Origin of the sequence: Lactococcus sp. LG1074, assembly GCF_017309525.1 — a bacterium.
Taxonomy (GTDB): Bacteria; Bacillota; Bacilli; order Lactobacillales; family Streptococcaceae; genus Lactococcus; species Lactococcus petauri.
On the sequence record NZ_CP071293.1, the window covers coordinates 461372 to 690475 of the forward strand.

Here is a 229104-nt window from a genome sequence, read left to right on the forward strand (position 1 = left end):
ATGCAAAGCCAAAAGAAGATTATCTGGCTGATCTAAAAAATCCTGAAGGAAATAAGAAGAACTCAGAAAATACAACTGAAATTACCGCAACCCAATAATAAAACTGAAAGGATATCCCCTTTCAGTTTTATTATATTATCTTGCAGAAAAAGAAAAACGTTTGTTTCTTTTAAAGAGACAAACGTTTTTGGCTTTACGCATTCAATACTTTAGATAAGAAGTCTTGTAAACGTGGATGCTGAGGGTTTTCAAAGAGATCTTCTGGTTTACCATCTTCAAGGATAACACCAGCATCTGTAAACATGACACGGTTAGCAACTTTACGTGCAAAGCCCATCTCGTGTGTTACGATAAGCATTGTCATGCCATCGTCTGCGATACGACGCATCAGGTCAAGGACATCGCCAACCATCTCAGGGTCAAGTGCTGAAGTTGGCTCATCAAAGAGCATAACATCAGGGTCCATAGCCAAGGCACGGGCAATGGCTACACGTTGTTTTTGTCCACCTGAAAGCATCTCAGGCATTGTATCTTTTTTCTCTTCTAGTCCAACAGCTTCAAGCAAGCGCAGAGCTTTTTCTTTTGCTTCAGTTTTTGTAAGCTTTTTAAGCTCAACGGGCGCATACATAATATTTTCTAAAACAGTCATGTTAGGAAAGAGGTTGAAGTGTTGGAAAACCATTCCGACATGTTGGCGAACCAAGTTAATATCAGTGTTTTTATCTGTAAGGTTGTACCCATTGATAATAACATCGCCACTTGTTGCGTCTTCTAAACCATTTAGTGTACGAAGGAATGTTGATTTACCAGAACCTGAAGGACCAATAATACAAACAACATCTCCTTTGTTAAATTTTGCAGAGATTCCTTTGAGAACCTCGTTTTTACCATATGTTTTGTGAAGATCAGTAACTTCGATTTGTACAGACATATCTTTAATCTCCTTATTTCATTTTTTGTTCGATGCGACGTCCTGCCCACATTAAGAGAAGCAGCACAACCATGTAAATCAAACCAATCAAACCGTAGACACGGAAAGCTTGGAAGTTACGTGCAACGATAATTTGACCTGCTTGCAAGAGTTCAACCAATCCGATAACAGATACCAAGGTTGTATCTTTCAGTGTAATAATAAATTGGTTAATCAAGCTAGGAATGGTAATCTTAACAGCTTGTGGCAAGATTACTTTTCGCATTGTTTTCACATAAGGAATACCAAGGGAGCGGCTGGCCTCCATTTGGCCAGTTGGAACAGCAGCAATACCGCCTCGAACGATTTCAGCAATGTAGGCTGATTCGTTAAGAGTTAAGGCAATAACACCGGCTGTAAACTCATTCAAAGGACTTTGGTGACCTGTGAGGAGTTGCAACATATTTGGGATACCATAGAAAATGAAAATTGTTAATACCAAAAGAGGAATTGAACGGTTAAGATCGACATAAATACGTGAAATTGTACGGAGAGCTGGTGATGGACTTGCGGAGAAAAGGCCGAAGATTACACCGACAATCATTGCTAAAACAAAGGAAACTAAAGCCAATTGGATAGTGATCCAGAGACCTTTACCTAACTGTTTCCAGTTGTTTTTCAAGATACCAAGCATTGTGCTTTCTGTCTCTGATTCCGTTGAGGATTCAGTTTTTGAAGCTAAATATTTATCAATAATTTCTTGATATTGACCGCTGGCACGTAGTGAAGAAAGGCCATTGTTGAACATTTCGATAAGCTCAGGATTAGTTCCTTTTTTCACTGCGAACCCGTATTGACCAGTTGGGATACCTTCAAAAGGTGTTTTAAATTCTTGTCCTTGTTTAATGGCATATTTTACTACAGGCTCATCGTCCATAAAGGCTTGAATTGAACCATTGTTCAATGAAGAATACATTGAAGTAGCATCAGTAAATGTTTTTAAAGTATAGCCGTATTTGCTTTCGTTTTTCGTTAAATAGTCATAAGAAGCTGTCCCGTTTTTGGCACCAACTTGTTTTCCTTTTAGATCTTCCCATTTCTTGATGTCTTCATTTGACTTAGAAACAGCAAGTGTCAAATTCGAATCATAATAGGCATCACCAAAGTCAAAGACTTTTTTACGTGCATCAGTGATTGACATACCCGCCATCATAGCATCAGCATGTCCTGCTTGAACTGCATCTACTGCAGGTTGGAAACCAACGTGGTTCCATTTGATTTTGAAGCCTTGTTGCTTAGCAATAGCATTAAGCAAGTCTACATCAATACCTGTGAATTTTTTATCTGTGTTTTGGAATTCAAATGGGGCGAAGCTATTATCTGAGGCAATAGTGTAAACATCTTTTTTAGGAGTTGCTTTCTTACCACCAGTATATTTTTGAACGATTTTGTCATACTCGCCATTGGCTTTCATTTGAGTCAAAGCTTTGTTGAAACCATCGATGAGTTTAGAGTTCTCACCTTTCATTACAGCAAAACCGTAACCCCCAGGAAGTGAGAAGGAAGGAAGATTGATTGCCAAGTCTTGCCCTTGATTAATGGCATAAGAGATGACAGGAGCTTCATCCATCGCACCTACGATGTTTCCTGCAGCCAGTGAGGCAAACATGTGAACACCGTCAGAGTAAGTTTTGATTGTATAGCCGTATTTATCTTGGTTTTTTTGCAACCAGTCATATGAAGCTGTTCCTTTTTTAGCACCAACAGCTTTGCCTTTAAGTTCATCATAGCTCTTAAGTGTAGAAGACTTTGTTGTAGCTAAAGTAATGGCTGAAGTATAATATGGATCTGAAACATCAAAAACTTGTTTACGTTCGTCTGTAATCGTCATCCCAGCGATGACCGCATCAGCTTTTCCAGCCTTTAAGTTTTGAAGAGCGGCATCAAATCCAGGGAAAGACATCTCAAGCTTCCAATCATTGATTTTAGCGACTTCCTTCATGATATCGACATCGATACCTACCCAATTTTTATCTGAATCTTGGAATTCAAAAGGGGCATAAGCATTATCACTCGCGATACGTACGGTTTCCTGAGCGCTAACATTATGAGCAGTTGCAAAGGACATTCCAGTAATCGTGGCGAATATTAAAGATAATGTAAGGAATAATTTCTTCATTTCATTATTTCTCCTAAGTTTCATTAATTATATAAACAATTATATACTTGTCAGTATACCATAAAACAAGGCTGAAAAAAATAAATTGTGTCATAAAATGTGACATGGAAATCAGTCCGAATAAATAAAAATAATAATTTTGTCTAAAAAAATAGATGAATGAGAATTTGATAAAGGCAAGCTTTTAGTGTAAAATAAAAAATGCAGTAACAGCATAACAAAAGGAAAATATAAAAATATGTTTACAACACTTTCGATGTTTGGCTTCTTCAATGACTGGATTTCTGGTTTTTTGAATGCACCAGGCGCACACGTTTGGGTCTATGTTCTTTTAGGAGCTATCATCTTTATTGAAACAGGGCTGGTTATTTTTCCGTTCTTACCGGGGGATTCAATTCTCTTTTTTGTAGGATCGATGGCCGCCATGTATCCAGATAAATTATCAATGCCTCTTCTGATTTTGATTATGGGGAGTTTAGCTTTTCTGGCCAATCTTCTGAATTATGAAATTGGGCGTAAATTTGGAGATGTAATTCCAAAACATAAAACGCTATCTAAATTTTTAAAGCCAGAGTACATTGAAGAAGCAGAGCAGTTCTTTGCTAAATGGGGTTCGTGGGCTATCTTCCTCGGGCGCTTTATGCCAATCATTCGTACGGTTGTTCCTTTTACAGCAGGAACAAGCCGCATGCCGCATAAAAAATTCGTGCTTTATAATTTTTTAGGTGGTTTTGCTTGGGTTATCGTCGCTTTAGGTGCAGGTTTCCTCTTTGGACAAGTACCTTTCATCAAGAAAAACTTTGAACTCGTCATGCTAGCAATCGTTGCTGTATCCTTACTTCCAGCAGTGATTGGCGTTGCCAAACGGTATTTCGCAGGGCGCAAAGCCGTTTAAAATAAGTTATAATAGTATTAGGAAACTAATACTATTTTTTTATGTCAAAAAAAAGGAATACAGGTAAACGATGGAAATAAATGGATACACTCGGATGGCTGCTGTGTTAGCACATCCCATTAAGCACAGTCTTTCTCCTTTTATTCATAATCGCGCTTTTGAGCTGACCAATGAAAATGCTGTCTATTTGGCTTGGGATTTGGAAAATGAAAAAATTCTCGAACAGACAATTAACAATGTCAGAACATTGGACATGTATGGTTTGAATATTTCGATGCCTTACAAGCAAAAAGCGGTGGAATTTATTGATGAATTATCCGAAGAAGCACAGTTGATTGGAGCAGTCAACACGATTGTCAATCAGAAGGGGAAATTAATAGGTTACAATACGGATGGTCAAGGTTTCTTCAGGGCGTTAAATTTTAAACCGCGTCATAAAAAAATCACGCTAATTGGTGGTGGTGGTGCTGCGATTTCCATAATTGTTCAGGCTGCTTTGCTTGAAATGCACGAAGTCACGGTTTTTTCTAGACATTCAGCCTCCTATGCACGTTTAGAACAGCGTTTGGAAAAATTGTCACATCAGACAAAAATTACCATAAAACTTTACGACCTAGCTGATCATTCACGATTGCAAAAAGAAATTATGACATCAGACTTACTCGTTAATGCAACACCAGTAGGGATGTCTGGCGAAGCAATGCCGTTCCCTACTTCAATTCTTTTGCCCCCAGGAATTCTGGTGGTAGACACGATTTACAAGGTCCGTGAAACACCAATGATGAAATGGGCGAAAAACCAAGGTAGAACAACGATGAATGGAGTTGGTATGCTTATTCATCAAGCTGCCGCTTCTTTTGAATTATGGACAGGAAAAAAAATGCCTGTTGAGCAGATTAGACAGGAATTGGAGGAAAAAGATGAGGTTAAATGTTAATCTTCCAGAGTACCCTTATGATATCATTATTAAGAAGGGAAGCTTGTCACAAGTGGGACTATGGGTTGCACAACTTTGGCAACAACAAAAAGTTGTACTTGTCACCGATGACAATGTTGAACCTCTCTATGGAAGAGAGGCAGTTTCCCAGTTAAGAACTGAAGGATTTGAAGTTTTTACTTTTACTTTTCCAGCAGGTGAAGCAAGTAAAAACTTGTCTACTGTAGAGAAACTATGGGAATTTTGTGCCTTACATGGTTTGACACGCTCCGATGGAGTGATTGCTTTAGGTGGAGGCGTTGCTGGGGATTTAGCAGCTTTTGCCGCCAGTACATATATGAGGGGCATTCACTTTCTCCAAATACCAACAAGTTTAACGGCTCAGGTCGACAGTTCCATCGGTGGAAAAACAGGAATCAATAGTGATTATGCTAAAAATATGATTGGAACTTTTGCTCAACCAGATGGTGTTCTGATTGATCCTGAGGTATTGAAAACCTTAGAGAAACGTGATTTTCGTGAGGGAATTGGTGAAATCGTCAAGTGTGCCTTGATTGCCGATAAACAACTCTGGGTCCGCTTAAATGAGATACAGGATGATGATGAACTTTTGCAAGAAGCAGAGTATTTTATTCGGGCAGCCTGTGATGTGAAACGGAAACTTGTTGTGGAAGATGAGTTTGATCAGGGAACGCGACTTTATTTGAACTTTGGACACACAATTGGTCATGCTGTGGAAGCTTATGCTGGCTATGGGCAGGTCATGCATGGGGAGGCTGTAGCTATTGGAATGATCCAAATAAGTAAAGTAGCGGAAAGTAAGGGGCTGATGCCTAAAGGACTAACTGCTCAAATTAAAGTGGTACTCCAAAAGTTTCAACTTCCTCAAACTTATGAACCATGGGATGAGTCAGCTTTGTTTGAAATCCTAACCCATGATAAAAAAGCGCGAGGTAAGATGATTAAGACCGTACTTGTTCCCGAAATTGGACAGGCCAAAATTCATGAGATAAGCCTTCAAGAAATGAAGGAATATTTGAAATGAGATACTGGGCATTTCTTCGTGGAATAAATGTGGGTGGTAGCAAACTCAAAATGACAGACTTAAAAAAAGAGTTTGAAGCAGCTGGTTTTACAGATGTTTCACTGTTTTAGCTACAGGGAATGTCATTTTTAGCAGCGAAACCTTGCCTGATCTATCTTTTTTACCTGTGCATAGTTTTATAAAAACCGAACAAGAAATAAGAAAGCTTGTTAAAAATAAACCTTTTCTCAAATTGCTCAAAGCGAGTTTAATACTCTGAAAACAAGTAGGGAAGAAGGACTTGTCCAAGTGAATACTTTTTATTGGAAGGGGCTAAAGGACGCGACTCTATCAACAGCTTTTGGTAAAGTCTTAGGTAAAACAGTCTATAAAGACCTTTTTACAAGTCGCAATATCAATACAATGGAGAGAATAATTAAAAAATTATAATGTTTGTCTATCTTGGAATAGCACTTTTTGCGGGTTTTTTACTAGCAAACCAAAACCCGATTAATGCCGATCTTCGCAAAAATGTTAATTCGCCTTTTTGGGCATCAACAATTTCTCAAATTATTGGGGTTGTTTTCTTAGGTACAATCTCATTACTTTTGACCGGTGATTTGTTCCCCTCTACTGAATTTGTCCAGTCTCATCCTGCTTGGATATGGATTGGTGGATTACTCGGTCCAGTATATGTTACATCGAATGTCTTTCTTTTTCCACGACTAGGTGCTGTGCAGACTGTTATCTTGCCTATTTTGGGACAAATTTTAACTGGAGTTGTTATTGACAGCTTTGGTTGGTTTTACGCGGTCCAAATTCCGATGAGTCCTATTCGTATATTGGGGATTATTGTTACTATACTTGGACTTTTCATTGCCGTTGTTTTACCTAGCTTACGTGAAAAAGCAGGACAAGTTGAAGCCGAGCCCAATTTGATGCTTTGGCGCCTTTGGGCGATAATATCAGGTTCATTCACTGCGGTTCAACAGGCTATTAATGGACATTTGGGCACCTTATTGCATCGGCCGTTTCAAGCTTCATTTATGTCTTTCTTCATTGGACTGATTGCCATTGTCTGTGTGACTTTAGTGATTGAACGTCGCTTAATTACAAAAGTTGAATTAGGTAAGATAAAAAAATGGAATATATTGGGAGGTATCTGGGGAGCCTTCTTTGTTCTTGGCGCCGTTTTAGCAGTGCCAAAAATAGGGGCTGGCTTAAATATAATGATGGCATTACTTGGACAAATCATTGGTTCAATGTTGGTGCAACAGTTTGGTTGGTGGCGTTCAGATCGCTATCCGATACGTCTTATCCAAGTTGCAGGTGTTGCAGTAATGTTGGTAGGGATTATTTGTATAAAATTTTTGTGAGGAAATATGTTTAGAAAAGAATCATTTGAAGTCTTTGATATAGAAGAATTGGAAATGCGTATGCAGGGAGTGCGTGCTGAAATTCAACCGATTTTTATGGAAATAGGAGAGCAGCTAAAAGAAAGAATAAAGCAGTCGTTCCCTGAACAGGAGTTTTACCTGCATATTGCACAGCATCGTCGGCGGACAAGCAATGCACCTGAAAACACGTGGTCTGCTATTGGCACACAAAAACGTGGTTATAAAATGGAGCCGCATTTCCAATTAGGGATTTGGCAAGATTACGTGTTCATCTACCTTTCAATTATTGATCAGCCTAAAGGACAAGCAGATTACGCTCAGAAGTTGAGTTCGGATCTCTCATTACCCAAGGATTTTGTTCTATCTAAAGATCATACCAAGTCTGATTTTTATGGAAGTAGCCATCTTGAAGAATTTGTTACCCGATTAAAAAATGTAAAAAAATCAGAGTTAGAGATGGGTAGAGTTTGGAAAGCTGAGCGTTTTGATGGTCAACAAGATGATATGATATTACAGGAAATGCTCGAAACTATCGATGATTTACTACCAATTTACCAAAAAATAATGGAGGATTAAGATGCGCTTTTTTACAGCAGGTGAATCACATGGGCCACGTTTGACAGCAATCATTGAAGGTTTGCCAGCAGGACTCCCCCTTCAAGCTTCTGACATCAATGTTGAATTGAAACGCCGTCAAGGAGGATACGGACGAGGTGGTCGCATGAAGATAGAATCTGATCAGGTCGAAATCACCAGTGGTTTGCGTCATGGTAAAACTTTGGGAAGTCCACTTACTCTTAATGTAACCAATCGTGACTTCTCACATTGGACGGAAATTATGGCTGCGGAAGAAGTTGATGATGCCGTCAAGAGACAACGTAAATTGACAAAACCTCGACCAGGACATGCTGACTTGGTAGGGGGGATGAAGTATGAATTTGAGGATTTGCGAAATACACTTGAGCGCTCCTCTGCTCGTGAAACAACGATGAGAGTAGCTGTAGGAGCAGTTGCCAAGGCTTTGCTCAAACAGCTTGATATGGAGCTGGCTTATCATGTGGTTAATTTTGGAGGCAAAGATGTTGTTGCTCAACTTCCAGAACTCACTGTCAGGGAAATCAAAGCCAAAGCTGGTACAAATGATTTGTCTATTGTGGATATTTCAAGAGCTGAGGAAATTCGTTCATATATTGATAAAATAAAGAAAGCTGGAGATACGATAGGCGGAATTGTAGAGGTACGTGCTACAAATGTTCCGGCTGGTTTAGGATCTTACGTACATTTTGATCGTAAATTAGATGCAAAAATCGCAGCAGCTGTCGTTTCTATCAATGCCTTTAAGGGTGTGGAATTTGGTCTTGGTTTTGAGGCCGGGCGACGTCAAGGAAGTCAAGTTATGGATGAAATCCTTTGGGAAAAGCAAACAGGCTACAGCCGAAAAAGTAATAATCTTGGCGGTTTTGAAGGTGGCATGACTAATGGTGAGGACCTTATTATTCGCGGTGTCATGAAACCGATACCGACCCTATATAAGCCTCTCATGTCTGTCAATACTGAAACGCATGAACCTTATAAAGCGAGCGTTGAACGTTCTGATCCAACCGCTCTTCCAGCGGCTGGAGTAGTAATGGAAAATGTTGTTGCTACAGTCCTAGCCCAAGAAATCTGTGATAAGTTTTCAAGCGATAGTTTTAGAGAGCTACAAGAGGCTTTTCAAAACTATAAGGAACGCTTAAAAAACTTCTGATGAAATAAAAACTAGTCTCAAAAATAAGGCTAGTTTTTTTATTACAAAAGTGTAAGTTTGCAGAAAATATAATTTGTTAGAATAAAAGTGTAGGGTTAAGAAAAACAAAACCTAGTAGGAAAGAGGCAACAATATGAAAAAAGTATTATTTGGCTTACTTGCTCTAGCAGTAGTGATTGGTGGTCTAGGATATGGCTGGTACAAATCAAGCTACGGGGGTACAGAACGTTACGTAAAAATTACACAAGATGGTTCGGAAAAAGTTGGAAAAAGCGATTCAGGCGAACGCATGGTGTCTTATGAGTACAAGCTACCTTCTTATGATAAAAATGGCGAAGGAAAAGATATTTCCTTTACAGCTACACACAATTTACGTAAAGATGCTTATCTTAAAGTGACAGATAATAAAGCAAAAGGTGTAACAAACTGGGAAGAAGTTCAAAAAAATGACTTGCCAAGTAAAGCAAAAGATAAATTAAATTAATCAGTTAAAGGTGACAAGGGAGAAAAAATGCTATTAGAAGTTAAACATATCAAAAAAGTTTTCAAAACACGCTTTTCAAAAGAAGAAACAACAGCTCTTGCTGACATTGATTTTTCTGTCGAAGAAGGTGAATACATTGCTATTATGGGTGAGTCAGGTTCAGGTAAAACAACACTCTTGAATATCTTATCAACTTTGGAAAAACCCACAGCTGGTCAAGTTTTACTTTCAGGACGTGATATTACAGCCATTAAAGACAAGGATATCTCAGCATTCCGCCGTGAACATCTCGGTTTTGTCTTCCAAGATTTCAACCTCTTGGATACTTTATCAGTAAGGGATAATATTTATCTTCCCATGGTACTTTCTAAAGCACCAGTAAAGAAAATGAAAGCACGTCTGGAAAACTTAGCACCTAAGTTGAATATCGACACACTTTTAGAAAAGCAACCTTTTGAATTATCAGGGGGGCAAAAGCAACGTGTGGCTGTTGCGCGTGCTCTGATTTCTCAACCGGATCTTGTTTTGGCAGATGAGCCAACAGCAGCTCTGGACTATAAAAACTCAGAGAGTCTGCTTGAACTTTTCGAAAATATCAATGATGCTGGTCAAACAATCATCATGGTTACTCACTCAAGCTTAGCTGCAAGTCACGCAAAACGTGTCCTCTTCATTAAAGACGGAATGCTCTATCATCAACTTTATCGTGGCGATAAGTCATCAACAGAGTTTGCAAAAGAAATTACCTTGTCAATGACTTCATTCTTGGGAGCTTCAGCTGACTCAAGCGAAACGGAGGTAGCCGATAATGCTTAGTTTTAAACTGGCAGCACAAAATCTGAAAAAAGGGTTGAAATCATTTGCGCCTTTCATCGTAGCGAGTGTAACAATGTTTGTCTTGCTTTTTGTTACTGCTGCAATTGCACAATCTCCATCCCTTGAAAAAATGAAGGGTGGCGCAGCAGTTGGGCAAATGATGTCCTTTGCGATGTGGATTTTGGCTATCTTTGGTGGGATTATTCTCATTTATAGTTATCGTTTCCTACAGTTGCAACGCTCACGTGAATTTGGGCTTTATGACATTCTCGGACTAGGGAAAAAGAAAATCGCCCTTGTTTCTTTCTTTGAACTCGTAATGAGTTATATTGCGACTGTCATCATCGGTACAATTGTTGGGATTGCTTTTTCTAAGTTTCTTTTCCTGATTTTTATCAATATGATTGGTGAAAGTAACTTTAACTTAGCGATTACACCAGCTTCTATTCTAACAGTCGCAGCAATATTCTTGCTCTTCTTTGCTTTGCTTCTTATTATTGGAACATTTATCATTTGGAAATCTTCAAGTCTCGATTTGTTAAGAGAAGAATCTAAAGGTGAAAAAGAGCCTAAGTCAAACATTTTCATGGCCTTGATTGGTATTGTTTTACTGATAGTTGGCTATGGTTTAGCACTAAATGTTGATAATCCCGTTAAAGCACTCTCAACTTTCTTCCTTGCAGTTCTAGCAGTTATTTTGGGAACTTACTTTTTCTATATCAGTTTTACCGTTTGGTATTTGAAATGGCGTAAAAAACGTAATTCTTACTATAAACCGCAAAACTTTATTACGATCAGCTCAATGCTTTACCGAATGAAAGCAAATGCGGTTGGCTTGGCCAATATTACCATTCTCTTGTCGATGACTTTAGTAACTTTAGTAGTTACAATCGGTATCTTCTTAGGCTCAACCCAAACTGTTGAACGTGCTTTTCCAAAAGAAGGACAATACACTGTTTATTCACAAGAAAAAACAGGTAATCAGCTGGCCCAAGATTTACAAGAAAAAGCAGACCAAGCGGGTGTAAAAATATCAAATGTCACAACAGCTTTAAGTGCAGACTACTTAATGGGTAACGGTCAAAAAGAAGGAGAAAAAACACTAAACATTACTCCGACAGGGGACCAAAAAACAGCCATTCAATTTTCAATGACAACTTTACAAACGTTGAAAAATTTAGATGAAAATGTTGCTGATATTTCTGGTAACCAAATTAATATCCTGGATTACTTTGGTGCTTATCCAAAAATTAAGGAGTTTAATTGGTTTGGCACAAAATATGAAGTGAAAGACATCATGGCCACTCAGGATTTGACCAAGTATCCTATCATGATGAATATAACTACGCCAATGCTTCTTATCTTCCCAAATGATGCAGCATTACATCAAGCTCTTGAGGTTTATAATAAAGCAAACAATGATGGTGAACAAGCTTATCAAGTGAGTCCATCTGTGACAGTTAACTTTGATATTGCAGAAAAAGATCAAGAAAGATTAACAAATGCGTTAGGTAATAATGATGGAGATCATATGCTCAGCTTCCGTTCAGCTGAGATGAAAGAAGTTAGAACTGGAATCGGTGCCTTTGTCTTTATCGGTTTGGTTCTTGGCATTAGCTTCATTTTAGGTGCTGCCTTGATTATCTATTACAAACAGTTGTCAGAAGGTGTGCAAGACAAACGTTCATTCAAGATTCTACAAGAAGTAGGTTTATCAAAAGAGCAAGTGTCTAAGACCATCAAGTCACAAGTGAGCATGATTTTCTTATTGCCAATCGCAATGACGATTGTACATTTCAGCTTTGCTTACATTATGATTAGTAAACTTATTGGTATCTTTGGAATCATGGATAGCCAGTTAATTCTTTGGATTAGCTTAGGAACCATTGCTGCTTTAGCCTTTATTTATTGGTTAATCTATAAAGGAACAAGCCTTGTGTATTACAATATTGTGGAGAAAAAATAAATGGAAAAAATACCCTATTACTTACTGGTCCTTGGTGGCTCACTTACTGTTCTTACTTTCTGTGCCTGGTATGTTTGGGGCATCATTCAATTTGTTCAAAGAAAGATTAAGAACTGCAAGGATATCAAACTTTTACAGTCTTTAACGCTTAGTTTGCATATCCTTTCACTTCTCATTATTGTTGGTTTAGGCTATTATGGCTTTACAACATTTTTCTAAAAATCAGATGGAATCATCTGATTTTTTTTATATGTTATAATAGGAGAAAGAAAAAATTGATAGTGAAAAAAGAACAAGTGATAACAGATCCGCAAGTTCGGGAGGAAAAAATGCCCAAAATTTTTATTGTTGAAGACGATAAAACGATTGTTAAAATGTTGACTAATGCCTTGAAAAGTGACTTTCAGGTCTATTCTGTTTTAAATTTTCGGGCAGTCAAGCAGGAAATATTGGAAGCAGATCCGGACTTAGTCTTAATGGATATTGGTTTACCCTTTTATAACGGTTTTTACTGGACAACAGAATTACGCAAAGTCTCACAAATTCCGATTATTTTTATCTCGTCGATGAGTGATGATATGAACCAAGTCACAGCCATGAATCAAGGAGCTGATGATTTTGTTACAAAACCTTTCTCCTTGGATATCTTGCAGGCCAAAATAAAGGCATTACTTCGTCGTTCTTACAACTTTTCTGGCCCTGAGAAATTAGAATTTGCCGGCTTTATTTTATCTGACAACATGGTAAAATCAGGAGAAAGTCAGATTGACCTTACACCTTCCGAAAACAAAATCTTGAGTGTTCTTTTTAGAGCTAACGGAGCTGTTGTAAGCAAAGAAGCTATTCTTCAAGAACTTTGGCAAACAGATGAATTTATCGACAGTAATACTTTAAATGTAAAAATGACACGTTTACGTAAAAAACTAGCAGAAATTGGATTTGCACATTTGGTAACGAAACGAGGTGTAGGCTATGCCTTGGAGTAAAATAAAGCGGTTTTTGCAGACAAAAATTGCACAAATCGGCGTGTTTCTGGTGATGCTCTTTATCTTTGTGAGCAACTTTTTACTCTGGCATCTTCCGATTGAATCCCTTATCAATGCAACTATTCTTGCTTTGATTGTATTTGTGATTTACTTGGTTTCCTCATATTTTCGATGGGCGAATAGAGAAGCACTCTTATGTGACTTGAAACATGAGCTTTTGGATTTGGAAGAAAACCTGCGTGCAAAAGAAAAACACATTAAAGAAACAGAAGATATTATCAAAGTTTGGTCCCATCAAATGAAAATCCCTTTGGCCGCAATCGATTTAATGGCACAAACAGAAATTAATCCAATCGAATTAAAAAACCAAACTTTCGCTTTGGATAATTACTTAAAAATGTTATTGGAATACCAACGTATAGCCAATATTTCAACAGATTTTCATTTTGAGAAATTTTCTGTCGCTGCCCTTTTGCGAGAACTGCTCAAAAAATACAGCAGTTTTTTCATCCAGAAAAATTTATCCGTCACTATTTCAGGTGACTGGGAAATTACTACAGATCGCAAATGGTTTAGCTTGGCAATAGAGCAGTTACTCAATAATGCTATAAAATATACAAATGAAGGCAGTTTAACAATTAGTATCGAAGAAAATAAAATTATTTTAAGTGATACAGGAATAGGGATTTTACCCGAAGATTTGCCACGCATATTTGAGCATGGTTTCACAGGCTATAACGGTCGCAGCTATTATAAAGCATCGGGTTTAGGCTTGTACTTAACAAAACTCATTTTGGATCGACTTGACTTTTGTATTAAGATAAGCTCAGAGCTAGGCGAAGGAACAACCGTTGAGGTGAAAAAAAATGAACAATAAACAAGTAATACTTGCACAACATCAAAATTTTGAAACAGAACGTTTAATTTTTAGAAAAGTAGAACTTGCGGACAAAGAAGACCTTTTTGAATATGCAAGTGATCCAGAAGTTGTACGTTATGTTTCATTTCCCGCACATAAAGATTTAGCTATGACCGAAGAAAGTATTGTGGAGTATTTTATACCACATCGCTTATTTTGCTGGGCAATTGTGGATAAGCAGAGCGAAAAAATGATTGGAACCATTGATTTAAGGCTCGACGGAGATCAAGCTGTATTTGGTTGGGTGCTTAATCGTAACTTTTGGGGGAGAGGGCTAATGCCAGAGGCTGCCGCTTCCCTTAGAGATTTGGCTTTTAACCAGCTTGATGTAAAAATTATTGTAGCAGAACATGATGCAGAAAATCCAAAGTCAGGACGTGTAATGGAAAAGATTGGCATGCGAAAAACGGGTCAAGTCTATACATATATGGCAAAAGAGGGACGTTCTGTCCTGTGTGACTATTGGATCTTGACGAAAGAAGAATATTTAAAAACAAAAAACTAAAAAACCACTTGCGCGTAGTGGTTTTTTTGATAAGGTCAAGAAAAACAATACAATATTACAGCTCTTGACTTGTGCTATAATAGAAGATAAATCGTAGAGAAGAAAGTTTGAAACGCAATGAAACTCGAAATAAAGGCAAAATCACTCACAGGCAAACTTACTGTTCCTGGGGATAAATCAATTTCTCACCGCTCCATAATGTTTGGGGCGATTTCACATGGTCAAACAAGGGTAAAGCATATTTTGCGAGCTGAGGATGTCACAGCTACAATGCAAGCTTTCCAAGACTTGGGTGTTAAAATTGAAGATAAAGAGGGGATAATCTATATTCAAGGTAAGGGCTTTGAAGGCTTACAGCCAGCGAATAAGCCCTTGGATATGGGAAATTCAGGAACATCGATGCGATTAATGTCAGGGATTCTCGCTGGTTTAGACTTTGAAACAAAATTAATTGGTGATGCTTCGCTCTCGCGTCGCCCAATGGATCGTATTGCTCACCCATTAAAATTAATGGGAGCAAAAATCTCTGGTCAAGGAGAAGCTTGTCTGCCACCTTTAGAAATTCAAGGGAGACAACTGCAGTCTATCAACTATCAACTGCCTGTAGCCTCTGCACAAGTAAAATCAGCTTTGATTTTTGCCGCACTACAAACAAAGAGTAATCAAATATCAGAAATTGTGGAAAAAGCGGTGACACGAAATCATACCGAAGAAATGCTTAAACAGTTTGGTGGAGAACTTACAGTATCGGGAAAGCATATCCGAATAAGAGGTGGACAAAAGTTAGAAGGCCAAGAAATTACAGTGCCTGGAGATATTTCCTCAGCAGCTTTTTGGATTGTTGCTGCTTTAATTATTCCAGGAAGCAATATTGAACTGCAAAATGTTGGTATCAATGCCACACGAACAGGAATAATTGATATTGTTACTGCTATGGGAGGAAAAGTTGAAATCACCAACCAAACTGCGATAGCTGCTACACTCAAAATTCGTTATAGCACATTGACTGCAACCCAGATATCGGGCGATTTGATACCAAGGTTGATTGATGAGCTGCCGATTATTGCTCTTTTAGCTACACAAGCTGAGGGTGAAACGGTTATTGCAGATGCGGAAGAGCTGCGTGTCAAAGAAACGGATCGTATCTCGGTTGTATCGGACATCTTAAAAGCGATGGGAGCTGATGTTACACCTACAGCGGATGGGATGAAGATTAGAGGGAAGACAAACCTTCATGCGCCTCATAAAGACATCAATACGCACGGTGATCATCGTATTGGTATGATGACAGCAATTGCGGCGCTTCTTGTCCAAGAAGGAGAAGTTGTTTTAGAAGGAAGTCAAGCCATTAAAACAAGTTATCCAACTTTCTTTGACGATCTGAAAGGTTTACTTGGGCCAAGCAAGGAGGAACGAGAATGGCAGTAGTGTTGATTGGGTTTATGGGCGCGGGGAAATCAACGATTGCAAGGGCTCTAAATAAGGAAAACTTTATTGACCTTGATCAAGCCATTGAACAAGAGATTGGAATGCCCATTATACAATTTTTTCAGGAATATGGCGAAGCTAAATTTCGACAAATTGAAAGAGAAACACTTGAGGCAGCGGTGCTCTCAGGATTTAATGTTGCCACAGGTGGCGGCATTGTTCAACTTGTAGAAAATCGGGACTGTCTGAAAAAGCTGAAAAATGTCGTTTATCTCAAGGCAGATTTTGAAACGCTCTATGAACGTATTCTTACTGATCAAAAGAATAAAAGACCGTTGGCTACACAACCCGTACAAGACGTAGAACAATTGTTTATGCAGCGTGAAAAATTCTACGAAGAAGTAGCGGATATTATTATTGAAACCAAGGACAAAAAACCAGAAGAAATAATTAAAGAAATTCAGGAATTAAAATGAAAATCTATTTTGTAAGACACGGTAAAACGCAATGGAACCTCGAAAAAAGGCTCCAAGGTCAAAAAGGGGACTCGCCTCTTTTGCCGGAATCCTATAAGGCGATAGCCCGAGTAAATGAAAGACTGGGACAAATTGTCCAATTTGATAAAGTGATTTCTAGCCCGCAGCCACGTGCTGTGACAACCGCAAAATTGTTAACTGCTTTGCCAGTAAATACAGATATTCGCCTTTCCGAATGGAATTTTGGTCAGCTGGAAGGCCAGTTGGTCGCAAATGCACTCTTGAAGTATCCAGATGAAATGTTTGCTTCTCGGAATGAATTGCAAAATTTTGATGGGCGCCATTTTGGAGCGGAAACAGTAGCTAATGTTTTAGCACGTTTTGATAGTTTAGCAAATGACCTCAAAAAGCAAGAGGCTGAAAATATATTATTGGTCGGTCATGGTGCTTCAGGGACAGCGGGAATGCGACATTTAGCGGGCTTTCCGCTACAAGAGTTACGTACAGCTGGTGGCTTAGCCAATAATAGTGTAACTGTTTTAGAAACGAAAGGTCAACGTTTTGAGCTGTTGCACTGGAATAAAGTGTTATGACAGAAAAAATATATTTTACCGGAACAATTGAAGCGATTTTCTTTAGTAATCCTAGTAATTTTTATAAAGTACTTTTAGTAGAAGTGGATGATACCAATAGTGATTATGAAGATTACGAAATTGTTGTAACCGGAACAATTGGGGAGTTGATCGAAGGGGACAGTTATACCTTCTATGGTAAACTTACGACACATCCAAAATATGGGGAGCAGCTTCAAGTTGAAACTTATGAAAAAGCTGTACCGACCAGTGCTGCAGGACTAATTAAATACTTTTCTTCTGATAAATTTCCTGGGATTGGTAAAAAGACGGCAGAAAGAATCGTGGCTCTTTTTCCTGATGATACAGTTGACAGTATCTTAAGTAAGCCGGAAGAATTAGACGATATCCTTCCTTTAGCAAAGAAAAATTCCTTTATTAAAAGACTTCGTGACAATCATGGTGTGGAAAAGATTTTATCAAAGCTTGCAGAATATGGTATCCCCAGTAAGCTCCAATTTCAAATTCATGAGCTTTACAAAGATCAAACCTTGGATATTATCGCCAAGAATCCTTACCAGTTGGTTGAAGATATCAAAGGAATTGGCTTTAAAACAGCGGACCAAATTGCTCAAGAATTGGGAATTGCAGCAGATAGTAGTGACCGCTTTAGAGCGGGATTGATGCATGTGGTTAAAACACACCCTTTAATTACGGGCGATACTTATATTGAAGCGCGTGATCTTTTGCAACAAACGATCCAAGTTTTGGAAGAAGCACGCCAGATAGAAGTTAGCCCAGAGACTGTGGCTGAAGAAATCAACCATCTGCTTGAAGACGGTAAAATGCAACAAGAAGAAACTAAAATATTTGAAAATTCCCTTTATTTTGCTGAGCAAGGCATTAGTGAATACCTCAAAAAACTTATTGGACGTAGTACTCAGACCTTCTCAGATGAAAAAATCTTGAAAAATATTGAGCAAGTGGAAACTAAGCTCGGTATTCGCTACGATAAACTGCAGAAAGAAGCTATTTTTCAAGCTTTAAATAGTCAGTTCTTCATTTTAACCGGTGGACCAGGAACAGGTAAAACAACGATTATCAATGGTTTTATCGAAACTTATGCACAGCTTCATGACATTGATTTAGATCCTGGGCATTATCATGATGATGTTTTCCCTATTCTCCTGGCAGCACCAACAGGAAGAGCAAGTCGCCGAATGAATGAACTTACTGGCTTACCAGCAGCAACGCTTCATCGCCATTTAGGTTTAAACACTGATGAAGCAATGGATATGGAAAGTAATGATCTTGCGGGTTCACTTTTAATTGTAGATGAATTTTCAATGGTAGATACCTGGTTAGCAAATAAACTTTTACAAGCCATTCCTCCTTCCATGAAAGTACTCTTTGTAGGCGATGCAGATCAGCTGCCGTCAGTTGGTCCTGGGCAAGTCTTTGCAGACTTGCTGAAGCTTCCAGAGATTCCTTCAGTTCGCTTGGATAAAATCTTCCGTCAAGGAGCTGAATCGACGATTATTGACCTTGCTCATGAGATTAAGGAAGGCCGTTTGCCACAAGATTTTACTAGCCGTCATCCCGATCGTTCTTATTTTGAAGCTGGAACAGGACAAGTTGCTCATCTTGTGAAACAAGTGGCGACTGCGTGGAAAAAAAGAGGAAATAATCCTTTTGAATTGCAGATTTTAGCACCGATGTATAAAGGTGTAGCTGGTATAAACACCTTAAATGGTTTGTTGCAAGAATTGTTTAACCCTCTTGATGAGCGACAAGAGTTTAATTATCAGGATATTCATTTTCGAGAGGATGATAAAGTTCTCCATTTAGTCAATGATGCAGAAAACAATGTTTTTAATGGCGATTTAGGGAGGATTGTTGAGCTTATTCCAGCAAAACATACAGAAAGCAAGCAAGACGAAATCGTGATGGATTTTGATGGTCAAGAAGTGAGCTATCCTCGCGCAGAGTGGTATAAAATTACCTTAGCTTACGCAATGTCTATTCATAAGTCGCAAGGGAGTGAGTTTTCAACAGTTGTTGTTCCAATGGTTTCGTCCTATTCAAGGATGCTGGAACGTAATCTCTTGTATACAGCAATTACGCGAGCCAAACAAAGTCTAATTCTTATTGGAGAACAAAAAGCCTTTGCCCAAGCTGTTCAAAAAGAAAGTGCCAATCGAAAAACTTTCTTAAAGGAGCGATTTACTGGCAAAGCAGAGCCTGTAGAAGAAATAAAGCAAACTTTGGATGATGACAAGAGTGAAACAACTGTGAAAGTTAGTCAATCTCAAACAGAGGAAATTTCGCTTTTTCCTGAAGAAAATTTTACTTCTGCATCATATTCGACTGAACCTTTTTTAACAGCGGATTTGGTTAATTCTGGTGATTTTGATCCATTGATTGGGCTTACGGAAGCTGATTTTGCAATTTTTAAATAAAAAAAGACGGTTTAAAACCAGTCTTTTTTTATTTGTATTTTTGGCCTCAAAAAGTTAAATCATCAAAATCAGTGAGTTCATCTTGGAGCTTTTGTGTTAGTACTGTATAAGCTACAGCATATTTTTTAGGGTAAGCATCGCTGACGGATAGTTCATTTGCTTTCTCTAAAGCAGAGAACAAACCTTCAGTCATATTGACATTATTTAGTATGCACAAGGCCAAATCATGCACGCGTTGTTCTTTTGAAAGACTCATAATATTAAGCCCCTTTCCATAAAGTTGAGTAAAAAATTACGAACGATAAGCTTATCAATATTATAACATGGTAGCGGTTAAGAAAAGTTAAAATTGCTCTGATTTTTAAGGATTTAATAGCTTTCCCTTGTGATATTGAAGTCATTAATTTTTGAACAAGGAAAAAAATAGTACAAAGTGGTACATTCATCATTTTTTTTACTTCTGAAAATTTTAGAAAGTATAAATATGAAGTAGAATTTATACCTTCTTTTAGTCTACAATGATAAAATAACATTATAAATTTTATATAGTACGCTTTATAATTTCACATTTCTGCCAACTTGGGGTTAAAAAAGGTGTTAAACCTCTTGAATGTCTTAAAAAATAAAAAAAGAAGCATCTAACCAATGGTTAGATGCTTATCATGAACTATTGTTATGTTAATAGTTCAAATTGGAAGGTGACGTTTAAAGTATTTGCGCGTTTTCCATTTGAAACGTGCAGTTTCTACGCCTTCAGTCATTGCGACATAATCGTCTGCTAAGGTAACAACCCAGCTTTCTTTATAACGTGGCGGTGCTATTGTAGCCCCCCACATATGTTTGACGATGCAGTCGTACTCAAGATCAGAAAGGGTAGTAATTTTTGCTGCATTACGGGCAGCGATACGAGGATGAACATAGGCATGACTTTTGTTAAATTTAGTGTCGCGCCAATCGTAGTAGAAAAGGTCATGTAAGAGACCTGCACGGGCAGCAGATTTTGCATTCCAGCCCATCTTTTTACAAACTAAATAGCTCACATAACTTACCTTGATTGAATGAATCAAACGTGTTGAAGTATAGTGATGTGTGATTTCATCAAGCTGTTTCAGTTCCGGCATTTCAAGAAAGTGACCAACATAACTCATAAACTCGGCATCTGTCAACCATGGATTTTCATCTAATTTCATATTCATATTATAGCACCATTCTCTAAAATGTAAATAGCAATATGCAATTTGACACAAGAAAAAAGAAAAATATTTCAATTTTCTTTTGACAAACAGTTGCTAAAAAGCTAAAAATCCTGTATAATTTATAGGTATTACAAAAATTTGGAGGAAATAATGGCTAATATCAAATCTGCAATCAAACGCGCTGAATTGAACGTTGTTGCTAACGAACGCAACTCACAACAAAAATCTGCAATGCGTACTGCAATCAAAAAATTTGAAACTGCACCAAGCGAAGACACATTCAAAGCTGCAAGCTCTGCAATCGACAAAGCTGCATCAAAAGGTCTTATCCACGCTAACAAAGCTTCACGTGACAAATCACGTTTGGCAGCTAAATTGGGCTAATTCTTAATTGCAAAAAAATATTCCTGTCTGCTGATAGGATTTTTTTTTACTCTAAAAATGGGAGAACTTTGGATGAAGCTGATGATAGAAATAAAACATGTAAGATAAATGTTATAATAATGTTATTAACAACGTTGAATTTATAGGTGACCTAGGCAGGGAGTTGCCAGCGACAAAGAAAGGAGAGGAAAGTGGAAAAAAAGAAATAATTTTCTGCTTATTTCCGATACCAAACAATGACAGATTCTATAAAAGTAGATTTTAAAAAAACTGAAAAAGAGTTTTATTTTCCTAAAAAAATTGAAGTAATTACTGTACCTGAGATGTTTTATTTGACTGTTTCTGGTCACGGTGCACCAGCTGGTACAGCTTTCCAAGAAGCGATTGCTTCACTTTATCCTATAGCATATGCTATTTCAATGTCCTACAAAAGAGAAGATGTGGTGATTCCACAGTTTTACCGTTTTGTTGTGCCGCCCTTGGAGGGTTTGTGGACAAGCCGGACGGCTCCAAAGGCTAATGAGCCTCTACGTAAAGAAGAACTGATTTGGAAAGTTATGATTCGGATGCCAGAATTTGTAACTGAAGAAATTGTTGAGTGGGCGAAAAAAGACACAGCTTCAAAGAAAAAACAAGATTTTTCTCAAGTAAAATATGAAAAGATTACAGACGGACTTTGTATTCAAGCCATGCATAAGGGGAGTTTTGACGATGAAGCTGAAACTTTTACTTTGATGGAGGAATTTGCCGCTGCAGAGGGCTATGAACTTATCCACAAAGAATTCCATCATCGTGAGATTTATCTTAGCGATTTCCGGAAAACTGCCCCAGAAAAGTTAAAAACCGTATTGCGCCAATATGCACAAATTAAAATGAAGGAGAAGGAAGGACAATGAAAAAAACGGATTGGAGTGAACCTTTAAGAGAACGATTGCCTCAGGAATACTTTTCAACCCTTGTTGATTTTATCAATGACGTTTATTCACAAGGCAATGTTTACCCGCCTGAGGATAAGATATTTCGAGCGATTGAATTGACTGCTTTAGCTGATGTCAAAGTTGTACTAGTTGGACAGGATCCTTATCCACAGCCGGGTAAAGCTCAGGGACTAAGTTTTTCCTATCCAGCTTCCTTCGTGGTGAATCGACCAGACTCTATTGTCAATATTCGGAAAGAACTTAAAAGCGAGGGCTTTGATAAAGAGGATTCAGATTTAACACATTGGGCTGAGCAAGGGGTTTTATTGCTCAATGCTGTACTTACCGTCCCTGAGATGAAGTCTAATGCTCATAAAGGAAAAATTTGGGAACCTTTGACAGATGAGATAATAAAAATTGCTTCGGATGATGATCGTCCAAAAGTCTTTCTCTTATGGGGTGGTGATGCACGTAAGAAAGCGAAGCTGATTGATTCTTCTAAGCATTTAATACTTGAATCTGCACATCCTTCACCTCTTTCTGCTTCTCGTGGCTTCTTTGGCTCACAGCCATTTTCGAAAGCTAATACCTTTTTAGAAAAAACAGGACAAAAAGGGATAGATTGGTCAAAATAAGAAAATTATGAAGAAAGAACGCCAAACTAGGACTCAAGTCTGATGACAGCCTTGTAAATTTTTGGTAAAATAGTCTTAAAGGTATATTAGAAAAGGAGATACTATGGAAAATCCATTTATAAATAATAATAGAAGTCAAGTATCGCTGAATCAATTTTTTGCTCGCATTTATGGGATTGTCGGAATTGGAGTTGCTGTTTCAGCACTCACATCTTTTTTAACAATAAATATTTTCTGGGATGCAGCTCAGAACTTGGTGAATCGTGCCGGTTTTGCAATGCTTATCATTTGGTTCTTACCACTGATTCTCATCTTCCCAATGCAAAATGCAGCCATGAAAAATAAACCCACGGCTTTGCCTATGTTTATTGGTTTCTCAGTCTTGATGGGCTTCATGATGAGCTTCACAATTGCAGCTTATACAGCTTCTGATGTCACTTTAGCCTTTGTATCAACTGCTGGAATGTTCTTTGGTCTTTCAGTCTATGGACGTACAACTAAACGTGATTTGTCTGGTATGGGGCGTGCCATGATGGGTATGCTGATTGGTTTAATCATCGCAGGGGTTATTAACATCTTCTTAAGAAGTCCAATGGTTGTCTTTGTATCTTCAATCATCAGTGTCCTCGTTTTCAGTGGGCTGATTGCTTGGGACAATCAAAAGATTGAGCATGTTTACCGCCAAAATAACGGTAATGTAAGTAACGGCTGGGCGATTAGCATGGCGTTATCACTCTATCTTGACTTTATCAACCTTTTCCTCTCACTCTTGAGAATCTTTGGATTTATGGGAAACAGTCGTGATTAATAAAAAACTTCATCAATTGATGAAGTTTTTTTATTTTTTGGGGGTTAGATAAGCAACTACTTCAAAAAGAGTTCTTCTAATTTATGGGCAACCCCGTCCTCATCATTTGTCCACGGAAGAATTTCAGTGGCATGTGGTGTGAGGCGAGTGGAGGCATTTTTCATAGCATAGGCTTCCTCAGCAAATTTAAACATTTCGATGTCGTTATGCTCGTCACCAAATGCTATAAGGTTTTCTTTTGGAATTTCGAGAACACGGAGAAGATGCTTGAGACCAGAAGCTTTGCTGACACCTTTGAGGACAATTTCTAAAACGCCATTAGGACCGCCCCAGCCACTTACACTGATTTTTCCGTTATAATGATCTTGGATTTGCTTGGCCAGACGAAATTTATCTTTTACTCGTGTAGAAAGGAGTACTGCATGCGGATTGTCATCGAGACGATCTGCGCGCAAACGATTGTAGGGATGGAACTGTTCGACACCAAAAAGTTTAGGGGTTACGTTCCTGAAGTTATTAAGGAAAAATTTACGGCGATATTCAACCGCAAAAAATTCTAAATCAAAGTTTTGTTGATGGCGTAAAAAGTCAAAGACGAATGAACGATCAATATAATGACCTTTGGTGTACTCCCAATTACGATTGTCTGGCTTGGAAATCAAAGCACCATTGAAGTTGATCATCGGACTTTTAAGTTCGAGTTCGCGATAAATATCAACAGCCATACGGAAAGGACGACCCGTGGAGATGCAGATGATGTGGCCTTGCTCCTCAATACGTTTAAAAATATATTTTGTATAGCGACTGATTGTACGCCCGTCGCTATGAAGCGTTGTGCCGTCAAGATCAATGGCAATCAATTTTCTATCTTTGTTTTCCATACTTAATCCTTTAAAATATTTCTTATTTTTTATTATACCAGAAAAGCACTAAAGCTGCTTTTGGTCTAGGTTGCTTTTTAAGAAATAAGACGTGGAGTGTTCATTAATTAAGTAATCTACAAGACACTATGAAAAATAAAATTTATGTTTTTGACAACAATTATTAAAATGGACGAACTTTTATAAATATTTATAAGTCTCTAGTTCGGTATTTACGAACATATACGGACTTGTTTTTTTAAATGACTCGAAATTCCTTGTTTCAAACTTAAAATTTATTTATACTGAACATGTATCATTTTATGACGTGTGTCACGAAAAACGAATGTGGCATGCAACTTTTTATTAAAAGGAGAATTTATTCGTGAACAAGTTCTTTAAACTTGAAGAAAACGGCACTACTGTGGGCCGTGAAATTATGGCAGGTATTACTACCTTCTTTGCTATGAGCTACATCTTGTTTGTCAATCCTGATGTTTTAGGATCAACAGGGATGCCCGTTCAGGCAGTTTTCTTAGCTACTATCTTAGCTTCAATTGTGGGTTCGGTAGCTATTGGTTTAATCGCCAATGTTCCTTATGCCCTTGCACCAGGTATGGGAATTAACGCCTTCTTTGCTTATACTGTTGTTCTTTCATTAGGCTACACTTGGCAAGAAGCTTTAGCAATGGTCTTCATTTGTGGTATTGTCAATATTATTATTACATTTACTTCAATTCGTAAAGCAATTGTTTTAGGAATTCCTGAGAGCTTACAACACGCTATTGGTGGTGGTATCGGTATTTTCATCGCTTATATTGGTATTAAAAACGCTGGTATTCTTGAATTTATTGCATCACCAGGTACTTATACGGATAACCACGGCACTATCACTGCAGATTCAACAATTGTTCCTGGCTTAGTTAAATTTGATGATCCTGGTGTTCTTGTTGCTTTAGTTGGTATTTTAGTAACAATGTTCTTTGTTCTCCGTAAATGGAAAGCAGGGATTCTCTTGTCAATCGCAGTAACGACTGTACTTGCACTTTTAACAGGTGTTACAAAAGTTGATATGTCTACACTTTTTGCAGACAACAATCTCGGGACAGCAATCAACGAGATGGGAACAACTTTTGGTGCTGCTTTTGGTCCTAAAGGTTTTGGTAGTTTATTTTCTGATTCATCTCGAATTATTGAAGTTTTGATGACAATTTTGGCCTTCTCGTTAACCTCAATCTTTGATCCGATTGGTACGTTCATTGGTACAGGTCGTAGCACAGGAATCTTTACAGATCAAGATTTTGTGGATATGGCAAATAGCAAAGGTTTCTCATCTAAAATGGACAAAGCACTCTTTGCTGACATGATTGCTACACCAATCGGTGCGATTTTCGGAACTTCAAATACAACTGTTTATGTAGAATCAGCAGCTGGTATTGGAGCAGGCGGACGTACAGGCTTGACTTCGATTGTCGTTGCTGTGATGTTTGCGATCTCAAGTCTTTTCTTACCATTACTTGCCATTGTTCCAACGCAAGCAACGGCTCCAATTTTGATTATTGTAGGTATGATGATGTTGTCATCATTCAAGGAAATCAACTGGTCTGAATTGAGTGAAGCTATTCCAGCCTTCTTTGCTTCAGTATTTATGGGTCTTGGCTACTCCATCTCATATGGTATTGCTGCTGGCTTTATCACTTATATCTTCTCAAAACTCTTTACAGGTAAGATTAAAGAAGTAAAACCAATTATTTGGGTTGTCGCAATTGCATTTGCCTTAAATTTTGCAGTACTTGCTATTCTCTAAAAATAACTCTATAATTTGTACACTATCATGAGAGAAATCCGCTTTTATCAGCGGATTTTTATGTTAAAATAAAGACATGGAGACACCACTTATTATTGCATTTTCGGTGATTAGTTTTTTAGCTTTAATCCCGACCGTCATTTTTTATACAAAGTCGCATCGTTTGAAGGATATGAGAACTTTACGTTTAGGACGACTTACTATTGGTTTTTTAGCCAGTCTTTTTGTACTGTTTAACGGTATTATGGGGATTCTTTTTTCGGCTAATTATAATTCACATTCCAATATCATTTTAGCCATAATTATTATTGAGCTTGCCCTCTTTTTGATTCCTACTTTTATGATTAGTTTTGTCGTACCTGTGGGGATTGTGGTTTTAACGATTAAAATGTGGCGGCGTGAATCACATAGTTTAGCGAATTTGATTTTGCCGGCCATTATGTTTGTCTTTTTTCTAGTCGATTGGCTCTATATTCGAGTTTCTACTTTATCTGAAGGTTGGCTTTGGCTACAGCTCTTGAGCTACGTTTATCCTGTGTTGGCCTTTTATCTTGTCTGGCAATTCACGGTTTTCTTTTTTGCTAGCTGGACATATGGACGTCGTTTCCGTAAAAAGTCTTCAAAATATCACGTGGTTCTAGGCTCTGGACTGATTAATGGCCAGTTTGTTAGCCCCCTTTTAGCTAACCGTATCCGTGCAGGAATAAAGGCTGCAAATGATAAAACTATAATGGTTTTCTCTGGGGGACAAGGTAGTGATGAACAACTTGCGGAAGCACTAGCGATGCAAAAATACGCTGTCGAAGAACTGGGCTTTCCCAAAGAACGAACCTTGGTTGAAGATCAATCAAAAACAACTTTTGAAAATTTAAAATTTTCATCTCAGTTGATTGAAAAAATTGAACAGAAAGCCGATGAAGAATTTCTCTTTTTCTCTTCGGACTATCACGTTTTCCGAGCGGCTCTCTTTGCTGCTCAACAAGGATTAAATGCGCAAGGAGGGATTGGAGGAAAAACACCTTTGTACTTCCGTCTTCCAGCATTTATTCGTGAGTTTATCGCAGTGATGAACAGTCAAAGACGTAAACATATTTTTTGGGTTGGCTTAATCACAGGTGTATTCATAGCATTTGCTCTTTTTATTCTTTTTATGGATCACTTTGTACTTAACCGTTAAGATATAAAGACTCGGATTTTCCGAGTTTTTTTGTTTGCCTTGTGACTTTTAGAGCTATTCTTCGTACTATTTGATATGTTAATAGCTTTGGATAAAGACGGAAAAACAATTAATCTCCTTGACAATTCTTCAATTAGTGGCCCTTTTTATTGCCCAGCCTGTAAGTCGCCCCTTCGTTTAAAAAAAGGGAAGATAAAAATTCCTCACTTTGCTCACATATCCGTAAAAAATTGTGACTCTTGGAGCGAAAATGAATCTGCACAACACTTGGGCTTAAAACTCAGTTTGTATCAATGGTTTAAGAAAAAAGAGAAAGTTGAGTTGGAAAAGTATGTGCCAGAAATTAAGCAAACGGCTGATTTGTTAGTAAATGATAAACTTGCTATTGAAATACAGTGTTCGCCGCTTTCTTTGCAACGTTTAGAAGAGAGAACGGTAAGTTACAAAGAAAAAGGATATTATGTCCTTTGGCTTCAAGGAAGGGACTTATGGCTTAAGAATAACCTATCATCTTTGCAGAAAAATTTGCTCTATTATTCAGCAGTGAGAGGTTTTTATTTTTGGGAATTAGACTGGAACAGAAAAAAACTACGGTTGAAATCATTGGTTTATCAAGATTTGAAAGGACGACCGATTTATCTTACTGAAGAGTTTGACTTCTTTCAAGAGAATCTCTTAGAGCTCTTACGCCAACCCTTTCGAGAAGGAGAAGATCTTAGTTTAGATGCTCCAAAACAGGAAGAGTTACAGTTGTTTGTTCAGAAACAACTGTATTATCAAGTGCCAAAATGGCTTAAAATGCAAGAAAAATATTATGAACAAGGAAAAAATTTGCTAGACCTCAATTGGAATAAGAGCTACTGGAGTCCTCCAGGCTTAAACTTATTGACCTTTGACTTTTCCGATGATACGCCAGAAAGCTTTTTTCAAGTAGATACTCCCTTGGAAAAATATTATCACAGCTTCTATGAAAGTTTTCAGTTACAAGAACACGAAAAACTGCATACACCAAGCTTCTATGCTATAATTAAAGATAAAAATAAAGTGAAAAACGGAGAATGGAATGGCAAAAAAACGTGATGAAATAGCTGAAAACTTAACTTGGGATTTGTCAACTGTGTTTGAAAACGATGCCGCCTGGGAACTAGAACTTAAAAGAGTTTCGGAAAGATTAGGGACGGTAAAGCACTACGAAGGACATCTTCTAGATAGCGCTCAAAGCTTATTAGAAATCACGGAAATTGAGCTGGAAATCTCGCGTGCTGTGGAGAAGGTTTATGTCTATGCCTCAATGAAACATGACCAAGATACGCAAGTGAGTCGTTACCAAGAATACGAAGCCAAAGCCACAAATTTATATGCCAAGCTTGGAGAAACCTTTGCTTTTTACGAGCCGGAATTCTTAGCTTTAACGCCAGAACGTTATGCAAGCTTTAGAAGAGAAGAACCCAAACTGGAGCAATATTCTCATATGTTTGACCGCCTTTTTGCTAAAAAGGAGCATATCTTAAGTCCAAAAGAGGAAAAACTCTTAGCCAGTGCTAGTGAGATTTTTGGTGCAGCCGCCGAAACTTTCGAAATTTTTGACAATGCTGATATTGAGCTTCCGATGATTAAAGATGAAAAAGGGCAGGAAGTACAGCTGACACACGGTAATTATATCTCGCTCATGGAAAGTAAGGAACGTCAGGTGCGAAAGGCAGCTTATCAAGCCCTTTATAGCAACTATGAACAGTATCAGCACACTTATGCTAAAACGCTACAAACAAATGTAAAAGTCCATAATTTTAAGGCGAAGATGCGTGGCTACCATTCAGCCCGTCAAGCAGCTTTATCAAGTAATTTTATTCCGGAAGAAGTTTACGATAAGCTTTTGGAGTCGGTTAATAAATATTTGCATCTTTTACATCGTTATATTAAATTGCGTGAGCAAATTTTAGGGTTAGAGAACGATTTAAAGATGTATGATGTCTATACACCCTTATCGGACTTGGATTATAAGTTTAACTACTCCGAGGCAGTGGAGAAAGCGGAAGAAGTTCTTCAAATTTTTGGACCTGAATATGCGAACCATGTTAAAAAAGCCTTTGAAGAGCGGTGGATTGATGTAGCTGAAAATAGCGGTAAACGTTCGGGTGCTTATTCAGGGGGATGCTATGATACAAATGCTTTTATGCTGTTAAACTGGCAAGAAACTTTGGATGATTTGTTCACCTTAGTACATGAAATGGGCCACAGTATGCATTCCACATTTACACGAGAAAATCAACCTTATGTTTATGGGGACTATCCAATCTTTCTTGCAGAAATTGCTTCAACAACCAATGAGAATATCTTGACTGAAAGTTTACTTGCGGAGTCGACAGATGAAAAAGTGCGATTTGCTATTTTATACCACTGGCTTGATGGTTTCCGTGGCACTGTTTTCCGTCAAAGCCAATTTGCTGAATTTGAACATGAGATTCATAAAGCTGATCAAGAAGGAAAAGTTCTGACTAGCGAATTCATGAACCAGCTTTATGCGGGGCTGAATGAAAAATACTACGGTTTAGCTGCTCAGGAAAATCCTGAAATTCAATATGAGTGGGCTCGCATTCCGCACTTCTATTATAATTTTTATGTCTTCCAATACGCAACAGGCTTTGCCGCAGCAACTTATCTTGCTGAGGCTATCGTTAATGGTGGCCCAGATGCGCGTGAAAAATACCTCGCTTATCTCAAAGCAGGATCAAGTGATTATCCACTGGCTGTGATTGCTCAAGCAGGTGTGGATATGGAAGAAACAACATATTTAGAATCAGCATTTGCTGTTTTTGAAAAACGTTTAATTGAGCTAGAAAAATTAGTCGAAAAAGGAGCCCATTTATAATGGTTTTAACATACAAGAGAACAAGTAATCCGATGATGAATCGTCCCGTAGTCAAGGAGGAAATTGTTGACTTCATGCGCGAGCGTCAAACGCAAATTACTGGTCCACTAAAGAATGTTGAGACCTTTGCTCATGAGAACAATATCCCGATTATACCTCATGAAACAGTAGTGTATTTCCAAATGCTTTTGGATTTAATGAAGCCCCAAAGAGTTTTGGAGATAGGAACTGCTATTGGTTTTTCTGCACTTATGATGGCAGAAGCAGCACCAGATGCTGAAATAATTACTATCGATCGTAACCCAGAAATGATTGCCTTGGCTAAGGAAAATCTAGCTACCTATGATTCAAGAAAACAGATCACTCTCTTAGAAGGTGATGCTGCCGATCTTTTGGCAGATTTGCAAGGGGAATTTGATTTTATCTTCATGGATTCAGCGAAATCAAAATATGTAGAATTTCTGCCTCGTGCCATGGAGTTGCTTTCGGAAAATGGTGTGATTATCATGGATGATATTTTCCAAGGCGGAGAAATACTTATTCCAATTATGGAAATTAAACGGACGCAGCGTGCACTTGAACGTGGGCTTCGTCGTCTCTTTGATGAAGTTTTAGACAACCCTAAATACCGCGCAAGTATGGTTCCTTTAGGAGATGGAATATTAATGATTAAGAAAGTTTGACATTGTAAATCAGTTTAGGTTTATTTAATGTTTTGTGTTATAATATTGTTACAAGAAACAAATGTATCAAGGGAATATACCCAACAAGGAGAAAACTTTGAAATTTAAAAAATTGAACATCTTACTCGCAACAGCTGTTGCGGCTTTAGGACTTGTCACACTTTCAGCTTGTGGAAATAATAACTCTACTGGAGCTAATATTATCACAATGAAGGGTGACACAATCAATGTAGAAGATTTCTACAGTGAAGCTAAAACTTTTCCAAATATGCCTGCCACATCTCTTTTACAAAATTTGACAATGTCGAAAATGTTTGAAAAAGATTTTGGCGATAAGGTTTCAGATAAAGATGTTCAAGCGAAGTTTGACGATACTAAAAAACAAATGGGCGAACAGTTTGCTGCAGCTTTGCAACAACAAGGATTTACTGAAAAAAGTTATAAATCTTACGTTCGTCTTCAACTCTTGCAAGAATATGCCATTGAGAAAAAAATCTCAGACACACAATTTACAGATGCTAACTTGAAGGCAGCTTGGGCAGATTTCCATCCAGAAGTTGAAGCGATTGTTGTTCCAGAAACAACTAAAGATGCAGCAACTAAGGCAGTAAAATCTGCGAAATCAGATGCAGCTAAGTTTGAGAAAGACAATGCAAGCAACAAGCAAAAATTTGATTCAACAAGTACTACAATTCCAAAAGAAGTTCAAACTGCAGCCTTCAAATTGAAAAATGGTGAAGTTTCTGATGTTATCGAATCAGCAAATGCCTCAACTGGTGCAACAAGCTACTATGTTGTGAAAATGATTAAAACTTCAGATAAAGGTTCAGATATGAACAAGTATAAAGATAAACTTAAAGATGTAATCAAGGCAGAAAAAATGGCAGATACAACTTATGTTGCTGGTGTGATTGGTGAATACCTTAAAGCACATAATGTCACTGTGAAAGAAGAAGCCTTCTCAACAATCTTCTCACAATTTACATCAAGTTCATCATCAAAATAAATGAATGAAATGACTTTACAGAGAGTCGACATGTGGTGAAAGTCGATAAGTCAACGTGCTGAAAACCTCAAGGTTTTCAAATAGCAGGGAAACTGCTTTACCAAGCAAAAAGAGACGATGGATTCATCGTGAATGAGGGTGGTACCGCGTGAGTGACGCCCCTCGTTTACGATGAATTTTTTGTTTTTATATTGTGTTTTTATTCACAAATCGAAAGTAAATGAAAATTATTTTATTAGGAGAATAGCTATGAAAAAAATGACTTCAACAGAAGTACGTCAAATGTTCCTTGATTTCTTCAAATCAAAAGGGCATTCTATTGAACCTTCACAATCTTTAGTACCAGTGAACGACCCAACTTTACTCTGGATCAACTCTGGTGTTGCGACATTGAAACAATATTTTGACGGTTCAGTTGTGCCAGAAAATCCACGTATTACAAATGCGCAAAAATCGATTCGTACAAATGATATTGAGAACGTAGGTAAAACAGCGCGTCACCATACAATGTTTGAAATGCTGGGGAATTTCTCAATTGGTGATTATTTCCGTGAAGAAGCTCTAGCTTATGCTTGGGAGATGCTTACAAGTAGTGAATATTTTGATTTTCCAGCAGAAAAACTTTACATTACTTACTACCCTGATGATAAAGATACATTTAACCGTTGGGTGGAGCTCGGTGTTGATGCAAGTCATTTAGTTCCAATCGAAGACAACTTCTGGGAAATTGGTGCAGGACCTTCAGGACCAGATACAGAAATTTTCTTTGATCGTGGTGAAGCTTACGATCCTGAAAACATTGGTTTGAAACTCTTGGCTGAAGATATCGAGAACGACCGTTACATCGAGATCTACAATATCGTTTTGTCACAATTTAATGCTGATCCAGCTATTCCACGTAGCGAATATAAAGAGTTGCCACAGAAAAATATTGATACGGGAATGGGACTTGAACGTATGGTTTGTATCATCCAAGGTGGTAAAACAAACTTTGATACGGATCTTTTCCTCCCTATCATTCGTGAAATTGAACGTATTTCTGGTAAAACTTACGATCCAGATAGCGACAACATGAGTTTTAAAGTTATTGCGGATCATATCCGTGCACTTAGCTTTGCTATCGGTGACGGTGCTTTGCCAGGAAATGAAGGACGTGGCTATGTTCTTCGCCGTCTTCTTCGTCGTGCTGTTATGCACGGTAAAAAATTAGGCATTGAAGGTAAATTCTTGGCTCAATTTGTTCCCGTTGTTGGTAAAATCATGGAGTCATACTACCCAGAAGTTCTTGAAAAACAAGATTTTATCATGCAAATTATTGACCGTGAAGAAGAAGCTTTTGGCCGTACAATTGATGGTGGAAGCAAACTCTTAGATGAATTGCTTGCCAAACTTAAAGAAGAAGGCAAGACAATGCTTGAAGGGCAAGATATCTTCCGCCTTTACGATACTTATGGTTTCCCAGTAGAGTTAACTGAAGAATTAGCTGAAGATGCTGGTTTCAAGATTGACCATGAAGGTTTTAAAGCAGCGATGAAAGAGCAACAAGATCGTGCACGTGCTGCTGTCGTTAAAGGTGGTTCAATGGGCGCACAAAACGAAACACTTCAATCTATTAAAGAAGAATCTGAATTCCTTTATGATGTTGAAAAATATGATGGCAAACTTCTTGTGGCAGTTAAAGATGATGAAAAAGTGGATACTGTAAGCGGTGAAGCGCAACTTATTTTCGATAAAACACCATTCTACGCAGAAATGGGTGGACAAGTTTCTGACCACGGTGTGATTAAAAATGCTGCAGGCAAAGTTGTTGCAGAAGTTAAAGATGTTCAACATGCACCAAATGGTCAAAATCTCCATATGGTTGACATTCTCTCTACTCTTGTAGTCGGTGAAACTTACACACTTGAAATTGATGCAGAACGCCGTCATGGTATCATTAAAAATCACACAGCAACTCACTTGCTCCATGCAGCATTGCACAATATTGTAGGTGAACATGCACTTCAAGCAGGATCACTTAACGAAGTAGAGTTCCTTCGCTTTGACTTTACACACTTTGCTCCTGTAAGCAAGGAAGAATTGGCTGATATCGAACGTCAAGTTAACGAAGTGATTTGGCAATCATTAGCTGTGGAAACGGTAGAAACTGATATTGAAACTGCTAAAGAAATGGGCGCAATGGCTCTCTTTGGCGAAAAATATGGTAAAAATGTTCGTGTCGTTAAAATTGGTGATTACTCTGTCGAACTTTGTGGTGGTACACATACAGCAACAACAAGTGAAATTGGTCTCTTCAAGATTATCAAAGAAGAAGGTATCGGATCAGGCGTTCGCCGTATTGTTGCCGTAACAGGCCAAAAAGCTTATGAAGCATTTAAAGATGCTGAAAATACGCTCAATGAAGTCGCAGCAGTTGTGAAAGCACCACAAGCTGCTCAAGTCGTGTCAAAAGTAACAGCTATGCAAGAAGAACTTAAAGCGGCTCAAAAAGAAAATGACGCATTAGCAGGTAAATTAGCTGCAAGTCAATCTGATGAAGTCTTTAAAAATGTTCTCAAAGCAGCAGGTACAAGTTATATTGCTAGTGAAGTTGCAGTACCAGATGTAAATGGTCTACGTAATCTTGCAGACATCTGGAAACAAAAAGAGTTGTCCGATGTTCTTGTCCTTGTTGCGAAGATTGGTGAAAAAGTGAGCCTGTTAGTGGCAAGTAAAACAGCTGATGTTAAAGCTGGAAACTTGATTAAAGAGCTTGCACCTTACATTGACGGCCGTGGAGGGGGTAAACCTGATATGGCTATGGCTGGTGGATCGAAAGCCGCTGGAATTCCAGAACTTATCGAAAATGTAGGTTCCAAACTTTCTTAATAATAAAATAAAAAAACTTTTAGTAGCTGATTAAGTCTAACTGGAAGTTTTTTTATATAGAGGTACATCTCAATATTACTATTTCGAAGAAATAAAAAAATGTAATGTGAAAAAGTGATCTGTATAGGAACTTTTTGATAAATTTAGTTTCCATTTTTCATTATCATCATGTTCTATTACATGAATGAGATGTTTTAAACATCCCGTCTAAATGCCTGATTATAAGGAGAAACGAGCTGTATTTATAGTTGATAGTTTTTATTTGCTCCTGTATTTTGTAATAAAAAATGTGCTATACTGGATGCAAGAGTAAGGAATACGGTAGAGGGAGAGAAAAAGATGCTTGAAGATAATAAGCTTAATGCGCTCAATGATTTGGAAAGTAAAATTTTTGAGGAAGTTGTTAAAGCACCAGAAATTATCATGAACATGACCATTCGTGAATTTGCTTCGACTGTCCATGCTTCGCCTACGACAATTGTACGTATGACACATAAGTTAGGTTTTTCAGGCTGGAATGAACTCAAGACTTATTTGCAAAAACAAAAACACCAAATTTCGCTGAAAACAGAAGATCCAAAGTATGATAATCTTCTTGCCTTCGAGCTCTTTACTAAACGTTTATTGAGTCCTGAATATACTGCCCTTATTGATGAGGCTGCAAAGCTCCTAGAAGAAACCGAGTATACGGTTTTTATGGGTGTTGGAACTTCAGGTGCCTTAGCGGATTATGGCACAAAATATTTTAATAATGCCGGATTACCTGCTTTTGAAGTCATTGATCCTTATCAACCACTAATGACAAATAATGCCAAAACAATGACAGTTGTAGCACTCTCTATTTCTGGGAAGACCAACTTTATTATTGCTCAGATTGTTGCCTATAAAAGAGATGGCGTTAAGGTTATTGCAATCACTAATGAAGTAAATAACACAATGGCTAATATGGCCGATATTTCTATCCCCTATAATGTGGCACATGAGGGTTCAAAGGTACACGCATTGGGGAATTTAACGACACAACTTCCTGTGATGGCTATTTTAGAACAATTAGCGCATAAGACACAGGAAATACGCCAAAATAAGAAAAATAAACTGATTGATGACACATTTAAAAGCAACTTTGTTTAAAGTTGCTTTTTATTTGTTTAATAAATCAGTTGCTTGAATAATAAAGCGGCCAGAACAGCGCCAACAAGAGGTGCAATTGCCGGAATCCAAGCATATGCCCAATCAGAAGTCCCCTTATGTTTAAGTGGTAAGAGTATATGCACAAGACGAGGACCTAAATCTCGTGCAGGATTAACGGCAAAGCCTGTTGTTGAACCTAAAGATAAGCCTAAAGACATGATAATAACGGCGATAAAACCAGTACTTACTCCTGAAGGAAGTTCGTTTTGTCCCACAGCTAATACAGCCAGAACAAGAAGTGCTGTCCCCTATCATTTTTATATCCTTAAAATTTTCTAGAAAGTTCAAAAGGCATCGGCTATGCTCGATGAGAAAGATGCCTTTTTATAACAGTGAGATTGATTCGATAAAGGTAAAGATTCCTTCATCATAAGTAAAATGAAGGCAAGCCAAGTTACCGAGTGGCACAGGAGGTTGACTCTCAAAGTTAAAAATCTTCTCCTGAGTAAAAAAATGCATTGCTGCACCGTGAGAAAGGGCGAAAACCTTATCGTGCTTGTTTAAACATTCTGATAAACTTTGGTACATCCGCTCAGAGACCTGATGACTGCTTTCACCACCAAAATTTTTGAAGTATGTCGTTTTATCTATAGGTTCCAAGTAATCACTATGCCCCTCATAGGCTCCAAAATTCATTTCTTTAAGACCTTTCAGGCGGCTATATTCTTGATTGGGAAATAACAATTCTAGAGTGTCAGAAGCCCGCTCTTGTGTGGAAGAGTAGAAGGCATCAAAGCAAAGTCGTTTTGCTCGAAGTCGTTCTCCTGCCTTAAGCGTATCATCGATTCCTTTTGGTGTCAGTGGCGAATCACTCCAACCTTGCGTGCGCCCTTGCATATTAAATAGAGTTTGAGCGTGGCGCATTAAATACAATTCTTTCATTAAGAGCTCTCCAGTTTTTTATTTGTGCATTTATTATACCTTTTTCAAAAAATGGAAGCAAACGCTCTCAGGTACTCTTTCGTATTATTAAGGAATTGGTTGGAACAGCGTGATATGTATATTTAAGAGAAGTTAACAAAATAATATGGGTTGTTTTTTAGCCTTTTGTTTCGAGAAATAGGAACAGACTTTCCATATTTCCGACAGATTGCTCTGATAATTTTTGCTATAATGAAAATATTGATAACGCATACATTCCGATGATGTATCTACAATAATCTAAATTATACAAAGGAGCATATAATGCCATTATCTAAAGATTTTCTCTGGGGCGGTGCAACAGCTGCCAACCAATATGAAGGCGGCTGGGATCAAGGTGGTCGCGGACTTGCCAATGTGGATTTGGCCCCACATGGCTCACGCCGTGAAGCTATTATTTTAGGACTTGAAAAGCATTTGCAGCCAGAAGAAGGACTTTTCTATCCTGGACATGAAGCTATTGATTTTTACAATCACTGGCAAGAAGATATTGCCTTGTTTGCTCAAATGGGATTTAAAACTTTCCGTATGTCTATTGCTTGGTCGCGGATTTTCCCAAAAGGTGATGAAACTCAACCTAACGAAGAAGGCTTAATGTTTTATGAAAAGGTCTTTAAAGAGCTACGTAAGTATGATATCGAGCCTTTAGTGACCATTACGCATTTTGACATTCCAATGCACTTGGTAACAGAATATGGGGGCTGGCGTAATCGTAAGTTGGTTGGTTTTTATGAAAACTTAGTCACTGTCCTCTTTACACGCTACAAAGGTCTGGTCAAATATTGGCTTACCTTTAATGAAATCAATGTGCTCTTGCACGCTCCGTTTATGGGTGCAGGTGTTTATATTGAAGAAGGAGAGAATCGTGACCAAGTCCTCTTTACTGCAGCACACCATGAACTTGTTGCCTCAGCCTTGGCGACAAAAATTGGCCACCAAATAGATCCGGAAAATAAGATTGGCTGTATGGTAGCTGCTGGAGATTACTATCCTTGGGATTCAAAACCAGAAAATGTTCGTGAAGCGCTCGATAAAAACCGTGAGAATCTTTTCTTGATTGATGTACAAGCACGTGGCAAATATCCAAATTATTTCTTGAAACAGCTGGAACGTGAGGGCCTTACTTTGCCTATTCTTGAAGGTGATGAGGAACTTCTTGCTCAGAATACTGTTGATTTTGTATCCTTCTCTTACTATTCAAGCCGCGTTGCGAAAGTTCAGGAAGAAGGGGATGAAGAAACATCAGGTAATATCTTCGCCTCAGTTAAAAACCCTTATCTCAAAGCATCTGAATGGGGCTGGCAGATTGATCCTGTGGGGCTACGCACAACCATGAATACACTTTACGATCGCTACCAAAAACCACTTTTCATTGTTGAAAATGGTTTAGGAGCTATAGATAAACCAGATGAAACAGGTTATGTAGCAGATGATTATCGTATCGCTTATATGGCTGAACATATTTCAGAAATGATTAAAGCAGTCGAGTTGGACGGAATCGAGCTTCTGGGCTATACTTCATGGGGCTGTATTGACTTGGTATCTGCTGGAACAGGCGAGATGTCTAAACGTTATGGTTTTATCTATGTTGATCGTGATGACCAGGGAAATGGAACCCTAAAACGTACACCGAAGAAATCATTTGACTGGTATAAAAAAGTGATTGCTTCAAATGGGCAAGATTTAAGCAATAACTAATCGAAAAATTTGAAGCTAAACTTTTGAAAGAAAAGCAACATCCCTACTTTTTTGCTATAATAAAATTATGGTAAAAAATACAGTAGATAAGCCCCTGGCCCAAAATAAAAAGGCCCGGCATGATTATGAAATTTTTGAAACGTTTGAGGCAGGGATTGTTCTAACAGGAACAGAAATCAAATCGGTTCGTCAGGCAAAAATTCAACTTAAAGATGGTTTTGCTCGGGTACGAGATGGTGAAGTTTGGCTTTCAAATGTTCATATTGCACCTTTCGAGCAAGGAAACATCTTTAATGTGGATGAACTGCGCACGCGTAAACTTTTACTTAAGAAAAAAGAAATCGTGAAGATTGAGAAGGAGTTGACAGGAACCGGAATTACTTTTATTCCTTTAAAAGTTTATCTGAAGAATGGTTTTGCCAAGGTTTTAATGGGACTCGCACGAGGAAAAAAACAGTACGACAAGCGTGAAACACTCAAACGTAAAGAGCAAAATCGTGATATTGCTCGTCAAATCAAGGCCTACAATCGCTAAAAAGTAAGAGACAATTGTTTCTTGCTTTTTTTTGTAGCAATAATAAAAAGTAAAACCGTTTACTTAGCGTTTACCTAGTATTTACGAAGCATTTACAATTAGAGGTTGCCAACAGTGTTAAGATAGTATTGTAAGCGAAAGAGCTTACGGAGAACATAGAAAATTATTGGAGAAAATCTCATGAATAAAAAGTTACTTTCTGGAATTATCGCTGGTGCAGCTCTGTTGACGCTTGCAGCTTGTGGAAATGGCAATTCATCGTCTAATAGCAGCTCAGGAAGCTCAACGCCAGCTTCAGGTAAAATCATCGCTGGAGGTTCAACAGCCTTGCAACCTATGGCACAACAAGCTTCAACTGAGTACACAGCTAAAAAACCAGAAGTTCAAATCACTGTACAAGGTGGTGGATCCGGTGTAGGTTTGACTCAGGTCTCAACAGGAACCTTCCAAATCGGCAACTCTGACATCTTTGCAGAAGAAAAATCAGGAATTGATGCTTCTAAATTGAACGACCATAAAGTAGCTGTCGTTGGTTTTGCTCCAATTGTAAATAAAGATATTAACATTGATAATCTCTCAACACAACAACTTAAAGATGTCTTCACAGGAAAAGTGAAGAACTGGAAGGAAGTTGGAGGTCCGGATGAAAAAATCACAGTAATTGGGCGTGCAGCAGGTTCAGGTACACGTGTGAACTTTGATAATTTAGCTCTTGGGGGCGAAAAAGAAGTAGAAGGTCCGACGCAAGATGCCTCAGGTACGGCAGTAACTATGGTCTCTCAAACACCTGGTGCAATCTCCTATGTTGCCTTTTCTTACCTTGATAAGAGTAAAGATATCAAAGCAGTCAGTATTGATAATGTAAAACCAACAGATGAAAATGTTGCAGACAATAGCTACAAAGTTTGGTCATACGAACACATGTATACTAATAAAGAAAAAGAAACAGCAGCCGAAACAGATTTTATCAAATACGTGACTGAAGATACAAAAACAATCAAGGAACTTGGCTATATCCCGGTTTCTGATATGAAAGTTGAACGTGACGCTCAAGGAAAAATCACAAATAAATAAGAAATAAGAGTGAGCAGAGTAAAGCATTAAAATTTTCTTTTCATACCTTTGGTTTTACTTTACAAAACCTTATTCTTTTAGAAAATCCTTGTTCTTAATGATGATGCAAAGAGCAAGAGTACTTGGGCCGTGTCTCAGGTGCTCTCTTTGCCGTTCCATTTACAAACTGTTTACATTGTAAGCGGTAAGCTTTTGCTTATTTATGGTTGATTTATGCTAAAATAAGGATATGAAAAAGAAAATTTTAATGGCTTTATTTGCAGCAATGAGTCTTGTGACTTTAGCGGCATGTGCGCCCAACTCAAATCAAGTCACAGTAGGTGGCTCAACGGCAATGAAACCACTGGTTGAACAAGTTTCCTTGGACTATATGAAGAAATATCCAGAAGATATTATTATGGTTCAAGGTGGAGGCTCAGGTGTTGGACTTGCACAAGTGGTCGCAGGTTCTTTCCAAATTGGTAACTCAGATATCTTTGCGGAAGAAAAATCAGGAATTGATGCTTCTAAAATTACAGGAAATAAGGTTGCAGTCGTTGGCTTTGCACCAATCGTAAACCGAAATCTGGACCTATCCAATGTCACTCAAGACCAACTTATTGATATTTTCACTGGAAAAGTAAAAAATTGGAAAGAAGTTGGCGGTCCAGATCAAGAAATTACGGTTATCGGACGGACAGCAGGTTCTGGAACACGTGTTAATTTTGATAACCTTGCCTTGAATGGTGCGCGTGAAATTGATGGCCCTACACAAGATGCTTCAGGTTCGGTTGTACAATTGGTTGGTCAAACACCAGGTGCAATCTCTTACGTTTCGTTCCCTTATATCCATAAACCAGGGATTAAACCATTGAACTTAGACGGGGTTGAACCTACAGATAAAAATGTAACAACCAACAAGTGGAAAATTTGGTCTTACGAACATATGTATACCAACAATAAAAATGAGAACTTTGTAGAAAATCGCTTTATCAGCTATGTCAAAAATGACAAAGTAACGCTGAGAAAACTCGGCTATATCCCAGTAACGGAGATGAAAATTGATCGTGATTATAAAGGTAAAGTTACACCAATTAAATAATTAGTAAGGTAGTTATGGAAAACTCAAAAATTAAAGAAAAATTACTTTCAAGTTCAAAAGATTCACGCTTGGAAAAATTTGGTAGGACATTGACATTCTTGTGTATCGCAATTATCGTTTTTGTCGTTGGACTTATTCTGGTCTTTGTCGCTCAAAAAGGTCTTTCAACTTTCTTTGTGGATGGTGTGAATCCGTTCCGTTTCCTCTTTGGAACACATTGGGAGCCTGGAGCAATCGGCCCTGACGGGAAACCTGCAGTTGGTGCTTTACCAATGTTTGCGGGCTCTTTAATCGTTACTGTGCTTTCAGCTTTGGTGGCAACTCCTTTTGCCATCGGAGCAGGAATCTATATGACAGAAATTTCGCCAAAATATGGTGCGAAAATTTTGCAACCGGTTATTGAACTTTTGGTAGGTATCCCTTCAGTTGTTTATGGATTTATCGGTTTGACTGTTGTTGTACCTATTATCCGTAATACATTTGGTGGAACAGGCCTTGGCTTGCTTGCGGGTGTGTTCGTACTCTTTGTTATGATTTTACCAACAGTTACTTCAATGACTGTCGATGCGCTTAAAGCCATCCCACCTCATTATCGTGAAGCTTCCCTTGGTTTAGGGGCAACACGTTGGCAAACCATTTGGCGTGTCTTACTGCGTGCCGCAGCACCTGGGATTTTAACTGCAGTAATCTTTGGTATGGCGCGTGCCTTTGGTGAAGCCTTGGCCATCCAAATGGTTGTTGGTAATGCCGTAACAATGCCACAAGATTTGGTTTCTCCGGCTTCAACTCTAACTTCAATTTTGACATCAGGTATTCCAAATGCGACACCAGGTATTCAATTGAATGCCCTTTGGTCACTTGGCCTCCTCCTTCTCCTTATGTCATTGGTATTTAATATTGCGATGCGTGCTATCGCTAAGAAAGGGAGCCTTAAATAATGAATGCAAAACGCACAGATAAAATTGCCACTGGCGTGCTCTATGCACTTTCAGGTATCATTGTTGCAATACTCGCTTTTCTCTTGATTTATATTTTAGTTAAAGGTTTACCTTTTGTATCTTGGGAATTCTTAACAACACCGTCAAATCCATTGACTGGCGGCGGTATTGCTATTCAACTTTTTAACTCAGTTTACTTATTAGTTGTGACTTTAATTATCTCAATTCCACTTTCATTGGGTGCGGGAATTTACCTTTCAGAATACGCCAATCAAAAACATTGGTTGACTGGTGCAGTTCGCTCAGCGATTGAGGTATTATCATCACTTCCTTCAATCGTTGTGGGTCTCTTCGGTATGTTGCTCTTCGTTATTCAGTTTGGCCTTGGTTTCTCTGTCTTGTCTGGTGCCCTCGCTCTCACAGTATTCAACCTACCTTTGATGACACGTAATGTGGAGGAATCACTCCGTGCCATTCCGACAATGCAACGTGAAGGTGGCTTGGCTCTCGGTTTATCAAAATGGGAAACAGCCACTAAAGTCATTTTACCAGCAGCAGTACCGGGGATTTTAACAGGGGTTATCTTATCTTCAGGACGTGTATTCGGTGAAGCGGCAGCTTTGATTTATACTGCGGGTCAAACCAACTTGCCAATCAACTGGGCCAACTGGAATCCTATGTCATTGACAAGCCCATTGTCACTCTTCCGTCCTGCTGAAACATTGGCCGTACATATTTGGGCTTTGAACACTGAAGGAACAATCGCAACAGCAACTCAGATTTCTGCAGGAGCTTCTGCAGTACTGATTATCTTTGTATTGCTGTTCAACCTTGGGGCACGCTTCCTCGGAAATCGCCTCCACAAGAAACTCACATCTGGAAATTAGTAAGGAATATAGAAAAATATGGCAACTTATGATTGGAACGAACATCACATTTTGACTTTCGACAAAAATATCGCTCTTTCAACAAACGATTTGCGGGTTTTCTATAATGGCACAAAAGAAGCAATTCATGGTGTCTCTATGCAATTTCCTAAAAATCAAGTGACGGCTTTAATTGGCCCTTCAGGTTCTGGTAAATCAACTTATCTCCGCGCGCTTAACCGTATGAATGATACGATTGATGGTGCACGAGTTACAGGTGAAATCATGTATGAAGGTGTCAATATCAGTGACCCTAAAGTCAATGTTTACGAAGTCCGTAAGCAAATCGGTATGGTTTTCCAAAGACCAAATCCTTTCCCAAAATCAATCTATGAAAATATCGCTTTTATCCATCGTCGTGAAGGCATAAAAGATAAGAAAAAATTAGATGAAATCGTGGAAACATCGCTTAAGCAAGCAGCTTTATGGGAGCAAGTCAAGGACAACTTGAACAAGTCAGCCTTAGCCCTTTCTGGTGGTCAAGCACAGCGTTTATGTATTGCACGTGCCCTTTCGGTTAAACCGGAAATTATCTTAATGGATGAGCCAGCTTCAGCTTTGGATCCTATCTCTACAATGCAAATTGAAGAAACAATGACCGAACTTAAGAAAGACTATACGATCATTATCGTTACGCACAACATGCAACAAGCCAGTCGTGTTTCTGACTATACAGCATTCTTCTATTCAGGCGACTTAATTGAATACGATGAGACAAGCAAAATCTTCACACAGCCAAATCTTAAAGCGACAGAAGATTATGTTTCAGGACACTTTGGATAATCGAGAGGACAATATGACAAAAGAAGCAATTTTAACAGTCAGCGACCTTTCGCTGTATTATAGTAAGAAAAAAGCGCTCAATCAAATCAATATGGAATTCTATCCTAATGAGATTACAGCACTTATTGGCCCTTCTGGATGTGGAAAATCAACGCTTTTGCGTTCAATTAACCGCATGAACGATTTAATTCCAACAGTAACAATTACGGGCGCAATTATGTATAAAGGACATAACATCTACAGTCCAAAAGTGGATACCGTAGATCTTCGTAAAGAAATCGGCATGGTTTTTCAACAACCAAATCCTTTTCCATTTTCGATTTATGAAAATGTTGTTTATGGTTTGCGTCTCAAAGGTGTAAAAGACAAAGCTTTGCTGGATGAAGTCGTTGAAAATTCACTTAAGGCTGCAAATATTTGGGATGAAGTAAAAGATATCCTTCATACTTCAGCGCTTGGGTTATCTGGCGGACAACAACAACGTGTGTGTATCGCACGTGTGCTTGCTGTCAATCCTAAAATCATCTTGCTTGATGAACCAACGTCAGCTCTAGATCCGATTTCAGCAGGGCATGTAGAAGAGACACTTTTAGAACTTAAAGAAGATTATACTTTGGCTATTGTTACGCACAGCATGCAACAGGCTTCACGTATCTCTGATCGTACTGCCTTCATGCTTAATGGTGACTTGGTTGAAATGGACAATACGAAAAAAATCTTCCTTAACCCTGAAAAACAGGAAACAGAAGATTATATTGCTGGTAAGTTTGGATAATATGGTATGATGTAAGGAGCACCTATTGCTCTGAGCTTAGTTAAGAGGAGAAAAAATGTTACGTACACAATTCGAAGAAGAACTCAATAAACTTCACAACCAATTTTATTCAATGGGAACACAAGTATCTGCACAATTGAATAAAGCAGTTCGTGCCTTTGTGAGTCATGATCGTGAGTTGGCAGAAGATGTCATTACAAGTGATGAAATGATTAACCAATTGGAAACAAAATTAGAAACAAAATCACTGGAAATGATTGCTTTACAACAACCAGTGTCAGGAGACTTACGTACGATTATCACAGTGCTTAAAGCCTCAAGTGACTTGGAACGTATGGGCGATCATGTAACTTCAATCGCTAAGGCGGCAATCAACCTTAAAGGTGAAGAGCGCATCCATGAAGTCGAAGAAGACATTTCCCTGTTAGGTGAAAAAGTGAAATCAGTGGTTGATGCTTCCTTGAATGCTTATATTCAAGGCAATGATAAACGTGCGCGTGAAATCGCAGACCAATACCAAACGGTTAAAAATATGAGCGGTGAAATCCAAGAAAAAATCTTGGAAGCAATGAAAGAAAATACAGAAACAATCACGACAGGTAAAGATTACTTGATGACTCTTGTATTCTTGGAACGCATTACCGGCTATGCGGTTAACCTTTGTGAATGGATCGTTTACTTGAAATCTGGGAATATCGTTGAGTTGTAAAATAAAAAACTTGCATTTGCAAGTTTTTTTGTTTTATTTAATAACTTCTAAACCACCCATGTATGGACGAAGAACTTCAGGGACAGTTACTGAGCCGTCTTCGTTTTGATAGTTTTCAAGGATTGCAGCAACTGTACGGCCAACAGCAAGTCCAGAACCATTTAAAGTGTGAAGCAGGTTAACTTTGTCATCTTCATCACGATAGCGGATTTGGGCGCGACGTGCTTGGAAATCTTCACAGTTTGAACAACTTGAAATTTCACGGTAAGTATTTTGGGCAGGGATCCAAACTTCCAAGTCATAAGTTTTAGCGGCAGAGAAGCCCATATCGCCTGTAGAAAGTGCGATTACACGATAAGCTAAACCGAGTTTTTGGAGAATGTTTTCGGCATTGAGAACCATTTTTTCTAGTTCATTGTAAGATTCCTCAGGGCGTGCAAATTTGACCATCTCAACTTTATGGAATTGATGCAAACGAATCAAGCCACGTGTATCACGGCCAGCTGAACCAGCTTCAGAACGGAATGAAGGAGACATTGCTGTGAAGTAGATTGGGAGTTCAGCATTATCCAAGATTTCACCACGGTAGTAGTTAGTCAAAGGTACTTCAGCAGTAGGAATGAGCACAAAACCACGATCATCATTTACTTCAAAAGTATCTTCTTTGAATTTTGGATATTGACCTGTACCGAACATAGAATCTTGATTGACCATATAAGGCGTAATCATTTCAGTATAACCTTCTTTAGCATGTTCGTCCAACATAAAGTTATACAAGGCGCGCTCTAAACGCGCACCAGCGCCTTTATAAAAGAGGAAACGAGAACCGGTAACTTTACCGCCACGTTCCCAATCAAGGATACCAAGAGACTCTCCTAAGTCCCAATGAGGTTTAGGTTCAAAGCTGAATTCAGGCGTTTGACCATGACGACGAATTTCAACATTATCATCTTCATCAGCACCTACAGGCACATCATCATGTGGCAAGTTGGGAAGCGTTGTTGTGTAAGTGGTCAACTTTTCTTCGATATCAGCAAGTTCAGCATCAATAACTTTAATATCAGCAGAAACTTGTTTCATGGCAGTGATTTTTTCAGATGCATCGCCTTTTTCACGTTTAACTAACGCGATTTCATCAGATACGGCATTACGTTCTTTTTTTAAGTTCTCAGATTGTACGATCAGTTCACGACGGCGTACATCAAGTTCATGGAGTTCTTGCAGTGTTTCTTTTTTAACACCACGTGTTTCCAATTTTGCGGCTACTCCGTCAAAGTCTGCACGGATTTTTTTGATATCAAGCATAAAATCTCCTTTTAATATAAAATAAAAAGCCCTAATTCTCCTGAAAGAAGAATTAGGGCGCTATAAGCACGGTTCCACCTAAATTTCCTATCATAAGGATAGGACTTTAGTTCCCTTATCGCGAGAAACACGTTCCTATTTTCATAGGATAAAATCAAACAAGAAGCAGAATGTTTAAAGAATCTTTACTTGTTTTCACCACCCACAAGCTCTCTTGAAAAAGATAGTCTCAAAACTGACTTCTAATGTCATTCTATCAGAAAATTTAAAACTTTGCAAGCGCCTCATAAATCATTAGTTCTTTAAATTCCTAAATGGTATTATAGAATAAAGGGGGGCCTATGTCGATCATTGGAGTAAAGATAGATAAGCAGTTTATAAAAGATTTAATTGTTCTTATTGTAGGAGTGGGTTTTTATATTTTATCGGTAAGACTTTTTGTTATTCCTAATTACTTAGCAAGTAATGGGATTGCAGGTTTTTCAGTATTTGTTGATTTTGTTTTTGGAATCAACCCAGCACTGACTTTCTTTGTAGTAAATATTCCCTTGTTTCTCTTTGGGTGGAAATTGTTGAGCCGAAAAGAGCTTTTGCTGAGTGTTCCTGGTGCAGCTGCGATGAGTTTATGGATGCTGGCTTATGAGGCGATGGGAATTAACGGTTTTCAATTTAATCAAATTATTTTCGCTGGTATTTCTGACGGTATTTTATCAGGAATAGGTGCAGGACTTGTTGTAGTATCCAACGGGACTTTTGGCGGTTCAATCCTCTTGAGTCGAATTATGGAAGATCGCTGGCAATTTACGATTGACCGTGTCTTGTTTGGGATTGATATCGTCGTTATGGGACTATCTTTAGCGACTTATCTAGCCTTTCCAAACTTTGCTGTCACTCTCTTGTCATGTTATATTTTCAGCAAAGTCACACGCTTTATTGGACGAAAGGACTACCGTGACAAGATTTTAGATCGCCTATATTTTAATTTATTTAGACGTGAACGAAACGGAACAGATACTTAATCTAGAAAATCATGGTGCATGTGCAGTGTGTTTTTTTTTTATAAAAAAATAGCCCCCGATGGAGGCTATTTCTTATTTCTTTTTACGGCGGAAGAGGCTAAAGAATTTATCAAAGAATCCTTTTTGACGGACGACTTTTTCATTTCCAATATATTGTCGGATGTATTTTAAGACAGTTCCAGACTCTTTGGCAGCAAAACGAACTTTTTGCTCATTACGAAAGACGATGATAAACTGACGTCCAATTTTTACTTTTCCGTTTTTGGAAACAGAAACATCACCTTCCACACGTTTAATAGAGGCCCAAGGGAATTGCATGTTCTTTTCAACATTAGTATCATTGAAAAACTCGAAAGCTCGGTCTCCAATCATAATTTTACCATATTCAGCAAAGCCAAGATAAGCAATACCAGCAGTGGTAAAGTCGACTTTAGTATTCAGTGATTGTGCCAATTTAGTGCTCCTAACGATATTATAATATATTTATTATAGCAAAAATAATCTTAATAAAAAATCGCCGCGAGTACACGACGATTTTGTTCTTGTTTTAAAATCTTATTAAGCAAGACCTGCAACGTGAAGTACGATACCAAGAACGAACATACCAATGATGATGAACAATGGTGCGTTTTTGTTTTTCCATTTGCGCAAGATCCAAAGCACAAGGAAAGTCAAGAGCAATGCGATAAATCCAGGAATTAATGAATTGAACACGTCTTGAAGTGATTGTGTTTGTTCTGGGCTCAAGCCAAGACCAGATGATACTTGACCTAAGATGTTGTGCAATGTAGAACCGTCAACTGTGTTAAGTTGATCAACAGTTACGTAATGTGCGAAACCGTCTTGACCAGCAACACCGTTACCAACAACGTTACCTGCTTGGTCTAACCAATCAAACTTAGCAACACCGTCGCCTGTAGTACCTGTTTGGGCACCTTGAACAACGACTTTACCTGCTTTGTCGATCCATTCACCAACGTAAGCACCATCTGCCAAAGGTTTAGATGGGAGCATAGCGTTAGGACCAGTGAAGCTGATGTTAACCCAACGTTGGATCAATACACCAAGGATGAACATACCAAGGATAGATGCACCTTTAGTAATTTGTTGAAGCATTCCTCCACCGAGGTCGCTTGTAATTGCAGTACCTTGTTTGTAACCAAACTCTTGTGTATACCACAAGAAAGCGATACGGATTGCATTCCAAACAACGAAGAAGAAGATTGGAGCGATAATAGAACCACCAGTTGCAAGTGAGGCAGCGATGGCACCAACGATAGGACGTACTGTGAACCAGAAGACTGGGTCACCGATACCAGCGAGAGGTCCCATCATACCGACTTTCACACCTTGGATAGCTGCTTCATCGATTTCAACACCGTTAGCGATTTCTTCTTCAAGGGCCAATGTAACACCGACGATAGGTGCGGCTACGTATGGGTGAGTATTGAAGAACTCCATGTGGCGTTTCAAAGCTTCTTTAGCTTCTTCAGAACCTGGTTTGTAGAACTGTTTCAATGCAGGGATGATTGAATAGAGGAAACCAAGGTTTTGCATACGTTCGTAGTTCCAAGAACCTTGAAGGAACATTGAACGGAACATAACGCTCAAGCGTGTGTTTTTAGAAAGGCTAAACTTTTTATTTGTATTTTCCATTTTTATAAAATCTCCTTCCTAATTAATAATCGTTGAGAATATCGCCGATTGGGTCACCACTTGAAGAAGCAGTTCCACCGTTACCAGCAGTATTAGAAAGATTGAGGTAGATAAGAGCGATAACAACACCAAGGATACCCATACCAATCAAAGTGATTGAAGAAAGTGGTGCGAGTACAAATCCGAGGAAGAAGAATGGCCATAGCTCTTTAGTTGCCATGAGGTTGATAACCATTGCGTAACCAACAACAACAACCATACCACCACCAACAGCAAGACCTTTAGAAACCCAATCAGGAATTGAGTTCAAGGCAGCAGTTACTGTTTCAGCAGGGATAGCAAGGATGATTGCAGCAGGGATAGCAATACGCAAACCTTGAAGAAGGAGTGCGAACATGTGCCAACCAGCAACACCTGAGTAAGAACCTTTTTCAGCAGCAGCATCAGCTAAGTGAACGATACCAACTGAAAGGAAACGAACCAATGTAGTAAGTACGAGACCAGCAGTTGCCAACAAGATAGCGGCAGGTACGATAACACCAGTGATGTGTGTCAAGTCAAAGTTACCACCTTGAACCATCAAGATAGCAGAAGCGACAGAAGCAAGTGCAGCGTCAGGTGCGACAGCGGCACCAACGTTAGCCCAACCAAGGGCGATCATTTGCAATGAACCACCCAAGATGATCCCTGCAGCCATGTGACCAGTAGCGATACCGATCAATGAGCAGGCGATAATTGGTTGGTGAAATTGCCATTGGTCCAAGATACCTTCAAGTCCAGCTAAGAACGCGAAGATAAGAACTAAAATGATTGAAATAATACTCATTTTATAAATTTCTCCTAATAATATTTAATTTTACTTAACGTCTGCTTTGTTAATCAAAGCAAACAAGTCAGATTTAGAATCGTTAGGGACTTTACGAACGTCAAATTTAACGCCGAGATCACGTAACTTTTCAAAAGCGGCAACATCATCTTTGTTTACAGACAATACTGAGTTAAGCATTGTTTTACCTGTACTGTGTGCCATAGAACCCACGTTAAGTGTTTCTACAGGTACGCCACCTTCAATAGCAGCAAGTGCGTCTTGAGGAGTTTCAAACAAGAGAAGAGCTTTAGTTTCACCAAAACGTGGATCTTTAGCAACTTCAATCATTTTCTTGATAGGGACAACGTTGGCTTTAACACCTGGAGGTGCAGCTTGTGTGATAAGTGTTTTACGCATCTCATCTTTGGCAACAGCGTCAGAAACAACGATGATACGGTTTGCTTTTGAATCTGGAGTCCAAGCAGTAGCAACTTGACCGTGGAGAAGACGTGAGTCGATACGTGCAAGATTAATTTTAATCTTACCATCACCAACAACAGTACCTTCTGGGATAGCGGCAGCGTTTACGCCAGCTTCAGCTGGTGTAGCGCTTTCTTCAGCAGGATTAAGCTCTTCTGGCAATGCTTTGATACCAGCTTTAGCTTCCTTAATAATGTTTGCAGCAACTTGTTCAACACCAGCAGAAGCATCCATCATACGTTCTGTGTAGGCTTGAATAAGCATTGGCAAGTTGAGGCCTGTGATGATAGCTACCTTGCGTTCTGGATTGGCACCCATAACAGCACTTGCTTGGTTAAATGGAGAACCGCTCCACAAGTCAGCAAGGACAAGGACTTCATCTTCAGCATCAAATGTTGCGATAGCGGCTTCGATTTTGGCGCGTAAGTCGTCTGGTCCTTCGTTAGGCATGAAAGTAACAGCTTGTACTTTCTCTTGCTCACCGAAGATCATTGAACCAGATTGCTTGATGCCCGCAGCGAATTCACCGTGGCTCGCAATAACAATTCCGATACTCAATTGAGTAACCTCCTTATAAATTTTTATATAATATAATTATTACTGTCCTAGTATACTACAAATTGAAAACATTTGCAAAAATTTGTGAAACTGGTTTCATAAATCTGATTTTTTAATTTAACTGACGAAAATAAAAACAACTTGTCAATCAAAAACAAGCTGTATATATAATGAAAATACCTAATTAAAAATCACGAAATAGTTAGATAAAGAAGTAATTTTATGGTAAAATAAATATCAGAGTTTAAGGTTTTAAGATTTGGTAATCTTTATCGCAGCTGTTGGGCAAGCCTTGGCTGCACTTATTATTTTATCATCAGAAAAATATTCTTTTTCCAGTTTATCGGAATTATTAAATTTAACGATACCGTTATCATGGTAATCGAAGACATCTGGAGCATGTAAATAACAAAGGCCACATGCAATACAATTTTCTGGTATTATGTTTACTTTCATACAATGATGATAATATAAAAAAATAAAAAAGGAAAGGAAAAAGATGTGGCAGAAAAAGAACCGTGGGATAAAGAAATCTATAAGGCCATGAAAGCAGATTCCGAAAAAAGTCGTTCGGGCAGCAAGCCAAGAAAAAAACACAATAACAAGTCATTAACTTCACGTGCTTTAACCTTTACTGTCGTGACGATGTTTTTACTGGTTGGTTTCATGATTGCCTTTATTCTTTGGAATAATCAAACGCAACATAGCGGTGGATTTGCTCAGGAAAATCCAGAAAAAACTGTAGAGCAAACCACGGAGCAACAAACAGAACAGACTACTGAAGAAGTGAAACCAGAAGAAAGTACTGTAGCTCCACCGCCAACCACTGAAGAATCTTCCACTGAAGAGGGTGGAACTTATGTTATTGTAGCTGGAGACGATCCAAGTAAGATATCAGCGAAGACAGGTGTTGCATGGTCTGTAATTGCCAGCCTTAATAATATCTCAGCAACAGGATACAATGCCGATGGTTCACCAATATCACCTGGGCAAGTATTAAAATTAAAATAATAAAAAGTATTCATATATAGGAAAGAAACATGATAAAGTTACAAATTGCTGTTGATGGACCCGCCTCAAGCGGAAAATCAACTGTCGCTAAAATCGTTGCACAAAATCTTGGGATTATCTATTTAGATACAGGTGCGATGTACCGTGCTGCAACTTTGGTTGCCCTCCAAAACAAAACGGAGGATCCTCAAAAAATTATTGATGTGATCAAGAAAAAACCAATTTTCTTTAAAAATACAGCTGATGGACAACTTGTATTTTTAGGAACAGAGGATATTACTAAGATTATTCGTACAAACGAAGTAACACAGAATGTTTCAAAAATCTCTGCTTTAGCTCCAGTACGGGAATTTTTAGTTGCTGAGCAACAGCGCATTGCTGACGAAGGTGGCATTATCATGGATGGACGTGATATTGGTACGGTTGTCCTACCTCATGCAGATTTGAAGATTTTCCTCGTGGCTTCTGTGGATGAACGAGCAGAGCGTCGTTATAAAGAAAATTTACAAAAAAATATTCCTACTGATTTGGAAAAACTCAAAGTGGAAATCGCCGAACGTGATCGTAAGGATAGTACACGAGCAGTTTCCCCTCTAAAACAAGCAGAGGATGCAATTTTACTAGACAGTACAGGAAAAACGATTGATCAAGTGGCAGGTTTCATCGAAGAAAAAGCACGAGAACTCTTGTAATCAATCAATTTTTAAAGGAACAAACGGAGTAAAGGTATTCCGTTTGTTTTTCTATAAATAAAGGAGGTCAACTTTGGAAATAAGAAGTATTGGGCGAAAAGACTATAGAGAAGTTGAGCAGTTAATTCGTCAATCATTTAGCAGGTCCGAACATGGTTATGGTAATGAAGCAGAGCTCGTGGAAAAGATTCGGACAGATTGTAGCTATGTCGATGGTTTAGAAGTTGTCGCCGCTGAAGGAGAAAAAATTATTGGTTATGGTTTACTAAGTGAAGTCGAGATTATCAACGATAAAGAAAGTTTTACAGGGCTGGTTCTTGCGCCATTAGCTGTTTTACCTTCTTGGCAAGGTAAAAAAGTGGGAGAAAATTTGCTGAAAGAGTTGGAAAAGCGTGCCGTTCAACAAGATTTCCCTTTTATAAGTATTCTGGGGCATCCCCAATATTATTCTCGTTTTGGCTATGTATCTGCTGAAAAATATAAGGTTACGGCACCATTTGACGTTCCAGCAGAAGCTTTTATGATTCGTCCTTTACAACCCAATGCACTAAAAAATATTTCGGGGTGTATCAAATATGCGCAAGCCTTTGATGTATAAACAGGGTGTGAGCAGCAGTAATAATATCAACTTCCACTTGATTTAAGCTATTTCTTTAAACTGGCTCACAATCTCCATTTATAAATTTTGTTATAATAAAGATAAAATTTTAAAAAAGGATTTCTATGCTTACTTATCTCCATGCTATTCAAATAGGTGTATTGCTCTTCTTTGTTTTTTTCTTGCTGAGCCTTATTCCTTATATGATTGTTCAATATCGTAAATATGGACGTGTTAACCCTTGGCGGTTTATTGTCAATTTTTCTTTTGTCCTTTATATAGTTTGTGCTTATGCGATGACTATTTTTCCTTTGCCTGATGTGGCACAGGTTGCACAGATGACAGGTCCTAAGCAAAATCTTGTTCCCTTTGAATTTGTACGTCAGTTCATCGCTTACAACCCGCTGGTACTTAACGAGCCTTCTACATGGCTAATGGCCTTGAAAGCACCAAGTTTCATCCAACCTTTTTTTAATCTTCTTTTGACGTTGCCATTTGGGATATATTTGCGTTACCTCTTTAAGCGTAATTTTTCGCAAACCTTAATGTGGAGTTTCATGCTCACCTTATCGTTTGAACTTTTACAGCGTTCGGCTCTTTTTGGTCTTTATCCTCGTCCTTATCGTCTTTTTGATGTTGATGATTTAATGATTAATACGCTAGGAAGTTTGCTTGGTTTTGGGATTGCTTGCCTACTTGTTAAGGTTTTACCAGATTTGGATGCCAAACAAGCCATTCCTGCTCAGATTGGGATGATACGTCGTAGTATTGCCTTTGGCGTAGATTTTGTTTTAGCAAATATTATTGCAAACATTGTACCTCATTTCTATATAGCAATGCTTATTACATTTGTGGGGATTCCAGTCATTTTTGGTGTCACTTTTGGCCAAAAACTTCTTAAGATAAGGATAGAAGGAAGTCGTTGGAAGATTTTAAGTCGACAACTCTTATCTTTCGTTAATTTTGGGATGATTGGTCTCTTGTCTTATTTCTTACAACGTTCAGCCTATATTCCACAAAAAGAACTGGGACAAAATTTCTTAATGGTAGTCCTTTCTTTCATTCTTCTTCTGTTACCTCTATTAGATATTCTCTTTGCCACACTTTCCCGTACACGAAAGTTGTGGTATGAACGCTTGAGTCAAACAGAGTTAAGTGCAAAAGAAATTTGAAATAAAAAAACGTTAGTAGGTCTAACGTTTTTTTTACTAAAAAGATGATTATTTATAAACGATGCCCGACACCGCGGCCAAATAAACCCGAAGTGGATATTTTGTTATAAAATTCGGTTGTCATAGGCGTTAAATTATAGCGAAGAGCTAGTGGACGTAATTGAGCCTCTAATTGGGTTAAGGCTTCTTCAAGATTGCCCTGACTTTCAATGTGATTTTTAGTTTCCAATATTAAAGTACGTTCCCACTCACGAATATGTTTACTCAAGATTAAATTATACATTTCGTTCAATATTTCAGTCTGATTTAACGGTTTTTTCATAGTTAAATTATAGCATGCAAGCCTTTTCGTTGTGCTATAATGTGCTTGGAGGAAGAGCTATGAGTAAAGAAATTGCAGTTTTTGCTGGTGGATGTTTTTGGTGCATGGTTGAACCTTTTGAAACTCGTCCAGGTATACTGTCTGTTACTAGCGGTTATACTGGGGGGCATGTCGATGACCCGACATATGATGAAGTATCGGGTAAATATACGGGACACACTGAAGCTGTGGAGATAATTTTTGAAAATACCGTTATTTCTTACGAGACCTTACTGGGAATTTACTGGAATCTTATTGATCCGACGGATGGAGAAGGTCAATTTTACGATCGAGGCAGTAATTATAGACCAGTTATCTACGTTGAGAATGATGAGCAACGTCAAACTGCTGAGAAAAGCAAGCAGGAATTGTCGGAGTCGGGGCTTTGGGATAAACCAATCATAGTCCCTATAGAAAATGCGCAAACATTTTGGCCAGCTGAAGATTATCACCAAGATTTTTATAAAAAGAACCCTAAAAGATATAAACAGATGCACAAGGCACGTGAACAGTTTCTGAAAGTTAAACGCTTCAGAAATAAATTTTTTGGCAAAAAAGCTTAAGAAAAGGATCTGTATTTTGCTGAGAATTATGAAAGGCTTTTATCAAAAATAAAAAATCATGATATAATAGACAGATAATGAAAGATAATAAACAAAAACGTTTTGAATACTTAAGAGCAAATAAAGCTTACTTAAGTGAACGCGAAAAGCAAGAATATTATGAACTAGTAGAAGAAATAGAAGGGTGGCAGGCCCTTGAAGAAGAATATGCGGCTGACATAGAAGAAGAGCGCGCACAGTCTGAAAGTTCTTCTTCTGAGAGACGGAGTAGATCCAGCCGTTCTTTAGATTCAGCACCAGCGCCCTTTTTATCCAAACGTGGGAAAAAGAAAGATAACCGTCGTGCGGAAGAGAGCATTGATGATGAAAGGCCTGAGGAAGCAGCAAGTAAAAAGCCAAAGAAAAAGAAAAGTTGGATAAAACGGATTTTCTTTATCTTAATCGCCTTGATTTTGATTATGATTGGTTTCTTCATTTATGGTTATCAGCGTGGGATTAGTCGAGAAGGTGGCGCGATCAAAGCCGAACAATTCAATGGTGCTGCCAATGCGGATGGCTCAGTCAATATCCTTCTCTTAGGTGCTGATCAACGACCAGGACAAAGCTCAGGAGTGGCCCATTCAGACAGTATTATGGTTTTGAATATTGGCAAAAGCGGCAAAATGCAATTGGTGAGCTTTATGCGTGATACTTTGGTCAACATTCCAGGAGTTGGTGATGCAAGCCAAGGACCTAACATGAAGCTTAATGCAGCCTTCACGATTGGTGAGCAAAATGAGAATCAAGGTGTTGAACTTGTGCGTCAAACCTTGCAACAAAATTTTGGTATAAATGCTAAATATTACGCTGTGGTTGATTTCTCAAGTTTTGCAACAGTGATTGACTCAATGTTCCCTGGTGGAGTAAAGATTGATGCCAAATTCGCCACAATTAATGGTCAAAAGTTTGATGAAGTCCCTGTACCGGATGATTTAGCAGAAACTGAAGGGATGGCTAAAAACGATAAGGAACTGAGTGCAGAAGAAGCCGCGGCCTTGGGCTATCCTGATGGTGGTGGAATCTTTATGATGATCAAGCAAGGCCCACAACGAATGGATGGACGTACACTTTTGAACTATGCACGTTTCCGCCACGATGATCAAGGAGACTTTGGACGTGTGCAACGTCAACAACAAGTGATGCAAACTCTCACATCGAAAGTTAAAAATCCGTTGACACTCTTTACTGGTGCAAGTGCCTTGGGTACAGCTCGAGCTGTTACAATGACTAATCTTTCTAACACATTCCTGATCACAAAAGCTTTACCGGCAATGTTTGGCGGTATAGAAAACACAACCATCCCATCCGACAATGATTGGCAATCTGCCTATGATATGTACGGAGGTTCAGGTATCCTCATTGATATGGACAAGTATAGTGCAAAAGCACAAGAACTTTTAGGACAATAAAAAAAGCATTCAACTATAAGTTGAGTGCTTTTTTAGTTTGTTATCCTTTATCTGCACCAGCAGTGATTCCTTTAACATAGAATTTTTGCATAACAATGAAGAGAATAGTGATAGGAATGGCGATAATCACACATCCTGCAACAAATTGGGTAAAGTTTGTTGCAGAGGAACCTCTGGAGTTGGTCATCATGTTTTGCAAGCCATAGGCAATGGTCCTTGATTTAGGATCGCCACCACCTAAGATGACACTCGCAAAGAGGAAATCAAGCCAAGGTGCAATAAAAGCAGTGAGTGATGTGTAAACAATCATTGGTTTTGACAAAGGCAAGGTAATTTTGGTGAAAATTTGCCATTTGGTTGCACCGTCAATCACAGCGGCTTCATCAATTGATGCAGGGATTGTATCAAGGAAACCTTTAAAGATATAGAAGCCTAAACCAGAGCCACCTATATAAATCAAAGTCAGTCCCACTAAGTTGGTCATATTGAATGATTTGAGGATGTAATAAAGAGCAATCATCGCCATGATACCTGGGAACATTCCAATGATAAGTGCTAACTGTAAGAATGGTTTGCGCAATTTGAAGCGTAAACGTGACAATACATAAGACATAACAGTAGTAATCAGCGTGTTAACAACTGCACAGATAACAGCGATGACAAAAGTATTAAGGAGCCAATGTCCGTAAGGATAAACCGGGTTATTGAAAATACCAGTAAAATTATCCAGGGTCCACTGCTGGGGAATGAATGTCGAAACAAAACCAGTGTTATTTTTAGAAAAGCTGGTAAGGATAATCCATACAATTGGGAAAATCCAGATGATTGCAAGTAAGGTCAAGAGCAAGTATCTGAGTACTAATGAAGCTTGACGTTGGCGTTTATATGATTTCATTTTAGCCCTCCTTAAAAGCATTTGTACGGCGGTAAGCAAACAATGAAGCTGTAGCTGAGATGATAAAGATAACGATACCAATAGCTGAAGCGATGTTATAACTTGGAATCGACTTCATGGTTAAGCTGTAAAGCCAGGTAATTAATAAGTCAGTGGAACCCGCTTGGAAGTATTCGGCGTTCAGTGGTCCACCACCAGTCAAGAGGAAAATAACATTGAAGTTATTGATGTTTCCGATAAATTGTTGGATTAAAGCAGGTGTCATAACAAACAAAATTTGAGGGAAAGTAATAGAGCGGAAAATATCAAAACTGTTGGCACCATCAATTTTTGCTGCTTCAATCTGATCTGATGGCAAGTTTTGGATAATCGCTGTTGAAATTAACATAGAGACAGGAATACCAATCCACATATTAACGCCGATAACAGAAAACTTCGCTAACAAAGGATCCATTAAAAATGGAATAGGATGATCAATAAGACCGATACTTTGGAGCCAACTGTTGAGCGGCCCATTGTTGTCTAGGAACATATTCATCATTAAGAGTGAAACAAAAGAAGGAACAGCCATAACGATAACAAAGAGTGTCCGCCAGAAAGCTTTAAATTTAATTCCAGATGATTCAATCAAAAGAGCAAGTAAAACACCAAAGAAGAAAGTTGTCGCTGTTGCAGCCACAGCCCAAACGAGAGTCCAGCCTAAGACAGGGAAGAAAGTTCCAGCGATGTTACCGGTCAGAATCTCACCAAATGAAGCGAACCCCGTCCAAGAAAATCCAATAGGATGATCTTGATTAAAATTGGTAAAAGCAATGGTAATCATGAAAAGCAAAGGAGCAATCGTGAAAACTAAAATGCCGAGTAAGGGAATCGCCATTAGTGTGTAATGGAGGCGACTGTCTAAGAGTGTAGCCAAATCCTCCATAGTCGTAGGGATATGTTCTCCGTCACGATTCAAGACATAGAGATGACGTGTGGAACGAAGGCTTGTGATATAGATGACCGCAACCATTGCAATGAGCACTAAGGACATGACACCAAAAAGGAGGATGAGCATGGAGTTGTCAGGTTGTTGAGTGACATAAATTTGTCGTGCTTCATCAAAAACGACTTGCTTAGTCTTGACATGTCCAAGGCTACTCAGAAGACTGATTGAGCTAATGCCATTGAAGATGAGCCAGAAAAGGAAGACAATTTCGATGATGAGGAAGCTAAAGCCCTTGAGCCATTGTTTATTTTTTAGTTGCGCTAAACCCATGATAAAGAAGCTGAGTTTTGTGAAAATATCACCTTCATGCCACACCTCTTTGTATGTTGCTTCAGGAGATGGTTTAATTTTCTTTTTAAACATATATTTTACCCTTTTGTATATAAAAAATAAGAGGATTAGGATGAGCCCAATCCCCTTAAGTTAATCAAAAATTATTCAGTAGCTGATGAGATTGATTTTACGAAATTATCAAGTTGTGCTTGGTATTGTGTAGCCGGAGTCTTACCTGTGTAGGCATTCTCGATAAGTGGGGCAGCCAAGTTCCAGAATGTTGCCATTTGTGGCATCTTAGGCATCAATGTATCGTTTTCTACTTGTTTGATAACTGCAAGAGCTACGGGATCTTTTGCAACTTCAGAATCTTTTTGGGCTTCTTTTGAAACTGGAATTGCATTATTAGCTTTATAGAGTGCTAATTGTGATTCAGTATTTGATAGATACTGAGCTAAAGCAGAAGCAGCAACAGGATCTTCTGATTGTGAATTCACAGCCAGTGTACCGACACCGGAGAAGGCTTGCATTTGTTTAGATCCTGATCCAAAATCAGCAGTTGGTAAGGTTGTTGCACCAAAGTTGTCGCCAAGGATTTCCTTCACTGTGCTACCGTCCCATGGGCCATCGAGGATTGCTTGTGTTTTACCAGATTTGAGGTCGGCCAGAAGGGCTGTACCCGACTGTTTAACACCAGGATTTGCTTTTTGTTGCGCAAACCAAGTCATAGCTTGAACGCCAGCTTTAGTATTTGCATCTGTACCATCAACCGTTTCGCCATCTTTACCGAAGAGCTGTGTTCCATTAGCTAGGAATACAGGATACCAGTTGTAGGAGTTTGTAAAATCTGTTCCAATTGGTGTTTCTGCTGTAAAATCTGCCCAATCTTTTGGAGCTTCACTAAATTTTGCCTTGTTGTAGTAAACAATATTTGACTGTTCATCTTGTGGATAAGCGTAGAGTTTACCTTTCCAAGAGACAGCATCAACAGCGATAGAAATATCATTTGATTTCACCCAATCTGTTGCTGATGGTGAAAGAGGATTGATGTAGCCCGCTTCAGCCATGGCCCCCAACTGGTCGTTGGGTACTTTAAAGACATCTGCGGCTTGTCCGGGGTCTTTACTCACATCTTGTTTTGCATTCGCAGAACCATTTGGAGACTGTGTGACTGTAACTTTAATGTTTGGATATTCTTTGTTGAAGTTTTTAATTAAATCTTTATAAGAAGCAACATTTGCTGGATCGACCCAGAGAGTAACGGCTCCTTTATGGTCTTTAGCATCTGAAGATGAAGAAGTTGTGCTTTCACTACCCTTACTATTCCCACAAGCAGCGAGGCTAGCAAGAGCAATCAGAGAAACGCTACTCAGAGCGATTTTTTTCCATGTGTTCATAAAATATTTCCTCCTAATGAAAATAATTATTCTAATTTGTAATTCTATTTTATGCAAACGCTTCCGTTTTGTCAAGTGCAAACTTATTACAATTTGATTACTGTATATGTTGGTATATACATGTTATGGCTGCATATAATAGAAAGTTTTACAATAGTTTTTATTTTCGATAAAAAAATATACTGCAAACGGTTGCGCAAAAGATGAGCTTATGCTAAAATGAAAAAAACAAGAAAAAAAGAGGTATTTATTCATGAATAAAGCAGCCATTTATCACCGTCCAGAATCAGAATTTGCTTATCTCTATACAGAGGAAACAATTCATATCCGTTTACGTGTTGCACGTGACGACATTCAAAGTGTTGCATTGATCTATGGTGACCCTTATATGTTTGTAAAACGCGATGATGAATCAGAAATGGTTTGGGATTATCAAGAAGTAGAAATGAAACATGGTTTATCCACAGCAGAAAGTGATTTCTATGTGACAGAGGTCGGCGTTCCGCATAAGCGTATGGACTACTTGTTCGTGATTACGGATTACGATGGGGAAAAGGTTGTCTATAGCGACTCTGGTATTCTTCCTTACCAAGTAAAATTACTCACAAAAAAATATGCAGCATTTCGTATGCCATTCTTCCATGAGGTTGATCGTTTTAAGGCTCCTGAATGGGTTAAAAATACAGTTTGGTATCAAATATTCCCAGAACGCTTTGCTAATGGAAATCCAGCCATTAATCCAGTTGGAGTGAAAGAATGGGATCCAACTGAATCTCCCAATCGTCAAGACTTGTATGGCGGCGATCTCCAAGGAGTAATTGATCATTTAGATCATCTGACAGACTTAGGCGTAAATGGCATTTACTTTACTCCTGTTTTCCAAGCCTATTCTAACCATAAGTATGATACGGAAGATTATTTGAAAATTGATCAGTATTTTGGTGATTTAGAAGTTTTCAAAACATTAGTGAAAGAGGCACACCAACGAGGGATTAAAGTAATGCTTGATGCGGTCTTTAATCATATTGGGGATACAAGCCCGCAGTGGCAAGACGTTCTCAAGCATCAAGAAAATTCAAAATATGCGGATTGGTTCCATGTTAATCAATGGCCCGCAACTTACACGCCAACCGAAGATTTTGAGGTTTCTGAAGCAGCAACTTACGATACATTTGCCTTTACACCGCATATGCCAAAATTAAATACTGCCAATCCAGAAGTTCAAGAGTATTTGCTTAATATTGCAGAATACTGGATCAAGGAGTGCGATATTGATGCATGGCGTTTAGATGTGGCAGACGAAGTCGATCATGCTTTCTGGAAAAAATTCCGTACTACATGTGATGCAGCGAAGGATGATTTCTACATATTAGGAGAAGTTTGGCATTCAGCACAACCTTGGCTTGTTGGTGATGAATTTTCGGCAGTGATGAACTATGCTTATACAAATGCGATTATTGATACTTTTGTGAAAGAAGAGTTAAGCTTAGAACAAATGGTTTCAGCGATTAATGCTCAACTTATGCTTTATCGTAAACAGACGAATCAAGTTATGTTTAACATCTTAGATTCCCACGACACACCTCGTCTTTTAACACAAGCTAAAGGAAGTAAGGACTTGGTCAAACAAGTCCAAGCTTTCATGTATCTCCAACCAGGTGTCCCTTGTATCTATTATGGTGACGAATATGGGCTAGATGGTGGCGCTGATCCAGATTGCCGTAAATGTATGCCTTGGACCGAAGAACATCAAGATTTAGAAATGTTTGCTTTCTTCAAAGACTTAGTAGCTTTCCGTAGAGAATACGCGGAGACACTAAGCCAAACAGATTTAGACTGGCAGTGTGTTGATGATACTCAAGGAGTGGTGAAACTGGAACGTGGCGCACTTAAGGCAGTCTTTAACAAAGGTGAACAGCCAGTTAGTGTTGAAGAGGGAGAAATAGTCTTGGCCCATTTGGCTGAAGACAATTATGTTCAGAAAAACGGATTTATAATCTATAAATAGTAGAAATTAAACAAGAGATAGAGATGAAACGTTAGCTCATTCTTCTAAAAGATAACTCTGCCCAGATATTGCTTCTTATATGGAAAAATTTTGACATAATAGAGAAAAAGCCCCTCGGTTTCGAGTGAGTGGGTGCAGGGAAACACCTAGAGTAAAATATTTAAGCAGAATTATAGACAAATGTCTTTCTGACTCTATTTATTGTTTGCGAAGGACTAGCTTTAATTTCAAGAGATATAATCAAAAGGAAAAAATGAAAAAAGACGATTTTGCGAATTGGACAGGTTACCAGATTTATCCTAAGTCTTTTAAAGACAGTAATGGTGATGGTATGGGGGATTTACAGGGAATTATCGAAAAGCTGCCTTACTTGAAAGATTTGGGGATAGATTTTATTTGGCTTAACCCCATTTACACAAGTCCACAAGTCGATGGCGGCTACGATATAGCTGATTTTTATAGTATTGATGCTCGCTTTGGTAGCTTGGAAGATTTAAAAGAACTTCTGCAAAAAGCGCATGATAACGGCTTGAAAGTGATTATGGATTTGGTTGTGAATCATACTTCCGATCAGCATCCTTGGTTTATTGAAAGTCAAAAATCAAAGGATAATCCCTATCGAGATTACTATCACTGGGCAGATGCAACACCCGAAAAAATGCCGAATGATTGGCAATCTTTCTTTGGCGGCTCTACTTGGACTTATGATGAGCAGACGCAACAAGCTTATTTTCATGTCTTTGCGAAAGAACAACCTGACTTGAACTGGAAGAATCCCCAAGTGCGTCAGGAAATCTATACGATGATTAAATGGTGGTTGGAATTAGGTATAGATGGTTTTCGTTTGGATGCGATTTCTCATATTCAAAAGGAAGACTGGTCTTTTAATATCAAGTCTCTAAGAGGAAATGACCCTTGGCAGCCTTTTATGAATGTGTCAGGTATTGAAAATTATATGGCTGATTTAAAAGAAATATTTGACCAATCTGATGCTTTAACAGTTGGGGAAGCTTCAGGTGTGACTTCAACTGAGGCGCCTGATTGGACGGATGCAAGGTCTGGCTACCTTAAGATGATTTTTGAATTGGAACACAATGTACGTCAGAAGAATTACGCAGGACGTGGCTGGATGTATGGTTACAAAAAGACAATTATTCGTTGGCAAAAGGATATGCTTGCACGAGGTTGGAATGCACTTTATTTAGAAAATCATGACCAACCACGAGCAATCAGTTGTTTTGGTGATGGCAGCATCGCGTCGGCTAAAGCTTTAGCCGTATCTTATATGCTTCTTCGAGGGACTCCATTTATCTATCAGGGACAAGAAATTGGAATGAGTAATTTTCCTTTTACAGATATCACCCAGACAGATGCAACTGAAATCAAGCAGGTTTATGAAGCGTTAATTTTTCAGGGGATGACTAAAAGTGAAGCTTTGGATACAGTGATGGCAAACAGCAGAGATCACTCTCGTACACCGATGCAATGGGACACGAGCCCAAACGCAGGATTTACCAGTGGCAAACCTTGGATGCCTATTCATCCAGATTATAAGGAAGTAAACACAGAAAAATCACAGGAGCTTATCGATCTTTATAAAGTCTTAATTCATCTTCGCCATGAGGAAGAAGACATTGCGCGTGGGTCAATAAAGTTTTGGTTTGAGCAACATCTGACAGCCTTTGTTTACGAACGTGACTCATTTTTGATTATTACGAATTTAGGTACTAAAAAAGCACATCTGGACTTTAACCAAGTAGAAATAGAAGATTACCAGCATATTTTAGGAAGCCGCCCAAGAAAGTTGGAAAAGAAGATGACTTTCTTTCCTTGGGAATATCAAGTGTTTAAGAAAAAGTAAGAAAAGAAAAAGATAGGAAAAAAGATGAAAAAAATCAGCAGAATTATGGAAATTGATCCTTGGCATATCCAATCCAGTAAATTAGAAAAGGAAGAACGCCGTCTTCAGGAATCTTTAACCTCAATCGGGAATGGTTACATGGGAATGCGCGGTAATTTTTCAGAAAAATACTCAGGCGATCACCATCAAGGTACATATATTGCAGGTGTCTGGTTTCCAGATAAAACGCGTGTGGGGTGGTGGAAAAATGGTTACCCAGAATATTTTGGTAAGGCAATCAATGCTTTGAACTTCTCAGGAGTTTCACTTTTTATCGATGATGAAGAAGTTGACCTTTATACTGATAGTATCACTAATTTCCACCTTTCCTTAGATATGCAAAAAGCAGTTCTCTCTTATTCTTATGAAAAAGCTGGCGTTGCTGTTTCCGTTGAGCGTTTTATGTCGATCGTTCATCCAGAATTAGCTGTCTTCTCCTTCAAATTCTCTAGTGTGGATGGTCAATCGCACAAAGTACGTACTGCTTCATTTATTGATGCTGATGTGCACAATGAAGATTCCAATTATGAAGAAAAATTCTGGACTGTTTTAGATAAAGGAGGCGACAAAGAAGGAACTTACATTGCCAATCAAACGATTGCTAACCCCTTTGGCGTAGAGCAATTTACCGTACTGGCAGGGCAAAGTTTTAAGGGAGATTTTCAAGCTCAAGGGCAAGAAACTCAAGAAGAAAAAGTTATTAATTACCATGAAGCAACTGTGGAACAGGAAACACTACATTTTGAAAAACGTGTGATTGTTCTGACGAGTCGTGATTATAGTAATTTAGCTGCAATGCATGAAGCCTTAGCAAGCCTAGAAGAAGTAATTCAAGTGAAATCTTATACACAACTTTTACAAGAGCATGCAGAAGCTTGGGGCGAACGTTGGGAACTTGCGGATGTGGAAATTAAAGGTTCTGATCAAGCACAACAAGGTATTCGTTTCAATCTCTTCCAACTTTTTGCAACTTATTATGGTGAAGACGAGCGCCTCAATATTGGTCCTAAAGGCTTTACAGGGGAGAAATATGGCGGAGCAACTTATTGGGATACTGAAGCCTATGCAGTTCCGCTTTATCTTTCTTTAGCAGATCAGCAAGTGACGCAAAACTTATTACGCTACCGTCATAAACAATTGCCCCAAGCACAACACAATGCAAGACAGCAAGGTTTGGCTGGAGCACTTTATCCAATGGTGACTTTTACAGGTATTGAGTGCCATAATGAATGGGAAATCACTTTTGAGGAAATTCATCGTAACGGTGCTATAGCTTATGCTATTTATAATTACAGCAATTATACTGGCGATGAAACCCATTTGGCTCAGGAAGGTCTTGAAGTACTTGTAGAAATTTCACGCTTCTGGGCAGACCGTGTTCACTATTCGGAGAGACAAAAAGCTTACATGATTCATGGGGTTACAGGACCAAATGAATATGAAAATAATATCAATAATAACTGGTATACCAACACATTGGCAACTTGGGTTTTGAATTATACAATGGAAGGTTTGAAAAAATACCCTCGGCCAGATTTACAGGTTTCGACAGAAGAATTATCGCAGTGGACTGATATCACTACCCATATGTATTATCCGACAGATGAAGAGTTAGGGATTTTTGTCCAGCATGATGGCTTTTTAGACAAGGATTTGACGCCAGTTGCGGATTTAGATCCCAAGCACTTGCCTTTGAATCAAAACTGGTCATGGGATCGTATTTTGCGCTCACCATATATTAAGCAGGCAGATGTTTTGCAAGGGATTTATTTCTTTGGCAACCAATATAGCTTGGAAGAAAAACGTCGTAACTTTAACTTTTATGAGCCATTAACTGTTCATGAAAGTTCACTTTCTCCATCCATTCACGCAATTTTAGCTGCCGAACTTGGAATGGAAGATAAAGCAGTTGAAATGTATGAACGGACTGCACGTTTGGACCTTGACAACTACAATAATGATACAGAAGACGGTTTACATATTACCTCAATGACAGGTTCTTGGTTGGCGATTGTGCAAGGTTTTGCACAAATGAAAACGTGGAACGGTCAGTTAAGTTTTGCGCCTTTCATTCCAAATGCTTGGGATGCTTATAGCTTCCGTATTAATTATCGTGGGCGTCTGCTCAAAGTCAGTGTAGGAGAAAAGCTTCAGATAAAATTGCTCAAAGGTGAACCGATTGCCTTAGAAGTTTATGGTGAATCAGTCCAATTGGAAGGTACTTATGAAGCAGAGGTGAAGCATGTTTAAAGCAGTATTATTTGATCTTGACGGAGTAATTACCGATACCGCAGAGTATCATTTTCAAGCCTGGAAAGCTTTGGCTGAAGAATTAGGAATAGCTGGAGTAGATAGAACTTTTAATGAACAGCTCAAAGGTGTATCCCGCGAAGATTCTTTGAAAAAAATATTGGAGCTTGGTGGAAAGAGTGAAACATATGATGCCGAAAGTTTTGCTCAGCTTGCTAAGCAAAAAAATGATAACTATGTCCAAATGATTCAAAAGGTAGGAACAGAGGATATTTATCCTGGCATATTAGATTTGCTGAAAGATTTACGCGCCCAAAATATCAAGATTGCTTTGGCTTCTGCCTCAAAAAACGGTCCATTCCTTCTTGAAGCGATGAAGTTGAGTACGTATTTTGATGCCATTGCTGATCCGGCAAAAGTTGCAGCTTCAAAACCTGCACCAGATATCTTTTTGGCTGCTGCAGCCGGTGTTGATGTTCCTATTACTTCATGTATAGGAATTGAAGACGCCCAGGCTGGTATTGCAGCGATAAAAGCAGCAGGCGCATTACCTATAGGTGTGGGTTCTGCTGAAGACTTAGGAACGGATATTGCTTTAGTTTCAAATACAAACAGTTTGTCTCTTGAATTATTAACAAAAGTTTGGGAAAATAAGTAGAAGAGAGTAGAATCAGGAGATAGTATATGGCCGTTACGATAAAAGATGTAGCAAAAAAAGCGGGTGTGAATGCTTCAACAGTTAGCCGTGTTCTCAAAGACAGTTCGGAAATCAGTGAGAAGACAAAAGTTAAAGTAAGAAAAGCAATGCAAGAACTCGGCTACACGCGCAATGTGGCGGCTCAGATTCTAGCATCAGGGAAATCTAATACGATTGGAGTCGTCTTTCCTCCTGTCGAAGACAAATCAAACCAACCTTTTTATATGAAAGTTTTGACTTCGATTAATGAAACAGCACGCAAATACGATGTTTCAATTGCTGTTGTGACTGGTTATCAAGAGAGTGAGCTGAAACAACAAGTTGAGTTGATGTATTCCGAGAAGCGCGTGGACGGTTTTATTATCCTTTATGCTGGGAAAGCAGACAGTGTACGCAATTACCTTTTTGATAACAAGATTCCTTTCGTCCTTTTAGGCACGCCAACAGAAAAGCAAAATGAAATTACACATGTGGATAATGACAATGTCTTGATGGGGCATGAGGCGACCAGATATTTGATGGATTTGGGGCATTCGGAGATTTCTTTTGTGACCGATACGAAAGATGGTGAAGTCTTTGAGGAACGCTATCAAGGCTATCAAGATGAAATGCTGAAAAAACAAGGTAAGCCGAATTTACTCGTTTTTGAAGAAAATATGACCTTGAAAGATGAAACAGGCCTTGTTGTTATGGATGAAGTCTTAGCTTTGAAAGTAATCTCTCGCTTGTCAGAGCAAGGTGTGAAAGTACCAGAAGATGTTAGCGTGATTACTTACAACAACTCTGCCTTTTCAACACTTGTTCACCCTTATCTGACAACCTTTGACATCAATATCGTACGTCTTGGAGCAGCAACAGTCGAGAAGTTTCTTGGGCTGACGCAAAATAAGGAAGCCTTCCATGATAAAACAATTATTCCTTTTGAGCTTATCCTAAGAGAAACGACAGCGCCTAAAGAAAAAGAGTAAAGAAAAAGAGTAAAGAAAAACAGTGAAGAAATCCCTTCACTGTTTTGTAATGAGTAAATTTCAAAAAAGATTAGCTTTCACCTTCTTTTAGCTTTAAATAAGAAAAAAAGGTCATAATAGTGTAAAATAAAGGGAAGGATGGGTAAATTTCTCGTGTAAATTTTCCCGTTAGTGTAAGAAAGATGGATGCGATGATTAAAATATTATTAGTTGAAGATGACCTCTCTTTGTCAAAATCAGTTTACGATTTCTTGAAATCTTTTGCTGAGGTAAAGCAAGTTTTTGATGGTGAAGAAGGACTTTATGAAGCAGAAATGGGGATTTATGATTTAATCCTCTTAGACTTAATGTTGCCTGAGAAAAACGGATTCGAAGTACTCAAAGAATTACGTGATCAGAATATTGATACACCAGTTTTAATTATGACTGCAAAAGAGTCTTTAGATGATAAGATGCACGGTTTTGATGTTGGAGCAGATGATTATTTGACGAAACCTTTCTATCTTGATGAGTTGAAAGCGCGTATTCAGGCGCTCTTAAAACGTACAGGAAAACTGGAAGATGCTAACGGTCTTTCTTATGGCAATGTGCGCTTGAATTTGACCAATAAGTCAGCATTTGTGAATGACACACCAGTGGAATTAATCGGTAAAGAGTTTGATCTTGTAGTTTATTTGATGCAAAACCAAAATGTCATCTTGCCTAAAGAACAAATCTTTGACCGCATTTGGGGCTTTGACAGTGACACGACAGTAACTGTAGTTGAAGTTTATATGAGTAAAATCCGTAAAAAACTTAAAGATACAGACTTTGCCCAAAATCTAGCTACATTGCGTAATGTCGGCTATATTTTACGGTAAGTTTTATGAAAAAGATAATTGAAAAAATAAAATCGATGCCAATTGTGAAAAATGATGGGAAAAATTTCCTTCATTTTTTTCTAGATTTCACGATCATCTTCTTTGCACTCACAGTAATTATTTTGCAAGTGCTCACAAGCGGGGTCTATAAGTCTACTGACCAAAATTTACGAGATTTAGCAGCTAATCCAGATATTTTAAGAGCGCTGGCACTTGATCAGGCGGGAGTCAATCAAGGGACATTTGAAATTAATCAAGGCAATTACAGTCCAACAAACAGTATCGTCATGTACGATGAAAAGGGCAATGTCTTAGGACCAACAGGCAGTGTTGATGCAACAACGAAACCAGGAAGCAGCAGTCAGCAACAAATCATACGTGTCGACCTCGTACGTTATCAACTTGAGAAGACAGCCAAGTTAGACAAGGACGCCCTTGGACAAATCAAGTCGATTTCTATTCGGAATCCTTATGGTCCTGATTGGCATTATCGATATGTTACCTTGGCGATGCCACAATCAAACCTGGACACAACCTATGGTGCAAGCAACATTGCTTATATTCAAGTTTTTAGTAACGTGGATCAACTTCAAGATAGCTTGAGTCGGAGTAATTTTATTATCATTACAACAATGGTTATGTTCTGGTTTATTTCCGTGATTATTAGCTTGTATCTTGCCAACTGGACGCTGCGTCCTGTTATGGTTGCCTATGAAAAGCAGAAAGCTTTTGTTGAAAATGCAAGCCATGAGCTAAGAACGCCTCTCGCTATTTTACAAAATCGCTTAGAATTACTTTTCCAAAATCCGAATGCAACAATAATTGAAGAATCTGAAAATATCTCAGAGAGTCTTTCGGAAGTACGTAATATGCGACTTTTGACGACTAATCTGTTGAACATGGCGCGACAGGACAATAACATTAAAACAAATCCTGAGCCAACAGATAAGGAATTCTTTGAAGCCATCTTTAGCAATTACCAGCTCTTGGCAGAAAGTTCTGATAAGTCTTTAAAAACTACCTTAAAATTTGAAGGAGCTTTAAGTTTAGATCAAAGCTTAGTGAAGCAACTTTTAACGATTTTGTTTGATAATGCCATGAAATATACAGGCGAAGATGGTGAAATTCAAGTTGATGTTCAAAAAAATGGAGCAACCCTTCTACTGAGTGTGTCTGATAATGGAGAAGGAATTACAGCAGCTGATAAGAAAAAAATATTTGACCGATTTTACCGTGTGGATAAAGCAAGAACACGACAAAAAGGTGGCTTAGGTCTTGGCTTATCCCTTGCACAGCAAATAGCTGAGGCACATAATGGCCGAATCACGGTTGAAGATAATCAACCGCGTGGTACAAAATTTACTGTCCGTTTACGGACAAGTCCATCTCCCAAATCAGCAAAAGTGAACAAAAAGTAATAGAATAGATTGTAAACTTATGCACTATGAATAAAAGTGAAAAATGAGTGGAAAGAGGCAAAGATGACTATTTTAGATAAAGTAAATGCGCCAGCAGATTTAAAAAAGCTAAGCGCTGCTGAATTAACCGAACTTGCTCAAGATGTTCGAGGAGCAGTGCTCAATAAAGTCAGTCAGATTGGGGGACATACAGGACCAAATCTGGGTGTCGTAGAATTAACCATTGCCTTGCACAAAGTCTTTCAATCGCCTGTGGATAAATTCGTTTGGGATGTTAGCCACCAAACTTATCCACATAAAATTCTAACAGGACGTAAACACGGTTTTCAAGATGGGCATTTTCATGACATCACGGGTTATACAAGTCAACATGAATCAGAACATGATTTTTTCACTGTTGGACACACCTCAACGTCTGTTGCAAATGCGATGGGACTGGCTAAAGCACGTGATTTAACAGCGCAAAAAGGTAATATTATTGCTATTTTAGGTGATGGTTCACTTTCTGGTGGCTTAGCGTTGGAGGCAATCAGCAATGCTGGTGCTTATGATAAAAATTTCATCCTGATTCTCAATGATAACCAAATGTCAATCGCTGAAAATCATGGTGGGATTTATAAAGGATTAGCTGAATTACGCGCAACAGATGGTCAATCACCAAATAATCTGTTTAAAGCATTTGGATTAGATTATAAGTATTTAGCAGATGGTAATAATCTCGAGGCGCTCATTTCTTTTTTTGAAGAAGTAAAGGATATTGACCATCCGATTGTTTTACATGTCAATACCGAAAAAGGACATGGTTATCAACCTGCTGTTGACATGAAGGAAGCCTTCCACTGGCGCTCTCCCTTCAATTTAGCAGACGGTTCTTTGAAAAATATAAGTTCAGCGAAAAATTATACCCGTATTATTCTTGATTATATGGAAGAAAAAGTTGCTGAGGGTATGCCTTTAGTCGCAGTCAATGGTGGAATTCCAATGGTGAATAACCTAAAGGAATTTGCTGAAAAGCACCCAGAAAACTATGTTGATGCTGGGATTGCTGAACAATATGTGACGACCTTTGGCGGAGCGGTTGCAGCAGGTGGGGCACGTGCAATGATTTTTCACAATTCGACCTTCATGCAACGTGCTTATGATCAATTTTTACATGACTTGGCAATCAACAAGGAACCAGCGGTCGCTATTGTAAAATCAGCCTCCATCTCTGGTTCGGATAAAACTCACCAAGGGAGCTTTGCAATAGGTATGCTCTCTAACATTCCTGATTTGGTCTACTTGGCGCCAACGAGTGAAGAAGAGCTTGTAGCAATGTTGGATTGGGCACTGACACAAAAAGACCATCCAGTGGTACTACAAATTCCTGAGCATGGTGTGGAAAATCGTTCAACCGTGTTGACTGATTTCAGTAAAGCACAGTATGGAATTGTGCGTAAAGGTGAAGAAGTTGCCATTCTGGCCTTGGGCGGTCTTTTTAGTCACGGTCAAAAAGTAGCAGAAGAACTGGAGAAATTACAGATCAATGCTACACTAGTTAATCCAATGTTCGTTGCAGAACTTGATAAGAAAACCTTGAAAGAATTGACTGGGGACCATAAAGTCTTTGTGACCATCGAGGATGGTATTCTAGATGGCGGTTTTGGTCAAAAAGTTGCTGGTTATCTTGGACAATTTGGTGTGAAAATATTGAATTATGGTGCAGATAAGGAGTTTAATGACTCTGTTGCTGTGGATGAACTTTATGATCGTTATCATTTGACGCCAGAACTGATGATTGCAGATATTCTAGAAGCCCTAAAATAAAAGGAAAAAATGAAAAAAGTTTTAGTCAAAACTGTACATGGTTATCAGAGATTTATTTCCCCTCTGTTACCGCCGGCTTGTCGTTATTATCCAACTTGTTCGAATTATATGATTCAAGCTATTGAGAAGCATGGAGCGACCAAGGGAATTGCAATGGGAACCTCAAGGCTTTTACGATGTCATCCATTTTGTAAACCAGGTTATGACTTGGTACCTGATAAGTTTTCCCTGCGAAGAAATTACGAGACACCTGAGGACAAAAAGAAGAAATCTTGAAAAATTTGTTATAATCATAGGTGAGGATGAATTTCCAAGACAGATTTAAATAAATCCATAATTAAAATAAGTAAACAGGACAACCTTCAAGTCATTGGGCTTGGGGGTTTTACTCTTGTAATTCTTACATTATAAGTAAAATGATAAAAGGTTAAGATAGGGAAAATATCTGACTTAAAATAATTTAGAAAGTACTTGTTAACTTTTATAAAGTATGCTTTAATTAAATATGTAAAAAGTATTTGACATTATTGGCATCTTCGAGTGACTAGAGCTAAAAAGGAAGAACTCATGTATTTTGGGGCAAAAAATTTAAATGTATATTACGGTAAAAAGCAGGTTCTAAGAGATGTATCTTTGGAAATTGAGCAGGGCAAAACGACAGCGATTATCGGAATAAATGGCTCAGGGAAGTCGACATTACTCAAAGCCCTGGGACGTTTAATCAAGTATGAAGGGGAAGTTATCTATAAAGATGAACGTCTTTCTAATCGTAAAAATCTAGAAATCGCTAAAATATTGACCTTGCTCCCACAAGCCATGCAAGCCCCGAGTGATATAACTGTGTATGAGCTGGTCAGTCTTGGCCGCTTTCCACATCAAAAGCTTACTCAACAGAACTTATCTGAAGCAGACAAGCACTTTGTGGAGCAAGTCATGAAGGAAACTGAGATTTGGGAGCTACGTAACCAAAGAGTTGCCCAACTTTCTGGTGGACAGCGTCAGCGTGCTTTTATCACGATGATTTTAGCGCAAGACAGTGAAATTATTCTTTTGGATGAGCCGACAACGTATCTCGATCTTTTGCACCAACTTGATATTTTAAAACTGTTAAAAACTTTTGCGAAAAAGATGAACAAAACAGTAGTTTATGTCATCCACGATTTAAACCATGCTGCGCGTTTTGCGGATAATTTAGTTATTGTAAAAGAGGGTGAAATCTTTGCTTCAGGCCCGGTGGAAGAATTATTTACAGAGGAAATTATTCATGAGAGCTTTGGATTACATGTTCGATTAGGTCGTGATCTTTTCTGCCAAACTCTTATGATTACAGGGGTTAAAAATGAAGATTAGGAAGTTTTCTTATCAAGTTGCACTGGCTTTGGTGACGATTATGGTCTTGTCTTTCCTATATCTCATGCTCGGTGATCAAAACTATAGTTTCAGCCAGATTTGGCACGAGAGTGTCGTCTTGCACTTGCGTTTACCGCGCTTATTGGCCTTAATGTTTATAGGAATTCTCCTCTCCAGTAGCGGACTTCTGGTTCAAAGTATGACAGGTAATCCTATTGCCGAGATATCCACATTGGGGATATCAGGTGGTGCAAGTTTTGCACTTGCTTTGCTTTTAGTGTTCAATCTTTCCACAGGTGGATGGTTGGGCACTGCTGTAGCAAGCTTAGGAGCATTTATTGCTCTCGTTACTGTAGCTGTCCTTACCGTGAAAAGTAAATTTCAACCGATGAAAGTTGTTCTTGTGGGAACTTCTGTTGGCCTTTTTGCAACAAGTCTTGCAAGTATTTTGACCTTTTATAGTAAAAATATGCAGTCTTATTTTTTATGGATTGTGGGTTCCTTTTCCGGAATCACTCCACTAAAATTGGAAATTTTAATGGTTGTGACTGTACTGTTTGTATCAATGGTTCTCTTATTTGCAAATCAGATAAAGGTTTTGTCCTTTGGTGAAGAGATGGCAACCAGTCTAGGTATTTCTGTAAATCGTCTCAGATTGTTGATTATGGCTATGGTGGCTCTGGCAAGTGGGGTGACAGTTTCGAGTGTCGGTGTGATTAGTTTTGTCGGACTCATGGCGCCACATTTGGCAAGGCGACTGGTAGGAGGACATTTTTTAAAAAGGTTCTTTATGAGCAATTTATTAGGCGTGATGCTATTACTTGTAGCAGATGTGTTGGCCCGTAATTTGTTCAAGCCTTATGAATTCCCAGCAGGCAGCTTAACTCTTTTATTTGGCGCAATTTTCTTCATTTATATGATGAGTAAGGAGGAAAAATGAAAAAGAAATTTTTATTTTTAATATTCCTCTTGGTTGCCTTTATTATTATCGACTTGACACACTTTTCGACAGATTGGGATTTACTATCCATATTGATTCCTCAGTTTAGAATGCCAAGGACACTTGTGGTACTTATTGCAGGAACTGCTTTGGCTATGGCCGGCTATATTATTCAGACTGTAGTGGATAATCCTTTAGCAGATGCGGGTACACTTGGAATTACAAGTGGGGCCAGTGCAGGTGCGGTACTGTTCCTTTTTCTTAGTCAGTGGTTGAAACTTTCGGGCTCTTGGATCTTTATGTATCCTTTATTTGCCTTGTTGGGAGGACTTTTTTCCTTTACCTTGCTCTATCATCTTGCGCTAAAGAAAAATGTAAGTAATATCCAAGTCCTTCTGATTGGGTTAGGAATTACCGCTCTATTTCAAGCCTTGATTACCTTAGCTCAACTTTCCATTAATCGGTTTGATTTTCAGCAAGTAGCGGTTTGGTTATCCGGAGACATCTGGCAAACAGATAAAACCTTTATTAGTGTGAATATGGTCCTGTTGATAATTGGTCTGGTTATTTTCATTTTTTTCCGAAAAGAGTTAGACTTACTAAGTTTGGGTCAAGAAATGGCAACAAGCCTTGGATTAAATGTGAAACAGAGTAAAATGCAATTTTATATATTGGCACTACTTTTTGCATCAATTGGCGTTTTATTAGTTGGCGGTCTTGCCTTTATTGGCTTGATTGCACCACACATAGCCCGCGAACTGGTGGGATTTGAAAGTAAAAAACGAGCTTTGATGACTGCTTTGGTCTCAATGATTATTTTACTTTTAGCAGATAGTTTATCGCAAATTATTATTGCACCGTCAAGCTTACCGCTTGGTTTTATGGTTGCTCTTATAGGTGCGCCTTACTATATATACTTAATACAAAAAATTTGAAAGAGGATTTCATGAAACACCTTAAATTATATTCTATAGCTTTAGCAGCAGTTGGCCTTTTGGGTCTTTCTGCATGTTCAAACTCAGATGTATCACAATCCCAAAAAGAGGAAAAAGTAACCTTCACTGCCTTAAATGGTGAAGTAGAAGTTCCTGCGCATCCGGAACGTATTGCAGTACAGAATTATCCGGATGATGTTGCAACCTTAGGTGGAAATGTAATTGGGACGGATTCTTGGGCTTTTCCTAATCCTTATTTGTCAGATAAACAAAAGGAAAATATGGTTGATCTTGGTTCGCCAAGCTTTAATATTGAAAAACTTATTGGTCAAAAGCCTGATTTGATTGTGACAGTGGATAAAACTCAAGTTTCTGATTATGAAAAAGTAGCACCTACTGTACTTGTTAACTATCAAGATTTGAATGATATGGATAAATCTTTGGATTTCTTTGCCAAATTGTTGAATCGTGAAGATGAAAAGAAAGAGTTTCTCAAAACTTTTGACAAAAAAGCTGAAGAGCAAAAAACAAAGCTAAAAGCTCAAGGCATAGATACTGCACAATCAAGCATTTCCTTGCTAGAGCTCCAAGGCGATAAAATTTACGCTTATGGCGATAACTTTGCGCGCGGTGGTCAAGCACTTACGCGTGGTCTCGGATTCCAAGAATCGCCAAAAATGTCGGAATTATCCAAAGGAACAGGATATGCAGAAGTCAACGCTGAAAGCCTCAAAGATTTTGATGCAGACTATATTTTTATCGATTTTAAAAATGCAGATAAAGCACAATATGAAGCACTTCAAAAAAATCCTGTGTGGAAAAATTTCAAGGCAGTTAAAGAAGGGCATGTCATCACAATGGATTATGAGAAGGTCTATTTCTTTGGCGGTCCCACAGCTTCAATGGCGCAGTTGACTGATTATACAGATGCACTATTAAAACAAACGAAATAAAAATTTGGATACATAAACTCTTGGAAGCTTTTTCGAGAGTTTTTTTAGACAAAAAGGGGGATAGTGTTATTTAAAACTCCTTTTTTGAGCCAAATTCACAAGAAAACAAGAAAAACAGAAAATTTTAGACTTTTATTTTGCTATAATGAAAATAAGCATATAGTAGATGTGTTAAAGTCTCAAATGTTAAAAATAAAAAGGATTTTGCGATCCTTTTTAAAAAGGAATTTTTTCATAAAAAAAAAGATGAAATACCATGATTTCATCTTTTTGCTGTCGACTACATTTGGAAATTTTCTTTATGAAGCAGGATAAAGAGGTTATCCAAGCCATCAGAGGCATTTTTCAAATCTACTTAGCACTTGCAAATTATTTTTATTATGGTACAATTTTGTATTGTAAATGGTTTGTATCATCAAAATATCAGGAAGTACAAATGAAAACAGATTTTGACAAAATTAATGAATGGTTGATTCAACTTTTCCACGACTGCATGAACTTAGAAGAACAGTTCTTGAAGGATTCTGATTACCCAGATGTAACTGTGAAAGAACTTCAACAAATGACACTTATCCATACTTTGGGAACTTGCCGCGCTACAGACATTGCAAGGAATCAAAAATTAGCCCTTTCAACAATCACCATTACACTCAATCGCTTGGAAACTAAGGGATATATCAAGCGCGAACGATCAGATCGTGACCGTCGTGTGGCTTATATCGTATTGACTGAAAAAGGTATGGCTCTCTGTGCATCGCACAGCGAATTTTTCCGTAGCATTTCAGAAAAACTTATGTTAAGTGTTTACGGGACTACCGAAAACAAACTTGCAGGCGAACTTGAAGAATTACATAAGTCATTGGAGAATATGAAATAATGCCTTTCGCTAAAATTACCCAGGTGGCACACTATGTGCCCGAAAATATTGTGTCAAACGATGATTTGGCAAAAATCATGGACACGAGTGACGAGTGGATTTATTCACGGACGGGTATTAAGCAGCGACACATTACAGTTGACGAAAATACCAGTGATCTGGCTGCTAAGGTTGGTGAACAACTCTTAGCTCAAGCTGATTTGTCAGCAGACCAGATTGATTTTATTATCGTGGCGACTATCTCACCTGATAGCAGTATGCCAAGTACGGCAGCCTTGGTCCAAGCAAAAATTGGCGCACATCGTGCCTTTGCTTATGATTTAACAGCTGCTTGTTCTGGTTTTGTTTTCGCTTTATCAACGGCTGAGAAGCTGATTGCCGGTGGCTACAAACGTGGTATGGTTATTGGTGCAGAAGTTTTGTCTAAATCTTTGGATTGGTCGGATCGTTCTACCGCTGTTCTTTTTGGAGATGGTGCAGGTGGTGTTCTTTTGGAAGACACAGGTACACAACCTTTGATTATCGCAGAAAATCTAAGAACAGATGGCTCTCGAGGCGATTCCCTTACCTCAAATTATTTGGCACTTAATCCTGAACTTAGTGGTCAAGTTAACCATGTTACAGAGTTCATAAAAATGGACGGACGGGCGGTCTTTGACTTTGCGACACGTGACGTTCCAAAAAATATCCAAGAAACCTTGGAAAAAGCAAATCTGAAACCTGAAGATATTGACTATTTTTTATTGCATCAAGCAAATTCTCGAATACTTGATAAAATGGCCAAGAAATTAGGTGCTGTACGCAGTAAATTCCTGCAAAATATGCAAGAATATGGCAATACAAGTGCAGCTTCGATACCTATTCTCTTGTCAGAATCGATAAAAAATGGTAAACTTTCTTTGGACGAAAATTATAAAATTGTCCAGACAGGTTTCGGTGGCGGCCTCACATGGGGTACGCTCATTATTAATCTTTGATAAGATTGATAACATTTAAATTTGGTTATATGAGTGATTTATCACGCTATAATATATATACTTTCTACACATTAAAGGAGAAATAACATGGCAGTATTTGAAAAAGTACAAGACATCATCGCTGACGAACTCGGCAAAGAAAAAGAAGAAGTAACACTCGAAACTTCATTTGAAGAACTCGATGCTGACTCACTTGACCTTTTCCAAATCATTAACGATATCGAAGACGAATTCGATGTTGAAGTAGATACAGAAGCGGACATGAAAACTGTTTCTGATCTCGTTAAATATGTTGAAGCTCAACAATAAGAGAATTAATGGGGTGAAAGCCCCGTTTTTCACTTGTAATAAATTTTGAAAATTAGGAAAGTGTCACAAAAATCTAAATTTTGTGAAATCTTAAAAATATGAAAACAGCATTTCTTTTTTCTGGTCAAGGCGCTCAAAAATTGGGTATGGCTAAAGACCTTTATGATGAATTTGACATTGTCAGAGAAACTTTTGATCAAGCAAGTCAAGTCTTGGGTTATAATCTTCGGGAGTTAATCGATAATGATGAAACAAAACTCAACGAGACACAATATACACAACCAGCTATTTTAACAACATCTGTAGCAATCCTTCGTTTGCTTTCAGAACAAGGTATTAAGCCAGATCTTGTGGCTGGACTTTCTTTAGGCGAGTACTCTGCATTGGTAGCCAGTGGTGCACTTGATTTTGCGGAAGCTGTTGCTTTAGTAGCAAAACGTGGTCAATACATGACTGAAGCTGCACCAACAGGATCAGGTAAAATGGTTGCTGTGATGAATACAGAAGCTGCTTTGATCGAAGAAATTTGTGAACAAGCAGCGGAACGTGGAATTGTAAGCCCAGCAAACTATAATACTCCGGCTCAAATTGTTATTGGTGGTCAAGCTGAAGCCGTTGATTACGCCGTTGAACTTCTAAAAGAAGCTGGCGTAAAACGTCTGATTGAGCTGAAAGTATCTGGTCCTTTCCATACAGCCATCTTAAAACCCGCGAGCGAAAAGTTAGCCAAAGAACTTGAACAGGTTAATTTTAATAGCTTTAAGTTGGAGCTGATTTCAAATACGACAGCGAAAGTTATGAAAGACTCAGAAGTAAAAGAACTCCTCACGCGTCAAGTTATCGAGCCAGTACGTTTCTACGAATCCATTGAAACAATGAAAGCACTTGGTGTACAGCGCTTTATTGAAGTTGGACCTGGTAAAGTTCTTTCTGGTTTTATAAAAAAAATCGACAAAGAAGCAAGCTTTACGAATGTTGAAGATCTTACTTCATTCAAGGCTTTGGTGACAGAAGAAGCTTAAACTTATTCAATGAGTAAAAGTTGTCACTGTAGAACTTGGTTTGAGAGCAATTAAAAATCATAAGAACAGGAAAAAATAATGGAAATTAAAAATAAAAATGTCTTTGTGACGGGCTCAACACGTGGTATTGGTAAGGCGATTGCTTTACAGTTTGCTCAAGCTGGGGCAAACGTAGTTATCAATGGACGTTCTGCCATTTCTGAAGAACTTTTGTCAGAGTTCACTTCTTTTGGTGTTAAGGCTGTTGGCGTATCTGGTGATATTTCCCAGTCGGAAGATGCTAAACGTATGGTTGCTGAGGCAGTAGATGCTTTGGGGTCGGTTGATGTTTTGGTTAATAATGCGGGAATAACTCGTGATGGTTTATCATTGAAAATGAGCGAAGAAGATTTCGAAGCTGTTTTAAAAATAAATCTCACAGGTGCCTTCAATATGACACAGGCAGTTCTAAAACCAATGACGCGTGCGAGAGAAGGGGCAATTATTAATATTACTTCTGTTGTCGGTTTAATTGGGAATGCCGGCCAAGCTAATTATGCAGCTTCCAAAGCGGGATTGATTGGTTTGACAAAATCAATTGCACGTGAAGTTACTGGGCGCAATGTCCGCGTCAACGCTGTTGCTCCCGGCTTTATTGATTCTGACATGACTGAAGTTCTTTCGGATAAAGTCAAGGATACAATGAAGGGTCAAATCCCAATGAAACGATTTGGTCAACCAGAAGAAGTTGCCACAGTTGTGAAATTCCTTGCAGAGCAAGAATACATGACAGGGCAAGTGTTGTCTATTGACGGTGGTATGGCAATGTAGCCTTATATCAGATTAGACTAAAAAGAAGTTTGTAACAAACTCCAAAGGAGAAAAAATATGAATCGTGTAGTCATTACAGGTTACGGTGTAACCAGTGCTATCGGTAATACACCAGAAGAATTTTGGAATGGCCTAAAATCTGGTCAAACAGGTATCGGTCCAATTACGCGCTTTGATGCTGAAGCGACAGGAATCAGTGTAGCAGCTGAAGTTAAAGATTTTCCATTTGAGAAGCATTTCGAGAAAAAAGATGCCCGTCGTATGGATACTTTCTCACTTTATGCTGTTTATGCGGCTCTTGAAGCTATGGAAATGTCAGGCATAACTCCAGAGAACACAAATTACGATCGCTTAGGTTGTATCATGGCTTCAGGTATCGGTGGCTTGGAGCAAACACAAAAGAACTCACAAGCACTTCTTAAAGGTCCACGTAAAGTAACACCACTTTATGTACCACTGGCAATTGCCAACATGGCGACAGGTAATGTTGCCTTGCGCACAGGTGCTCGTGGTGTATCGCGTGCTGAAGTAACAGCATGTGCAGCAGGTGCAAATTCTATTGGTTCAGCTTTCCGTGAAATCAAACACGGTTATGCAGATGCTATTATCGCTGGTGGTGCTGAAGCTGCAATTTGTGAACTTGGTATTGCTGGGTTTGCCAACTTGACTGCTTTGACAAAAGAGGCAGATCCTTCAATTGCTTGTCGTCCATTCGATAAAGACCGTTCGGGCTTTGTGATGGGTGAAGGTGCAGGTGTCTTGATTTTGGAAAGTCTTGAACATGCTCAAGCACGTGGTGCAAATATCTTAGCTGAAATTGTTGGTTATGGTAACACAAACGATGCTTACCATATGACAACTCCATCAGGTGTTGGTGCTGAAAATGCGATGAAGCTTGCTTTAGAAGAAGCAGGGATTTCTGGAGCAGATGTTGATTATATCAATGCACATGGTACATCAACACATGCTAATGAAGAGACGGAAGCAAAAGCTATCCACAATGTTATTGGGGATAAAGCTCTGGTTTCATCAACAAAAGCTTTGCACGGGCATGCTCTCGGAGCGACAGGAGCTATCGAAGCAGTAGCAACTGTACAAGCCATTTTAAATCAGTTTGCACCAGTTAACGCTGGAACAAAAGAATTGGACGAAGGCATGACAATTAATGTCGTTCTTGGCCAAGGTCAAGATGCTGAAATCAATTATGCATTGTCACAAGACTTTGGGTTTGGTGGACACAATGCCGTATTGGCCTTTAAAAAATTCACAGATTAGTTTAAAAGAAAGATAAGCACTCTGCTTTCTTTTCCACAATCTAAGTGCACTTTAACTTAGATTGTGGAAAAGAAAGCGAGCGGGATATAAAAATGAATATTAATGAAGTAAAAGATTTGATGACACAGTTTGACGGTTCGAGCTTGCGTGAATTTTCTTGGCGCACAGCAGAAGGAGAACTGTCTTTCTCAAAAAACGAAAATAAAATTCTTGCAGCGCCCACAGGAACAGCACTTCCAGAAACAAAAGTAAGTGCACCAATGCCTGTAAGCGAAAGCTCTACAGAACTTGCAGTAGAAACAGAACTTGTAGAAGAAGTTGCTACAGTAGAAGGTGAAGCAGTAACAAGTCCTTTAGTTGGTGTAGCTTACTTGCAACCAGCTCCAGGTAAACCTGAGTTCGTTAGTGTAGGAGATTCAGTTAAAAAAGGTCAAACCTTACTCATCATTGAAGCAATGAAAGTTATGAACGAAATTCCAGCACCTAAAGACGGTGTTATCACTGAAATCATGGTTAATGCTGAAGATGTAGTTGAATTCGGTCAAGAATTAGTACGCATTAAGTAAAGGAGCGGTAAAAATGGCAGAAGTAAATATTGACGTCACAAAAATTATGGAGGCATTGCCTCACCGTTATCCTTTCCTTTTAGTGGATCGTGTTATTGATATCGCGGATGATGAAATTACCGCCATTAAGAATGTGACGATTAACGAGGAATTTTTCCAAGGGCATTTTCCCCAATATCCAGTAATGCCGGGTGTTTTGATTATGGAAGCCTTGGCGCAAGCTGCAGGTGTTTTGGAACTTTCAAAACCTGAAAACAAAGGAAAACTCGTATTTTATGCAGGAATGGACAATGTAAAGTATAAAAAACAAGTTGTACCTGGCGATCAATTGATCTTGCATGCAAAGTTTATCAAGCGTCGTGGTCCAATTGCTGTTGTTGAAGCGGAAGCTAAGGTTGATGGTAAATTAGCTGCAAAAGGCACACTAACTTTTGCTTTAGGAAAATAAAAAAATAATCAATGCCACAGTTAGTCTGTGGCAACTTTTAAAAGTAAGTATACTTTGAAGTTTAAAAGCTTTGAGTTTACTGATCGTGGCTTTTGCCACTATAATCCCAAATAATGCACCGAGCTCAAGGCCTGGTGACACTCTTTTATACCAGAAACAGAGGATAAAAGAGAAATTGGTAGGAGTTATCAATCTATGTTTAATAAAATTTTAATCGCCAATCGTGGTGAAATTGCTGTACGTATTATTCGTGCGGCACGCGAACTCGGTGTCGCTACTGTTGCCGTATATTCAGAAGCTGACCGTGATGCATTACATGTAGCACTGGCAGATGAAGCTATTTGTATTGGCCCAGCCCGTGCAACAGAGTCTTATCTGAATATGAATAATATTCTAGAAGCCGCTGTTGCTACTGGAGCCCAAGCCATTCATCCAGGTTTTGGTTTTTTGAGTGAAAATTCAAAGTTTGCACGTCTTTGTGAAGAAATGAATATCAAATTTATCGGTCCCTCAGCTCAGGTCATGGATATGATGGGAGATAAAATTAACGCGCGTGCAGAAATGGTCAAAGCAGGCGTTCCTGTTACGCCAGGTTCTGAAGGTGAAGTGTATACGAGTGAAGAAGCACTGGATTTAGCCAATAAGATTGGTTATCCTGTCATGCTGAAAGCATCAGCCGGTGGTGGCGGAAAAGGTATCCGTAAAGTCAGCAATGCTGAAGAACTCGTCCCCGCTTTCGAAGCAGCTACCGCTGAAGCCAAAGCAGCTTTTGGCAATGGTGCAATGTTTATCGAACGAATGATTTTCCCTGCACGTCATATTGAGGTCCAAATCTTAGCAGACCAACATGGTAATGTTATTCACTTAGGAGAACGTGATTGTTCCCTCCAACGTAATAACCAGAAAGTTCTTGAAGAAAGCCCATCTGTCGCGATTGGACATACTTTACGCGAACGTATCTGCCAAGCAGCTGTCAAAGCAGCAGCGCATGTGAACTATGAAAACGCAGGAACAATTGAGTTTCTCTTGGACGAAGCTTCAGGCGATTTCTTCTTCATGGAAATGAATACACGTGTACAAGTTGAACATCCCGTAACCGAGTTTGTTTCAGGTGTGGATATTGTTAAGGAACAAATTCGAATTGCAGATGGTCAAGAACTGTCTGTGAAACAAGAAGATATTGAGTTCAAAGGACATGCTATTGAGTGCCGTATCAATGCAGAAAATCCAAAATTTAACTTTGCCCCAAGCCCAGGTAAAATCACCAATCTGTTTCTACCAAGTGGTGGTGTAGGCCTACGTGTGGATTCCGCTATGTATACGGGATATACTATTCCACCTTATTATGATTCAATGATTGCAAAAGTCATCGTTCATGGCGAAAATCGTTTTGAAGCCTTGATGAAAATGCAGCGTGCTTTGATGGAATTCGATGTGGAAGGTTTAACAACCAATATTGACTTCCAGCTGGAATTAATTTCAGATGATAATGTTATTGCCGGGGATTATGATACTAGCTTTTTAGCCAATACATTTTTGCCGGAGTATTTGGAAAAATAAAAGCATGAAGTAACTTGATGAGTAAATCATCAAGTTTTTCTATCCTTGTAAGGTTATGTTGACTGCTAGGGAATACATGTCTCGCAGTTTTAAGGCTCTTGCTATTACCTTGGTGCGATGTTATAATAAGAGTAAATAAAAAGGACTTGCGCTAACAAGTCCCAAGTAGCCGTATTAAGAACGGTAGCCGATTTTTTGTTATAAATAACGTCAACGGGCTAAAGTTGGACGTTATTTTTTATTGTCTTTATCATAAACTTTGAGCACTAATAATGCAAATGCAATCATGAGTGTCAAGGTTTCATAAGTTGACAAGAAAAATTGTCGCCTTTCTGCATTGTGAGGTTATCACCTACAATTTTTCATAAGTATCACCTCCCAGTTGGGCTACCGTCCATAAACTTCTGCTTTCATTATTATATCACACGAAAACCAACTAAAATAGGCCATAAATGGCTTACAATACTCACAAAGACTTAGTAAAATTTGAGAGCAAACTCCTATCCTTCATCAGCAACCCTAAATCCATTTTTCATCGAGAAAGTACAAAAAACAGAAAGTGGGAACTTTCTGTTTTTTTTATTTATCAATATTATCCTCTTTCACAAAGTAATTTGGACGTTGTTTGGTTTCGAGGAAGACCTTAGAAAGATATTTTCCAATGATACCGAGAGATAAAAGTTGTAATCCACCAAGCATAAGAATAAGAATAATCAGAGTAGGAAAACCTTGTACAATTTCGCCCCAGATGATGGTTTTCAACGCATAAAAAAGGCTCATACAAAGCGAGATAAGGAAGCTAATAAAACCGATAAAGGTAGCTAGGCTAAGTGGGGCATCTGAAAAGTTAATGATACCGTCAATCGAGTAGTGTAATAAGCCCCAAAAGCTCCAAGAGGTTTTGCCAGCTACCCGCTCGACATTATTGTATTCCAAATAGAAAACATCGTAACCCACCCAAGAAAAGAGACCCTTAGAAAAACGATTGTGTTCAGGGAGCTCGAGGATACTATCAACGACTTGCCGTGTCATCAAGCGATAGTCTCGCGCTCCATCCACCATTTGAGTGCTTGAGATTGTGTTCATAATCTTATAAAAAGCTCGAGCAAAAATTGAACGAATAAAGGGCTCATCTTTCCGTGAAACTCTTCGTGTTCCCACAATATCGTAACCTTCTTGAAGCTTATCATACATCTCGTTGAGCATACTTGGTGGATCTTGAAGGTCAGCGTCCATAACAGTTACAAAATCACCTGAAGCGGCACGAAGACCAGCCAAAAGTGCTGCCTCTTTACCGAAATTTCTCGAAAAGCTAATATATTTAACATTGGAATGCTTTTGACTCAGCGTTTTTATCACATCAAGTGTACGATCAGAAGAACCATCATTAATAAAATAAAAGGTTTTATCAAGTGGTAAGTCTAAAGTTTGGGCATTAACTTCATCAAAAAAGAGTTCAATCGTTTCTTCCTCGTTATAAGCAGGAACAATAATCGATAAAGTTTTATTTTTCATGAAAAACTCCCTTCTTCTTGATGAGAAATATATACATAAACCTTGTATTTTAATAGAATTAAACTCTTCATATTATAACATAGTTTGAAAGAGGTAAAGGAAGTTATGACGAAGTTTTGGCGAAATGAATACGTGTGTGTTCTTATATAATTCCGCCATTTTTGGACACTTATCTAGTTCTTGACGAATTTAATTTTTGCGTGTATAATTATATAATTAGACAATTAAAATAAAAAGAATGTAAGCAGATAGAAATCTGCTTAAAGACGTTCGTTATCAAGATGTAAAAATTTTTGATACAAAGGAGAAATAATTGGCTCTCTTTCAAAAGAAAAAATATATTAAAATTAACCCTAATCGTTCAACTGTTCAGGGAGAAATGACGAAGCCTGAAGTGCCTGACGAGCTTTTTGCTAAATGCCCGGCCTGCAAACACAGTATTTACAGCCAAGACCTTGGCGCAAGTAAAATCTGTCCACATTGTAGCTATAACTTCAGAATTACTGCGCCAGAACGTTTGAAACTTTTAGTTGATTCAGACTCATTTACAGAAATGTTCACTGGAATTGAAAGCAAAAATCCGTTAAACTTTCCGAACTATGCTGAAAAGCTTACGGCGACTAAGGAGAAGACCGGACTGGATGAAGCTGTAATGACTGGTACAGCGATGATTAAAGGCCAAAAAGTGGCTTTAGCAATCATGGATTCAACTTTTATTATGGCTTCTATGGGGACTGTTGTCGGTGAAAAAATCACACGACTTTTTGAAATGGCAACTGCTGAAAAACTTCCAGTGGTTATTTTTACGGCTTCTGGTGGTGCACGGATGCAAGAAGGAATTATGTCTTTGATGCAGATGGCGAAAATCTCAGCAGCTGTCAAGAAACATTCTAATGCAGGTTTGCTCTACATTACAGTCTTAACAGATCCGACAACAGGCGGGGTAACAGCTTCTTTTGCCATGCTTGGCGATATTATCTTGGCTGAGCCACAATCTTTGATTGGTTTTGCGGGACGTCGTGTGATTGAACAGACAGTGCGTCAAACGCTACCTGATGACTTCCAAAAAGCAGAATTTCTGTTGAAACATGGCTTTGTCGATGCGATTGTTAAACGTCAAGAAATGCGTGAGAAATTAGCCTTACTCTTGAAATTTCACGGAGGTGTAAAAAATGTCTGATATAGCAGAAATTATTAACAAAGCACGTGCTAACGATCGCGTTTCAGTACGGGAAATTATTTCAGAAATTTTTACGGACTTTTTTGAACTTCATGGCGATCGTCAGTTTACAGATGACGAAGCCATTGTTGGAGGGATTGCAACTTTTCAAGACAGAGCTGTCACCGTCATTGGTATTCAAAAAGGAAAAAATCTCGAAGAAAATTTAGCAACAAATTTTGGTCAACCTAGTCCTAATGGTTACCGAAAAGCCTTGCGATTAATGAAGCAAGCAGAGAAGTTTAAGCGTCCAATCATTACTTTTGTCAACACTGCCGGGGCTTATCCAGGGATTGAAGCAGAAGAACGTGGGCAGGGTGAAGCGATTGCGCGCAACCTTTTTGAGATGTCCGATTTGAAAGTTCCTGTTTTAACTTTTATCACTGGTGAGGGTGGTTCTGGTGGAGCCTTAGCTTTAGCAGTCGCAAACAAGGTTTATATGTTGGAAAATGCCATGTATTCGGTTCTTTCTCCAGAAGGTTTTGCAACAATCTTGTGGAAAGATGGCTCACGTCGTGATGAAGCAGCCGATTTGATGAAAATAAAAGCTGAAGATCAGCTTGAAATGGGGATCGTTGAGGGTGTTGTTCAAGAAGAAAACCTTATGGAAAACTTGAAAACGATTATTGAAAAAGATCTCAACAGCTTGGTACAACTTTCAGAAGAAGAACTTCAAGAAAGCCGCTACCAACGTTTTAGAAAATATTAATTTTATACAAGCAAGAGATAATTGCTTGTTTTTTTGTTAAAAAAAAAACGCTCTATGAACGTTTTAATTATCCTTTTTACCAAATAAAGCGGAAGCTACAAGTACGACAATAATTGCACCAACGATTGAAGGGATGAGTGACATTCCAGCCAATTGTGGTCCCCAGTTTCCTAAAAGCTTTTGTCCAACAAATGAGCCTAAAAGTCCCGCCACAATATTTGCAATACAGCCCATACTTGAGCCTTTTGATGTGATTGCTCCAGCAGCCATACCAATGAGAGCACCAACTATAAGTGACCAAATCATAAAATAATCTCCTTAATTTATATTCTTATCTTATTTTAACATAATCTTTATTTTCTTTAAAATTGCATCCCCCTGTAAAAGTAATAAAAACGAGCAGCTTTGCCCTAGTTTTTGTTAAAATAGAGAACAAGGGAGGATGACAAATGTACGACTTTTATGAATATCCTAAATGTTCAACTTGCCGTAAGGCAAAGGCGACTTTGGATAATCTAGATATTGATTATAATGCTATCGATATTAAGCTAACCCCACCAACAGCTGAGCAATTTGAAAAATGGTTTGCAGAGGTTCCTGTTAAAAAGTTTTTCAACACCAGTGGCTTGGTTTATCGTGAGATGGGCTTAAAAGACAAGTTAGCAGACTTGAGCGAGCACGAAGCAGCGGAACTCTTAGCTTCCAATGGGATGTTGGTTAAGCGCCCACTGATTGTTAAAGATGATAAAATTATTTTGATAGGTTTTAAAGAAGAAGCGTATCAAGAGCTTGCACATTAAGAAAGAAAAGCACGACAAAAGTCGTGCTTTTTAGATATTGATTTCTAAAACGATGGGAACATGATCTTGACGAGCACCTGAATCTAAAGGTTCTGCGCGTGTAATCTGCTCGGCAATGCGGTCAGAAACCAGCCAATAATCGATTCTCCAGCCAGAATTATTGATTTTAGCTGTACGAGAGCGTTGAGCAAACCATGTGTAGATACTGCGTTCTGGCGCATAGTAACTTTCTACATTGCCATGAATTTTACGGAAGCTGTCTGTAAATCCAGCATCTAATAAAAGTCCAAACTTTTCACGTTCTTGATCAGTAAATCCGGCAGAATTACGGTTTCCTTTAGGATTGGCAAGGTCGATTTCTGTGTAAGCAGCATTAAAATCACCACATGCTAAGACAGGTTTTTGGAGGTCAAGCATTTGTAAGTAGGCGCGATATTGATCATCCCATTGTCCACGTAAGTCCAAACGGTTAAGACCATCACCCGCATTTGGTGTGTAAACTGTTGTGATGAAAAACTCGGGGAATTCTAAGGTGATGATACGACCTTCGCTATCCATGGGCTCTGGCGCTCCAATCTCAGGCATGGTGATGATTGGTTCAGGCAAACTTTTCTTATAAAGAAACATTGTTCCCGAGTAACCTTTACGTGCAGGTGGTGTACTGATACGGTGAACAATTTCATATTCTGGGAAATGGCTGGCTAAAACATCAAATACTTTGTTTGTTTTTTTGAGGTCACCATTGAGCTTTGTTTCTTGAATAGCGATAACATCGGCTTCAGATGTGGCAAGTTGGTCAACCACAGCCATTGATAGAGCTGCACGATCACTCGTACCGGTCAATGCTGCGTTTAACGAATCAATATTCCATGAGATAAATTTGTAAGTCATAATAAAATCCTTTTGTCTTTATTAGGTTAATTATAACATACCTTATCGGTTGGCAAATAACACGGGAAACTGAGAGTAAATTTATTTTAGCGAAAAATCAGTAAAACTTATTTAGAATAAGATTTACTTGAAAAGGATATGCTATAATAGAAACAAGGCTTTTTTCAATCTACAATTGGAAAAATACTAATCAAGTGGCTTTCATTAGGGCACGAATTAGGAGAAAAAAATGACTGAAAACAAAAACTTTTATATCACAACGCCGATTTATTATCCCTCAGGGAAATTACATCTCGGTTCAAGCTACACAACGATTGCTTGTGATGTTCTCGCACGTTACAAACGTTTGATGGGCTTTGATACGTTTTATTTAACAGGCCTTGATGAACACGGCATGAAAATTCAACGTAAGGCTGAAGAGTTGGGAATGACACCTAAAGAATATTTGGACCCAATGGCGGAAGATGTTAAAGAACTGTGGAAAATGCTGGATATTTCTTATGACAAATTTATCCGTACTACAGATAAATATCATGAAGAAGCCGTTCAAAAGGCATTTGAACAACTTCTAGCACAAGACGATATCTACTTGGATAAATATGCGGGTTGGTATTCTGTTTCTGATGAAGAGTTCTTTACGGAGACACAGTTGGAAGAAGTTTACCATGATGCAGATGGTAAAGTCATTGGTGGTAAAGCTCCATCAGGGCACGAAGTAGAATGGGTCGAAGAAGAGTCATATTTCTTCCGTATGAGCAAGTATGCGGACTGGCTCTTAAGTTATTATGAATCACATCCAGATTTTATCCAACCTGAGATTCGCAAAAATGAGATGATCAACAATTTCATTAAACCGGGCTTGGAAGACTTGGCTGTGAGTCGTACGACCTTCACTTGGGGGATTCCTGTAAAATCCAATCCGAAACACGTGGTTTATGTTTGGCTTGATGCCTTGCTTAACTATGTAACTGCTTTAGGTTATGGTTCAGATGATACCAGCAAACTGGATAAATTCTGGCCCGGTGTGAATATGGTCGGAAAAGAAATCGTACGTTTCCACACTATTTACTGGCCAATCATGCTTCATGCTTTAGGTATGCAACCACCAAAACAAGTCTTTGGTCATGGATGGTTGGTGATGAAAGACGGTAAAATGTCAAAATCTAAAGGAAATGTCGTTTATCCTGATATGTTGGTGAATCGCTATGGTTTAGACACAGTGCGTTATTATCTCATGCGCGCATTACCTTTTGGTTCTGATGGTGTCTTTTCACCAGAAGACTTTATTGACCGTATCAACTATGATTTGGCAAATGATCTTGGAAACTTACTCAATCGTACAGTTGCTATGGTCAATAAATATAATGGTGGTGTTTTGGTTAAGAATGACGCAACAACAGAATTTGATGCTGCCTTGGAAACAGTCCTTGCTGAAACTTTGGAAAAATTCCACACAGCTATGGATAAGTTTGAATTCAATGTTGCTTTAAATGAAGTTTGGGTTCTTATCTCACGTACAAACAAATATATCGATGAAACAGCGCCTTGGGTCCTTGCGAAATCTAAAGATGACAAAGATAAACTTAATAATGTGCTTTATCATTTAGCAGAAAATCTTCGTATTGTTGCGGCACTCTTGCAACCTTTCATGCGTGCAACAAGCAAGAAGATTTTTGGTCAATTAGGTTTAACTGAAGAAGAGTTCTCTTTAGAAGATTTAGCTTTTGGTTACGAATTTACGCATAAAGTTGTAGAAAAAGGTGAACCTGTCTTCCCTCGTTTGGATAAGGAAGAAGAAGTAGAATACATCAAGTTACAAATGGCTGGTGGAAAACTTCCTGAAAAAGAATGGGTGCCAGAGGATGTTAAACTCAATCTTACTTTACCAGAAATTAAGTTTGATGATTTTGAAAAGATTGAGTTGAAAGTCGCTGAAGTTCTGGAAGTCAGCCGTGTTGAAGGTTCAGATCGTTTGCTTCGCTTTAAGTTAGATGCAGGTGATGAAGAACCACGTCAAATCTTGTCAGGAATTGCCGAATTTTATCCTAACGAACAAGACTTTGTCGGTAAAAAATTACAAATCGTGGCGAACTTAAAACCACGTAAAATGATGAAGAAATATGTCAGTCAAGGGATGATTCTCTCTGCTGAATTTGATGGTAAGTTGCGTGTGCTTGAAGCACCTGCTGACGTACCTGCCGGATCATTAATCGGGTAATAAAAATAGAGAGCAAGAAGTGCTCTCTATTTTTATTTTTTACGCTTACCCATTTGTTTCAATCCGAGATTAAAAAATTTAATATAAAGTTTAGGATGTGCACGCGCTGTATGTACCATCATACGGTCCAAAAAGGAGTTGTAATAACGAGCTTGAGCTTTCTTATCTGTTGCTGCTTTATAAAAAACTTGTGCCAAATCCGCAGAAGTCGCTGAACTCCCAAAGTTACCACTAAGTGCTGCGCGTACAGTTTGAACTAAAGGCTGGTAAGGGCTATCTGGATGAAGATTTTTTTCGGCATTTTCCATAGCGATGGTACTCCAGTTGGAAGCAGTACCGCCTGGTTGTACAACGATTGATCGAATGCCAAAAGCTTTAACTTCCGTATCAAGAACATCAGACCATTGTTGCATTGCAGCTTTTGTCGCATGATAAAAAGCACCTAGCGGCATGTAGACATCACCACCGATACTTGAAATGTTAACGATTCGTCCAAAGTGTTGTTGACGCATGATGGGAAGGACCAGTTGTGTCAATTCTACAGCTCCAAAGAAATTTGTCTCAAATTGTTTGCGAACATTTTCCATGGGAATTTCTTCAGCGGGACCATACTCACCGTAGCCGGCATTATTGATTAACACATCAATTCGTCCTGCATGATTAATGATATGTTGGATAAAGTTTTGGTTACTTTTGCTGTCTGTAACATCAAGTTTTAGTGGGATAATTCCCTCATCAGTGGGGATTTTTTCAACACGACGTGCGCCAGCATAAACCTGCCAACCGCGTTGAGCAAAAGTTTTGGCAGCTTCATAACCCATGCCGTTTGATGCACCGGTGATGATAACAATTTTTTGATTATTTTCTGTATTTTTCATAGCTTCATTCTAGTTGAAGCAAATCATCTTGTCAAGCTGAAACAAAAAATGACAAAATAAAGCACAAAATGTTAAAATTAAAACACTAATTAAAACACTACTAATATAAGAAGAGTGATGCAGTTTCAGAAAGGAATTAAAGATGACATTTGAAGAAATTCTTCCAGAACTTAAAGCAGGGAAAAAAATAGTACGCACAGGCTGGGGAGGCGCAGAAAACTATGTTGCCTTATATGACAGTATTACACTTGATAACGGTGAAAAACTGCAAGTTACACCTTACTTTCTGATTAATGTCACAGGAGAAGGTGAAGGTTTTAGCATGTGGGCGCCTACACCTTGTGACGTATTGGCGACAGACTGGATTTTAGTGAATGACTAATCAAAAATTTAAAGGGAAAAAGGTTCTAGTAACAGGAGCAGCCAGCGGAATTGGTCAAGCCCAAGCGCAGGCTTTTATACAAGCAGGTGCAGAAGTTATTGGCGTGGACTTACAAGAATTCTCTGCAGATTTTAGGACTATCGTCTGTGATGTTTCCTCTCCTGAAAAGGTAGCACAATTAGCCGCACAGGTAGGTGAAATTGATATCTTGCTTAATACAGCAGGTCGGCTTGATGACTATCGGACGATGGAAGACACGGACTTTTCACTTTGGAAAAAAATCCTAGCAACTAATCTTGACAGTATGTTTCTCGTGACCTCTGCCTTTTTGCCTCAAATGAAAAAGCAAAAGTCTGGTGCAATCATCAATATGGCTTCAGTTGCCGGTCTAGTTGCCGGTGGTGGAGGTATTGCCTATACTGCAAGCAAGCATGCTATTGTTGGTTTTACAAAGCAACTTGCCTTAGATGAAGCGCAGCATGGTATCCAAGTTGCCGGTATTGCTCCTGGCGCCATCGATACACCGATGAACGCTAAGGATTTTACTGAAAATAATGGAGAAATGGCAAAATGGGTAGCAAAAGAAACTCCAGCAAAACGCTGGGCAAAACCTCAAGAAGTTGCAGATTTGACCCTATTTCTAGCCAGTCCAGAAAGTTCCTATTTGACGGGGGCAGTGGTTCCTATCGATGGCGGCTGGACAATCAAATAAAAACTCAGTCTTTAAGGCTGAGTTTTTTATACCCCAGAGAAGTCTTTTCATTTTTCAAGAAAATTGATATAATATAAAAGTTGCAAATTATCAGCAATCCTCAGGACTTTTAACCTTTGCCTGAGCATATTACAGGCGGTATTCAGCCGCTAAAGGAGAAAAAATTGAAAAAATCTACTGTTTACGACATGGTGACGATTGCCATTGTTGCTGCTCTTTACGTTGTCCTTACGATGACACCACCACTCAATGCCATTTCATATGGTCCCATGCAATTTAGGATTTCAGAAATGCTCAACTTTACAGCTTTCTTTAATAAAAAATATATTATTGCTGTGACTATTGGATGTATGATTTCAAACTTCCTCAGCTTTACTTGGGTTGATGTTATCGTGGGTGGTCTGTCAACGCTTATCTTCTTGACTTTAGGAGTGCTACTTTTTGAACGCTATATGAAACAGTACTTTTTCAATGGTCAGCTCAATAAAGCCTTTTTCTACTTTGCAATATTTTTCTCAATCAGTATGGTAACTATCGCTTTGGAAATGCATTTTCTTTTCGGAATGCCTTTCTTCTGGACCTGGTTTACATTAGCTGTGGGTGAATTTGCAAGTTTGCTTATTGGTGCAATTATTATGGATAAACTGGGCAAGCGGATTGACTTGACCAGATAAAATAAGAGAATAAAAAAAGCAGTGTGTCTAGAGGACGCTCTGCTTTTTTGGTGTCTAAATAAAGTTCCAATGTTTAAAGGCATTCACAATACCTTTTTCTGTATTTTTACTGCTGATAAAATCAGCGATTTCTTTGAGTTCAGGTACTGCGTTACCCATAGCTGTACCATGGTCTGCAGCAGCTAAAAGATGGAGGTCATTTCGTCCATCACCAAAAGCATAGGTTTCCCCCTTAAAGTTGAGGACGTCCTTCACATGTGTAATCCCAGTACCTTTATTGGTCGAGATGTTTGTAATATCGATAGAAGTAGGAGCATTCATAAAGAAATTAAGTTCGGGCATCTGTGCTTTGTAATAATCCACTTGTGACAGTTTATCAGTCAATAACAAGAGCATATTGACTTCTTCTGATTTGTAACCTTCGGGGTCAATCTCGGGAAGTGGCATATGTGTATAAGCATAAGCTTGACGGACAAAATCCGTATGACGATCTACCCAATAGCCCTCTTTGCCATAAAAGGCAAGTGCTTCGTCTTGCTCGATAGCTAACGTGTGTAATTTTTCGATGTTTTCAATTGAAATAGGATCTTTATATATCGTTTGGCCATCTAAAACAATATATTGTCCATTCATAGCAACAGCACCGGTGATGCCAGTGGCTGCCATAATATTGTCAAGCTCAAAATGTCCACGTCCTGTGGCAATAAAGGGAAGGACACCATTACGGCGAATTTCGTGAATAGCATCGATGACATCAGGGTCTAGCTGACTCTGTCCGTTAAGTAAAGTTCCGTCAAGGTCAAAAAAGGCCAAAGCCTTGTAAGCGTTTATATTTTCCGTAAGTTCATTGTATCACAATAGTATATTTTATTGTTAATAATCTTCTTTTAGTATTATCTATCCTGGATTATTTCAAAACCACTCTAAAAGTTATAAGTCAGAATTTTTTTAATAATATACGATAAATGTTAAGATGAACTTATAGCATAGAATGAAACGAAAGGATGTGGTTGCTTTGAGGAAATATCTGATTCTCTCTGGACTAGCCTTTGTTCTTTTAGTAGGCTGTTCCAAACAAGATAATCAAAGTTCTCATGAAGGCGAAGCTAAACAAAGCACTACGATTTCGACTTCACAAAAGGCAGCATCCACCAACGAAAAGGCAACTTCGAAAAAAGAGGAGGTCAAACCGATGAAAGTTTTAGAGGCTGTAACAGAAAAGAAGAGCTTATCTGAAATTGAAAAAAGTATCAAAGCTAATCAGTCAGATATTAATGAGAGGAATGCACAAGGAGAATCACCTTTACTTATCGCGACTCATGAAAATAATGTTGCCCTAGCTCAGCTATTGATAGATAATGGGGCAGATGTTAATTTACAAGATCACATTCAAGACTCGCCTTACCTTTACGCAGCGGCTCAAGGTAAAACCGAAATCCTGCGATATATTTTGCAACACAGTAAACCTAACCAAAAAGTCTATAACCGCTTTGGAGGAAATGCTTTGATTCCAGCAGCTGAAAAAGGACATTTGGAAAATGTGAAAATGTTACTGGAAGACGGTCAAGTGGATATTGATCATCAAAATAATTATGGATATACAGCATTGATTGAGGCAGTGGCATTGAGAGATGGTTCAGCACACTATCAAGAAATCGTGAAGACCCTCTTGCAATATAAAGCAAACACTGAATTACGTGATAACAATAATTTAACGGCCTTAGATTATGCCAAACAGCTCGGATATTCAGGTATGATTAATTTATTAAGTTAAATAATATGGATATAAGCCAATTCAATGAGAAAAAAGTGATAAAAAACAAAAATTTTAAACTTTTTATTGGACTTTGATATGAAAATATCTTATAATAAAGAAAAAGGAGGCGTTTACAATGAGAGAAAATTACAAAAATATTTTAGTCGCAGTAGATGGATCTGATCAAGCAAATCAAGCTATCCAAGAAGCTATTGAGATTTCTAAAAGAAACCAAGCATCTTTATTTGTAGTACATGCTAAAGACGTTGCGCAGCTGTATGGCACAGCTTACATCATGCCAGCTGTTTTGGAAGAAGCGGAAAAACAATCAACAGAAATTCTTGATGAAGCAGGAAAACTTATTGGTGACAAAGTTGAGTACAAAGCTTTTCAAGTGAGTGGTTCTCCTAAAAAAGAAATCGTTGATTTTGCTGAGGAAAATGATATTGACTTGATTGTTATGGGTTCAACAGGTAAAGGTGCTATTGACCGTGTACTTGTGGGATCAACTGCAAGTTATGTTGTTAACCATGCACCATGTAATGTTATGGTTGTAAAATAATGAAGCAAAATAAAAGTCGAAAGCACAAGCTTTCGGCTTTTTAATGTCTTAAAAGCCAGTATTGAAAGATAAGCCTGTAAAATGTTACAATAAAGAGTAATATTAAGTTTTAGAACAGAGAAATAATATGCCCGCAAAAAGAACAACAAAAAGTAAATCAAAACCAAAAGCGAAGCGTTCAACAGCAAAGAAACCATCGACTAAAAAGTCAAATACTAAATTTTGGACGGCTAATAAAAAAATGGCGGCTTTTTTTGGGAGCTTTATTATCATTTTATTTGCTTTAGCACGTTTGGGCTTATTTGGTGTCTTTTTATATAATGTCACCCGACTGGCTGTAGGATCATTAGCAATCACTTTCTTATTAATCGTTTTATTCGTCATGTTTATGACGGTTTTCAAAAAGGATTTCTTTCGTGAAAACAAACGCTTTTTACCAGGGTTAGCTCTCTTTTTCTTTGGACTTCTTCTTGTTTTTCATGCGAGATATGATGTCCTGTCTCCCAATAAAAATGCTTTAGTTTTAGCAATGTCTGATCTGAAAAAAGGACAGGTGACGCATTTTCTTGGCGGTGGTTTTTTAGGAGACTTGTTTTTTGGTCCAGCTAAAGCCCTCTTTTCCGTAATAGGTGTTTATATTATTGTGGGAATTCTGTGGCTTATCGCATTGTATCTTATGGCACCCGCTTTGATTGCACGGCTACGTATTTTTCTTAAAAGAAATATAAGCGAAACACGTACGCGTATGGCAGATCGTGCTGAAGCAAAACGTGCAGCAGCACTCTTAGAAGAAAAAGCCAAAGCTCAAGAAGAAGCTGAAAGAAACTTACGGGCGATGGAAGCAGAAGAAGTTCCTCTCCCAAGTGAACCCCTGTTTGAAGAAAATACAACTTCCAACTTTTCCGAAATTCCTATAGCTATTCCTGATACGCCAGTATCACCTACAAAAGAAATGGGGGTTATAGAACCGCAAGAGGAAGTAGAGGATGACCAAGAGCCAATCAGTTTTGAACGTTCTGTTGACAACGAGTTTTATCAACTTCCGACGATTGATTTATTGGAAGAAATTCCAACAAAAAATCAAGCGGGAGAACGAGAAAATGTCCGCAAAAATATTCAAATCCTAGAGCGAACATTAGAATCCTTCAAGATTTCGGCATCAGTTGAATCTGCTGTTGTAGGCCCATCCGTCACCAAGTACGAAATTAAATTAGCTACCGGAGTGAAAGTTTCGCGTGTTGTCAACTTATCAGATGATCTAGCTTTAGCTCTGGCAGCAAAGGATGTACGGATTGAGGCACCAATACCTGGGAAATCCCTTATCGGTATCGAAATTCCTAACAGTGAAGTTGCAACCGTTGGTTTCCGTGAACTTTGGGAAAATGCTCAACCCAAAACGAACAGTTTGCTCGAGTTGCCTTTAGGAAAAGCTTTAGACGGTACGATTCGTACTTTTGATATGACACGGATGCCTCACTTACTTGTAGCAGGTTCTACAGGTTCAGGTAAGTCGGTTGCTGTGAACGGTATTATCACTTCTATCCTGATGAAAGCCTTGCCTAGTGAGGTTAAATTCTTGATGGTCGATCCTAAAATGGTTGAACTTTCTGTTTATAACGATATTCCTCATCTTCTTATTCCTGTGGTAACGAACCCTCGTAAAGCATCACGTGCCTTACAAAAGGTGGTAGATGAAATGGAAAACCGCTATGAACTCTTTAGTCAAGCAGGAGTACGTAATATTGCAGGTTATAATGAAAAAATAGAAAAATACAATGCACAGTCGAATGAAAAATATCAAACCTTACCATTAATCGTCGTTATTGTCGATGAGCTCTCTGACTTGATGATGGTAGCCAGTAAGGAAGTTGAAGATGCGATTATCCGTCTTGGACAAAAAGCCCGTGCAGCTGGTATCCATATGATTTTAGCAACGCAACGTCCATCCGTTGATGTCATCTCTGGCTTGATTAAGGCAAATGTTCCTTCACGTGTCGCTTTTGCTGTATCCAGCGGGACAGATTCTCGCACAATCATTGATACAAATGGTGCAGAGAAACTTTTAGGACGGGGGGATATGCTCTTTAAACCCATTGATGAAAATCATCCTGTACGTTTACAAGGCGCCTTCTTATCAGATTCTGATGTTGAGTCAGTCGTGAATTTTATTAAAAATCAATCCCAAGCTGACTATGATGAAAGCTTTGATCCTGGTGAAGCTGAAGAAGACAGCAGCCGTGGCACAGCAGCACCATCAAATTCAGCTGATCCCTTGTTTGAAGAAGCGCGCAATATGGTTATTTCTGCTCAAAAAGCCTCGACGGCCCAGTTGCAACGTGCGCTTAAAGTCGGTTTCAACCGCGCTTCCGATCTGATGAATGAACTGGAGGCAGCAGGTATTGTCGGCCCAGCCAAAGGTACAACACCACGAAAAGTTCTCGTTACAAAAGATGGAGAGTTTTTAGAAGGACAGGAGTTTGACGAAGCATGAGCGCTTTTGAAGAATTAGAAAAAATAAAAAAAGCAGGTCTGCCTCAAATATTGGTACTTTACGGAGAGGAAGAAGATCTTGTTCAAGAACTAAAAAGTCGGCTTTTAGAGTATGTCCATTTTGACAGTACGGACTTAGGGCAAGCATATTTTGACCTGAATAATGCCAATGCAAATCTTGCCTTAGAAGAGCTAGAGAGTTTGCCTTTCTTTGTTGAGCAAAAGCTGGTTATTTTAGAAAATCTCACAAATCTTACAACAGTAAAAAAAGCGGTTTTTGATGAAAAACAGACAGTGCGTTTTGAAAATTTTTTGAATGATCCAGTCGAAACTACACAGCTGATTCTTATTTTACATGGTAAGTTAGACAGTCGACTGAAACTCACGAAAAAGCTAAAAACACAAGCCACTCTGCTCGAAGCACAAGAACTAAAACCTCAAGAGTTAAGTCGAGTTTTTGCCGATACAGGCCTTTCTGGAACTATTCTCCAAAGGATATTTGAAAAATCAAATTTTTCTTTTCCAGTAATCAAACAAAACATCTCCTTGTTAAAAACATATGTGGGAGAACGAACAATTACTCTGGCGGATGTCGAAAAAGTTGTTCCTAAATCTCTCCAAGATAATATTTTTTTGTTGACCGACTTGATTTTGAAGGGTGATGTGAATCAAGCACGTGATTTAGTTCATGATTTGACTTTGCAAGGTGAGGAGTTAATCAAAATATTGGTTATTTTGACAAATTCCTTCCGGCTTTATTATCAGGTAAAACTGATGCAAAATAAAGGTTGGAATGAACAGAAACAAACTTCTTATCTTAAAATTCACCCCTATCGTGTCAAGTTAGCAAATCAGCAAGTACGTAACATGCAGGAAAGCTTTCTGGCACAAGCTACATTGTCCCTCATTGAACTTGATTGTAAAATAAAAAGCTCAGGAGTAGATGCAAATTATTTGTTTGATTTAGCCTTGATTAAGTTAGCTTTGAAAGACTTATAACAAGCCATTTATCCGGATATTTTCCAGTGGATAATTGACTTGAAAAATTAAAAAATTTCTGCTATGATTAAAGATGATAAAACTTTGATATGAAATGATAAAAGAGGACGATATGGCAACATTTAAATTTACACCTAAAGATATCTATGAAGCTGACTTTGGAACAAAAATGCGTGGTTATGATAAAGAAGAAGTTGACGAGCTCCTCGATGACGTCATTCAAGATTACGAAGCTTTTCAAGCAGAAGTATTGCGCTTGCAAGAAGAAAACGAGTTTTTGAAGAAAAAAATCGTAGAACTTGAATCTCAAGCAAGTCGTCCTAACCAAGCAAATTTGGAAGAAACACAACGTTTGGATAACATGAGCCGCGTGGTTTCAAGCCGAATCAATAAACCAAAAACAGAAATTGGTCAACCAAGTAACTTTGAGCTTCTTAAACGTATTAACCGTTTGGAACAAGCTGTTTTTGGTCCAGGAAGTGCTTCAAGTGAAGAAGCATAAAGCTGACTTCATAATTTAATGAAAAAGAAAAAACAGTTTTTGGATAACTGCGTGATACCTTTGGTATCATGAGGAAAGTCCATGCTCGCACGGGCTGCGATGCCCGTAGTGTTTGTGCTTGGTGAAACAATAAACCAAGGTAGGAGTGTCATGCCTAACGGCTGAAGAAAGTGCTAAGTCTTTTGATATGCATGAGTATTCTGTAAAAGTGCCAAAGAGACGAGGCTTGCTGGAAACGGTAAGATTGGAACGTGGTAAACCCCTCAAGCGAGCAACCCAAACTTATGGTCGGGGCACTTGACTAGCCGAATTGAAGGCGTGGTCGAGGGGGAAGACTATCTTCCCCAGACAGATGGTTATCGACGGTCGCAAGACCTGAACAAAACATGGCTTATAGAAAACTGTATGACACGCTGGGCTAGTCCCAGCTTTTTTTAGAAAGAAACAAAGGAACAAATGAAAAATAATTTTAAGCTGATAGCGACTGCTGCAGCAGGTCTTGAGAGTTTAGTGGCTCGTGAATTACGCAATATGGAAGTCGAAAATGTTACGATTGACGATCGTTCTCGTGTTTTTTTTACAGGAGATACAAGAACAATTGCTCAAGCAAATACTTGGCTTCGTACAGCAGATCGTGTAAAGATTGTTGTGGGTGAATTTAAGGCACGTACTTTTGATGAACTCTTTGAAAATGTATATGCGCTTGATTGGGAAGATTATATTCCTTTTGGTTCAGCCTTTCCTGTAAGTAAAGCAAAGTCTGTGAAATCAACTTTACATAATGAGCCAAGTGTTCAAGGGATTACTAAAAAAGCTATTGTGAAGAAATTGCAAAAAGCCTATCATCGTCCAGAGGGCGTACCTATCCCAGAAAATGGTGCGGGCTTTTCCATCGAGATTGCGATTCATAAAGATAATGCGACGGTAATGATTGATACCACCGGCGATTCACTCTTCAAACGTGGCTATCGTGTTGAAAAAGGTGATGCTCCATTAAAGGAAAACATGGCAGCAGCGATTATTATGTTGACAAACTGGCTGGCAAATCCAAAACGTATGTTTGTTGACCCGACATGTGGTTCAGGAACATTTACGATTGAAGCTGCGATGTTGGCACTTAATATGGCACCCGGTCTTAATCGCAAGTTTGCCTGTGAAGCATGGTCATGGATGAAGCCAGATGTTTTTGAAGAAGTACGCCAAGCCGCAAAACAAGCTATACGTAAAGATTTAGAGCTTGATATTCAAGGCTTCGATATCGATGGTCGAATGATTGAAATTGCAAAAGGAAATGCACTTGCAGCTGGACTTGACCATGTGATAAAATATAAACAGATGCGTCTGCAAGATTTTCATACAGATGCCCTTGATGGGGTTATTGTATCGAACCCGCCATACGGAGAACGTTTGGGAGATGAAGATTCAGTTGCAGGGCTCTATAAAGAGATGGGTGCAACTTTTGCGCCCCTCGAAACTTGGAGCAAATATATTCTGACAAGTGATATTGCTTTTGAAACACATTACGGAGCTAAAGCAACGAAAAAGCGTAAGCTCTATAACGGAACATTGCGTACAGACTTGTATCAATATTTTGGAAAAAGAATAAAAAAATAAGCAAATGCTATGGAGATCTAAATGACAGAAGAAAAAGATAAAGATATCAAAAATTCTGGCGAAAAAGTCTTAAAACTGGGCGATGTCTCAGATTTCACTGTAGGCGAAATTGTAAAAAAAGCGCAAAGGGTAGATAAAGAAAATAGTGAAAGCGAAAGCGTACTTGACAAATACATTCGTCAACATCGTGGAGAGATTGAAGCTGTTAAAAATCAAGCCTTAGAAAAATATATCCAAACTGAGCGTAAGAAAATGGATCAAGAAGAAACTGTTGATCCTAATGAAGAAGTGATTGTGGCTAAAGAAGAAGAAGCTGAAGAAAAGTTAGCTGAGGCGTCAGAGACACAAGATTCAGAAACTGGCACTCAAGAAGCAGAAACAGTTACTCCATCTAAGGAACCAAACTTCAAAGAAAAAAATAAGTCAGAGTTTGATGAAGTAGAAATTGCTGATGATGTACCTCCTGTTGTTCCTGTACCGGTAGAACTTGTCGATAAGGAAAGTGCAGCTGAACAAGCGGAAGAAACAGAAAGTACAGCACAAGATTTCCCAGAGCTTTCCAATCAAGTTCCTGACTCAAAAGAAGAAGTTGCGGAAACAAGCCCTACAGAAGAGCCAGTTTCGACTGTAGACGAGGAGCTGGAAAACTCAATAGAAGCAAATGAAAATGTACAAGATGAGGAAAAAGAAAGTGCACCTATCGAAGAGGCACAGCTTCCACAAGAAGAAGTTGTTGTGCCTCTAGAAAAAGCACCGGTTGCCGGTGAAACTGTGCCAACACCCTTACCTGTTACACCCGTAGTTGAGTCGGAAGCTTCTGCGCAAGAAGAGCAATCAGAGAAAAAGAAAAATAAGAAACCTTTGATTATTGGACTTTGTGCATTGGTCCTTTTGGCTGCAGGAGGCGCTGGTTATGCACTCTATAATCATAATAATAATGAAAAAGCAGTCAATCAAGCAGCTGTGGAAAACAAAGCTAACTTAAATGCTTTTAATAAAGCTTACGACGAATTTTTTACTGACTCAGATCATCAAGTACTGAAGAATTCTAATTTTGATCAATTGTCAGCTTTGAAAAATAAGCTCAAAACTTTAAAAGGAAGCGATTTTGATACCGCAGAAACAAAGGTAAATGCGCTTGAAGCACAAATAAAAGCAGTTGAAAAAGTTAACGCTCTCTTTAATAAATCAGCTATTGTAGATGGTGAACTTAATAAGGAAGCTCAAGTAAAAGAGGCAGTAAGTATACCAGCGGTTCCAAATACTGAAAATGAGAAACTGAATAAAGTATTGGCTCAAGCAATTAACTTAGCAAAAACACAGCAATCAGAGGCTAAAGCTAAAGAAGAGCAAGCAGCGACGGCTACGCAAAATAATGCAGCTACTCAACCTGGCAATCAAACCTCAGATCAAACTGCAGGAACATCAGCTTCTACTGATACATCAAATGGAACAACAGGAGCCACAACACAACAACAAACAGATAAAAATGCAGCACAAGGTGGAGCTTCATCTGCCACAGCCGTAGCGGCTGATGGTGCCCAAAATCCGACAGGTGCTACGCCAGATAATTCCAATGCGCGTGTTCAACCCCAAGCTAATCTTAATCCACAAGATCCAGCTTTCACTTGGAATCCTGGAATCAGAGATAAAGTATTGAATATTGCGCGTCAGCGTGGTTATATCTCAGGTAATGATTTTATTCTTTTACCAGTCGCTATTCATACAATGACTTCCGGTTTCATGGCTGGTCAAGTTGCAGGTTATTTCAACTTGTATCGTCCAGACGGCAGTTACCTATTAACAATAAATAATAAAACGGGATATTTCTTCGGAAATGGTAAAGGTTTACCTACCGACTTTGGATAAAATAAAAACTTCTTTGTGGATAACAAAGAAGTTTTTTTATGTCTAAAATTATATCTATTGCTTTTCAAGATTTTGCACAATTCTGGATAGAATTAAATCAATAACTGCGACCTGAAAAGTTCGAGGGGTAACATCATAGTTGTGGTAGATAGCAGTCGAAGTATTAGTAGAGATATTTATTTTGCTTAAACGCCCTAGGGGACTACTTTTAGCATTTGTTAGAGAAAGAACTGTGGCACCAGTATGATTGGCTTTTTGAGCAGAATTCGTCAGCCGTTTCGTCTGTCCTGATATGGAGACGTAAATAACCAGACTATGGCGATTAAGAATATTAGGCAATAAATCTAGGAGGGTATCATCCGAAACATGAACGGCAGCATAGTCAAATTGATTTAACTTATGGCTGAAGTAAGCAGCAAGAGATTTAGAAGCTTCAACCCCGGCGATATAAATGGTTTTCGATTTAGATATTTCTTGCGCAAATAACCGCACTTTGTCTGTGGTAATATCTGTGGATAAAAAATTGCAAAAGTTTGTAAGCTCCTCTAAAAAGGAAATCTCATGTTTATTACTTGTCAAACTGAGCAGTTTCTTTGTTTCAAATTTAAACTCCGAAAATCCTGAAAATCCTAATTTTTGGCAAAGTCGTATGATTGAAGTTCCTGAAGAATGGAGCTCTACTGCAAGTTGTGTTAGATTATTATCTAAAAGCTCTGGCTGGCTATCCAGCTTTAACAATATGGATTGTTCTGTGTTGGAGAGCTGTGTACTCTGATAATTGTCAATAAATATTCCCATAAAATTATTATAACATGATTGTGGAGAATTCTCCGTTTTTTGGAGAAAGCGGTTACTTTTTCCGTGTTATAATATTTAAGAAGTAAGGAAGATAAATATAATGTTTTTCTTATAATAGCCATATCAAATAGGAGAGAATATGAATTTTGGACTTATCGGGATTGGTAAAATGGGACTTAACCTTGTAAAAAATGCAGTTGATAAGGGTATGAAAGTGACTGTCTTAGACAACGACGAAACACAAATCAGAAAAGCAGAACTATATTCTGAGCAAGTGATAAGCTGCTCTACTTTAGAAGAATTCATTGAAGTCATACCACAGCCACGGATTGTTTGGCTTATGTTACCTGCAGGAAGTATAACAAATAGTATCGTTGAGGAGTTGACTCAAAAGTTATCCGCTGGAGACATCCTTATTGATGGAGGAAATTCATATTATAAGGATAATCTTCAACAAAATGAAAAGCTAAAAGCTAAGAAAATTGATTTCTTTGATGTTGGTACTTCAGGGGGAATGGCTGGTGCACGTTCGGGGGGGAACTTTATGATTGGTGGTGATAGCAAAAAATCTTGGGAAAAATTGGAACCCCTCTTTCAAAAATTGGCTCAAAAAGATGGCTATCTTTATACAGGTCCGCTTGGCAGTGGCCATTATCTTAAAATGATTCATAATGGCATTGAGTATGGCATGATGCAAGCTATTGCAGAAGGCTTTGAGATTTTAGAAGCTTCTCCCTTTAAATACGACTATGAAGCAGTAGCCAAATTATGGAATCATGGGTCAGTTATTCGTTCGTGGCTTATGGAGCTTGCGGAAGAACAATTTGCAAAGGATGCAAAATTAGATCAAATTATAGGGCGAGTCCAAGCCTCGGGAGAAGGAAAGTGGACAGTCGAAGAGAGTCTAGACTTAGAAGTTCCTGCACCTGTAATTGCCATGTCTTTAATGATGCGTAATCGTTCCTTACAGGAAGATAGCATGAGTGGAAAAGTAGTCGCAGCCCTCAGAAATGGTTTTGGTGGACATGCTGTGGAAAATAAAACTAAGGAGTAAGAGAAAATGGCGCAAGATTTTAATATAATGGCGGAGACTATTCTGCAAGCAATAGGTGGAGTCGAAAATGTTGAAAATTTAACACATTGTATGACACGACTACGTTTTATCTTAAAAGACGAAAGCAAAGCAGATGATGATAAAGTAAAAAACATCAATGGGGTAATGGGGCTTGTCAAGCAAGGCGGGCAATACCAAATTATTGTTGGCAACAATGTAGCCGCAGCTTACGCAGCTATCTTAAAAAAAGGTGTTGCTGGCGGTGCTGTGGCGAACGAGTCAGGTAAACCGAAAGAAAAATTAACCTTGAAAAAAATAGGAACAAACATCCTTGATGCCATTATTGGAACTATGTCTCCTTTGATACCAGCTATTATTGGCGGTTCAATGATTAAGTTGCTCGCGATGCTTTTGGAAATGACGGGGATTCTAAGTATTGATGGTTCAACCTATAACATCTTGAATACCATTGGGGATGCTTCATTTTTCTTTTTACCACTATTAGTCGCTGTTTCTGCTTCTAAAAAATTTGGCTCAAACACTTACTTAGCGATGGCTATCGCTGGTCTAATGGTACATCCGGTCTTTATGGAATGGATGGCAAAGGCTGCTGAGGGTACTACTGTAACTTTTGCGATGATCCCTATGACATCTGTAAAGTACACTTATACTATTATTCCCGCTATCGTGATGACATGGCTCCTTAAATATATTGAAAATTATGTTGATAAAATCACGCCTGTGGTAACGAAAAACTTTTTGAAGCCAATGCTTATCCTACTTGTAGCAGCACCAATCGCTATACTTTTAGTAGGTCCAGCAGGAGTTTGGTTAGGGACAGCTATTTCTAATGGTGTGTTCTTTATTCATGATAAACTAGGGTGGTTAGCAGTAGCCATTGTTGGCGCACTGTGGCCGTTGCTTGTCATGACAGGAATGCACCGCGTCTTCACACCGACAATTGTACAGACTATTGCGGATACAGGTGTTGAGGGAATGGTTATGCCATCAGAAATTGGTGCCAACCTCTCATTAGGCGGTGTTTCTCTAGCAGTTGCTTTGAAAACAAAAAATAGAGAATTACGGCAAACAGCTTTAGCTGCAGCATCTTCAGCTATCATTGCAGGGATTACTGAGCCCGCACTTTATGGTGTAGCTGTACGTTTGAAACGACCGATGATTGCCTCAGTGATTACAGGTTTTGTTGCCGGAGCTGTAGCTGGAATGGCAGGACTTGCCAGCCACTCAATGGCCGCTCCAGGTTTGTTTACGAGTGTTCAATTTATTGACCGTGATAATCCAATGACCATCGCTTGGGTAGCTATCGTGATGATTCTCTCCATTGTATTGTCATTTGTCTTAACCTTGGTTATCGGGTTTGATGATTTGCCTGTGGAAGAAGAAAACTTAAAAGAAATCCATCTGGATCAAGTTGCTCAGACTGTAAGTATTAAATCTCCAGTAACTGGAAAAGTTAAAAAACTTTCAGAAGTTGCAGATGAGGTCTTTTCAGAAGAAGTATTGGGTAAAGGCTTTGCGGTTGTACCAAGTAATGGACAAATTGTTTCACCAATCACAGGGACGGTTACAGCTGTTTTTCCAACAAAACATGCCATTGGAATTACCAGTGATAAAGGATTAGAAGTTTTGGTCCATATTGGTATCGATACAGTAACTTTAGAAGGCAAAGGTTTTACTTCAAACATCAAAATGGGCGATAAAATTTACCAAGGAACTCCAATAGTAGAAGTTGATTTAGCACTGATTGAAGCAGCAGGACTTGCCACAGATACGATAGTTGTTGTGACAAATTCTGCAGAATATGTGAATTTTGCGCTTTTAGAAAAGGATGAAGTCAGTGAGGGAGAGGTAATTTTAGACGTTGAAAAATAAAAAAGAAGCAGGAAAATTTCCTAAAGATTTTCTTTGGGGTGGAGCTATTGCGGCAAACCAAGCTGAAGGAGCATGGTTAGAAGGGGGGAGAGGAGCCAGTAATATTGATATGCTGCCTTTAGGTGAAAAACGCTTGCCCGTTAAATTAGGTGAAATTTCTCATCCAATCTTAGAGGAATCAGAATTTTACCCCAGTCATCAAGGCATTGATTTTTATCACCGCTATAAACAAGATATAGCACTGCTCGCAGAAATGGGATTAAAAATATTCCGCACATCAATCTCTTGGTCTCGTCTTTTTCCCAAGGGTGATGAAAGTGAGCCTAACAAAGAGGGGATAGCCTACTATCGTCAAATGTTTGCAGAGTGTAAAAAGTATGACATGGAACTTTTGGTAACCTTAGGACATTTTGACGTTCCGATGGGATTAGTTGAAAAATATGGCTCTTGGCGCGACCGTAAAATGATTACCTTTTTCGAGAGATACGCTCGGACATGTTTTGATGAGTTTGGAGACGATGTAAAGTACTGGATTACTTTTAATGAAATAAATATCATTCTACATAGCCCCTTTTCAGGAGCAGGATTGGCCTTCCAAACAGGTGAAAATAAAGCGCAAGTAATCTATCAGGCTGCCCATCATATGCTCCTTGCAAGTAGTTTGGCTGTGAAAGCTGCACATAAATTGGATAAGGATTTACAAATCGGATGTATGATTGCTGGAGGTGCATTTTATCCCTATTCCTGTAAACCTGAGGATGTCTGGCAAGCCTTGCAAGATGAACAGATGAATACATTTTTTACGGATATTCAAGCTCGAGGGTATTATCCTTCTTACACACAGAGGATTTTCCGCGAAAAAAATATCGAGTTAAAGATGGAAGTTGGTGACGAAGACATCTTGAAGCACACTGTGGACTTCGTTTCTTTTAGTTACTACGCTTCGCGATGTTCAGTTGCAAGTTTTGATGATTTAGAAGTTAATGCAGGAAATGTGGTCAAGTCGGTGAAAAATCCATATCTAAAAACAAGTCAGTGGGGGTGGGCTGTTGATCCACTTGGGTTAAGGATTACCATGAATCAAATTTATGATCGCTATCAAAAACCTATTTTTATAGTTGAAAATGGATTGGGAGCGTCGGATAAGATTGTTGATGGAAAAATCAATGATGATTACCGTATTGCGTATTTAAAAGAGCATATCAAAGCGATGGCAGACGGTATTTCCGATGGAATACCCTTGATGGGTTATATCGTTTGGGGAGTCATTGACTTAGTTGCAGCTTCCACAGGCGAGATGAGTAAAAGATATGGTATGATTTATGTGGATAGAAAAAATGATGGATCAGGCTCGCTTGCACGGATGAAGAAAAAGTCGTTTGATTGGTATAAGTCTGTTATTGCATCAAATGGAAATGATTTATAAAATAAAAAGGCAATGGAGACTTGCCTTTTTTTGAAAGGAAACACATGGATTATTTAATAGGTATAGATTTAGGTACCACTGCGACAAAAGCAGTTCTCTTTGATCAATCAGGGATTCAGATCGCCACAAGTTCTCAGTCTTACCCACTTTATCGTGATGCCCAAGGAATGGCAGAAGAAGATTTAGAGGAGATATTTACTGCGATGATAAGTGTTGTTGAAAAAATAACACGCCAAATAAAAACAGGAGATTCTATTTTAGCATGTTCTTTCAGCACCCAAATGCATGCCTTGATTGCCTTTGATCAGGAATGGCAGCCTTTAACGCGTGTCTTAACTTGGGCAGATACTAGAGCTGAAAAATACAGTAACGATTTAAAAAGTGAAGATACTTCAAATGCTATATATCATAAAACAGGAACACCTTTACATCCGATGTCGCCTCTTGCTAAACTATTATGGCTCAAGAATGAAAGAAAAGAGATTTTCAAAAATGCAGCGCATTTTATGGATCTCAAAGGCGCAATCTTTCAACGCATTTTCCAAAGTAATACGATGGATCTATCAATTGCTACAGGTACAGGTTTTTTTAACAATCAGAAAATGACCTGGGACGATGATATTTTAGATCTGTTAGGTATTTCAAAAACACAACTTCCTAAAATCGTATCACCTTATGCAATAGAGAAAGGTTTACCAGAAAAATGGATACGAAAGATGGGGCTTTCACCAGATACCGTTTTTGTATATGGCGTTGGCGATGGTCCTATGTCAAACTTAGGTGTTGGGGCAATTAAAAAAGGTGAATTGGCAATTACAGTAGGTACTTCAGGCGCCCTTCGCATGGTAAGTGATGTACCTCAGCTAGATGAAGCAGCGAGAACTTTTAGTTACGCACTTGATGAAGACCATTGGGTAAATGGTGGAGCGGTAAATTCTGGAGGCGATGTTTTTCGGTGGTTAAAAGACAACGTACTTGAGAAGTCTTATGACTTTGCAGCGATTACTGACTTAGCAAGAGGTGTGTCTCCAGGTTCGGATGGATTAATCTTTCATCCTTATCTAGGTGGAGAACGAGCACCATTGTGGAATGCAGCAGCTAGGGCTTCTTTTTTTGGACTTAGCTATCGTCATACAACAAGTCACATGGCGCGTGCAGTTCTTGAGGGCATTTCCTTTAACTTGCGTATGTTAGAAGAGACACTCACAGAAAATTCAGCATGTCCTAAAATAATAAAAGTTACGGGAGGTTTTTCTCAGTCGGAGCTTTGGTTGCAAATTCTTGCAGACATTTTTGAGTTACCAATAACGGTTCAAAAAGACCATGAGGCGGGATGCTTTGCAGCACAGATCATGGCTCAAAAAGCTTTGGGGAGGATTGATAGTATTGAAGATGTTGCTAGTGGAACGATGGAAATAGTTTATAAGCCTCAGCCAGAAAATTTTAAATACTACCGCGCTTTATACCCTCTCTTCAAAAATTTAACACAAGAGTTTGCGAAAAGCTATGCCGAAATAGCTAAATACCAGCAAGAATTTTCATAAGCTCCGTACAGTTTGAGCGAGTACCGGGGGAAAATAGTGTATAATATGTAAAAATAGTTGAGGAGAGTTACTATGGTCAAAATCGCATTTATCTGTGTGCATAATTCTTGCCGTTCACAAATTGCAGAAGCTTTGGGGAAAAAATTAGCTGGGGATAAGTTTGAGTTTTACTCTGCGGGTACTGAGATAAAGCCACAAATTAATCAAGATGCTGTCCGTTTGATGAAAGAAATCTATGACATAGACATGGAAAAAACACAAAGTTCAAAGCTCTTACAGGATATTCCACCTGTGGATATTGTGATTACGATGGGATGTAACGTTGGCTGTCCTTATCTTCCTTGTCAATATAGGGAAGACTGGGGCTTAGAAGATCCAACAGGTCAAAGTGATGCAGTCTTTAAGGATATCATCCAGCAAATTGAAACGAAAGTACTTGCTTTAAGAAAACGAGACTTTGGTTAATAAAAAAAGCACTGATTCAGTGCTTTTTCATTTCTGATGATTTTAGAAAATCATCAATTCTTTATTTGTTTTAGTTAAAGGCTCACATCCTGTTTCAGTAACATAGAGACAGTCCTCGATACGTACGCCAACTTTACCTGGGATATAAATTCCTGGTTCATCAGAGAAGCACATGCCTTCTTCGATGATGATGTCCTCAGAACCACCAATAGATGGGAATTCATGGACATCCATACCGATACCGTGTCCAAGGCGGTGGACAAAGTATTCGCCATAACCAGCTTTAGTAATCACATCGCGGGCTACTTTATCAATTTCAAGTGCAGATACACCAGGTTTTACGAAGTCCATAGCAGCCATTTGTGCTTCAAGTACGATTTTGTGGATATCGGCATCAAAATCAGAAGGTTTACCGATTGAGATAGTACGTGTAGCATCAGAAGCGTAGCCATTTTTCATCACACCGAGGTCAAAGAGCAAGAGTTTATTGTCTTGAATTTTGACATCTTCTGGCATACCGTGAGGATTAGCTGCACGAGCGCCTGAGAGTACGATTGTTTCAAAACTCATTTGAGGTACGCCCATACGCTTCATTTCGTATTCGATTTTTGCAACAACATCTGTTTCTGTACGATCTGAATTTGCATATTCAAAACCAATTTCGAAACATTTATCTGCGTAATCCCCAGAAATTTTCATTTTTTCGATTTCATCGGCAGATTTGATCAAACGCATACGTTCTACCAATGGTGTCAAGTTGACAAATTCAACACCAGAAAATTGAGATTTGAGCCCTTCAGTTTTTGACAAAGGGATGTCAGAAAATTCGACTGCAATTTTTTGGATATTTTTTGATCCCAAATGTTCTTTTACAACAGCCCACGGATTTTGTGAATCTTCATAGCCAAAAATATCAAAGCCAGTAGTGTTTTCTTTGGCTTTTTCTACCTCCAAAGCTGGAGTGAAGAGAGATGGCGCTTTATCCGGGAAAACCATCAAACCAGCAATACGTTCATGCGGGTCAATGGCAAGACCTGTTAAATAATTCAAGGTCGTAGGATTGGTGATGAAAGTCATGTCGACTTCATTTTCGTTCAGAAAATTAGAGATACGTTCGAGTTTGCTCATAGTATCCACCTTTCTATAATTATTATCTCTATTGTACGCTAAATTCTGAAAAAAATCATGTGCGACAATATCTACAATATACTACCAAAAATTATTGAAACGGTTTTCAAAAAGTGATATAATTAAATTTGGAAAAACTTTTCATAAATATTAAAAGATATAAAAAACAGACAAAGATTATTATAATTGAGGTTTAAAAAGAATGGAAGAATCAACAACAACAATTTATGACGTTGCTCGAGTTGCGGGCGTGTCAATGGCTACCGTAAGTCGTGTAGTCAATGGTAACGCCAACGTCAAAGAGAAAACACGTCAAAAAGTCCTTGATGCAATTGAAGAATTGGACTACCGTCCAAATGCGGTTGCACGTGGATTGGCAAGCAAACGTACAACGACAGTTGGGGTTGTTCTCCCAACAATCACGTCGCCATATTTTGCTGAAATCGCTCGAGGCATTGATGATATTGCTTCAATGTACAAGTATAATGTCATTCTCGCAAATAGTGATGGTGATGAAGAAAAAGAACTTAAAGTTATTGAAAGTCTCTTTTCTAAGCAAGTTGATGGTATTGTTTATATGGGCAGCTTCATGACAGAAAAAGTTCGTAAACAGCTTAAATCAACCCGTACACCGATTGTTCTTGCTGGAATGATTGATGTTGACAAACAAATGTCATCTGTAAATATCGATTATCATCTTGCAGCACACCAAACAACTGCTGAACTGGCAAAAAACAATAAACGTATTGCTTTTGTGTCAGGTTCTTTAGAAGAAGTTGAAAATACAGAACGTATGGTTGGTTATCAAGAAGCTTTGAATGAAGCTGGCATTGATTTTGACGAGTCACTTGTCTTTGAAGGTAATTACACTTTTGAAAATGGACAAGCTTTAGCAGAACAAATGCTTGCCAAGAAAATTAATGCTGCCATCGTGTCTTATGATACTGTAGCAGTTGGCTTACTCAATGCTTTGCTCTCAAAAGGTATCAAAGTTCCTGAGGATTTCGAAATTATCGCAGGTTCAAACAGCCCGATTACAGCATACACTTACCCAGGTTTGACTTCTGTCAATCAACCGCTTTATGACTTGGGTGCAGTTTCAATGCGTTTGTTGACAAAACTTATGCACAAGGAAGAAGTTGAGGAAAACCAATTGATCCTCGCTCATCAAATCATTAATCGTGGTTCGACAAAATAAAAAACAAAAGATACAGTGATGTATCTTTTTTTATGGTCTCTAAGAGTAAGCTATAGCTTTGTTTTAACCATGAAGAGGAGAAGCGATTTGACTTTCTGGACAAAGCATGATACTATTAAGAGGTAAATTTAGTCTAAGTTATATATTTTTAATGTTTTCTTTCACATAATGATTTACAAATATGACGAAAGGAAAATATATACTATGACAAAAGGAACTGTAAAATGGTTTAACGACTCTAAAGGTTTTGGTTTCATCACTGCTGAAGATGGTACTGATGTGTTTGCACACTTCACTCAAATTCAAAGCGATGGCTTCCGTAAACTTGAAGAAGGCGAAAAAGTTACATTTGATATTGAACAAGGTCAACGTGGCCCTCAAGCATCAAACATTACTAAAGCATAATGATAAGGCACTCTTGGGAGTGCTTTTTTTATTTTAAAGTGCAAGATTAGGACTTTAGCTAAAAGTGTGTTACAATAGGTGTACCATTTGGATACATCCATAATGGAAGATCTCGTCCACTCAGTTATAGCGTGACTTTGGGATAGTTCAAATTTCTTCCATTTTTATTAGCGCGGGATGGAGCAGCTAGGTAGCTCGTCGGGCTCATAACCCGAAGGTCGTAGGTTCAAATCCTGCTCCCGCAATTGAGATATAGATTCCTGTTTTTCAGGGATTTTTTATTTATTTCAATTGAAAAAATATCTTCAGTGACGTTCAGGATTATGTTTGGTACGCATGCAAATGTATGCTAAACTTAAAATATGAGGAAAACGAAAATTGTAGTACCCGTTCTTCCGACAACAGTGGCGGAAGTACAGGAATTAAACGTAGAAAAGTACAGAAAGGCTGACATTATTGAATGGCGGGCGGATTTTTTGGGAGATATAGAAAGCATTCTTCAGGCTGCGCCTTTTATCTTTGAGAAATTTAAAGATTTTTCCCTTCTTTTTACTGTACGCACAGCCAATGAAGGCGGCAATATCTCCATTTCTAAAAAAGATTATGTCACTCTTTTAAAAAAAGTAGCCAAATTGGGCCCAGATTATATTGATATCGAATATTTTTCCTATCGAAAAGCCTTACCACAGCTACTTGAATTTAAAGAAAAAATTGTCTTGTCTTATCATAACTTTTTCGAGTCACCTACAGATTTAACTGCTCGAATGATGAAAATGCAAAGAGAAGAAACAGGCTTTGTAAAAGTGGCGATTATGGCACAACGCGAGTGTGATGTTTTGGATTTGCTACAGATTACACGTGATTTTACGATGGAATATGGACCAAAATTTATCGGTATTGCAATGGGAGAACTGGGTAAAATTTCCCGCGTTGCCGGAGGTTTGACCGGATCTGTATGGACTTTTGTGGCACTCGATAAGGAAGAAGGAAGTGCTCCCGGGCAATTGACATTACCTCAGATGCTGGATGTTCTTGATGCCTTAGAAGCTTAACATTCGTCTTTTCCACATATTCCGTCAATAAATTGAGAATATTAGAGAAATTCCCGAAAAAATTTCTCCAAAATGGTATAATTTATAGTAAGTTAGAAATTTGGAGGAACTATGGTTATCAATCGTTACAGTCGCCCAGAAATGGCGGCAATCTGGTCGGATGAAAACAAGTATAAGGCGTGGCTTGAAGTCGAAATTCTTGCGGATGAAGCTTGGGCTGAACTCGGAGAAATTCCAGCAGAAGATGTAAAAAAAATTCGTGAAAAAGCAAGTTTTGATGTTGATCGTATCTTGGAGATTGAAAAAGAAACGCGCCACGATGTGGTTGCCTTTACGCGTGCTGTTTCTGAAACACTTGGCGAGGAAAGTAAGTGGGTACACTATGGACTTACTTCAACCGATGTTGTAGATACAGCTTATGGCTATCTCTACAAGCAGGCTAATGATATTATCCGCCGTGATTTGGCTAACTTTTTGGAAATTATTGCTGATAAAGCGCGTGAGCACAAGTACACTGTATGTATGGGACGTACGCACGGTGTCCATGCAGAACCAACAACTTTTGGCCTTAAATTAGCAACTTGGTATTCTGAAATGAAGCGTAATATCGAGCGTTTCGAACATGCAGCTAAAGGGGTTGAAGCGGGTAAAATTTCTGGTGCTGTAGGTACATTTGCCAATATCCCGCCTTTTGTTGAAGAATATGTATGTGGCAAACTTGGAATTCGTCCACAAGAGATTTCGACACAAGTATTACCCCGTGATTTACATGCAGAATACTTTAGTACACTGGCACTGATTGCGACTTCGATTGAGCGTATGGCGACAGAGATTCGTGGTCTTCAAAAATCAGAACAACGTGAAGTAGAAGAGTTCTTCGCTAAAGGTCAAAAAGGTAGCTCAGCAATGCCACACAAACGTAATCCAATTGGTTCTGAAAATATGACTGGCTTGGCGCGTGTTATTCGTGGACATGTTGTGACAGCCATGGAAGATGTTGTTTTGTGGCATGAACGTGACATTTCACACAGCTCGGCAGAGCGTATCATTACCCCAGATACAACTGAATTAATCAACTATATGTTAAACCGTTTTGGTAATATTGTTAAAAATCTGACTGTATTCCCAGAAAATATGAAGCGTAATATGGATGCAACTTTTGGATTGATCTATAGTCAACATGTTATGCTTATGCTTATTGAAAAAGGAATGACACGTGAAGAAGCTTACGATTTGGTTCAACCATTGACAGCAAAAGCTTGGGATGAACAAATCATGTTCCGCCCACTGGTAGAAAGCAATGAAAAAATCCGTGAAAAACTGACAGATGAAGATATTGATGCAGCTTTTGATTATAATTATCATTTGTCACGTGTAGATGTCATCTTTGAACGTCTTGGTTTGTAAAAATAATAAGATCCTAACACTTTCGTTTAGGATTTTTTTGTACAAAAAATTTAGATTTGAATAGATTTAAACAATTCAGTATTGACTAATATGAGTAAGTTTGATAACATATTAGTACAAACTAATATAAAGAGATGAATAATGAATTTAACCGAAAAACGTCAAAAAGTGATTCATGCCTTATCTAATACGACAAGGCTTAATGTCCTTGAAGCATTACGTGAAAAGGAAATGACAGTCACAGAACTACTTAATAAAACTAAATCAGGACAATCTAATCTCTCGCAACATTTATCATGTTTGCGTGATTGTGGGTTAATCACAAGTCGCAAAGAAGGAAAATATATTTATTATTCCTTGACAACCCCTGAGCTTAACCATTTACTAGAAGTCATTGATGCTACAGTTGAGTCAATGCACTGGTCCCCAACAGAAGATATCCATTGTGATACATATATAAAATAAAAGGAGTTTCATATGTTTAAATCTACTCAAAACAAGGCAACACATGATGCACGCTGTGTAAAAGGTACATGTAATTGCCTCAATCACAAAGCCAAAGCAGCTCTTACTACTGCTGAAGAGAGTGAGGGCTCAAGTAGCTCAGAAGTCACAGGGAGTTCTGACGATTCAGACCCTGCCTGTTGCAACACAACAATACATCTAAATACGAGTTTAGATGAAGGTGAAGAAGAGGGTAAATATGAGCTGTTGATTATTATCATCACCGCTTTATTATTGGCCGCCTTAAGCTTTTTAGACTTTACACCACAGTTTAAAACCCCACTTTTCATTTTAACCTATTTGTTGATTGGGCACAGTGTTTTGCTCAAAGCAATCAAACAATTGCTTAAAGGAGATATTTTTAACGAATTCTTCCTCATGAGTATTGCGACTGTCGGGGCATTTGCTTTAGGAGAATATGCTGAAGCAGTTGCTGTTATGCTTTTTTATCAAGTCGGAGAATATTTCCAAGATCGTGCGATTGGGAACAGTAAAAAGTCAATCACCGCTTTGATGGACCTTCGACCAGAAGTTGCGACTGTTAAGCGACAAGGAAAACTTATTGATATGTCTCCAGAAGAAGTCAATATCGGTGAAGTTATACAAGTGAAGCCTGGAGAAAAAGTACCACTTGATGGTCTTGTATTATCGGGAAAATCAAGCGTTAATACAGCAGCTTTGACTGGTGAATCACTGCCACGTGAGGTGAGCAAGGGAGAAGAAGTTCTTTCAGGTTTTTTGAATATTAATAGTCTGCTGGAGATCAAAGTTGAAAAAACGTTTGGGGAATCATCAGTATCTAAAATTTTAAATCTCGTTGAGAATGCTCAAGAAAATAAAGCACCGACTGAACAATTCATTTCAAAATTTGCACGTTACTATACTCCAGTTGTGGTATTTGCAGCAGCGATAATCGCTCTAGTACCCCCACTTTTCTTCCAGCAAGATTGGTCAGACTGGTTAACACGCGCCTTTACGTTTTTAATTATTTCGTGTCCTTGTGCGATGGTAGTTTCCATTCCCCTTGGATTCTTTGCTGGGATTGGCACCGCATCCAAAAACGGTATTTTAGTTAAAGGGGGTAATCACCTTGAAGCTATGACCAAGATAAAACATGTGCTCTTTGATAAAACAGGTACGTTGACACAAGGGAACTTTAAAGTTACTCAAGTTTTTCCAGCAGAAGATGTTGCACGAGAAGATTTACTCTATCTGGGAGCTATCGGTGAACTTAACTCCACCCATCCCTTGGGACTTGCGCTTAAAGAAAACCAAAACTTAGATACAGTAAATGTAACAGAGTCGGAAGAAATTTCAGGTCATGGTACACGTACAATCTATGAGAGTGATGAGATTCTTGTCGGAAATGCAAAACTGATGAAAATGTACAACGTTAACTTTACCGAAAGCAACGCCTTAGGTTCTTTGATTTATGTTGCTAAAAATGGTATATATCAAGGCGTTATCCTTGTAGCGGATGTCCTTAAAGAAGATGCTGAAGAAGCAATTGCGGCTTTGAACCAGCTTCACATTTCCCAAACGATGCTGACAGGCGATAGTGAAAAAGTTGCCGCTCAGGTTGCTGGGAAACTGAACATCACGGATTATCATGCCAATCTTTTACCGGAGGATAAAGTTGCTTTGTTAGAGCAAGTAATTGCAAAAGGTGATGGTCTTACCGCTTTTGTTGGTGATGGAATTAACGATGCACCAGTTATTGCGCGTGCTGATATCGGTTTTGCGATGGGGGGATTAGGCTCTGATGCTGCGATTGAAACAGCTGACGTGGTTTTAATGACAGATAAACCATCAAGTATCGCGAAGTCTGTTAAAATCGCCAAGAAAACTAAACGACTTGTGGTCCAAAATATCGTTTTAGCTCTTGGTGTAAAAGCCGTTTTCCTGATCCTTGCGGTCTTTGGTATTGCCACGATGTGGGAAGCAGTTATCGCAGATGTTGGAGTAACACTCATCGCTATATTGAATGTTTTAAGACTCTTAAAATAAGACGAAACTCCCAAGATGGGAGTTTTTTTGCGCTTGCTTTTATCAGATGAAAATATGCTAAAATAAGGACATGAATGGTTTAAAAAACGGTGTGATCTTGCTTTTCAACTTTGCAAAAATCCAAGCCGCTTGTTGTCTCTTTCCACTTGCCGTTTTTGCTACCTTAGCAATAACACGTGGATTGACTTTTCCCAATATCCCACGTTATGATTTAATCTTTGTGATTTTACTTGTGTTTCAAGTTTTGATGGTTAAATTAAAATTTGAAACACTTGAAGAGTTAAAAATTATTTGCTTGTTTCATATCTTAGGGTTAATTTTAGAGATTTTTAAAGTCAATATCAGCCATAGTTGGACCTACCCTGAGCCGGCTTACTTAAAAATTTGGAATGTCCCTTTTTACTCGGGGTTTATGTATGCCAGTGTCGGGAGTTATGTTGTTCAATCGTGGAAAAAGTTGCAGCTAAATGTGGAATATTGGCCGCCATTAGGGCTTAGTTTTGGCTTATCCACAGTTTTGTATCTGAACTTTTTTACCAATTATTTCTTCCATGATTTACGGTATTTTATTATTCTGGCTATTGTCTTAATCTTTTGGCGCACTCAGTTCACTTTTTGTATTAATGGAAGAAAAAGATATAAAATGAAGGCACTCTTCTCTTTTGCTTTGATTGGCTTCTTTATCTACATAGCTGAAAATATTGCTTCATTTTTTAATGCTTACCGGTATCCTAATCAAGCAGAAACCTGGCATCTCGTAGGATTTGGGAAAATGTCTTCATGGTTTTTACTGGTCATTGTCAGTATTGTTTTAGTCGTTAATCTCAAATTAAAGCAGTCATCGAGAGAAAATAAGTTAATAAAAAAGACAAGGTAAAACTTGTCTTTTTTGTTTAAGTAGGAAGGTTTATAAAACATTGCACAATGCCGCAATCATAAAAAGAAACAATTCCCTTCACGACAGATAGTTCCAATTCATGATTAGCCCCTCCAGAATATGCTATAATAAGACCATGAATAACACGATTAAAGCAAAGCTGGAGCTCTTACCGGATAGTCCAGGATGCTACTTACATAAAGATAAAAATGGGACAGTTATCTATGTAGGGAAGGCGAAAAATCTGAAAAACCGCGTACGCTCCTATTTTCATGGCTCCCACAATACAAAAACTGAGCTTTTAGTCAGTGAGATAGAAGATTTAGAATGGATTGTTGTTGAATCAAACATTGAGTCTTTGGTTCTTGAAATTAACTTAATTCAACGTTACAAGCCCAAATATAATATCATGCTTAAGGATGATAAATATTATCCTTTTCTCATGATTACAAATGAAAAATATCCACGTTTGATGATTACACGTCGTGTCAAAAAAGATGGGGCAATGTATTTTGGACCTTATCCCGATGTTAAAGCAGCCAATGAAGTTAAGCGCCTCTTAGACCGCATCTTTCCTTTTAGAAAATGTGGTTTGCATGAAAAGAAAGTTTGTTTCTACTATCATATCCATCAGTGTCTTTGTCCAGTCGTTAATCATGTAGACCCTCAAGTTTATAAAGATATGGCTCAGGAAGTGAAGCATTTTTTAACGGGTGATGATAAAAAAATCATCAATGAACTTAAAGCAAGAATGTTTGCAGCTTCGGAAAAAATGGAATTCGAGCAAGCTGCAGAATACCGTGATGTGATTAATTCTATCGGTACTTTGAGAACAAAACAACGTGTCATGAACCACGATTTAAAAGATCGTGATGTTTTTGGTTACTATGTAGATAAAGGTTGGATGTGTGTGCAGGTTTTCTTTGTACGACAAGGTAAAATGATTCAACGTGATGTCAATATGTTCCCTTATTACAATGATGCAGAAGATGATTTCTTAACTTATATCGGACAGTTTTATCAAGAAGCTGAACACATGGTACCTAAAGAAATTTTAGTACCCTCAGGAATTGATGTAGAGGCTGTTGAAGCGGTAACTCAAATAAAAGTTCTCAAACCAAGTCGTGGAGAGAAGAAGCAACTTGTAGCAATGGCGACTAAGAATGCACGCACACAATTACAATTAAAATTTGACCTCCTTGAAAAAGACCTGATTAAAACTCAAGGTGCTATCGAAAATCTCGGTAAAATTCTCAACATTCCTACACCAGTTAGAATCGAATCGTTCGATAACTCTAACATAATGGGGACCTCACCTGTCTCGGCAATGGTTGTCTTTATTAATGGCAAGCCCTCAAAGAAAGATTATCGGAAATATAAGATCAAAACTGTCGAAGGTGCCGATGATTACGCATCAATGCGTGAAGTGATTACAAGACGTTATAGTCGAGCCATGCGTGAAGGGACTGCTTTACCTGACTTGATTGCAATGGATGGTGGTGCAGGTCAAGTCAATGCAGCCAAGGCCATTCTGCAAGAGATAGGGTTAGATATTCCTGTTGCAGGTATGGCTAAAAATGATAAACACCAAACCAGTGAGTTACTTTTTGGTGATCCTTTGGAAGTTGTGCCATTGAGTCGACAATCGCAAGAATTCTTTCTCCTTCAACGCATTCAAGATGAAGTTCACCGATTTGCGATTACTTTCCATCGGCAAGTACGTGGGAAAAATACCTTTTCTTCAAAACTGGATGGTATTACAGGTCTTGGACCAAAACGTAAGCAAAAATTAATGACGACCTTCAAGTCACTTAAAGCCATTTCTGAGGCTGATGTTGCTCAAGTCGCTGAAGCAGGTGTACCTTATGAGGTCGCTGAAAGGGTAAAGGAAGTTTTGGGAAAAGAAAATTATTAATTCTTTCAGAAAAAATTCTCTCAACGAGGGATTTTTTTATTACAAAAGTGTAAGAAATTTGCTTTAAATTAGGAGTAAAATAGTTTTGAAAATAAAAATTGAGGTATAAATAAATGAAAAAAATATTGGTGACTCTTATTGCTGGAGCATTGTTGATTATTGGTGGCGGCTATACTTGGTATAATTACGAATATGGCGGTCAAGAATATTATGTTCAGATACACACAGAAGGGGATAAAATTTCGAGCAAAACTACTGATGGTGGAACTTGGCAGGGATTTAACTATAAACAAAAAGGTTATGCAGATTCTGGCAAAGAAAAGGATCTAGAATTTACTTCAATTCATAATCTCAAGCATGATGCTTATTTGAAAGTTACTTATAATAATAAGAATGGTGTGACTAAATGGGAAGAAGTTCAAAGAAAAGATGTGCCCCAAAAAGCATTGAATAATATTTAATTAGCAAGCCTGTTTAGGACAGGTTTTTTTGTTCCCCAGATAAAGTCCTCTTTAAGAGCTTACTATTTGACTTTGTTTTATATAAATTTAATAATAGAGCTTATGAATAAAACCGAAATAGAAAAGTTCCAGCAGGATTTATTAGGATGGTACAATATTCACAAAAAGCCTTTGCCGTGGCGTAAAAATACAGAGGCTTATTCTGTTTGGATTTCTGAAATCATGTCTCAACAAACACAGGTTGAAACAGTAATGCCCTATTATCTGCGCTTCATGGAGAAGTATCCTCAGATTGAGGATTTGGCAGCCGCAGATGATGATGAGCTGCTGAAACTTTGGGAAGGGTTGGGTTATTACTCGCGCGCTCGTAATTTAAAAATTGCAGCTCAGCAAGTCATGACAGAATTTGATGGGCAATTTCCTAAACAGCTAAAAGACATTCAAAGTTTGCAGGGGATTGGTCCTTACACAGCAGCGGCTATTGCTTCGATTTCTTTTGGCTTACCTGAACCGGCCATTGATGGAAATTTGATGCGCGTGACCAGTCGATTATTTGAGATTGAATCAGATATTTCTAAGGCTGCTTCGCGGAAAATATTTGATGAAAAGCTGAGAGAGCTAATCTCGGAAGAAAATCCCGGAGATTTTAACCAAGCACTCATGGACATAGGTTCCATGGTTTGTACGCCCAAAATTGCCAAGTGTGAGATTTGCCCCTTAGCTGCGTATTGCCAAGCCAGACCTAAAGGTACGCAACTGAAGTATCCTGTCAAAAGTAAAAAGATTAAGCAGCAGCATATTTACTACAATGCTTATGCATTAAAAAATTCGCAAGGCGAATACTATCTACAAAGACGTCCTAGCACAGGTTTACTTGCTAATATGTGGACTTTCCCTATGCAGGAGATATCTAAAGAAGAATTCAATAATGATAGGTTAGCGCCGCCAACAAATGTGCCAGATAGCATCTCACGCATGACAAAAGTTGGAGAAATCACACATGTTTTTTCTCACTTGAAGTGGTTTGTTCAAATTATTGAATGTATCCCTGAGGAAAATTTTATTGTTCAAGAAGAAAAACTGGATGAAAATCAACTTTGGGTAAAATTGACGGACCTTTCAAAAGTCGCTCTGCCTACACCACAAGTCAAAATGTTTAAGTTTTTTAAAGACTAGTTTTCACTTTATAAATGCAAACGTTTTACTTTTTTGGTATAATTATAGGAGTTTAGAAAACCGACTTTTTGTGAATATATTATCAAGAAGTCAAAATAATGGAGGCAATCATGACAACTATTGATTTTACTGCAGAAGTAGAAAAGCGCAAAGACGCAATGCTCGAAGATTTGTTTGAACTTCTTCGTATCGATTCAGCAATGGACATGGACAATGCGGACAAAGAAAACCCATTTGGCCCTGGACCTCGTAAAGCCCTTGACAAATTTTTGGAATTGGCTGAACGTGATGGCTACCAAACTAAAAACTATGATAACTATGTTGGTCACTTTGAATACGGAGAAGGTGATGAAGTTTTAGGCATCTTCGGTCACTTGGATGTTGTACCTGCCGGTTCTGGTTGGGATTCAAACCCATTTGAACCTGAAATCCGTAATGGAAACCTTTACGCACGTGGAGCTTCAGACGATAAAGGCCCAACTATGGCTTGTTACTATGGTTTGAAAATCTTGAAAGACCTTGGTGTGCCATTATCTAAAAAAATCCGCTTCATCGTTGGTACAAACGAAGAAACAGGTTGGAAAGATATGGATTACTACTTTGAACACTGTGAATTGCCATTGCCAGATTTCGGATTCTCTCCAGATGCTGAGTTCCCAATCATCAATGGTGAAAAAGGTAACGTTACAGAGTACCTTCACTTTGACGGAAAAAATGCTGGTGCTGTAGTACTCCACTCTTTCAAAGCTGGTTTGGCTGAAAATATGGTCCCTGAATCTGCAACTGCAGTAATCTCAGGTGCGACAGACCTCCAAGCAAAATTGGAAGCATTTGTTGCTGAAAATGCAGACAAAAACTTACGCTTTGACCTTGAAGAATCTGACGGTAAAGCAACAGTAACGGTCTATGGTAAATCTGCACACGGTGCAATGCCATTTAAAGGGATTAACGGTGCAACTTACCTTGCTAAATTCCTTAACCAATTTGACTTTGAAGCAGGTGCAGCTGCATACATCAAACTTGCTGCTGAAACATTGATTGATGACCATGAAGGTGAAAAATTAGGTACAGCCTACAATGATGACCTTATGGGTGCAACTTCAATGAACGCTGGTGTTTGGAACTTTGACGAAAACGGTGAAGGTACAATTGCATTGAACTTCCGTTTCCCACAAGGTACTGACCAACACAAAATCAAAGCAGTTCTTGAAGCTCTTGAAGGCGTAAAAGAAGTGACTATGAACGATCACGTGATGGAACCTCACTACGTACCAATGGAAGATGAACTCGTTTCTACATTGATCAGTGTTTATGAAAAACACACTGGCCTTAAAGGTTACGAAACAGTAATCGGTGGTGGTACATTTGGTCGCCTCCTTAAACGTGGTGTTGCTTATGGCGCAATGTTTGAAGGTGAAGAAGATACAATGCACCAAGCAAATGAATACAAACCATTGGATGCTCTCTTCAAATCAGCAGTTATCTATGCTGAAGCAATTTACGAATTGGCTAAATAATATGAGAAAATTAAAATCCCCCTTATCGGGGATTTTTTTATTATTTTTTACATGAAATTTCATTCCATTATTTAAAAAACGATTCAAGATAAATTCAGTTAAACAACGGTTTTACAGGATTTATCTTTTTTATTTAAAAATAATGTGGAAAAATTTAAGTAAATTGTTGAAATGAAGTTTTGGATATGTTAAAATGAATGCGTTAACAAAAGAAATAAAGTTTCAGAGATAGAGAGGTGTTTATGTTTGGCTTTTCAATTTTTATGAATGAAGATCTTACTGCAAAAGATATTCATTATATAAAAAGTATGAAACAAGCAGGATTCAAGGGGATATTTACTTCAATGCATATTCCTGAAGATGATGCTCAAGCGTATAAAATGCGCTTAGAAAAATTAGGAGCTTGTGCTAAAGCAAACCAATTGGAGCTGATGGTAGATATTTCAGGTGAAGCTCTAGAACGTGCAGGTTACTCATTTGATCATTTAGAAGAACTTACTCACCATGGTGTCGCAGGTTTACGGATGGATTATCATATTGACAATAAACAGATTGCCAAAGCCAGCCATAAAATGAAGATTAGTTTAAATGCCAGCACGTTGGTAGAAGATGAGATAGAGGAACTAAGAAGATTAGGAGCTAACTTCTCTAATTTAGAAGCTTGGCACAACTATTATCCTCGCCCTGAAACTGGGCTGGATACGGAATATTTGCTCAAGCAGAATCAATGGTTGCAAAAATATGGTCTTAAGCGAGTTGGTTTTGTTGCTGGCGATGCTCAGAAACGTTTACCTTTAAGACTTGGACTTCCGACACTCGAAAAGCATCGGGATAGACATCCGCTGGCTGCGGCTCTTGATTTATTAAAGTATGAGACGGATGAAGTTTATATTGGCGATGGAGATTTAGCAGCAACAACGATTGATCAGTTTGAAAATTATATGCAGTGGGATAAAATAGTTTTACATGTAGAAAACCATGATTCAGCTTATTTTACGTCAGTTTTAGGAGAACATGACAATAGAAATGATCAATCTCCTGACTTGATAAGAAGTGCAAATGCCCGCTTTAAGAAGGTTGAACAAATTCAAAAAGAACATACAGAAAAGCGCAACAAAGGGGCGGTAACACTGGATAATGAACTTTATGGACGCTACATGGGTGAAACACAAGTGTGTAAAAAATCACTACCAGCTCACCCTAATATTAACGTTGTAGCGTATGTTATCGAAAAAGACAGAGATTTAATCGATGTAATTTACTCGAAGCAAAAGTTTGAATTAAAAGAAAAGGAAAGAAAATGAATTTAGAAAATTTGACAACAGAACGACGTAATGAAGAAACTTTTGGATTGGACGAAATGTCGGTCTCAACTGCTCTAGAAAAGATGAATAAGGAGGATAAAAAAGTTGCAGAAGCTGTAGAAAAAGCACTTCCGATGATTGAACCAGTTATTGAAAAAACGATTGAAAGTTTCAATCATGGGGGGCGACTTATTTATCTTGGTGCAGGGACAAGTGGACGTCTAGGTGTGCTTGATGCTGCAGAGTGTGTGCCTACTTTTGGTGTTGAAGCAAGCATGGTTGTGGGACTTATTGCAGGTGGAGAAAAAGCAATGACTCTTGCTGTGGAAGGCGCAGAGGATGACCTTGAGCTTGGAAAACAAGACTTGATTGACCTTCAGCTAACCAAAAATGACATGGTGATTGGAATTGCTGCAAGTGGACGTACCCCTTATGTGATTGGTGCGCTTGATTATGCGAAGAGTATTGGTGCACATACAGGTTCTCTAGCATGTAATATGAATGCCGAAATTAGCCAACATGCTGAATTTCCTATTGAAGTAGACTGTGGCGCTGAATTTTTGACAGGATCAACCCGCCTCAAATCAGGTACAGCACAAAAATTAATTTTGAATATGATTTCGACAATAGCGATGATTGGTATTGGAAAAGTATACAACAACTTAATGGTTGATGTGCGTCCAACAAATGAGAAATTAGTGGAGCGCAGCAAACGTATCATTATGGAGGCAACAGATTGTGATTATGAAACAGCAGAAAAAACCTTTATCCAAGCGGGAGAAGATGTTAAGCTGGCGATTGTCATGATTTTAACCAATAGTGCAAAAGATGAGGCGCAGGAAAAACTCGTACAGGCAAAAGGATTCATTAAAAATACATTGAGCTAATAAATAAAAATTAGGAGATGAAGATGGCAGAAGATAAAGTAACACGTATTGCACGGCAAATTTACGAAGAAATTGGTGGACCAGAAAACGTTCAAAGTTTAGTTCATTGTATGACGCGCGTTCGACTTTCAATGATTGACGAAACAAAGGTAAATCTTGAAAAACTTAAAGCTATTGATGGTGTTATGGGAGTTGTTGAAGGTGAAACTCTACAAGTTATCGTTGGACCAGGGACAGTAAACAAGGTAGCCCAAAAAATGGTTGATACTGTGGGTGTTAAGCTTGGCGAACAGTTTCCACACTCAGCAGGACTCAGTCTTGAAGATCGGGCAGCTCAAACCAAAAAGGCAGCCAAGGAAAAATACAATAAACCTTCAAAGATAAAAGAAGTACTGAACTCGATTTCACGTATTTTTACACCGTTGATTCATGCCTTTGTAGGTGCCGGACTTATTGGTGGTATTGCTTCTATCCTTGCAAACTTAATCACCGCTGGCACGATTGATGGTGCGACTTTTGCACAGATTGTTGCTGTCTTAGGTGTGATTCAAAAGGGTATCTTCGCTTATTTGGTAATCTATGTGGGGATTAATGCAGCGACCGAGTTTGGGGCAACACCTTCACTTGGGGGTGTTATTGGTGCTGTGACTATGTTGACTGGGATTACACCAGAAGCACCAATTAACAATATCTTTACAGGGCAGCCGTTATCTGCACAACAAGGTGGGATTATTGGCGTAATCTTTGCTGTATGGCTTTTATCTCTTGTGGAAAAGAATTTACGGAAAGTTATTCCGGATTCGATTGACATTATCGTTACGCCTACACTTTCTCTCCTTGCTATCGGACTTTTGACGATTTTCTTCATCATGCCTGTTGCGGGAACAATTTCGACATCTTTAGTAGGCGGGATTAACGCTGTACTTAATGTTGGTGGTGGATTTGCTGGCTTCCTCTTAGGTGCTCTCTTCCTGCCAATGGTTATGTTTGGCTTGCATCAAATTCTTACACCGATTCATATTGAAATGATTGACAAAACGGGTTCAACTACCTTGCTTCCAATTCTTGCCATGGCCGGAGCTGGTCAAGTCGGTGCGGCTTTGGCACTCTGGGTACGTTTACGTAAAAATAAAGAATTTGCCGAAATTGTTAAAGGTGCTTTACCTGTAGGTTTCTTAGGCATTGGTGAACCTCTTATTTATGGTGTTACACTTCCGATGGGACGTCCATTTATTACAGCTTGTATTGGTGGAGGTATTGGCGGTGCTATTATCGGGTCACTCGGTCATGTTGGTGCCATTGCTATTGGTCCAAGTGGGATTGCTTTAATACCTTTGATTGCAGATAACCGTTGGTTGATTTACGTATTTGGTTTAATTGGTGGTTACGTTGGTGGTTTTGTTGCTACCTACTTCTTCGGCATTCCTCAATCTGAAAAAGATAAAGCAGACAACTATGTAGACGCAGCAACAGTAGCACAACCTGCTGTTGTAAATCTTGAAAAAACAGTTGCTTCACCGATGTCAGGGAAAATTATTCCTTTAGCGAAAGTAGAAGATGAAGTTTTTTCTAAAGGGATGCTTGGGCAAGGTTTTGGTATTCAGCCTCGTGATGGGAAAGTTTTTGCACCATTTGATGGTACAGTGACGACAGTTTTCCCTACTAAACATGCGATTGGGTTACTTAGTGAGTCCGGTGTAGAAGTGCTTATTCATGTGGGCTTAGATACAGTGTCATTAGAGGGTAAACCCTTCATCACTAAAGTAACGGACGGAAGCAAGGTTACTAAAGGCGACTTGCTTTTAGAAGCAGACTTAAAGATGATTGAAGATGCTAACTTGTCACCAGTAACTTTAGTTGTTGTTACAAATTCTGATGAATTTAAGCACATCTATATCGAAGCTCCTGAAGAAGCGGTTTCTGGTGAGCAAGTCATCATTGCAGAATAAAAAAATAGGTTGAGTGTAAGCTCAGCCTATTTTTAACTCTTTAAGCTTAGAATAAGAAGAATGATTTTAAATAAAGTATCTGAAAATTTGGTATAATAGAAAAATGATCTACGGTATAGGAACAGATAATGTCGAGATATCGCGCATTGTCCAAGCATTGGAACGCAATGATAAATTTGCACAGCGCGTTTTGACAATAAATGAGTTTGCTCATTTTTCAAGTTTTACTTCAAAAAAACGTCAAGCGGAATTCTTAGCAGGACGTTGGGCAGCAAAAGAAGCCTTTTCAAAAGCTTTAGGAACAGGCTTTGATAGTCAGCTTTCCTTTCATCATATAGAAATTTCTAAAAATGAAAAGGGGAAACCATATTTTCTAGAACATCCCTTTGCTGGACAAGCACATTTAAGTATTTCACATAGTAATCTAGAAGCAGTTGCTATGGTTGTTCTTGAAAGCAAAGATTGAGTATAAAAAGAAGGTAAATAATATGAAAGCAGCACCACATCGCCATACACCAGCGATTATTAAATTATCCGCAATTGAAAATAATGTCAAAAAAATGCGCGAACATATCGGTGATAAACCAGAACTTTGGGCTGTTGTAAAAGCGAATGCTTACGGTCACGGAGCAGTTGCTGTTGCGCAGCATATTGATGGTCTTGTGGATGGTTTTTGTGTGTCCAACTTTGATGAAGCCATCGAGTTGCGTCAACAGTTGATTATTAAACCAATACTTGTACTGTCTGGTATTGTACCTGACCATGCAGAAATTGCAGCCAGTCAGCATATTACTTTAACAGCACCAAGTTTAAAGTGGCTCCAACAAGTCATTGATTCAAATAAAAATAAACACTTTTCACGTTTGCGTATCCATATCGCTGTCGATACAGGTATGGGCCGAATCGGTGTGACAACAGCAGAGGAAGCTAATCAAATTATCGAGCTAGCAGACCAATATAATATTAGTGTGCGAGGCATTTTTACACACTATGCCACTGCTGATGAAGAAGATACGACACAGTTTAAAGAACAAAAGGCAAAATTTGATGCCTTAGTTAGTCAATTGAGTCGTCGTCCAAAATATGTCCATTCGACAAATTCAGCGGCTGGCTTGTGGCAAAATCAAGAAGTGCAAGATATTGAACGTATTGGTTTAGCAATGTATGGTTTAAACCCAAGTGGTGATGAACTTGCTCTCCCTTATGAGTTGGAACCTGCTTTGAGCTTGCATTCTGAGTTGACGCACGTTAAAAAGATCCACAAGGGAGACACTGTGGGTTATGGGGCAACTTTCCGTGCAGAAGAAGATACTTATGTAGGGACTGTGTCTATTGGCTATGCGGATGGTTGGACCCGTGATATGCAAGGCTTTAAGGTCATTGTGGATGGGCAATACTGTGAAATTATTGGTCGGATTTCGATGGACCAGATGACGATACGTTTGCCGAAAAACTATGAGATGGGTACACAGGTCACACTGATTGGTAAAAATGGTGATAAAGAGATTACTGTTCAAGATATTGCCAACTGGCGTCATACGATTGGCTACGAAGTTATCTGTCTTTTATCAGATAGAATTTACCGTGTCTATGAAGAATAAAAGCTGCTTTTGTGCGGCTTTTTTTCATTACATTTTCATTTAAAAATAAGTCCTAAGTTGAGTAATTTGACAATGACTTTAAAAATGATATAATTATATTAAATACATATGAGATAAAATTAAGAAAAGTGAGGGAAGGGATATGATTAAAGTATATACTGTCATGGCTTGCAGTTCTTGCAAAAAAGCCAAAGAATGGCTAACGAATCACGAACTAGAATTCGAAGAAATCAACTTGATAACTGACAAAATAGATCCCGAAGACTTTCTTAAGATTTTCTCTTTAACGGAAAATGGAACAGAGGAGATTATTTCCACAAGAAGTCGTGCTTACAAACGCTTATCTTTGGATTTTGAACGCCTTTCCCTTCATGAGCTGGTTAAGATAATCGAGGAAAATCGTACATTATTGCGTCGCCCTTTGATCCTTGATGATAAAAGGTTGCAAGTGGGCTACAATGAAGATGACATTAGGAAGTTTTTACCACGTTCAGTACGTCGTGTCGAAATGCTTGAGGCGTCTCATAATATTCGTCAGTTAGACATAGAACGAGCACTAGAAGAACAAGCATAAGAGAAAAATGGAACAGAAATTGTTTCATTTTTTTGTGTATTTCGTAAAAGAAATTCGTTTTTTCATTCCCGTCCGTGTTATAATTTAATAATCAAATTAAAAAGAGGGAACAATGAAAAACTATATTATTTGGTTGAAACATGAACTCAAATCTATCAATACAGCTGGCAGCGTAATGCTGGCTTTTATCATAGGCGTACAGCTTGCTTTTTTTCTTACGGCGCCAATAACTTTATTGTCTGTGATTACACTTTTTGCGACTCTTGTAGGCTCGGCTTGTACGGTCTATATGATGATTGGGCGGCCGATTAATGGTTTACTCGGATTAATTAGCGCTTTCGGCTTTATTTATATTAATTGGACTGCAGGACATTATGCTTCTGTTTTAGATCAAATCGTCTTTATCGCCTTTATTGATATTCCTTTAATCCTGACTTGGAAAACCTGGGGACATCGTATTGAAAACGGTGTGAAGTTTATGACGGTCAAAGGTTGGTTTATTGCAATAGCTTTAATGCTAATCGCTTGGTGGCCAATGATGCAAGTTTATGCACATTTGGGGGATACGAACCCTTTATGGGATTCTATTACGCTGATTATTGGCGCAACAGCTTCATTACTCGTTTTCAAAGGCTATGGTGACAGTTACTCTTTATGGTTACTTTCTAATATTGTAACCATTGTATTATGGGCTACAGCATTTGCACAAGGCTACTCTGCTAGTGCATTGCCGATGCTTCTCACCATCATCTTCTATTTGGCGACAGCGCTCTATGGGAAATATTTTTCAGTATGGAAAAGAGCAAACAAAAAAGCCTAATTTAAAGCTAGGTTTTTTGTTTTCCTCTAGAAAGCCGAGACAAATCAATGACCACTTGTAACTTTTATCCCGATTAGTCCAACAACAAGCATCAGAACAAAGACCCAAGTCAGTGAAGGGACCTTGTCCTTAAAGATAAGGGCACCCACTAAGATAGCCCCGACAGCTCCAATTCCTGTCCAGATGGGATAAGCAATTCCTAAAGGAAGTTTCTTCATAGCTAAGGTCAAAAATCCAAAACTAACAAGCATTCCGATAATCGTTAAAATATCATACTTGATGATAGAAAAACCTTGACTTAACTTCATTGTTGAAGCCCAAACAACTTCAAAGATTCCCGCTAGAAATAAAAAAATCCACGACATATTACACCTCTTTCGAAAAGATTATTGAGCTAGCGTTAAAGGACCAGAAAAGAGCTAGCAAGTGATAAATAAAAAGAGTCATGTCAACTAACCACAAGGCCTAAGGTTAGTTGGCATGACTCTGATAAGCATCGCTCCGGCGAGTGATACTTTAGTCCTTCTTTATTATATTATCATTATTTCACATTTGCTACCTAAGGTCAAGTTCTAGACTTGCGAGATATGAAATGAGCAGCAAAGAGATAAGCATCGAAGCTGATTTTTCTCAGCCATCATGAAAGGGATAAGTAAGATAAAAGTTAGAGGAGAGATTTAACTCAAATAATAAAACTGCTATAATAAAAACAGATAAATTTAAACAAAAAAAGGAGTCCATGGTAAATACACTATGGACTCCGGGTTGATTTATACTTTTATTCTATCACTAAATCAGAGGTTTAGCTGATAATTTGATTATTATTTTGAAAAGTTTATGTAATGGAGGATGAAAATGAATCTTTTTATGACCTTTATAATCTATTCGGTTATTGGCTGGCTTTGGGAGACAGTCTATTGTTTAGTTAAATATAAACGCTTTGTTTTCTGCGGTGTACTCTTGGGTCCGTATTGCCCAGTTTATGGCTGCAGTATCGCTACGATTCTTCTTTTAACAAGAGATATTCAAAATTCCCATCATCTTTTTCTACTCTATTTATTTATCGTCTTAATTGTTACGCTTATTGAATATATCGGCAGCTGGATATTGGAAAAGTTATTTAACATGAAGTTATGGGATTATTCAAATCTTCCCTTAAATTTTCAAGGAAGGGTAGCTCTTCCTATTTCTATATTTTGGGGTATAGGTGGTTTGGTATTGATCAAGCTTATTAATCCAGTCATCCAAGATTTTTTGAGGGGATTACTAACAGTAACAGGCGATACACTTGTATTTATACTAGTGCTTATTTTTCTAGCCGATGTTGTTTCCACATTTAGCTTTACACTATCAGCTAAAAAGGATTTCATGCCGCTTGTTGATTCTTCGGACAATCAAAATCCTAACTTGAAAGAATTGAGGTTCAAGCATATTTTTGTTGCTGATAAACCCTCAACTAATCGTCAAAAAATATTGGAATGGCTTAGCAATAAACCGACCAAGTTTAAGTATTATAACTTAAAAAGGATTATCAAAAATCATCCTAATATCAAAATTATCAAAAAATAATAGCCAGATTCTGGTACTTTAGCTGAAAACGAACGTTCCCGAAAAATTTTTTCGAATCACGAAACACCTATTGGCACATATTTATGGAGTCTGATATAATAAATAGTATGAAAATAATTGATGGAAAAGCCCTTGCTGAAAAGATGCAAGAAGAACTCAAAAATAGAGTTATCAAACTGAAAGAACAAGGCATTCAGCCAGGACTCGCTGTCATTTTGATTGGAGAAAATCCAGCCAGTCAAGTTTATGTGCGAAATAAAGAGCGTGTAGCTGCAAAGCTTGGATTTAAGTCAGAAGTGATTCGGCTTCCTGAAACAACGTCTGAAGCGGAGCTGTTAGAGCTTATTGAAAGCTTTAACGAGGATCACTCTTGGCACGGAATTCTTGTGCAGTTGCCGCTGCCTTCACATATATCAGAAGAAAAAGTCTTACTCGCGATTTCTCCTGAAAAAGATGTAGATGGCTTTCATCCAATAAACATGGGTAAATTGTGGAGCGGAGCGCCATTAATGATTCCTTCAACACCAGCAGGAATCATGGAAATGTTCCGTGCTTATAATGTTGAACTTGCAGGAAAAAAAGCTGTTGTTGTGGGACGCTCTAATATCGTTGGAAAACCGATGGCACAACTGATGATGATGGCTAATGCTACTGTTACTATTGCACATTCACGTACAGAAAATCTTTCTGAACTTACACGTTCTGCTGATATTTTAGTCGTAGCCATTGGCCAAGACCGTTTTATCAAAGCAGAAGATGTAAAAGAAGGGGCAACAGTTATTGATGTCGGTATGAACCGTGATGAGAATGGAAAACTTCATGGAGATGTTGACTTTGAACAGGTGAAAGAAATTGCTGGATTAATCACGCCAGTACCTGGAGGCGTGGGTCCGATGACAATCACTATGTTGATGGAACAGACTGTACGTGCAGCAGAAGCCTCCGTAAAATAAAAAAGAAAATTTCGTCCAGATTTATTTACAAGTCAGTACATGTAGATAAGCAGTGGATTTAGAAAGATTAAGGCATGACAGAGTATTTAACCGTATCAACTCTAACAAAATACTTAAAAGCAAAGTTTGATCGCGATCCATATTTGGAACGCGTTTATTTGACCGGAGAAATTTCTAACTTTCGCCAACGACCTAATCATCAATATTTTGCAATTAAAGACGAAAAGTCTGTCATACAAGCAACGATGTGGGCAGGTCAATTTAAAAAGCTCGATTTTAAACTTGAAGATGGAATGAAGGTGCTTGTAACAGGGCGTATCAGTCTTTATGCTCCATCAGGTTCTTATTCTATTAATATTGAAAATATTGTACCTGATGGTATCGGCGCTTTGGCAGTTAAGTTTGAACAGTTGAAGAAAAAGCTAACAGCGGAGGGATTATTTAATCCACAATGGAAGCAAGAGTTGCCGCTTTTTTCCAAAAAAATTGCAGTAATTACTAGTCCTTCTGGAGCTGTTATTCGAGACATTATTACTACCGTAAATCGCCGCTTTCCGATGAGTCAGATATTACTCTATCCGACAAAAGTTCAAGGAGCTGGCGCTGCGGAAGAAATCGCCGCAAATATTGAAGCAGTGAATAATCGATCTGATATCGATATTCTTATTGTTGGACGTGGAGGAGGATCGATCGAAGACCTTTGGTGTTTTAACGAAGAGATTGTCGTTCGTGCTATCTTTGAGTCTCGTATTCCCGTTATTTCTTCGGTCGGTCACGAGACGGATACGACCTTGGCGGATTTTGTTGCAGATCGCAGAGCAGCTACACCAACAGCCGCTGCTGAACTTGCAACTCCTAATACAAAACTAAATTTGCTTGCTTGGTCAAATGACCAAGAACTTCGTATGAGAAATCGTGTAACACACCTCATCAAGGTCCAAAGAGAACGGGTGGAAAAATTATCAAATTCGGTTGTTTTTCGTCAGCCGGAGCGTCTCTATGATGGACATATTCAGAAAATCGATCACCTCACGAGTCGTTTACAAAATTTAACTAAAACTAAGCTGAGTCGTGAGAAACACCGCTATGAACTAATATCAGGAAAACTAGTACCTGCTTTTGCAAAAAGCTATGAGCAAAAGAAAAATCAAGTGGATAACTTGGTACAGGCGCTTCTGTTGATGGATATTAGTAAAATCAAGGCGCGTGGTTTTTCAGTGGTAACTGCGAATGATGGTAAAATTATAAAGAGTGTTCACGATGTTCGAGCTGGTGAGACAGTGAATATCGATTTGAGTGATGGCACCGTTCATGCAGAAATAAAGTAAAGGATACATATGGCAACAAAAAAAGAAGCAAAATTTGAAGAAAATTTAGCAGAACTCGAAACAATCGTAAAAAAACTAGAAAGCGGAGATGTGGCTTTAGAAGATGCCATCTCTGAATTTCAAAAAGGAATGCTCCTTTCTGAAAAACTCAAAACAACATTAAATGAAGCCGAAAAAACACTGGTAAAAATCGTCGGAAAAGACGGATCTGAGAGTGAATTTTTAGGAGAATAAAAAGATTGCTTAGGCAATCTTTTTTTTGTTATGGCTTCCTGAATTAATTTTTTACACAAAGGTTTGGTGCTATAATAACACTAGCAAGTAAAAGTGAGGAAAAAAATATGAAAGTTGTAGTAGCAATAGATTCTTTCAAGGGATCAGCCACGAGTGCTGAGTTGAATCAGGCAGTAAAAAATGGGATTTTAGCTGCATTTCCCAAAATCAATGTTGAGACGTTTGAAATTGCTGATGGGGGCGAAGGAAGTGTGTCTGCTCTTCAATCTGGTTTAGGTGGGAATCTTATTAATGTTAAAACAGTTGATTTAATGCAACATCCCATGCGTGCTTCCTATTTGCTCATCGACGAGCGTCTGGCTGTGATTGAGGCAGCTGAAGTTGTTGGCATCAATAAGATTAAACCAAACGAAAAGACAATCCAAGAAGCCACTACTTTCGGACTTGGCGCTTTATTTCTTGATGCTAAAAAAAGAGGAGCGACTGAGATTATTTTAAGCCTGGGAGGGAGTGGCACCTCTGATGGTGGGTTGGGCCTTTTGGAAGCTCTAGAAGCTGAAGATTTTTCGGAGATAAAAATTACAGGCCTAGCAGATGTTACTAATGTTTATGCTGGCGCTGAAGGATATGCCAAAGTTTTTGGAAAGCAAAAAGGTGGTACAGCAGAAATTCTGGAACAACAGGATAGAGCTGCACAAGCTTTTGTCCAAAAGATAAAAAAAGAGAGAAAGATTGATTTACAAAAGATTCCAGGGACAGGTGCAGCTGGTGGTTTAGGTGGTGCTCTTATCCTACTAGGGGGTACACTTGAGCCTGGATTTAATAAAATAGCTGAGCTTTTAAAGATTGAAGAAGCAATCAAAACGGCGGATTTGATTATTACAGGCGAAGGGCAGATGGATTTCCAAACAGCCAAGGGCAAAGTTCCGTTTGGAATGGCAAAGCTGGGAGCGAAATATCATGTCCCTACAATCGCTTTTTGTGGCAGTTTATCGGAGGATTTAGGAGAGATGAATAAGGTCTTACTGGCAAGTTATAGCATTCAGAGAAAGGTGCTTCCTTTAGCAAAAGCAATGGAAAAAGAAGTAACGCTAAAAAACATCGAAGTGTTAACGAAAAATGTCCTGAAAACATGGTGTTCTGGACAAAATGATTGTCAATAAAGACTTGTGACAGTGAATTTTGATCATGTTTGAATAAAACTCGCTTCAGTACGAATCATTGATTTGTATGTCAGCACTTGTGTTATAATAACACTATAAAAAAGGAGAAATTATGGATTTAAATAACCTTGTAGATAAAGCAAAAGATTTGGCTTCAAACGTGCCAGAGGATATAAAGCAAAAAGCAGAAGAAGTTATTGATGAGCAAGTGGATAAATATACTCCAGAAAATATGAAAGAACAAGCTCAAGGGCTCGTAGATGGCTTAAAAGGCAAACTCGGTCTATAATTCTTAAGTGCACGTAAACGTTCCTTATTTTAAAGAACGTTTTTTTCGTATTGAGAAATTATGTAAGAGTGAGGTACTCTATTTTCTATTGGACATTATTTCTGTGAAATGGGATAATATAACTAATGATTACCGATATGAATAGGCTCAATCAAGAGCTGATAAAATTTTATAAAAAAGCTGATGTTCCTCAACATCTTGCAAATGCTGTGACTTACTCACTTGCTGCAGGAGGTAAAAGAATTCGTCCACTTTTGTTTCTGAAGATGTTAGAATCACTAGGAGTTACACTTGAAACAGCACATTATCAAGTGGCGACAACTGCTGAGATGATTCATGCGGGCAGCTTGATTCATGATGATCTACCCGCTATGGATAATGATGATTACCGCCGAGGTCAGCTCACCAATCATAAAAAGTTTGATGAAGCAACAGCGATATTGGCGGGAGATGCGCTCTTTTTAGATCCCTACTATCTATTGGCTACTGCTTCTTTACCAGCTGCAATGGTTGTTTCCTTAGTCAAAGAACTTTCTTTTGCAAGCGGTGCTTTGGGTATGGTTGCTGGACAAATTTTAGATATGGATGGCGAAGGAAAAACATTATCTTTAGAGCAAGTAAAGAAAATTCATCATTTGAAAACAGGAAGAATGTTAACCTTTCCTTTTGTTGCTGCTGGAATTATTGCTGAACAGTCTGAAGCAGTAATCGCAAAACTAAGAGAAATTGGTCAAAATCTAGGCTTAGCTTTCCAAATACGTGACGATATTATTGATGTTACGGGAACATTTGAAGAAATAGGAAAAACGCCTGGAAAGGACCAAGCAGAAGAAAAGTCAACCTATGTGGCCTTACTCGGATTAAAAGGAGCTCAAGAAGCTTTAGAAGAATTATTAACGGCTGTGAAAAGTGATTTGGCACAAATAACTTCAAGTGCTGAAATTGTCGAAATTATAGAAAGTTTAGAAATAAAATGAAAGAAAGAGTAGATGTTTTAGCAGCAAATCAAGGCTTGTTCGAAACGCGAGAACAAGCAAAACGGGGAGTTATGGCTGGTTTAGTAGTAGATGCCAAGTCAGGGGAACGCTTTGACAAACCAGGACAAAAGATAGAAGAAGCAACAGAACTAAGACTCAAAGGTGAAAAACTTAAATATGTGAGTCGCGGTGGCTTGAAATTAGAAAAAGCTCTTTTAGAGTTTGGACTTTCTGTAGAAAATAAAACTTGCTTGGATATTGGAGCTTCAACTGGTGGTTTTACAGATGTTATGCTACAAAACGGCGCCAAACGTGTCTATGCCCTCGATGTCGGGACAAACCAACTGGCATGGAAACTTCGTAAAGACGAGCGTGTGGTTGTTATGGAACAGTTTAACTTCCGCAAGGCTGTCTTAGATGATTTTACGCAAGGACAACCTGAGTTTACTTCGATTGATGTGAGCTTTATCTCACTTGACTTGATTTTACCGCCTTTGTTTGATATTTTAGCTCAAGATGGTGATGTGGCTGCCTTGATCAAGCCACAGTTTGAAGCTGGTCGTGAGCAAGTGGGGAAAAATGGTATCATTAAAGATCCAAAGGTTCATAAGCAAACGATTGACAAAGTGATTCAAAAAGCTTTGAGTACTGGATTTTCAGTCAAAAATCTCACCTTTTCACCAATTAAAGGTGGCGCAGGAAATGTTGAATTTCTAGTGCACTTAAAAAAAGAAGAGACAGCTACAGTGGCGCCTCTTGTTGATATTGAAGCTGTACTCCAAACAGAAAAGGAAACATTAGTATGAGAAGAGAAGAACGCCTTGATTTTATTTCAAGACTCATCACAACTAAAGAAGTACAAACACAAGATGAGCTTGTCCAAGATCTTTTGGCTAATGATATTGATGTGACACAAGCCACAGTCTCTCGTGACATTAAGTCACTTGCCCTAATTAAAATTCCTGGAAGTCGTGGGGGTTATCGTTACGCATTGCCCCAACAACATGATGAAGAACAAAAGGACCTGCTGCATAATGAGTTAGCCAATGAGGCCATCTTAGAATTGAAGATGCATGATAATATGATTTCAATCACTGCTAAACCAGGGACGACCAGTGTGATTAAAAAAAGCCTCATCAATCGTTACAATAAGAAGATTTTTTCTATTATGACGGACGATGATAGTATTTTGATTATTTGTGAAACAAGACGGCAAGCAAATACCGTTTATGACGAATTAAGTTTGTAAAAGGAAAAAGTATGCTACAAGAAATTTCTATCAAGAACTTTGCGATTATCGAAGAGATTCATCTTTCTTTTGAAAGTGGGATGACCATTTTGACTGGGGAGACAGGCGCTGGTAAGTCAATCATTATTGATGCTATGGGACTTTTACTCGGTGGACGGAGTTCCAGTGATTTTGTCCGTACAGGTAAAGATAAGGCCGAAATTGAAGGTCTATTTTTTGCAGGGAAAAATGCAGAGTTGGATCAAAAGTTAGAAAACTTGGGCCTTGAAAGAAGTACTGAGCTCATTTTACGCCGTGATATTTTTGCTAATGGGCGCTCTGTTTGTCGGGTGAATGGGCAAATGGTAAATCTGACTACCTTACGTGAAATCGGCGAGCTTTTGGTTGATATTCACGGGCAACATGACAATCAAGAATTGATGAATGCTAAACACCATCTTCGACTTCTTGATGAGTTTGGTGATGAAAATTTTGAACAAATTAAGGCAGAATACCAAGTTAAGTTTGAGCATTATAAAAAAATTCGTCAAGCACTTGAAACACGTCAAAAGAACGAACAAGAATTTGCCCAACGTATCGAAATCTTGCAGTTTCAAGTTGAAGAAATTGAAGCAGCTGAGATTGATCTAAAAGAAGATGAGCAATTGCAGATTCGCCGTGATAAGCTGAACAACGCTAAAAATATAGCAGATGCTTTAAATACAGCCTATTTGGCTTTAGACGATGAAGAGGGTGATTTTTCAAGTCTGAGCGGAATACGTACAGCCATGGCAGAACTCGAAAATGTTGCAGAATTTGATCAAGATTACCAAGATTTGTCTGATAAAACGATGGATGCTTATTACTTGCTTGAGGAAGTTTCAACCAAGTTATCAACAGCAATTGAAGGTATAGAGTTTAATCCCACAGAACTTTTGCAAATCGAAGAGAGAATTCTCATTTTGAATACTTTGCGAAAAAAATATGGTCCAGAACTTTCTGACGTGTTGAAAACCTTGGAAAAAATCCAACTTGAACTCTCAGATTTGATGGGTGGAACTGAAAATAGTGAGAGCCTTGAGGAAGCACTGAAAGAAGCGCAAGCAGAATTACTAATTGCAAGTGAACATCTTAACACAGCACGTCATGCAATCGCGAAAGAATTAGAGACAGATATTAAAAAGGAACTTGCTGATTTGTATATGGAAAAAGCTGATTTTTCTGTACAGTTTGAGAGTGGGAAATTCTCAAGCAAGGGTAATGAACAAGTAGAGTTTTATATTCAAACTAATCCAGGTGAGGGGTTCAAACCCTTGGCCAAAACGGCTTCAGGAGGCGAACTTTCACGCTTGATGCTTGCTATTAAATCAAGTTTTTCAAGACGTGAAAATAAAACATCGATTGTGTTCGATGAGGTTGATACAGGTGTATCTGGACGAGTAGCCCAAGCTATTGCTCAAAAAATTTATAAAATCGCTCAAGCAGGTCAAGTTTTAGCTATCTCACATTTACCACAGGTGGTGGCTATTGCGGATACACAATTTTATATTGAAAAGGCGTCGACAGATGATGTCACTACTTCAACAGTAAGAAAATTGAAACTGGAAGAGCGAGTTGAAGAAGTAGCAAAAATGTTAGCTGGAGATGACATAACAGTAGAAGCTCTCGCGCAAGCAAAACGATTATTAATGAAATGAGGAGATTATGTTTAATTTGAAAGAGTTCAAACAATCCTATCAAAAATTTTGGTTAGGCTATATTTCTTTTAAAGAAAGAACCAGTCGAAAAGACTATTGGCTCGCAATGTTAGGCCATATTTTAGTGACAGTTGTCCTACTTGCCTTTGCCACTTTGTTCCATCTTTTATCAAGTGATGTTTTACCAGATTTGTGGTCTGTATTTTCATATTTTTTCATTGCTTTATGGATATGTTATGGTCTAGTGGCTTTCTGCCCTTTCTTGGCTATAGCCGTACGTCGCTTACGCGATGTTAGTCTTCCTTGGGAATTGATTTTTGTAATTCTAGCTCCTTTTGGTGGTTTCTTCGGTATTCTTATTTTGAATGCTCTGCCTGGTGCTCAAGCTGCAGCGGACTTACCAGAATTTTCAGCACCAACTTATGGACCAGCACGGATAGAAGAAAATGGTAAAGAGAACTTTTTGCAAGCGATCAAAAACTATTTTCTCGGTTATGTTTCCTTCAGAGGAAGAACAAGTCGCCTAAGTTTTTGGTTTGTTCAACTGATATTTGCTCTGGTATTTGCAGTGCTAGGAGTAATGTTTGTGGGGATTCATTTCTTTGAAAACATCCTCTTCGGAGGTGCATTTATTGCGACCTGGATGATGCTTGCCTTACTCTTTCTTATCGCAGTCGGCTTCTTGTTACCCACACTTGCATTATTTACACGTCGCTTACGCGATACTGGTTTATCCAATTATGGGATTGGATTAATCTTTTTTGTAGCTTTGTCTTTGTTCTTATTGAGCAATATAAGCCACGCTGTAGATGCTGTTAGCTTTGGAATTCATGATTTTTCATTGCTCAATTATCTTCTATTCCTTGCTGACTTTGTCTTCATTATTACTCTCCTCTTTGTTTTACTTCAAGACAAAGATCAACTTTTACAAAAGGAAAAAACACTTCTATTTAGAAGGAAAGGCTGAAATATTCAGTCTTTTTTGCTATAATAAATAAAATCACTAAAGAAATAAGGATATGTTTTGAATTATAAATTAAGAGAAATTTCAGCTGAAGAATTCGCTCAATTCAATGAAAATGTAAGCCAAGGGAGTTTTTTACAGACTCCTGAAATGGCAGAGCTGATGATGGCAAACGGCTGGGAAGTAACTTTGTTGGCTGTCCAATCAGATAAAATTGAAATGGCTGCTCTTTTGGGCGCAAAAAATATGACTGGAGGAAAACACTACGAAATCCAGTATGGCCCAATTTACCAAGAGTACCAAGAAGACGTAGAAAAGTTTTTCTACAAAGAATTACGTCAGTTTGTTAAAGACCATGGTGGCATGGAACTTTTAGTTATTCCTAATACAAATTATCAAGAGTTTGATAGTACAGGTAATGCGTTGACTGCCGAAAACAAGCAGTTTATTCAATCAATGCAGGAGTTGAATTACGAACATACGGGCTTAGAAGTTGGTTACAACAAACGTGGCGAGTCTACATGGCACTATGTGAAAGATCTTTCTGATATCGCAGATGATAAAAAACTTTTAAAATCTTATACGAAAGATGGACAATACTCTGTTAAGAAAACCCAACAGTTTGGGATTCGAGTGCGTCCTTTAGCTTATGAAGAACTTGATAAGTTCAAAAAGATTACTTCAGAAACGTCGGAACGCCGTGGTTATGATGATCATGATTTGCCTTACTACCAAAGTCTTTATAAAACTTTTGGCGACAAGGCAGAGTTTTTAGTGGCTGAGATTAATTTCGCAGACTATGAAGCGGCAATTTTAGCTCAAATGGATAAACTTACTGGACAGATTGAAAAAACGAAAAAAGAAGGTAAACGCAAAGAGTTAGAAAGCCAGCTAGAAACTCAAAAAGTTCGTTTAGCAGAAGCGCGTGAATTTATTGTTCAACATGGGCGCGAGGATATTATCTTAGCGGGATCACTCTTTATCTATGGTGCAAGTGAAACTATCTATCTGTTTAGTGGATCATATGAAGCTTTTAAAAAGCTATATGCGCCGTTTGCTATTCAGCATTACGTAATGAAGAAAACCCTTGATAAAGGCGTGAAAAGTTATAATTTCTTTGGAGTAGCTGGAACTTTTGACGGTACAGATGGTGTTCTGCACTTCAAACAGAACTTTGCAGGGTATGTTGTACGTAAAGTTGGTTATTTCAATTATTATCCAAAACCAGTTAAACACAAAGTTTTAAGTATGGTTAAGACACTTTTAGGTAGAAAATAATGGAATTCTTAGAAATCTCACAAGAACAATTTACAGCTTTTGCAGCTGAAAAAACGGAGTCATTTTTACAAACCCCACAAATGGCAGAAATGTTGGAAAAACGTGGTTATAAACCGATTTTCCTCGCTGTAAAAGTCAATGACCAGATTAAAATGGCAGCACTTATGACTTCTGTTTCTGTTTCAGGCGGTGCAAAGTTGGAAATTAACTTTGGCCCTATTGGCAATTTTGATCAGATGGTCTATAACTGTTTTATTCAAGAATTAAAAAAATATGCGAAAAATCAGCAAGCTCTAGAAGTGAAGATACGTCCAGCTGTCGACTATATGGTTTATGACAGCAAAGGTCAAGAGCTTCAAGAAGCTAATGAGTCTTTCATTTCAGAAATGAAAAAGCTTGGCTTAACTTACAATGGGCGACATGTGGGTTATGAAGAGCAGGATGCCGTTGCCGAATGGCAATACATCAAAGATCTTTCTGAAATACACAGTGAAGAAGAACTTCTCAAGAGTTACAACTCTAACGCAAAACGTAACGTTAAAAAAGCGATAAAAAATGAAGTAACAGTTAAAATAGCTACTTATGAAGAACTCTTTGAAGTGGAACGTTTGATTGGTAACACAGGTGAAAAGCGTCATTTTGCAACCAAAGATTTGGCCTATTATCAAGAACTTTATAAGGCTTTTGGCAATAAAATCGAATTTTTGATTACTTATAAAGATGGAGTCGCAATTGCAGCTGGTGTCTTTATTGAAGTCAATCAAGAATTTCTTTACCTTTATGGTGGATCTGACGGCGCTTATGGCAAGTTAGGTGGCCCTTTCCTTATGCAGCATACAGCCATGCTTCATGCAATTGAGCGTCAGATGAAAACCTATAATTTTTATGGTATCTCAGGAAACTTTGATGGCAGTGATGGTGTTTTGAAATTTAAGCAAAATTTTGGGGGCTATATCACACAAAAAGTAGGAGAATTCTCCTACTATCCAAACCCTGTAAAATATAAACTTATTCAAGGTATGAAAAAAATATTAGGGCGTGTTTAACTTAAAAAGCTGACGAAATCGTTTCGTCGGTTTTTTGTGTTAAAGATGGATGGAATTTAAAATGTAAAAAACTTTTGACAAATTTGCTATAATGAAGGCATGGAAACTTTATACGATTTAACAATTATCGGTGCTGGTCCTGTTGGACTTTATGCCGGGTTTTATGCTGGGATGCGGGGGATGACGGTCAAGATAATCGAAGCTCTAGAAGAAGCTGGCGGTCAACCTCAAACACTTTATCCAGATAAAATGATATATGATATAGCAGGTTTGCCTGAGATTTCAGGAGCAGATCTAACGGCCAACCTTTTGGCACAACTTGCTCGCGTGCCACATGAACTATATTTAGATGAAAAAGTTGAAAATATTAGCCAAGAAGAGGAAAATAAGCATTTTGTACTGCAAACAAGTAAAAGTACACATCATTCGAAAGCAGTATTGTTAACAACAGGATCTGGCTTGCTCAGTCCGCGTAAGCTTAATCTCGAGCAAGAAGAAGAACTTCATGCATTAGGGAAATTGAATTACTTTATTCAAAACTTAGAAGAATATCGTGAAAAAGAAGTTGCGGTTCTTGGTGGGGGAGACAGTGCACTGGATTGGGCACTGATGTTGGAAAAAGTTGCCAGCAAAGTTCACCTTATTCATCGTCGACCTTCTTTCCGAGCCCATGCTTTAACAGTGGCAGAGCTGGAACAATCAACCGTTGAAATACATACCCCTTATCTTCCGCAGGAGCTATCACCTGAAGGCCTTAAGTTGCAACGTGTAAAATCCGATGAGCTCAATCATTTAGCAGTAGATAAAATACTCGTAAACTATGGAATGATGACAAACCATGTTGATTTAAATGAAGAACTCGAACTAAGTCGTAGAGGAAGAATAACAGCTAACCGCCAACAAGAGACAAATCTCGCAGGTCTTTATGTAGCGGGAGATGCCAGTGATTACGATGGGAAAGCTCCCTTAATGTCAGTTGGTTTTGGAGAAGCTGTACTGGCAATCAATGATATGACTCAAAAGCTTGAATTTAGCCATAGCTTACAAAAAGGACATTCTTCAAGCCTGTTTGGTAAATGAGGAGAAAATAAGGTATAATGGGTAGTAAACGAATGATTTACAGAAATTTAGGAAAACATTATGCTTATTAACTTACTTATCTTAATATTACTTATATGGGCCTTTCTGGTTGGCTATTCAAGAGGTCTAGTCTTACAGGCTTTATATAGCTTGGGGATCATTATATCTGCAATTATTGCCTTCTTAAATTATAAGGAACTTGCTTCAAAATTAACGATGTGGGTACCTTTCTCCAGTGCAACAGCAGATTCACGATTACTGTTTTTTGATAATAACTTGCTTTTCCAAATCGATGATGCCTTCTATGCTGGTCTTGCTTTTATGATTATTTTCGTTATTTCTTATGCGGTGATACGTCTACTCGGACTTTTTGTCCACATTACACGTTTGCAACCCTTCGGAAAAACTGGAAAAATTATCGCAGGTGTTCTTGCACTCGGAGCAACTTATTTCGGCCTACAAATGGCTGTTACTTTACTTGCGCTTGTACCCATGCCCACTGTTCAAAACCATTTGAATGCTTCCGCTTTGGTTCGCTTGATGGTTAGCCACACTCCGATTTCTTCGGGGATGCTGAAAAATATATTTATTGAAAATATAATAGGTAATATTTAGAATTTATGAATAAAAAAATTATCCAAATTTTAGAATTTGACAAGGTCAAAGAGCAATTCTTGGCCTTTTTAACAACCGCTCAAGGTAAAAAAGAGTTGGAAGAACTAGAACCCCTCTCTGATGCCACTAAAATCCAAAACTTATTTGATGAATTGGCAGAATTTGAAAAGTTAGCTCAAGAAAATGGACAAATTCATCTTTCGAAAACAGCAGATATCAGTGAAATTTTACGCCGCTTAGAGTTAGATGCTCAATTGAGTGGGCGAGAGTTTGTTGAAATAAAAAAAGTTGTCCAACAAGGCCTTAATATTCTGCGTTATTTTGACGAAGCAGAGAATGTTGAAATACCAACACTTGAGGAACTCATCCAAAAATTCTCAGATCTTTCTCCTGTACATAAAACACTTGAAATTTTTGATAACTCTGGTTCACTTTATGATAATGCATCTGCTGAACTGATGCACATTCGTTCAGCCATTAAACGTTATCAGTCAGATATTAAAAAGGTGATGCAGGAACTTTTGTCTAAAAATGCAGGTTCTCTCACTGAAAATTTAATCACGGTTCGTAATGATCGCCAAGTGTTGCCTGTACGTGCAGACAGTAAAAATAAAATAGCAGGTGTGGTGCATGATATGTCTGCCTCAGGACAAACACTCTATATTGAACCCAATGCTGCCGTTTCGCTTAACAATAATTTAAACCAAAAGAAAATCGAAGAAAAAAATGAAATGCTTCGAATTTTTCGAGCAGTCAGTGAAGAACTTAAACCCTACAGTTTGGATATTCGGCAAAATGCATGGTTACAAGGTCATCTCGACTTGATTAAAGCCAAGTATAACTACTTATTGAAGCATAAGGCTAGTATTCCTGAGTTAACCCAAAACAAAGACATCTGTTTTTATGAGGCACGTCATCCTTTGATTGATCCAAATGTAGTTGTGGCCAATGACATCAAATTTGACAGTAGTTTAAACACAATTGTAATTACGGGACCAAATACTGGGGGTAAAACAATTACCCTAAAAACTGTAGGTCTGCTTACTATTATGGCGCAATCTGGTTTGCCTATTCTTACCAGTACAGGCAGTCGTGCACATGTCTTCCAGGATATTTTTGCGGATATTGGGGATGAACAGTCAATTGAGCAAAGTCTCTCGACTTTCTCTAGTCACATGACCAATATTGTCGCTATTCTAGACAAGGCAGATCATAACGCATTGGTGCTCTTTGACGAACTTGGTGCAGGGACGGATCCCAAAGAAGGTGCCGCTTTGGCCATTGCAATTTTAGAATATTTACGTGGTAAACATGTGAAGACAATGGCGAGTACGCACTATCCAGAACTTAAAGCATATGGTGTTGAAACACCTGAAGTTCTTAATGCGAGCATGGAGTTTGATATCGACAAAATGCGCCCTGTTTTTCGTCTGCAGCTGGGTGTACCAGGTCGCTCAAATGCTTTAGAAATTTCACGACGTTTAGGTTTGTCAGACCAAATCATTCAGGAGGCTAGTAACTTGGTTTCTGATGAGGAACACGATGTCAATCATATGATCGCAAGCTTAGAGGAAAAAACGCGTGAAGTAACAGAAGCAGCAGCCAATATTAAGAAGTTAGAACGAGAAAATATAAATCTTCATAAAGATTTAACCAAGGTTTATGATCAGATTAATCGAGAGCGTGAGCATGAGCTAGAGAAGGCAAAACAAGAAGCCCAAGAAGTTGTGAAAAAGGCGAGTCAAGAAGCTCAAGAAATTCTCAAAACATTGAATGATAAAGCGCAGCTTAAACCTCACGAAATCATTGCAGCCCGTAGCGAGCTTGAAAACCTAGTTCCATCTGTTGATTACAGTAAAAACAAAGTTTTGAAGAAAGCTAAGGCACAACGTGGGTTGAAGCAAGGAGCTGAAGTGGTGGTTACAGCATATGGGCAACGTGGAAAACTTATTCGTCTTGAAAAAGATGGACGTTGGCAGGTGCAAATGGGATCAATAATGACCAAACTGCAAGAAGATGAATTTGAGCTAACAGAGGAAGAGCTTGCTAAGAACCAACCTGCAAAAACGAAAGCCGTAACCCGAAAAGTAAGCAATAAAGTGAAAGCACAGCTTGATTTACGTGGTATGAGATATGAGGAAGCAGAGCTAGAATTGGATAACTATATTGATCAGGCCTTGCTTGCTAACTTATTACAAATTACCATTGTTCATGGTATCGGAACTGGTGTGATTCGTGAAATGGTACAGAAGAAGCTGCAAAAACATCGGCATATTAAGAGTTATGAGTATGCTCCTGTGAACGCTGGCGGAAGTGGCGCAACAATTGCAACCTTGAAATGACTCAAAATATAAAAACAATCATAATATTTGTAAAGTAGATAAAAATTCGCTAGAATGTACTCATAATAAAGAACGAGGAACGAAAAATGGAATATAACATTACTGATGCTACATTTAAAGAAGAAATCAAAGAAGGACTGGTACTAGTAGATTTTTGGGCAACTTGGTGTGGTCCTTGTCGTATGCAAGCTCCAATTCTTGAACAATTAGGAGAAGAACTTGACGAGTCTGAACTTAAAATTTGTAAGTTAGACGTTGATGAAAATCCTGAAACACCTCAAGCTTTTGGCGTTATGAGCATTCCAACTTTGATTTTCTTTAAAGACGGTCAAATGGTGAAACAAGTTGTCGGTGTTCAAACAAAAGCTCAATTGAAGGCAGTTGTAGCAGAACTTTCATAAGAAAATAAAAAGAATGCCTCTTGGGGTATTCCTTTTTTTATTTCAAATTATTGGATATGTTTGACAATAAGGTACAGTGCAATTAAAAGGGAAGACTCACACGAACAAAAACAGCGTGACAAAAACTCGGCAAAATGGTATCATTGAAAAGTTGAGATGGAAATCTCTAGATATGAAGGATAAAGGAGACTGATGATGTCGAAGAAAAAAGATACAGAAATTGAAGTTATTGACACAAAAACAGGTGTTCAAGTCAAATCAGGTAAAAAAATCATCGCTGATATTAATGAAGAAAATGGTAGTTTTGTTGTTGTGGCTTCTGGTAAAGAACTGGCGGTTACCCGAAATTTTGCAGATGCCATGGAAGAAGCAATCAAAGCCTATAATTTAGGCGCCTAATTTTATTTTATATCTCAGAGGTTAGAGTTAATCCTTGAAATCCTCTCATGATTTTGATAAAATATTTACTGTTGTCGAAAGATAGACAGTGGGGTATAGCCAAGCGGTAAGGCAAGGGACTTTGACTCCCTCATGCGTTGGTTCGAATCCAGCTACCCCAGTTGGTCAAACAGGTTCAAACTGAGCCTGTTTTTTTTAATAATTTTTGATAGAATAGAGATATGTACACAGTAAAAATTGGACTCGATCCTCAACTACATGACAAGTTTGTTGCTGCCTCTGGTATGCCAAACCTTTTACAAACCTCAAAATGGGCGACCATCAAAAGCAGTTGGAAATCGGAAATCATTGGATTTTATCAAGATGATAAGCTGGTTGCAAGTAGCTTGGTCTTGATTCGCCCTCTTCCATTGGGATTCACAATGTTTTATATCCCACGCGGAATTTTGATGGATTATACAGATAAAGCTTTATTAAAGTTTGTTCTGTTAGAATTGAAAAAATTTGGTAAAAGTCAAAAAGCACTTTTTATCAAGTTTGATCCGGCTTACAAATTTGACGATGCATATGATCTTCTGACGAATTTAACAAGTGCAGGTGTTGAGTATACTGGACGTACTACAGAAATGCATGATACGATTCAGCCTCGCTACAATGCTGTCATTTATAAAGAAGATTTTTCAGAAGAAAATTTAGATAAAAAAACACGTCAATTTATTCGCAAAGCACGCAATTCTTATCCAGAAGTTACTTTTGGTGGAAAGGAGTTAGTTCCTGTTTTTGCTGAATTGATGAAGAAGACAGAAGCACGTAAAAACGTAAGTCTTCGTAATGCTGATTATTATACAAAACTTTTAGACACCTATGGATCGGATGCTTTTATTACTTTAGTAAAATTTAATATGGCTAAGGTAAAAAAAGATATGGAAGCAAATGTTGAAAAGATTAAAGATAATCAAGCAAAAGCCAAAAATGAAAAACGCTTAAAAACTTTAACTGAAGAACTTGCTATTGCTGAGAAAAACGTTGCGGACATTACGCAGTTTATCGCAGAAAAAGGAGAGATTATTCCGGTAGCAGGAACTTTATCTATCAATGCTTTTGGCGCTGCTGAAACCCTTTATGCTGGGACAGATACAGCATTCCAAAAATATTATCCTTCTTATCTAGTATGGTTTGAAACAATTCAACATGCATTTGAAAATGGAGCAAATACTTTGAATATGGGTGGCCTTGAAAATTCCCTTTCCGAAAAAGATGGATTATTGAAGTTTAAAAAGCACTTCAATCCACGTATTGAGGAATATGTAGGCGAGTTTGACCTCCCTGTAAGTAAACTTCTTTATAAAATGGCAAACGCCATGTATATGCGTCGAAAGACCAAACATTAAGAACAAGAGAAAAAAAGTTTACAATATATTGTAAACCACTATACATTTTGGAGAAAAATGTTATAATGAATATTAGCTATTAGGGAAGGATGGCGTTTTTCGCCTGTAAACTTGTAAACATGGAATTCAAGCATGATACTGTAATGCTACACGAAACTGTTGATATGCTTGAGGTGAAACCTGATGGCATCTATGTGGATGCAACTCTTGGTGGTGCAGGTCACAGTGAGTATCTTTTGAGTAAGTTGACAACAGGTCATCTCTACGCATTTGACCAAGATGATACTGCCCACGAAAATGCAAAGGTTCGTCTTAAAGCTGCTTTGGCGGAAAACAAGGTGACATTGATAAAGAGTAACTTCCGCTACTTACGTTCAAGTCTTGCAGACTTAGGAGTTACAAAAATTGATGGTATTCTTTATGATTTAGGTGTCTCAAGCCCACAGTTTGATGACAGCCAACGTGGTTTTTCTTATAAGAAGGAAGCACGATTAGATATGAGAATGGATCAATCTCAAGCACTTTCTGCATATGAAGTTGTAAATGACTATCCTTATGAGGATTTAGTACGCATCTTTTACCGCTATGGTGAAGAGAAGTTTTCAAAGCAAATTGCTCGAAAGATTGAACAAGCACGTAAGCTTCAACCTATTGAAATGACGACAGAGCTGGCGGATATCATTAAGTCAGCACTTCCTCAAAAAGAGCTCAAGAAAAAAGGCCATCCTGCCAAGCGTATTTTTCAAGCAATCCGAATCGAAGTAAATGACGAACTAGGAGCAGCTGAAGAATCAATAGAAGAAGCGATTGATCTGCTTAACGTTTCTGGACGAATAAGTGTGATTACTTTCCATTCTTTAGAGGATCGTTTAACGAAAACAATTTTTAAAGAATACAGCACAGTTGACGTGCCGAAAGGACTTCCTATGATTCCGAAAGATATGGAAGCAAAACTCAAGTTAGTCAATCGTAAGCCCGTTCTTGCGAGTGAAGAAGAACTTGCTTTTAACAATAGAGCGCACAGTGCTAAGCTTCGTGTGGCTGAAAAACAAAAAGATTAAAACTGATGAAAAAGGAGAGAGGAGAGAAAAATATGGCAGCGCAACCTAAAGAATATTTTGACATTGAAACAGCGGCCAAAAAGGACAGCTATGCGATTTCAAAAGACTCATTAGCACCAGAAGTTTTGGCCAAAAAGTTCAAAAGATTTTCTGGGGTTGAAAAAGTATTTTATCTTTCTATGGTAGTCGTAGCCTTGATGCTTGCGGTTACTCAACTCTTCATTCAAACAAAAACGCAAGAAATTGAAAGTAGTACCTTGCACTATAACAGTCAAATTACTGTTAAAGAGCAAAAAAATTCTGAGTATGACCAGAAAATTCAGGAGTTAACATCCCAAGACAAATTACAAAAAGTTACGGATAAGTATGGTATCTCCTACAATTCTGATAATGTATTGAAAGCGACAAAATGAAAAATATTTTTCGAATAATTACTCCCCCTTTCAGACGTATTTCGAAAAAAGCGAAAAAAAGTCATCAAAGACCTGAACAAAATCGTAAACATGTAGGTAAAAGTCTATTTGTAGTAGCTATTGCTCTGTTTGCGATTTTTATATTTCGCTTTGTCTGGATTATTACAGTGAATCAAATCGGTGGTGTAAACATCTCCGAAATGGCTAAGACGAACTATTTAAACACAACGACTGTTTATGCTAAGCGAGGCACAATTTTTGACCGAAATGGTGTGCCACTTGCAGTTGATGCAAGTGATTACACGATTTATGCTGTGCTCGATAAGACACAAGTCGACAATAACAATAATAAGCTTTATGTTGATGAGGCTGACTTTCCGAAAGTTACAGAATTTCTTAATAAAGAATTGGGAATTGACAAGGAGTTGATTGAGCAACAACTCAATTCTGGAAAAGCTCAAGTCCAATTTGGTTCGGCAGGAACAAAGATTCCTCTCGCTAAAATGGAAAAGATAAAAAAAGATGCAGAGAATGCTGGATTAGTAGGTATTGGTTTCACACCTAACTTGACACGTTCTTATCCAGAACCAAATTACGCTTCACAATTTGTAGGTATAGCTTCTTTGAAAACGCCTGGGGATTCTGCCTCTGGTTTGGTTGGAATCAACGGCTTAGAAGCCTCGTTTAATGATGTTCTCAGCGGTACAAATGGTGAGGAAACTTATGAGAAAGACCGTTATGGTCGTCCCTTACCAGGAACAACAACAGTAAGCAAGCAGGTAAAAAATGGTCAAGATCTTTATACAACCTTAGATGCCCGTTTGCAAGGTAATCTTGAATCGCTGATGGATACAGCTGTAGAAAAGTCAGGTGGTCAGCAACTTTCTGCCACACTGATGGATGCACACACAGGTGACATCTTGGCTACAACACAGCGTCCAACAATTACCGCCAATAACTTTAATGATAAAGCAGCGCGGGAACAGCCACATTTCACAGAGAACAGCATGCTTTACCAGTCACAATTTGAACCTGGTTCTGTTATGAAAACTTTCTTGATGGCTTCAGCTTTGGACAGTAATAAAGTGGATCTGAATGCCTCTTACTTCCGTCGTGTCAATCTCTATGATGTCGTTATTAATGACTGGGATGCCAATGAAAGCGAAGATGGAACTTTTAAACTTCCATCAACAGTTACTTTTGCTCAAGGGTTCATGATGTCTAGTAATACTGGAATGACACGGATTGTTCAAAATATGGGTAGCGACCTCTGGGACAGCTACTTGCGCCGCTTTAAATTCGGTGTTCCAACCCGTATTGGGATGGGTGGAGAACAGTTTGGTGCTCTTCCTGACGATAACCCAGTATCTCAAATCCAATCTTCATTTGGGCAAGGTATCAGTACAACACAAATTCAACTTCTACGTGGTTGGACAAGCTTTGCAAACAAAGGAGAAATGCTTGAACCTCATGTTGTGAATAAAATTGTAGACAAAGATAAAAATACCTATTTGCAAAGTAAGGCAGAAGTTGTTGGACGTCCGGTGTCCGAAGATGCGATAAATAAAACAAAAGATTTGATGGTAGGTGTTAATACTGACCCAACATGGGGAACTTCTTATCTGACAGTAGAATCGCAAGGGCATGAACCTGGCCCGCTCTTCATGGTTAATGGCAATACAATGGCTGTCAAAACAGGTACAGCACAGATTGCATCGGATACAGGTGGCTATATGAAGGGAATGCAAGATAATATTTATTCTGCAGTTGCCATGTATCCACCAGAGAATCCAGATTTCATTTTCTATATGAATATCAAAATTCCATCAAGCACTTGGTCATTGACTTATATCTCAGATGTTGCTAATTCTTTGATTACGCGCGCAGAGCAAATAAAAAACCAAGAAGCAGCTCCACAGGATACTTCAGGTCTGAAGGCTGGAAAAGTTACTCTCGAAGATTACACAGGGAAATCTCCAGGTAACGTTTCAGATAGTCTACGTCGTAATCTTTTAGCACCGATTGTGATTGGTCAAGGTACAAAAGTAACCAAACAATCTGTAGCTAAAGGGCAAGAAGTTGGGGCAAATACACCTGTCATGCTTCTTACTGATGGCGATCATATCATGCCAGATATGTTTAAATGGTCTAAAGAACAAGTTGAGCAACTCGCAAAATGGTATAATCTGAAAATTGAATATCAAGGTTCTGGCGACCATGTGAACACACAAAGTGTGGGAATGGGAACCAAACTTAAAGACAATCAAACAATCACAGTCACAATGAATTAGGCGAAAATTTTCGCCTCTTTCAATTTTGAGCTGAGTAAGCTCTATAAATAAAGGAAACAAAGTTTCTAAGTAACAGTCGGAGGCACTATGTTAATCACTGCATTTTTAGCAGCTCTAGTCGCGTTGGTTTTGACCGCAATTGGAATACCACGCTTTATTATGTTTTTTCATAAGAAAAAACTTGGGGGACAACCCACTCTTGAAGAAGTAAAACAACATGCAAGTAAGTCAGGCACACCAACCATGGGAGGTCTTGTATTTGTAGTTGCAGCCCTCCTAGTTTCAGCAGTATTTGCTCTGATTTTTGCACAATTTACTCCTATGTTCATCACAGCATGGTGGGTATTAGCGATGTACTCTCTGATTGGTTTCTTAGATGACTTCATGAAAATCTTTAGCCAAAAAAATCATGGCGGGCTTAAAGCCAGTCATAAACTCTTAGCCCAAATAGCCACAGGTATTGTTTCTTATCTTATCTTGATGCAGGTGGATAGTACAAATGTACTTAATATCTTGGGGTGGAAAATTGATTTAGGATGGTTCTTTGCAGTTTTCATTATCTTCTGGCTTGTAGGTTGGTCAAATGCCGTGAATCTTACAGATGGTATTGATGGCTTAGCCAGTATCACAGTGGCTATCTCTCTCAGCGCATATGCTGTAATTGCAGCTGCTCAAGGACGATATGATGTCCTACTTATCATTCTTTCTGTCATTGGTGGTTTGATTGCTTTCTTTTTCTTCAACCACAAACCAGCAAAGATCTTTATGGGAGATGTGGGAAGCCTTGGTTTAGGAGGTTTTATTGCCATCGTTTCGATTCTTTTACATGTCGAATGGACGCTCCTTTTGATTGGCTTTATCTATATCTTAGAAACCGTTTCTGTTATGATGCAGGTTTCGTACTTTAAAGTAACACATGGTAAACGTATTTTCCGTATGACGCCGATTCACCATCATTTTGAACTTGGTGGCTTCTCTGGTAAAGGAAAAGGTTGGAGTGAATGGAAGATTGATATTGTCTTTTGGTGTGTGACAGCACTTTTATCTATTTTAGCTTTAGTCATTTATTTTAATATATAAAAAAGAGGGAGGTATTTCCTCTTTTTTTGTCCTCTATTTAAGTTGAGTGCATTTTAAGATTATAATTGTATAATTTTAATTATCTTCAAAGGAGCATGGGCTCCTTTCATTTTATTTGCAACCGTAAGTGGGAAGGGAACAGAGTAGTTTCTAAAGCTGATAAATTTCGCAGCCTCTGGTATAATAGACATATGTGAAAACTCTTTCAAGAATGGAAATGAATATGAATAAAGAAATAAAAACGACCCGCTTTGAAGTTGAAGAGTTTGAGAAACTCAAGCGAAATTTGGTGAAATATGAATGTGCTTTGGCAGTCATCATGACAGAGCTTTCTAATCTTAATGCTTATTACAATGCTTATGAACCTGTTAACCCGATAGAACATATCAAGCAAAGAATTAAATCACCAGAAAGTATTGCAGGCAAGTTGAAGAAAAAAGCCTTACCTGTAACGGCAAAAGCAGCTGAAAAAAATCTTTCAGATATAGCCGGTGTAAGAATTATATGTGCTTATGCCAAAAATATTTATGAAATCGTAGAAATCATTAAAAATCAAGAAGCTTTCAATGTGATCAGTGAAAAAGATTATCTTAATCATCCAAAGCCGAGTGGTTATCGTTCTTATCATATGATACTAGAAGTTAATCTTGGCCCGCTTTTTAATAATGAAGCTCGTCGTGTCGAGATACAACTGCGCACATCGGCAATGGACTTTTGGGCGACATTGGAACATAAGGTTCGCTACAAATATGGCGGTGAAATGCCAGATCACTTAAGTAATGAATTGCAAGTATGTGCTGAGCAGATTCACGCATTAGATAATCGAATGTATTTGATTCATGAACTGGTAGACATGATTAATGAGGAGGAAATATAATGAGTAAAACAATATATATTGCGGATGACGATGATAATATTCGCTTAGCAATCAAAGCTTTTTTGGAAAAAGAAGATTTTAAAGTAGAGGACTTCTCAACTGGTGATCATCTCTTAGAGCGTTTTAATGAAGAGCCAAGTGATTTTGTTATTTTAGATGTGATGATGCCTGGCTCTAACGGATTTACAATCTTGAAAGCTTTACGTGCACAAAGTATCGTACCCATTATTATGTTGACAGCTCGAGACAGTGACTTAGACTATGCGACAGGATTGGATTTGGGCAGTGATGATTACTTCACTAAGCCTTTCAGTCCGATGGAGTTGGTGATGCGTGTTAAAGCTATTTTCCGTCGAATCGAGTTTGAAAAACAAAAAAATGAAGAAGCAGAGTAAGGAGCGATGATGATTAGGAGAAAACCTCTCAGCATCAAGACGCGCTTGCTTCTGACAAATATTGGTTTTGTCTTCTTTGCTTTTCTGTGGATTATCCTCATTTTTAATATCTTGATAAACAGCTATATTAGCAATTCGGCCTCACGGCAGTTATCTCAAGTCAGGATTTATCAAGCACAAGTTACTCCACCCTCAGGAAGTACCTCTGCGGACTTAGAAGATGCACCTCGTGGAAGCTTTAATACTCACCCCGTTGCTTTTAATATCAATGATAATTATGAAGTACAGGATTTGGAAAAAGTTGGTAACTTTGAGAGAGAGACAGCAAATAATATCGCACAAGCTTTAAAAAATCAAAAAGTTCCACTGAGTAAGGTAAAAAATTATCGTCTGGATACGTCAGGAAGTACCTTTTATATTGAAACCATTCGTCAAAGTTCTGGAGAGTATCAAGTCCTATATGTGGATATCACCGGGATTATTAATTTTACAAACTCAGTTAACCTGTTCTTGGTCTCTGTTGCCCTAGCTGTCATTGTCATCCTTAGTCTAGCCGTTACTTTTGTAACGCAGCGCTTGATTAAGCCTTTATCAATTTTAGCGAAATTTGCGACACGTATTGGCCAAGGAGATTTTACTGAATATCAAGGAACATTTCAGGACCGTGAGTTGGCTACTTTAGCACATAATATGAATGTTGCTGCTCGGCAATTGGATCATAACGATAAAAACCAAAAACTCTTCTTTCAAAATGCCTCGCATGAACTTCGGACCCCTTTAATGGCAATAAAAAGTTATGCTGAGGGGATTTCCTATGAGGTGATGGATCCCAAAAAGGCAAGTGAGACAATACTTTATGAGACCGATCGTATGAGTGAGCTAGTAGAAGATCTTCTAACTCTCTCACGCTTAGACAGCCTAAGTGTGCATCAAGAGCTTGTTTACCAAGATGTTCGTCTAATCATGAAAGATATTGCGAAAGAGCAAGAGATATTTGCTGAGCAAAAAGGCATTAAAATTACAACAGTTTTTGATAAAAAAGCGGTGATTCTTACTTGTGATTATAAAGCTTTACGACGAGCAATAAGTAATCTAGTTTCCAATGCTATGCGGTATGTCGAAACAGAAATTGTACTTACCTGTACAAAAAAAGATGGTGCAGTGGTGATTTCGGTTGCTAATGATGGGAGTGGAATTGATCCAGAGACTTTGCCACATATCTTCGAGCGTTTTTATAAAGGTGCTGGTGGCGTTCATGGAATTGGTTTAGCGATTGTCCAAACGATAGTCGAACAACACCAAGGGGAGGTATCTGTTGAAAGTGATGAACACCAAACGACTTTTACAATGACTTTTACTAAAAACCCAAAGAAAGCTCTTGAAAAGAAAGCATAAATTTGGTAGAATGTTATAAGTGCCAATTTGGCATAAATAAAACTGTTTATCCGCTGGGCCAATGGCTTTATTGATGAGCAAAAGGAGAAAAAAATGTCTATTTCATTGATCGATTCTATCAATGCAGGTCAACTTCGTTCAGATATCCCTGAATTCCGCGCTGGAGACACTGTACGTGTTCACGCTAAAGTTGTCGAAGGAACTCGCGAACGTATCCAAATGTTCGAAGGTGTTGTTATTGCACGTAAAGGTTCTGGTATCTCAGAAACTTACACTGTTCGTAAAATCTCAAACGGTGTTGGTGTAGAACGTATCTTCCCACTTCACACTCCACGTGTTGAAAAAATCGAAGTTATCCGTCACGGTCGTGTGCGTCGTGCTAAACTTTACTACTTGCGTGCATTGCAAGGTAAAGCGGCTCGTATCCCAGAACGTCGTAAATAATTTTGACTTGTCTAACCGCTCTGTTGAGCGGTTTTTCTTTTTGTTTTAATGACTTAGAAAAGACATGGAATTATTGTAATTAAAAAAAGGGGGCAAAAAGGGGGCAATTAAAAAACTCACTAGAGTAGTTCTAGTAAGTTTTTTGTTTTTTCTTTCATTCTTCCAGTTATGTGTAAATAAATATCTTGTGTTATTCCGCTATTTTCATGCCCTACCCTTTTTTGAATTTCGTATATCGGAACACCTATTTCTGCTAACTTTGAAACGTGGGTGTGCCTAAAAATATGTGTGGAAATTCTTTTATCTTCTGGAAATCCCATTCGTTCCTTATGTTGTCTGAAATAGGTGTTAAGCGCTGAGACTTGAATTGGAGTTCCCTTTGAAGTGGAGAATAGGAAATCACTATCTTTTGAAAGTTTTAGCGCCTCATAATAAATTTCCACGGCTTTTGAACTTAAATCAACTTCACGGACACCGGCTTTAGTTTTTGTTTCATTGGACTTACTCTGTTCTGCTATATTTTTTCCATGATATTCTAGTGTTCCATTTACTTTACAGTATTGTTCGTTTTCAGTAATAACTATATCTGTCTTCTTCATAGCAAGTCCCTCTCCACCTCTAAGTCCATTTAGATATAACCATTGGCAAAGAAGATAATAACGATAATTGTGTTCCTTCAAATATGACATGAATCTTTCCAGTTCATCATCTTCGAAAAAGAAATCATTGACCTTTGTAGTTGCTTTCTTTTTCCTTGGAATTTTCATATTTTCAACTGGATTTGATTTTAAATGGCCATGTGTGATTGCAAAATCAAATATCTTATTTAATCGACTTTTTAAAGTAGTGGCATAACTTTGTGAAATACCATCTTCTTGAAACATCAATTCTTCAATTTTTTTATTTAAAAATATTGGTGTTATTTTATGTACAATCGTATCTGTACCTATTATTTCCTTAAGAAGTCCAAGGTGAGACTCTACAGAAACAAGTGTGCTAGATCTTATTTGATGTTTATATACATCCAGCCATTTTTCAGTTAATTTCTCAAATGTTATTGAAATGATTTCTTTATTTTCATCAGACTGTTTTTTTGCAATTTTAGAAAGTAATATTTTTTGGGCTTTACTTCTCGTCTCACGGGTGTTTTTTGGGAAAGTTGTTGATACTTTCTTTTTTTTACCTGTGAGATTATCAATATATTGTTCGCAGTATTTAAATTTACCATTTGGCGTTGTTTCTACCCACATTTGATTTCTACTCCTTTTTTCTGTAAAATAGAGTACAAGAAAACTTCACGTAAACCGTGTTGTTTCTGTACTAGATCTAAAGTCGCCCCACAGTCGCCAAACTTGGGCGGCTTTTTTTATTTACTTAGAAATGTTCTGCCGCAATCATTACAATACCATTCATTTTTACCAGATTTACCAGAAAAACCAGCAACGGTAGCAGCAGTTGTGTTTCCACCTAATATATTACCTGCGGCAAATTTTTTGAATGAAAAACCTTTTTTCTTATTTTGCATGAATTGTACATTTTGGCTTTTGCAATATGTGCAAGAAATAGGGCTATTTTTAACTTCTTTTTTCTTTTGAATTTTTTTTGCCATTTCTTCAATACGCTGTTGTTTAGCATTTGATGGTTTGCCAAAGCCAATATATTTGATGTTATTGTCTGAAGTTTCTTCAACAGCATTGTCATTAGAAGTATTTAAAAGTTTTGATTTTTGTAAATCAAACTCTTCTTGACTAATTACACCTTGTTCCTGTAATGCTTTTAATTTTATTAATTCATCAGCAACGGAAATATCCATTTTTTCTCCTTATATAGCACGGTTATGTTTTAACCAATTAAATCGGTATTCTTCTATAAAAGATTTTACAATACACTCCCATTTATAGTCAATCTGGCAAGCATCCATAATTTTATAAATGTTCCAATATTCAGGATCTTCTTCGCTATGATCTAAATATTCGTCTACTTGAGTATGAATCTCTTCTTTGTCCCAATCCTTTATTTTGGATTTTAGAATAATAATTTTTGTTAGTTTATCAGGGCAATTTGTAATTTCGATAAATTGTGAAATACTTTCAGAAGTTCCCCCGTTTTTTTCAAATACTTCCCATAGTAAAAGTATAGCTTCTCTATTTGTCCTTTTTTCTTGTGGGCTTGTAGTATCGCATTCACCAAGTCGATATACATCTTGATGTAATATATGTACCAATTCATGAGCTAACTTAAATGGTGTGACAATTGAAGGATTAACCATCATTAATCCTCGCTTGACATTTGTTGCAGCATCAATTGGAAAGTCAATATTAAATGTTATTTCAATCTTTTCATTCTCAATTCGAGAAATAAGGGACTCTATTAAATCCTGTCTTTTCATAGAGACCTCCGTTTTAATCTGTTAATTTATCGGCATAGATTGCAAATAACATTTTCTTAACATCATCACTAATAGGTTTTCCATCAAAAGAAACCCACTCATTCCAGTCAATACTAGGGTCATCCCAAGAAGTTGGTTTTTTCTCGCTAATAACTTTTTTCAAGTCTATAGGTTTAGATTCAGACTCTTCTTTAAGTTTAATAACTTCCACTCCGTGAGCAATTAATTCATCAATAAAAAATTGTTCAATACGAAATGCAGTGTATTGTTTACTTTTTGAGTTATGTTCGCTATCTCTATTAAATGAATTCAGGACTTTTGATTTAGAAAAATCAATATCTCTTAATAAATCTTGATCTACAGATTCCAAGTTTTTAGTCTTGATTTCAAACTGTCCATTACTGTGCTTTATTGTATTAACAGAAAAAGGAACGCTATCAAATTTATAATCTGCTTTATTTTCTCGTCCAAGTAAGTAGTCTACAGTAACGTGAAAATAATCAGCGAGCTTCTCTAAGGTCTGCCCATTTGGAGTTTTATTTTTGAGGCTATAAAGATAATTTTCACTAAAATTTAAATCATCGGTTACTTGCCTTAAAGTTTTTCCTCTTTTATCTGCTAAAATTTTTATTCGTTCTAATACAGTCATATCAAGCTTTCCTCACTTATCTTTAAAAAAACATACAAAAAAATATAGTTTAACTCTTGACAGAACCTACAAAAAAGTATAGAATTGGTTTTGTAAGATAAAACTAGCTTATTTACTAGCTAAATACCTCTATAAAATAAAGTAAACAGCTTCCCGGCAGATTTATATTTGTTTTAATAGGGCTTTTAACTATGCTTTCATTCTATACTTTTTTGTAGTGTGTGTCAAGAGTGAACTGTGAAAAAAGCTAGTTTATCTTAAATAATTATCTAGTAAATTAGCTAGTAGAAAGGTGAGCAAATGCCAGAAACAGTAACTGGACGTGAAAAAATCCTCAAATTCATTGAGGACAATGGGGTTCTGCAAATTGATTTAGCAACTCAGTATGGGATTACTTCAGGAGACTTTGCAGACATAATGACAGGGAAAGACACCTCTCCTAGAGCAAATAGAGTAATCCTGAAAATCATCAGTGATTTTAAAATTCGATAAAAAGGAGGTTGTATGTCACTTAATTTAGCTGATGAAAATTGGTTAACAAAGACTCAGTTTAAATCAGAGTTTGGTTTAGGAGAATCTTCTTACCAGACAAGGATTAAAAAGATGACTGCTGGCGACTCTGAGTTTAAACATGGATATGCCAAAGTTAGTAATAAAGAGGTGTACATTAACAAGGAAGTATATAACGCTTGGAGGAGTTCTGAGGCTGAAAAAAATATCTTCTGGGTTGATTACTAGAAAAGAAGGAATTAAAAATGAACAAAACAAAATTTTATGCAGTACTTACTGCTAAACGCAAACAACTGGATCCAGACACAAAGAAAACTGTGCCGGTAAAAAAAGACTTCATTGTAGGATTAGTTCAATCTATGCGAATCAATGCACGCAACGAAGCGGAAGCCATTGCTAAGCGTTCAAAAATGAAGCTTACTGGAATTCATTTATATAAGTAAGGAGCAAAGATGGCATTTATAACTAAACAACGACTTGCTGAGTTGGAACTTAAGGAAAGCCAATTTGAACATCTTAGACACAAGTATCAAGAGCAACAAATTGAACTTGAAATTCGCAAGCGTAACGACTTCAGCCGTGAGAACATGATCAATTACCGTGAAAATATGGTAGTTCATGAAGAACCAGATACAGGCCGGAAGGTACGTGAATTTACAACAACTTTAAAAACAGTTGTAGAAGATGAAGAAGAAACTCTTGCCGATTATTTAGAAAATAGTCCGTTCATAGGAAAATAAAAAGAGCTTAGAAGTAACTAGGAGCGGGATAAGGAGAAAGTATGTCAACAATACTAAGTATAGCGATACTTGTTGTCAATCTGATTAATCTAATTGTGCTTGTGAGAATCAACAATGGATAAATTAAAAATAAAAAGCTCACTTTGCAGAGTGAGCTGGGTAGAATATTTTGGAATGATTCTACTCTGATTATATCAAAAATTCGGAGGAAACATGATTAAAATCAATAAACTTGAAATTGAAAATGTAAAACGGGTTAAAGCAGTAAAGCTTGAACCTACAAAAAATGGCCTAACAATCATTGGCGGTCGTAATGGTCAAGGTAAAACTTCTATTCTTGACTCTATCGCCTGGGCACTTGGCGGGAATAAGCACAAACCTAGCCAACCACATCGCGAAGGTAGCGTGTTACCACCTAGCTTGCACATTGTTATGAGCAACGGTCTAGAAGTCCGCAGAGATGGAAAGAATAGCGATTTGAAAGTTATTGATCCAAGTGGTAATAAAGCCGGCCAACAATTGCTCAATGGATTTGTTGAAGAGCTGGCGATTAACCTTCCAAAGTTTATGGAAGCATCAAATACGGATAAGGCAAAGACCTTACTTCAAATTATCGGTGTAGGTGAACAATTAGCAATCCTTGAGCAAAAAGAGAAAGAACTCTACAGTGAACGCCACATGATTGGGCAGATTGCGGATCAGAAACAGAAGTTTGCGGATGAACAAATCTATTATCCAGAAGCCCCTAAAGAGCCTGTCAGCGCTTCAGAACTTATTCAGCAACAACAAGCTATTCTTGCTAAAAACGCTGAAAATGGACGAATTAGAGGGCAGCGAGATAGCTTGAAACAAAGACAAGCTGAACTAGATTCCGAAATTGCTCGATTAATTGAAGAAAAAGCCAAAGTTGATCAACAGCTTATTATTGCCGAAAAATCAGCATTAGATTTGCATGATGAATCAACTGAAGAACTTGAACAAAATATCCAACAAGTAGACGAAACTAATCGTAAAGTTCGGGCCAATCTTGATAAAGACAAAGCCAATGAAGATGCCCAAGGTTATAAAAATCAGTATCTTGAACTTGATGAAGCTATTGCCAACGTTCGTCGAGATATGAAAAAACTTCTTGATGATGCGGACCTTCCTCTTCCTGGTCTCTCTGTTTCTGAAGGAGAACTTCTCTATAATGGCCAACGCTGGGACAACATGTCTGGAGCTGAACAACTCAAAGTATCAACAGCTATTGTACGTAAACTGAAGCCTGAGTGCGGATTTATCTTGATTGATAAGTTAGAGCAGATGGATGTAGAAACGCTTGAAGAGTTTGGCCAATGGCTTGAACAAGAGCAGCTGCAAGCTATCGCAACACGAGTTTCAACTGGTGACGAGTGCTCAATTATTATCTCTGACGGTTACGGCGAGGAAGTAGAACAAACAGCACATAAGAATGTCTTGCCAGTTCCGCCAGAAGCACCTAAATATCAATTTTGAGGAGTAGAAAATGAATAGGATTATAACCTTTGATGGCAACCAATTAGTTCTGACTAAAACGACTTATACCCATGATCAAAGTCTAGCAGTAGCTGCAGAAACTCAGAGTAAAGAACTCTATGCAGTGCTAACTGTCAATCTTGATTTTCCAGTATTTGATAACAGCCAGTTTTTTGATATTAACATGTACAAAGGTAAGGAATTACTGGAGTTGTTGGTGAAAGAAGGAATTGTAGAAAAAACTGGCATGGAGTTAAGAAGTGGGTTTGTAACTTATCCAATGGTTATTTGGAATTTATAGGAGGAATGATGGGTCTAGAAAAATTAGTTCTAAGCAATCCTAGCAATATAAAAGTAATTGAAAATTCAATGGCCAGATGGGAAAGTGCAAAAGTAAGAGTTATGCAATGCTCTGAAATTACACACAGAGGAAAGCATTCCTCAGGAGGGAGGCGTTGGAAAATTGTTGACGGAGACGGAAAACTTTTAGATAACGCTCAAGGGTATGGATTTAAAGGACCATACAATGCTCAAAGAGTTATTGATTACATGAATGGATGAAAGGACAATTATGAGTTTTAACATTACAAGCGGTCCAACTGCTACCGCTCAAAAAGTAGTTTTGTATGGAGTCGAGGGAATTGGTAAATCAACCTTTGCTTCACAATTCCCATCACCTATCTTTATTGATACTGAGGGATCTACAGCAAATATGAATGTCCATCGGATGGATAAGCCCACAAGCTGGCAAATGTTAATGGATGAAGTGAATTACATTAAGCAAACACATATGTGTGAAACTTTGATTATTGATACAGCGGACTGGGCTGAAACACTTGCCAATCAGGCTGTTATTGCAAGTGACATCAATGCACAGTCCATTGAAGACTTTGGCTATGGTAAAGGCTACACCATGGTAAAAGAGAAATTTGGAAAGCTCCTTAATCTTTTATCTGAACTTACCGATGCTGGTATTAATGTGGTTGTTACAGCTCATGCAGATATTAAGAAATTTGAAAAGCCTGACGAGATGGGAGCATTTGACCGCTACCAGCTTAAGCTTTCCAAACAGTGTGCACCTTTGTTAAAAGAATGGGCGGACATGGTGCTATTTGCTAACTATGAAACCACAATTGTTACTGATAGCAAAACAAAATCCAAAAAAGCGACGGGTGGTAAACGTGTTATGTTCACTACACATCATCCAGCATGGGATGCTAAGAATCGTCATGGATTACCTGATCAATTGCCGTTTGAATTTGCTGCAATCGCTCATATCTTTCAAAAGGCTGCTCCAGTTCAACAACCTGTGACTGAACAGATTCCACCAGAACAAGTTGCACCTACGGTTGAAACACCTCAAGAAAACCAATTTTCTCGCGATCCAATTACCATTGATCCCGCAATTCCCCAAGAATTAGCTCAACTTATGATGGCTAATGAAGTAACTGAAGAGGAAATTCGCGCACTGGTAGCTGAAAAAGGATTTAAACCCCTTGAAATGCCAATTCGTGATTATCCTTCAGACCTTATCCAAGGTGGATTAGTTGCACAGTGGGATAAGATTTTCGCAGAAATTAAATCTAAAAGAGTTTATTAAAAAAAGGAGAACAAACAAATGAATAACGATATGGAAATTTTAGGCTGGGATGATGAAGTAGAAGAAGGAAGCCCCTTCGTCCTATTACCAGAAGGAGAATATCCTTTTGTGATTACCAACTTGGAAAAAGGAATTTATGAAAAGCCAGCAAACCGCGAAAGTAAAATTCCTGCTAATGCCCCTAAAGCTACGGTAACGATTGAAATTCAAGCACCAACTGGTGAAACAACTACTTTGACAGAGAATTTTTATCTTTACAAAAAAATGCAGTGGAAAATCAATCAATTCTTTACTTCAATTGGAGCACCTAAAAATGCAGAAGGTAAGGTAAAAATGAACTGGGGCACAGTCTTGGGTGCACGTGGAAAAGCTAAAATCATTGTCAATAATTATAAGGATCGTTCGGGTAATGATGCTCAAAGTAACCGAATTGACAGTTTCCTTGAACCAGAAACACCAAGTTATCAAAATACAGCCTCTAATACAGCCCCTCAAGGCCAACAAATGCCACAACAAAACTACCAACAACCCCCAATGCAACAACAGCCAACTCCTGGTATGCAACAGCAACAACAAGGAAATGTGGCGCCATTCCCAGGTAATACTGCAGCCCCTCAAGGCCAACAACAAGCCCCTGGATACAACTTTTAAGGAGAATTGCAATGCAAAAAATTGATTTAAATTTAAGTAGCCTTGCTTCTGGTGGGGTACAAGAAAACTTTGATATGGAAGTTAAAAAGCTTCTCGAAAATGTTCAAGATCCAAATACAGATGCTGAAAAACCTCGCAAATTAGTAATGACTTTAACTCTTCAACCAGATGAGTCACGCGAGTTGATTAAGCTTGATAGCCAAATCAAACTGACTATGGCTCCAACTAAATCAGTCACTACAAATCTTATCGCTGGTTTAAATCAAAGCGGCGAAGTTGAAGCGCAAGAGTTGAAGTCTGGTGCAAAAGGTCAAATGTACTTTGATGAAGAAGCAACGGTTCGTACAGATACAGGGGTACCTGTTGAAGAGATTGAAGCAGAAACAAAACAAGATGTAATTGACTTACAAAAACAAAAGAAAGCATAGGTAAACAAACATGACATTATCAAAAGAAGCAATCCAACAAATTCAAGAAACAGTAATCTTGCCAGAAAATCGTCACGTTATTATTGATGGCCGTTCATTCACTATTGACAAAGATGGGATTCCTTATGAGGTCCATCGTCAACAAGTTCAGTCTGTTGTCCTCAGTACATTGACATCAATGGTTGACTTTATCAAAAATATCGACTTTGAAACAGAAGAAAAGCTTTATTTAAATATTGAAGGACCACAGGAAGTGAAGCTTTATAGTTCCCTTCAGTCTGACAATGAACGTGATACTTTAGCACACGTTAAAGCAATTACACCAGCTATTGACTTTGACCGTTTCAAATTAGCTGAAGATATGGTTATTGAGCTTCAAGCCAAATTTTTACCAACTGATGACCGTGATCTTCTTTTACAAGTTCTTGGAAATCTTAAAGAAGAGAACGTGAAAAATCTTGGTGATGATGGGGTATCTCAAAGTGTGACTATAAAAAAAGGTGTGGCAAGCTTGCAAGATGTTAAGGTACCAAACCCTGTAAGCCTTGCACCATTCCGCACCTTCCATGAAGTGAAACAACCTGAATCACCTTTTATCTTTCGCATGAAAGAAGGGGGACTAGGAGCTTTATTTGAAGCTGATGCCCGCGCTTGGAAAATTGATGCCATTCAAAATATTAAAGCTTTCTTTGAAGAACAGCTTGAAGGAATGGAACAAATTATTATTTTGGCTTAGGAGGTTATCAATGGAATTACGTCCATACCAAAAAGAAGCCAATCAAAAAATCAAGGAAGAATGGGCGAGTGGCGTTAATAGAACGCTGCTCGTTCTTCCTACCGGGCTAGGAAAAACAGTTACCTTTTCTGATTTAACAAAAGATTTAGTGAGTGAAGGCGAACGGGTCCTAATTATGGCCCATCGAGGTGAACTCTTAGACCAAGCTGCAGACAAGCTCTATAAAGTAACAGGATTAAGAGCTGCAGTTGAAAAAGCTGACCAGACCGCAAAAAATACGTTTTATAGTGTGACTGTGGGAAGTGTTCAAACTCTTATGCGTGAGAAACGCTTAGAGCAGTTTCCAAAAGATTACTATGACACGATCATTGTTGATGAAGCTCACCATGTGCTGGCATCCAGTTATCAAAAAGTATTTTCTTACTTTGACCAAGCAAAAGTTTTGGGCGTAACTGCAACAGCGGACCGGACAGACAAGAAAAATCTTGGGACCTTCTTTGAGTCTTTGGCTTATGAGTACAGCTTACCGGATGCAATAAAAAATAAATACTTGTCCCCAATGAAGGCTTTGACTATTCCTTTAAAAATTGACTTGTCGGCAGTTTCAATGTCAGCTGGTGATTTTAAGGCAAGTGAAGTTGGAAGTGCTTTGGACCCTTATCTTTATCAGATTGCAGACGAAATGATTAAACATTGTCGAGATAGAAAGACAGTTGTTTTCCTACCCTTGGTTGCGACTTCTAAAAAGTTCAGAGATATTCTAAACGAAAAAGGGTTTAGAGCTGCAGAAGTAAATGGAGAATCTAAAGACCGTGCAGAAGTTCTTAAAGACTTTGACGATGGGAAATACAACGTTTTGTGTAACTCAATGCTGCTTACTGAGGGCTGGGATTCACCAGAAGTTGATTGTGTGATCATGTTAAGGCCAACAAAATCGCGCCCCCTCTATGTTCAATGTATTGGGCGAGGCCTTCGACTTGCGGAAGGAAAAGAAGATTGCTTAATCTTAGACTTCCTCTGGCACACTGAACGTCATGAGTTGGTACATCCGGCTCACTTGGTTGCTAAAGATGAAGAAGTTGCGAAAAAAATGACTGAGAAAATGGCTGAATTGGAAGATGAAGCAGAGCCAATTCCATTTGACTTGGAAGAAGTCGCAGAAATTGCAGAAGGTGAAGTTGTCCAGGATCGTGAAAATTCACTTGCAGAGCAGTTAGCAGCAATGAAAAAACGCAAAAGACAACTTGTGGATCCTTTGCAATTTGAAATGTCCATTCAAGCAGAAGACTTGGTAAATTATGCACCGTCCTTTGGTTGGGAAATGGCACCGGCTTCAGATAAACAAATTGCAGCCCTTGAAAAATTTGGGATTTTCCCAGAAGAAATTGAAAATGCAGGCAAGGCTAAAATCTTGCTGGATAAATTGAACAAACGAAAAATGTCGGGTCTGACTACACCTAAACAAATTCGTTTCTTGGAAAAGAAAGGTTTCCACCATGTGGGAACTTGGCAGTTCGATAAAGCACGTAAGCTTATTGACAGAATCGCTGGCAATGGCTGGCGGGTTCCAGCGGATATTAACCCTAGCCAATATACAGGAGTTTAATATAAATGGAAGAAAAATTTGACTTGATACCTCTTTTAGAATTTATCCCCCCAGCATCACTTGATTATACAGAGTGGGTGTCGGTTGGTATGGCCTTGAAGCATGAGGGATATGGTTTTGAAACATGGGATCTTTGGTCCCAAGCTGATTCACGATATAACCCAAATGAAATGGAAACTAAGTGGAATTCACTTGGCCACAATGGTGGGACACCAGTAACTGGGGCTTTTATCACAATGAAAGCGAAAGAAGGTGGCTGGCAACCTCGTCAATATAAAGGAGATGACGGAAATGAATTTCTTGGTTGGGATGATGAAGTAAGTGCAGCACAAGAATATAAATTTATTGATAAGTCTTGGGTTGAAGGTCAAGAAATCCGAGAGCCGGATCATTGGGATCCTATTGAGCAATTAAAAACTTACATCCAAACTCTCTTCAAAAATGATGATTATATTGGCTATGTGGTTGACTCTTGGTTACGTGATGATGGGAAATATTCTGTCAGTGGTAAAGGTAACTACACGCGGACTGCAGAAGAAGTACTCAATCAATTAGAAAAGTACAAAAATGAAAAAGACCTAGGTTTTATTGTAGGAGATTCTAACCCTGAGGCCGGTGCTTGGATTCGTTTCAATCCTTTAGATGGTAAAGGTGTTAAAAATGATAACGTCACAGAGTTCAAATATGCTTTGGTAGAATCGGATAATTTGAGTATTGATAAGCAAAATGCAATCATGCGTGAGCTTGAATTACCCATTGCAACGCTTGTTTATTCTGGTGGAAAATCAGTACATGCCATTGTAAAGATTGATGCTAAAGATAAAAATGAATACCGTGACCGCGTAGAGTACCTCTATAAAATTTGTAACAAGAATGGTCTGCAGGTTGATAGTCAAAATAAAAATCCGTCTCGACTTTCCAGAATGCCTGGTATCATCCGCGGAGAACATAAACAGTTTCTTATTGATACAAATATAGGTAAATCAGATTGGGAAGAGTGGCAAACATGGATTGAAGACTTGAATGATGATTTACCAGAATTCGAAAGTCTCGCCGAAATGTTTGAAGAAGACCCACCACTTGCCCCCGTTCTGATTGACAACGTACTGCGCCGCGGGCATAAAATGCTCATTGCTGGACCGTCTAAAGCTGGGAAATCTTTTGCGCTCATGGAAATGTGCATTGCAATTGCGGAAGGTATTCCTTGGTTTGGATTCAACTGTGAACGCGGAAAAGTTCTCTATATCAATATGGAGCTTGATCGACCTTCCGCTTACAAACGATTTAAAGATATTTATCGAGGTATGGGGTTACGTCCGGACCATGTCAGCAATATTCATATTTGGAACATGCGTGGCCATTCAATTCCAATGGATAAGTTGACACCAAAACTTATCAGACGTGCACAAAAAGAAAAATTTGATGCCGTCATTATTGACCCGATTTACAAAGTATTGACAGGGTCGGAAAACGATGCGGAGCAAATGGCTAAGTTTACCAATAACTTTGACAAAGTAGCTGCGGAACTTGGAACATCTGTTATTTACTGTCACCATCACTCAAAAGGGGCTCAAGGCGGAAAATCTTCTATGGACCGCAGTTCTGGTTCTGGTGTATTTGCCCGGGATCCTGATGCAATTCTTGACTTGATTGAGCTTGAAGTTACGGACAATCTTCGTAAAATGCAAGAAGGACGTGCAACAGCGAACTTCTATGCAGAGAAAATTAGAAATGAAAATCCAACATATTTGAGTGAGATTGGGCAAGATGATTTCTTGTCGGCAGCAGCTATGCGAGAACATTTAGGAAAAGCACTTGGTAAAGACCGTGCATGGAACATCTCTGGATTTGAACTTGGTGAAGTTACAAGGAAAGTTGAATTAATGACAGCGTGGAGACTTGAAGGAACGCTTCGTGAGTTTCCGAAGTTTATCCCAGTTGATATGTGGTTTGATTATCCTCTACATCGATTTGATGATTCTGAAGTTTTGAAAGATTTGCATCCTGTGGGTTATGAAGAGCCCAAAAAAACAAAGAAGCAAAATAAATCTTCTAATTCATCAAAGACAGACAAAGAACCAAAACTAACTGATGAGCAAAAATTTCAACAAGCTTTTGATGTTTTAAATGTTTTGGGAACTAACAAAATTGATGTTCAAGAAATGATTCATATGTTAGGAGAGTACAAACCGGGTAAATTATACTCAGAAACTACTATTAAAAATAAGGCCGGTAAATACGATGGATTTAAATATGAAAACGGGTTTGTTATTTTAGAAAATGAGAAAAATAAAGATGTCAGCCCTAGCCTTGACAATAAAAAATAAAAGAAGAGTGCTCAGGGCTTAAAAGTTACAGCCTTATTACAGCCTTAGAGCCTTGAAAAAATCAAAAATACTTGTGGGCTCAAGTATACCAACGGTTTGAGGAGTATTAGCACTATCCCTACTAACTAGGAGTCGTTTACACTCCCTAGTAGTAGGGTGAAGGGCAAACTACTCAAAATGCTGGGCTGAGTAGTAAGCGGAAAATGAGAAAGAAAATAAGAGAAAAAATAAGATGTTAAAAACAAAAATCGTATATGTTGTATGTCAAGGTGATTCAGATAAAGAATCGGAGGATCTTGACAATGAATTAAACTTAATCCGCAATAAAGGGGTTGAAATTGTTGACGTTAAACCTTACCTTGATACAAGTATTGATGAAGAATTTGACGAACCTAATCGAGGTTATAATTTCTTAGTTCTTTATAAGGATAAGCCAGATGGACTATGAAAAATTTTTCAACGATGTAAAAAATTGGATTTTAGAATGTAATTCTCAAGCGGTGAAGTTGGGTTTCGGAAATACTGAATTCTGGGACTGGGCTGTGATGTCACTTGGAGAGTTATCAACAAAATATGACAATCAACCGCTGGTCATGGCTCAAACAAATATGTTGCTTGACTGGCTAGAAGATACCTGGGAGGGTGTGAAAAATGGAAATTGTATTGAATAAATGTTTTGGCGGATTTAGTGTATCACATGAAGCAATCATGCGATATGGTGAACTTAAAAGAATTGAAATTGGACTCTATACTAATATTAAAAGTCAAGGTGATTCTGCCATCTATCGACGTATTACAGATGAAGAATTTGAAAAAATCAGTGAGTGGGATATTTATTATGTCATTAACCCACCAGAAGGAGAGACATTCGAAGTGCATTATGATGATGGAGACATCATAGATTTTCTCAGTAAATATAACTTTGAAGAACATCGTGCAGAACCAGAATTCATCCAAACTGTAGAAGAACTGGGTGAACTTGCTAATGGGCGTTTTGCAAATTTGAAAGTTGTAGAGATTCCAGATGGTGCAAGTTATGAAATAAGTGATTATGATGGGATTGAAACTGCACATTATGGTTTCCAAACAGGGAGTGTGTAACATGGCTCATAAATACGGTGCAAAGAAAGTAACTGTTGATGGAATTACCTTTGACAGTAAAGCTGAAAGTATTTACTATCAACTGCACAAGGATGATCCCAACATGAAAATGCAAGAGAAATTTGTTCTGATGGACAAGTTCCGCTTGAATGGGAAAGCATATCGAGAGATTGCATATAAACCAGATTTTACTTTCTATGATGAAGAAGGCAACTTGATAAAAGTAATCGATGTAAAAGGTATGATCTTACCGGAGTTCAAAATTAAAGCAAAACTCTTTGCCAATCGTTATGGGATTCCAATTACGATTGCTAAAAAAGTTGCACGAAAAGATGAATTTACAGAAAAGGTGATGTGATGGCGAATTGCAAATATTGTGGTCAAGTTCATCCGGTGCCCGTGTACTATACGACTTGCCAGAGTTGCGGTATAAAAGTACCGTTCAAAGAAGCAAAAGAAAAAGGACACGTTACTTTTTGTAAGGCGTGCCTGGAGGTGAGATGATGAAGAAGTTTGAAGAAGAAGTAAAAAGACCAGTAATTGGCATTGAACAAAGCAGTATTAAACCATCTTTAGGGAAAGCAATTGAATTTTATACCGGAAAGGTTAAAGAATATCATAATGCTTTTAACGAGATGAATAAATATATTGATGGTTTAGAGGCTCAGTTAGATTACTACAAAAAAGATAAACGCTTTGAAGTAATGGCTGAAGAGATACTTTCTCTCAAATCCCAGCTCGCAAAGCAACAGCCAGAGATTCCAGAGTTTGTGGCGACTGAAATTGAACGATTGAAAAATGATGGTGCTAAAACACTAAGCGAATTATACAGTGCAGACATTAAATGGCTGACATACGGAACGACTTATCTTAACGGAAACGATTTGAAGCTTGCTGAATGGTTTTATGATAATACAGAAACATTTGAATTAGCTTTTATCTACGGCTACACAGTCGCCAAGGAGAAGCGCTACGAAGTGGTTTTCTTGGAAGATGATACCACTAGGCAGATTTTGATGGAAAATAACGCAGGATATCATTTTATAGAGGAAGAAGATGAGAATTATGGTTATTGGAAGCAGGATTTCACTGAAATGGAAATTAAAGCAGTCAACGAGAAATATTGGGCATTTGCTGTGCCTGTAGAGGAAGAAGTATGAAATGTGACAACTGCAATATAGACATGGACTATGACGGTGTTTTAGACATGGGTTGTGGGTGTTGTGGCATTAAATATTATAAATGTCCTCAATGTGGGGCAGTAAAAACAAAAGAATATTGAGGTGGAAGAATGAAATGTGCAGTATGCAATCGTGAATTTGATGAAGAAGTTGAGAAAGTTTGGGGCGGAAATATCTGTGTAGAATGTGCTGATAAATGGGAGGAAGAAACATGAACCCAGAAATAAGTGAGATGTTTGACTTAATTGCTGAGCATGATGAACTGGATTGCCCACTCAATCCATGTCCGCTTAGAAAAGCAGCAGTTGATAGAATCAAGGAAATCAGCGCCATACTTAACCCACAGATTCCAGAAAAATACGCAAGCATGAGCCGTGATGAAATTTTAGGAGGGATTGGACAGTATGAAATATAGAGTATTAGAGGGTGAGTACACCTATAAATTAGCAGAAAAAGTAAATGAACTTATTGCAAAAGGTTGGAAGCCTCAGGGAGGAGTTACTGCTTATTCGCATGGCATGTCAACATATTACTGCCAAGCTATGATATTAGGAGATTAGTATGAAAACAAAGCTGCAAATCATGCGTGAGAAGGCAGGTATGACTATTGAGGAGGTGTCTTTACTTGCTATACGTATTCCTCCTAGAAATCCAATACTTCCAGAACAAATGGTTCATAAAAGTTTTTGCGAAGATTTGATTGCTCTTGAGAAGGTTGGAGTTAGTCGAATGAAAAACAGTAGGTTATACAGGGTTGCTCAAGTATATGGCTGCTCAGTAAACGAATTGAGGGAGGATAAGAAATGAATTTAATAGTAACGGCATCCTTGGTTATTACAGCAATATTCTCTTTGCTGAACTTTGGGCAACTGAGTAATATTTTGAATGAACTGAAAAAGTTTAATAAAAGTACAGAAAATCAAAAAGTTCTTGTAGAAATTGTAGAAAATTTGACAAGAAAATAACAAAAAAAGCCCGCTGGCAACGGGCTTAGCAATTAATACTTTCTATCTAAATTATACCATATAAGGAGGTTAAAGTTTTGGCTGATAAGTTAGATAGGATTATTGGAGATTATGTTAATGGCCGATTAGATGCTAAGTTAAAATCTATTGAGAGTAGGTATCTTTACCGACAAAAAGTAGATAATTTAGGAATACGCACAGCTTATTCTGGAGGTTCTGAGCCTTTAAGTAATGTCTTAAATAAAGAAGCATTGGAAAATGATGAAGAGTTAATCAGATTAAAAGAGCTGATAAGGCAAATAAATATCTGGTACCTACCATTAATTGAGGTAGAGAAGGAAGTAATCAAATTAAAATGTGAAGGTTACAATGGTCGATACTGGTATCAAGTGATGCAAGAATTAGATGATAGAGGGTTTGATATAGCACAGAAAAAAGCAAAAGGTGCTTACTATAAATTTAGAAATGATATTCATCCCTTTGTTATTCACTTGATTTGAGGGGACAAAATTGACAAAAAAAGACTCGAAATTGGCAAAAAAAGGAACTTCAACCTCAATTTTCGGTGCTATACTTGTATTATGAACAATTCAGCAGAACGCTATCATGGTAAGTCTCGGTGAGTCAAAAAGTGCTGAAATTGTTCAAACGTTGCTGGACGGTAAAACCAGCGTTTTCGGAATATAGGCTAGCTTGGTAAGTCACTCCGTCTGGGCCGGAGAGAGCGTTGGTTCAAATCCAACTATTCCGATAGCAGGTACTTACAGGGAGTGCCTGACTCTAGAAAATACTTATAAACACTATCCTGTTGAAGCTGTCAGAAATGGCGGCTTTTTAAATACTTATAGGGAGGAGGGATCCATATGACAGACAAGCAACAGATATTTGCTGATGAATATTTGAAAGATTTGAATGGCACCAGAGCCTATAAAGTCGCGTATCCTAACGTTAAAAAAGATTCAGTTGCAGCTGCGGCTGCTGCAAGAATGTTAAGAAATGTTAAGGTTAAAGCCTATATAGATGAACAGCTTGAAAAAATGCACAATGCAAGGACGGCTGATGCACAGGAAGTTTTAGAGTATTTGGCTTCAGTAATGCGTGGAGAGTCACTCTCAACGGTAGTTCAGACTGAGTTTGTTGGTGATGGAATAAGTGAAACTAAACTTATAGAAAAGCCACCAGATGAAAAAGAACGCCTTAAAGCTGCAGAGCTTTTAGGTAAACGTCATGCCCTCTTCACAGATAAGACAGATATAAGTGTTATGAAGCCGGTAACTATTGTTAAAGGAGAACCAAAAAAATATGAGCAATGAGATTGAAGTTAACTACAACGATCTGATTGCTCCTCCTTTTCGTCCTATTAGTCAAGATATCCTGGCAGATGGTCATAAACATTACTGGCTGAATGGTGGACGTGGATCAACAAAATCTTCTTTTGTTTCACTTGAAGTTGTAAGCGGGATGATGGACAACAGAGATTATAATGCTGTAGTTATCCGTAAGACAGAGAATGGGATAGGTGATACAGTATTTGCTCAATACCTTTGGGCAATTGATGCGCTGGGAGTTGGTCATTTATGGAAAGAAACTAAAAGTCCATACAAGCTTACTTATTTACCGTTGGGAAATTCAATCGTATTCAAAGGATTAGATAAGCCTAGAAAATTAAAGTCTACTAAGTTTCGACATGGTTATGCTAAATATATTCACTTTGAAGAGGTGGACGAATTGCGAAGCATGGCAGAGATTCGAAATGTTAACCAGTCCCTGGCACGTGGTGGTGCAAATCAAATGTTCTTCTATACATACAACCCACCCAAATCTATTACAAACTGGGTTAATGGACATGTACAGACACAAGTAGGCCGAAAGAATACGCTTATTCATTCTTCAACTTATCTTGATGTGCCACCCGAATGGCTAGGAGATACTTTCATTGAAGAAGCAGAGTACTTGAAGGAAGTAAATCAAAAAGTATATGAACATGAGTATTTAGGTATTGTTACAGGTACTGGTGCTGAAGTATTTCCAAATGTCAAGGCACGCACAATTACTAAAGAAGAGTATGACAGTTTTGATAAGATACATCGAGGCTTGGACTTTGGTTTTGCTGCGGATCCACTTGCTTATGTTGCAACTTATTATGACAAGCCTAGAAAGAGGCTTTTTTTCTTGGATGAAATTTATCAGACCAGACTTGGTAATGATGAAGCGGTTCGGAAAATCAAGAACCTTAATCCATTGAATGAGCCTGTCTTTGCAGATAGTGCAGAACCGCGCACGATTGGTGAGTTTAAAAATATGGGATTGAATATCCGTCCAGCACGTAAAGGGCGGGGATCTATTGAACATGGGATCAAGTGGCTACAAGACTTGTCAGAAATAGTTATTGATCCAAAGCGCACGCCGAATGTGTTGAGAGAATTCTCAGGGTATGAACTTGAAGAAGATAAATGGGGCAACCTTAAAGGAAGCTATCCAGATAAAGATAACCACAGTATAGATGCCACTCGTTATGCTTTAGAGCAATTGAGCAAACCTGGTGGAATGTCAGTATTTAAGGAGTAAAGAATGGACGTACAAAAAGCAATATATTTGTATAAACGTGCAGACTTTGATGTAAAAGTCAGAGAATCGCACAAGAAATACAGAAAAGCTTTGAAGTATTATCTTAATGAAAATGATATTACTAAGCCCAACGGGGGCAAGAGCAAGGTAGATGGTAAGAAAGATGAGCGTGAACAGCTTTTACGTAAATCAGATAGTCGTGTAAGTAACAACTATCACCAACTTTTGGTTGATCAAAAAGCAAGTTATGTTGGTGCCACAGTTCCTGTATTTGATGTTAAAAATGAGGACCTGAATAAAATTATTAATACTGAGCTAGGAGATAAATTTCCACGTACAGTGCATCGTTTAATAATTGATTCCTCTAACGCAGGTGATGCATGGCTTCATGTCTGGAATGATGAGGAAGAGGGAAACAAATTCAAATACGCTATTGTAGCTCCAGATGAACTAACTCCCATCTACAACAATGACATTGAGAAAAAGATTATTGCAGTTCGTAGAGAGTACTCACAGATTGACGAAGAATCTGGGGAGCCATATACATTCGTTGAATTTTGGACAAAAGAAGAAGCATCTTTCTTCAAGTTCAAATCAACTTATGACGAAATGATAGAGAACAATTGCATTAGGACATTTGATAAAACGGCATTGATTGGTGGCGATAATGTCAATGTTTTAAAGCATGGTTTTGATGGTATTCCCTTCATTCGATTCCCTAATAATCAACTTCACACTAGCGATCTTGATAAGTATAAAGGTCTTATTGATGTTTACGATAAAGTTTATAACGGATTTGTAAATGATGTTGAGGACGTGCAAGAAGTAATCCTTGTGCTCACTAACTACGGTGGTACAGACCTCAATCAGTTCATGGAAGAATTGAATAAATACAAGGCAATTAAACGGGATAGTTATGGTGATGGTGATAAATCTGGTGTTGATACACTGACAATTGATATTCCGGTTGAAGCACGTAATATTTTATTGGATAAGACACTTGATTCAATCTTTGTTCAAGGACAAGGAGTTAACCCTACTAAACTTGAAAAGCTTGGAAATAATAGCGGTGTTGCTCTTAAAATGCTTTATGGCTTGCTTGAATTAAAAGCAAGTGCTTTAGAGTCGGAGTATAGGGTTGGCTTTAATCGCTTGATTCACTTTATTTTACAATCCAAAGGAAAAGACCAGGATGACTTGGAAATCATTCAAACATGGGAGCGCTCAAGCATTCAGAATGAGCAAGAAAAAGCTGATATGGTAGCGAAGCTTGGTGATGTGACAAGTAAGCAGAATATCGCTAAAAACAATCCGCTTGTTGAAGATTGGAAAGAAGAGTTGGAGCTACAAGAGGAGCAAGATCCGTATGAAGAAAAAGCTAAGTTATTGGCAGAAAAGGTATCTGAAGACGAAACAACTCCAACTGAGTAAGGCTGAAGCTTATGAAAAAGAATATGCTAAAAGACTGAAAGAGACCCAGAAGCTTATTGAGCAGGAAATTGACTCCTGGTGTAAGAAATACGCAAAAAAAGATGGAACAATTGATCCAATCGATGCGAAAAAACTTCTCAAAGGTTCAGAATTAAAGGATTTTAAATATTCTTTAGCAGAGTGGGAGCGAATGGCCAAACAAGGTGGTTTTAATCATGAGATGGACCTTGAGTATTATAGAAGCCGCGTGAGCAGACTGCAAGCCCTACAGTTGCAAGTAACTGGTTTAATGGGTAAACAGACTGCTGGGGATGTAAAGAGCCTAGAAGGGCTCCTCAAAGGCTCATATAATGATACCTATTATCGTAATATATATAATTCTCAAGCTGTAAAAGGTAAGTTCAGTTCTAACTTTGCCCATGTAGATGATAAGAAGTTAAGTGCAGTCATTCATTCTGGGTGGAAAGGTTCAAATTTCAGTACTAGGCTTTGGGGGAATGCAACACATACCTTACCAAAGACTTTATCTGAAACACTCTTCAGAGGAATAGCTTTAGGCTATGGTCCGGATAGGCTCACTCAAATGGCCCGTGTGAAATTAAAAGATTTTTCAGAAAATCAGATACATAGACTCGTAACAACTGAAGCAGCACACATTGTAGAACAAGCAACACTGGATTCTTACAAAGAAACGGGGCTTGAAAAGTATGAATATTTAGCAACTCTTGAATCACACACTTGCGAAGTATGCGGTAAGCTGGATGGGCAAGTGATGGAAGTTTCTAAACAAGAAACCGGGACAAATTACCCACCTATCCACCCCTATTGTCGTTGTACTACTGTTCCTTGGGATAAATGGTTTGAAGAAAATGACATCAAGAGATGGTCCAGAAATGAAGAAACTGGGAAAGGCAAATCTATTGATGATATGTCCTACAGTAAGTGGAAGGAAGATGTATTTGGCAAAGATGATAAGACAAAAGATAGTGTAATTACTGATTCATTAAAATCTGAAAAGGTAGACAAAGTTAAACCAGCTTCTTTGAAAGGTTTGACTGATGAATTCCTAAATGAAAAACGTGAAGAATCAAGGTTAAAAGCTGGGCGAGTTAATGCTAAAAAATATGATGCTCAAAGTGATTCCTTTGCGAAGCTGACCAATGAAGCTTCTATGAGAATAAGAATTTCAGATATTGGATTTAGAAGAGCAGTAGAAAGCGGAAATCTTAAAAGTTGTCATGAATTTGGGGACGACTTCGCTAAAGGGCGAATAAGGATTGAAAAAACTTTATTTAATTTGCCAGAAAATATTAAGAGAAGCGAAATGCCCAAATATGGCTATCTTTCAGATTCTGATGATTTATTTGAAAAGAAAGCAAGTCATTCAGTTTTAGGTTATGGGGACATTACCATTGAGTTAGATGATAGTGTTCGAAAACGCACGACTTATACCATTAACGATAGCTTAGTTAACAAAAGAGGTTTGATAACATCTGCTACACCAGTAGGTACAAAGCCAACTTACAATGGTATCAAAGAGAAAGCTATTGGGGAAATTAACAGTATCTCAGAATTTTTAAATTCAAATAAAAAAACAAATCGTTATATTGAAGCTCAATATCATGGAGATTTAACTTTTAAAAATGACGTGAAGAGAATCATTGTACCAGATAAAAGCTATTTAGATAAACTTTCTAAAGAATTTGAACAGCTAAAAAATATGGGAATTGAAGTACTAGTTGCTCCCAAATAATATGGAGGTATATTTTGAAAATACTATATTATTCCTATGATGGAGAATTTGAATCACTTAACTTCATCATCAAAAAAGAAAATAAATTCTATCATTACTATTTTGACGGTGATAGAAATGTTGTTGAAGAAATTATAGCTCCCGAAGAGGTTTTAAGATTCAATCCATACATGGATAAATATCATAAAGGAAATCTTCCGGATGTGGTTCTCGAAAAAATTGAAACGCTACTATAAAAATTAAGCACCAGCAAGCGATAGGTGCTTTTCTTATGCTCAAAGGAGGGCGTTATGTCATTAGATGATTGGTTAAAACTATGCCAGATATTATCATATGTGAACTTAATCATTTTTTTTACAACAGGAACTATATTCCTTATTATTAAGTGGATCTATGATGTTAAAATACTGAAACTGAAATACTTAAAAGAAAAAGAACCCGATGAATGGGTTGAGGAGAAATAATATGAATGAATTACAATTTACAAACACAGCAAGACAATTGGTTGCTGATTTTTCAAATGAAAAGAATGAACAGCAATTAAAAGCCGAAGAAGTTTACGTAGTATGGGCATGTAAGACGTTGCAAAATAATAAGGCTTTACTTTCCACCAATATTCCAGATGGTCGATATTATGAGGTAACTTACAATGGAGATAAAGATGAAATCTATTTTGATTCTTATCTCAAAGAAAAAAATATTAAGTTTGCTGCGGAAAAATAAGAGGCAAGTAATGGAAATTCATATATATGGTCGAGATACAGAGCAAGGTCTTTACACTAAAGCTGATGTTTTAGCGGATACAGATGAAGCTATTGCGATGTTATCAACTGCTTTATTGGATTTATGTGCATTGAATAAATTGGATGCCTTAGAACTTTTTAAAGTATATTATGACACAAGAAATTAAATAATTTTTAAACCCTTGGGCTTCCAGGGGTTTTCTTGTCGGGACTTAGCTTACCAGGTAAAAGCGTACTGTTTGTGCACATCAGTAATACATGGGTTCGACTCCCATAGTCCCTATTGGTCTTGGCTGACCTGAAAAAAAGCACAATCATAAAATCCTTGGCGGAGCAGACCGCCTCACCAACTGCTAGGAGGAAACTTATGAACACAGAAGAATTGAAAGCACTAGGTCTCAATGATGAGCAAGTCAAGTCAGTAATGGCGAAGTATGGTCAATCAATTAATGCTGAAAAAGCTAAAGTACAGGCTGATTTGGACGCGAAGACAGCCCAAGTAACTGATTTGACTGAGCAATTAGCCAATCGTGACTCGGACATTAAAGCTCTGAAGAAGTCCGCCGGAGATAATGAAGATTTGTCTAAACAATTATCAGAACTACAAGATAAGTACAAGGCAGATACAGAAAATCTTAATGCGAAGCTTAATCAGACACGCTTTGATTCAGTATTAACTGAAGCACTGAGTAAGACAAAAGCTCGTGATGCAAAAGATATCAAAGCATTGCTTGATTTGGAAAGTATTAAGCTGGGTGAAGATGGCTCACTTGAAGGACTAGATGCCCAAATTTCAACTCTTCAACAAGAAAAGGCTTATCTTTTTGATTTGGGAACAGGTCAAAGTTATAAGCCAGCAGGGGGGTCAGGAGCAAAAATTTCTTCTGATCTGTCTGCTGCAATGAAGCAAGAGGGTTTTAACCTCACAGAATTTCTTAAAGAACAAGGAGAAGATTAATGAACAACGAAATTACGAAGTTGCTGGATATTATCACACCGGAGATTTTTAACCAGTACATGGATGAATTCACAGCAGAAAAATCTGCTTTTGTACAATCAGGTATTGCTGTAGCTGATGAACGTGTATCAAAAAATATTACATCAGGCGGTTTGCTTGTAAATATGCCATTCTGGACTGATCTATCAGGCGAAGACGAAGTACTTGGAGATGGAGACAAAGCTCTTACAACAGGAAAAATCAAAGCTGCAAATGATGTTGCGGCAGTTTACTACCGCGGCCGTGGTTGGGCAGTTAATGAAATGGCTGCAGTCATTTCTGGTGACGATCCAATGAAATCATTGCTTTCACGTATTGCTGCTTGGTGGTTGCGCCGTGAGCAACAAATCTTGATTGCTACAATGAACGGTTTGTTCGCCGCTGGTGGAGCATTAGCTGCAACTCACTTGCTCGATCGTTCAACTGAAAATATTGATGGTAAGCTTTTGTTGGATACAAAACAATTACTTGGAGATGCTGCAGACCGTGTAAATACATTGGCTATGCACTCAGCAGTATATACAGAGCTTCAAAAACAAAACTTGATTGTTTTCATTCCGAATTCTCGTGGAGAAGTGGTGATTCCTACATATCTTGGCTATCGTGTTGTAGTTGATGATGGTATCAAAGCTGATGGTAACGGTGTTTATACTACTTACTTATTTGGTACAGGATCTATTGGTCGTAACTCAGGTAATCCGGCTGCTTTAACAACTTTTGAAACAGACCGTGATAAAGCGAAAGGTACTGATATTATCTACACTCGTCGTGCAGTTACTATGCACCCATACGGTGTTAAATGGAAAGATGCAGAACGTGAAGCAGGTAATATGACCCCTACCAATGTTGACCTTGCTAAACCAGAGAACTGGGAACGTGTTTACGAAGAAAAGAATGTTGCTATTCTTGCTTTGAAACATAAAGTTGGTGTAGAAGACGAAAAAAAGTAATTACCCCCACAGAGGTTACGTTGAATAAAGCAACGTTAGATCTAAAAGTTGGGGATACAGAAACTCTAACAGCTACAGTATTGCCAGAGGATGCAGAAGATAAGACAGTCACTTTCACATCGAGTGATACAGCAATCGCTACAGTAACGCCTGTTCAAGGTAAGGTAACTGCAGTTTCAGAAGGTACTACAACAATCACGGCTACAACCTCAAATGGGAAAACAGCTATTTGTGAAGTCGCAGTAACTGTAGCAGAGTAAGCTGAAATATTTGGAGGCACAAAATGAGTAATGAAGATTTAAAAAATCGCTTTAAAACTGGTGATAAGCCAAATGGCTCAGACTTTTCAGCATTGATTGATGAAATTTTTGAAGGAAAAGGAGTTAGCCAAGAAGAACTGGAAGCAGTAAAAACTGTTTTACAAGCAGCTATTGATTCTGTAAAAACTGATTTAGAAAAAGAATTGAAAACTGCTAATGATGCAATCGAAGATTTAAAAACTCGTGTTGCAACTCTAGAAAATCCAGCGTGAAAAATATGGATGAAAAAGAATATAAAGAAAAACTGAAGGAACAACTGAAAAAATTGCAGGCTCCTAAAAAGTCAGAAGATAGTGATTATATGAATCATTATAATTTTGTTTTAGATTTTGTAATTGATAAAGTTCTTAATGATGTTTCTCTCTATACACACATACCAATTGAAGAATTTCCAGATTCTATTTTTCAGACTATTGTAATGTTGGCCAGTAACTTTATAGACTCTTTTGGATTAATTAATGATGAGGAAACAAATGCCAATCAAGATATTAAAGAAATCTCAGAAGGAGATACAAAAGTTGTTTATGCAGATAAGCGGCTAAGATTGCAGCAGTCATTGGCTAGTTCTTCAATTAATGGTAATTTTACTGCACTATTGAATAGTGTCCGGAGGTTGCCATAAAATGAATGACAGAATGAAAAAAGCACTGGCAACCCTTTACCAACATAAGGCAGATATCGCAGTTAGAAAACCTGTTAAAGAAGGCAGTGTTACCAAACAGAAGTCGGTTCCATTACATTCTGATATTCCGTGTCGTGTTTCTTTGAAGGGTCTAAAAGCTACAGAAAGGGGCGTGACAGCCTCTGTAGAATATGATGGAAGATTATATCTAAGTCCAGATTTAGACGTGCCAAAGGGCGCAGAAATCACTGTGACTGATGTAAATGGTCGAGTAACAGAATACATCGGCAGTCGGCCATTTGGATATTCTAGCCATCAGGAAATATATCTTCAGTATAAAGACAAGGTAAAATAATGACTTTATCAGCAAAATTTGATGATAGTGAGTTCCAAGCCTTTGTTAAAAACTTTGATAAATATGTCAAAGACGACTTGATTTTAAAAGAGTTGGAAAAAGAGTTCCAAAGGGTTACAAATATAGCAATTCGTATTGTAAAAAAGAACACGCCTGTTGGTAAGTCTATTACTTATACAGGGTTGAAATTACAAGGCAATAACTTATTTGAAGCCACCATGAAGACAAAAGGTCATGGGAACTTAAGAAGGCGGTGGAATGCCGGCAAAACAGAGAGATCTGGAAGTAATCTGATGGTTGAAATTTACAATGATGCAGAGTATGCAATCTATGTGGAAAAAGGCCACAGGCAACAAGTCGGAAGATACGTCCCTGTTCTTGGGAAACGTTTGAAAAATGGTTGGGTTGAAGGGGTTCATATGTTAGAGAAGTCCTTAGACCCTATTGAAAAAGCTATGAATGACATTATGATTAAAGCTTTTGAAAATGCATTGGAAAAATTAATTGGAGGTTAAGTTGGATATCACAAAAGCTATTGCTGATACACTTGATTCTGTTTTTTCTGATATTCCTATTTATACGGAAAATATTGACTTTGAAGAAGATGACTTAAAAGGGCCATCTTTTTTTATTCAAAGAGTAAGCATGAATGTTATTCCTCATTTGTTTGATATGCAGAAACGACTTTACCGCTATAATATTGTTTATTTTCCAAAACAAGAAGAGACTCGGGAAGATGTTGATGCAATGGCTGAGAGATTGGCCATAGAAATACAGCAGATACATGGAATAGCTCGTATGACAGAGCGAAACTTTGAAATAACAGAATCTGATCCACCATTTCTTGAATTACATTTTTCTTTTGCTTTAGAAGTTCATGTAATGCTAGATGATGGCGGGAAATTCAATGACAAATTAGATTATAAAGGAGGTCTGAAAGATGGCTAAAACAAAAAGTGCTGCAGTTACGGCAGCAGAAACAAAATACAGCAAGCCTGAGTTGCTCACACTCGTAATTGGAGCACAACGTACTTACTTTAATCTGGCTTTGAAAGCTAGTTTGAAATATACGTGGAATGAGGCTTTAAAAGCTGTAGATAATTACAAAAATGGAGGGCTTTTCTAATGGCTGGTGGAATTTGGGACAAACAAAATAAAGTATTGCCTGGTGCATACATTAACGTGGTGTCTAAAGGGCAACCGATTGTAAATGAAACTGAAAAAGGCGTAGTCTTTACGATTATGCAAAACCTTAAATGGGGTAAAAATGGAGTTATTGAAGTAGATGCACGATCTAATTTCATTTCGCTATTTGGTTTGCCAATTGGTAGCCCAGAATTAACAGCTTTACGCAATATTTTGATTAAGGCTAAGAAAGTATATGTTTTCAACTTTAACGGTGGAGACAAGGCACATGCTCAATCAGATGTTCTTCCTTGGACTTTTGAAGCAGCATGTTCTGGTAGTCGAGGCAACGATTTAAAAGTATCTGTTATGCCTGATCCTAGCAATGTTGGTAAATACATTGTTCAAACATTCTTTGGCTCAGATGTGGTCGATAAACAAGTTGTTACGTCAGCAAGTGGTTTGATTGCTAACGATTATTTTGTTCCAACTATTATTGATTCGGCGAAAGATGATGATGGTATGGAAATGCTTGGAGCTTTAACTACTCCTGTTCTTATTTCATTCACAAATGGGACTGATGTAGATGCTGGTAGCCAAGTTGATGCTCTTATTGAAGCTATTGAAACACATGAATTTAATGTTTTGACTGCTGCTGGGCAAGATGCAAGCGCGGGTATTCATCAACTTTTAGCGCAAACAGTTATTCGTTTACGTGATGAACATGGACGAAAAATTCAAGCAGTAGTTCCTGAAGCAACTGCAACAAACGGCTTTACAGTTGGTCAATCTGAAGTTGGTGGTCCTGATGCAATCGGTGCTTCTGGTGATACAGGGGCTGCGGTAGCGTATGATCATGAAGGTGTAATTGTAGTTGCTAATGGTGTGAAATTGAAAGATGGCACCGTACTTAGTGCAACACTGGCTTCAGCATTCATTGCGGGTGCTACAAGTGCAGCGGAAGCAAATCAATCATTGACTTACATGGAATTTCCAGAAGCTGTTGATGCAGTACCTCGCTACAATGAAGAAGCACAGATTGCTAAAGTTAACGCTGGTGTGATGTGCTTTATTTCAAGTCGTAATTCAGTGAAAATCTTGACTGATATCAATTCACTTGTGACTTTTACTGAAGAAAAAAGTAAAGAGTTTTCTAAGAACCGTGTTTTACGTGTCCTTGATGATATTGCGAATGATACTCGGGAGACTTGGGAAGACAACTTCATTGGAAAAATCACCAACAATGCAACGGGGCGTGATTTATTCAAAGCAAACCGTGCAGATTATCTCTCACACTTGCAAGCTATTGAAGCAATTACGAATTTTGACCCTTCATCAGACATTTCAGTTGAAGAAGGAGAAACAAAAGACAGCGTAGTTGCGACTATTGTTGTTCAACCAACAGATGCGATGGAAAAACTTTATATGACTGTGGTCATGAACTAGGAGGAAAAGAATGGCAACTTTAAATTATGCAGACGTCCTTGCTCTTTCAGAAGGGACTATTTTTGTCACAATGGATGGGAAAAATATTCCGCTGATTGAAGTAGAAGAAGCAACAGCTTCAATTGAATTTAACAAGGAAGATGTTTTTGCACTTGGGAAACGTTTCAAAGGTTCAAAAGTAACCTCAGCAACAGGTAAAGGCAAGATGACTAGCTATTTCATGCGTTCAACTTGGAATGAGCTTATGCAAGAGTACAAGAATTCGGGCTACTTGCCACGTATGACAATGACTGCAACAATGGAAGATAAATCTTCTACACTTGGAAAACAAGTCGTTACAATCAGTAACTTTATGCCTGACAAGGTTGACCTCTTCATGCTTAAAGCAGATGATGGTATTGCAGAAAACGAAATGGACTTTACTTTTGATGATTTTACTTTGACAGAATCATTTACAGACATGAAATAAAAAATAGAAATTGGAGATAGTACAAATGGCAAACTCAATTAAAGATTGGATCTTGGAAGATGAAAATGTTTTGGAAGAAAAGAAAGAAATTTCTTTTCCACAATTTAAAAAACCTTGGATTATTCGCTCAATCGGGGCTGAAGAAATGCAAAGCATTCAAAAAGAATCTACACGTAAACAACGTAGCAGAAAAACAGGTTTAACACATTCAGAAACTGATACTGATCGTTTACTTGATTTGATGATTGAAAAAGCTGTAGTTGAGCCAGAACTCACTAATGCAGAACTTCAAGAACACTATAAAACTGCGGGGAATGCAGCAGCAACTTGCCGTAAAATGCTTAAAGCGGGTCAATATGTGGAACTTGGTCAAGAAATCCAAACATTGAGTGGTTTTGATGTTGATGAGGCAGTAGAAGAAGTAAAAAACTAATTGCTGCTGGAGAAGGCGGAGACTTCATTTACTATTTCTACGCTATGAATAATTTCGGATGGACGCCTAAACAATGGGCGTCTTTTTCGTTATCAGAAAGGGCTTTGGTTATTGCCGGGATCCAGATAACGAAAGAAGAGGAAGAAAAAGAGCGGAAAAAACAAGAAAATGGAATGAAAGGTTAGGTAAATTATGGGTGCTAAATTAAGTACAACCCTCTCCTTGGTTGATGGCTTCTCTAGCAAATTAAACTCAGTCAATAACTCTTTACAAAAAACAAGCTCCTCAATGGATAAATTCCGTAATATGATGAATAAGCCAATGGGGAGCGGGCTTTTTAGCTCATTAACTGGTGGAATAAAAACTGCAGATTCTGCAATGAGTAGTTTCTCAGCCAGTGCAGCAGCTAAAATTGGGGCAATATCGGGAGTGGTTCAATCTCTTACCACAACTGGTATAAATGTACTGAGTAATGGAATAAGAGAAATGGTTGGGGAACTTTCCTCAGCAAGTGCTACCTGGCAAACATTTGAAGGTAATATGGCCATTATGGGTAAAGGCGCAAGTGAGATAAAAGCTGTTAAGGCTGAACTTCAAGATTTTGCGACTAAAACCATTTATTCAGCTTCTGATATGTCTTCTACTTACTCACAGCTTGCTGCAGTAGGTACTAAAAATACCACACAATTGGTAGAAGGTTTCGGGGGGCTTGCAGCTGCGGCTGAAGATCCCGCACAGGCCATGAAGACATTGAGTCAACAAGCTACTCAGATGGCTGCATTACCAAAGGTTCAATGGATGGACTTTAAGCTCATGCTTCAACAAACGCCAGCAGGTATGGCCGCAGTTGCTAAGCAGATGGGTAAAAGTACAGAGCAGTTAGTTAAAGATATTCAAGATGGAAAAGTAGCCACTCAAGACTTCTTTGATGCCATTTCAAAAGTCGGTGGTGATACCAATGGCGACTTTTACAAGATGGCTACCAAGTTCAAAACGATTGGTCAAGCTATGGATGGTCTTAAAGAAGGACTGACAAACAAGCTACAGCCAGCGTTTGATAAAGCAAGTAAGTTCGGTATCAATGCTATTAGTAAAATTGCAGATAAAGTTGATAAGTTTAACTTTAAAGGCTTAGAAAAAACTATTGATCAAGTTGGTCCTAAAATTGAAAAAGGACTGGTGAGGAGTTTTGATTTAGCTGTTGCAGGCGCTAAGAAACTAAAACAAGGGTTTGATATTGCCAAAGGAGCAGTTCAAGGTCTTTGGAGTGGTTTCAAAGGTACTGATGCCATATCAAAAGCTGAAGGTTTGTTTAATAGACTGAAATCAAGTGCCAAAGGTGTTGCAAGTAGTCTGAAAGATAGTATTAACATGGATGGTATTGGAGCAGGAATTGGTAGTGCTCTTTCAGCTGTTATGAGTGCAATAAATAGCTTCATTGATGGTCTTGGATCTACCAATGCTCTTCAATCCATAAAAAATGCTTTTGAATCTCTTTCCGGGGCTTTAGGAAATATTAAAAATAATATGCCTAATGATACTACCTTTTTCGAGAAACTTGGACAGTTAGCAGGGAAAGGGATTGAAAGAGTAGCGGATTCTATTTCAGCAATCGCTGATGCAGTTGGTAATTTATCTCCAGAACAGCTAAGTTCTGCAGGTAATGCCCTTCTTACATTAGGTACTGGTTTAGCTGCTTTGAAAGGCCTTGGCATGATCAGTGGAGTTATTTCAACAATAGCAAGCGTGGGAAGTACTATCATTGGTGTAGTTTCTGGGATTGTTAGCTTTATTTCTGGAGCAATAGGGGCTATCACTGGTATTTTTTCTAGCGTTGCTGTTGGTATAGACGGAATAATGATTGGTATAGGTAGCTCAGTACTTCTTATCTCATGGCCAATTTTGGCTATTATAGCCCTTGTAGGTGTCTTAGCTTATGCATTTTATACAAACTTTGCAGGAATCCGTGATTTTACTGCAAGTGCATTTGGGGCAATTGCTGATGCTTTAGGTGCTGCTTTCAGTTCGTTATGGAATGCATTACAAGCACTTGGACAAGCATTGTCCCCACTTATTCCAGTACTCCAGGTATTAGGAATGGTGATTGTAGGTATTGTAGTCGCAGCCTTTATTGTCTTAATAGCTGCTATTGGTTTAGTAGTGGATGCTTTTGTTGGTATTATCGATGTTATCAGTACGGTTATTCAAGTCGTTGCTGGTGTCGGAAATGTATTTAAAAAGCTCTTTAGTGGAGACATAAAAGGGGCTGCGGATGAAGCTGGAAAAGCTATTGGTAATATCAAAGATATCTGGAGCGGATTTGCAAATAATGCGGTAACTCCTAAGCTTAATGATAGTCTGAATGATATCGTTAATAACGGTGCTGGGGCTAAAGACAGCTTAGATGGTGTTAATTCAAGTGCAAGTACTCTTAGTGGTACACTTGGTGGAATCAAATCTCCAAAGATTGAACCACAATTTACAATGCCAGATACTTCTAAATTAGGAATGATGAATTTACCAGATATTCCAGTAGGTGCCAAAGTAGATAAAGTTGATACAGCAGCAGTAAGTCAATCTCCATTACTTCCAGATTTGAGCTTGAAAGCTAAAGTAAATCAAGTTGATGCATCACCACTGACAAGCGGAGGTGTTCCTGGATTGAATTCACTATTGAATAATCCACTTCCGGTACCGGCCAAAGTTGACAAGGTAGATACCTCTGCAGTATCACAAACTAACGCTGTTCCAGATATTAATGTTGGAGCAAAGGTTAATCAAGTTGATACTAGTGCTGTAGCAACTGCTGGGGCAGGGATTCAACCATTAACTATGCCGGCGAAGGTTGGCCAAATTGACACGTCTTCATTGGCAGTTGGTTCTCCAGCTTTAGCAGCATTGCAAAGTAATCCGGCAGTTATTCCAACTAAGACCGGAACCCCAGACACAAGCGCTGCAACAGCTGCAATTGCAAATATTGGAACTAGTGCACCACCAATTCAAACACCGCCAGTAACTGCGCCAGATACAAGCGCAGCAACAAGTGCCCTTACTAATTTGCAAACTACAGCACAAAACACTGTACAGCCTATTAGTAATGCAGGTACACAAGCGGGGCAAGGCTTTGTAAGTGGATTCCAATCTTCAATTGGTCAAGCAGTTGGTGTAGCTCAAAATATGGGTAGCCAAATTACTGGTGCTTTGAGTGGTGTAGCTGGTCAAATGTATGGCATAGGGTTGAACATTGGTCAAGGTTTAGCAAATGGTATGAATGCCAGCCTTGGAGCTGTAACGGCTGCTGCAAGTGCTCTAGCAGCACAAGCAGATAAAGCAGCAAGAGCCAAAGCAGAAGTACATTCTCCATCTCGTGTCTTTATGGCAACTGGTCAATTCTTTGGTCAAGGTTTAGCTATTGGTATGCAAAAGCAATATGATAATGTTGCGAATGCAGGCGCGGGTCTCTTTGATGTTGCGTACAATGGCAATAATGATGTGCCTAGTCAACCTTTGGAAACTAGTCCAGTATCTACAACAAATAGTACAAGTAAGAGTGAGACTACCTTCAATTTTGGAGATGTTATCATTCAAAGCTCTGGTGATGCAAAAGTAGATGCTGAAGAACTTCTTGGAGAATTTGAGTATTTACTTCAACAAAAATATAACGCTAATTTAGCAAATTAGGAGGAATTAAATGGCTGAACATATTGGAGTTTATTTAACGAATCATCAAAATAAAACTATTGAATTGCCAGTATCTCCTGAAGAAGTTATGCTGGCACTTGAAAGAAATAATGAAACGGTAGAAATCTTAAAACTTGGAGAAGTAAATAGAATCGGTGAATTGCTGCTTCAAGATATTTCTATTGATTCCACTTTACCTGTAAAGTCAAAAAGTGCACAGGTCACAACTGCTAGTGTCGTCAAAGATGCTAGTTTTTATCTTGACTTTATGAAAGCATGGTTTGATTCAAAAAAAGCTGGTCGCTTTACTATATCAACGACTAAAATCAATGTTCGTGTGACTATTGAAAAACTGGACTATGGTTTCAAAAATGGAAATGCTGACGAGTACGCTTTTACTATTTCCATGAAAGAATGGCGAGATTATTCAGCTAAACGTGCTCCAGTAGTTCCGAAGCCTACACCGCCGAAAAAGCCAGCTCCTCCAGCGAAAATTGGAATTGGTTCAACGGTCATTGTAAATGGTCAGCTACATGTTGATAGTTATGGAGGAGGACCAGGACAAACAGAACGTAATGCAAAAAGAAAGATAAATTTCATCGCAAGCGGTCGGGCTTGTCCTTACCATGTCACTGATATGTCAGGCGGTTGGCGTGGTTGGGTCACTGCCGGATCAGTGAGGTTAGCATAATGGCAATTACTAAATTTACCATTCAAAAATGGGATTATAGCAAAAACTGGGATGTTTCAGAACTTGCTATAAAAATAAAAAAGCAAGAAGATGCGGATTTTTCTGCAGGAAGTTTAGAATTTTCACTGACTGAAGTTGATGAAGGATTTACACCAAGTAATGGTGATATTGTTGAGTTCCAGTGGGATGGAAATAAAATTTTTAAAGGCAAAATTTTTAAAGTAGGCTATGACAGTAAGGAACGGTTCGAATGTCTGGCTTATGATAGTTTGTACTATCTCAAAAGTGAAGATACATTAGTTTTTGGTGTAACAACAGCCCAAGAGCGTTTTACTCGAATTATGAAAATTATTGATAAGCCGTTTAAAATCTTTGGGGATGTTCAAATTACTAAACTACCCGCAGAAGTGTTTGACGGAGAAACCTATTTTTCAATGATTAAGAAGTCACTTGAATCCATTTGGAAAATGACAGAAACTCGTTTTATTATTCGTGATGATTACGGTGTAATAGGTTGGTATCGGAGTTATGGACGTTGGCAAAGTTCTGTTACTGTTTCAGGTCTGTTATTAGGTGATGGTTCTTTGGTCTCAGAGTGGGAGCTTAATCGATCAGTAGAAGACTTATACAATGTTGTTAAAGTTGTACGTGAAGATGGTGACGATAAAGAGCGTAAAACATACACTACAAAAACTGTTAACTCCCAAGCATCTATTGAACGTTATGGAAGGCTGCAAAAACATGAAAAAGCTGATAATGATGCCAATGATGCGCAAATGCAGAATCAAGGGGTTCAATCATTAAATGAAAACAACAAAGAACAGCGGGTACTAAAAGTAACTGCTGTTTTAGATTTGCGTATTCGTGCAGGTTCTATCTTTTCCATTTTTGTACAATCTCTAAATGATATCGGTATTGGCCAAAAGCAAGTGTTCGCAAAGTCTGTTACTCATGATTTTGGCGCAAATACAATGACTATAGAAGGAGAAATTATCTAATGGCAGGCGAATGGTTAATAAAAAAATTAACGGAGCAAGGGGGAAAAGACAGCCGATATAGCGATGTTCTATTTGGTACTGTTACATCAGATAGCCCCATTGAAGTTCTAGTTGGTAATAATATGCCACTGCCGAATAGTCTGATAAATACTGGACGTTTTAACAAATCCAGAAAAGTTGAAATAGACGGTAGTGAGTCAACTATACTAGAAAGATTGAATAAAGGTGATAGAGTAGCGTTGCTACGTGGTCATGGTGGGCAATCTTTTTATATTTTAGATAAGGTGTAATTTATGGAAAAACCTATTACAGAAGATATTAAACAGGAAGAGTTGGAGGTAAATCAACCCGAACCTGTGATTGAAAGCTCTTTAACTTATAAAGTTGAAAATGGACGTATCTTAGGTAGAATTGACAGCTTAGAAGCAGTGCATCAAGCGGTAATCAAAATATTGCTCACAGATAGGTTTGTCTTTGAAATATATTCTGATCAGTACGGAAATGACTTAAATGATTTGATTGGGAAAGACATCCCTTTTGTTAAAACGGCTGTTGAAAATGTGATCAAAGAAGCTTTATTGAGTGATGACCGAATAGATGACGTCACGATTGATAGTGTAGAACAAACTGACCGACAAACCCTCAGTGTATCTCTTACAGTAAGCACATTATTTGGAAATTTTGAAATAGAAAAGGAGGTTAAAGCATGAGTATTGAATATGAATTTCAGCAGTATGATTTTAATTACTACTTGGAAAAAGCTCTTGCCCGTGTTCCGGATGGAGTTGATAAGCGAGAAGGTTCAATAATTTATGATGCAATTGCTCCTGTAGCTTATAGCTTTGCGGAAATGGCAATGAATATGCAACAAGTTGTGTTGAATGCTTATTTACAGACTGCAAATGGTGTATATCTGGATTATAAAGCTGCAGAGCGTGGAACTCAAAGAGAACCAGCAACCAATGCGCGAGTAACTGCAGAATTTACGGATAACAAAGGCAATCCACTAACCATTGATGTTGGGGATCGTTTTTCAAGTACAGGAGCCAATCCTATTTTCTATACGTGTTCCAAAGTATTGCCTAATGGTCAAGCGGAATTGACTGCGGAATCTGCGGGAATTGAAGCAAACGGAGTGCTGGGGCAGCTCTTACCAGTGACACCTTTTGATAACCTTGGTAAAGCTGAAATTGTAGAAGTTACTGTTCCAGCTCGTGATATAGAAGATGATGAATCGCTTAGAAAGAGATTGCTCAGCGGAAATGAAATCATTAACTATGGTGGGAATGTTACAGACTATATTAGTTTTACAAAAGAATTAGAAGACGTTGCTGCAGTACAAGTCTATCCAACATGGAAAGGAGGCGGCACTGTTCGCCTTGTTATTCTTGATAATACTTATAATGCGGCGAGTCAGTCGTTGGTTGAAACAATACAAACTAAGATTGATCCCCAAGATTCTCCTGGGGACGGTTATGGAATTGCACCAATAGGACATACTGTAACAGTCGCAGCACCCACAGTGCGTAAGATAAATATTTCTGCCAAAATAGAAACAGATAGTGGGGTTACGGTATTAGATGTTAAAGAAGCTGTTACTGATGTAATTAATAAACACTTTGAAAGTTTGCGCAAATCTTGGGATACGTTAGCAGGAGAGCGAGGTTATAAACTAACAGTTTATCGATCACAACTCATTTCTGCAATAATTGGAGTTGATGGTGTAGTTAACGTGGCATCTCTCTTATTTGATACTAAAGAAGAGGATGTTGTTTTGACATTCAGTAATGATTTACAAGAATTGCCAGTAGTTGGGGCGGTGACATTAGATGAACAATAAAACAATAAGGCTTACGGATTTAATTCCGCAGCCTTTTTATAATGATGTTTATGAGATGGCCCTTCTGATGAAAGTTCAGCAATATCAACTTGATGATTTGCAGGAGGCAATTAATCAAGCTCAGGACAACTTTTTCCCTATTGTTGCAAATGAAGAAGGACTTGCTATTTTTGAGAAGATGTTGGGAATAACTGGTGTAGTTGGTTTGGATATTGAAACACGGCGATACAACGTTATTGCGCGGATGTTACCTCCAAGGCCAATCACTTTGAAATCCTTTAATGAGTTGCTTCAAACACTGAATATCAATGCCAAGCTTTCAGTTACTGGCTTTGATGTTGAAGTAAAAACAGAAACTACTGATGCTCAAGCTTTACGAAGATTAAATAGCTTGATGAAATCATACTTGCCAGCAAACCTCACATTTAAAACATTCAACTATGGACAAACTTCTACAAAAGGTCCTACAAAACATGGTGTGGGTGGTATGCTTGCAGGTAAAGTGACAAGCAAGAAGACAAAATATGCGGAAGGAGGCTAAATTTGGCTTTATATAATAATTGGGTAATTACAAAAAAATACGCTAGCACAGAAGTAGCAGCAATTTCTACCCAAAATAAAATTGAGTTTGTACGATTTATATCGAGTGATGATAAGTTTGCACAGAGCGATTTGGAAAGTTTTGATGATTTAGTTTTAAGTACGATTAAAACGAAAAGTAAGTTCCCTGTATCAAGTGTAAAAATTTCAGGTTCAACAGTTACTGTTACAGGTATTTTAAATAGTACCGGTAATACTGTTGACTACGATATGAACACTCTTTTACTGGTTTGTAAGTATAACGGAGCGGAATTCTTGGCTGCAGCTACAACAGCGCAGACTCCTTTCCGATTGCCAGCAGAAAACACTGCAGAAGTCACAGAATATACGATTAGACCTCAATTGACCTTATCCAATAGTGATACGGTCAGTACGGTTGTAGACCCTGTTTCTCCAGCTACCAATGAACGGGTAGATGATGAAGTAAAAAAATTACAAGATCAGATTAATTCAGCGAATACTGATCGTAAAAGTATCTGGGATAAAATAGGAGATTTAATTGATAAGTCCACTAACCAAACCATTGCAGGTATCAAAACCTTTACTTCAACAATTGTGGGTAATATTTCCGGAAATGCCGAGAGTGCTACTAAGCTGAAAACTGCACAGAAAGTAACATTGACAGGAGATGCTTCAGGAAGTGCTACTTTTGATGGCACACAAGCTGTTGGGTTAGCAACTACTTTAGCAACGGTTAGTCAAAACGATACAACCAGTTCTGTTTCGCCAAATTATAATGAAACATTCACAACAGTTGATAGTATAAAGACGGATACAAAGGGACGGGTCACTGGAGCAAATACCAAGACAGTAAAACTTCCAGTGGCTTATGTGCATCCCAACGTTTCCCAAAGTGATACAACTTCAGAAGAAGCTCCCAATAATGGTTCTACTTTTACAGCAATTGACTCTGTAAAAAGAAATGGCCAAGGGCATATTACTGGGGTAAACACAAAGACTATTACTATGCCTACTCAGGCAAATATTACGGGAAATGCCGCAACTGCAACAAAACTCAAAACCGCACGTAAAATAAATGGCACTGCTTTTGATGGTACACAGGATATTAATGTTAAAGCTACAAATGATAGTGACATTGTGCATAAAAGTGGTGATGAATCTATTGCAGGGACTAAAAGTTTTACAGACATGCCTGTTTTCCATACAACAGTTGCTAGTGGCTTACAAGCTACATTAGGGACGTATCTACATGATGATACAGGGGATGCAATCCAACGACAAACCTTATTGTGGGCCAATCCTCGACTCACGGGTCAAACATCTAACGGTTGGAGCTTTGCTTTATCTATGGGAGCTAACGCTATCCTTGGGGGTGGAGAGTCAGGTAGGGCTTTACTACAAGCTATTGAAACATCGGAAACTACACCGCCTTCTTTAGGCACAGTGTCAGGAGGAAACGAGCATGCCTTTCTTACAGCAGACCAAGATGTATTTGTTGGTTCTGGTTACCAGTCAGGTGGTGTTACTGGTAAATGGTGGAAGTTTGGCACTGATGGGACTATTAAAACGCCAGAAAATGGGAAACTCCTTGACAGTGCAGATACAGGATTAAAAGCGTTGATAGCAGATATGGTTTATCCGGTTGGTTCTTACTACATGTCAAATATATCAACGAATCCAGCGGAAATTTTAGGTATGGGAGTATGGGAACAAGTAAAAGGTAAGGTCATTATAGGGGTTGATGAAGATGACACTGACTTTGCTTCTGCTGGACTTACTGGAGGCGAGAAAACTCACAAGCTTACAATTGCAGAGATGCCAAGCCACACCCATATTCAAAATAGTCACAATCACACGCAAAACTCACATAGCCACCCAGCTAATAACCCAACATTGATGGGGCAAAATGGTAATACGAAATATGGTGAAGGTGGTTATAATATCATGGGTACAATCAGTGCTAAATCTTGGACCACTGGAGCCACAACAGCAACGAATAACGCAGCGACTGCAACGAACCAAAATACTGGTGGAGACGGGGCACACAACAATTTGCAACCATTCCAAACAGCATATATCTGGTTACGTACAGCATAAATTTTAAAAGTAGGGGAATAATAAAAATTGGAAGAAAAAGCACTGCGAGAGGTCCTTGAACGTCTCGCTAGAATCGAAACGAAGTTAGATAATTATGAGTCAGTAAGAGATAAAGCAGAGCAAGCTCTTTTATTGGCTCGTGCGAATACAAAATCTATTGAAGATATAAAATCCACGAATAAATGGGCTTGGGGCTATATGATTGCCCTAGGCCTTGGAGTAGTAAGTTATTTTTTAACAAAGGGAGGATAAAAATATGTTTAATCAAACATTTTTGAAAGATACTGCAGAACGTGCAGTAAAAACATTTGCTCAGTCAATGGTTGCGGTAATGACTGCAGGAGCTACAGGTGTACTAGATGTAGATTGGGTAAATGCTTTAAGTGTATCATTGTTAGCAACGCTTGTTTCAGTGCTTACATCTATCGGAAGTGGAACGGTTGGTGATCAGTCAGCAAGTGTTATTAATCTGAACAAGGAGAACAAATGATAATTTTAGGACTATGGGGGCTGTTCATGCTCTTTTTTGTTGGTCTAGTTATTATCACTGAGAAAATAAAGGAGAAAAAGAAATGAGTAAAATTTATGATTTAGCAGTTGCAAAACTTGGTCAAGTTGTAGACTTTGACGGTATGTATGGCGGACAATGTGCAGACCTTTCAACTTATGCTGTTTATTGGGCTACAGGAGCACGTATCACAGGCAATGCGATTAATACTGTTGATGTTAATAATATCAATGCGATTAAAGCTAAAGGAGTGACACCTCAAATATTTATGGCTTCAGGTGGTTATTACCCTATTATTCCTCAAAAAGGGGATATCTTGGTAGAAAATCCAAATAATGGAGGATTTGGTCATGTTTTAATTGTGGAGTCAGCAACAGCTACTACAGTAACAGCCATTGAACAGAATTATGATGGTTCAGCTCAAACAGCAAGTGCTAAAGGTGTAGAGCGCCGAACACGTGCTTATCTGACACCGTATGCAATCTTACGTATTCCAGATGCAAGTACACCGTCTCCCAGCGGACAAGGTGCGGGAACTTATAAAGTTACTGCATCGGCACTTAATGTACGTGATTATCCATCAACCAAGAAGGGTAAAGTGGTTGCTGCTTACAGCCTTGGGCAAAGCGTAAATATCTCTGAAGTAATTACTAGCGAAGGGATGAAATGGGGAACTTACACTTCTTACAGTGGAGCCAAGCGATACATTAGTATGGATTATTTGAAAAAATAGAAATATAACACCCCTAGCCAAAACGGTTAGGGGTTTTTTTGATATAATGAATGTAAATAAAAGAAGCACATAAAAAGGAGTGAGTATGGGGTTTATTGAGGATATTAAATTAAATAATCAATATCCGATTATTTTTATTGGTTCAGGTATTACTCAAAGGTATTTTAAGGATTCACCCCGATGGGAAGAACTAATTATAAAATTGTGGAGTAGGGTTCATGCAGAAGATGACTATTATTCAAAGTATCATGATTTGCAAGCTGCAGGAAAAGATGATTTTCAAATATTTTTAACAATTGCGGGAGAGCTTGAAAAAGAAATTGATAAAGCATTCTATAAAAATCAAATCAAAATTGATAATTTAGAGAAAAGAGAAGCACATTCAAAAGGCCTTTCTCCTTTTCGTCAAGAAGTTGCGAATATTTTTTTGAATTTAGAGATTAGAGAAGATATGCTGGATGAGGTTGAGCTTTTCACGGATATGTTAGTCAAAGCCCGATTTATTATTACAACAAACTATGATAATTTTATTGAACAAAGATTTACTTCGAGAAAAATAGGTATAAAAACTAATATAGGTAATGCTGGATTATTTACTACAAGTTCCGATTATGGAGAACTATATAAGATCCACGGATCTGTTAGTAAGCCTGATACAATTACACTTACAGAATCAGATTATGAAAAAAATGAATCTAAATTAGCTTTAGTAAATGCAAAAATATTATCAAATCTCACAGAATCCCCAATTCTTTTTTTAGGCTATTCCTTATCCGATGAAAATATTAGAGAACTATTATCTACGTATACAGAGAATATGCCTTATGAAGATATATCGAAAGCTGCTTCAAGAATTGGGGTGGTAGAGTATAAAAAGAATGAGAATAAATTGATTGAATCGATAGGTAATATTTCAGATTTAAATATTCATTATACTAATATTAGTACTGATAATTATAAAGAAATTTATAGGCAAATATCTCAAATTGATCAAGGAATATTACCATCTGTAATCTCAAAATATGAAGGCGCCTTTAGAAAGATTATTGAAGTTAAGGGTAAAGAAAAGGAATTAGATACCGTTCTTACTAGTTTTATTGATATATCAAAAATTAGTACAGACGACCTTAAAAATAAGAATATTGTAGTCGCATTTGGTGATAGTAAATATATCTATAAAATACCAACTTACCGTGATTATATTAGAGAATATTTTTCAGAGAGTATGGAACTAGATTCCAGAATTGCTTTAATATTTTTGAAAAAAATGTCCGCAAATTATCCAGTTCCTTATAAAAGACACAAAGATATAATTGAGAGTTGGGATAGTATTCCGAATGACTTGGAAAAGGAAATGGAAAGTTTTAGAAAAAGAATTCAAAATTTCCCAAGCAGTACTGTCGATGTATATGCTAGTAAAGCAAAAAAAGATGTGGCCAAAAAATATTTAGTTGAGTTGAAGAGTACTTCAACTATTGATGATGTAATATTACTAACTAATGTACCTTTACTTAATAGGCTAAGATATATCCTTTCTGAAATAAAATCTTTTGACCATGAAGATCTAAAAGATTTTATTATTAAAAATATTGACTTAGGTGAAGATAAACGTATGAATAGTACTGTATATAGAAAAATAGTGATGAGCTATAGTATTCTTGTAGAAGGTGTATAAAAAGAGCCCTACCAACAAAGTGTTGATAGGGTTCTTTTACAGGGAAGGATAAAGCGAACATTACAAGAAGGGTAACTGTTTTTATCTTGACTAAATTATAACTGATTTCTATAATTAAATCAAAAGATATGTCGTTAAAAAATATTATTTTCTATTTGATAATGGTATTTCTTAGGTAATAATTAACGTTTCAGTATGTTATAATAAGTGTCTGTTCTTAATAGGTAAATCTCTATGACAATAGGGATTTTTCTGTTATACTCTAAGTACACAAATCTTCATTTCAATTTTCTCTTCTATTATATAGAAGAGTTTTATAAATTAAAGGGGGCAAAAAGGGGGCAATATTCAACGAGTTTGCAAATATCATAGAAATATATTTCAATGAGTAATGTCTAGAAAATGCAGTAATAATAAGGGATGTAACTATAAAAGCGTATAAAGCAACAATATTGGTTTCTGTCCGTGCATTGCAAGGTAAAGCGGCTCGTATCCCAGAACGTCGTAAATAATTTTGACTTGTCTAACCGCTCTGTTGAGCGGTTTTTCTTTTTGTTTTATTTTATTGCAAAAGTAGAAACGATAAATTTTATGCTATAATATTCATTGCCTCTAGTGGTATATGGATTTAATGTCTATGAAGTTTGAAGTTATTTAACGATATCCAGTATCAAATGATTTATAGAATGATAAAGGAGACGAATATGCGAAAAAATAAAGATAAAGAATGGTTATCAGGTCCAGGACTTGTTGTTCTAGTTATTATGTCGCCAATAGTGGTCATACTTGCTGTGCAAGCCTTAACAGCAGTTTATACAGTTTTACACTAATTTTTAATTTTCTAAATAACGGTAAAACAAGCTTGAAAATAATAGAAACGGCTGTTATAATACGCCTACAAGGATTCATAAATTTTATGTATTCTTAATCGTATAAAAAATGAAATAAAAGCGTTAACAAACTGTGGAGAAAAAATGAATTTTGAAAATATTAACTCAAGTCTACAAGAGATTTGGAACAGTGCACCAGCAAATTTTTGGTTGGCTCTCTTTGTGTTAGTCATCGCAATTCTCATTTTCTTTTTGCCCGTCAAAATGCCAGTTCTCGGGGCTTATCTGGGGGACAAATATTCGGAGTTTTTTTGGCTACGATATTTGGTTTCTGGTTTCTAGGATTAATCCTAGCACTTGTCTTGCCTCGTTCAGTTTAATATACATCTTTAGTATGGAGCAGATGTTGGTAATAATAAAGGCATGCAAATATATTTCTAAGGGCTTAATAGCCCTTATTTTTATGGAAAAAAGAGGAGTTAAATTATTTAGAAAAATGAATTGAACAAAACAATCTCATAAATAAAGGAAGCGTTTTCTTGAATGGAACAATTGTGTATGCTACAATGAAGAAAAAGAAAAGCGAGGTATATTATGAATAAGAAACTTCTCTCATTGTTAGCTGTATCAACTTTGTCATTGGGAGTTTTGACAGCTTGTGGATCTGGTGAAAAAAAATCAGAAGAAACAAAAACTGAACAATCAGCTGAAGTGTTTGCTGGGGCAACTGCAGGCACAGATAATTTTGATACCCTTTCTAAAGGACTTTCGAAGGATGGCGCTTGGATTGCGGCCATTAATAAAGACTTAGATGCATCAGACAAAACTTTGAATGTTGAAGGCGAATTTAAAAATAAAGAGGGCGAAGAAGCACGTAAATTAGCCCTTTATACGCAAGATGCAGACCGTAAGGTTACAGATCGCTATACACTTACTGTAAAAAAACTTGAAGTAAATTCTCCACAGTTCTATATTTCAAATGGTACAGTTAAGGGAGATGTTGAAGTAAATGCTGAAGGCTTCCATGGTCAAACTGGGAAAGGTGTTGATGGAGAAGCAATGATTGATGGAAATCTTATCTTTAAAAATCAAGAATTGTTGGATGCTTATAACAAACTTCCTAGCGAAGAACAAGTTAAAGTAACTGGGGAAACGACTGTTAAATAAAAGGGGGCTCCCCTTTTTATTTACCTTACGAGCAAATTGTCTAAATAAGAACGAAAGTATTTTCCGATATCAATTTCTTGTTTTCTCTAACTTTAAATTATAAAATGTTATTAAAATAATATTCAGAAAATTAACGTAGTCCAAGAAATATGAAGAATTACTTCAATATTATGAAGAAATCTTTGATTTTACTGGATTTTGTCCTTGCAATAAAAAATTATCTTTTAAGAAAAGATAATAAAAAGTATTTTTGGAGGTATAAAATGGTAGAAAGAATTTCCTTAGAAACAGCTGCGCTAGAATTTAGTGAAGCAAATGCGCCCCATCCTCGTATTTATGAACTTCCAGTAGAAGAGGGAAGAAGCTTATTAAATGAAGTTCAGGATTCTCCAGTCGCAAAGGAAGACGTTGATATTGAAGATGTCGCTGTTGATACAGGAGACTGGGGGGAAATAAATGTCAGATTTATTCGCCCCCTTAATCAAGAAAAGAAATTACCTGTAATCTTTTATATCCACGGAGCAGGCTGGGTTTTTGGCAATGCACATACACATGATAAACTAATTCGTGAGCTTGCCGTACGGACCAACTCCGTTGTGGTTTTTCCTGAATACTCCCTGTCACCCGAAGCCAAATACCCAACGGCTATTGAGCAAAACTACGCTGTCCTACAACAGCTAAAAGATTTTTCTAACGATAAGAAATTTGATGTAAATCATCTCACTGTAGCTGGAGATTCTGTTGGCGGAAATATGGCCACTGTGATGACACTTTTGACTAAACAAAGAGGCGGTCAAAAGATTGGACAACAAGTTTTGTATTATCCCGTAACAGATGCCAATTTTGATACGGATTCTTACAATGAATTTGCGGAAAACTACTTTTTGACTAAAGAAGGAATGATTTGGTTCTGGAATCAATATACGACAAACGAAGAAGAACGTAATCAAATCACAGCTTCACCGCTTCGTTCGATGAAAGAAGATTTGACAGATTTACCTGCTGCTTTGATTATTACTGGTGAAGCTGATGTTTTGCGAGATGAAGGTGAAGCTTATGCACGTAAATTGCGAGAAGCTGAAGTGGAAGTAACTCAAGTGCGTTTCCAAGCCATTATCCATGACTTTGTTATGGTGAATTCAATGAATGATACTAATGCGACACGTGCCGCGATGACACTCTCCACTGAGTGGATCAACGAAAAAAACAGTAAATAAGATAATGAGATAAAAGGAGTCTATAAGATAGGCTCTTTTTTGTGGAAAATTATGCTGCATGATTTGACATATTTAAGCGTTTTTATTTTAAAAAGAAACTATGGTAGAATAAAAGATAAGTGAAAGGCTTAAAAAGTCAAAAAAGAGGATAAATATGCTGAGTTTTCAGGAACGCGTAAAAAATAAAGAGAATAAGTTAACAGAGTTGGAAGAAGACTTGGTAGACTACATCTTGAAAAATAAAGAAGCGGTGAGTCAGACCAAGATTGTTATTTTATCACAGAAATTTTACACTGTGCCCAATACAATAACTCGTTTCTGTAAAAAATTAGGCTATGAAATGGACTAATGTCAAATATTTAGACACAAAATGAGCTATATTTTCTTAAAATAGTTTTCTTCTTTCTGATTTGGAGTTAAACCATTGTTTGCGGAATGAGGATTATAGTTGTTATAAAACTGTTCGATGTATTCAAAGCAAGAGAGTTGAACTTCTTGAATGGAGTGATAAGTTCTTCTGTTTATTTCCCGTTGTTTGAGGTACTTGAAAAAGGCCTCAGTGACAGCATTATCATAAGGATATCCAGGTTTGGAGTAAGAAGCAAGCAATTGATGCTCATCTAATATTTTTCTAAAGGAAGCTGATTTAAATTGGCTACCTTGATCCGAATGAAAAATGATTGGTTCCTTAGGCTTCCTCTTATTTATAGCCATCCCTAATGTGTCACAGGCAAGTTTAGCATCAATCCTGTCACTTACTTTCCAAGCAATACATTTTCTAGAGTAGAGGTCAAGGATGGCGCAGAGATAAACATGCCGTCTATGTCCTATAGAAATATAAGTGAAATCAGTTGTCCATACTTGATTCGGGGACTTAGGATTAAATTCTTGTTTAAGGAGATTATCAGAAGAAAATGCAGGAGAGTGTTTTGATTTAACTCTAGGTTTAATCGTTGACATTTTAGGGAGTGTCATAGACTTGAGAAGTCTTAAGATACGCCCCTCAGAAATATTAACGCCATAATCACGCAGGAGAATGATTTTAAAAGCTCTCGTTCCAATTCTTTTCTTGGCTTTCATATAAATCTCAAGGAGTAATTTTCTCAAGCGTTGATTTTCTATTTCACGTTTTGAGGGCTTCTTGTTTATGAAGTTATAGTAGGTGGAACGATTGACATGTAAAACACGACAGAGCATAACTGTCGTGTGTTCAAATCGGAGTCTATAGACTGCTTTTAATCTCACTTGGAGTTTTGCATGAATATGGCACTTGCTTTTTTTAAGATAAGATTTTCTTCTTCGAGTTGGGCATTCCTTTTTTGTAATTCTTGAATCTGTTTAGCAGTCAAGACCGTATTATCTTCAAGACGAACTTGAGAGTACTGCTTGATCCATTTTGCAAGTGCAGAAGGGGAGACACCATAGTCTTTACAGAGTTCGGATTGAGTTTTACCTGTTTGGTAGAGATTAACGAGAGATTGCTTAAATTCCTCGTCGTAACGTTTAAAACCTGACATAAAAGTCCTTTCATTTTTGTGTCTTAATAGACAGATTATAACACACAATTTTCTGTCCACTTTTATAGTATAGCTCCAAAAATTTCTCTGAATTTAAGATTAACCTCAAACAGGAGCTTACAACTCCTGAAAGTATGAATGCACATAAGCATATTCTTTTAAAAAACTTTGATCTAATCGATAAAGAAAGAGAAATGAAGGTTGTGCAGCTAATGCAAAGAGCCAAGAGTGTAAATTTTTATGCGCTAGATCAAACAGGCCTTCTGACGAAGATGTATGTAAAAAGTCTCTTTGCTCTCGATGACAAATTTCAATTTTATGAATATCAGCAGGAAATGAAAAAGAAGATTTTAAGCTCTTCTCATGAAGTATTCTTTTTTGTTTCTTTATCTGGGGAAACACCTTCTGTTTTGGAATTAGCAGAACTGGCCAAATCCAGAAATCATAAATTGATTAGCCTTACCAATTTAACTGAAAATAGTTTGGTACAAATAGCTGATATCCCTCTTTATTGCTTAACACAAAAGGAAGAAGTAAATGGATATGACACGACCGATAAGACACCTTTACTTTTGGTTTTGCAATCACTTTACTACACTTATCGTGGAATTTTACACATTTAAAAAAATACTTTCAAATGAGAAGGTGTTTTTTTAGTAATTTTCGTGAAAGCGTTTTACATTGTGTTAATATTAACTTACAACAAAAATATAAAGGTAGGTTAAAAGATGAGTAACCAAAAAAACCTCTATTCTCCTTTTGAGGGAGAAATTATCCCATTGCAGGATGTTAAAGACCCTATTTTCTCTGAAAAAACAATGGGAGATGGGTATGCTGTAGAACCAACAGGTGAAACAATCTATGCACCAGTTTCTGGTACAGTAAGAATGGTTCAAGGACATGCTGCTGGATTTAGTACTGCAGATGATTTGCAGGTATTACTTCATATTGGTATTGATACGGTCAGTCTGGATAAGGCAGTGTTTGAGTTTACCATCAAAGAAGAGGAAGCTGTTAAAGCGGGCCAAGTAATTGGGCGCGTGAATTGGAAAGCGGTCGAAGATGCTGGACTTGAAAAAACAGCCATTGTTGTTATTACAAATACAGCAGAAAAATTAAAGAGTATGACGATCAGTGCCTCAGGAAAGGTAAAAGGAGGTTCACCAATAGGAAAAGCTTTGGCTAAAGGTACCGAAATAAAAACTAAAGTGCCACAAGCCAAGAAAAAGAAAAAATTTGCCCTAGGTGGTTTCTTCCAAGAATTAGGTAAAACTTTTATGCTCCCTGTAGCCTTAATGGCTTTTATGGGGCTTCTTTTAGGGCTAGGAAGTTCGTTTTCGAGTCAATCTACTATTGATGCTTTTCCTTTCTTAGGAAACGAAGTACTGCAAGTAGTCTTTCGTTTCTTTTCAGCCATTGGCGGTTTTGCCTTCAGTAACTTACCCGTGATGTTTGCTATGGCTATTCCTCTCGGTTTAGCTAAGAAAGAAAAAGGTGTAGCAGCTTTCTCAGGATTCGTTGGCTATATGGTTATGAATCTTTCTATCAACTTCTTTTTGACTGAACGTGGACAGCTTGCTGATCCTGAACTCATGCAAAAGGCTGGGCAAGGTATGGCTTTGGGTGTCCAAACTATCGAAATGGGTGTTCTTGGAGGTATCATTACTGGTATTATTGTTTACAACCTCCACAAGAAATTTTACAACATTCAACTTTCAGATAGTTTTGCTTTCTTTGGCGGATCAAGGTTTGTACCAATTATTACTGCATTAGTTATGGCTTTGGTAGGTCTCGCGATTCCTGTCATTTGGCCACTGTTTGCCCTTCTTATCCAGCAAGTCGGCAACTTGATTCAACGTGCAGGTATTTTTGGGCCATTTCTCTTTTTCTCTGGCGAACGTCTGCTTTTACCCTTTGGTTTGCATCACATTCTTGTTGCAACCATTCGCTTTACTCAGGCTGGTGGAACAGCGCTCATTGATGGACATGAAGTTTACGGTGCTTTAAATATTTTCTATGCCGAATTATCAAATCGTTTACCAATTTCCGGCTCTGCGACAGCTTTCTTGTCTCAAGGAAAAATGCCAACGTTTATGTTTGGGCTCCCAGCAGCAGCGCTTGCCATGTATCGTACAGCAAAACCGGAAAATCGAGCAAAAGTCAAAGGGCTCCTGATTTCTGGTGTGATTGCTACTTTTGTAACAGGGATAACAGAACCAATTGAGTTTCTCTTCTTGTTTATCAGTCCATTCCTTTGGATTTTCCACGTGATTATGACTGGTCTAGGAGCAATGATTGTCAGCCTATTAGGCGTAAAAATTGGTAATACAGATGGTGGCGTGCTCGACTTCCTTATTTTTGGGGTAATGCAAGGCTCATATACACAATGGTTCTTGATTCCTCTCGTGGGTGCCTTTTGGTTTGCGGCTTACTACTTCACATTTAAAAAGGTTATCTTATGGAAAAACTTGAAAACACCAGGACGTGAAGCTGTACTCGAACCGGAATATTCAGAGCAAGAAATAGCACATGGAGGCAATACATCTGGATATAATGCCGAAGCAATCTTAGCTGCATTGGGTGGAAAAGAGAATATTGTCACACTCGACAACTGTATTACACGTCTCCGTTTGATTTTAAATGATGGCGACCTTGTTGAAGATGACAAGCTTAAAGATTTAGGTGCTTTAGGAGTCGTACATTTAGATGATACAAGTGTTCAAGTTATTATTGGAACGAAAGTAACGACTGTCCGCAACGCCTTGGACAATTTGATTTAGAAGGAGAACCGTAAAACAAGGCAAACGTCTTGTTTTACCATTTATTGATATGACAGAATTTGATAAAATAATTGAGCGAAAAGGAACGTTTTGTACACAGTGGGATTTTGTAGAAGATCGTTTTGGTCAGAAAGATTTATTGCCTTTTACCATTTCAGATACTGATTTTGCTATCCCAGAGACGGTTAATCAGGCACTGCAAAAGAGGATTCAACATCCGATTTACGGATATACGCGTTGGAATCATAAGCATTTCAAATCAGCTGTCTCTGCGTGGTATCAAAAACAGTTTGATTTTGCGATTGAGGAGGACTGGATTTTGTATAGCCCAAGTGTGATTTACTCTCTTTCTCAGTTGATTGAAATCAAGTCTCAGCCCCAAGAAGGTGTTGTTGTCCAGACCCCAGCTTATGATGCTTTCTTTAAAACCATTACAGCTAACAATCGTTTGTGTGTGGAAAATCCATTGATTTTTAACGAAGGAAAGTATACGATTGATTTTATAGATTTAGAAGAAAAACTCGCACATCCGAACAACAAAATCCTTCTCTTTTGTTCGCCCCATAACCCTACAGGACGTGTGTGGACAAGTGAAGAGCTACAACAAGTGGTATTGCTTTGTCAAAAGTACGATGTCTTCTTAATTTCAGATGAAATTCACATGGATGTTTTACGCAAGGATAAGCAACACCACCCGATTTTGCAATACGGTACAGAAAATATTGCTCTTTTAACATCTGCCAGCAAAACCTTTAATTTTCCAGGATTGATTTTTTCCTATTTATTAATTCCAAATGAGAATCTTCGTGAAGAATTTTGTCAACATTTAAAGGAAAAAGATGGGCTCTCTTCTTGCAGCATTTTAGGAATGGAAGCGACGATTTCAGCTTACCAGACATCTGATATATGGCTGGAAGAATTGAAAAACTATTTGGACGATACGGTAGACTTCACGCGAACTTTTTTAAAAGAGTATTTGCCAAAAATAAAGCTTATCGAATCAGAAGCAACTTACCTTTTGTGGCTTGATGTTTCAGAACAGGGTGTTCCTATGGATAAGTTACAACAAGCATTAATCAACATAGGAAAAGTAGCTATTATGGATGGAGAAGTATACGGTCAGGAAGGAAGGAACTTTCTCCGACTAAACATTGGCTGTTCACGAGCCAAGGTAAAAGATGGACTCGAAAGACTACTTAAAAGTATTCAAGCTTTATAAAAAAATATCCAAACATAGGGTTTGGATATTTTGGGGATAATTAATTAGTTGATAAGCTTACTGAGTATTTTTGTAATTTCTTCAGGTGTTTCTTTACGCTTACGACGAATCCAGGCCTGTGTAAGACCAAACATAGCATTAGCATAATAAGTTGCAGCATAAATTTTACCTAAGCGACCGAGGTTATTTCTTCTTGAATCTCTTGGAATAATTGAGTTTTCAATCATACTTTTTAACTTCGCTTGCATGAATTGATGGATTTCCTTGCTGCCGTTCTCAGAAAGCAGGGCTGCGTAGATTTCGTTATTATCTAAAAATTCATAGGTTTCAAGCATTGTTTTTTGCAAGTCTCCATCATTTTTTTCAAAGACATATTGAATTGTGTTGATCAATGTTTTTTGATATTGATCAATCATTTCATACTTGTCTTGATAATGCGTATAAAATCCGCTCCGACTAATCTTTGCAACTTTGACAAGCTCAGTGGTTGTAATTTGATCAAATGGCTTTTCATGTAAAAGTTGAGTCATTGCATCGCGAAGTCGCGCTTTTGTACGTTCTTTTCTATTCTCCACAGTGTATCCTTTTCCCTACACAGCAAGTGCTGTCTTAAAACTTTATATCACTATAATTATAACAATTTTTAGACGTTGCGTCTATAAAATGATTTATAAATTATCTTTTACTCTTCTCGTCAAATTTTTAAAAATATGGTAGAATAACAATGTTAAATAGATTTTACAATGAGAATGTGGAGAAATTTATGAGTGAAGAAAGCAAATATTCTGATACACAAATAGAAGAAATTAAAACAAAGATTTTAGCAGCCTTGGAGACTGTTATTGACCCTGAGCTAGGTATTGATATCATTAACTTGGGCTTGGTCTATGAAATTTCCTTTGAAGACAATGGGTTTACTGAAGTCAAAATGACACTGACAACAATGGGTTGTCCGCTAGCAGACGTTTTGACTGATCAAATTCATGATGCGCTCAAAGAAGTTGAAGAAGTAACTGAAATCAAAGTCAACCTCGTCTGGTATCCAGCGTGGACAGTAGATAAAATGAGCCGCTATGCGCGTATCGCTTTAGGGATTCGCTAATATTGGTATAACTGGATTTAAGAGGCTCTTGATAAAAATATTAACTCTTTAAAAGTACATTTAGTACGGTATCTAAGCCATCTTGAAAAAAATTTTATTGTTGTTAAATCTAGTAAAAACAGAGGAAAACAACATGGAAATTTCAATCCAATCAGTAATTCAAGAAATGCTTTTTGACAATAAAGCAAGAGGATTGTCGAAAAATACAATTATATTCAGAGAAAAAACACGAAAGGTTTTCTCTGTTTTTTTTTGTACCAAAATGATATTTTAAATATTAGCGAAATCAAACCAATTCATATAAAACAATATTTAGTTGACAGACTAGAATGTGGCTACTCGGAAACATCTGTTAATGCACAGTTGGGAATTATCAGGGCATTTGTTTGCATACTGTGTATCGTGTTTAATAAAGAAATTAATATGATTGATTTGGCTAACCATATAAACTCATAAAGTTGTAAAATGTATGGTTTCTGTTTATCTTTTCTTCTATTTTCTCTTGGAAAAAATTTTGAGCACTTCTACATAGTTAAATACTATTGGACTAATGTCAAATATTTAGACACAAAATGAGCTATATTTTCTTAAAATAGTTTTCTTCTTTCTGATTTGGAGTTAAACCATTGTTTGCGGAATGAGGATTATAGTTGTTATAAAACTGTTCGATGTATTCAAAGCAAGAGAGTTGAACTTCTTGAATGGAGTGATAAGTTCTTCTGTTTATTTCCCGTTGTTTGAGGTACTTGAAAAAGGCCTCAGTGATAGCATTATCATAAGGATATCCAGGTTTGGAGTAAGAAGCAAGCAATTGATGCTCATCTAATATTTTTCTAAAGGAAGCTGATTTAAATTGGCTACCTTGATCCGAATGAAAAATGATTGGTTCCTTAGGCTTCCTCTTATTTATAGCCATCCCTAATGTGTCACAGGCAAGTTTAGCATCAATCCTGTCACTTACTTTCCAAGCAATACATTTTCTAGAGTAGAGGTCAAGGATGGCGCAGAGATAAACATGCCGTCTATGTCCTATAGAAATATAAGTGAAATCAGTTGTCCATACTTGATTCGGGGACTTAGGATTAAATTCTTGTTTAAGGAGATTATCAGAAGAAAATGCAGGAGAGTGTTTTGATTTAACTCTAGGTTTAATCGTTGACATTTTAGGGAGTGTCATAGACTTGAGAAGTCTTAAGATACGCCCCTCAGAAATATTAACGCCATAATCACGCAGGAGAATGATTTTAAAAGCTCTCGTTCCAATTCTTTTCTTGGCTTTCATATAAATCTCAAGGAGTAATTTTCTCAAGCGTTGATTTTCTATTTCACGTTTTGAGGGCTTCTTGTTTATGAAGTTATAGTAGGTGGAACGATTGACATGTAAAACACGACAGAGCATAACTGTCGTGTGTTCAAATCGGAGTCTATAGACTGCTTTTAATCTCACTTGGAGTTTTGCATGAATATGGCACTTGCTTTTTTTAAGATAAGATTTTCTTCTTCGAGTTGGGCATTCCTTTTTTGTAATTCTTGAATCTGTTTAGCAGTCAAGACCGTATTATCTTCAAGACGAACTTGAGAGTACTGCTTGATCCATTTTGCAAGTGCAGAAGGGGAGACACCATAGTCTTTACAGAGTTCGGATTGAGTTTTACCTGTTTGGTAGAGATTAACGAGAGATTGCTTAAATTCCTCGTCGTAACGTTTAAAACCTGACATAAAAGTCCTTTCATTTTTGTGTCTTAATAGACAGATTATAACACACAATTTTCTGTCCACTTTTATAGTATAGCTCCAAAGCAATAAGAAAAAAAGAAATAGGTAGAGATCGACCAGATGAAATTGAGGGGAATGAAGTAGAGAAGATTGAATATATAAAAGAAGAGCTTGGGGATGTCTTAGATAATGTTTTTATTATGGCAGATAAATATAACCTTTCAATCAGTGATATTATGGAATCACACAGAAGCAAATTAGAAGAAAGATATAAAAAAGAGCATTAAGTTTTTATACCATGTAAATAGGAAGATAAAGGAATATGTTGAGCGAGAATTATAATTGGATAAGAAAACCGGAAAAAACTAAAATACTTAATGGAATAGTCGAAATATATACTAATCCTCATACAGATTTATGGCAAAGAACTTATTATAACTTTCAAAATGATAATGCTCCAATATTCTATAGGGAAGTGGAAGAAGAGTATTTTTCTTTTACAGTCAAGGCTGAGTTTAGAGATGCGAAGCATAGATTTGACCAGTGTGGAATAGTTATATATCAGGATAGTGAAAATTGGTTGAAAGCTTCCTCTGAATATGAGAATGGAGATTATCAACATTTAGGGTGTGTGGTTACAAACAGCGGATATTCCGATTGGTCAACTATGGAAATAGATCCTTCTATAAAAGAGATTTGGTATCGAGTAAGTAGAAGAGAGTCCGATTTTCGTGTTGAGTACTCTAGTGATGGAAAAATATTCCACCAAATGAGGATATGTCACTTAAATAAAGGTGGTGGAAAAGTGAATATTGGAATATATGCGTGTTCACCTGAAGAATCAAGTTTTAAAGCTTCTTTTTCAAACTTTAAATTTTCAGAATGTCTTTGGGGAGATCATGTAGGTCAGGTCCCAGACTAATCTGTACTACATATCATATCTCTTAAAAATCAGATAGAAAGCATAAAGGTTAAAATGACTAATTACAAAGATTGGATAAAAGATCTTGGACTACTCCCTCATCCCGAAGGAGGCTATTATAAAGAAACTTACTTACATCCTGAAACACTTTTTACTCAAAAAGGAGAAAGGAGCCTAAGTTCTTCATGTTTGTTTTTACTCACTGAAGAAAATCCTTCTCATTTGCACAGATTATCAGCAGATGAAACTTGGTTTTATCACAGTGGTAATGCGTTGACTGTGCATTGTATATTTCCTGACGGGAACTATGAAGAAGTAAAAATAGGACCTGATATCAAAAAAGGCCAGTTACTTTCATGGACTGTCCCAGCTGGAACTATATTTGGCTCAACTGTGAAGAGCGGTTACGCACTAGTAAGTTGTGTGGTTACACCTGCTTTTACATTTGAAGATTTTGAATTATTTACCCAAGAGCAATTGATAAAGCATTACCCTCATTTGGAAAAAATCATTAAACAATTAGCTTATGAGTAGTATTAATCTAAATTATATAAAGTTATTAGGAGTATAACAAGTAATCAATATACTAAAAAAAATATAAGTTTAGAATACTATATATGTCTATGACAAAATTAGATCCTCATGAAGTGGGACACAGTATTCCCGACATTGAAATATAGCATCAATTTTACAAGGTTTATATATTAAAGGACAAATTTTGGGAAATTACTTGAGGAACACATTATGTGTAAATCAGACTGTGCTTTTTAATAAGTATAAGAGTTCCAATAGAATTAAGGAAAGAATGATGCTTCTTCGAGTGCGACAGTCGAAGAGAGGGAGTATAAAAGGGCGTTAATGCGGATATAATCCTATTTTATACATACTTTAAATAAAATATCAGTTAATATAATTTATAAAATAGGACAGGTATGTATTTCATCTGTCTTTTTTATAGGAGTATGTTATAAAAATGTAATCTGAAAGACTCAGGGTTTTGTTACTTTTTTAATTAAAAATGTTTATAAATATCATTTTATTCCGAACGATATGAGCTTTTTTAAGTTTTATAATATAAAAGACTGTATTTATAGTCTTTAAAACCGTACAATAGAGTTGGGAGGTGCTATATTGTGAAAAAAAGAAAATAACCTAAAAGAAGAAGTTGTATTAGTTAGTTCATGCCTTGCTGGAATTCCATGCCGATATAATGGTAAGGCAGCCCCTAATGCTGAGGTCATAGAATTAGTGGAAAGTGGTAGAGCAATACCAGTATGTCCTGAAGTTTTAGGTGGGCTGCCAACTCCACGCCCAGCTGCTGAAATAGTTGGAGACAAAGTGTTGAGTCAAGAGGGAGAAGATTTTACTCCTGAATTTATATATGGAGCAAAAAAGACACTAAAAATTGCTGAGGAGTTGGAATGCAAGAAAGCTATTCTTAAATCAGGCAGTCCATCCTGTGGTTTTAAAAAAATATATGATGGGACGTTTACAGGAAATATGAAAGAAGCAAACGGTATAGCGGTTCAGTTATTACATGACAATGGAATAGAAATAGAGTCTAGGTGATATTATGAATATTATTACTATTCCATACCTCTACTTTCTATGGGAATTTATAAAGCAAGACTCATATGAATGATAATATACCAAAGCTATTCACTATAATTTTGTTAGTTAGTATAGCTTAGTAGAATAAGGTTATTTGAAGGGATTAGAGAGAACACATCTTCAGTTTGATAGCAATATCCTCTTGACTAAAAAGATTCAAGAAATCTCTAATTTACTTATATAAGCCTAGTTTTTATGGATGGGGGAAATATAACTTATTCCTCTCAAATATTTTAATTTATAAAAAAGGATGACTATCATTGTAAAATCTTATAGGTAGTACATATTATTTTTGGGGGATTAAGTTTTTGAAAGCAAACTTATCCAATTTTTATAAAGTTAAAAATTACAGGGTAGTGTATGTATTATTTTAACTATAGAATACTTATACAAGAAGATAATAAAAGAATAATTTTACTTCAAATAAAAAAGAGAAACACTCTCTTTTTTGTTATGAAAGTCAAACACTCATTTTTATATGGAAAAATAGTGATAAAGTAACAACAGTGCCAGAACAAACTGACTTTGATTTAAAAAAATTAAAAACTTAATTGACTCTATTGAATTGATGATACTGAATTTGAATGAGATTTTTAAACCAATTTGTGGCAAGAATTAAAAGAGTCTTTAGAAATTTCTTTATGGTACATTTAGTATACATTCCAAGCTATTTATTGTTTGGCTTTGAAAGTACAGTAGTCTATAATCACTGATATAACAACAATAAAAAAAGTTCAAAAATATACCAGCGTGGACGATCGATAAAATGAGCCGATATGCGCGTATCGCTTTGGGTATTCGCTAATCTACTCAAAAAAGCATTACAGGAGAATTCATTAGGATTCTCTTTTGTTTTGTAAAAAGATAAAGTATTTTTATTTTTAAATCATTCATTGTTAGCATTGCACAAACAAGGTGACTAAAAAAACTTCTATCTATATTGGACAGAAGTTGAGTGAGGAAAAGTATCTAAAGTAATCAAATTAAAGTGTAAGTTCAGACAGGTTAGATACGCTTATCCGATAAACTTCCTCCGGTGATAATGTATAACTTTCTACTGATAAACTTCCATCCTTATTTATTTCTAGTTTCTGGCTGGGCCCTGCAAGTGGTGACAGACTAGCTCCCCAAGCGGCAGACATATTTTTTAAGATATTGTTTTCTTCAATAAAATTATTAGACTTCTTTGTTCCAAGAAAACGAATTTCGTTATTGTCAAAAGTTAACTTTATTCTAAAATTTGCCAATAATTCTGCTTTGATTAATTGTGGAACCATAAAATTTCTTTTCTATATAATAATTGTAACGCTCTCATAAAGAGGAGTCAAAGACAAGCTTATTCAAAAGATCGCTTTAGGTATTCGCTAAATAGAAATTTCAAAATAAGACCAAAGACCGAGCATAGAGCGGTCTTTTTTTGGTAGAATAGAGGTATGAATAGACGGATAAAAACATTTATTGTTATAGAGCTTTGTATCATAGTTGCTTTGCTTTTGCATATTATAAAATCACCGTACTTTCTTGTATTGCTTGCTTTAGCTATATCTTTCAGTATATTGTCACGTAAAATAACCTTTCTCCGTCCTGTAACAGCTGTGCTCTGGATTTTCTTTGCAGTAATGCTCTTGACAGCTGGATGGTTTTGGCTTGCTCTTCTCTTTCCTCTTTTGGTTGGGATTAGTTTTTGGAAAAGGCAAGCCTACACGATGCCAAATTCTTCTTATAGCCAAGCTTATGCGGAGAGTCAGGAAGACATTACACGGGCAAATGGAAATGATGTGATTGATCTCTACGATGTCAATTTTAGGCCTGAAGGAAACAGCTTGAGCATTAAAAAATCAGCAGGAAATACTAAAATTATCGTGCCGGAAGATGTTGCCGTAGCTTTAGAAATTACGGTACACAATGGCATTGTCAAGATTTTTGATGAAGAGACCGAAATTAACCCTGTAAATTTTCGTTATTTCTCAGATATGACAGAAGATACGCAAAAACGGATGCGTATTAAACTCCAGGTTGAAACAGGAAATGTTGAGGTGGTGAAAGGATGAAGAAATCAATCATTAAAACCTTTACCGTCCTTTTTATCATTATTGTTTTGGTTGATGTGCTATTGTTTTCAATCACGAGCGGTGTTTCAACAGCCAGTATTATGGGCGAGATTGCGAATAATTTTTATGGGATCTGGATTTTTCTCTCGGTAGCAGGATTATTGGCCTTAGTTTTTACTTTTTTCAATTTTTTGGAAAACAGCAAAATTAAGAGAGATTTTTATGAAGATATCCAGCGTGTGAGTCAAAATCAAGAACCGGAGCATCCAGAATTGAAGGCTCTTCATTTGCGCTTAAAAGAGATGTCTGTCGAACTGCAAGAACTCTCAAGTCAAAAATCGGCAAATAAAGCCGAAATTGTGGAAACGGAAAGAAAACGTATTTCACGTGAGCTTCATGATTCGGTCAGTCAAGAACTTTTTGCCGCAACGATGATTCTCTCTTCTGTAACGGGTAGCGAAGCTGAAAACTCTAATCTCACACAAGATCAAATTTTGACGCAAACACGTTTAGTTTTAAAAATATTGCATGAAGCACAAAATGAGATGCGAGCCTTATTGTTGCATTTAAGACCTATTGAATTGGACGGCAAGTCCCTTTCGGCAGGTTTAAATTCCTTGACGGATGAATTACAAGCAAAGATATCCGCCAATATTAATGTGAAACTCAGTGATATTCAAGCTTCATCTAACATTGAAGATAACCTCTTCCGTATGGCACAGGAAATTCTGAGCAATGCACTACGGCATTCACAAGCTGATAATATTGAAGTTGTTCTAAAAGAGCAGTATGACAATATTATTCTTAGAATAGCAGATGATGGTGTCGGCTTTGATACACGAGACAGTAAATCAGCCAGCTATGGTCTGGTCAATATAAAAGAGCGCGCGCTTTTGCTCGGTGGGGATGTTAAAATTATTAGTGCGCCAAATCAAGGTACAAGTGTCGAGATACGCATTCCACAAGTGAACCAATAAGAAGTTAAAAGGAAAAAATGGATAAAATAAAATTATTAATTGTTGATGATCATCAAATGGTCCGCTTAGGGCTCTCTAGCTTTATGAATATTCAGCCCGATATTGAAGTCGTAGGAGAGGCAGCGGATGGCGAATCAGGCTATCTTAAAGCAAAAAATTTAAAACCAGATGTCATTCTGATGGATTTGGTTATGGACCGTCTAGATGGCATTGGGGCGACGCAAAAAATCTTAGCGGAAATGCCAGAACAGAAGATTTTGATTTTGACGAGCTTTTTAGATGATGAAAAAGTCTTTCCAGCTTTGGCTGCTGGGGCAAAAGGCTATATTCTCAAAACTTCTCAGGCTGCCGAAATTGCCAGTGCTATCCGTAAAGTTGCGAGCGGGCAAGATGTTTTGTCGGGAGCGGTTAAAGAAAAAATCAATCAACAAAAGCATCGAAAACCTGAATTGTATGACAATCTTTCAAAAAGAGAAATGGAAGTTTTGAAAATATTAGCCCAGGGGCTTTCTAATCAGGAGATTGCGGATCAACTATTTATAAGTCTTAAAACAGTTAAAACACATGTCTCTAACATCTTTAATAAATTAGAAGTGAATGATCGGACGCAAGCAACAATTTATGCTATCCAACACAAACTGGTCGATCAGTAAAAAATTTTAAAAAGTAGAAATCATCATCCCTAATTGTATGTACAATAGCGAAAATAACCTATATCTGGTATAATAGAGTCATGAAAGATTTAATCGAAAAAGCTTCAAAAATCAAAATTATTTTTTTCGATATTGATGATACTTTACGTGACCTAAAAACAGGCTATATCCCCGAAAGCTTACCCTTTATCTTTGAAACTTTACGCCAAAAAGGAATAAAAACAGGTATTGCGACAGGACGAAATTACTATAATGTTCTCCCTGAAATCCGCAATTTAAATCCTGATTTTTTTGTAACGATTAATGGTGCTTTGGTGCAAAACCAGGCGCAGGAGATTATTTACAAAAATCCCTTGGACAAAAAAACAGTTGATGAAATAGTGTCTTGGCTAAAGAGTGAAGGTGCTGAATATCTTTTTGTAGGAAATGAGAACTTAAAAGCTTCAAAATGGGAAGGATTAACTGAGAGCGTTATTCCAGCTGATTATGGCGTACTCGAAGTTAAACCAGATTACTACAAAGAGCATGATGTTTTTCAACTCCTTACAATCTCTGAGCATGATCAAAGACTTCGACTGCCTCAACGTTTGGCTCAAAAAGTAAGAATGGTACGATGGCACCCGAATTCTTCCGATATTGTTCCGGTTTTAGGGAGCAAAGCCAATGGTTGTATGAAAGTATTAGAATATCTCGGTCTTGCACCAGAAAATATGATGAATTTTGGCGATGAGCTTAATGATAAGGAGCTTTTTGATTTGGCTGGACTTTCGGTGGCTATGAAAATCTCACATCCTCTCATTTTGGAAAAAGCAGACTATGTCACGGATACAGTACAGAAAGATGGTATTTTAAAAGCTTTGCGTACACTTCAACTCATCGATTAAACTTACAAAAATGAAAGTCTCATCTACGAGATTTTTGATAAAATTTAGAAAAGAGAAACAAATGACTTACCCACAACTTAATCTTGAAGCATATGATGGAACAACAGCAATCATCCATACTAATCATGGGGATATGACTGTGAAACTCTTTGACGAGCTTGCTCCAAAAACTGTTAAAAACTTTGTTGAACTCAGCAAAAAAGGATACTACGATGGTATTATTTTCCACCGTATTATCAAAGACTTTATGATTCAAGGTGGCGACCCAACAGGAACAGGTATGGGTGGTGAATCAATCTATGGTGAAAAATTTGAAGATGAATTTTCACAAGATGCGTTCAATATTCGTGGTGCCTTGTCAATGGCCAATGCTGGACCAAATACAAATGGAAGCCAGTTCTTCATTGTTCAAAACCAAAACCTCCCTTATCCAAAATCAGCCTTGATTGATGGTGGATGGCCTGAAGAAGTTGCTGAAGTCTACACTCAAGGTGGAACACCGCATCTGGACGGGCGTCACACAGTATTTGGCCAACTTGTAGATGAAAAATCATTTGAAGTTTTAGATAAAATTGCCGCTGTACGTGTCGGAATGCAAGATCGTCCAGTTGACGATGTAGTCATCGAAAATATTGAAATTATCGAGAAATAAAATGATTGATAAATCCGTAAAAATTGGTGATAAAGTCACTGCTGAGATAATCGGGCTCCAAGATTATGGTGCTTTTGTAAAGTTTGCGGACCGTCAAAATACTGAACATAAAGGCTTGATTCATATTTCTGAAGTTCAGTCAGGTTTCGTCAAAAATATTCGAGAAGTTATCAAAGTAGGGCAACATGTAAAAGCTCAGATAATAGATATTGATGAGTACAATGGTAAAGTCAGTCTCTCCATTCGCAGTCTCGAAGAAAATCCACAAAATCATTACTTTTATCGTAAAAAACGATTCACAGATTCTCGTAATAAGATTGGCTTTAAAAGTTTAGCTGAGAAAAGAGAACTTTGGATTGAAGAAGGCGAAAAATATCTGAAAGAAAGAGCAAACTAAATCCACACGAGGTGAAGATGAACAACAATGTCTTAAAATATACCAAACGAGTTTTTAACGTGATTACAATTTTGGGTTTTATTGCTACTATTGTTGGTAGTGTTTACCTCTGGCATCTCGGGGCTTTTCAAGATCAAGAAATTTTGAAACGTCTAGTAACAGCGCATGCTTTGCTTGGTCCGATAATTTTCTTCTGTATGCAAATTATTCAAGTAATTATTCCGATTATTCCGGGAGGATTAACAATTGCAGCAGGGGTCTTAATATTTGGACCTTTCTGGGGTTTTGTTTACAATTATGTCGGGATAGTTGTTGGTTCAGTGATACTTTTCCATCTTGGTCGAAAGTATGGACAGTCCTTAGTTCAGGTCTTTGTCAAAGAGAAAACCTACAACAAGTATATGGCTTGGCTCGAAAAAGGGCAAAAGAGATTTAATATCGCTTTTCTACTTTTAATTCTCTCACCAATCGCGCCTGATGATGCTTTGGTTCTCATTGCGAGTCAGACTCGTATGAGTTGGAAATTCTTTAACTGGGTGATGATTTTATGTAAGCCACTACCGATTTTATTCTATTCGTATGCTTTAATCTTCGGTGGAAACTTACTTGGAAATTTGTTCTAAGAAGAACTTTAAATAACAAACAATAATGGTTTTGCGAAAGCAACCATTTTTATATAAATAATGTATAATAGAGCCTATAGACTTTCTAGTGATGGAGCTTCATTTTGAATAATAAAACAAATACAATAAATAAAAAGGAAAAGCAGCCTAAAAATAAGCTAACTTTTGACAGTCGTATTGACTATGCGCTTATTCTACCAGCTTTTCTTTTAACAGTTATCGGTCTTTATGCCATTTGGGTTGCTGTAAGTCATGATTATCCGACACAAGCGGTTAAGATGGTTGGACAACAAGGGACTTGGATTATTGTCGGTGTTATTTTAGCCTTAATTGTCATGCATATGGACTCGAGGCTGCTTTGGAACCTTACGCCGGTTCTGTATGGTTTTGGTCTTATTTTGATGGTGCTGCCCATATTCTTTTACAGCCCTTCGATGTATGAGCTGACAGGTGCAAAGAACTGGGTTGCCTTTCATAACACCAATCTTTTCCAGCCCTCGGAGCTCATGAAAATAGCCTATATATTGTTTTTAGCAAGGATTGTCGTTTCCTTTCAAAACAAACTGAAAAAACGTTATCTTAAAGATGATTTTATCTTAATTGGACAAATTGGCTTGGCTACTGTGCCCATTGCTATTCTTGCAGCTTTACAAAAAGACTTTGGTACCTTTATGGTTTTCCTTGTGATTGCAGCGGGAATCATTCTTGTTTCAGGGGTATCTTGGAAAATTATCTTGCCTGTCCTCCTCATAGCTATCCTAGTCGCCGTGGGTGTTGTAGCTATGGTGATGAATCCTAAGGGACAAGAGCTCTTAGGAACTGTTTTCAGCCAATATCAGGTTAATCGTTTCTTAGCTTGGCTTCATCCCTTTGAGTACACACAGACATTCTCACTTCAACAATCTCGTGCTTTGATTGCTATCGGTGTCGGCGGTCTCTTTGGACATGGATTTGGAGTGGCAAATGTCAACGTACCAGTCCGTGAATCAGATATGATTTTTACCGTTATCGGAGAAGATTTTGGTTTTGTCGGTGCAACTTTTGTCATTTTACTTTATTTCATCTTGATTTATCGTATGATTCGGGTGACTTTTCAATCCAATAACCAGTTCTATATCTTTATATCCACGGGGATTATTATGATGATTCTGTTCCATGTCTTTGAAAATATTGGAGCAGCGATTGGCTTGGTCCCATTGACGGGTATTCCTTTACCGTTCATTTCACAAGGTGGTTCGGCATTGATCAGTAATATTATTGGTTTAGGGCTCGTACTTTCCATGAAATATAATCAATTGCCTGAGTTCGTATTAGTTCGCGAAGCAGGTAGAAAGAAATTAGAACATAAAAGAGCGCGTCTGTCTCGTTCATCCTATAAAAGAGTGAAGCCAAAAGGGAGACGTAGAATAAGTAAATAAAAAAGCTTTTCAAGGAAAAGCTTTTTTATTTGGAATAACTACAGCAATATGATGAAGTCCACGAAATTTATAAGCTAGAAATTTCACATACTTCACAAAATATGATAGTCTATAAGTGAAGGAACAAAGGAGGAATTATTAAGATGAAATATGCAGTAAGATATGCTTCACGAGGTGGAAATACACGTGCAGTTGCTGATGAAATTGCGAAAAAAATTGATGTGAAAGCAGAACGAATCTCTGAACCTCTAGAAGAGGAAGTAGATGTCTTGTTTCTTGGAGCAGGTGTTTGGTTTGCTTCTGTAACAAAAGACATGAAGGAATACTTGGCAGCTTTAGACAGTGGTAAAATCAAACAAATTGTTGCCTTTTCTACTTCGGGTCACTTGGAATCTGCAATTAAAAAAATTACTGCAGCAGCAAAAGACAAAGGCATTAAAGTTAATGAAGAATCTTTTGATTTGCATTTAAACATGCAAGGTATGACATTTTTCGCACCTGCTGGTGGTGATTTAACAAAAGAACAAATCAATGAAGTTGATGCCTTTGTTGATAAAGTTCTTGCAAAACTATAATATTAATTAACGCCCTTTTATTTAAAAGCTCCTTATTTTGGAGCTTTTTTTGTTTCTTTAAATTATATAGTGTATTAAAAACAAGTTACGCCGGTGCAATAATAGGTAATTTAAATGTAACACGATAAGCGGCTTCTGTAACAAAAATAAAGGTTTTGTGATACAATAGTAATGTTCAAACAAGAAAACCTAGAGGAAGTAAATTTAAAATTTATGAAAAAGAAATTAATTATGACGCTAATGATTTCAACGGTTGTCCTGACTACAGGTGCTCCCTTAGCTGCTGTAAAAGCAGATTCAACGGAAAATAAGTTAGCAGCACAGGACTCAAAGATTGCAAACTTGAAGGATGAGACGAGTTTGGCACAAGCGAAAGTTGAAGCAGTTGGGACCCAAGTAGGGGCTCTAAAAGCTAAGCAAACTTCAATGAAAGAACAGATAGAAAAGCTGTTAGAACAGCAAAAAGCGCAGTCTACACAGATTCGTGAATTGGATAAGAATATTGAAGAACGTAGTCACGCATTAGAAGCACAAGCACGAAGTGCTCAAACTGATGGTTCAGCAACGAATTATATTTCAGCAATTTTGGATTCTAAATCTTTAACCAATGCCATTCAAAAAATCACAGCTATGTCGACTGTTGCAGGTGCCAATAAGGCAATGATTGAACAGCAAGAACAAGATCAAAAGAATGTTCAAGCGAAACTCAAAGATAACATGGAAAAATACGCGGAAGTTACGCGCTTGCAACAAGAGTTGAGCACTCAGGCCGATGAATTGGCAACACAAGAAGCACAACTTAAAGTTGCGCAACTTAATTACCAAGCCACAATCACATCTGAAGAAGGCAAAAAACAAGAATTGTTAACTCAAAAAGCTGAAGCTGAGCAAGCAGCACAAGAAGCTGTTCAAGCTCAAAAAGTAGCTGCACAAGAGTCAGTGGTAGCCCAACAGGAAAAGGTCAAAGAAACTGTAGTGGAAAACAAACCAGCTCCAGTGGCGCCGCCAGTTGTTGATGAAGGCAATCCAACTGTAGAACCTGAAATTGAGCAACCTAAGCCGCCAATTACAGATCCTAAACCACCAGTTTCAACGACGAATCCATATCCAGCTGGACAATGTACGGCTTATGTTTGGGATTACTTTGGTGGTGCAATTCCAACATATGTAGGTAATGCGGCAGACTGGGTACGTTACGCAAACAGTGGACCAGCAGCGGGAACTATTGCTGTCTTTCCACCAGGAAACCAGGGTGCCGGTGGTGTTGGACACGTTGCAGTAGTCATCTCTGTTTCTGGCTCTACGATGAGAGTCAAAGAAGGCAACTTTAACGGTGGTTGGGGGACTGAACGTGAATGTTCAACAGCCGGCGTGAGCTTTATCCGTCCTTAGTAAAAAAGTAGACACAAGAAGCAAGGAGAACTTGCTTCTTTTTTAATTTTTCACCTCTAACTAGGAAAGGATAAGGTTTTTACTTCAATATATCTACTTAATAAGGTATACTAAGTTAAACGATTATCATTTAATTTTAAGGAGGAAGGGATGCTCGAAGTGAAAAATCTCCGAAAGACATTCGGAGAACTTGTTGCTGTTGATGATCTGAGTTTTACTATTGAAGATGGTGAAATTTTAGGTTTTATTGGACAAAATGGATCGGGAAAAACAACAACATTTAGATTAATATTGGATTTTTTGATGCAAGATTCAGGAAGCGTGCTCTGGAATGGTAAGCCGCTCTCTAGTGATGAATATAACATTATTGGTTATTTACCAGAGGAAAGAGGACTTTATCCTAAAGATAGTATAGAAACTCAGTTGCGTTTCTTTGGTCAACTAAGAGGCAAAACGCGAAAAGAAATCGATGAGAAAATCGATTATTGGATGGAAAAATTTGAGGTTAAAGGCAAGCGCACAGATAAGGTTAAAACATTATCAAAAGGGAATCAGCAGAAGGTTCAGCTTATAGCTACGCTGATCCATGAACCGAAACTTGTTATTTTAGATGAACCGTTCTCTGGTTTAGATCCAGTGAATGCAGAGTTGCTCAAAACAGCTGTAGCTGAATTACGTGAGCAAAAAGTCTGCGTTGTCTTTTCAGACCATAATATGCTGAATGTCGAAAAAATGGTGGATAAGATGATAATGGTAAAAGAAGGTAAGAAAATACTGGATGGAACCGTTGATGCTGTACGTCAAAGTTTTGGGCGGACCAAAGTATTTATTGAAGCACCGGTATCACAAGAAGAATTAGCTCAGCTAGAAGGTGTAAAAGAAGTACAGGTGGAACGTAATGGTACTTATGAGTTAACTTTAGAAAATGAAGAAGCAGGAAAAGCTGTTTTTGACTATGTTACACAATCAGGATATATCCAGATGTTTTCACAACAACCACCAAGCTTGGAAGAAATATTCAAAATGAAGGCAGGTGATATTCATGAATAGTAAGTTTTGGACAATCGTGAAAGAAGTCTTTCGTAAAAATGTTAAATCAGTTGCCTTTTTAGTTATGGTCTTTCTCCCGCTTCTCATTGGATTAGTTATTTATGTGATTGCAAGAGTAGCGGATGATGGAGCAGGTGATGTTGATCGTATTGCGGTAGTGACAAAAAGCAAGGAAATTGGAAGTGCGCTGACTGAAGTTAAAGGCAATATTAAGTATGAAGTAATGGACAGAACAGCGGCAAATCGTAAACTTAAAGATGAAGATGTAGGCGCGATTTTAGCTTTAGAGATGGAACAAGGGAAAATAAGCTCAACCTTAGAAACCACACGTTCTCTTGATACGGCAACTCAAATGACTGTCTCACAGACACTTACAGCAATCCAGCAAAGTATCTTTGCCACTCAATTAGGCTTGTCACCAGAAGAAAAAACGAACCTTCTTTCTTCCGCGAAATTAGAGCCTGTGCATGTTGAGTTTGACGCGGATGGCAATCGAATTCAAGGTACAGATTATTCTGGTTTGAGACAGGTGATAGCAACAGTTTTGATTGTCATGATTTGGATTTTTGTTGCAACTTATGGTAGTATTGTGGCGCAAGAAATTGCCAGCGAAAAAGGAACGCGTATCATGGAAGTGATTCTTTCAAGCGTTAAAGCCGAAACTCATTTTTATGGAAAATTAGTGGGGATTATCTTAGTCTGCTCAGTCAATGTTCTTGCTTATGCTGTTCAGATTGGGGTAGGTTATCTAATCTTCAGAGATAATGACATGATGCGTAGCTTCCTTAACGGTTTAAATCTTCAAGAAGTGTTTACTGGACAATTTTGGCTCGTAATTCCGATTGTCATCTTAGGAATTCTCCTGTTTACATTTTTAGCAGCTCTTTCCGGTTCATTGATTTCTCGTGTTGAAGATGTACCTAAAGCACAAACACCAATGACAATGATTGGGCTACTTGGTTACATGCTTTCTGTAATTTTTGCTTCTCAACCTGATAATATCGTGATGACCGTGACAAGTTATATCCCTTTTATTTCGAGTTTTGTCTTGCCAATGCAAATTGCAACAGGTGTAGCAAGTAATTTACAAGTCTGGATTTCCATGGGGATTATGTTTGTAACGATGTTGTTTATACTCCTGTTCTCTGCTCGACTTTATAAATCAAATGTTTTAATCTATAGTAGCGATGGTTTACTTAAAGTTTTGAAACAATCACTTAATAATATCAAAAATGAAGACAAGTTAAAAAATAAAGCTTAATAAAAAAACCAAGTCTCTGAATTCAGAGGTCTTGGTTTTTTATTAACTCGCATGAATATGGAAGTCACGTTCTAATACAATATCACGTACTTTACGACTAATATCGCTCAATCTTACCTCACGAACAGGACGTGGGAGAAATTTTCGAATATCATCGTCATTATAACCAATCTGAAGGCGCTTGTCATCCAAAATAAGCGGACGACGTAAAATGGAACGGTTCTCTTTCATGATTGTAACCAGAGTATTTAAAGAAAATCGCTCAAGGTCTAATGATAAACTCTGATATGCACGGCTTCTTTTGGAAATAATTTCCTCCGTACCATTTTCAGTCAAAGCAAGAATTTCAAGAAAGTCTTCTTTCTTAATATCATCTGTAAGAAGATTTATTTCTTGAAAATCTACACCGTTGTCAACGAGCCATTTTTTTGCTTTTTGGCTTGAGCTGCAACCAGCAACTGTATAAATTTTTATCATATTATCCCCCTTGTCGAAAATCTTATTTATTTCTAATTTGCTTATGAATTAATTATAACATTTTTACGGAAAGTGTCAAGGATATTATTATAAAAATTTAATTGTAAATTTATAATTAATTTTAAAAGTAGCATTTTTCATTTAAAATAAAGGGTTTATACTGTATTTATAGAGGGATAATAGAATAATTTTTCAAAAAGCAAAGAACTTTTTTCTTTTTTTATTTATTAAATAGAAGGCGCTTTCTATTTAATGTAAATCTTATTACTGTTTTTTGATACAAGTTTTTTTCACTGAAATCTCTCGAGGAAGAGAGCTCTCAAAGTTTTCATTTGACTGCATCTTTAGAAAATGATATTCTACTAAAGATAAAACTTTTAAACTGGTCCAGAGAGGCTAGCAAGGTTGTGAACATGAATATTAAATCCTTTTGAATAAAAAGGGAATACTCTATCTTCTTTGCACTTGCTTTTTCTGGCAGGTGCTTTTTTCTTAAAATTCCTAGGAAATGAGAAAAATGTCTGTCAGAGAGTAGTACAAAGTTTATCTCACAGCTGCTTTGGAATTTTAGAAATGGGGATACTATGCCAAAACGTACGGATATTAAGAAGATTATGATTATCGGTTCAGGACCGATTGTTATTGGTCAGGCTGCTGAATTTGACTATGCTGGTACTCAAGCCTGCTTAGCGCTCAAAGAAGAAGGTTATCAAGTTATTTTGGTCAATTCAAATCCAGCAACGATTATGACTGACCGTGAAATTGCTGATAAAGTTTATATTGAGCCGATTACGCTTGAGTTTGTCAGCAAAATCCTTCGCAAAGAAAGACCAGATGCCCTCTTGCCAACCTTAGGTGGTCAAACAGGGCTAAATATGGCGATG

General features: G+C 37.9%; 242 protein-coding genes, 4 tRNA genes, 1 other RNA gene, 7 pseudogenes and 1 riboswitch (2 of these 255 only partly in view). Of the genes and pseudogenes, 220 read left to right on the forward strand and 34 right to left on the reverse strand.

What is annotated here, in order from left to right:
* Positions 1-98, forward strand: the 3' end of a protein-coding gene (locus J0J36_RS02210) for a cell division protein FtsQ/DivIB (RefSeq protein WP_019292071.1). The gene continues 940 nt to the left of window position 1, outside the view; 98 of the gene's 1038 nt are visible here — the last part of the coding sequence; its start codon lies off the left edge, out of view; it ends in the stop codon at positions 96-98.
* Between the two features lie 95 nt (positions 99-193).
* Here the strand turns inward: J0J36_RS02210 and J0J36_RS02215 are convergent, their stop codons facing one another.
* Together J0J36_RS02215 and J0J36_RS02220 are read right to left on the reverse strand one after the other, a co-directional pair.
* Positions 194-931, reverse strand: a complete 738-nt coding sequence (locus tag J0J36_RS02215) for an amino acid ABC transporter ATP-binding protein (protein WP_014024357.1) — start codon at positions 929-931, stop codon at positions 194-196.
* A gap of 13 nt (positions 932-944) precedes the next feature.
* Positions 945-3089 carry an amino acid ABC transporter substrate-binding protein/permease gene (locus tag J0J36_RS02220; protein WP_019292070.1) on the reverse strand — a complete coding sequence of 715 codons (2145 nt, stop codon included), beginning with the start codon at positions 3087-3089 and terminating at the stop codon, positions 945-947.
* 238 nt (positions 3090-3327) lie between these two features.
* Between J0J36_RS02220 and J0J36_RS02225 the strand changes: the two genes are divergently transcribed.
* The 18 genes from J0J36_RS02225 (at position 3328) to J0J36_RS02310 (ending at position 19700) form a co-directional block, all read left to right on the forward strand.
* On the forward strand, positions 3328-3984 hold the full coding sequence (locus J0J36_RS02225) for a VTT domain-containing protein (RefSeq protein ID WP_004259068.1): 657 nt from the start codon (positions 3328-3330) through the stop codon (positions 3982-3984).
* A gap of 70 nt (positions 3985-4054) precedes the next feature.
* A complete protein-coding gene (locus J0J36_RS02230) occupies positions 4055-4921 on the forward strand; it encodes a shikimate dehydrogenase (RefSeq protein WP_153924567.1) in 867 nt (288 codons plus the stop codon).
* The gene (gene aroB, locus J0J36_RS02235; RefSeq protein ID WP_153924569.1) at positions 4905-5966 is read left to right on the forward strand and encodes a 3-dehydroquinate synthase; all 1062 of its coding nucleotides are present in this window, start codon (positions 4905-4907) and stop codon (positions 5964-5966) included. Before J0J36_RS02230 ends, aroB begins: the two co-directional genes overlap by 17 nt.
* On the forward strand, positions 5963-6076 hold the full coding sequence (locus J0J36_RS10705) for a DUF1697 domain-containing protein (protein ID WP_019293106.1): 114 nt from the start codon (positions 5963-5965) through the stop codon (positions 6074-6076). Before aroB ends, J0J36_RS10705 begins: the two co-directional genes overlap by 4 nt.
* 318 nt (positions 6077-6394) lie before the next feature.
* Positions 6395-7321: a DMT family transporter gene (locus J0J36_RS02245; protein WP_019292066.1), complete on the forward strand. Its 927-nt coding sequence runs from the start codon at positions 6395-6397 to the stop codon at positions 7319-7321.
* 6 nt (positions 7322-7327) lie between these two features.
* Positions 7328-7918, forward strand: a complete 591-nt coding sequence (locus J0J36_RS02250; RefSeq protein WP_153924572.1) for a DUF1054 domain-containing protein — start codon at positions 7328-7330, stop codon at positions 7916-7918.
* A gap of 1 nt (position 7919) precedes the next feature.
* On the forward strand, positions 7920-9089 hold the full coding sequence (aroC, locus tag J0J36_RS02255; protein WP_019292064.1) for a chorismate synthase: 1170 nt from the start codon (positions 7920-7922) through the stop codon (positions 9087-9089).
* A gap of 133 nt (positions 9090-9222) precedes the next feature.
* Complete coding sequence (locus J0J36_RS02260; RefSeq protein ID WP_019335704.1) at positions 9223-9573, forward strand: YxeA family protein; 351 nt, start codon at positions 9223-9225, stop codon at positions 9571-9573.
* Positions 9574-9600: 27 nt separating this feature from the next.
* On the forward strand, positions 9601-10389 hold the full coding sequence (locus tag J0J36_RS02265; RefSeq protein ID WP_019292062.1) for an ABC transporter ATP-binding protein: 789 nt from the start codon (positions 9601-9603) through the stop codon (positions 10387-10389).
* Positions 10382-12355 carry an FtsX-like permease family protein gene (locus tag J0J36_RS02270; RefSeq protein ID WP_153924575.1) on the forward strand — a complete coding sequence of 658 codons (1974 nt, stop codon included), beginning with the start codon at positions 10382-10384 and terminating at the stop codon, positions 12353-12355. The genes J0J36_RS02265 and J0J36_RS02270 overlap by 8 nt, the downstream gene beginning before the upstream one ends.
* The gene (locus J0J36_RS02275) at positions 12356-12574 is read left to right on the forward strand and encodes a hypothetical protein (RefSeq protein WP_019292060.1); all 219 of its coding nucleotides are present in this window, start codon (positions 12356-12358) and stop codon (positions 12572-12574) included.
* 110 nt (positions 12575-12684) lie between these two features.
* Complete coding sequence (locus tag J0J36_RS02280; protein WP_029343491.1) at positions 12685-13341, forward strand: response regulator transcription factor; 657 nt, start codon at positions 12685-12687, stop codon at positions 13339-13341.
* A complete protein-coding gene (locus J0J36_RS02285) occupies positions 13328-14218 on the forward strand; it encodes a HAMP domain-containing sensor histidine kinase (protein WP_040086577.1) in 891 nt (296 codons plus the stop codon). Before J0J36_RS02280 ends, J0J36_RS02285 begins: the two co-directional genes overlap by 14 nt.
* The gene (locus J0J36_RS02290; protein ID WP_019292057.1) at positions 14208-14765 is read left to right on the forward strand and encodes a GNAT family N-acetyltransferase; all 558 of its coding nucleotides are present in this window, start codon (positions 14208-14210) and stop codon (positions 14763-14765) included. Before J0J36_RS02285 ends, J0J36_RS02290 begins: the two co-directional genes overlap by 11 nt.
* Positions 14766-14882: 117 nt before the next feature.
* On the forward strand, positions 14883-16193 hold the full coding sequence (gene aroA, locus J0J36_RS02295; RefSeq protein ID WP_019292056.1) for a 3-phosphoshikimate 1-carboxyvinyltransferase: 1311 nt from the start codon (positions 14883-14885) through the stop codon (positions 16191-16193).
* Complete coding sequence (locus J0J36_RS02300; RefSeq protein WP_019293096.1) at positions 16184-16669, forward strand: shikimate kinase; 486 nt, start codon at positions 16184-16186, stop codon at positions 16667-16669. The genes aroA and J0J36_RS02300 overlap by 10 nt, the downstream gene beginning before the upstream one ends.
* Positions 16666-17262, forward strand: a complete 597-nt coding sequence (locus J0J36_RS02305) for a histidine phosphatase family protein (protein ID WP_019292054.1) — start codon at positions 16666-16668, stop codon at positions 17260-17262. The genes J0J36_RS02300 and J0J36_RS02305 overlap by 4 nt, the downstream gene beginning before the upstream one ends.
* Entirely contained in the window at positions 17259-19700 is a 2442-nt protein-coding gene (locus J0J36_RS02310) for an ATP-dependent RecD-like DNA helicase (protein ID WP_019292053.1), read from the forward strand. The genes J0J36_RS02305 and J0J36_RS02310 overlap by 4 nt, the downstream gene beginning before the upstream one ends.
* Positions 19701-19746: 46 nt before the next feature.
* Here the strand turns inward: J0J36_RS02310 and J0J36_RS02315 are convergent, their stop codons facing one another.
* The gene (locus J0J36_RS02315) at positions 19747-19956 is read right to left on the reverse strand and encodes a hypothetical protein (protein WP_019292052.1); all 210 of its coding nucleotides are present in this window, start codon (positions 19954-19956) and stop codon (positions 19747-19749) included.
* 430 nt (positions 19957-20386) lie between these two features.
* Positions 20387-20896 (reverse strand): HD domain-containing protein, encoded by a 510-nt coding sequence (locus J0J36_RS02320; RefSeq protein WP_017368896.1) that lies wholly within the window; start codon positions 20894-20896, stop codon positions 20387-20389.
* 150 nt (positions 20897-21046) lie between these two features.
* Here J0J36_RS02320 and rpsT point away from each other — a divergent pair, with 150 nt between their 5' ends.
* The 4 genes from rpsT (at position 21047) to J0J36_RS02340 (ending at position 23640) form a co-directional block, all read left to right on the forward strand.
* A complete protein-coding gene (gene rpsT, locus J0J36_RS02325) occupies positions 21047-21280 on the forward strand; it encodes a 30S ribosomal protein S20 (protein ID WP_004259004.1) in 234 nt (77 codons plus the stop codon).
* Between the two features lie 236 nt (positions 21281-21516).
* Positions 21517-22176, forward strand: a complete 660-nt coding sequence (locus J0J36_RS02330; RefSeq protein WP_153924578.1) for a GyrI-like domain-containing protein — start codon at positions 21517-21519, stop codon at positions 22174-22176.
* Positions 22173-22832 (forward strand): uracil-DNA glycosylase, encoded by a 660-nt coding sequence (locus J0J36_RS02335; RefSeq protein WP_019292050.1) that lies wholly within the window; start codon positions 22173-22175, stop codon positions 22830-22832. The genes J0J36_RS02330 and J0J36_RS02335 overlap by 4 nt, the downstream gene beginning before the upstream one ends.
* 103 nt (positions 22833-22935) lie before the next feature.
* Positions 22936-23640, forward strand: coding sequence for a Bax inhibitor-1/YccA family protein (locus J0J36_RS02340; protein ID WP_004258993.1), 705 nt, complete (start codon positions 22936-22938; stop codon positions 23638-23640).
* 56 nt (positions 23641-23696) lie between these two features.
* Here the strand turns inward: J0J36_RS02340 and J0J36_RS02345 are convergent, their stop codons facing one another.
* Entirely contained in the window at positions 23697-24521 is an 825-nt protein-coding gene (locus J0J36_RS02345; RefSeq protein ID WP_019292049.1) for a Cof-type HAD-IIB family hydrolase, read from the reverse strand.
* Positions 24522-24885: 364 nt separating this feature from the next.
* On the opposite strand from J0J36_RS02345, the gene J0J36_RS02350 reads away from it, so the two are divergent.
* The 8 genes from J0J36_RS02350 to J0J36_RS02385 all read left to right on the forward strand — a co-directional run bounded on the left by J0J36_RS02350 (position 24886) and on the right by J0J36_RS02385 (position 36041).
* A complete protein-coding gene (locus tag J0J36_RS02350; protein WP_019292048.1) occupies positions 24886-26307 on the forward strand; it encodes an NCS2 family permease in 1422 nt (473 codons plus the stop codon).
* A gap of 76 nt (positions 26308-26383) precedes the next feature.
* Positions 26384-27484, forward strand: a complete 1101-nt coding sequence (locus J0J36_RS02355) for a YdcF family protein (protein ID WP_019292047.1) — start codon at positions 26384-26386, stop codon at positions 27482-27484.
* 75 nt (positions 27485-27559) lie between these two features.
* A complete protein-coding gene (locus J0J36_RS02360; protein WP_019293087.1) occupies positions 27560-28564 on the forward strand; it encodes a competence protein CoiA in 1005 nt (334 codons plus the stop codon).
* Entirely contained in the window at positions 28548-30353 is a 1806-nt protein-coding gene (gene pepF / locus J0J36_RS02365; RefSeq protein ID WP_019292045.1) for an oligoendopeptidase F, read from the forward strand. Before J0J36_RS02360 ends, pepF begins: the two co-directional genes overlap by 17 nt.
* Entirely contained in the window at positions 30353-31036 is a 684-nt protein-coding gene (locus J0J36_RS02370) for an O-methyltransferase (protein WP_019292044.1), read from the forward strand. Before pepF ends, J0J36_RS02370 begins: the two co-directional genes overlap by 1 nt.
* Before the next feature lie 97 nt (positions 31037-31133).
* Positions 31134-32042: a peptidyl-prolyl cis-trans isomerase gene (locus J0J36_RS02375; protein ID WP_019292043.1), complete on the forward strand. Its 909-nt coding sequence runs from the start codon at positions 31134-31136 to the stop codon at positions 32040-32042.
* A 249-nt stretch (positions 32043-32291) separates the two neighbouring features.
* The gene (gene alaS / locus J0J36_RS02380) at positions 32292-34910 is read left to right on the forward strand and encodes an alanine--tRNA ligase (RefSeq protein ID WP_040086562.1); all 2619 of its coding nucleotides are present in this window, start codon (positions 32292-32294) and stop codon (positions 34908-34910) included.
* 339 nt (positions 34911-35249) lie between these two features.
* Positions 35250-36041: a MurR/RpiR family transcriptional regulator gene (locus J0J36_RS02385; RefSeq protein ID WP_019292041.1), complete on the forward strand. Its 792-nt coding sequence runs from the start codon at positions 35250-35252 to the stop codon at positions 36039-36041.
* A gap of 17 nt (positions 36042-36058) precedes the next feature.
* Here the strand turns inward: J0J36_RS02385 and J0J36_RS02390 are convergent.
* Positions 36059-36334: pseudogene (locus tag J0J36_RS02390) on the reverse strand (aquaporin); the annotation flags it as partial.
* Positions 36335-36425: 91 nt separating this feature from the next.
* Positions 36426-36983: a histidine phosphatase family protein gene (locus tag J0J36_RS02395; RefSeq protein WP_153924583.1), complete on the reverse strand. Its 558-nt coding sequence runs from the start codon at positions 36981-36983 to the stop codon at positions 36426-36428.
* A gap of 303 nt (positions 36984-37286) precedes the next feature.
* On the opposite strand from J0J36_RS02395, the gene J0J36_RS02400 reads away from it, so the two are divergent.
* The 9 genes from J0J36_RS02400 to phoU all read left to right on the forward strand — a co-directional run bounded on the left by J0J36_RS02400 (position 37287) and on the right by phoU (position 45541).
* On the forward strand, positions 37287-38720 hold the full coding sequence (locus J0J36_RS02400; protein WP_019292038.1) for a 6-phospho-beta-glucosidase: 1434 nt from the start codon (positions 37287-37289) through the stop codon (positions 38718-38720).
* 67 nt (positions 38721-38787) lie between these two features.
* Positions 38788-39255, forward strand: coding sequence for an SsrA-binding protein SmpB (smpB, locus tag J0J36_RS02405; RefSeq protein ID WP_019292037.1), 468 nt, complete (start codon positions 38788-38790; stop codon positions 39253-39255).
* A 180-nt stretch (positions 39256-39435) separates the two neighbouring features.
* A complete protein-coding gene (locus J0J36_RS02410) occupies positions 39436-40329 on the forward strand; it encodes a PstS family phosphate ABC transporter substrate-binding protein (protein WP_019292036.1) in 894 nt (297 codons plus the stop codon).
* Between the two features lie 229 nt (positions 40330-40558).
* Complete coding sequence (locus J0J36_RS02415) at positions 40559-41410, forward strand: phosphate ABC transporter substrate-binding protein (RefSeq protein WP_019292035.1); 852 nt, start codon at positions 40559-40561, stop codon at positions 41408-41410.
* 14 nt (positions 41411-41424) lie between these two features.
* Positions 41425-42348, forward strand: coding sequence for a phosphate ABC transporter permease subunit PstC (gene pstC, locus J0J36_RS02420; protein ID WP_004258934.1), 924 nt, complete (start codon positions 41425-41427; stop codon positions 42346-42348).
* Positions 42348-43235 carry a phosphate ABC transporter permease PstA gene (gene pstA, locus J0J36_RS02425; RefSeq protein WP_014024391.1) on the forward strand — a complete coding sequence of 296 codons (888 nt, stop codon included), beginning with the start codon at positions 42348-42350 and terminating at the stop codon, positions 43233-43235. The genes pstC and pstA overlap by 1 nt, the downstream gene beginning before the upstream one ends.
* 18 nt (positions 43236-43253) lie before the next feature.
* Positions 43254-44057 (forward strand): phosphate ABC transporter ATP-binding protein PstB, encoded by an 804-nt coding sequence (gene pstB, locus J0J36_RS02430; RefSeq protein WP_019292034.1) that lies wholly within the window; start codon positions 43254-43256, stop codon positions 44055-44057.
* A 13-nt stretch (positions 44058-44070) separates the two neighbouring features.
* Entirely contained in the window at positions 44071-44832 is a 762-nt protein-coding gene (gene pstB / locus J0J36_RS02435) for a phosphate ABC transporter ATP-binding protein PstB (protein ID WP_004258923.1), read from the forward strand.
* Between the two features lie 55 nt (positions 44833-44887).
* Entirely contained in the window at positions 44888-45541 is a 654-nt protein-coding gene (gene phoU / locus J0J36_RS02440) for a phosphate signaling complex protein PhoU (RefSeq protein ID WP_003134981.1), read from the forward strand.
* 33 nt (positions 45542-45574) lie between these two features.
* Here the strand turns inward: phoU and serS are convergent, their stop codons facing one another.
* Positions 45575-46846 (reverse strand): serine--tRNA ligase, encoded by a 1272-nt coding sequence (serS, locus tag J0J36_RS02445; protein ID WP_019292033.1) that lies wholly within the window; start codon positions 46844-46846, stop codon positions 45575-45577.
* A 341-nt stretch (positions 46847-47187) separates the two neighbouring features.
* On the opposite strand from serS, the gene J0J36_RS02450 reads away from it, so the two are divergent.
* A complete protein-coding gene (locus J0J36_RS02450; protein WP_019292032.1) occupies positions 47188-47865 on the forward strand; it encodes a YitT family protein in 678 nt (225 codons plus the stop codon).
* 72 nt (positions 47866-47937) lie between these two features.
* Here the strand turns inward: J0J36_RS02450 and J0J36_RS02455 are convergent, their stop codons facing one another.
* The 5 genes from J0J36_RS02455 to J0J36_RS02475 all read right to left on the reverse strand — a co-directional run bounded on the left by J0J36_RS02455 (position 47938) and on the right by J0J36_RS02475 (position 51823).
* Entirely contained in the window at positions 47938-48318 is a 381-nt protein-coding gene (locus tag J0J36_RS02455; protein WP_004258908.1) for a DUF956 family protein, read from the reverse strand.
* 105 nt (positions 48319-48423) lie between these two features.
* A complete protein-coding gene (locus J0J36_RS02460) occupies positions 48424-49521 on the reverse strand; it encodes a PTS system mannose/fructose/sorbose family transporter subunit IID (protein ID WP_017368922.1) in 1098 nt (365 codons plus the stop codon).
* A gap of 22 nt (positions 49522-49543) precedes the next feature.
* On the reverse strand, positions 49544-50347 hold the full coding sequence (locus J0J36_RS02465; protein WP_003134975.1) for a mannose/fructose/sorbose family PTS transporter subunit IIC: 804 nt from the start codon (positions 50345-50347) through the stop codon (positions 49544-49546).
* A gap of 30 nt (positions 50348-50377) precedes the next feature.
* Positions 50378-51367 (reverse strand): mannose/fructose/sorbose PTS transporter subunit IIB, encoded by a 990-nt coding sequence (locus tag J0J36_RS02470; protein WP_017368923.1) that lies wholly within the window; start codon positions 51365-51367, stop codon positions 50378-50380.
* 252 nt (positions 51368-51619) lie between these two features.
* Positions 51620-51823, reverse strand: coding sequence for a ferredoxin (locus J0J36_RS02475; RefSeq protein WP_019293077.1), 204 nt, complete (start codon positions 51821-51823; stop codon positions 51620-51622).
* 45 nt (positions 51824-51868) lie between these two features.
* On the opposite strand from J0J36_RS02475, the gene J0J36_RS02480 reads away from it, so the two are divergent.
* From J0J36_RS02480 to J0J36_RS02495, 4 genes are all read left to right on the forward strand, one after another.
* Positions 51869-52378 (forward strand): SAG1386/EF1546 family surface-associated protein, encoded by a 510-nt coding sequence (locus J0J36_RS02480; RefSeq protein ID WP_004258888.1) that lies wholly within the window; start codon positions 51869-51871, stop codon positions 52376-52378.
* A gap of 29 nt (positions 52379-52407) precedes the next feature.
* The gene (gene cmk, locus J0J36_RS02485) at positions 52408-53070 is read left to right on the forward strand and encodes a (d)CMP kinase (RefSeq protein WP_019293076.1); all 663 of its coding nucleotides are present in this window, start codon (positions 52408-52410) and stop codon (positions 53068-53070) included.
* Between the two features lie 73 nt (positions 53071-53143).
* Positions 53144-53668, forward strand: a complete 525-nt coding sequence (locus J0J36_RS02490; RefSeq protein WP_040086551.1) for a GNAT family N-acetyltransferase — start codon at positions 53144-53146, stop codon at positions 53666-53668.
* 125 nt (positions 53669-53793) lie between these two features.
* Positions 53794-54840, forward strand: a complete 1047-nt coding sequence (locus J0J36_RS02495; protein WP_019293074.1) for a VanZ family protein — start codon at positions 53794-53796, stop codon at positions 54838-54840.
* A gap of 52 nt (positions 54841-54892) precedes the next feature.
* Here the strand turns inward: J0J36_RS02495 and J0J36_RS02500 are convergent, their stop codons facing one another.
* Complete coding sequence (locus J0J36_RS02500) at positions 54893-55162, reverse strand: bacteriocin immunity protein (RefSeq protein WP_019335694.1); 270 nt, start codon at positions 55160-55162, stop codon at positions 54893-54895.
* Positions 55163-55221: 59 nt separating this feature from the next.
* On the opposite strand from J0J36_RS02500, the gene msrA reads away from it, so the two are divergent.
* Together msrA and J0J36_RS02510 are read left to right on the forward strand one after the other, a co-directional pair.
* Positions 55222-55764, forward strand: coding sequence for a peptide-methionine (S)-S-oxide reductase MsrA (gene msrA / locus J0J36_RS02505; protein WP_040086548.1), 543 nt, complete (start codon positions 55222-55224; stop codon positions 55762-55764).
* Between the two features lie 77 nt (positions 55765-55841).
* The gene (locus tag J0J36_RS02510) at positions 55842-57212 is read left to right on the forward strand and encodes an LCP family protein (RefSeq protein WP_046400788.1); all 1371 of its coding nucleotides are present in this window, start codon (positions 55842-55844) and stop codon (positions 57210-57212) included.
* Positions 57213-57252: 40 nt separating this feature from the next.
* Here J0J36_RS02510 and J0J36_RS02515 read toward each other — a convergent pair whose 3' ends face one another.
* The 3 genes from J0J36_RS02515 to J0J36_RS02525 form a co-directional block, all read right to left on the reverse strand.
* Complete coding sequence (locus J0J36_RS02515) at positions 57253-58107, reverse strand: sugar ABC transporter permease (RefSeq protein ID WP_004258862.1); 855 nt, start codon at positions 58105-58107, stop codon at positions 57253-57255.
* Position 58108: 1 nt separating this feature from the next.
* On the reverse strand, positions 58109-59458 hold the full coding sequence (locus tag J0J36_RS02520) for a carbohydrate ABC transporter permease (RefSeq protein WP_019335691.1): 1350 nt from the start codon (positions 59456-59458) through the stop codon (positions 58109-58111).
* A gap of 71 nt (positions 59459-59529) precedes the next feature.
* Positions 59530-60765, reverse strand: a complete 1236-nt coding sequence (locus J0J36_RS02525; RefSeq protein ID WP_019293810.1) for an extracellular solute-binding protein — start codon at positions 60763-60765, stop codon at positions 59530-59532.
* Positions 60766-61018: 253 nt separating this feature from the next.
* On the opposite strand from J0J36_RS02525, the gene J0J36_RS02530 reads away from it, so the two are divergent.
* The 22 genes from J0J36_RS02530 (at position 61019) to J0J36_RS02635 (ending at position 84694) form a co-directional block, all read left to right on the forward strand.
* Positions 61019-62773, forward strand: coding sequence for a glycoside hydrolase family 13 protein (locus J0J36_RS02530; protein WP_019335690.1), 1755 nt, complete (start codon positions 61019-61021; stop codon positions 62771-62773).
* 253 nt (positions 62774-63026) lie between these two features.
* Positions 63027-64634 (forward strand): alpha-glucosidase, encoded by a 1608-nt coding sequence (locus J0J36_RS02535; RefSeq protein WP_040086543.1) that lies wholly within the window; start codon positions 63027-63029, stop codon positions 64632-64634.
* A 24-nt stretch (positions 64635-64658) separates the two neighbouring features.
* A complete protein-coding gene (locus J0J36_RS02540; RefSeq protein WP_019335688.1) occupies positions 64659-66923 on the forward strand; it encodes a glycoside hydrolase family 65 protein in 2265 nt (754 codons plus the stop codon).
* The gene (pgmB, locus tag J0J36_RS02545) at positions 66916-67581 is read left to right on the forward strand and encodes a beta-phosphoglucomutase (protein ID WP_019335687.1); all 666 of its coding nucleotides are present in this window, start codon (positions 66916-66918) and stop codon (positions 67579-67581) included. Before J0J36_RS02540 ends, pgmB begins: the two co-directional genes overlap by 8 nt.
* 26 nt (positions 67582-67607) lie before the next feature.
* Positions 67608-68588: a LacI family DNA-binding transcriptional regulator gene (locus J0J36_RS02550; RefSeq protein ID WP_019335686.1), complete on the forward strand. Its 981-nt coding sequence runs from the start codon at positions 67608-67610 to the stop codon at positions 68586-68588.
* Positions 68589-68779: 191 nt separating this feature from the next.
* Positions 68780-69448, forward strand: a complete 669-nt coding sequence (locus J0J36_RS02555) for a response regulator transcription factor (RefSeq protein ID WP_213438991.1) — start codon at positions 68780-68782, stop codon at positions 69446-69448.
* Between the two features lie 5 nt (positions 69449-69453).
* The gene (locus J0J36_RS02560) at positions 69454-70866 is read left to right on the forward strand and encodes a cell wall metabolism sensor histidine kinase WalK (protein WP_019293803.1); all 1413 of its coding nucleotides are present in this window, start codon (positions 69454-69456) and stop codon (positions 70864-70866) included.
* 63 nt (positions 70867-70929) lie between these two features.
* Positions 70930-72672, forward strand: a complete 1743-nt coding sequence (locus J0J36_RS02565) for a 1-deoxy-D-xylulose-5-phosphate synthase (protein ID WP_153924586.1) — start codon at positions 70930-70932, stop codon at positions 72670-72672.
* Between the two features lie 9 nt (positions 72673-72681).
* Positions 72682-72948: a membrane protein insertion efficiency factor YidD gene (yidD, locus tag J0J36_RS02570; protein WP_019293801.1), complete on the forward strand. Its 267-nt coding sequence runs from the start codon at positions 72682-72684 to the stop codon at positions 72946-72948.
* Positions 72949-73239: 291 nt separating this feature from the next.
* Positions 73240-74022, forward strand: a complete 783-nt coding sequence (locus J0J36_RS02575) for an ABC transporter ATP-binding protein (RefSeq protein ID WP_019335684.1) — start codon at positions 73240-73242, stop codon at positions 74020-74022.
* On the forward strand, positions 74012-74962 hold the full coding sequence (locus J0J36_RS02580) for an iron ABC transporter permease (protein WP_153924590.1): 951 nt from the start codon (positions 74012-74014) through the stop codon (positions 74960-74962). Before J0J36_RS02575 ends, J0J36_RS02580 begins: the two co-directional genes overlap by 11 nt.
* On the forward strand, positions 74959-75897 hold the full coding sequence (locus tag J0J36_RS02585; protein ID WP_206886742.1) for an iron ABC transporter permease: 939 nt from the start codon (positions 74959-74961) through the stop codon (positions 75895-75897). Before J0J36_RS02580 ends, J0J36_RS02585 begins: the two co-directional genes overlap by 4 nt.
* Before the next feature lie 11 nt (positions 75898-75908).
* Positions 75909-76850: an iron-hydroxamate ABC transporter substrate-binding protein gene (locus J0J36_RS02590; RefSeq protein WP_040086540.1), complete on the forward strand. Its 942-nt coding sequence runs from the start codon at positions 75909-75911 to the stop codon at positions 76848-76850.
* 436 nt (positions 76851-77286) lie between these two features.
* Positions 77287-77727, forward strand: coding sequence for a MarR family winged helix-turn-helix transcriptional regulator (locus tag J0J36_RS02595; RefSeq protein ID WP_004258807.1), 441 nt, complete (start codon positions 77287-77289; stop codon positions 77725-77727).
* Positions 77727-78704 (forward strand): beta-ketoacyl-ACP synthase III, encoded by a 978-nt coding sequence (locus J0J36_RS02600; RefSeq protein WP_019293795.1) that lies wholly within the window; start codon positions 77727-77729, stop codon positions 78702-78704. The genes J0J36_RS02595 and J0J36_RS02600 overlap by 1 nt, the downstream gene beginning before the upstream one ends.
* 87 nt (positions 78705-78791) lie before the next feature.
* Positions 78792-79013, forward strand: coding sequence for an acyl carrier protein (locus J0J36_RS02605; RefSeq protein ID WP_003135454.1), 222 nt, complete (start codon positions 78792-78794; stop codon positions 79011-79013).
* Positions 79014-79111: 98 nt separating this feature from the next.
* Positions 79112-80035, forward strand: coding sequence for an ACP S-malonyltransferase (fabD, locus tag J0J36_RS02610; RefSeq protein ID WP_153924595.1), 924 nt, complete (start codon positions 79112-79114; stop codon positions 80033-80035).
* A 78-nt stretch (positions 80036-80113) separates the two neighbouring features.
* Positions 80114-80845, forward strand: coding sequence for a 3-oxoacyl-[acyl-carrier-protein] reductase (gene fabG, locus J0J36_RS02615; RefSeq protein WP_153924598.1), 732 nt, complete (start codon positions 80114-80116; stop codon positions 80843-80845).
* A 57-nt stretch (positions 80846-80902) separates the two neighbouring features.
* Entirely contained in the window at positions 80903-82120 is a 1218-nt protein-coding gene (fabF, locus tag J0J36_RS02620) for a beta-ketoacyl-ACP synthase II (RefSeq protein ID WP_019293792.1), read from the forward strand.
* 92 nt (positions 82121-82212) lie between these two features.
* The gene (accB, locus tag J0J36_RS02625) at positions 82213-82686 is read left to right on the forward strand and encodes an acetyl-CoA carboxylase biotin carboxyl carrier protein (protein WP_019293791.1); all 474 of its coding nucleotides are present in this window, start codon (positions 82213-82215) and stop codon (positions 82684-82686) included.
* Between the two features lie 13 nt (positions 82687-82699).
* Positions 82700-83134, forward strand: a complete 435-nt coding sequence (gene fabZ / locus J0J36_RS02630; RefSeq protein ID WP_004258779.1) for a 3-hydroxyacyl-ACP dehydratase FabZ — start codon at positions 82700-82702, stop codon at positions 83132-83134.
* 195 nt (positions 83135-83329) lie between these two features.
* A complete protein-coding gene (locus tag J0J36_RS02635) occupies positions 83330-84694 on the forward strand; it encodes an acetyl-CoA carboxylase biotin carboxylase subunit (RefSeq protein ID WP_019293790.1) in 1365 nt (454 codons plus the stop codon).
* Positions 84695-85273: 579 nt separating this feature from the next.
* Here the strand turns inward: J0J36_RS02635 and J0J36_RS02640 are convergent.
* Positions 85274-86209 (reverse strand): glycosyltransferase family 2 protein, encoded by a 936-nt coding sequence (locus tag J0J36_RS02640; RefSeq protein ID WP_019335676.1) that lies wholly within the window; start codon positions 86207-86209, stop codon positions 85274-85276.
* 313 nt (positions 86210-86522) lie between these two features.
* Here J0J36_RS02640 and accD point away from each other — a divergent pair, with 313 nt between their 5' ends.
* On the forward strand, positions 86523-87389 hold the full coding sequence (gene accD, locus J0J36_RS02645) for an acetyl-CoA carboxylase, carboxyltransferase subunit beta (protein WP_040086536.1): 867 nt from the start codon (positions 86523-86525) through the stop codon (positions 87387-87389).
* The gene (accA, locus tag J0J36_RS02650; protein WP_019293787.1) at positions 87382-88137 is read left to right on the forward strand and encodes an acetyl-CoA carboxylase carboxyl transferase subunit alpha; all 756 of its coding nucleotides are present in this window, start codon (positions 87382-87384) and stop codon (positions 88135-88137) included. The genes accD and accA overlap by 8 nt, the downstream gene beginning before the upstream one ends.
* Before the next feature lie 63 nt (positions 88138-88200).
* Here accA and J0J36_RS02655 read toward each other — a convergent pair whose 3' ends face one another.
* On the reverse strand, positions 88201-88443 hold the full coding sequence (locus tag J0J36_RS02655; protein WP_017368954.1) for a GlsB/YeaQ/YmgE family stress response membrane protein: 243 nt from the start codon (positions 88441-88443) through the stop codon (positions 88201-88203).
* Positions 88444-88586: 143 nt separating this feature from the next.
* On the opposite strand from J0J36_RS02655, the gene J0J36_RS02660 reads away from it, so the two are divergent.
* On the forward strand, positions 88587-88937 hold the full coding sequence (locus J0J36_RS02660) for an arsenate reductase family protein (RefSeq protein WP_019335674.1): 351 nt from the start codon (positions 88587-88589) through the stop codon (positions 88935-88937).
* Between the two features lie 30 nt (positions 88938-88967).
* Here the strand turns inward: J0J36_RS02660 and J0J36_RS02665 are convergent, their stop codons facing one another.
* Complete coding sequence (locus tag J0J36_RS02665; RefSeq protein ID WP_019335673.1) at positions 88968-89828, reverse strand: exodeoxyribonuclease III; 861 nt, start codon at positions 89826-89828, stop codon at positions 88968-88970.
* A gap of 229 nt (positions 89829-90057) precedes the next feature.
* On the opposite strand from J0J36_RS02665, the gene metG reads away from it, so the two are divergent.
* Positions 90058-92046 carry a methionine--tRNA ligase gene (gene metG / locus J0J36_RS02670; RefSeq protein WP_153924603.1) on the forward strand — a complete coding sequence of 663 codons (1989 nt, stop codon included), beginning with the start codon at positions 90058-90060 and terminating at the stop codon, positions 92044-92046.
* A gap of 32 nt (positions 92047-92078) precedes the next feature.
* Here metG and J0J36_RS02675 read toward each other — a convergent pair whose 3' ends face one another.
* Positions 92079-92924: an SDR family NAD(P)-dependent oxidoreductase gene (locus J0J36_RS02675; RefSeq protein ID WP_019335671.1), complete on the reverse strand. Its 846-nt coding sequence runs from the start codon at positions 92922-92924 to the stop codon at positions 92079-92081.
* A 142-nt stretch (positions 92925-93066) separates the two neighbouring features.
* On the opposite strand from J0J36_RS02675, the gene J0J36_RS02680 reads away from it, so the two are divergent.
* The 3 genes from J0J36_RS02680 to J0J36_RS02690 all read left to right on the forward strand — a co-directional run bounded on the left by J0J36_RS02680 (position 93067) and on the right by J0J36_RS02690 (position 94692).
* Positions 93067-93306, forward strand: a complete 240-nt coding sequence (locus tag J0J36_RS02680) for a DUF2829 domain-containing protein (RefSeq protein WP_004258747.1) — start codon at positions 93067-93069, stop codon at positions 93304-93306.
* A complete protein-coding gene (locus tag J0J36_RS02685) occupies positions 93299-94018 on the forward strand; it encodes a 3-oxoacyl-ACP reductase (RefSeq protein WP_019335670.1) in 720 nt (239 codons plus the stop codon). Before J0J36_RS02680 ends, J0J36_RS02685 begins: the two co-directional genes overlap by 8 nt.
* Positions 94019-94080: 62 nt before the next feature.
* Positions 94081-94184: riboswitch (PreQ1 riboswitch) on the forward strand.
* Complete coding sequence (locus J0J36_RS02690) at positions 94183-94692, forward strand: QueT transporter family protein (RefSeq protein ID WP_019293781.1); 510 nt, start codon at positions 94183-94185, stop codon at positions 94690-94692. It overlaps the preceding riboswitch by 2 nt.
* 54 nt (positions 94693-94746) lie before the next feature.
* Here J0J36_RS02690 and J0J36_RS02695 read toward each other — a convergent pair whose 3' ends face one another.
* Positions 94747-95505 carry a Cof-type HAD-IIB family hydrolase gene (locus J0J36_RS02695; RefSeq protein WP_207785065.1) on the reverse strand — a complete coding sequence of 253 codons (759 nt, stop codon included), beginning with the start codon at positions 95503-95505 and terminating at the stop codon, positions 94747-94749.
* 178 nt (positions 95506-95683) lie between these two features.
* Here J0J36_RS02695 and J0J36_RS02700 point away from each other — a divergent pair, with 178 nt between their 5' ends.
* The 8 genes from J0J36_RS02700 (at position 95684) to J0J36_RS02735 (ending at position 104484) form a co-directional block, all read left to right on the forward strand.
* The gene (locus J0J36_RS02700) at positions 95684-96466 is read left to right on the forward strand and encodes an ankyrin repeat domain-containing protein (RefSeq protein WP_019335669.1); all 783 of its coding nucleotides are present in this window, start codon (positions 95684-95686) and stop codon (positions 96464-96466) included.
* A gap of 118 nt (positions 96467-96584) precedes the next feature.
* Positions 96585-97010: a universal stress protein gene (locus J0J36_RS02705; RefSeq protein ID WP_019293778.1), complete on the forward strand. Its 426-nt coding sequence runs from the start codon at positions 96585-96587 to the stop codon at positions 97008-97010.
* 127 nt (positions 97011-97137) lie between these two features.
* Positions 97138-99501: a DNA translocase FtsK gene (locus J0J36_RS02710; RefSeq protein WP_019335668.1), complete on the forward strand. Its 2364-nt coding sequence runs from the start codon at positions 97138-97140 to the stop codon at positions 99499-99501.
* Entirely contained in the window at positions 99498-100499 is a 1002-nt protein-coding gene (holA, locus tag J0J36_RS02715) for a DNA polymerase III subunit delta (RefSeq protein ID WP_019335667.1), read from the forward strand. The genes J0J36_RS02710 and holA overlap by 4 nt, the downstream gene beginning before the upstream one ends.
* Before the next feature lie 112 nt (positions 100500-100611).
* Positions 100612-101001, forward strand: coding sequence for a DivIVA domain-containing protein (locus J0J36_RS02720; protein ID WP_004258719.1), 390 nt, complete (start codon positions 100612-100614; stop codon positions 100999-101001).
* Positions 101002-101036: 35 nt separating this feature from the next.
* An RNA gene (gene rnpB / locus J0J36_RS02725) (RNase P RNA component class B) lies at positions 101037-101400 on the forward strand.
* Between the two features lie 57 nt (positions 101401-101457).
* On the forward strand, positions 101458-102615 hold the full coding sequence (locus tag J0J36_RS02730) for a class I SAM-dependent RNA methyltransferase (protein WP_019293774.1): 1158 nt from the start codon (positions 101458-101460) through the stop codon (positions 102613-102615).
* 21 nt (positions 102616-102636) lie between these two features.
* The gene (locus J0J36_RS02735) at positions 102637-104484 is read left to right on the forward strand and encodes a cell division site-positioning protein MapZ family protein (protein ID WP_040086529.1); all 1848 of its coding nucleotides are present in this window, start codon (positions 102637-102639) and stop codon (positions 104482-104484) included.
* Positions 104485-104538: 54 nt separating this feature from the next.
* Here J0J36_RS02735 and J0J36_RS02740 read toward each other — a convergent pair whose 3' ends face one another.
* Complete coding sequence (locus J0J36_RS02740) at positions 104539-105282, reverse strand: MurR/RpiR family transcriptional regulator (protein ID WP_019335665.1); 744 nt, start codon at positions 105280-105282, stop codon at positions 104539-104541.
* Positions 105283-105421: 139 nt separating this feature from the next.
* Between J0J36_RS02740 and gnd the strand changes: the two genes are divergently transcribed.
* The 5 genes from gnd (at position 105422) to J0J36_RS02765 (ending at position 111664) form a co-directional block, all read left to right on the forward strand.
* Entirely contained in the window at positions 105422-106336 is a 915-nt protein-coding gene (gene gnd / locus J0J36_RS02745; RefSeq protein WP_040086525.1) for a phosphogluconate dehydrogenase (NAD(+)-dependent, decarboxylating), read from the forward strand.
* A gap of 6 nt (positions 106337-106342) precedes the next feature.
* On the forward strand, positions 106343-108229 hold the full coding sequence (gene ascF / locus J0J36_RS02750) for a PTS cellobiose/arbutin/salicin transporter subunit IIBC (protein ID WP_153924606.1): 1887 nt from the start codon (positions 106343-106345) through the stop codon (positions 108227-108229).
* Positions 108219-109655: a 6-phospho-beta-glucosidase gene (gene ascB, locus J0J36_RS02755; RefSeq protein ID WP_019335661.1), complete on the forward strand. Its 1437-nt coding sequence runs from the start codon at positions 108219-108221 to the stop codon at positions 109653-109655. The genes ascF and ascB overlap by 11 nt, the downstream gene beginning before the upstream one ends.
* A 44-nt stretch (positions 109656-109699) precedes the next feature.
* Positions 109700-111199: a gluconokinase gene (gene gntK, locus J0J36_RS02760; protein ID WP_153924609.1), complete on the forward strand. Its 1500-nt coding sequence runs from the start codon at positions 109700-109702 to the stop codon at positions 111197-111199.
* Positions 111200-111271: 72 nt separating this feature from the next.
* Positions 111272-111664: an arsenate reductase ArsC gene (locus tag J0J36_RS02765; protein ID WP_019335659.1), complete on the forward strand. Its 393-nt coding sequence runs from the start codon at positions 111272-111274 to the stop codon at positions 111662-111664.
* A gap of 42 nt (positions 111665-111706) precedes the next feature.
* On the opposite strand, the gene J0J36_RS02770 is transcribed toward J0J36_RS02765, so the two are convergent.
* Positions 111707-112792 carry a Xaa-Pro peptidase family protein gene (locus J0J36_RS02770; protein WP_017368973.1) on the reverse strand — a complete coding sequence of 362 codons (1086 nt, stop codon included), beginning with the start codon at positions 112790-112792 and terminating at the stop codon, positions 111707-111709.
* Between the two features lie 202 nt (positions 112793-112994).
* On the opposite strand from J0J36_RS02770, the gene ccpA reads away from it, so the two are divergent.
* The 19 genes from ccpA (at position 112995) to pnuC (ending at position 132446) form a co-directional block, all read left to right on the forward strand.
* On the forward strand, positions 112995-113990 hold the full coding sequence (gene ccpA / locus J0J36_RS02775) for a catabolite control protein A (protein WP_019293765.1): 996 nt from the start codon (positions 112995-112997) through the stop codon (positions 113988-113990).
* 204 nt (positions 113991-114194) lie between these two features.
* Positions 114195-114395: a cold-shock protein gene (locus tag J0J36_RS02780; protein ID WP_003135419.1), complete on the forward strand. Its 201-nt coding sequence runs from the start codon at positions 114195-114197 to the stop codon at positions 114393-114395.
* A gap of 171 nt (positions 114396-114566) precedes the next feature.
* Positions 114567-114640, forward strand: a tRNA-Met gene (locus J0J36_RS02785).
* Between the two features lie 117 nt (positions 114641-114757).
* A complete protein-coding gene (gene aroD, locus J0J36_RS02790; RefSeq protein ID WP_019291981.1) occupies positions 114758-115447 on the forward strand; it encodes a type I 3-dehydroquinate dehydratase in 690 nt (229 codons plus the stop codon).
* A 111-nt stretch (positions 115448-115558) separates the two neighbouring features.
* A complete protein-coding gene (purB, locus tag J0J36_RS02795; RefSeq protein WP_019291982.1) occupies positions 115559-116854 on the forward strand; it encodes an adenylosuccinate lyase in 1296 nt (431 codons plus the stop codon).
* 141 nt (positions 116855-116995) lie between these two features.
* On the forward strand, positions 116996-117319 hold the full coding sequence (locus tag J0J36_RS02800; RefSeq protein WP_019291983.1) for a metalloregulator ArsR/SmtB family transcription factor: 324 nt from the start codon (positions 116996-116998) through the stop codon (positions 117317-117319).
* 12 nt (positions 117320-117331) lie between these two features.
* Positions 117332-119365 carry a heavy metal translocating P-type ATPase gene (locus J0J36_RS02805; RefSeq protein ID WP_040086508.1) on the forward strand — a complete coding sequence of 678 codons (2034 nt, stop codon included), beginning with the start codon at positions 117332-117334 and terminating at the stop codon, positions 119363-119365.
* A gap of 70 nt (positions 119366-119435) precedes the next feature.
* Positions 119436-120242, forward strand: a complete 807-nt coding sequence (locus tag J0J36_RS02810) for a DUF817 domain-containing protein (RefSeq protein ID WP_019291985.1) — start codon at positions 119436-119438, stop codon at positions 120240-120242.
* Between the two features lie 136 nt (positions 120243-120378).
* Positions 120379-122157: an excinuclease ABC subunit UvrC gene (gene uvrC / locus J0J36_RS02815; RefSeq protein ID WP_153924612.1), complete on the forward strand. Its 1779-nt coding sequence runs from the start codon at positions 120379-120381 to the stop codon at positions 122155-122157.
* Positions 122158-122270: 113 nt separating this feature from the next.
* Positions 122271-122618, forward strand: coding sequence for a YxeA family protein (locus tag J0J36_RS02820; RefSeq protein WP_153924614.1), 348 nt, complete (start codon positions 122271-122273; stop codon positions 122616-122618).
* Positions 122619-122720: 102 nt separating this feature from the next.
* Positions 122721-123794 carry an A/G-specific adenine glycosylase gene (gene mutY / locus J0J36_RS02825; RefSeq protein ID WP_019293760.1) on the forward strand — a complete coding sequence of 358 codons (1074 nt, stop codon included), beginning with the start codon at positions 122721-122723 and terminating at the stop codon, positions 123792-123794.
* A gap of 110 nt (positions 123795-123904) precedes the next feature.
* On the forward strand, positions 123905-125311 hold the full coding sequence (pepV, locus tag J0J36_RS02830; RefSeq protein ID WP_017368994.1) for a dipeptidase PepV: 1407 nt from the start codon (positions 123905-123907) through the stop codon (positions 125309-125311).
* A 242-nt stretch (positions 125312-125553) separates the two neighbouring features.
* Positions 125554-126615, forward strand: a complete 1062-nt coding sequence (locus J0J36_RS02835; protein WP_019335657.1) for a MupG family TIM beta-alpha barrel fold protein — start codon at positions 125554-125556, stop codon at positions 126613-126615.
* The gene (gene murQ / locus J0J36_RS02840; RefSeq protein ID WP_019291990.1) at positions 126612-127502 is read left to right on the forward strand and encodes an N-acetylmuramic acid 6-phosphate etherase; all 891 of its coding nucleotides are present in this window, start codon (positions 126612-126614) and stop codon (positions 127500-127502) included. Before J0J36_RS02835 ends, murQ begins: the two co-directional genes overlap by 4 nt.
* Before the next feature lie 23 nt (positions 127503-127525).
* Entirely contained in the window at positions 127526-129451 is a 1926-nt protein-coding gene (locus J0J36_RS02845) for a glucose PTS transporter subunit IIA (protein WP_153924617.1), read from the forward strand.
* Positions 129452-129554: 103 nt separating this feature from the next.
* Positions 129555-129917: a holo-ACP synthase gene (gene acpS / locus J0J36_RS02850; RefSeq protein ID WP_019291992.1), complete on the forward strand. Its 363-nt coding sequence runs from the start codon at positions 129555-129557 to the stop codon at positions 129915-129917.
* 22 nt (positions 129918-129939) lie between these two features.
* Positions 129940-131052: an alanine racemase gene (alr, locus tag J0J36_RS02855; RefSeq protein WP_019293757.1), complete on the forward strand. Its 1113-nt coding sequence runs from the start codon at positions 129940-129942 to the stop codon at positions 131050-131052.
* Between the two features lie 142 nt (positions 131053-131194).
* Positions 131195-131626: a Spx/MgsR family RNA polymerase-binding regulatory protein gene (locus tag J0J36_RS02860; protein WP_019291994.1), complete on the forward strand. Its 432-nt coding sequence runs from the start codon at positions 131195-131197 to the stop codon at positions 131624-131626.
* Positions 131627-131738: 112 nt separating this feature from the next.
* The gene (gene pnuC, locus J0J36_RS02865) at positions 131739-132446 is read left to right on the forward strand and encodes a nicotinamide riboside transporter PnuC (RefSeq protein WP_017369001.1); all 708 of its coding nucleotides are present in this window, start codon (positions 131739-131741) and stop codon (positions 132444-132446) included.
* 44 nt (positions 132447-132490) lie between these two features.
* On the opposite strand, the gene J0J36_RS02870 is transcribed toward pnuC, so the two are convergent.
* Entirely contained in the window at positions 132491-132811 is a 321-nt protein-coding gene (locus J0J36_RS02870) for a multidrug efflux SMR transporter (RefSeq protein ID WP_019291995.1), read from the reverse strand.
* Between the two features lie 490 nt (positions 132812-133301).
* Here J0J36_RS02870 and J0J36_RS02875 point away from each other — a divergent pair, with 490 nt between their 5' ends.
* The 28 genes from J0J36_RS02875 to rplS all read left to right on the forward strand — a co-directional run bounded on the left by J0J36_RS02875 (position 133302) and on the right by rplS (position 159356).
* Positions 133302-134015 carry a hypothetical protein gene (locus J0J36_RS02875; RefSeq protein WP_019291996.1) on the forward strand — a complete coding sequence of 238 codons (714 nt, stop codon included), beginning with the start codon at positions 133302-133304 and terminating at the stop codon, positions 134013-134015.
* Between the two features lie 107 nt (positions 134016-134122).
* Positions 134123-134968, forward strand: a complete 846-nt coding sequence (locus tag J0J36_RS02880) for a bifunctional methylenetetrahydrofolate dehydrogenase/methenyltetrahydrofolate cyclohydrolase (protein WP_019291997.1) — start codon at positions 134123-134125, stop codon at positions 134966-134968.
* A gap of 74 nt (positions 134969-135042) precedes the next feature.
* A complete protein-coding gene (xseA, locus tag J0J36_RS02885; RefSeq protein ID WP_019291998.1) occupies positions 135043-136296 on the forward strand; it encodes an exodeoxyribonuclease VII large subunit in 1254 nt (417 codons plus the stop codon).
* Between the two features lie 9 nt (positions 136297-136305).
* Positions 136306-136530 (forward strand): exodeoxyribonuclease VII small subunit, encoded by a 225-nt coding sequence (locus J0J36_RS02890; RefSeq protein ID WP_014024456.1) that lies wholly within the window; start codon positions 136306-136308, stop codon positions 136528-136530.
* Positions 136531-136637: 107 nt separating this feature from the next.
* Entirely contained in the window at positions 136638-137693 is a 1056-nt protein-coding gene (locus tag J0J36_RS02895; protein ID WP_019291999.1) for a glycerate kinase, read from the forward strand.
* Between the two features lie 112 nt (positions 137694-137805).
* Complete coding sequence (locus tag J0J36_RS02900) at positions 137806-137982, forward strand: hypothetical protein (RefSeq protein WP_019292000.1); 177 nt, start codon at positions 137806-137808, stop codon at positions 137980-137982.
* Between the two features lie 125 nt (positions 137983-138107).
* Positions 138108-138959, forward strand: a complete 852-nt coding sequence (locus J0J36_RS02905) for a polyprenyl synthetase family protein (RefSeq protein WP_153924619.1) — start codon at positions 138108-138110, stop codon at positions 138957-138959.
* Positions 138956-139765 carry a TlyA family RNA methyltransferase gene (locus J0J36_RS02910; RefSeq protein WP_019292002.1) on the forward strand — a complete coding sequence of 270 codons (810 nt, stop codon included), beginning with the start codon at positions 138956-138958 and terminating at the stop codon, positions 139763-139765. The genes J0J36_RS02905 and J0J36_RS02910 overlap by 4 nt, the downstream gene beginning before the upstream one ends.
* Positions 139762-140208, forward strand: coding sequence for an arginine repressor (locus J0J36_RS02915; protein ID WP_019292003.1), 447 nt, complete (start codon positions 139762-139764; stop codon positions 140206-140208). Before J0J36_RS02910 ends, J0J36_RS02915 begins: the two co-directional genes overlap by 4 nt.
* Before the next feature lie 11 nt (positions 140209-140219).
* A complete protein-coding gene (gene recN, locus J0J36_RS02920; protein ID WP_019292004.1) occupies positions 140220-141884 on the forward strand; it encodes a DNA repair protein RecN in 1665 nt (554 codons plus the stop codon).
* Positions 141885-141891: 7 nt separating this feature from the next.
* The gene (locus J0J36_RS02925) at positions 141892-142851 is read left to right on the forward strand and encodes a DUF805 domain-containing protein (protein WP_019292005.1); all 960 of its coding nucleotides are present in this window, start codon (positions 141892-141894) and stop codon (positions 142849-142851) included.
* A 57-nt stretch (positions 142852-142908) separates the two neighbouring features.
* Positions 142909-144126 (forward strand): aminoacyltransferase, encoded by a 1218-nt coding sequence (locus J0J36_RS02930; protein ID WP_019292006.1) that lies wholly within the window; start codon positions 142909-142911, stop codon positions 144124-144126.
* The gene (locus J0J36_RS02935) at positions 144126-145172 is read left to right on the forward strand and encodes a peptidoglycan bridge formation glycyltransferase FemA/FemB family protein (protein ID WP_019292007.1); all 1047 of its coding nucleotides are present in this window, start codon (positions 144126-144128) and stop codon (positions 145170-145172) included. Before J0J36_RS02930 ends, J0J36_RS02935 begins: the two co-directional genes overlap by 1 nt.
* A gap of 99 nt (positions 145173-145271) precedes the next feature.
* Positions 145272-146252, forward strand: a complete 981-nt coding sequence (locus J0J36_RS02940; RefSeq protein WP_019292008.1) for an NAD(P)/FAD-dependent oxidoreductase — start codon at positions 145272-145274, stop codon at positions 146250-146252.
* 60 nt (positions 146253-146312) lie between these two features.
* Complete coding sequence (locus J0J36_RS02945; RefSeq protein ID WP_019293745.1) at positions 146313-146867, forward strand: CvpA family protein; 555 nt, start codon at positions 146313-146315, stop codon at positions 146865-146867.
* 5 nt (positions 146868-146872) lie between these two features.
* Entirely contained in the window at positions 146873-149209 is a 2337-nt protein-coding gene (locus tag J0J36_RS02950) for an endonuclease MutS2 (RefSeq protein ID WP_019292010.1), read from the forward strand.
* 86 nt (positions 149210-149295) lie between these two features.
* The gene (gene trxA, locus J0J36_RS02955) at positions 149296-149610 is read left to right on the forward strand and encodes a thioredoxin (protein ID WP_019292011.1); all 315 of its coding nucleotides are present in this window, start codon (positions 149296-149298) and stop codon (positions 149608-149610) included.
* Between the two features lie 195 nt (positions 149611-149805).
* Positions 149806-150009, forward strand: a complete 204-nt coding sequence (locus J0J36_RS02960) for a DUF2969 domain-containing protein (protein ID WP_004258597.1) — start codon at positions 149806-149808, stop codon at positions 150007-150009.
* 89 nt (positions 150010-150098) lie between these two features.
* A tRNA-Gln gene (locus J0J36_RS02965) sits at positions 150099-150170 on the forward strand.
* A gap of 60 nt (positions 150171-150230) precedes the next feature.
* Complete coding sequence (locus J0J36_RS02970) at positions 150231-151400, forward strand: peptidoglycan bridge formation glycyltransferase FemA/FemB family protein (RefSeq protein ID WP_019292012.1); 1170 nt, start codon at positions 150231-150233, stop codon at positions 151398-151400.
* Between the two features lie 119 nt (positions 151401-151519).
* Positions 151520-152461 carry a 16S rRNA (cytosine(1402)-N(4))-methyltransferase RsmH gene (gene rsmH, locus J0J36_RS02975; RefSeq protein ID WP_004258590.1) on the forward strand — a complete coding sequence of 314 codons (942 nt, stop codon included), beginning with the start codon at positions 151520-151522 and terminating at the stop codon, positions 152459-152461.
* A 32-nt stretch (positions 152462-152493) separates the two neighbouring features.
* Entirely contained in the window at positions 152494-152874 is a 381-nt protein-coding gene (locus J0J36_RS02980) for a cell division protein FtsL (protein ID WP_019292013.1), read from the forward strand.
* A complete protein-coding gene (locus J0J36_RS02985) occupies positions 152871-155165 on the forward strand; it encodes a penicillin-binding transpeptidase domain-containing protein (RefSeq protein ID WP_153924621.1) in 2295 nt (764 codons plus the stop codon). Before J0J36_RS02980 ends, J0J36_RS02985 begins: the two co-directional genes overlap by 4 nt.
* Before the next feature lie 87 nt (positions 155166-155252).
* Complete coding sequence (gene mraY / locus J0J36_RS02990) at positions 155253-156245, forward strand: phospho-N-acetylmuramoyl-pentapeptide-transferase (RefSeq protein ID WP_017369022.1); 993 nt, start codon at positions 155253-155255, stop codon at positions 156243-156245.
* A 223-nt stretch (positions 156246-156468) separates the two neighbouring features.
* Positions 156469-157122, forward strand: coding sequence for a GTP pyrophosphokinase family protein (locus tag J0J36_RS02995; protein WP_019292016.1), 654 nt, complete (start codon positions 156469-156471; stop codon positions 157120-157122).
* Positions 157122-157517, forward strand: coding sequence for a response regulator transcription factor (locus J0J36_RS03000; protein WP_019292017.1), 396 nt, complete (start codon positions 157122-157124; stop codon positions 157515-157517). The genes J0J36_RS02995 and J0J36_RS03000 overlap by 1 nt, the downstream gene beginning before the upstream one ends.
* 9 nt (positions 157518-157526) lie before the next feature.
* Entirely contained in the window at positions 157527-158912 is a 1386-nt protein-coding gene (locus J0J36_RS03005; RefSeq protein WP_019335653.1) for a cell wall metabolism sensor histidine kinase WalK, read from the forward strand.
* Positions 158913-159005: 93 nt separating this feature from the next.
* Positions 159006-159356 (forward strand): 50S ribosomal protein L19, encoded by a 351-nt coding sequence (gene rplS, locus J0J36_RS03010; protein WP_004258564.1) that lies wholly within the window; start codon positions 159006-159008, stop codon positions 159354-159356.
* 119 nt (positions 159357-159475) lie between these two features.
* On the opposite strand, the gene J0J36_RS03015 is transcribed toward rplS, so the two are convergent.
* The 4 genes from J0J36_RS03015 to J0J36_RS10710 all read right to left on the reverse strand — a co-directional run bounded on the left by J0J36_RS03015 (position 159476) and on the right by J0J36_RS10710 (position 162394).
* Positions 159476-160606 (reverse strand): site-specific integrase, encoded by a 1131-nt coding sequence (locus J0J36_RS03015; RefSeq protein WP_206886743.1) that lies wholly within the window; start codon positions 160604-160606, stop codon positions 159476-159478.
* Between the two features lie 116 nt (positions 160607-160722).
* A complete protein-coding gene (locus J0J36_RS10470; protein ID WP_242520636.1) occupies positions 160723-161169 on the reverse strand; it encodes an SHOCT domain-containing protein in 447 nt (148 codons plus the stop codon).
* A gap of 9 nt (positions 161170-161178) precedes the next feature.
* A complete protein-coding gene (locus J0J36_RS03030) occupies positions 161179-161745 on the reverse strand; it encodes a hypothetical protein (protein WP_206886744.1) in 567 nt (188 codons plus the stop codon).
* Between the two features lie 13 nt (positions 161746-161758).
* Positions 161759-162394, reverse strand: coding sequence for a helix-turn-helix domain-containing protein (locus J0J36_RS10710; RefSeq protein WP_370569099.1), 636 nt, complete (start codon positions 162392-162394; stop codon positions 161759-161761).
* 300 nt (positions 162395-162694) lie between these two features.
* On the opposite strand from J0J36_RS10710, the gene J0J36_RS03045 reads away from it, so the two are divergent.
* The 63 genes and pseudogenes from J0J36_RS03045 to J0J36_RS03350 all read left to right on the forward strand — a co-directional run.
* A complete protein-coding gene (locus J0J36_RS03045; protein ID WP_206886745.1) occupies positions 162695-162886 on the forward strand; it encodes an XRE family transcriptional regulator in 192 nt (63 codons plus the stop codon).
* Between the two features lie 12 nt (positions 162887-162898).
* Positions 162899-163132: a hypothetical protein gene (locus J0J36_RS03050; protein WP_206886746.1), complete on the forward strand. Its 234-nt coding sequence runs from the start codon at positions 162899-162901 to the stop codon at positions 163130-163132.
* 17 nt (positions 163133-163149) lie between these two features.
* Positions 163150-163347 (forward strand): hypothetical protein, encoded by a 198-nt coding sequence (locus tag J0J36_RS03055; protein ID WP_206886747.1) that lies wholly within the window; start codon positions 163150-163152, stop codon positions 163345-163347.
* 9 nt (positions 163348-163356) lie between these two features.
* On the forward strand, positions 163357-163644 hold the full coding sequence (locus J0J36_RS03060) for a hypothetical protein (protein ID WP_206886748.1): 288 nt from the start codon (positions 163357-163359) through the stop codon (positions 163642-163644).
* A 213-nt stretch (positions 163645-163857) separates the two neighbouring features.
* Entirely contained in the window at positions 163858-165138 is a 1281-nt protein-coding gene (locus J0J36_RS03065; RefSeq protein WP_206886749.1) for an AAA family ATPase, read from the forward strand.
* A gap of 10 nt (positions 165139-165148) precedes the next feature.
* Positions 165149-165439, forward strand: coding sequence for a DUF4313 domain-containing protein (locus tag J0J36_RS03070; RefSeq protein WP_206886750.1), 291 nt, complete (start codon positions 165149-165151; stop codon positions 165437-165439).
* Between the two features lie 5 nt (positions 165440-165444).
* Positions 165445-165699 (forward strand): hypothetical protein, encoded by a 255-nt coding sequence (locus J0J36_RS03075; protein ID WP_206886751.1) that lies wholly within the window; start codon positions 165445-165447, stop codon positions 165697-165699.
* Positions 165692-166738 carry an ATP-binding protein gene (locus J0J36_RS03080; RefSeq protein WP_242520637.1) on the forward strand — a complete coding sequence of 349 codons (1047 nt, stop codon included), beginning with the start codon at positions 165692-165694 and terminating at the stop codon, positions 166736-166738. Before J0J36_RS03075 ends, J0J36_RS03080 begins: the two co-directional genes overlap by 8 nt.
* Positions 166739-166756: 18 nt before the next feature.
* The gene (locus J0J36_RS03085; RefSeq protein WP_206886752.1) at positions 166757-167389 is read left to right on the forward strand and encodes a hypothetical protein; all 633 of its coding nucleotides are present in this window, start codon (positions 166757-166759) and stop codon (positions 167387-167389) included.
* An 11-nt stretch (positions 167390-167400) separates the two neighbouring features.
* On the forward strand, positions 167401-167817 hold the full coding sequence (locus J0J36_RS03090) for a hypothetical protein (RefSeq protein WP_206886753.1): 417 nt from the start codon (positions 167401-167403) through the stop codon (positions 167815-167817).
* Between the two features lie 10 nt (positions 167818-167827).
* On the forward strand, positions 167828-168553 hold the full coding sequence (locus J0J36_RS03095; RefSeq protein WP_206886754.1) for a hypothetical protein: 726 nt from the start codon (positions 167828-167830) through the stop codon (positions 168551-168553).
* 10 nt (positions 168554-168563) lie between these two features.
* Entirely contained in the window at positions 168564-170159 is a 1596-nt protein-coding gene (locus J0J36_RS03100; protein WP_206886755.1) for a DEAD/DEAH box helicase, read from the forward strand.
* A 5-nt stretch (positions 170160-170164) separates the two neighbouring features.
* Positions 170165-172486, forward strand: coding sequence for an AAA family ATPase (locus J0J36_RS03105; RefSeq protein ID WP_206886756.1), 2322 nt, complete (start codon positions 170165-170167; stop codon positions 172484-172486).
* Between the two features lie 232 nt (positions 172487-172718).
* Positions 172719-172934: a hypothetical protein gene (locus J0J36_RS03110; RefSeq protein ID WP_206886757.1), complete on the forward strand. Its 216-nt coding sequence runs from the start codon at positions 172719-172721 to the stop codon at positions 172932-172934.
* Positions 172924-173157, forward strand: coding sequence for a hypothetical protein (locus J0J36_RS03115; RefSeq protein WP_206886758.1), 234 nt, complete (start codon positions 172924-172926; stop codon positions 173155-173157). Before J0J36_RS03110 ends, J0J36_RS03115 begins: the two co-directional genes overlap by 11 nt.
* Positions 173138-173587, forward strand: a complete 450-nt coding sequence (locus J0J36_RS03120; RefSeq protein ID WP_206886759.1) for a hypothetical protein — start codon at positions 173138-173140, stop codon at positions 173585-173587. Before J0J36_RS03115 ends, J0J36_RS03120 begins: the two co-directional genes overlap by 20 nt.
* 1 nt (position 173588) lies before the next feature.
* Entirely contained in the window at positions 173589-173945 is a 357-nt protein-coding gene (locus tag J0J36_RS03125) for a DUF1064 domain-containing protein (protein ID WP_004260223.1), read from the forward strand.
* A 142-nt stretch (positions 173946-174087) separates the two neighbouring features.
* The gene (locus tag J0J36_RS03130) at positions 174088-174747 is read left to right on the forward strand and encodes a DUF1642 domain-containing protein (protein ID WP_206886760.1); all 660 of its coding nucleotides are present in this window, start codon (positions 174088-174090) and stop codon (positions 174745-174747) included.
* 232 nt (positions 174748-174979) lie between these two features.
* Positions 174980-175183: a hypothetical protein gene (locus tag J0J36_RS03135; RefSeq protein WP_206886761.1), complete on the forward strand. Its 204-nt coding sequence runs from the start codon at positions 174980-174982 to the stop codon at positions 175181-175183.
* The gene (locus J0J36_RS03140) at positions 175173-175328 is read left to right on the forward strand and encodes a DUF1737 domain-containing protein (RefSeq protein ID WP_206886762.1); all 156 of its coding nucleotides are present in this window, start codon (positions 175173-175175) and stop codon (positions 175326-175328) included. Before J0J36_RS03135 ends, J0J36_RS03140 begins: the two co-directional genes overlap by 11 nt.
* A 1-nt stretch (position 175329) precedes the next feature.
* A complete protein-coding gene (locus tag J0J36_RS03145; protein WP_206886763.1) occupies positions 175330-175575 on the forward strand; it encodes a hypothetical protein in 246 nt (81 codons plus the stop codon).
* Positions 175572-175733, forward strand: coding sequence for a hypothetical protein (locus tag J0J36_RS03150; RefSeq protein ID WP_206886764.1), 162 nt, complete (start codon positions 175572-175574; stop codon positions 175731-175733). The genes J0J36_RS03145 and J0J36_RS03150 overlap by 4 nt, the downstream gene beginning before the upstream one ends.
* A gap of 77 nt (positions 175734-175810) precedes the next feature.
* Positions 175811-176233: a RinA family protein gene (locus tag J0J36_RS03155; RefSeq protein ID WP_165707134.1), complete on the forward strand. Its 423-nt coding sequence runs from the start codon at positions 175811-175813 to the stop codon at positions 176231-176233.
* 177 nt (positions 176234-176410) lie between these two features.
* Positions 176411-176484 (forward strand) — tRNA-Pro (locus J0J36_RS03160).
* A gap of 112 nt (positions 176485-176596) precedes the next feature.
* On the forward strand, positions 176597-177046 hold the full coding sequence (locus J0J36_RS03165) for a terminase small subunit (RefSeq protein ID WP_165707133.1): 450 nt from the start codon (positions 176597-176599) through the stop codon (positions 177044-177046).
* Positions 177036-178301, forward strand: coding sequence for a PBSX family phage terminase large subunit (locus J0J36_RS03170; RefSeq protein ID WP_206886765.1), 1266 nt, complete (start codon positions 177036-177038; stop codon positions 178299-178301). Before J0J36_RS03165 ends, J0J36_RS03170 begins: the two co-directional genes overlap by 11 nt.
* Positions 178302-178304: 3 nt before the next feature.
* On the forward strand, positions 178305-179732 hold the full coding sequence (locus J0J36_RS03175) for a phage portal protein (protein WP_206886766.1): 1428 nt from the start codon (positions 178305-178307) through the stop codon (positions 179730-179732).
* Positions 179668-181485, forward strand: a complete 1818-nt coding sequence (locus tag J0J36_RS03180; RefSeq protein ID WP_206886767.1) for a minor capsid protein — start codon at positions 179668-179670, stop codon at positions 181483-181485. Before J0J36_RS03175 ends, J0J36_RS03180 begins: the two co-directional genes overlap by 65 nt.
* A 14-nt stretch (positions 181486-181499) precedes the next feature.
* On the forward strand, positions 181500-181721 hold the full coding sequence (locus tag J0J36_RS03185; RefSeq protein WP_232621187.1) for a hypothetical protein: 222 nt from the start codon (positions 181500-181502) through the stop codon (positions 181719-181721).
* Between the two features lie 54 nt (positions 181722-181775).
* Positions 181776-181949: a hypothetical protein gene (locus tag J0J36_RS03190; protein WP_206886768.1), complete on the forward strand. Its 174-nt coding sequence runs from the start codon at positions 181776-181778 to the stop codon at positions 181947-181949.
* Position 181950: 1 nt separating this feature from the next.
* Positions 181951-182208 (forward strand): DUF6275 family protein, encoded by a 258-nt coding sequence (locus J0J36_RS03195; protein WP_040087000.1) that lies wholly within the window; start codon positions 181951-181953, stop codon positions 182206-182208.
* Positions 182209-182218: 10 nt separating this feature from the next.
* Entirely contained in the window at positions 182219-182395 is a 177-nt protein-coding gene (locus J0J36_RS03200) for a hypothetical protein (RefSeq protein WP_206886769.1), read from the forward strand.
* Positions 182396-182434: 39 nt separating this feature from the next.
* A tRNA-OTHER gene (locus J0J36_RS03205) sits at positions 182435-182511 on the forward strand.
* An 84-nt stretch (positions 182512-182595) separates the two neighbouring features.
* The gene (locus tag J0J36_RS03210; RefSeq protein WP_040087002.1) at positions 182596-183186 is read left to right on the forward strand and encodes a phage scaffolding protein; all 591 of its coding nucleotides are present in this window, start codon (positions 182596-182598) and stop codon (positions 183184-183186) included.
* Positions 183186-184175: a major capsid protein gene (locus J0J36_RS03215; protein WP_206886770.1), complete on the forward strand. Its 990-nt coding sequence runs from the start codon at positions 183186-183188 to the stop codon at positions 184173-184175. Before J0J36_RS03210 ends, J0J36_RS03215 begins: the two co-directional genes overlap by 1 nt.
* A 20-nt stretch (positions 184176-184195) precedes the next feature.
* A complete protein-coding gene (locus tag J0J36_RS03220; RefSeq protein WP_206886771.1) occupies positions 184196-184435 on the forward strand; it encodes an Ig-like domain-containing protein in 240 nt (79 codons plus the stop codon).
* Between the two features lie 23 nt (positions 184436-184458).
* Positions 184459-184707, forward strand: coding sequence for a hypothetical protein (locus J0J36_RS03225; RefSeq protein ID WP_206886772.1), 249 nt, complete (start codon positions 184459-184461; stop codon positions 184705-184707).
* Between the two features lie 5 nt (positions 184708-184712).
* The gene (locus J0J36_RS03230) at positions 184713-185117 is read left to right on the forward strand and encodes a hypothetical protein (protein WP_206886773.1); all 405 of its coding nucleotides are present in this window, start codon (positions 184713-184715) and stop codon (positions 185115-185117) included.
* 1 nt (position 185118) lies between these two features.
* Positions 185119-185472, forward strand: a complete 354-nt coding sequence (locus J0J36_RS03235) for a hypothetical protein (protein ID WP_206886774.1) — start codon at positions 185119-185121, stop codon at positions 185470-185472.
* The gene (locus J0J36_RS03240; protein WP_206886775.1) at positions 185472-185987 is read left to right on the forward strand and encodes an HK97 gp10 family phage protein; all 516 of its coding nucleotides are present in this window, start codon (positions 185472-185474) and stop codon (positions 185985-185987) included. Before J0J36_RS03235 ends, J0J36_RS03240 begins: the two co-directional genes overlap by 1 nt.
* 1 nt (position 185988) lies before the next feature.
* A complete protein-coding gene (locus J0J36_RS03245; RefSeq protein ID WP_206886776.1) occupies positions 185989-186420 on the forward strand; it encodes a DUF6838 family protein in 432 nt (143 codons plus the stop codon).
* Positions 186413-186598, forward strand: a complete 186-nt coding sequence (locus J0J36_RS03250) for a hypothetical protein (RefSeq protein WP_040087012.1) — start codon at positions 186413-186415, stop codon at positions 186596-186598. The genes J0J36_RS03245 and J0J36_RS03250 overlap by 8 nt, the downstream gene beginning before the upstream one ends.
* Positions 186598-188043 carry a phage tail sheath C-terminal domain-containing protein gene (locus tag J0J36_RS03255; RefSeq protein WP_206886777.1) on the forward strand — a complete coding sequence of 482 codons (1446 nt, stop codon included), beginning with the start codon at positions 186598-186600 and terminating at the stop codon, positions 188041-188043. The genes J0J36_RS03250 and J0J36_RS03255 overlap by 1 nt, the downstream gene beginning before the upstream one ends.
* 10 nt (positions 188044-188053) lie before the next feature.
* Positions 188054-188512: a phage tail tube protein gene (locus J0J36_RS03260; RefSeq protein WP_040087016.1), complete on the forward strand. Its 459-nt coding sequence runs from the start codon at positions 188054-188056 to the stop codon at positions 188510-188512.
* Between the two features lie 25 nt (positions 188513-188537).
* The gene (locus J0J36_RS03265; protein WP_206886778.1) at positions 188538-188945 is read left to right on the forward strand and encodes a phage portal protein; all 408 of its coding nucleotides are present in this window, start codon (positions 188538-188540) and stop codon (positions 188943-188945) included.
* 44 nt (positions 188946-188989) lie between these two features.
* Positions 188990-189130 carry a hypothetical protein gene (locus J0J36_RS03270; RefSeq protein WP_155379916.1) on the forward strand — a complete coding sequence of 47 codons (141 nt, stop codon included), beginning with the start codon at positions 188990-188992 and terminating at the stop codon, positions 189128-189130.
* 7 nt (positions 189131-189137) lie between these two features.
* Positions 189138-192626 carry a tape measure protein gene (locus J0J36_RS03275; protein WP_206886779.1) on the forward strand — a complete coding sequence of 1163 codons (3489 nt, stop codon included), beginning with the start codon at positions 189138-189140 and terminating at the stop codon, positions 192624-192626.
* Between the two features lie 10 nt (positions 192627-192636).
* On the forward strand, positions 192637-193317 hold the full coding sequence (locus tag J0J36_RS03280; protein WP_206886780.1) for a hypothetical protein: 681 nt from the start codon (positions 192637-192639) through the stop codon (positions 193315-193317).
* Positions 193317-194315 carry a hypothetical protein gene (locus tag J0J36_RS03285; protein WP_206886781.1) on the forward strand — a complete coding sequence of 333 codons (999 nt, stop codon included), beginning with the start codon at positions 193317-193319 and terminating at the stop codon, positions 194313-194315. The genes J0J36_RS03280 and J0J36_RS03285 overlap by 1 nt, the downstream gene beginning before the upstream one ends.
* The gene (locus J0J36_RS03290; RefSeq protein WP_206886782.1) at positions 194315-194605 is read left to right on the forward strand and encodes a DUF2577 family protein; all 291 of its coding nucleotides are present in this window, start codon (positions 194315-194317) and stop codon (positions 194603-194605) included. Before J0J36_RS03285 ends, J0J36_RS03290 begins: the two co-directional genes overlap by 1 nt.
* A 3-nt stretch (positions 194606-194608) precedes the next feature.
* A complete protein-coding gene (locus tag J0J36_RS03295) occupies positions 194609-195025 on the forward strand; it encodes a DUF2634 domain-containing protein (protein ID WP_206886783.1) in 417 nt (138 codons plus the stop codon).
* Positions 195022-196155: a baseplate J/gp47 family protein gene (locus J0J36_RS03300; protein WP_206886784.1), complete on the forward strand. Its 1134-nt coding sequence runs from the start codon at positions 195022-195024 to the stop codon at positions 196153-196155. Before J0J36_RS03295 ends, J0J36_RS03300 begins: the two co-directional genes overlap by 4 nt.
* On the forward strand, positions 196145-196696 hold the full coding sequence (locus J0J36_RS03305; protein WP_165706733.1) for a putative phage tail protein: 552 nt from the start codon (positions 196145-196147) through the stop codon (positions 196694-196696). Before J0J36_RS03300 ends, J0J36_RS03305 begins: the two co-directional genes overlap by 11 nt.
* A gap of 2 nt (positions 196697-196698) precedes the next feature.
* Positions 196699-198813 carry a hypothetical protein gene (locus tag J0J36_RS03310; protein WP_206886785.1) on the forward strand — a complete coding sequence of 705 codons (2115 nt, stop codon included), beginning with the start codon at positions 196699-196701 and terminating at the stop codon, positions 198811-198813.
* Between the two features lie 27 nt (positions 198814-198840).
* Positions 198841-199065 (forward strand): hemolysin XhlA family protein, encoded by a 225-nt coding sequence (locus J0J36_RS03315; protein ID WP_040087030.1) that lies wholly within the window; start codon positions 198841-198843, stop codon positions 199063-199065.
* 4 nt (positions 199066-199069) lie between these two features.
* The gene (locus J0J36_RS03320; protein WP_165706731.1) at positions 199070-199303 is read left to right on the forward strand and encodes a holin; all 234 of its coding nucleotides are present in this window, start codon (positions 199070-199072) and stop codon (positions 199301-199303) included.
* Positions 199304-199385: 82 nt separating this feature from the next.
* On the forward strand, positions 199386-200054 hold the full coding sequence (locus tag J0J36_RS03325; protein ID WP_206886786.1) for a CHAP domain-containing protein: 669 nt from the start codon (positions 199386-199388) through the stop codon (positions 200052-200054).
* Between the two features lie 85 nt (positions 200055-200139).
* The gene (locus tag J0J36_RS03330; RefSeq protein WP_206886787.1) at positions 200140-201729 is read left to right on the forward strand and encodes an SIR2 family protein; all 1590 of its coding nucleotides are present in this window, start codon (positions 200140-200142) and stop codon (positions 201727-201729) included.
* Positions 201730-202433: 704 nt separating this feature from the next.
* Complete coding sequence (locus J0J36_RS10635; RefSeq protein WP_016170978.1) at positions 202434-202559, forward strand: hypothetical protein; 126 nt, start codon at positions 202434-202436, stop codon at positions 202557-202559.
* A gap of 144 nt (positions 202560-202703) precedes the next feature.
* Positions 202704-202939 (forward strand): annotated as a pseudogene (locus J0J36_RS03335) (hypothetical protein).
* Positions 202940-203153: 214 nt separating this feature from the next.
* Positions 203154-203726 carry a hypothetical protein gene (locus J0J36_RS03340; RefSeq protein ID WP_019292020.1) on the forward strand — a complete coding sequence of 191 codons (573 nt, stop codon included), beginning with the start codon at positions 203154-203156 and terminating at the stop codon, positions 203724-203726.
* Between the two features lie 263 nt (positions 203727-203989).
* Complete coding sequence (locus tag J0J36_RS03345) at positions 203990-204943, forward strand: alpha/beta hydrolase (RefSeq protein WP_153924624.1); 954 nt, start codon at positions 203990-203992, stop codon at positions 204941-204943.
* 154 nt (positions 204944-205097) lie between these two features.
* Positions 205098-205283: pseudogene (locus J0J36_RS03350) on the forward strand (MurR/RpiR family transcriptional regulator); the annotation flags it as partial.
* A 19-nt stretch (positions 205284-205302) separates the two neighbouring features.
* Here J0J36_RS03350 and J0J36_RS03355 read toward each other — a convergent pair.
* Positions 205303-206460: pseudogene (locus J0J36_RS03355) on the reverse strand (IS3 family transposase).
* 134 nt (positions 206461-206594) lie between these two features.
* Between J0J36_RS03355 and J0J36_RS03360 the strand changes: the two are divergent.
* From J0J36_RS03360 to J0J36_RS03370, 3 genes are all read left to right on the forward strand, one after another.
* Positions 206595-207083 (forward strand): SIS domain-containing protein, encoded by a 489-nt coding sequence (locus J0J36_RS03360; protein ID WP_242520641.1) that lies wholly within the window; start codon positions 206595-206597, stop codon positions 207081-207083.
* 105 nt (positions 207084-207188) lie between these two features.
* On the forward strand, positions 207189-209240 hold the full coding sequence (gene malX, locus J0J36_RS03365; RefSeq protein ID WP_153924627.1) for a maltose/glucose-specific PTS transporter subunit IIBC: 2052 nt from the start codon (positions 207189-207191) through the stop codon (positions 209238-209240).
* Positions 209241-209289: 49 nt separating this feature from the next.
* Entirely contained in the window at positions 209290-210459 is a 1170-nt protein-coding gene (locus tag J0J36_RS03370) for a MalY/PatB family protein (RefSeq protein ID WP_019292024.1), read from the forward strand.
* Between the two features lie 44 nt (positions 210460-210503).
* Here J0J36_RS03370 and J0J36_RS03375 read toward each other — a convergent pair whose 3' ends face one another.
* Positions 210504-211034: a TetR-like C-terminal domain-containing protein gene (locus tag J0J36_RS03375; protein WP_019292025.1), complete on the reverse strand. Its 531-nt coding sequence runs from the start codon at positions 211032-211034 to the stop codon at positions 210504-210506.
* Positions 211035-211222: 188 nt separating this feature from the next.
* Between J0J36_RS03375 and J0J36_RS03380 the strand changes: the two genes are divergently transcribed.
* Positions 211223-211561: a metal-sulfur cluster assembly factor gene (locus J0J36_RS03380; protein WP_017369035.1), complete on the forward strand. Its 339-nt coding sequence runs from the start codon at positions 211223-211225 to the stop codon at positions 211559-211561.
* Between the two features lie 561 nt (positions 211562-212122).
* On the opposite strand, the pseudogene J0J36_RS03385 reads toward J0J36_RS03380, so the two are convergent.
* A pseudogene (locus J0J36_RS03385) lies at positions 212123-213280 on the reverse strand (IS3 family transposase).
* Positions 213281-213354: 74 nt separating this feature from the next.
* Between J0J36_RS03385 and J0J36_RS10475 the strand changes: the two are divergent.
* The 4 genes and pseudogenes from J0J36_RS10475 to J0J36_RS03405 all read left to right on the forward strand — a co-directional run.
* Positions 213355-213564 (forward strand): annotated as a pseudogene (locus tag J0J36_RS10475) (MazG nucleotide pyrophosphohydrolase domain-containing protein); the annotation flags it as partial.
* A gap of 35 nt (positions 213565-213599) precedes the next feature.
* Positions 213600-214199 carry a DUF1349 domain-containing protein gene (locus J0J36_RS03395; protein ID WP_019291669.1) on the forward strand — a complete coding sequence of 200 codons (600 nt, stop codon included), beginning with the start codon at positions 213600-213602 and terminating at the stop codon, positions 214197-214199.
* 54 nt (positions 214200-214253) lie between these two features.
* Entirely contained in the window at positions 214254-214733 is a 480-nt protein-coding gene (locus J0J36_RS03400) for a cupin domain-containing protein (RefSeq protein ID WP_153924630.1), read from the forward strand.
* A gap of 645 nt (positions 214734-215378) precedes the next feature.
* Positions 215379-215768 (forward strand): annotated as a pseudogene (locus J0J36_RS03405) (DUF523 domain-containing protein); the annotation flags it as partial.
* A gap of 1025 nt (positions 215769-216793) precedes the next feature.
* Here the strand turns inward: J0J36_RS03405 and J0J36_RS03410 are convergent.
* Positions 216794-217087, reverse strand: coding sequence for a hypothetical protein (locus J0J36_RS03410; RefSeq protein ID WP_019291666.1), 294 nt, complete (start codon positions 217085-217087; stop codon positions 216794-216796).
* A gap of 156 nt (positions 217088-217243) precedes the next feature.
* Here J0J36_RS03410 and liaF point away from each other — a divergent pair, with 156 nt between their 5' ends.
* From liaF to J0J36_RS03470, 12 genes are all read left to right on the forward strand, one after another.
* Complete coding sequence (liaF, locus tag J0J36_RS03415; RefSeq protein WP_019291665.1) at positions 217244-217861, forward strand: cell wall-active antibiotics response protein LiaF; 618 nt, start codon at positions 217244-217246, stop codon at positions 217859-217861.
* On the forward strand, positions 217858-218838 hold the full coding sequence (locus tag J0J36_RS03420) for a sensor histidine kinase (protein ID WP_019291664.1): 981 nt from the start codon (positions 217858-217860) through the stop codon (positions 218836-218838). Before liaF ends, J0J36_RS03420 begins: the two co-directional genes overlap by 4 nt.
* Before the next feature lie 17 nt (positions 218839-218855).
* Complete coding sequence (locus J0J36_RS03425; protein WP_004258491.1) at positions 218856-219491, forward strand: response regulator transcription factor; 636 nt, start codon at positions 218856-218858, stop codon at positions 219489-219491.
* A gap of 80 nt (positions 219492-219571) precedes the next feature.
* On the forward strand, positions 219572-220375 hold the full coding sequence (locus J0J36_RS03430) for a Cof-type HAD-IIB family hydrolase (RefSeq protein ID WP_019291663.1): 804 nt from the start codon (positions 219572-219574) through the stop codon (positions 220373-220375).
* 61 nt (positions 220376-220436) lie between these two features.
* Positions 220437-221027 carry a peptidylprolyl isomerase gene (locus J0J36_RS03435; protein WP_019291662.1) on the forward strand — a complete coding sequence of 197 codons (591 nt, stop codon included), beginning with the start codon at positions 220437-220439 and terminating at the stop codon, positions 221025-221027.
* A 1-nt stretch (position 221028) separates the two neighbouring features.
* Positions 221029-221424 (forward strand): CvfD/Ygs/GSP13 family RNA-binding post-transcriptional regulator, encoded by a 396-nt coding sequence (locus tag J0J36_RS03440; protein ID WP_019291661.1) that lies wholly within the window; start codon positions 221029-221031, stop codon positions 221422-221424.
* Positions 221425-221441: 17 nt separating this feature from the next.
* On the forward strand, positions 221442-222047 hold the full coding sequence (locus J0J36_RS03445) for a TVP38/TMEM64 family protein (protein ID WP_019291660.1): 606 nt from the start codon (positions 221442-221444) through the stop codon (positions 222045-222047).
* 104 nt (positions 222048-222151) lie between these two features.
* Complete coding sequence (locus tag J0J36_RS03450) at positions 222152-223465, forward strand: FtsW/RodA/SpoVE family cell cycle protein (RefSeq protein WP_019335312.1); 1314 nt, start codon at positions 222152-222154, stop codon at positions 223463-223465.
* A 143-nt stretch (positions 223466-223608) separates the two neighbouring features.
* Positions 223609-224040, forward strand: coding sequence for a flavodoxin family protein (locus J0J36_RS03455; RefSeq protein ID WP_004258465.1), 432 nt, complete (start codon positions 223609-223611; stop codon positions 224038-224040).
* A 213-nt stretch (positions 224041-224253) separates the two neighbouring features.
* Entirely contained in the window at positions 224254-225432 is a 1179-nt protein-coding gene (locus tag J0J36_RS03460) for a CHAP domain-containing protein (protein ID WP_153924632.1), read from the forward strand.
* A gap of 150 nt (positions 225433-225582) precedes the next feature.
* On the forward strand, positions 225583-226482 hold the full coding sequence (locus tag J0J36_RS03465; protein WP_019335314.1) for an ABC transporter ATP-binding protein: 900 nt from the start codon (positions 225583-225585) through the stop codon (positions 226480-226482).
* Entirely contained in the window at positions 226475-227743 is a 1269-nt protein-coding gene (locus tag J0J36_RS03470) for an ABC transporter permease (protein WP_019291656.1), read from the forward strand. Before J0J36_RS03465 ends, J0J36_RS03470 begins: the two co-directional genes overlap by 8 nt.
* Positions 227744-227785: 42 nt before the next feature.
* Here the strand turns inward: J0J36_RS03470 and J0J36_RS03475 are convergent, their stop codons facing one another.
* Positions 227786-228220, reverse strand: a complete 435-nt coding sequence (locus J0J36_RS03475) for a Spx/MgsR family RNA polymerase-binding regulatory protein (protein ID WP_019291655.1) — start codon at positions 228218-228220, stop codon at positions 227786-227788.
* A 584-nt stretch (positions 228221-228804) separates the two neighbouring features.
* On the opposite strand from J0J36_RS03475, the gene carB reads away from it, so the two are divergent.
* A protein-coding gene (carB, locus tag J0J36_RS03480) for a carbamoyl-phosphate synthase large subunit (protein ID WP_153924634.1) crosses the window boundary here: on the forward strand, positions 228805-229104 show its start. Its footprint extends 2886 nt past the window's final position; only the first 300 of its 3186 coding nucleotides appear in the window; it begins with the start codon at positions 228805-228807; the stop codon falls past the right edge of the window.

What these genes read in the sequence shown, in the direction of transcription:
- J0J36_RS02215 (WP_014024357.1), bottom strand. Translation starts at nt 931, where the DNA reads ATGTCTGTACAAATCGAAGTTACTGATCTTCACAAAACATATGGTAAA.
- J0J36_RS02220 (WP_019292070.1), bottom strand. Translation starts at nt 3,089, where the DNA reads ATGAAGAAATTATTCCTTACATTATCTTTAATATTCGCCACGATTACT.
- J0J36_RS02225 (WP_004259068.1), top strand. Translation starts at nt 3,328, where the DNA reads ATGTTTACAACACTTTCGATGTTTGGCTTCTTCAATGACTGGATTTCT.
- J0J36_RS02230 (WP_153924567.1), top strand. Translation starts at nt 4,055, where the DNA reads ATGGAAATAAATGGATACACTCGGATGGCTGCTGTGTTAGCACATCCC.
- aroB (WP_153924569.1), top strand. Translation starts at nt 4,905, where the DNA reads ATGAGGTTAAATGTTAATCTTCCAGAGTACCCTTATGATATCATTATT.
- J0J36_RS10705 (WP_019293106.1), top strand. Translation starts at nt 5,963, where the DNA reads ATGAGATACTGGGCATTTCTTCGTGGAATAAATGTGGGTGGTAGCAAA.
- J0J36_RS02245 (WP_019292066.1), top strand. Translation starts at nt 6,395, where the DNA reads ATGTTTGTCTATCTTGGAATAGCACTTTTTGCGGGTTTTTTACTAGCA.
- J0J36_RS02250 (WP_153924572.1), top strand. Translation starts at nt 7,328, where the DNA reads ATGTTTAGAAAAGAATCATTTGAAGTCTTTGATATAGAAGAATTGGAA.
- aroC (WP_019292064.1), top strand. Translation starts at nt 7,920, where the DNA reads ATGCGCTTTTTTACAGCAGGTGAATCACATGGGCCACGTTTGACAGCA.
- J0J36_RS02260 (WP_019335704.1), top strand. Translation starts at nt 9,223, where the DNA reads ATGAAAAAAGTATTATTTGGCTTACTTGCTCTAGCAGTAGTGATTGGT.
- J0J36_RS02265 (WP_019292062.1), top strand. Translation starts at nt 9,601, where the DNA reads ATGCTATTAGAAGTTAAACATATCAAAAAAGTTTTCAAAACACGCTTT.
- J0J36_RS02270 (WP_153924575.1), top strand. Translation starts at nt 10,382, where the DNA reads ATGCTTAGTTTTAAACTGGCAGCACAAAATCTGAAAAAAGGGTTGAAA.
- J0J36_RS02275 (WP_019292060.1), top strand. Translation starts at nt 12,356, where the DNA reads ATGGAAAAAATACCCTATTACTTACTGGTCCTTGGTGGCTCACTTACT.
- J0J36_RS02280 (WP_029343491.1), top strand. Translation starts at nt 12,685, where the DNA reads ATGCCCAAAATTTTTATTGTTGAAGACGATAAAACGATTGTTAAAATG.
- J0J36_RS02285 (WP_040086577.1), top strand. Translation starts at nt 13,328, where the DNA reads ATGCCTTGGAGTAAAATAAAGCGGTTTTTGCAGACAAAAATTGCACAA.
- J0J36_RS02290 (WP_019292057.1), top strand. Translation starts at nt 14,208, where the DNA reads ATGAACAATAAACAAGTAATACTTGCACAACATCAAAATTTTGAAACA.
- aroA (WP_019292056.1), top strand. Translation starts at nt 14,883, where the DNA reads ATGAAACTCGAAATAAAGGCAAAATCACTCACAGGCAAACTTACTGTT.
- J0J36_RS02300 (WP_019293096.1), top strand. Translation starts at nt 16,184, where the DNA reads ATGGCAGTAGTGTTGATTGGGTTTATGGGCGCGGGGAAATCAACGATT.
- J0J36_RS02305 (WP_019292054.1), top strand. Translation starts at nt 16,666, where the DNA reads ATGAAAATCTATTTTGTAAGACACGGTAAAACGCAATGGAACCTCGAA.
- J0J36_RS02310 (WP_019292053.1), top strand. Translation starts at nt 17,259, where the DNA reads ATGACAGAAAAAATATATTTTACCGGAACAATTGAAGCGATTTTCTTT.
- J0J36_RS02315 (WP_019292052.1), bottom strand. Translation starts at nt 19,956, where the DNA reads ATGAGTCTTTCAAAAGAACAACGCGTGCATGATTTGGCCTTGTGCATA.
- J0J36_RS02320 (WP_017368896.1), bottom strand. Translation starts at nt 20,896, where the DNA reads ATGAATATGAAATTAGATGAAAATCCATGGTTGACAGATGCCGAGTTT.
- rpsT (WP_004259004.1), top strand. Translation starts at nt 21,047, where the DNA reads ATGGCTAATATCAAATCTGCAATCAAACGCGCTGAATTGAACGTTGTT.
- J0J36_RS02330 (WP_153924578.1), top strand. Translation starts at nt 21,517, where the DNA reads ATGACAGATTCTATAAAAGTAGATTTTAAAAAAACTGAAAAAGAGTTT.
- J0J36_RS02335 (WP_019292050.1), top strand. Translation starts at nt 22,173, where the DNA reads ATGAAAAAAACGGATTGGAGTGAACCTTTAAGAGAACGATTGCCTCAG.
- J0J36_RS02340 (WP_004258993.1), top strand. Translation starts at nt 22,936, where the DNA reads ATGGAAAATCCATTTATAAATAATAATAGAAGTCAAGTATCGCTGAAT.
- J0J36_RS02345 (WP_019292049.1), bottom strand. Translation starts at nt 24,521, where the DNA reads ATGGAAAACAAAGATAGAAAATTGATTGCCATTGATCTTGACGGCACA.
- J0J36_RS02355 (WP_019292047.1), top strand. Translation starts at nt 26,384, where the DNA reads ATGGAGACACCACTTATTATTGCATTTTCGGTGATTAGTTTTTTAGCT.
- J0J36_RS02360 (WP_019293087.1), top strand. Translation starts at nt 27,560, where the DNA reads ATGTTAATAGCTTTGGATAAAGACGGAAAAACAATTAATCTCCTTGAC.
- pepF (WP_019292045.1), top strand. Translation starts at nt 28,548, where the DNA reads ATGGCAAAAAAACGTGATGAAATAGCTGAAAACTTAACTTGGGATTTG.
- J0J36_RS02370 (WP_019292044.1), top strand. Translation starts at nt 30,353, where the DNA reads ATGGTTTTAACATACAAGAGAACAAGTAATCCGATGATGAATCGTCCC.
- alaS (WP_040086562.1), top strand. Translation starts at nt 32,292, where the DNA reads ATGAAAAAAATGACTTCAACAGAAGTACGTCAAATGTTCCTTGATTTC.
- J0J36_RS02385 (WP_019292041.1), top strand. Translation starts at nt 35,250, where the DNA reads ATGCTTGAAGATAATAAGCTTAATGCGCTCAATGATTTGGAAAGTAAA.
- J0J36_RS02395 (WP_153924583.1), bottom strand. Translation starts at nt 36,983, where the DNA reads ATGAAAGAATTGTATTTAATGCGCCACGCTCAAACTCTATTTAATATG.
- J0J36_RS02400 (WP_019292038.1), top strand. Translation starts at nt 37,287, where the DNA reads ATGCCATTATCTAAAGATTTTCTCTGGGGCGGTGCAACAGCTGCCAAC.
- smpB (WP_019292037.1), top strand. Translation starts at nt 38,788, where the DNA reads ATGGTAAAAAATACAGTAGATAAGCCCCTGGCCCAAAATAAAAAGGCC.
- J0J36_RS02410 (WP_019292036.1), top strand. Translation starts at nt 39,436, where the DNA reads ATGAATAAAAAGTTACTTTCTGGAATTATCGCTGGTGCAGCTCTGTTG.
- J0J36_RS02415 (WP_019292035.1), top strand. Translation starts at nt 40,559, where the DNA reads ATGAAAAAGAAAATTTTAATGGCTTTATTTGCAGCAATGAGTCTTGTG.
- pstC (WP_004258934.1), top strand. Translation starts at nt 41,425, where the DNA reads ATGGAAAACTCAAAAATTAAAGAAAAATTACTTTCAAGTTCAAAAGAT.
- pstA (WP_014024391.1), top strand. Translation starts at nt 42,348, where the DNA reads ATGAATGCAAAACGCACAGATAAAATTGCCACTGGCGTGCTCTATGCA.
- pstB (WP_019292034.1), top strand. Translation starts at nt 43,254, where the DNA reads ATGGCAACTTATGATTGGAACGAACATCACATTTTGACTTTCGACAAA.
- pstB (WP_004258923.1), top strand. Translation starts at nt 44,071, where the DNA reads ATGACAAAAGAAGCAATTTTAACAGTCAGCGACCTTTCGCTGTATTAT.
- phoU (WP_003134981.1), top strand. Translation starts at nt 44,888, where the DNA reads ATGTTACGTACACAATTCGAAGAAGAACTCAATAAACTTCACAACCAA.
- serS (WP_019292033.1), bottom strand. Translation starts at nt 46,846, where the DNA reads ATGCTTGATATCAAAAAAATCCGTGCAGACTTTGACGGAGTAGCCGCA.
- J0J36_RS02450 (WP_019292032.1), top strand. Translation starts at nt 47,188, where the DNA reads ATGTCGATCATTGGAGTAAAGATAGATAAGCAGTTTATAAAAGATTTA.
- J0J36_RS02460 (WP_017368922.1), bottom strand. Translation starts at nt 49,521, where the DNA reads ATGGAAAATACAAATAAAAAGTTTAGCCTTTCTAAAAACACACGCTTG.
- J0J36_RS02465 (WP_003134975.1), bottom strand. Translation starts at nt 50,347, where the DNA reads ATGAGTATTATTTCAATCATTTTAGTTCTTATCTTCGCGTTCTTAGCT.
- J0J36_RS02475 (WP_019293077.1), bottom strand. Translation starts at nt 51,823, where the DNA reads ATGAAAGTAAACATAATACCAGAAAATTGTATTGCATGTGGCCTTTGT.
- cmk (WP_019293076.1), top strand. Translation starts at nt 52,408, where the DNA reads ATGATAAAGTTACAAATTGCTGTTGATGGACCCGCCTCAAGCGGAAAA.
- J0J36_RS02495 (WP_019293074.1), top strand. Translation starts at nt 53,794, where the DNA reads ATGCTTACTTATCTCCATGCTATTCAAATAGGTGTATTGCTCTTCTTT.
- J0J36_RS02500 (WP_019335694.1), bottom strand. Translation starts at nt 55,162, where the DNA reads ATGAAAAAACCGTTAAATCAGACTGAAATATTGAACGAAATGTATAAT.
- msrA (WP_040086548.1), top strand. Translation starts at nt 55,222, where the DNA reads ATGAGTAAAGAAATTGCAGTTTTTGCTGGTGGATGTTTTTGGTGCATG.
- J0J36_RS02510 (WP_046400788.1), top strand. Translation starts at nt 55,842, where the DNA reads ATGAAAGATAATAAACAAAAACGTTTTGAATACTTAAGAGCAAATAAA.
- J0J36_RS02515 (WP_004258862.1), bottom strand. Translation starts at nt 58,107, where the DNA reads ATGAAATCATATAAACGCCAACGTCAAGCTTCATTAGTACTCAGATAC.
- J0J36_RS02520 (WP_019335691.1), bottom strand. Translation starts at nt 59,458, where the DNA reads ATGTTTAAAAAGAAAATTAAACCATCTCCTGAAGCAACATACAAAGAG.
- J0J36_RS02525 (WP_019293810.1), bottom strand. Translation starts at nt 60,765, where the DNA reads ATGAACACATGGAAAAAAATCGCTCTGAGTAGCGTTTCTCTGATTGCT.
- J0J36_RS02530 (WP_019335690.1), top strand. Translation starts at nt 61,019, where the DNA reads ATGAATAAAGCAGCCATTTATCACCGTCCAGAATCAGAATTTGCTTAT.
- J0J36_RS02535 (WP_040086543.1), top strand. Translation starts at nt 63,027, where the DNA reads ATGAAAAAAGACGATTTTGCGAATTGGACAGGTTACCAGATTTATCCT.
- J0J36_RS02540 (WP_019335688.1), top strand. Translation starts at nt 64,659, where the DNA reads ATGAAAAAAATCAGCAGAATTATGGAAATTGATCCTTGGCATATCCAA.
- pgmB (WP_019335687.1), top strand. Translation starts at nt 66,916, where the DNA reads ATGTTTAAAGCAGTATTATTTGATCTTGACGGAGTAATTACCGATACC.
- J0J36_RS02550 (WP_019335686.1), top strand. Translation starts at nt 67,608, where the DNA reads ATGGCCGTTACGATAAAAGATGTAGCAAAAAAAGCGGGTGTGAATGCT.
- J0J36_RS02555 (WP_213438991.1), top strand. Translation starts at nt 68,780, where the DNA reads ATGATTAAAATATTATTAGTTGAAGATGACCTCTCTTTGTCAAAATCA.
- J0J36_RS02560 (WP_019293803.1), top strand. Translation starts at nt 69,454, where the DNA reads ATGAAAAAGATAATTGAAAAAATAAAATCGATGCCAATTGTGAAAAAT.
- J0J36_RS02565 (WP_153924586.1), top strand. Translation starts at nt 70,930, where the DNA reads ATGACTATTTTAGATAAAGTAAATGCGCCAGCAGATTTAAAAAAGCTA.
- yidD (WP_019293801.1), top strand. Translation starts at nt 72,682, where the DNA reads ATGAAAAAAGTTTTAGTCAAAACTGTACATGGTTATCAGAGATTTATT.
- J0J36_RS02575 (WP_019335684.1), top strand. Translation starts at nt 73,240, where the DNA reads ATGTATTTTGGGGCAAAAAATTTAAATGTATATTACGGTAAAAAGCAG.
- J0J36_RS02580 (WP_153924590.1), top strand. Translation starts at nt 74,012, where the DNA reads ATGAAGATTAGGAAGTTTTCTTATCAAGTTGCACTGGCTTTGGTGACG.
- J0J36_RS02585 (WP_206886742.1), top strand. Translation starts at nt 74,959, where the DNA reads ATGAAAAAGAAATTTTTATTTTTAATATTCCTCTTGGTTGCCTTTATT.
- J0J36_RS02590 (WP_040086540.1), top strand. Translation starts at nt 75,909, where the DNA reads ATGAAACACCTTAAATTATATTCTATAGCTTTAGCAGCAGTTGGCCTT.
- J0J36_RS02595 (WP_004258807.1), top strand. Translation starts at nt 77,287, where the DNA reads ATGAAAACAGATTTTGACAAAATTAATGAATGGTTGATTCAACTTTTC.
- J0J36_RS02600 (WP_019293795.1), top strand. Translation starts at nt 77,727, where the DNA reads ATGCCTTTCGCTAAAATTACCCAGGTGGCACACTATGTGCCCGAAAAT.
- J0J36_RS02605 (WP_003135454.1), top strand. Translation starts at nt 78,792, where the DNA reads ATGGCAGTATTTGAAAAAGTACAAGACATCATCGCTGACGAACTCGGC.
- fabD (WP_153924595.1), top strand. Translation starts at nt 79,112, where the DNA reads ATGAAAACAGCATTTCTTTTTTCTGGTCAAGGCGCTCAAAAATTGGGT.
- fabG (WP_153924598.1), top strand. Translation starts at nt 80,114, where the DNA reads ATGGAAATTAAAAATAAAAATGTCTTTGTGACGGGCTCAACACGTGGT.
- fabF (WP_019293792.1), top strand. Translation starts at nt 80,903, where the DNA reads ATGAATCGTGTAGTCATTACAGGTTACGGTGTAACCAGTGCTATCGGT.
- accB (WP_019293791.1), top strand. Translation starts at nt 82,213, where the DNA reads ATGAATATTAATGAAGTAAAAGATTTGATGACACAGTTTGACGGTTCG.
- fabZ (WP_004258779.1), top strand. Translation starts at nt 82,700, where the DNA reads ATGGCAGAAGTAAATATTGACGTCACAAAAATTATGGAGGCATTGCCT.
- J0J36_RS02635 (WP_019293790.1), top strand. Translation starts at nt 83,330, where the DNA reads ATGTTTAATAAAATTTTAATCGCCAATCGTGGTGAAATTGCTGTACGT.
- J0J36_RS02640 (WP_019335676.1), bottom strand. Translation starts at nt 86,209, where the DNA reads ATGAAAAATAAAACTTTATCGATTATTGTTCCTGCTTATAACGAGGAA.
- accA (WP_019293787.1), top strand. Translation starts at nt 87,382, where the DNA reads ATGTCTGATATAGCAGAAATTATTAACAAAGCACGTGCTAACGATCGC.
- J0J36_RS02655 (WP_017368954.1), bottom strand. Translation starts at nt 88,443, where the DNA reads ATGATTTGGTCACTTATAGTTGGTGCTCTCATTGGTATGGCTGCTGGA.
- J0J36_RS02660 (WP_019335674.1), top strand. Translation starts at nt 88,587, where the DNA reads ATGTACGACTTTTATGAATATCCTAAATGTTCAACTTGCCGTAAGGCA.
- J0J36_RS02665 (WP_019335673.1), bottom strand. Translation starts at nt 89,828, where the DNA reads ATGACTTACAAATTTATCTCATGGAATATTGATTCGTTAAACGCAGCA.
- metG (WP_153924603.1), top strand. Translation starts at nt 90,058, where the DNA reads ATGACTGAAAACAAAAACTTTTATATCACAACGCCGATTTATTATCCC.
- J0J36_RS02675 (WP_019335671.1), bottom strand. Translation starts at nt 92,924, where the DNA reads ATGAAAAATACAGAAAATAATCAAAAAATTGTTATCATCACCGGTGCA.
- J0J36_RS02680 (WP_004258747.1), top strand. Translation starts at nt 93,067, where the DNA reads ATGACATTTGAAGAAATTCTTCCAGAACTTAAAGCAGGGAAAAAAATA.
- J0J36_RS02685 (WP_019335670.1), top strand. Translation starts at nt 93,299, where the DNA reads ATGACTAATCAAAAATTTAAAGGGAAAAAGGTTCTAGTAACAGGAGCA.
- J0J36_RS02700 (WP_019335669.1), top strand. Translation starts at nt 95,684, where the DNA reads ATGAAACGAAAGGATGTGGTTGCTTTGAGGAAATATCTGATTCTCTCT.
- J0J36_RS02705 (WP_019293778.1), top strand. Translation starts at nt 96,585, where the DNA reads ATGAGAGAAAATTACAAAAATATTTTAGTCGCAGTAGATGGATCTGAT.
- J0J36_RS02710 (WP_019335668.1), top strand. Translation starts at nt 97,138, where the DNA reads ATGCCCGCAAAAAGAACAACAAAAAGTAAATCAAAACCAAAAGCGAAG.
- holA (WP_019335667.1), top strand. Translation starts at nt 99,498, where the DNA reads ATGAGCGCTTTTGAAGAATTAGAAAAAATAAAAAAAGCAGGTCTGCCT.
- J0J36_RS02720 (WP_004258719.1), top strand. Translation starts at nt 100,612, where the DNA reads ATGGCAACATTTAAATTTACACCTAAAGATATCTATGAAGCTGACTTT.
- J0J36_RS02730 (WP_019293774.1), top strand. Translation starts at nt 101,458, where the DNA reads ATGAAAAATAATTTTAAGCTGATAGCGACTGCTGCAGCAGGTCTTGAG.
- J0J36_RS02735 (WP_040086529.1), top strand. Translation starts at nt 102,637, where the DNA reads ATGACAGAAGAAAAAGATAAAGATATCAAAAATTCTGGCGAAAAAGTC.
- J0J36_RS02740 (WP_019335665.1), bottom strand. Translation starts at nt 105,282, where the DNA reads ATGGGAATATTTATTGACAATTATCAGAGTACACAGCTCTCCAACACA.
- gnd (WP_040086525.1), top strand. Translation starts at nt 105,422, where the DNA reads ATGAATTTTGGACTTATCGGGATTGGTAAAATGGGACTTAACCTTGTA.
- ascF (WP_153924606.1), top strand. Translation starts at nt 106,343, where the DNA reads ATGGCGCAAGATTTTAATATAATGGCGGAGACTATTCTGCAAGCAATA.
- gntK (WP_153924609.1), top strand. Translation starts at nt 109,700, where the DNA reads ATGGATTATTTAATAGGTATAGATTTAGGTACCACTGCGACAAAAGCA.
- J0J36_RS02765 (WP_019335659.1), top strand. Translation starts at nt 111,272, where the DNA reads ATGGTCAAAATCGCATTTATCTGTGTGCATAATTCTTGCCGTTCACAA.
- J0J36_RS02770 (WP_017368973.1), bottom strand. Translation starts at nt 112,792, where the DNA reads ATGAGCAAACTCGAACGTATCTCTAATTTTCTGAACGAAAATGAAGTC.
- ccpA (WP_019293765.1), top strand. Translation starts at nt 112,995, where the DNA reads ATGGAAGAATCAACAACAACAATTTATGACGTTGCTCGAGTTGCGGGC.
- J0J36_RS02780 (WP_003135419.1), top strand. Translation starts at nt 114,195, where the DNA reads ATGACAAAAGGAACTGTAAAATGGTTTAACGACTCTAAAGGTTTTGGT.
- aroD (WP_019291981.1), top strand. Translation starts at nt 114,758, where the DNA reads ATGAGGAAAACGAAAATTGTAGTACCCGTTCTTCCGACAACAGTGGCG.
- purB (WP_019291982.1), top strand. Translation starts at nt 115,559, where the DNA reads ATGGTTATCAATCGTTACAGTCGCCCAGAAATGGCGGCAATCTGGTCG.
- J0J36_RS02800 (WP_019291983.1), top strand. Translation starts at nt 116,996, where the DNA reads ATGAATTTAACCGAAAAACGTCAAAAAGTGATTCATGCCTTATCTAAT.
- J0J36_RS02805 (WP_040086508.1), top strand. Translation starts at nt 117,332, where the DNA reads ATGTTTAAATCTACTCAAAACAAGGCAACACATGATGCACGCTGTGTA.
- J0J36_RS02810 (WP_019291985.1), top strand. Translation starts at nt 119,436, where the DNA reads ATGAATGGTTTAAAAAACGGTGTGATCTTGCTTTTCAACTTTGCAAAA.
- uvrC (WP_153924612.1), top strand. Translation starts at nt 120,379, where the DNA reads ATGAATAACACGATTAAAGCAAAGCTGGAGCTCTTACCGGATAGTCCA.
- J0J36_RS02820 (WP_153924614.1), top strand. Translation starts at nt 122,271, where the DNA reads ATGAAAAAAATATTGGTGACTCTTATTGCTGGAGCATTGTTGATTATT.
- mutY (WP_019293760.1), top strand. Translation starts at nt 122,721, where the DNA reads ATGAATAAAACCGAAATAGAAAAGTTCCAGCAGGATTTATTAGGATGG.
- pepV (WP_017368994.1), top strand. Translation starts at nt 123,905, where the DNA reads ATGACAACTATTGATTTTACTGCAGAAGTAGAAAAGCGCAAAGACGCA.
- J0J36_RS02835 (WP_019335657.1), top strand. Translation starts at nt 125,554, where the DNA reads ATGTTTGGCTTTTCAATTTTTATGAATGAAGATCTTACTGCAAAAGAT.
- murQ (WP_019291990.1), top strand. Translation starts at nt 126,612, where the DNA reads ATGAATTTAGAAAATTTGACAACAGAACGACGTAATGAAGAAACTTTT.
- J0J36_RS02845 (WP_153924617.1), top strand. Translation starts at nt 127,526, where the DNA reads ATGGCAGAAGATAAAGTAACACGTATTGCACGGCAAATTTACGAAGAA.
- acpS (WP_019291992.1), top strand. Translation starts at nt 129,555, where the DNA reads ATGATCTACGGTATAGGAACAGATAATGTCGAGATATCGCGCATTGTC.
- alr (WP_019293757.1), top strand. Translation starts at nt 129,940, where the DNA reads ATGAAAGCAGCACCACATCGCCATACACCAGCGATTATTAAATTATCC.
- J0J36_RS02860 (WP_019291994.1), top strand. Translation starts at nt 131,195, where the DNA reads ATGATTAAAGTATATACTGTCATGGCTTGCAGTTCTTGCAAAAAAGCC.
- pnuC (WP_017369001.1), top strand. Translation starts at nt 131,739, where the DNA reads ATGAAAAACTATATTATTTGGTTGAAACATGAACTCAAATCTATCAAT.
- J0J36_RS02870 (WP_019291995.1), bottom strand. Translation starts at nt 132,811, where the DNA reads ATGTCGTGGATTTTTTTATTTCTAGCGGGAATCTTTGAAGTTGTTTGG.
- J0J36_RS02875 (WP_019291996.1), top strand. Translation starts at nt 133,302, where the DNA reads ATGAATCTTTTTATGACCTTTATAATCTATTCGGTTATTGGCTGGCTT.
- J0J36_RS02880 (WP_019291997.1), top strand. Translation starts at nt 134,123, where the DNA reads ATGAAAATAATTGATGGAAAAGCCCTTGCTGAAAAGATGCAAGAAGAA.
- xseA (WP_019291998.1), top strand. Translation starts at nt 135,043, where the DNA reads ATGACAGAGTATTTAACCGTATCAACTCTAACAAAATACTTAAAAGCA.
- J0J36_RS02890 (WP_014024456.1), top strand. Translation starts at nt 136,306, where the DNA reads ATGGCAACAAAAAAAGAAGCAAAATTTGAAGAAAATTTAGCAGAACTC.
- J0J36_RS02895 (WP_019291999.1), top strand. Translation starts at nt 136,638, where the DNA reads ATGAAAGTTGTAGTAGCAATAGATTCTTTCAAGGGATCAGCCACGAGT.
- J0J36_RS02900 (WP_019292000.1), top strand. Translation starts at nt 137,806, where the DNA reads ATGGATTTAAATAACCTTGTAGATAAAGCAAAAGATTTGGCTTCAAAC.
- J0J36_RS02905 (WP_153924619.1), top strand. Translation starts at nt 138,108, where the DNA reads ATGATTACCGATATGAATAGGCTCAATCAAGAGCTGATAAAATTTTAT.
- J0J36_RS02910 (WP_019292002.1), top strand. Translation starts at nt 138,956, where the DNA reads ATGAAAGAAAGAGTAGATGTTTTAGCAGCAAATCAAGGCTTGTTCGAA.
- J0J36_RS02915 (WP_019292003.1), top strand. Translation starts at nt 139,762, where the DNA reads ATGAGAAGAGAAGAACGCCTTGATTTTATTTCAAGACTCATCACAACT.
- recN (WP_019292004.1), top strand. Translation starts at nt 140,220, where the DNA reads ATGCTACAAGAAATTTCTATCAAGAACTTTGCGATTATCGAAGAGATT.
- J0J36_RS02925 (WP_019292005.1), top strand. Translation starts at nt 141,892, where the DNA reads ATGTTTAATTTGAAAGAGTTCAAACAATCCTATCAAAAATTTTGGTTA.
- J0J36_RS02935 (WP_019292007.1), top strand. Translation starts at nt 144,126, where the DNA reads ATGGAATTCTTAGAAATCTCACAAGAACAATTTACAGCTTTTGCAGCT.
- J0J36_RS02940 (WP_019292008.1), top strand. Translation starts at nt 145,272, where the DNA reads ATGGAAACTTTATACGATTTAACAATTATCGGTGCTGGTCCTGTTGGA.
- J0J36_RS02945 (WP_019293745.1), top strand. Translation starts at nt 146,313, where the DNA reads ATGCTTATTAACTTACTTATCTTAATATTACTTATATGGGCCTTTCTG.
- J0J36_RS02950 (WP_019292010.1), top strand. Translation starts at nt 146,873, where the DNA reads ATGAATAAAAAAATTATCCAAATTTTAGAATTTGACAAGGTCAAAGAG.
- trxA (WP_019292011.1), top strand. Translation starts at nt 149,296, where the DNA reads ATGGAATATAACATTACTGATGCTACATTTAAAGAAGAAATCAAAGAA.
- J0J36_RS02960 (WP_004258597.1), top strand. Translation starts at nt 149,806, where the DNA reads ATGTCGAAGAAAAAAGATACAGAAATTGAAGTTATTGACACAAAAACA.
- J0J36_RS02970 (WP_019292012.1), top strand. Translation starts at nt 150,231, where the DNA reads ATGTACACAGTAAAAATTGGACTCGATCCTCAACTACATGACAAGTTT.
- rsmH (WP_004258590.1), top strand. Translation starts at nt 151,520, where the DNA reads ATGGAATTCAAGCATGATACTGTAATGCTACACGAAACTGTTGATATG.
- J0J36_RS02980 (WP_019292013.1), top strand. Translation starts at nt 152,494, where the DNA reads ATGGCAGCGCAACCTAAAGAATATTTTGACATTGAAACAGCGGCCAAA.
- J0J36_RS02985 (WP_153924621.1), top strand. Translation starts at nt 152,871, where the DNA reads ATGAAAAATATTTTTCGAATAATTACTCCCCCTTTCAGACGTATTTCG.
- mraY (WP_017369022.1), top strand. Translation starts at nt 155,253, where the DNA reads ATGTTAATCACTGCATTTTTAGCAGCTCTAGTCGCGTTGGTTTTGACC.
- J0J36_RS02995 (WP_019292016.1), top strand. Translation starts at nt 156,469, where the DNA reads ATGAATAAAGAAATAAAAACGACCCGCTTTGAAGTTGAAGAGTTTGAG.
- J0J36_RS03000 (WP_019292017.1), top strand. Translation starts at nt 157,122, where the DNA reads ATGAGTAAAACAATATATATTGCGGATGACGATGATAATATTCGCTTA.
- J0J36_RS03005 (WP_019335653.1), top strand. Translation starts at nt 157,527, where the DNA reads ATGATTAGGAGAAAACCTCTCAGCATCAAGACGCGCTTGCTTCTGACA.
- rplS (WP_004258564.1), top strand. Translation starts at nt 159,006, where the DNA reads ATGTCTATTTCATTGATCGATTCTATCAATGCAGGTCAACTTCGTTCA.
- J0J36_RS03015 (WP_206886743.1), bottom strand. Translation starts at nt 160,606, where the DNA reads ATGTGGGTAGAAACAACGCCAAATGGTAAATTTAAATACTGCGAACAA.
- J0J36_RS10470 (WP_242520636.1), bottom strand. Translation starts at nt 161,169, where the DNA reads ATGGATATTTCCGTTGCTGATGAATTAATAAAATTAAAAGCATTACAG.
- J0J36_RS03030 (WP_206886744.1), bottom strand. Translation starts at nt 161,745, where the DNA reads ATGAAAAGACAGGATTTAATAGAGTCCCTTATTTCTCGAATTGAGAAT.
- J0J36_RS10710 (WP_370569099.1), bottom strand. Translation starts at nt 162,394, where the DNA reads ATGACTGTATTAGAACGAATAAAAATTTTAGCAGATAAAAGAGGAAAA.
- J0J36_RS03045 (WP_206886745.1), top strand. Translation starts at nt 162,695, where the DNA reads ATGCCAGAAACAGTAACTGGACGTGAAAAAATCCTCAAATTCATTGAG.
- J0J36_RS03050 (WP_206886746.1), top strand. Translation starts at nt 162,899, where the DNA reads ATGTCACTTAATTTAGCTGATGAAAATTGGTTAACAAAGACTCAGTTT.
- J0J36_RS03055 (WP_206886747.1), top strand. Translation starts at nt 163,150, where the DNA reads ATGAACAAAACAAAATTTTATGCAGTACTTACTGCTAAACGCAAACAA.
- J0J36_RS03060 (WP_206886748.1), top strand. Translation starts at nt 163,357, where the DNA reads ATGGCATTTATAACTAAACAACGACTTGCTGAGTTGGAACTTAAGGAA.
- J0J36_RS03065 (WP_206886749.1), top strand. Translation starts at nt 163,858, where the DNA reads ATGATTAAAATCAATAAACTTGAAATTGAAAATGTAAAACGGGTTAAA.
- J0J36_RS03070 (WP_206886750.1), top strand. Translation starts at nt 165,149, where the DNA reads ATGAATAGGATTATAACCTTTGATGGCAACCAATTAGTTCTGACTAAA.
- J0J36_RS03075 (WP_206886751.1), top strand. Translation starts at nt 165,445, where the DNA reads ATGATGGGTCTAGAAAAATTAGTTCTAAGCAATCCTAGCAATATAAAA.
- J0J36_RS03080 (WP_242520637.1), top strand. Translation starts at nt 165,692, where the DNA reads ATGGATGAAAGGACAATTATGAGTTTTAACATTACAAGCGGTCCAACT.
- J0J36_RS03085 (WP_206886752.1), top strand. Translation starts at nt 166,757, where the DNA reads ATGAATAACGATATGGAAATTTTAGGCTGGGATGATGAAGTAGAAGAA.
- J0J36_RS03090 (WP_206886753.1), top strand. Translation starts at nt 167,401, where the DNA reads ATGCAAAAAATTGATTTAAATTTAAGTAGCCTTGCTTCTGGTGGGGTA.
- J0J36_RS03095 (WP_206886754.1), top strand. Translation starts at nt 167,828, where the DNA reads ATGACATTATCAAAAGAAGCAATCCAACAAATTCAAGAAACAGTAATC.
- J0J36_RS03100 (WP_206886755.1), top strand. Translation starts at nt 168,564, where the DNA reads ATGGAATTACGTCCATACCAAAAAGAAGCCAATCAAAAAATCAAGGAA.
- J0J36_RS03105 (WP_206886756.1), top strand. Translation starts at nt 170,165, where the DNA reads ATGGAAGAAAAATTTGACTTGATACCTCTTTTAGAATTTATCCCCCCA.
- J0J36_RS03110 (WP_206886757.1), top strand. Translation starts at nt 172,719, where the DNA reads ATGTTAAAAACAAAAATCGTATATGTTGTATGTCAAGGTGATTCAGAT.
- J0J36_RS03115 (WP_206886758.1), top strand. Translation starts at nt 172,924, where the DNA reads ATGGACTATGAAAAATTTTTCAACGATGTAAAAAATTGGATTTTAGAA.
- J0J36_RS03120 (WP_206886759.1), top strand. Translation starts at nt 173,138, where the DNA reads ATGGAAATTGTATTGAATAAATGTTTTGGCGGATTTAGTGTATCACAT.
- J0J36_RS03125 (WP_004260223.1), top strand. Translation starts at nt 173,589, where the DNA reads ATGGCTCATAAATACGGTGCAAAGAAAGTAACTGTTGATGGAATTACC.
- J0J36_RS03130 (WP_206886760.1), top strand. Translation starts at nt 174,088, where the DNA reads ATGATGAAGAAGTTTGAAGAAGAAGTAAAAAGACCAGTAATTGGCATT.
- J0J36_RS03135 (WP_206886761.1), top strand. Translation starts at nt 174,980, where the DNA reads ATGAACCCAGAAATAAGTGAGATGTTTGACTTAATTGCTGAGCATGAT.
- J0J36_RS03140 (WP_206886762.1), top strand. Translation starts at nt 175,173, where the DNA reads ATGAAATATAGAGTATTAGAGGGTGAGTACACCTATAAATTAGCAGAA.
- J0J36_RS03145 (WP_206886763.1), top strand. Translation starts at nt 175,330, where the DNA reads ATGAAAACAAAGCTGCAAATCATGCGTGAGAAGGCAGGTATGACTATT.
- J0J36_RS03150 (WP_206886764.1), top strand. Translation starts at nt 175,572, where the DNA reads ATGAATTTAATAGTAACGGCATCCTTGGTTATTACAGCAATATTCTCT.
- J0J36_RS03165 (WP_165707133.1), top strand. Translation starts at nt 176,597, where the DNA reads ATGACAGACAAGCAACAGATATTTGCTGATGAATATTTGAAAGATTTG.
- J0J36_RS03170 (WP_206886765.1), top strand. Translation starts at nt 177,036, where the DNA reads ATGAGCAATGAGATTGAAGTTAACTACAACGATCTGATTGCTCCTCCT.
- J0J36_RS03175 (WP_206886766.1), top strand. Translation starts at nt 178,305, where the DNA reads ATGGACGTACAAAAAGCAATATATTTGTATAAACGTGCAGACTTTGAT.
- J0J36_RS03180 (WP_206886767.1), top strand. Translation starts at nt 179,668, where the DNA reads ATGAAGAAAAAGCTAAGTTATTGGCAGAAAAGGTATCTGAAGACGAAA.
- J0J36_RS03190 (WP_206886768.1), top strand. Translation starts at nt 181,776, where the DNA reads ATGTCATTAGATGATTGGTTAAAACTATGCCAGATATTATCATATGTG.
- J0J36_RS03195 (WP_040087000.1), top strand. Translation starts at nt 181,951, where the DNA reads ATGAATGAATTACAATTTACAAACACAGCAAGACAATTGGTTGCTGAT.
- J0J36_RS03200 (WP_206886769.1), top strand. Translation starts at nt 182,219, where the DNA reads ATGGAAATTCATATATATGGTCGAGATACAGAGCAAGGTCTTTACACT.
- J0J36_RS03210 (WP_040087002.1), top strand. Translation starts at nt 182,596, where the DNA reads ATGAACACAGAAGAATTGAAAGCACTAGGTCTCAATGATGAGCAAGTC.
- J0J36_RS03215 (WP_206886770.1), top strand. Translation starts at nt 183,186, where the DNA reads ATGAACAACGAAATTACGAAGTTGCTGGATATTATCACACCGGAGATT.
- J0J36_RS03225 (WP_206886772.1), top strand. Translation starts at nt 184,459, where the DNA reads ATGAGTAATGAAGATTTAAAAAATCGCTTTAAAACTGGTGATAAGCCA.
- J0J36_RS03230 (WP_206886773.1), top strand. Translation starts at nt 184,713, where the DNA reads ATGGATGAAAAAGAATATAAAGAAAAACTGAAGGAACAACTGAAAAAA.
- J0J36_RS03235 (WP_206886774.1), top strand. Translation starts at nt 185,119, where the DNA reads ATGAATGACAGAATGAAAAAAGCACTGGCAACCCTTTACCAACATAAG.
- J0J36_RS03240 (WP_206886775.1), top strand. Translation starts at nt 185,472, where the DNA reads ATGACTTTATCAGCAAAATTTGATGATAGTGAGTTCCAAGCCTTTGTT.
- J0J36_RS03250 (WP_040087012.1), top strand. Translation starts at nt 186,413, where the DNA reads ATGGCTAAAACAAAAAGTGCTGCAGTTACGGCAGCAGAAACAAAATAC.
- J0J36_RS03255 (WP_206886777.1), top strand. Translation starts at nt 186,598, where the DNA reads ATGGCTGGTGGAATTTGGGACAAACAAAATAAAGTATTGCCTGGTGCA.
- J0J36_RS03260 (WP_040087016.1), top strand. Translation starts at nt 188,054, where the DNA reads ATGGCAACTTTAAATTATGCAGACGTCCTTGCTCTTTCAGAAGGGACT.
- J0J36_RS03265 (WP_206886778.1), top strand. Translation starts at nt 188,538, where the DNA reads ATGGCAAACTCAATTAAAGATTGGATCTTGGAAGATGAAAATGTTTTG.
- J0J36_RS03270 (WP_155379916.1), top strand. Translation starts at nt 188,990, where the DNA reads ATGAATAATTTCGGATGGACGCCTAAACAATGGGCGTCTTTTTCGTTA.
- J0J36_RS03275 (WP_206886779.1), top strand. Translation starts at nt 189,138, where the DNA reads ATGGGTGCTAAATTAAGTACAACCCTCTCCTTGGTTGATGGCTTCTCT.
- J0J36_RS03280 (WP_206886780.1), top strand. Translation starts at nt 192,637, where the DNA reads ATGGCTGAACATATTGGAGTTTATTTAACGAATCATCAAAATAAAACT.
- J0J36_RS03285 (WP_206886781.1), top strand. Translation starts at nt 193,317, where the DNA reads ATGGCAATTACTAAATTTACCATTCAAAAATGGGATTATAGCAAAAAC.
- J0J36_RS03290 (WP_206886782.1), top strand. Translation starts at nt 194,315, where the DNA reads ATGGCAGGCGAATGGTTAATAAAAAAATTAACGGAGCAAGGGGGAAAA.
- J0J36_RS03295 (WP_206886783.1), top strand. Translation starts at nt 194,609, where the DNA reads ATGGAAAAACCTATTACAGAAGATATTAAACAGGAAGAGTTGGAGGTA.
- J0J36_RS03300 (WP_206886784.1), top strand. Translation starts at nt 195,022, where the DNA reads ATGAGTATTGAATATGAATTTCAGCAGTATGATTTTAATTACTACTTG.
- J0J36_RS03305 (WP_165706733.1), top strand. Translation starts at nt 196,145, where the DNA reads ATGAACAATAAAACAATAAGGCTTACGGATTTAATTCCGCAGCCTTTT.
- J0J36_RS03320 (WP_165706731.1), top strand. Translation starts at nt 199,070, where the DNA reads ATGTTTAATCAAACATTTTTGAAAGATACTGCAGAACGTGCAGTAAAA.
- J0J36_RS03325 (WP_206886786.1), top strand. Translation starts at nt 199,386, where the DNA reads ATGAGTAAAATTTATGATTTAGCAGTTGCAAAACTTGGTCAAGTTGTA.
- J0J36_RS03330 (WP_206886787.1), top strand. Translation starts at nt 200,140, where the DNA reads ATGGGGTTTATTGAGGATATTAAATTAAATAATCAATATCCGATTATT.
- J0J36_RS10635 (WP_016170978.1), top strand. Translation starts at nt 202,434, where the DNA reads ATGCGAAAAAATAAAGATAAAGAATGGTTATCAGGTCCAGGACTTGTT.
- J0J36_RS03340 (WP_019292020.1), top strand. Translation starts at nt 203,154, where the DNA reads ATGAATAAGAAACTTCTCTCATTGTTAGCTGTATCAACTTTGTCATTG.
- J0J36_RS03345 (WP_153924624.1), top strand. Translation starts at nt 203,990, where the DNA reads ATGGTAGAAAGAATTTCCTTAGAAACAGCTGCGCTAGAATTTAGTGAA.
- J0J36_RS03360 (WP_242520641.1), top strand. Translation starts at nt 206,595, where the DNA reads ATGAATGCACATAAGCATATTCTTTTAAAAAACTTTGATCTAATCGAT.
- malX (WP_153924627.1), top strand. Translation starts at nt 207,189, where the DNA reads ATGAGTAACCAAAAAAACCTCTATTCTCCTTTTGAGGGAGAAATTATC.
- J0J36_RS03370 (WP_019292024.1), top strand. Translation starts at nt 209,290, where the DNA reads ATGACAGAATTTGATAAAATAATTGAGCGAAAAGGAACGTTTTGTACA.
- J0J36_RS03380 (WP_017369035.1), top strand. Translation starts at nt 211,223, where the DNA reads ATGAGTGAAGAAAGCAAATATTCTGATACACAAATAGAAGAAATTAAA.
- J0J36_RS03395 (WP_019291669.1), top strand. Translation starts at nt 213,600, where the DNA reads ATGTTGAGCGAGAATTATAATTGGATAAGAAAACCGGAAAAAACTAAA.
- J0J36_RS03400 (WP_153924630.1), top strand. Translation starts at nt 214,254, where the DNA reads ATGACTAATTACAAAGATTGGATAAAAGATCTTGGACTACTCCCTCAT.
- J0J36_RS03410 (WP_019291666.1), bottom strand. Translation starts at nt 217,087, where the DNA reads ATGGTTCCACAATTAATCAAAGCAGAATTATTGGCAAATTTTAGAATA.
- liaF (WP_019291665.1), top strand. Translation starts at nt 217,244, where the DNA reads ATGAATAGACGGATAAAAACATTTATTGTTATAGAGCTTTGTATCATA.
- J0J36_RS03420 (WP_019291664.1), top strand. Translation starts at nt 217,858, where the DNA reads ATGAAGAAATCAATCATTAAAACCTTTACCGTCCTTTTTATCATTATT.
- J0J36_RS03425 (WP_004258491.1), top strand. Translation starts at nt 218,856, where the DNA reads ATGGATAAAATAAAATTATTAATTGTTGATGATCATCAAATGGTCCGC.
- J0J36_RS03430 (WP_019291663.1), top strand. Translation starts at nt 219,572, where the DNA reads ATGAAAGATTTAATCGAAAAAGCTTCAAAAATCAAAATTATTTTTTTC.
- J0J36_RS03435 (WP_019291662.1), top strand. Translation starts at nt 220,437, where the DNA reads ATGACTTACCCACAACTTAATCTTGAAGCATATGATGGAACAACAGCA.
- J0J36_RS03440 (WP_019291661.1), top strand. Translation starts at nt 221,029, where the DNA reads ATGATTGATAAATCCGTAAAAATTGGTGATAAAGTCACTGCTGAGATA.
- J0J36_RS03445 (WP_019291660.1), top strand. Translation starts at nt 221,442, where the DNA reads ATGAACAACAATGTCTTAAAATATACCAAACGAGTTTTTAACGTGATT.
- J0J36_RS03455 (WP_004258465.1), top strand. Translation starts at nt 223,609, where the DNA reads ATGAAATATGCAGTAAGATATGCTTCACGAGGTGGAAATACACGTGCA.
- J0J36_RS03460 (WP_153924632.1), top strand. Translation starts at nt 224,254, where the DNA reads ATGAAAAAGAAATTAATTATGACGCTAATGATTTCAACGGTTGTCCTG.
- J0J36_RS03465 (WP_019335314.1), top strand. Translation starts at nt 225,583, where the DNA reads ATGCTCGAAGTGAAAAATCTCCGAAAGACATTCGGAGAACTTGTTGCT.
- J0J36_RS03470 (WP_019291656.1), top strand. Translation starts at nt 226,475, where the DNA reads ATGAATAGTAAGTTTTGGACAATCGTGAAAGAAGTCTTTCGTAAAAAT.
- J0J36_RS03475 (WP_019291655.1), bottom strand. Translation starts at nt 228,220, where the DNA reads ATGATAAAAATTTATACAGTTGCTGGTTGCAGCTCAAGCCAAAAAGCA.